The 226,219-nt window shown below is 58.6% G+C and carries 219 protein-coding genes, 4 tRNA genes, 1 other RNA gene, 3 pseudogenes and 1 riboswitch (1 of these 228 only partly in view); of the genes and pseudogenes, 115 read left to right on the forward strand and 112 right to left on the reverse strand.

The window, feature by feature from the left end; genetic code table 11:
- Both LZG00_00275 and LZG00_00280 read right to left on the reverse strand, forming a co-directional pair.
- On the reverse strand, positions 1 to 718 hold the 5' portion of the coding sequence (locus LZG00_00275) for a murein transglycosylase A (protein MCF3592434.1). It extends 320 nt beyond the left edge of the window; only the first 718 of its 1,038 coding nucleotides appear in the window; the start codon lies at positions 716 to 718; its stop codon lies beyond the left edge, outside the window.
- A complete protein-coding gene (locus LZG00_00280; GenBank protein ID MCF3592435.1) occupies positions 715 to 1,371 on the reverse strand; it encodes a Tim44/TimA family putative adaptor protein in 657 nt (218 codons plus the stop codon). The genes LZG00_00275 and LZG00_00280 overlap by 4 nt, the downstream gene beginning before the upstream one ends.
- A gap of 108 nt (positions 1,372 to 1,479) precedes the next feature.
- On the opposite strand from LZG00_00280, the gene LZG00_00285 reads away from it, so the two are divergent.
- Together LZG00_00285 and secB are read left to right on the forward strand one after the other, a co-directional pair.
- Complete coding sequence (locus LZG00_00285; GenBank protein MCF3592436.1) at positions 1,480 to 1,971, forward strand: FxsA family protein; 492 nt, start codon at positions 1,480 to 1,482, stop codon at positions 1,969 to 1,971.
- Positions 1,972 to 2,020: 49 nt separating this feature from the next.
- Entirely contained in the window at positions 2,021 to 2,524 is a 504-nt protein-coding gene (gene secB, locus LZG00_00290) for a protein-export chaperone SecB (GenBank protein ID MCF3592437.1), read from the forward strand.
- 47 nt (positions 2,525 to 2,571) lie between these two features.
- Here secB and dnaQ read toward each other — a convergent pair whose 3' ends face one another.
- Genes dnaQ through LZG00_00310 form a run of 4 tightly spaced genes read right to left on the reverse strand, consistent with a single transcriptional unit; the run spans position 2,572 to position 5,276 of the window.
- Positions 2,572 to 3,267 (reverse strand): DNA polymerase III subunit epsilon, encoded by a 696-nt coding sequence (dnaQ, locus tag LZG00_00295; GenBank protein MCF3592438.1) that lies wholly within the window; start codon positions 3,265 to 3,267, stop codon positions 2,572 to 2,574.
- The gene (gene coaE / locus LZG00_00300) at positions 3,260 to 3,850 is read right to left on the reverse strand and encodes a dephospho-CoA kinase (protein MCF3592439.1); all 591 of its coding nucleotides are present in this window, start codon (positions 3,848 to 3,850) and stop codon (positions 3,260 to 3,262) included. Before coaE ends, dnaQ begins: the two co-directional genes overlap by 8 nt.
- Positions 3,847 to 4,680, reverse strand: coding sequence for a shikimate dehydrogenase (locus LZG00_00305; protein ID MCF3592440.1), 834 nt, complete (start codon positions 4,678 to 4,680; stop codon positions 3,847 to 3,849). Before LZG00_00305 ends, coaE begins: the two co-directional genes overlap by 4 nt.
- Positions 4,677 to 5,276, reverse strand: a complete 600-nt coding sequence (locus LZG00_00310) for a Maf family nucleotide pyrophosphatase (GenBank protein MCF3592441.1) — start codon at positions 5,274 to 5,276, stop codon at positions 4,677 to 4,679. The genes LZG00_00305 and LZG00_00310 overlap by 4 nt, the downstream gene beginning before the upstream one ends.
- Before the next feature lie 535 nt (positions 5,277 to 5,811).
- On the opposite strand from LZG00_00310, the gene rho reads away from it, so the two are divergent.
- From rho to LZG00_00340, 6 genes are read left to right on the forward strand one after another with little or no spacing between them, the layout of a single operon-like run.
- Positions 5,812 to 7,083 (forward strand): transcription termination factor Rho, encoded by a 1,272-nt coding sequence (gene rho, locus LZG00_00315; protein MCF3592442.1) that lies wholly within the window; start codon positions 5,812 to 5,814, stop codon positions 7,081 to 7,083.
- 31 nt (positions 7,084 to 7,114) lie between these two features.
- Positions 7,115 to 8,401, forward strand: coding sequence for a tRNA uridine-5-carboxymethylaminomethyl(34) synthesis GTPase MnmE (gene mnmE, locus LZG00_00320; GenBank protein MCF3592443.1), 1,287 nt, complete (start codon positions 7,115 to 7,117; stop codon positions 8,399 to 8,401).
- An 18-nt stretch (positions 8,402 to 8,419) separates the two neighbouring features.
- Positions 8,420 to 10,297 (forward strand): tRNA uridine-5-carboxymethylaminomethyl(34) synthesis enzyme MnmG, encoded by a 1,878-nt coding sequence (mnmG, locus tag LZG00_00325; GenBank protein MCF3592444.1) that lies wholly within the window; start codon positions 8,420 to 8,422, stop codon positions 10,295 to 10,297.
- The gene (rsmG, locus tag LZG00_00330) at positions 10,294 to 10,908 is read left to right on the forward strand and encodes a 16S rRNA (guanine(527)-N(7))-methyltransferase RsmG (protein ID MCF3592445.1); all 615 of its coding nucleotides are present in this window, start codon (positions 10,294 to 10,296) and stop codon (positions 10,906 to 10,908) included. The genes mnmG and rsmG overlap by 4 nt, the downstream gene beginning before the upstream one ends.
- A complete protein-coding gene (locus LZG00_00335; GenBank protein ID MCF3592446.1) occupies positions 10,901 to 11,710 on the forward strand; it encodes an AAA family ATPase in 810 nt (269 codons plus the stop codon). Before rsmG ends, LZG00_00335 begins: the two co-directional genes overlap by 8 nt.
- An 18-nt stretch (positions 11,711 to 11,728) precedes the next feature.
- Entirely contained in the window at positions 11,729 to 12,619 is an 891-nt protein-coding gene (locus LZG00_00340) for a ParB/RepB/Spo0J family partition protein (GenBank protein MCF3592447.1), read from the forward strand.
- Here the strand turns inward: LZG00_00340 and LZG00_00345 are convergent.
- From LZG00_00345 to rph, 4 genes are read right to left on the reverse strand one after another with little or no spacing between them, the layout of a single operon-like run.
- On the reverse strand, positions 12,609 to 12,962 hold the full coding sequence (locus tag LZG00_00345) for a YbaN family protein (GenBank protein ID MCF3592448.1): 354 nt from the start codon (positions 12,960 to 12,962) through the stop codon (positions 12,609 to 12,611). The two genes, LZG00_00340 and LZG00_00345, sit on opposite strands and share 11 nt — an antisense overlap.
- Before the next feature lie 2 nt (positions 12,963 to 12,964).
- Entirely contained in the window at positions 12,965 to 14,122 is a 1,158-nt protein-coding gene (gene hemW / locus LZG00_00350) for a radical SAM family heme chaperone HemW (GenBank protein ID MCF3592449.1), read from the reverse strand.
- Positions 14,115 to 14,723: an RdgB/HAM1 family non-canonical purine NTP pyrophosphatase gene (gene rdgB, locus LZG00_00355; GenBank protein MCF3592450.1), complete on the reverse strand. Its 609-nt coding sequence runs from the start codon at positions 14,721 to 14,723 to the stop codon at positions 14,115 to 14,117. Before rdgB ends, hemW begins: the two co-directional genes overlap by 8 nt.
- Positions 14,716 to 15,432, reverse strand: coding sequence for a ribonuclease PH (gene rph, locus LZG00_00360; GenBank protein MCF3592451.1), 717 nt, complete (start codon positions 15,430 to 15,432; stop codon positions 14,716 to 14,718). Before rph ends, rdgB begins: the two co-directional genes overlap by 8 nt.
- 119 nt (positions 15,433 to 15,551) lie before the next feature.
- Here rph and hrcA point away from each other — a divergent pair, with 119 nt between their 5' ends.
- Positions 15,552 to 16,616 carry a heat-inducible transcriptional repressor HrcA gene (gene hrcA, locus LZG00_00365; GenBank protein ID MCF3592452.1) on the forward strand — a complete coding sequence of 355 codons (1,065 nt, stop codon included), beginning with the start codon at positions 15,552 to 15,554 and terminating at the stop codon, positions 16,614 to 16,616.
- Positions 16,617 to 16,626: 10 nt separating this feature from the next.
- On the forward strand, positions 16,627 to 17,190 hold the full coding sequence (locus tag LZG00_00370) for a nucleotide exchange factor GrpE (GenBank protein MCF3592453.1): 564 nt from the start codon (positions 16,627 to 16,629) through the stop codon (positions 17,188 to 17,190).
- A gap of 8 nt (positions 17,191 to 17,198) precedes the next feature.
- Here the strand turns inward: LZG00_00370 and LZG00_00375 are convergent, their stop codons facing one another.
- From LZG00_00375 to LZG00_00405, 7 genes are all read right to left on the reverse strand, one after another.
- Positions 17,199 to 19,202 carry a hydantoinase/oxoprolinase family protein gene (locus LZG00_00375; GenBank protein ID MCF3592454.1) on the reverse strand — a complete coding sequence of 668 codons (2,004 nt, stop codon included), beginning with the start codon at positions 19,200 to 19,202 and terminating at the stop codon, positions 17,199 to 17,201.
- Positions 19,199 to 20,239 carry a tRNA epoxyqueuosine(34) reductase QueG gene (gene queG, locus LZG00_00380; GenBank protein ID MCF3592455.1) on the reverse strand — a complete coding sequence of 347 codons (1,041 nt, stop codon included), beginning with the start codon at positions 20,237 to 20,239 and terminating at the stop codon, positions 19,199 to 19,201. Before queG ends, LZG00_00375 begins: the two co-directional genes overlap by 4 nt.
- A 98-nt stretch (positions 20,240 to 20,337) precedes the next feature.
- The gene (locus LZG00_00385; protein ID MCF3592456.1) at positions 20,338 to 21,003 is read right to left on the reverse strand and encodes a glutathione S-transferase family protein; all 666 of its coding nucleotides are present in this window, start codon (positions 21,001 to 21,003) and stop codon (positions 20,338 to 20,340) included.
- Positions 21,004 to 21,061: 58 nt separating this feature from the next.
- Complete coding sequence (gene mtgA, locus LZG00_00390) at positions 21,062 to 21,739, reverse strand: monofunctional biosynthetic peptidoglycan transglycosylase (protein ID MCF3592457.1); 678 nt, start codon at positions 21,737 to 21,739, stop codon at positions 21,062 to 21,064.
- Between the two features lie 439 nt (positions 21,740 to 22,178).
- Entirely contained in the window at positions 22,179 to 26,717 is a 4,539-nt protein-coding gene (gene gltB, locus LZG00_00395) for a glutamate synthase large subunit (GenBank protein ID MCF3592458.1), read from the reverse strand.
- A 3-nt stretch (positions 26,718 to 26,720) separates the two neighbouring features.
- On the reverse strand, positions 26,721 to 27,059 hold the full coding sequence (locus tag LZG00_00400; protein ID MCF3592459.1) for a GFA family protein: 339 nt from the start codon (positions 27,057 to 27,059) through the stop codon (positions 26,721 to 26,723).
- A gap of 217 nt (positions 27,060 to 27,276) precedes the next feature.
- The gene (locus LZG00_00405) at positions 27,277 to 28,710 is read right to left on the reverse strand and encodes an NAD(P)-dependent oxidoreductase (GenBank protein MCF3592460.1); all 1,434 of its coding nucleotides are present in this window, start codon (positions 28,708 to 28,710) and stop codon (positions 27,277 to 27,279) included.
- Positions 28,711 to 28,925: 215 nt separating this feature from the next.
- Here LZG00_00405 and LZG00_00410 point away from each other — a divergent pair, with 215 nt between their 5' ends.
- A complete protein-coding gene (locus LZG00_00410; GenBank protein MCF3592461.1) occupies positions 28,926 to 29,732 on the forward strand; it encodes an undecaprenyl-diphosphate phosphatase in 807 nt (268 codons plus the stop codon).
- A 97-nt stretch (positions 29,733 to 29,829) separates the two neighbouring features.
- Here LZG00_00410 and LZG00_00415 read toward each other — a convergent pair whose 3' ends face one another.
- Complete coding sequence (locus LZG00_00415; GenBank protein ID MCF3592462.1) at positions 29,830 to 30,813, reverse strand: complex I NDUFA9 subunit family protein; 984 nt, start codon at positions 30,811 to 30,813, stop codon at positions 29,830 to 29,832.
- Between the two features lie 147 nt (positions 30,814 to 30,960).
- Between LZG00_00415 and LZG00_00420 the strand changes: the two genes are divergently transcribed.
- The 5 genes and pseudogenes from LZG00_00420 (at position 30,961) to LZG00_00440 (ending at position 33,314) form a co-directional block, all read left to right on the forward strand.
- A tRNA-Leu gene (locus LZG00_00420) sits at positions 30,961 to 31,047 on the forward strand.
- A gap of 360 nt (positions 31,048 to 31,407) precedes the next feature.
- Positions 31,408 to 31,520 (forward strand): annotated as a pseudogene (locus LZG00_00425) (transposase).
- Between the two features lie 105 nt (positions 31,521 to 31,625).
- Positions 31,626 to 32,480: a hypothetical protein gene (locus LZG00_00430; GenBank protein ID MCF3592463.1), complete on the forward strand. Its 855-nt coding sequence runs from the start codon at positions 31,626 to 31,628 to the stop codon at positions 32,478 to 32,480.
- A complete protein-coding gene (locus LZG00_00435; GenBank protein ID MCF3592464.1) occupies positions 32,473 to 32,985 on the forward strand; it encodes a PIN domain-containing protein in 513 nt (170 codons plus the stop codon). Before LZG00_00430 ends, LZG00_00435 begins: the two co-directional genes overlap by 8 nt.
- A gap of 113 nt (positions 32,986 to 33,098) precedes the next feature.
- Positions 33,099 to 33,314 (forward strand): hypothetical protein, encoded by a 216-nt coding sequence (locus tag LZG00_00440; GenBank protein MCF3592465.1) that lies wholly within the window; start codon positions 33,099 to 33,101, stop codon positions 33,312 to 33,314.
- A 34-nt stretch (positions 33,315 to 33,348) separates the two neighbouring features.
- Here the strand turns inward: LZG00_00440 and LZG00_00445 are convergent, their stop codons facing one another.
- The 24 genes and pseudogenes from LZG00_00445 to LZG00_00560 all read right to left on the reverse strand — a co-directional run bounded on the left by LZG00_00445 (position 33,349) and on the right by LZG00_00560 (position 55,934).
- Positions 33,349 to 33,990: a hypothetical protein gene (locus LZG00_00445; protein ID MCF3592466.1), complete on the reverse strand. Its 642-nt coding sequence runs from the start codon at positions 33,988 to 33,990 to the stop codon at positions 33,349 to 33,351.
- 393 nt (positions 33,991 to 34,383) lie between these two features.
- On the reverse strand, positions 34,384 to 34,815 hold the full coding sequence (locus LZG00_00450) for a helix-turn-helix domain-containing protein (protein ID MCF3592467.1): 432 nt from the start codon (positions 34,813 to 34,815) through the stop codon (positions 34,384 to 34,386).
- A 260-nt stretch (positions 34,816 to 35,075) separates the two neighbouring features.
- Positions 35,076 to 35,363, reverse strand: coding sequence for a hypothetical protein (locus tag LZG00_00455; protein ID MCF3592468.1), 288 nt, complete (start codon positions 35,361 to 35,363; stop codon positions 35,076 to 35,078).
- Between the two features lie 110 nt (positions 35,364 to 35,473).
- Entirely contained in the window at positions 35,474 to 35,644 is a 171-nt protein-coding gene (locus LZG00_00460) for an AlpA family phage regulatory protein (GenBank protein ID MCF3592469.1), read from the reverse strand.
- Positions 35,645 to 35,687: 43 nt separating this feature from the next.
- Entirely contained in the window at positions 35,688 to 36,431 is a 744-nt protein-coding gene (locus LZG00_00465) for a hypothetical protein (protein MCF3592470.1), read from the reverse strand.
- 3 nt (positions 36,432 to 36,434) lie between these two features.
- Positions 36,435 to 37,634: an integrase arm-type DNA-binding domain-containing protein gene (locus tag LZG00_00470; protein ID MCF3592471.1), complete on the reverse strand. Its 1,200-nt coding sequence runs from the start codon at positions 37,632 to 37,634 to the stop codon at positions 36,435 to 36,437.
- A 313-nt stretch (positions 37,635 to 37,947) separates the two neighbouring features.
- A pseudogene (locus LZG00_00475) lies at positions 37,948 to 38,353 on the reverse strand (IS5/IS1182 family transposase).
- A gap of 1,081 nt (positions 38,354 to 39,434) precedes the next feature.
- The gene (locus LZG00_00480; protein MCF3592472.1) at positions 39,435 to 40,103 is read right to left on the reverse strand and encodes a fumarate hydratase C-terminal domain-containing protein; all 669 of its coding nucleotides are present in this window, start codon (positions 40,101 to 40,103) and stop codon (positions 39,435 to 39,437) included.
- Positions 40,090 to 41,055 carry a fumarate hydratase gene (locus LZG00_00485; GenBank protein MCF3592473.1) on the reverse strand — a complete coding sequence of 322 codons (966 nt, stop codon included), beginning with the start codon at positions 41,053 to 41,055 and terminating at the stop codon, positions 40,090 to 40,092. The genes LZG00_00480 and LZG00_00485 overlap by 14 nt, the downstream gene beginning before the upstream one ends.
- On the reverse strand, positions 41,052 to 42,803 hold the full coding sequence (locus tag LZG00_00490; GenBank protein ID MCF3592474.1) for an FAD-binding protein: 1,752 nt from the start codon (positions 42,801 to 42,803) through the stop codon (positions 41,052 to 41,054). The genes LZG00_00485 and LZG00_00490 overlap by 4 nt, the downstream gene beginning before the upstream one ends.
- Positions 42,804 to 42,806: 3 nt before the next feature.
- Complete coding sequence (gene sdhC, locus LZG00_00495; protein MCF3592475.1) at positions 42,807 to 43,145, reverse strand: succinate dehydrogenase, cytochrome b556 subunit; 339 nt, start codon at positions 43,143 to 43,145, stop codon at positions 42,807 to 42,809.
- A complete protein-coding gene (locus LZG00_00500; protein MCF3592476.1) occupies positions 43,145 to 43,477 on the reverse strand; it encodes a succinate dehydrogenase in 333 nt (110 codons plus the stop codon). The genes sdhC and LZG00_00500 overlap by 1 nt, the downstream gene beginning before the upstream one ends.
- Complete coding sequence (locus LZG00_00505) at positions 43,477 to 44,217, reverse strand: 2Fe-2S iron-sulfur cluster-binding protein (GenBank protein ID MCF3592477.1); 741 nt, start codon at positions 44,215 to 44,217, stop codon at positions 43,477 to 43,479. The genes LZG00_00500 and LZG00_00505 overlap by 1 nt, the downstream gene beginning before the upstream one ends.
- A 2-nt stretch (positions 44,218 to 44,219) precedes the next feature.
- On the reverse strand, positions 44,220 to 45,383 hold the full coding sequence (locus LZG00_00510) for a thiolase (GenBank protein MCF3592478.1): 1,164 nt from the start codon (positions 45,381 to 45,383) through the stop codon (positions 44,220 to 44,222).
- 4 nt (positions 45,384 to 45,387) lie between these two features.
- Positions 45,388 to 46,926, reverse strand: a complete 1,539-nt coding sequence (locus LZG00_00515) for an AMP-binding protein (protein ID MCF3592479.1) — start codon at positions 46,924 to 46,926, stop codon at positions 45,388 to 45,390.
- A complete protein-coding gene (locus LZG00_00520; protein MCF3592480.1) occupies positions 46,923 to 47,342 on the reverse strand; it encodes a Zn-ribbon domain-containing OB-fold protein in 420 nt (139 codons plus the stop codon). The genes LZG00_00515 and LZG00_00520 overlap by 4 nt, the downstream gene beginning before the upstream one ends.
- Complete coding sequence (locus LZG00_00525; protein MCF3592481.1) at positions 47,342 to 48,862, reverse strand: hypothetical protein; 1,521 nt, start codon at positions 48,860 to 48,862, stop codon at positions 47,342 to 47,344. Before LZG00_00525 ends, LZG00_00520 begins: the two co-directional genes overlap by 1 nt.
- Entirely contained in the window at positions 48,856 to 50,313 is a 1,458-nt protein-coding gene (locus LZG00_00530) for a hypothetical protein (protein ID MCF3592482.1), read from the reverse strand. The genes LZG00_00525 and LZG00_00530 overlap by 7 nt, the downstream gene beginning before the upstream one ends.
- Entirely contained in the window at positions 50,306 to 51,697 is a 1,392-nt protein-coding gene (gene accC / locus LZG00_00535; protein ID MCF3592483.1) for an acetyl-CoA carboxylase biotin carboxylase subunit, read from the reverse strand. Before accC ends, LZG00_00530 begins: the two co-directional genes overlap by 8 nt.
- Positions 51,698 to 51,717: 20 nt before the next feature.
- Positions 51,718 to 52,197: a biotin/lipoyl-binding protein gene (locus tag LZG00_00540; protein MCF3592484.1), complete on the reverse strand. Its 480-nt coding sequence runs from the start codon at positions 52,195 to 52,197 to the stop codon at positions 51,718 to 51,720.
- Positions 52,198 to 52,260: 63 nt separating this feature from the next.
- Positions 52,261 to 53,523, reverse strand: coding sequence for a TRAP transporter large permease (locus LZG00_00545; protein ID MCF3592485.1), 1,263 nt, complete (start codon positions 53,521 to 53,523; stop codon positions 52,261 to 52,263).
- On the reverse strand, positions 53,520 to 54,017 hold the full coding sequence (locus tag LZG00_00550) for a TRAP transporter small permease (protein MCF3592486.1): 498 nt from the start codon (positions 54,015 to 54,017) through the stop codon (positions 53,520 to 53,522). The genes LZG00_00545 and LZG00_00550 overlap by 4 nt, the downstream gene beginning before the upstream one ends.
- A gap of 1 nt (position 54,018) precedes the next feature.
- Positions 54,019 to 55,017: a TRAP transporter substrate-binding protein DctP gene (gene dctP / locus LZG00_00555; GenBank protein ID MCF3592487.1), complete on the reverse strand. Its 999-nt coding sequence runs from the start codon at positions 55,015 to 55,017 to the stop codon at positions 54,019 to 54,021.
- A 122-nt stretch (positions 55,018 to 55,139) separates the two neighbouring features.
- Entirely contained in the window at positions 55,140 to 55,934 is a 795-nt protein-coding gene (locus tag LZG00_00560; protein MCF3592488.1) for a glucose 1-dehydrogenase, read from the reverse strand.
- A 193-nt stretch (positions 55,935 to 56,127) separates the two neighbouring features.
- On the opposite strand from LZG00_00560, the gene LZG00_00565 reads away from it, so the two are divergent.
- From LZG00_00565 to LZG00_00575, 3 genes and pseudogenes are all read left to right on the forward strand, one after another.
- Complete coding sequence (locus LZG00_00565) at positions 56,128 to 56,805, forward strand: TetR/AcrR family transcriptional regulator (protein ID MCF3592489.1); 678 nt, start codon at positions 56,128 to 56,130, stop codon at positions 56,803 to 56,805.
- A 114-nt stretch (positions 56,806 to 56,919) separates the two neighbouring features.
- The gene (locus LZG00_00570; protein ID MCF3592490.1) at positions 56,920 to 57,861 is read left to right on the forward strand and encodes an NAD-dependent epimerase/dehydratase family protein; all 942 of its coding nucleotides are present in this window, start codon (positions 56,920 to 56,922) and stop codon (positions 57,859 to 57,861) included.
- An 808-nt stretch (positions 57,862 to 58,669) separates the two neighbouring features.
- A pseudogene (locus tag LZG00_00575) lies at positions 58,670 to 58,857 on the forward strand (transposase).
- A gap of 556 nt (positions 58,858 to 59,413) precedes the next feature.
- Here the strand turns inward: LZG00_00575 and LZG00_00580 are convergent.
- Together LZG00_00580 and LZG00_00585 are read right to left on the reverse strand one after the other, a co-directional pair.
- A tRNA-Ala gene (locus LZG00_00580) sits at positions 59,414 to 59,489 on the reverse strand.
- 90 nt (positions 59,490 to 59,579) lie between these two features.
- Positions 59,580 to 59,900: a TIGR02300 family protein gene (locus LZG00_00585; protein ID MCF3592491.1), complete on the reverse strand. Its 321-nt coding sequence runs from the start codon at positions 59,898 to 59,900 to the stop codon at positions 59,580 to 59,582.
- Positions 59,901 to 60,028: 128 nt separating this feature from the next.
- Here LZG00_00585 and LZG00_00590 point away from each other — a divergent pair, with 128 nt between their 5' ends.
- Complete coding sequence (locus LZG00_00590) at positions 60,029 to 60,715, forward strand: M48 family metallopeptidase (protein MCF3592492.1); 687 nt, start codon at positions 60,029 to 60,031, stop codon at positions 60,713 to 60,715.
- Positions 60,716 to 60,806: 91 nt separating this feature from the next.
- On the forward strand, positions 60,807 to 61,454 hold the full coding sequence (locus LZG00_00595; protein MCF3592493.1) for a GntR family transcriptional regulator: 648 nt from the start codon (positions 60,807 to 60,809) through the stop codon (positions 61,452 to 61,454).
- A 140-nt stretch (positions 61,455 to 61,594) separates the two neighbouring features.
- Here LZG00_00595 and LZG00_00600 read toward each other — a convergent pair whose 3' ends face one another.
- Entirely contained in the window at positions 61,595 to 62,557 is a 963-nt protein-coding gene (locus LZG00_00600) for an acetyl-CoA carboxylase carboxyltransferase subunit alpha (GenBank protein MCF3592494.1), read from the reverse strand.
- 124 nt (positions 62,558 to 62,681) lie between these two features.
- Here LZG00_00600 and LZG00_00605 point away from each other — a divergent pair, with 124 nt between their 5' ends.
- From LZG00_00605 to LZG00_00615, 3 genes are all read left to right on the forward strand, one after another.
- Positions 62,682 to 63,521 carry an AraC family transcriptional regulator gene (locus tag LZG00_00605; GenBank protein ID MCF3592495.1) on the forward strand — a complete coding sequence of 280 codons (840 nt, stop codon included), beginning with the start codon at positions 62,682 to 62,684 and terminating at the stop codon, positions 63,519 to 63,521.
- Complete coding sequence (locus tag LZG00_00610) at positions 63,518 to 64,156, forward strand: GyrI-like domain-containing protein (protein ID MCF3592496.1); 639 nt, start codon at positions 63,518 to 63,520, stop codon at positions 64,154 to 64,156. The genes LZG00_00605 and LZG00_00610 overlap by 4 nt, the downstream gene beginning before the upstream one ends.
- A 105-nt stretch (positions 64,157 to 64,261) precedes the next feature.
- The gene (locus tag LZG00_00615) at positions 64,262 to 64,645 is read left to right on the forward strand and encodes a DUF1801 domain-containing protein (GenBank protein MCF3592497.1); all 384 of its coding nucleotides are present in this window, start codon (positions 64,262 to 64,264) and stop codon (positions 64,643 to 64,645) included.
- A gap of 183 nt (positions 64,646 to 64,828) precedes the next feature.
- On the opposite strand, the gene ilvD is transcribed toward LZG00_00615, so the two are convergent.
- Positions 64,829 to 66,661 (reverse strand): dihydroxy-acid dehydratase, encoded by a 1,833-nt coding sequence (gene ilvD / locus LZG00_00620; protein ID MCF3592498.1) that lies wholly within the window; start codon positions 66,659 to 66,661, stop codon positions 64,829 to 64,831.
- 481 nt (positions 66,662 to 67,142) lie between these two features.
- On the opposite strand from ilvD, the gene LZG00_00625 reads away from it, so the two are divergent.
- Entirely contained in the window at positions 67,143 to 67,640 is a 498-nt protein-coding gene (locus tag LZG00_00625) for a DUF305 domain-containing protein (GenBank protein ID MCF3592499.1), read from the forward strand.
- 93 nt (positions 67,641 to 67,733) lie between these two features.
- Here LZG00_00625 and LZG00_00630 read toward each other — a convergent pair whose 3' ends face one another.
- A complete protein-coding gene (locus LZG00_00630) occupies positions 67,734 to 68,690 on the reverse strand; it encodes an L-malyl-CoA/beta-methylmalyl-CoA lyase (GenBank protein MCF3592500.1) in 957 nt (318 codons plus the stop codon).
- Positions 68,691 to 68,978: 288 nt separating this feature from the next.
- Here LZG00_00630 and LZG00_00635 point away from each other — a divergent pair, with 288 nt between their 5' ends.
- The 3 genes from LZG00_00635 (at position 68,979) to LZG00_00645 (ending at position 71,715) form a co-directional block, all read left to right on the forward strand.
- Positions 68,979 to 69,980, forward strand: coding sequence for a DUF1611 domain-containing protein (locus tag LZG00_00635; GenBank protein MCF3592501.1), 1,002 nt, complete (start codon positions 68,979 to 68,981; stop codon positions 69,978 to 69,980).
- Between the two features lie 129 nt (positions 69,981 to 70,109).
- Complete coding sequence (locus LZG00_00640; protein MCF3592502.1) at positions 70,110 to 71,075, forward strand: dipeptide epimerase; 966 nt, start codon at positions 70,110 to 70,112, stop codon at positions 71,073 to 71,075.
- Position 71,076: 1 nt separating this feature from the next.
- The gene (locus LZG00_00645) at positions 71,077 to 71,715 is read left to right on the forward strand and encodes an exonuclease (GenBank protein MCF3592503.1); all 639 of its coding nucleotides are present in this window, start codon (positions 71,077 to 71,079) and stop codon (positions 71,713 to 71,715) included.
- Positions 71,716 to 71,749: 34 nt separating this feature from the next.
- On the opposite strand, the gene LZG00_00650 is transcribed toward LZG00_00645, so the two are convergent.
- The gene (locus tag LZG00_00650; protein MCF3592504.1) at positions 71,750 to 72,199 is read right to left on the reverse strand and encodes a DMT family transporter; all 450 of its coding nucleotides are present in this window, start codon (positions 72,197 to 72,199) and stop codon (positions 71,750 to 71,752) included.
- Positions 72,200 to 72,317: 118 nt separating this feature from the next.
- Here LZG00_00650 and LZG00_00655 point away from each other — a divergent pair, with 118 nt between their 5' ends.
- A complete protein-coding gene (locus LZG00_00655; GenBank protein MCF3592505.1) occupies positions 72,318 to 73,181 on the forward strand; it encodes a D-amino-acid transaminase in 864 nt (287 codons plus the stop codon).
- Between the two features lie 35 nt (positions 73,182 to 73,216).
- Complete coding sequence (locus LZG00_00660) at positions 73,217 to 73,564, forward strand: VOC family protein (GenBank protein ID MCF3592506.1); 348 nt, start codon at positions 73,217 to 73,219, stop codon at positions 73,562 to 73,564.
- A gap of 70 nt (positions 73,565 to 73,634) precedes the next feature.
- On the opposite strand, the gene LZG00_00665 is transcribed toward LZG00_00660, so the two are convergent.
- From LZG00_00665 to LZG00_00675, 3 genes are all read right to left on the reverse strand, one after another.
- Positions 73,635 to 74,432, reverse strand: coding sequence for a dioxygenase (locus LZG00_00665; protein MCF3592507.1), 798 nt, complete (start codon positions 74,430 to 74,432; stop codon positions 73,635 to 73,637).
- Positions 74,433 to 74,611: 179 nt separating this feature from the next.
- Positions 74,612 to 74,929 carry a DUF1244 domain-containing protein gene (locus LZG00_00670; protein MCF3592508.1) on the reverse strand — a complete coding sequence of 106 codons (318 nt, stop codon included), beginning with the start codon at positions 74,927 to 74,929 and terminating at the stop codon, positions 74,612 to 74,614.
- 80 nt (positions 74,930 to 75,009) lie between these two features.
- The gene (locus tag LZG00_00675; protein MCF3592509.1) at positions 75,010 to 75,750 is read right to left on the reverse strand and encodes an N-formylglutamate amidohydrolase; all 741 of its coding nucleotides are present in this window, start codon (positions 75,748 to 75,750) and stop codon (positions 75,010 to 75,012) included.
- A 137-nt stretch (positions 75,751 to 75,887) separates the two neighbouring features.
- Between LZG00_00675 and pyk the strand changes: the two genes are divergently transcribed.
- From pyk to LZG00_00700, 5 genes are all read left to right on the forward strand, one after another.
- Positions 75,888 to 77,333, forward strand: coding sequence for a pyruvate kinase (gene pyk, locus LZG00_00680; GenBank protein ID MCF3592510.1), 1,446 nt, complete (start codon positions 75,888 to 75,890; stop codon positions 77,331 to 77,333).
- A gap of 63 nt (positions 77,334 to 77,396) precedes the next feature.
- On the forward strand, positions 77,397 to 77,621 hold the full coding sequence (locus LZG00_00685) for a hypothetical protein (GenBank protein MCF3592511.1): 225 nt from the start codon (positions 77,397 to 77,399) through the stop codon (positions 77,619 to 77,621).
- Between the two features lie 165 nt (positions 77,622 to 77,786).
- Entirely contained in the window at positions 77,787 to 77,987 is a 201-nt protein-coding gene (gene rpmI, locus LZG00_00690) for a 50S ribosomal protein L35 (GenBank protein ID MCF3592512.1), read from the forward strand.
- Between the two features lie 13 nt (positions 77,988 to 78,000).
- Positions 78,001 to 78,363 (forward strand): 50S ribosomal protein L20, encoded by a 363-nt coding sequence (gene rplT / locus LZG00_00695; GenBank protein ID MCF3592513.1) that lies wholly within the window; start codon positions 78,001 to 78,003, stop codon positions 78,361 to 78,363.
- 93 nt (positions 78,364 to 78,456) lie between these two features.
- Complete coding sequence (locus LZG00_00700) at positions 78,457 to 79,383, forward strand: 3-hydroxyacyl-CoA dehydrogenase NAD-binding domain-containing protein (protein MCF3592514.1); 927 nt, start codon at positions 78,457 to 78,459, stop codon at positions 79,381 to 79,383.
- A 255-nt stretch (positions 79,384 to 79,638) separates the two neighbouring features.
- Here LZG00_00700 and LZG00_00705 read toward each other — a convergent pair whose 3' ends face one another.
- On the reverse strand, positions 79,639 to 80,817 hold the full coding sequence (locus tag LZG00_00705) for a YbfB/YjiJ family MFS transporter (GenBank protein ID MCF3592515.1): 1,179 nt from the start codon (positions 80,815 to 80,817) through the stop codon (positions 79,639 to 79,641).
- A gap of 139 nt (positions 80,818 to 80,956) precedes the next feature.
- On the opposite strand from LZG00_00705, the gene pheS reads away from it, so the two are divergent.
- The 5 genes from pheS to LZG00_00730 all read left to right on the forward strand — a co-directional run bounded on the left by pheS (position 80,957) and on the right by LZG00_00730 (position 85,793).
- Positions 80,957 to 82,030, forward strand: coding sequence for a phenylalanine--tRNA ligase subunit alpha (gene pheS, locus LZG00_00710; protein ID MCF3592516.1), 1,074 nt, complete (start codon positions 80,957 to 80,959; stop codon positions 82,028 to 82,030).
- On the forward strand, positions 82,027 to 82,446 hold the full coding sequence (locus LZG00_00715; GenBank protein MCF3592517.1) for a hypothetical protein: 420 nt from the start codon (positions 82,027 to 82,029) through the stop codon (positions 82,444 to 82,446). Before pheS ends, LZG00_00715 begins: the two co-directional genes overlap by 4 nt.
- Entirely contained in the window at positions 82,443 to 84,839 is a 2,397-nt protein-coding gene (pheT, locus tag LZG00_00720) for a phenylalanine--tRNA ligase subunit beta (protein ID MCF3592518.1), read from the forward strand. Before LZG00_00715 ends, pheT begins: the two co-directional genes overlap by 4 nt.
- A 14-nt stretch (positions 84,840 to 84,853) precedes the next feature.
- On the forward strand, positions 84,854 to 85,282 hold the full coding sequence (locus LZG00_00725; protein MCF3592519.1) for a GNAT family N-acetyltransferase: 429 nt from the start codon (positions 84,854 to 84,856) through the stop codon (positions 85,280 to 85,282).
- Positions 85,283 to 85,343: 61 nt separating this feature from the next.
- A complete protein-coding gene (locus tag LZG00_00730) occupies positions 85,344 to 85,793 on the forward strand; it encodes a YtoQ family protein (GenBank protein MCF3592520.1) in 450 nt (149 codons plus the stop codon).
- 30 nt (positions 85,794 to 85,823) lie between these two features.
- Here LZG00_00730 and LZG00_00735 read toward each other — a convergent pair whose 3' ends face one another.
- On the reverse strand, positions 85,824 to 86,522 hold the full coding sequence (locus LZG00_00735; GenBank protein ID MCF3592521.1) for a glutathione S-transferase N-terminal domain-containing protein: 699 nt from the start codon (positions 86,520 to 86,522) through the stop codon (positions 85,824 to 85,826).
- Positions 86,523 to 86,666: 144 nt separating this feature from the next.
- Here LZG00_00735 and mscL point away from each other — a divergent pair, with 144 nt between their 5' ends.
- The 5 genes from mscL to LZG00_00760 all read left to right on the forward strand — a co-directional run bounded on the left by mscL (position 86,667) and on the right by LZG00_00760 (position 90,972).
- Positions 86,667 to 87,098 (forward strand): large conductance mechanosensitive channel protein MscL, encoded by a 432-nt coding sequence (gene mscL / locus LZG00_00740; protein MCF3592522.1) that lies wholly within the window; start codon positions 86,667 to 86,669, stop codon positions 87,096 to 87,098.
- 106 nt (positions 87,099 to 87,204) lie between these two features.
- Positions 87,205 to 88,011, forward strand: a complete 807-nt coding sequence (locus LZG00_00745; GenBank protein MCF3592523.1) for a mechanosensitive ion channel — start codon at positions 87,205 to 87,207, stop codon at positions 88,009 to 88,011.
- Positions 88,012 to 88,144: 133 nt separating this feature from the next.
- Complete coding sequence (locus LZG00_00750) at positions 88,145 to 88,612, forward strand: SH3 domain-containing protein (GenBank protein ID MCF3592524.1); 468 nt, start codon at positions 88,145 to 88,147, stop codon at positions 88,610 to 88,612.
- 114 nt (positions 88,613 to 88,726) lie between these two features.
- A tRNA-Met gene (locus LZG00_00755) sits at positions 88,727 to 88,803 on the forward strand.
- Positions 88,804 to 89,019: 216 nt separating this feature from the next.
- Positions 89,020 to 90,972 (forward strand): acetoacetate--CoA ligase, encoded by a 1,953-nt coding sequence (locus LZG00_00760; GenBank protein ID MCF3592525.1) that lies wholly within the window; start codon positions 89,020 to 89,022, stop codon positions 90,970 to 90,972.
- A gap of 11 nt (positions 90,973 to 90,983) precedes the next feature.
- Here the strand turns inward: LZG00_00760 and LZG00_00765 are convergent, their stop codons facing one another.
- Both LZG00_00765 and ald read right to left on the reverse strand, forming a co-directional pair.
- Entirely contained in the window at positions 90,984 to 91,643 is a 660-nt protein-coding gene (locus tag LZG00_00765) for a hemolysin III family protein (GenBank protein MCF3592526.1), read from the reverse strand.
- A 141-nt stretch (positions 91,644 to 91,784) separates the two neighbouring features.
- Positions 91,785 to 92,900, reverse strand: coding sequence for an alanine dehydrogenase (gene ald / locus LZG00_00770; GenBank protein MCF3592527.1), 1,116 nt, complete (start codon positions 92,898 to 92,900; stop codon positions 91,785 to 91,787).
- 145 nt (positions 92,901 to 93,045) lie between these two features.
- Here ald and LZG00_00775 point away from each other — a divergent pair, with 145 nt between their 5' ends.
- From LZG00_00775 to LZG00_00790, 4 genes are all read left to right on the forward strand, one after another.
- Positions 93,046 to 93,504 (forward strand): Lrp/AsnC family transcriptional regulator, encoded by a 459-nt coding sequence (locus LZG00_00775; protein MCF3592528.1) that lies wholly within the window; start codon positions 93,046 to 93,048, stop codon positions 93,502 to 93,504.
- Positions 93,505 to 93,612: 108 nt separating this feature from the next.
- Complete coding sequence (locus LZG00_00780; protein ID MCF3592529.1) at positions 93,613 to 94,197, forward strand: Hint domain-containing protein; 585 nt, start codon at positions 93,613 to 93,615, stop codon at positions 94,195 to 94,197.
- 90 nt (positions 94,198 to 94,287) lie between these two features.
- A complete protein-coding gene (locus LZG00_00785; protein MCF3592530.1) occupies positions 94,288 to 95,877 on the forward strand; it encodes a GMC family oxidoreductase N-terminal domain-containing protein in 1,590 nt (529 codons plus the stop codon).
- Positions 95,878 to 95,953: 76 nt separating this feature from the next.
- Positions 95,954 to 96,763: an alpha/beta hydrolase gene (locus tag LZG00_00790; protein ID MCF3592531.1), complete on the forward strand. Its 810-nt coding sequence runs from the start codon at positions 95,954 to 95,956 to the stop codon at positions 96,761 to 96,763.
- 10 nt (positions 96,764 to 96,773) lie between these two features.
- Here the strand turns inward: LZG00_00790 and yghU are convergent, their stop codons facing one another.
- A complete protein-coding gene (gene yghU / locus LZG00_00795) occupies positions 96,774 to 97,640 on the reverse strand; it encodes a glutathione-dependent disulfide-bond oxidoreductase (protein MCF3592532.1) in 867 nt (288 codons plus the stop codon).
- Between the two features lie 203 nt (positions 97,641 to 97,843).
- Positions 97,844 to 98,050 carry a 30S ribosomal protein S21 gene (rpsU, locus tag LZG00_00800; GenBank protein MCF3592533.1) on the reverse strand — a complete coding sequence of 69 codons (207 nt, stop codon included), beginning with the start codon at positions 98,048 to 98,050 and terminating at the stop codon, positions 97,844 to 97,846.
- 105 nt (positions 98,051 to 98,155) lie between these two features.
- On the opposite strand from rpsU, the gene LZG00_00805 reads away from it, so the two are divergent.
- The 4 genes from LZG00_00805 to LZG00_00820 all read left to right on the forward strand — a co-directional run bounded on the left by LZG00_00805 (position 98,156) and on the right by LZG00_00820 (position 101,379).
- Positions 98,156 to 98,827 carry a COQ9 family protein gene (locus LZG00_00805; GenBank protein MCF3592534.1) on the forward strand — a complete coding sequence of 224 codons (672 nt, stop codon included), beginning with the start codon at positions 98,156 to 98,158 and terminating at the stop codon, positions 98,825 to 98,827.
- Positions 98,828 to 98,836: 9 nt separating this feature from the next.
- A complete protein-coding gene (locus LZG00_00810) occupies positions 98,837 to 99,820 on the forward strand; it encodes an NAD(P)H-quinone oxidoreductase (GenBank protein ID MCF3592535.1) in 984 nt (327 codons plus the stop codon).
- Between the two features lie 43 nt (positions 99,821 to 99,863).
- Complete coding sequence (locus LZG00_00815) at positions 99,864 to 100,838, forward strand: quinone oxidoreductase (protein ID MCF3592536.1); 975 nt, start codon at positions 99,864 to 99,866, stop codon at positions 100,836 to 100,838.
- A gap of 214 nt (positions 100,839 to 101,052) precedes the next feature.
- Positions 101,053 to 101,379 carry an H-NS histone family protein gene (locus tag LZG00_00820; GenBank protein MCF3592537.1) on the forward strand — a complete coding sequence of 109 codons (327 nt, stop codon included), beginning with the start codon at positions 101,053 to 101,055 and terminating at the stop codon, positions 101,377 to 101,379.
- A 121-nt stretch (positions 101,380 to 101,500) separates the two neighbouring features.
- Here LZG00_00820 and LZG00_00825 read toward each other — a convergent pair whose 3' ends face one another.
- Positions 101,501 to 102,136 carry a ribonuclease T2 gene (locus LZG00_00825; protein ID MCF3592538.1) on the reverse strand — a complete coding sequence of 212 codons (636 nt, stop codon included), beginning with the start codon at positions 102,134 to 102,136 and terminating at the stop codon, positions 101,501 to 101,503.
- A 149-nt stretch (positions 102,137 to 102,285) separates the two neighbouring features.
- Between LZG00_00825 and LZG00_00830 the strand changes: the two genes are divergently transcribed.
- The gene (locus LZG00_00830) at positions 102,286 to 103,041 is read left to right on the forward strand and encodes a DUF1013 domain-containing protein (GenBank protein MCF3592539.1); all 756 of its coding nucleotides are present in this window, start codon (positions 102,286 to 102,288) and stop codon (positions 103,039 to 103,041) included.
- 48 nt (positions 103,042 to 103,089) lie between these two features.
- On the opposite strand, the gene LZG00_00835 is transcribed toward LZG00_00830, so the two are convergent.
- From LZG00_00835 to LZG00_00850, 4 genes are all read right to left on the reverse strand, one after another.
- Complete coding sequence (locus LZG00_00835) at positions 103,090 to 104,247, reverse strand: TIGR03862 family flavoprotein (protein ID MCF3592540.1); 1,158 nt, start codon at positions 104,245 to 104,247, stop codon at positions 103,090 to 103,092.
- On the reverse strand, positions 104,244 to 105,605 hold the full coding sequence (locus LZG00_00840) for a mechanosensitive ion channel (protein MCF3592541.1): 1,362 nt from the start codon (positions 105,603 to 105,605) through the stop codon (positions 104,244 to 104,246). Before LZG00_00840 ends, LZG00_00835 begins: the two co-directional genes overlap by 4 nt.
- A 206-nt stretch (positions 105,606 to 105,811) precedes the next feature.
- Complete coding sequence (locus LZG00_00845) at positions 105,812 to 106,420, reverse strand: enoyl-CoA hydratase/isomerase family protein (protein MCF3592542.1); 609 nt, start codon at positions 106,418 to 106,420, stop codon at positions 105,812 to 105,814.
- A complete protein-coding gene (locus LZG00_00850) occupies positions 106,417 to 107,172 on the reverse strand; it encodes an SDR family oxidoreductase (protein ID MCF3592543.1) in 756 nt (251 codons plus the stop codon). The genes LZG00_00845 and LZG00_00850 overlap by 4 nt, the downstream gene beginning before the upstream one ends.
- A gap of 131 nt (positions 107,173 to 107,303) precedes the next feature.
- On the opposite strand from LZG00_00850, the gene LZG00_00855 reads away from it, so the two are divergent.
- The 4 genes from LZG00_00855 to LZG00_00870 all read left to right on the forward strand — a co-directional run bounded on the left by LZG00_00855 (position 107,304) and on the right by LZG00_00870 (position 112,732).
- Positions 107,304 to 108,830, forward strand: a complete 1,527-nt coding sequence (locus LZG00_00855; protein MCF3592544.1) for a DUF2125 domain-containing protein — start codon at positions 107,304 to 107,306, stop codon at positions 108,828 to 108,830.
- A 132-nt stretch (positions 108,831 to 108,962) separates the two neighbouring features.
- Positions 108,963 to 110,489, forward strand: coding sequence for a hypothetical protein (locus LZG00_00860; GenBank protein MCF3592545.1), 1,527 nt, complete (start codon positions 108,963 to 108,965; stop codon positions 110,487 to 110,489).
- 133 nt (positions 110,490 to 110,622) lie between these two features.
- On the forward strand, positions 110,623 to 111,969 hold the full coding sequence (locus LZG00_00865; GenBank protein ID MCF3592546.1) for a TldD/PmbA family protein: 1,347 nt from the start codon (positions 110,623 to 110,625) through the stop codon (positions 111,967 to 111,969).
- Positions 111,956 to 112,732 carry a 3'(2'),5'-bisphosphate nucleotidase CysQ gene (locus tag LZG00_00870; protein MCF3592547.1) on the forward strand — a complete coding sequence of 259 codons (777 nt, stop codon included), beginning with the start codon at positions 111,956 to 111,958 and terminating at the stop codon, positions 112,730 to 112,732. Before LZG00_00865 ends, LZG00_00870 begins: the two co-directional genes overlap by 14 nt.
- Before the next feature lie 30 nt (positions 112,733 to 112,762).
- Here the strand turns inward: LZG00_00870 and LZG00_00875 are convergent, their stop codons facing one another.
- Positions 112,763 to 114,271, reverse strand: a complete 1,509-nt coding sequence (locus LZG00_00875) for a fumarate hydratase (GenBank protein MCF3592548.1) — start codon at positions 114,269 to 114,271, stop codon at positions 112,763 to 112,765.
- A 280-nt stretch (positions 114,272 to 114,551) separates the two neighbouring features.
- On the opposite strand from LZG00_00875, the gene smpB reads away from it, so the two are divergent.
- From smpB to LZG00_00895, 4 genes are all read left to right on the forward strand, one after another.
- Positions 114,552 to 115,028 (forward strand): SsrA-binding protein SmpB, encoded by a 477-nt coding sequence (gene smpB / locus LZG00_00880; GenBank protein MCF3592549.1) that lies wholly within the window; start codon positions 114,552 to 114,554, stop codon positions 115,026 to 115,028.
- A gap of 115 nt (positions 115,029 to 115,143) precedes the next feature.
- Complete coding sequence (locus LZG00_00885; protein MCF3592550.1) at positions 115,144 to 115,431, forward strand: hypothetical protein; 288 nt, start codon at positions 115,144 to 115,146, stop codon at positions 115,429 to 115,431.
- A 127-nt stretch (positions 115,432 to 115,558) separates the two neighbouring features.
- On the forward strand, positions 115,559 to 116,413 hold the full coding sequence (gene sseA, locus LZG00_00890) for a 3-mercaptopyruvate sulfurtransferase (GenBank protein ID MCF3592551.1): 855 nt from the start codon (positions 115,559 to 115,561) through the stop codon (positions 116,411 to 116,413).
- Between the two features lie 2 nt (positions 116,414 to 116,415).
- Positions 116,416 to 117,600, forward strand: coding sequence for an aspartate/tyrosine/aromatic aminotransferase (locus LZG00_00895; protein MCF3592552.1), 1,185 nt, complete (start codon positions 116,416 to 116,418; stop codon positions 117,598 to 117,600).
- 39 nt (positions 117,601 to 117,639) lie between these two features.
- On the opposite strand, the gene dapA is transcribed toward LZG00_00895, so the two are convergent.
- The gene (gene dapA / locus LZG00_00900) at positions 117,640 to 118,515 is read right to left on the reverse strand and encodes a 4-hydroxy-tetrahydrodipicolinate synthase (protein MCF3592553.1); all 876 of its coding nucleotides are present in this window, start codon (positions 118,513 to 118,515) and stop codon (positions 117,640 to 117,642) included.
- 177 nt (positions 118,516 to 118,692) lie between these two features.
- Between dapA and LZG00_00905 the strand changes: the two genes are divergently transcribed.
- Positions 118,693 to 120,645, forward strand: a complete 1,953-nt coding sequence (locus LZG00_00905) for a lytic transglycosylase domain-containing protein (protein MCF3592554.1) — start codon at positions 118,693 to 118,695, stop codon at positions 120,643 to 120,645.
- On the opposite strand, the gene LZG00_00910 is transcribed toward LZG00_00905, so the two are convergent.
- On the reverse strand, positions 120,610 to 121,476 hold the full coding sequence (locus LZG00_00910; protein ID MCF3592555.1) for a DMT family transporter: 867 nt from the start codon (positions 121,474 to 121,476) through the stop codon (positions 120,610 to 120,612). The genes LZG00_00905 and LZG00_00910 overlap by 36 nt on opposite strands.
- 3 nt (positions 121,477 to 121,479) lie before the next feature.
- On the reverse strand, positions 121,480 to 122,157 hold the full coding sequence (gene mnmD, locus LZG00_00915) for a tRNA (5-methylaminomethyl-2-thiouridine)(34)-methyltransferase MnmD (GenBank protein MCF3592556.1): 678 nt from the start codon (positions 122,155 to 122,157) through the stop codon (positions 121,480 to 121,482).
- Positions 122,158 to 122,249: 92 nt separating this feature from the next.
- Here mnmD and LZG00_00920 point away from each other — a divergent pair, with 92 nt between their 5' ends.
- A complete protein-coding gene (locus LZG00_00920) occupies positions 122,250 to 123,284 on the forward strand; it encodes an FAD-binding oxidoreductase (protein ID MCF3592557.1) in 1,035 nt (344 codons plus the stop codon).
- Positions 123,285 to 123,388: 104 nt separating this feature from the next.
- Here the strand turns inward: LZG00_00920 and LZG00_00925 are convergent, their stop codons facing one another.
- Positions 123,389 to 124,195 carry an acyl dehydratase gene (locus tag LZG00_00925; GenBank protein ID MCF3592558.1) on the reverse strand — a complete coding sequence of 269 codons (807 nt, stop codon included), beginning with the start codon at positions 124,193 to 124,195 and terminating at the stop codon, positions 123,389 to 123,391.
- Positions 124,196 to 124,230: 35 nt separating this feature from the next.
- Between LZG00_00925 and LZG00_00930 the strand changes: the two genes are divergently transcribed.
- Positions 124,231 to 124,638: a VOC family protein gene (locus LZG00_00930; protein ID MCF3592559.1), complete on the forward strand. Its 408-nt coding sequence runs from the start codon at positions 124,231 to 124,233 to the stop codon at positions 124,636 to 124,638.
- Here LZG00_00930 and LZG00_00935 read toward each other — a convergent pair.
- Positions 124,635 to 126,536 (reverse strand): polysaccharide biosynthesis protein, encoded by a 1,902-nt coding sequence (locus LZG00_00935; GenBank protein ID MCF3592560.1) that lies wholly within the window; start codon positions 126,534 to 126,536, stop codon positions 124,635 to 124,637. The two genes, LZG00_00930 and LZG00_00935, sit on opposite strands and share 4 nt — an antisense overlap.
- A 765-nt stretch (positions 126,537 to 127,301) precedes the next feature.
- Between LZG00_00935 and LZG00_00940 the strand changes: the two genes are divergently transcribed.
- From LZG00_00940 to LZG00_00950, 3 genes are all read left to right on the forward strand, one after another.
- Positions 127,302 to 128,780, forward strand: a complete 1,479-nt coding sequence (locus LZG00_00940; protein ID MCF3592561.1) for an AMP nucleosidase — start codon at positions 127,302 to 127,304, stop codon at positions 128,778 to 128,780.
- Between the two features lie 131 nt (positions 128,781 to 128,911).
- Positions 128,912 to 129,199, forward strand: a complete 288-nt coding sequence (locus LZG00_00945; protein MCF3592562.1) for an HU family DNA-binding protein — start codon at positions 128,912 to 128,914, stop codon at positions 129,197 to 129,199.
- 218 nt (positions 129,200 to 129,417) lie between these two features.
- Positions 129,418 to 130,293: a DMT family transporter gene (locus LZG00_00950; protein ID MCF3592563.1), complete on the forward strand. Its 876-nt coding sequence runs from the start codon at positions 129,418 to 129,420 to the stop codon at positions 130,291 to 130,293.
- Positions 130,294 to 130,341: 48 nt separating this feature from the next.
- Here the strand turns inward: LZG00_00950 and LZG00_00955 are convergent, their stop codons facing one another.
- Positions 130,342 to 131,286 (reverse strand): AEC family transporter, encoded by a 945-nt coding sequence (locus tag LZG00_00955; protein MCF3592564.1) that lies wholly within the window; start codon positions 131,284 to 131,286, stop codon positions 130,342 to 130,344.
- A gap of 5 nt (positions 131,287 to 131,291) precedes the next feature.
- Complete coding sequence (gene aroC, locus LZG00_00960) at positions 131,292 to 132,398, reverse strand: chorismate synthase (protein MCF3592565.1); 1,107 nt, start codon at positions 132,396 to 132,398, stop codon at positions 131,292 to 131,294.
- Between the two features lie 158 nt (positions 132,399 to 132,556).
- A riboswitch (TPP riboswitch) is annotated at positions 132,557 to 132,669 on the forward strand.
- Between the two features lie 33 nt (positions 132,670 to 132,702).
- Here aroC and thiB point away from each other — a divergent pair.
- From thiB to thiQ, 3 genes are read left to right on the forward strand one after another with little or no spacing between them, the layout of a single operon-like run.
- Positions 132,703 to 133,701, forward strand: coding sequence for a thiamine ABC transporter substrate binding subunit (thiB, locus tag LZG00_00965; GenBank protein ID MCF3592566.1), 999 nt, complete (start codon positions 132,703 to 132,705; stop codon positions 133,699 to 133,701).
- On the forward strand, positions 133,677 to 135,215 hold the full coding sequence (locus LZG00_00970; GenBank protein MCF3592567.1) for a thiamine/thiamine pyrophosphate ABC transporter permease ThiP: 1,539 nt from the start codon (positions 133,677 to 133,679) through the stop codon (positions 135,213 to 135,215). Before thiB ends, LZG00_00970 begins: the two co-directional genes overlap by 25 nt.
- Positions 135,202 to 135,897: a thiamine ABC transporter ATP-binding protein gene (gene thiQ, locus LZG00_00975; GenBank protein MCF3592568.1), complete on the forward strand. Its 696-nt coding sequence runs from the start codon at positions 135,202 to 135,204 to the stop codon at positions 135,895 to 135,897. The genes LZG00_00970 and thiQ overlap by 14 nt, the downstream gene beginning before the upstream one ends.
- A 249-nt stretch (positions 135,898 to 136,146) precedes the next feature.
- Here the strand turns inward: thiQ and LZG00_00980 are convergent, their stop codons facing one another.
- From LZG00_00980 to dapF, 7 genes are all read right to left on the reverse strand, one after another.
- The gene (locus LZG00_00980) at positions 136,147 to 136,941 is read right to left on the reverse strand and encodes a cytochrome c1 (protein MCF3592569.1); all 795 of its coding nucleotides are present in this window, start codon (positions 136,939 to 136,941) and stop codon (positions 136,147 to 136,149) included.
- A gap of 14 nt (positions 136,942 to 136,955) precedes the next feature.
- Positions 136,956 to 138,272: a cytochrome b gene (gene petB / locus LZG00_00985; GenBank protein MCF3592570.1), complete on the reverse strand. Its 1,317-nt coding sequence runs from the start codon at positions 138,270 to 138,272 to the stop codon at positions 136,956 to 136,958.
- Positions 138,273 to 138,283: 11 nt separating this feature from the next.
- Positions 138,284 to 138,862 carry a ubiquinol-cytochrome c reductase iron-sulfur subunit gene (petA, locus tag LZG00_00990; protein MCF3592571.1) on the reverse strand — a complete coding sequence of 193 codons (579 nt, stop codon included), beginning with the start codon at positions 138,860 to 138,862 and terminating at the stop codon, positions 138,284 to 138,286.
- A gap of 234 nt (positions 138,863 to 139,096) precedes the next feature.
- Positions 139,097 to 139,702: a glutathione S-transferase gene (locus LZG00_00995; protein MCF3592572.1), complete on the reverse strand. Its 606-nt coding sequence runs from the start codon at positions 139,700 to 139,702 to the stop codon at positions 139,097 to 139,099.
- A 174-nt stretch (positions 139,703 to 139,876) separates the two neighbouring features.
- The gene (locus LZG00_01000) at positions 139,877 to 140,500 is read right to left on the reverse strand and encodes an FMN-binding negative transcriptional regulator (GenBank protein ID MCF3592573.1); all 624 of its coding nucleotides are present in this window, start codon (positions 140,498 to 140,500) and stop codon (positions 139,877 to 139,879) included.
- Positions 140,501 to 140,707: 207 nt separating this feature from the next.
- Entirely contained in the window at positions 140,708 to 141,964 is a 1,257-nt protein-coding gene (mtaB, locus tag LZG00_01005; GenBank protein MCF3592574.1) for a tRNA (N(6)-L-threonylcarbamoyladenosine(37)-C(2))-methylthiotransferase MtaB, read from the reverse strand.
- Between the two features lies 1 nt (position 141,965).
- Positions 141,966 to 142,787, reverse strand: coding sequence for a diaminopimelate epimerase (gene dapF / locus LZG00_01010; GenBank protein ID MCF3592575.1), 822 nt, complete (start codon positions 142,785 to 142,787; stop codon positions 141,966 to 141,968).
- Between the two features lie 97 nt (positions 142,788 to 142,884).
- Here dapF and LZG00_01015 point away from each other — a divergent pair.
- The 5 genes from LZG00_01015 to LZG00_01035 all read left to right on the forward strand — a co-directional run bounded on the left by LZG00_01015 (position 142,885) and on the right by LZG00_01035 (position 149,169).
- Positions 142,885 to 142,960 (forward strand) — tRNA-Lys (locus tag LZG00_01015).
- A gap of 668 nt (positions 142,961 to 143,628) precedes the next feature.
- On the forward strand, positions 143,629 to 143,865 hold the full coding sequence (locus LZG00_01020) for a hypothetical protein (GenBank protein MCF3592576.1): 237 nt from the start codon (positions 143,629 to 143,631) through the stop codon (positions 143,863 to 143,865).
- A gap of 69 nt (positions 143,866 to 143,934) precedes the next feature.
- Entirely contained in the window at positions 143,935 to 147,135 is a 3,201-nt protein-coding gene (locus LZG00_01025) for a S8 family serine peptidase (protein MCF3592577.1), read from the forward strand.
- Positions 147,136 to 147,415: 280 nt separating this feature from the next.
- Positions 147,416 to 148,387 carry a KpsF/GutQ family sugar-phosphate isomerase gene (locus LZG00_01030; GenBank protein ID MCF3592578.1) on the forward strand — a complete coding sequence of 324 codons (972 nt, stop codon included), beginning with the start codon at positions 147,416 to 147,418 and terminating at the stop codon, positions 148,385 to 148,387.
- A complete protein-coding gene (locus LZG00_01035; protein ID MCF3592579.1) occupies positions 148,384 to 149,169 on the forward strand; it encodes a 3-deoxy-manno-octulosonate cytidylyltransferase in 786 nt (261 codons plus the stop codon). The genes LZG00_01030 and LZG00_01035 overlap by 4 nt, the downstream gene beginning before the upstream one ends.
- 5 nt (positions 149,170 to 149,174) lie before the next feature.
- On the opposite strand, the gene LZG00_01040 is transcribed toward LZG00_01035, so the two are convergent.
- From LZG00_01040 to LZG00_01050, 3 genes are read right to left on the reverse strand one after another with little or no spacing between them, the layout of a single operon-like run.
- Complete coding sequence (locus LZG00_01040; GenBank protein ID MCF3592580.1) at positions 149,175 to 149,384, reverse strand: hypothetical protein; 210 nt, start codon at positions 149,382 to 149,384, stop codon at positions 149,175 to 149,177.
- A 22-nt stretch (positions 149,385 to 149,406) separates the two neighbouring features.
- Positions 149,407 to 151,521 (reverse strand): caspase family protein, encoded by a 2,115-nt coding sequence (locus LZG00_01045; protein MCF3592581.1) that lies wholly within the window; start codon positions 151,519 to 151,521, stop codon positions 149,407 to 149,409.
- Positions 151,522 to 151,562: 41 nt separating this feature from the next.
- On the reverse strand, positions 151,563 to 152,198 hold the full coding sequence (locus LZG00_01050) for a hypothetical protein (GenBank protein MCF3592582.1): 636 nt from the start codon (positions 152,196 to 152,198) through the stop codon (positions 151,563 to 151,565).
- Positions 152,199 to 152,353: 155 nt separating this feature from the next.
- On the opposite strand from LZG00_01050, the gene LZG00_01055 reads away from it, so the two are divergent.
- The 7 genes from LZG00_01055 (at position 152,354) to LZG00_01085 (ending at position 161,182) form a co-directional block, all read left to right on the forward strand.
- The gene (locus LZG00_01055; protein ID MCF3592583.1) at positions 152,354 to 153,646 is read left to right on the forward strand and encodes a trypsin-like peptidase domain-containing protein; all 1,293 of its coding nucleotides are present in this window, start codon (positions 152,354 to 152,356) and stop codon (positions 153,644 to 153,646) included.
- Position 153,647: 1 nt separating this feature from the next.
- The gene (locus LZG00_01060) at positions 153,648 to 154,355 is read left to right on the forward strand and encodes a response regulator transcription factor (protein ID MCF3592584.1); all 708 of its coding nucleotides are present in this window, start codon (positions 153,648 to 153,650) and stop codon (positions 154,353 to 154,355) included.
- The gene (locus LZG00_01065; protein MCF3592585.1) at positions 154,352 to 155,722 is read left to right on the forward strand and encodes a HAMP domain-containing histidine kinase; all 1,371 of its coding nucleotides are present in this window, start codon (positions 154,352 to 154,354) and stop codon (positions 155,720 to 155,722) included. The genes LZG00_01060 and LZG00_01065 overlap by 4 nt, the downstream gene beginning before the upstream one ends.
- Positions 155,723 to 157,177: a patatin-like phospholipase family protein gene (locus tag LZG00_01070; protein ID MCF3592586.1), complete on the forward strand. Its 1,455-nt coding sequence runs from the start codon at positions 155,723 to 155,725 to the stop codon at positions 157,175 to 157,177.
- Between the two features lie 42 nt (positions 157,178 to 157,219).
- Entirely contained in the window at positions 157,220 to 159,244 is a 2,025-nt protein-coding gene (locus tag LZG00_01075; GenBank protein MCF3592587.1) for a caspase family protein, read from the forward strand.
- Between the two features lie 21 nt (positions 159,245 to 159,265).
- Positions 159,266 to 160,318, forward strand: a complete 1,053-nt coding sequence (locus LZG00_01080; protein MCF3592588.1) for a serine protease — start codon at positions 159,266 to 159,268, stop codon at positions 160,316 to 160,318.
- Between the two features lie 156 nt (positions 160,319 to 160,474).
- On the forward strand, positions 160,475 to 161,182 hold the full coding sequence (locus tag LZG00_01085; protein ID MCF3592589.1) for a hypothetical protein: 708 nt from the start codon (positions 160,475 to 160,477) through the stop codon (positions 161,180 to 161,182).
- A gap of 68 nt (positions 161,183 to 161,250) precedes the next feature.
- Here LZG00_01085 and LZG00_01090 read toward each other — a convergent pair whose 3' ends face one another.
- From LZG00_01090 to rbfA, 4 genes are all read right to left on the reverse strand, one after another.
- The gene (locus tag LZG00_01090; protein MCF3592590.1) at positions 161,251 to 162,009 is read right to left on the reverse strand and encodes a 5-oxoprolinase subunit PxpA; all 759 of its coding nucleotides are present in this window, start codon (positions 162,007 to 162,009) and stop codon (positions 161,251 to 161,253) included.
- A gap of 73 nt (positions 162,010 to 162,082) precedes the next feature.
- On the reverse strand, positions 162,083 to 162,994 hold the full coding sequence (truB, locus tag LZG00_01095; protein MCF3592591.1) for a tRNA pseudouridine(55) synthase TruB: 912 nt from the start codon (positions 162,992 to 162,994) through the stop codon (positions 162,083 to 162,085).
- Between the two features lie 75 nt (positions 162,995 to 163,069).
- On the reverse strand, positions 163,070 to 163,816 hold the full coding sequence (locus tag LZG00_01100; GenBank protein MCF3592592.1) for a phosphodiester glycosidase family protein: 747 nt from the start codon (positions 163,814 to 163,816) through the stop codon (positions 163,070 to 163,072).
- A 4-nt stretch (positions 163,817 to 163,820) separates the two neighbouring features.
- The gene (gene rbfA / locus LZG00_01105; GenBank protein ID MCF3592593.1) at positions 163,821 to 164,216 is read right to left on the reverse strand and encodes a 30S ribosome-binding factor RbfA; all 396 of its coding nucleotides are present in this window, start codon (positions 164,214 to 164,216) and stop codon (positions 163,821 to 163,823) included.
- Between the two features lie 88 nt (positions 164,217 to 164,304).
- On the opposite strand from rbfA, the gene dapB reads away from it, so the two are divergent.
- Positions 164,305 to 165,114, forward strand: a complete 810-nt coding sequence (gene dapB / locus LZG00_01110; protein MCF3592594.1) for a 4-hydroxy-tetrahydrodipicolinate reductase — start codon at positions 164,305 to 164,307, stop codon at positions 165,112 to 165,114.
- Positions 165,115 to 165,170: 56 nt separating this feature from the next.
- Here the strand turns inward: dapB and LZG00_01115 are convergent, their stop codons facing one another.
- Positions 165,171 to 165,350 (reverse strand): DUF1674 domain-containing protein, encoded by a 180-nt coding sequence (locus LZG00_01115; GenBank protein MCF3592595.1) that lies wholly within the window; start codon positions 165,348 to 165,350, stop codon positions 165,171 to 165,173.
- Positions 165,351 to 165,405: 55 nt separating this feature from the next.
- Between LZG00_01115 and LZG00_01120 the strand changes: the two genes are divergently transcribed.
- The 7 genes from LZG00_01120 to LZG00_01150 all read left to right on the forward strand — a co-directional run bounded on the left by LZG00_01120 (position 165,406) and on the right by LZG00_01150 (position 174,171).
- Complete coding sequence (locus LZG00_01120; protein ID MCF3592596.1) at positions 165,406 to 166,674, forward strand: methyltransferase domain-containing protein; 1,269 nt, start codon at positions 165,406 to 165,408, stop codon at positions 166,672 to 166,674.
- Positions 166,675 to 166,776: 102 nt separating this feature from the next.
- Complete coding sequence (locus tag LZG00_01125) at positions 166,777 to 168,510, forward strand: heparinase II/III family protein (GenBank protein MCF3592597.1); 1,734 nt, start codon at positions 166,777 to 166,779, stop codon at positions 168,508 to 168,510.
- A 124-nt stretch (positions 168,511 to 168,634) separates the two neighbouring features.
- Complete coding sequence (gene purH / locus LZG00_01130; GenBank protein ID MCF3592598.1) at positions 168,635 to 170,224, forward strand: bifunctional phosphoribosylaminoimidazolecarboxamide formyltransferase/IMP cyclohydrolase; 1,590 nt, start codon at positions 168,635 to 168,637, stop codon at positions 170,222 to 170,224.
- A 60-nt stretch (positions 170,225 to 170,284) separates the two neighbouring features.
- Positions 170,285 to 170,761 carry a signal peptidase II gene (gene lspA, locus LZG00_01135; GenBank protein MCF3592599.1) on the forward strand — a complete coding sequence of 159 codons (477 nt, stop codon included), beginning with the start codon at positions 170,285 to 170,287 and terminating at the stop codon, positions 170,759 to 170,761.
- A gap of 45 nt (positions 170,762 to 170,806) precedes the next feature.
- Positions 170,807 to 171,331 carry a DUF3035 domain-containing protein gene (locus tag LZG00_01140; GenBank protein MCF3592600.1) on the forward strand — a complete coding sequence of 175 codons (525 nt, stop codon included), beginning with the start codon at positions 170,807 to 170,809 and terminating at the stop codon, positions 171,329 to 171,331.
- Between the two features lie 204 nt (positions 171,332 to 171,535).
- Complete coding sequence (locus LZG00_01145; protein ID MCF3592601.1) at positions 171,536 to 172,864, forward strand: insulinase family protein; 1,329 nt, start codon at positions 171,536 to 171,538, stop codon at positions 172,862 to 172,864.
- A complete protein-coding gene (locus tag LZG00_01150; protein MCF3592602.1) occupies positions 172,864 to 174,171 on the forward strand; it encodes an insulinase family protein in 1,308 nt (435 codons plus the stop codon). The genes LZG00_01145 and LZG00_01150 overlap by 1 nt, the downstream gene beginning before the upstream one ends.
- A 38-nt stretch (positions 174,172 to 174,209) precedes the next feature.
- On the opposite strand, the gene LZG00_01155 is transcribed toward LZG00_01150, so the two are convergent.
- From LZG00_01155 to LZG00_01170, 4 genes are all read right to left on the reverse strand, one after another.
- Positions 174,210 to 176,555 (reverse strand): aldehyde dehydrogenase family protein, encoded by a 2,346-nt coding sequence (locus LZG00_01155; protein MCF3592603.1) that lies wholly within the window; start codon positions 176,553 to 176,555, stop codon positions 174,210 to 174,212.
- A gap of 5 nt (positions 176,556 to 176,560) precedes the next feature.
- Entirely contained in the window at positions 176,561 to 177,550 is a 990-nt protein-coding gene (gene deoC, locus LZG00_01160; GenBank protein MCF3592604.1) for a deoxyribose-phosphate aldolase, read from the reverse strand.
- Positions 177,551 to 177,611: 61 nt separating this feature from the next.
- Positions 177,612 to 178,169, reverse strand: coding sequence for a 2-dehydro-3-deoxygalactonokinase (locus tag LZG00_01165; GenBank protein MCF3592605.1), 558 nt, complete (start codon positions 178,167 to 178,169; stop codon positions 177,612 to 177,614).
- 14 nt (positions 178,170 to 178,183) lie between these two features.
- On the reverse strand, positions 178,184 to 179,107 hold the full coding sequence (locus LZG00_01170; GenBank protein ID MCF3592606.1) for a DMT family transporter: 924 nt from the start codon (positions 179,105 to 179,107) through the stop codon (positions 178,184 to 178,186).
- Between the two features lie 115 nt (positions 179,108 to 179,222).
- On the opposite strand from LZG00_01170, the gene LZG00_01175 reads away from it, so the two are divergent.
- The gene (locus tag LZG00_01175) at positions 179,223 to 180,725 is read left to right on the forward strand and encodes a malonyl-CoA synthase (protein MCF3592607.1); all 1,503 of its coding nucleotides are present in this window, start codon (positions 179,223 to 179,225) and stop codon (positions 180,723 to 180,725) included.
- Between the two features lie 147 nt (positions 180,726 to 180,872).
- Positions 180,873 to 181,388 (forward strand): porin family protein, encoded by a 516-nt coding sequence (locus LZG00_01180; GenBank protein ID MCF3592608.1) that lies wholly within the window; start codon positions 180,873 to 180,875, stop codon positions 181,386 to 181,388.
- Positions 181,389 to 181,449: 61 nt separating this feature from the next.
- Here the strand turns inward: LZG00_01180 and LZG00_01185 are convergent, their stop codons facing one another.
- On the reverse strand, positions 181,450 to 182,151 hold the full coding sequence (locus tag LZG00_01185) for a response regulator (GenBank protein MCF3592609.1): 702 nt from the start codon (positions 182,149 to 182,151) through the stop codon (positions 181,450 to 181,452).
- Positions 182,148 to 182,645, reverse strand: a complete 498-nt coding sequence (locus tag LZG00_01190) for a MarR family transcriptional regulator (GenBank protein MCF3592610.1) — start codon at positions 182,643 to 182,645, stop codon at positions 182,148 to 182,150. Before LZG00_01190 ends, LZG00_01185 begins: the two co-directional genes overlap by 4 nt.
- A 169-nt stretch (positions 182,646 to 182,814) precedes the next feature.
- Between LZG00_01190 and LZG00_01195 the strand changes: the two genes are divergently transcribed.
- Entirely contained in the window at positions 182,815 to 183,681 is an 867-nt protein-coding gene (locus LZG00_01195) for a branched-chain amino acid aminotransferase (GenBank protein ID MCF3592611.1), read from the forward strand.
- 72 nt (positions 183,682 to 183,753) lie between these two features.
- The gene (locus tag LZG00_01200) at positions 183,754 to 183,963 is read left to right on the forward strand and encodes a hypothetical protein (GenBank protein ID MCF3592612.1); all 210 of its coding nucleotides are present in this window, start codon (positions 183,754 to 183,756) and stop codon (positions 183,961 to 183,963) included.
- 165 nt (positions 183,964 to 184,128) lie between these two features.
- On the opposite strand, the gene LZG00_01205 is transcribed toward LZG00_01200, so the two are convergent.
- The 7 genes from LZG00_01205 to LZG00_01235 form a co-directional block, all read right to left on the reverse strand.
- Positions 184,129 to 184,920, reverse strand: a complete 792-nt coding sequence (locus LZG00_01205; GenBank protein MCF3592613.1) for an SDR family oxidoreductase — start codon at positions 184,918 to 184,920, stop codon at positions 184,129 to 184,131.
- An 89-nt stretch (positions 184,921 to 185,009) separates the two neighbouring features.
- The gene (locus LZG00_01210; protein ID MCF3592614.1) at positions 185,010 to 185,894 is read right to left on the reverse strand and encodes an ABC transporter permease; all 885 of its coding nucleotides are present in this window, start codon (positions 185,892 to 185,894) and stop codon (positions 185,010 to 185,012) included.
- Positions 185,895 to 185,900: 6 nt separating this feature from the next.
- Positions 185,901 to 187,184, reverse strand: coding sequence for an ABC transporter permease (locus LZG00_01215; GenBank protein ID MCF3592615.1), 1,284 nt, complete (start codon positions 187,182 to 187,184; stop codon positions 185,901 to 185,903).
- Positions 187,185 to 187,290: 106 nt separating this feature from the next.
- A complete protein-coding gene (locus LZG00_01220; protein MCF3592616.1) occupies positions 187,291 to 188,400 on the reverse strand; it encodes an extracellular solute-binding protein in 1,110 nt (369 codons plus the stop codon).
- 121 nt (positions 188,401 to 188,521) lie between these two features.
- Positions 188,522 to 189,622, reverse strand: coding sequence for an ABC transporter ATP-binding protein (locus LZG00_01225; GenBank protein MCF3592617.1), 1,101 nt, complete (start codon positions 189,620 to 189,622; stop codon positions 188,522 to 188,524).
- A 232-nt stretch (positions 189,623 to 189,854) separates the two neighbouring features.
- Positions 189,855 to 191,252, reverse strand: coding sequence for an aspartate aminotransferase family protein (locus LZG00_01230; GenBank protein MCF3592618.1), 1,398 nt, complete (start codon positions 191,250 to 191,252; stop codon positions 189,855 to 189,857).
- 96 nt (positions 191,253 to 191,348) lie between these two features.
- Positions 191,349 to 192,041: a GntR family transcriptional regulator gene (locus tag LZG00_01235; protein ID MCF3592619.1), complete on the reverse strand. Its 693-nt coding sequence runs from the start codon at positions 192,039 to 192,041 to the stop codon at positions 191,349 to 191,351.
- A 140-nt stretch (positions 192,042 to 192,181) separates the two neighbouring features.
- On the opposite strand from LZG00_01235, the gene LZG00_01240 reads away from it, so the two are divergent.
- The 5 genes from LZG00_01240 to LZG00_01260 all read left to right on the forward strand — a co-directional run bounded on the left by LZG00_01240 (position 192,182) and on the right by LZG00_01260 (position 197,495).
- Positions 192,182 to 193,267 carry a polyamine ABC transporter substrate-binding protein gene (locus LZG00_01240; protein ID MCF3592620.1) on the forward strand — a complete coding sequence of 362 codons (1,086 nt, stop codon included), beginning with the start codon at positions 192,182 to 192,184 and terminating at the stop codon, positions 193,265 to 193,267.
- A gap of 63 nt (positions 193,268 to 193,330) precedes the next feature.
- The gene (locus LZG00_01245) at positions 193,331 to 194,455 is read left to right on the forward strand and encodes an ABC transporter ATP-binding protein (GenBank protein ID MCF3592621.1); all 1,125 of its coding nucleotides are present in this window, start codon (positions 193,331 to 193,333) and stop codon (positions 194,453 to 194,455) included.
- A 3-nt stretch (positions 194,456 to 194,458) separates the two neighbouring features.
- Positions 194,459 to 195,349 carry an ABC transporter permease subunit gene (locus tag LZG00_01250; GenBank protein ID MCF3592622.1) on the forward strand — a complete coding sequence of 297 codons (891 nt, stop codon included), beginning with the start codon at positions 194,459 to 194,461 and terminating at the stop codon, positions 195,347 to 195,349.
- A complete protein-coding gene (locus tag LZG00_01255) occupies positions 195,346 to 196,167 on the forward strand; it encodes an ABC transporter permease subunit (protein ID MCF3592623.1) in 822 nt (273 codons plus the stop codon). Before LZG00_01250 ends, LZG00_01255 begins: the two co-directional genes overlap by 4 nt.
- An 80-nt stretch (positions 196,168 to 196,247) precedes the next feature.
- A complete protein-coding gene (locus tag LZG00_01260) occupies positions 196,248 to 197,495 on the forward strand; it encodes an FAD-binding oxidoreductase (GenBank protein ID MCF3592624.1) in 1,248 nt (415 codons plus the stop codon).
- Between the two features lie 4 nt (positions 197,496 to 197,499).
- On the opposite strand, the gene LZG00_01265 is transcribed toward LZG00_01260, so the two are convergent.
- Together LZG00_01265 and LZG00_01270 are read right to left on the reverse strand one after the other, a co-directional pair.
- Entirely contained in the window at positions 197,500 to 198,852 is a 1,353-nt protein-coding gene (locus LZG00_01265) for an aminotransferase class III-fold pyridoxal phosphate-dependent enzyme (protein ID MCF3592625.1), read from the reverse strand.
- 96 nt (positions 198,853 to 198,948) lie between these two features.
- The gene (locus tag LZG00_01270) at positions 198,949 to 199,689 is read right to left on the reverse strand and encodes a glutamine amidotransferase (GenBank protein ID MCF3592626.1); all 741 of its coding nucleotides are present in this window, start codon (positions 199,687 to 199,689) and stop codon (positions 198,949 to 198,951) included.
- A gap of 138 nt (positions 199,690 to 199,827) precedes the next feature.
- Between LZG00_01270 and LZG00_01275 the strand changes: the two genes are divergently transcribed.
- The 3 genes from LZG00_01275 (at position 199,828) to lpxK (ending at position 202,300) form a co-directional block, all read left to right on the forward strand.
- Positions 199,828 to 200,070 carry a DUF4170 domain-containing protein gene (locus tag LZG00_01275; GenBank protein ID MCF3592627.1) on the forward strand — a complete coding sequence of 81 codons (243 nt, stop codon included), beginning with the start codon at positions 199,828 to 199,830 and terminating at the stop codon, positions 200,068 to 200,070.
- A gap of 140 nt (positions 200,071 to 200,210) precedes the next feature.
- Positions 200,211 to 201,299, forward strand: coding sequence for a 3-deoxy-D-manno-octulosonic acid transferase (locus LZG00_01280; GenBank protein ID MCF3592628.1), 1,089 nt, complete (start codon positions 200,211 to 200,213; stop codon positions 201,297 to 201,299).
- Complete coding sequence (gene lpxK, locus LZG00_01285; GenBank protein MCF3592629.1) at positions 201,299 to 202,300, forward strand: tetraacyldisaccharide 4'-kinase; 1,002 nt, start codon at positions 201,299 to 201,301, stop codon at positions 202,298 to 202,300. The genes LZG00_01280 and lpxK overlap by 1 nt, the downstream gene beginning before the upstream one ends.
- Positions 202,301 to 202,415: 115 nt before the next feature.
- Here lpxK and LZG00_01290 read toward each other — a convergent pair whose 3' ends face one another.
- From LZG00_01290 to LZG00_01300, 3 genes are all read right to left on the reverse strand, one after another.
- Entirely contained in the window at positions 202,416 to 203,522 is a 1,107-nt protein-coding gene (locus tag LZG00_01290) for a site-specific DNA-methyltransferase (protein MCF3592630.1), read from the reverse strand.
- A 98-nt stretch (positions 203,523 to 203,620) separates the two neighbouring features.
- Positions 203,621 to 204,244 carry a ribonuclease HII gene (gene rnhB / locus LZG00_01295; GenBank protein MCF3592631.1) on the reverse strand — a complete coding sequence of 208 codons (624 nt, stop codon included), beginning with the start codon at positions 204,242 to 204,244 and terminating at the stop codon, positions 203,621 to 203,623.
- 149 nt (positions 204,245 to 204,393) lie between these two features.
- Positions 204,394 to 204,816, reverse strand: coding sequence for a hypothetical protein (locus LZG00_01300; protein MCF3592632.1), 423 nt, complete (start codon positions 204,814 to 204,816; stop codon positions 204,394 to 204,396).
- Between the two features lie 189 nt (positions 204,817 to 205,005).
- Here LZG00_01300 and LZG00_01305 point away from each other — a divergent pair, with 189 nt between their 5' ends.
- On the forward strand, positions 205,006 to 205,296 hold the full coding sequence (locus tag LZG00_01305) for a hypothetical protein (protein ID MCF3592633.1): 291 nt from the start codon (positions 205,006 to 205,008) through the stop codon (positions 205,294 to 205,296).
- Complete coding sequence (locus LZG00_01310; GenBank protein MCF3592634.1) at positions 205,268 to 205,966, forward strand: hypothetical protein; 699 nt, start codon at positions 205,268 to 205,270, stop codon at positions 205,964 to 205,966. Before LZG00_01305 ends, LZG00_01310 begins: the two co-directional genes overlap by 29 nt.
- Positions 205,967 to 206,125: 159 nt before the next feature.
- On the opposite strand, the gene LZG00_01315 is transcribed toward LZG00_01310, so the two are convergent.
- Together LZG00_01315 and LZG00_01320 are read right to left on the reverse strand one after the other, a co-directional pair.
- Positions 206,126 to 206,788 carry an OmpA family protein gene (locus tag LZG00_01315; GenBank protein ID MCF3592635.1) on the reverse strand — a complete coding sequence of 221 codons (663 nt, stop codon included), beginning with the start codon at positions 206,786 to 206,788 and terminating at the stop codon, positions 206,126 to 206,128.
- A gap of 130 nt (positions 206,789 to 206,918) precedes the next feature.
- Positions 206,919 to 207,755, reverse strand: coding sequence for a bifunctional helix-turn-helix domain-containing protein/methylated-DNA--[protein]-cysteine S-methyltransferase (locus LZG00_01320; GenBank protein MCF3592636.1), 837 nt, complete (start codon positions 207,753 to 207,755; stop codon positions 206,919 to 206,921).
- Between the two features lie 135 nt (positions 207,756 to 207,890).
- Here LZG00_01320 and nth point away from each other — a divergent pair, with 135 nt between their 5' ends.
- Both nth and LZG00_01330 read left to right on the forward strand, forming a co-directional pair.
- The gene (gene nth / locus LZG00_01325; protein ID MCF3592637.1) at positions 207,891 to 208,535 is read left to right on the forward strand and encodes an endonuclease III; all 645 of its coding nucleotides are present in this window, start codon (positions 207,891 to 207,893) and stop codon (positions 208,533 to 208,535) included.
- Entirely contained in the window at positions 208,532 to 209,515 is a 984-nt protein-coding gene (locus LZG00_01330) for an adenosine kinase (protein MCF3592638.1), read from the forward strand. The genes nth and LZG00_01330 overlap by 4 nt, the downstream gene beginning before the upstream one ends.
- Positions 209,516 to 209,761: 246 nt before the next feature.
- On the opposite strand, the gene LZG00_01335 is transcribed toward LZG00_01330, so the two are convergent.
- Positions 209,762 to 210,802, reverse strand: coding sequence for a histone deacetylase family protein (locus tag LZG00_01335; protein ID MCF3592639.1), 1,041 nt, complete (start codon positions 210,800 to 210,802; stop codon positions 209,762 to 209,764).
- Positions 210,803 to 210,829: 27 nt separating this feature from the next.
- Positions 210,830 to 211,498 (reverse strand): TetR/AcrR family transcriptional regulator, encoded by a 669-nt coding sequence (locus LZG00_01340; GenBank protein ID MCF3592640.1) that lies wholly within the window; start codon positions 211,496 to 211,498, stop codon positions 210,830 to 210,832.
- Between the two features lie 184 nt (positions 211,499 to 211,682).
- Between LZG00_01340 and LZG00_01345 the strand changes: the two genes are divergently transcribed.
- Genes LZG00_01345 through LZG00_01365 form a run of 5 tightly spaced genes read left to right on the forward strand, consistent with a single transcriptional unit; the run spans position 211,683 to position 216,678 of the window.
- Positions 211,683 to 212,708: a C4-dicarboxylate TRAP transporter substrate-binding protein gene (locus LZG00_01345; GenBank protein MCF3592641.1), complete on the forward strand. Its 1,026-nt coding sequence runs from the start codon at positions 211,683 to 211,685 to the stop codon at positions 212,706 to 212,708.
- Positions 212,709 to 212,738: 30 nt separating this feature from the next.
- Positions 212,739 to 213,257, forward strand: coding sequence for a TRAP transporter small permease (locus LZG00_01350; protein ID MCF3592642.1), 519 nt, complete (start codon positions 212,739 to 212,741; stop codon positions 213,255 to 213,257).
- The gene (locus tag LZG00_01355; protein MCF3592643.1) at positions 213,254 to 214,564 is read left to right on the forward strand and encodes a TRAP transporter large permease; all 1,311 of its coding nucleotides are present in this window, start codon (positions 213,254 to 213,256) and stop codon (positions 214,562 to 214,564) included. Before LZG00_01350 ends, LZG00_01355 begins: the two co-directional genes overlap by 4 nt.
- A 37-nt stretch (positions 214,565 to 214,601) precedes the next feature.
- Positions 214,602 to 215,078, forward strand: coding sequence for a hypothetical protein (locus tag LZG00_01360; protein MCF3592644.1), 477 nt, complete (start codon positions 214,602 to 214,604; stop codon positions 215,076 to 215,078).
- A complete protein-coding gene (locus LZG00_01365; protein MCF3592645.1) occupies positions 215,068 to 216,678 on the forward strand; it encodes an acyl--CoA ligase in 1,611 nt (536 codons plus the stop codon). Before LZG00_01360 ends, LZG00_01365 begins: the two co-directional genes overlap by 11 nt.
- A gap of 154 nt (positions 216,679 to 216,832) precedes the next feature.
- Here LZG00_01365 and ffs read toward each other — a convergent pair.
- Together ffs and LZG00_01375 are read right to left on the reverse strand one after the other, a co-directional pair.
- Positions 216,833 to 216,931: signal recognition particle sRNA small type (gene ffs / locus LZG00_01370), an RNA gene on the reverse strand.
- 47 nt (positions 216,932 to 216,978) lie between these two features.
- Positions 216,979 to 218,859 (reverse strand): bifunctional 2',3'-cyclic-nucleotide 2'-phosphodiesterase/3'-nucleotidase, encoded by a 1,881-nt coding sequence (locus LZG00_01375; protein MCF3592646.1) that lies wholly within the window; start codon positions 218,857 to 218,859, stop codon positions 216,979 to 216,981.
- 338 nt (positions 218,860 to 219,197) lie between these two features.
- Here LZG00_01375 and nudC point away from each other — a divergent pair, with 338 nt between their 5' ends.
- Positions 219,198 to 220,169 carry an NAD(+) diphosphatase gene (gene nudC, locus LZG00_01380; GenBank protein MCF3592647.1) on the forward strand — a complete coding sequence of 324 codons (972 nt, stop codon included), beginning with the start codon at positions 219,198 to 219,200 and terminating at the stop codon, positions 220,167 to 220,169.
- 55 nt (positions 220,170 to 220,224) lie between these two features.
- Complete coding sequence (locus LZG00_01385) at positions 220,225 to 220,692, forward strand: SRPBCC family protein (protein ID MCF3592648.1); 468 nt, start codon at positions 220,225 to 220,227, stop codon at positions 220,690 to 220,692.
- 161 nt (positions 220,693 to 220,853) lie between these two features.
- Here LZG00_01385 and gyrB read toward each other — a convergent pair whose 3' ends face one another.
- Entirely contained in the window at positions 220,854 to 223,271 is a 2,418-nt protein-coding gene (gyrB, locus tag LZG00_01390; GenBank protein MCF3592649.1) for a DNA topoisomerase (ATP-hydrolyzing) subunit B, read from the reverse strand.
- A 152-nt stretch (positions 223,272 to 223,423) separates the two neighbouring features.
- Here gyrB and LZG00_01395 point away from each other — a divergent pair, with 152 nt between their 5' ends.
- A complete protein-coding gene (locus LZG00_01395; GenBank protein ID MCF3592650.1) occupies positions 223,424 to 223,858 on the forward strand; it encodes a hypothetical protein in 435 nt (144 codons plus the stop codon).
- Here LZG00_01395 and recF read toward each other — a convergent pair.
- Both recF and dnaN read right to left on the reverse strand, forming a co-directional pair.
- The gene (recF, locus tag LZG00_01400; protein MCF3592651.1) at positions 223,838 to 224,938 is read right to left on the reverse strand and encodes a DNA replication/repair protein RecF; all 1,101 of its coding nucleotides are present in this window, start codon (positions 224,936 to 224,938) and stop codon (positions 223,838 to 223,840) included. The genes LZG00_01395 and recF overlap by 21 nt on opposite strands.
- A 109-nt stretch (positions 224,939 to 225,047) precedes the next feature.
- Positions 225,048 to 226,166 carry a DNA polymerase III subunit beta gene (gene dnaN / locus LZG00_01405; GenBank protein ID MCF3592652.1) on the reverse strand — a complete coding sequence of 373 codons (1,119 nt, stop codon included), beginning with the start codon at positions 226,164 to 226,166 and terminating at the stop codon, positions 225,048 to 225,050.
- Between the last annotated feature and the right edge of the window lie 53 nt (positions 226,167 to 226,219).

A 226,219-nucleotide genomic window follows, 5' to 3' on the forward strand; every position in this document is an offset into this window, starting at 1 on the left:
TGACGGTGCGAAAGAACACATAGGACGGGTTGTGATGCAGCAATTCTACGCCTTCAAGCGGATTGCGGCGCACCCAGTTCTTGATCACATCGGCACTGACCTGATGCGCGTCATAGATACCGCGCCGGATCATCTCGACCCCGATCGAGCGATAGTCATGCCCATTCGATCCACCATACCCAACCCGGATATGGCGACCATCGGGTAGCCGTATCCGCCCCGACCCCTGGATCTGCAAAAAGAACAGCTCGACCGGATCATCAACCCAGGCAATCTCAAGCCCCCGCCCCCGCATCTCCTCGCTGGTCTCGATCTCCTGCCGGGTCAGCCATTGCGAAGCGCCGCCTGCCTCGGGCGGCATCCGATACACCGGATAGCGATAGCGCGCAGAGGGATAGCGATCACCCTCCAGTTCCGGTTCGAAATAGCCGGTGAAAAGCGGCGCCTGCCCGTCCTCGATCAAAACCGGGCGGAAGAACAGCTCGAAGAAGGCACGGGCTTCGGTCTGATCCTTCGCAACAGCACAAAGCGAGCGCCAATCGGGATCTTTCATATCGCCGCAGGTATCCTGAAACACGGCAAGGGCGGCGTCGTGATCATCTTCGGCCCAGCCGTTCAGATCTTTGAAATCAAGGATACTATAGTCGATCTCGGACGCTGAAACACCGGAGGCCATGATCAGCCCCACCAGCGCAAGCGCCCGGACCACACCGGTCATTCGCCCGTGGCGACAAGCTGCCAGTTGGGATCATTCGAATTCATGATCCGCTCGAACGTCCAGATATCTTTCTGGCGTCTCACCTTGTCTTCTTCGCCCTCGATGATCTCACCGGCCTTGTTGCGCACAACACTGGTCAGCTCACCAATAAATTTGACAGTCACTTCACCAGCAGTGGTGTCTTCATCAAACTGCGCATCCACCAGAGACATTTCGCGCACGCCGGAGAACTCTGCCTCGACCTGAAGCCCTTCTCGTTCGCGGTTCTCGACCACCTCGGCAAAGGCGTCGTAAACATCCTCAGAGAGAAACCCCTTGATCGGTGCCAGATCGCCGCGCTCAAACCCCATCAGAATCATCTCATAGGCGCCGCGCGCACCTTGCAGAAATTCAGACACAGAAAAACTCGGGTCAGCACGTTTCATCTTCGCCAGATTCTGCGCCGCGCTACTGCCCTCTTCGACATGGTCGATGATGTCATGATCCGGGCCGCCTTCAATCACCTCAAACTCGGGGCGTTTGTCGTGCTCAACAGTACGTTGAACCGGCGGTGCTTCAAACCCATCACGGGTACCCAGTACGCTCTTGAGACGCAGGATCAGAAAGACGGCAATACCTGCCAGCACAAGAAGCGAGATGATAGGAGAGTTCATTTGAGTCCTCTTTGCCGACAGTAATTTGAAACACCTGTGATCTGCACTTATGTATATGCCGCGCGGGGTCAAGTCCATTGCGCCATTCAAACTGAGGAGTTCTTGAGCATGTGGCTATTTCTGGCGTTTATCGGCGTCCCCCTGATCGAAATCGCGCTTTTCATTCAGGTAGGCGGTGCCATCGGCCTTGGCTATACGCTTCTGATCGTCGTACTGACCGCGATCCTGGGTACATGGCTGGTGCGCTCTCAGGGGATTGCAGCCCTTTCCGATCTGCAACGCTCACTGGGCGATCTGCAAAACCCGGCCGAGCCACTGGCGCATGGGGCGATGATCCTGTTTTCCGGCGCGCTGCTGCTGACACCAGGGTTTTTTACCGATGCGGTCGGATTTGCCCTTCTGGTTCCGGGCGTGAGGCGCGTTGTTTTCAACTGGCTGAAGTCGAAAATCACGGTTGCGCATTTCACTGTCGGGTCCGGCCCTGATCCGCGGCGCCCACAGCCTCCAAATGACCAAGGCGATGTGATCGAGGGCGAATTTGCCGAAGTTGACCCCTCAAAACAGGCCACGCACCGGCCTTCGGGGTGGACAAAACACTGAGTTTCGATAAGTCAGGACCATCTAGTTTTAATTTTCCAGAGAGATACAAATGGCTGAAACCGAAAATGGCGCCGAGGCGCAGGCCCCGCAAATCCAGATGAACGTGATCAACCAATATATTCGTGATCTGTCATTTGAAAACATTATCGCCCAGAAAGGCGCCGCCGGCGAGGTGACGCCCGATGTGCAGATTCAGGTCAATTTGGATGCACGCAAGCGCGAAGGCGACAATCAATACGAAGTTGCCATCAAGCTCAAAACCGAAAACCGCGACAAGGCCAATCACGAGACCAAGATCTTTCTGCTTGAGATCGACTATGTCGGGCTGTTCAACATTGCGGGCGTGCCCGAAGATCAGCTACACCCCTTTTTGCTGATCGAGTGCCCGCGGCTTCTGTTCCCGTTCCTGCGTCGCATTGTTTCGGACGTAACGCGCGACGGCGGGTTTGCGCCGCTCAATCTCGACAACATCGACTTTCTCGCGCTCTATCGTCAGGAACTTGCCCGTCAGAAAGCCGCTCAGGCCGCCCAAGGCGAAAAACTCGACAGCTGATCAAGGTGTTTCGCCCATAACTCTCATTCAGGGTATGCTAAAACCCACTATCTGCTGAACTTGTTCCAGAACGCGCCGTCGCCCATTGCCTTGACAAAGGCCTCATGGGCGGCGGCTTCTTCTATTGTGATCCGGGGTTTCAAGCGTTCCGGGCGCGGCGCCGGGCGCCACCGCTCTGCATCACCCCGAGACGCAGCGTCGCTTGCGTCACTGTTCAACGCGAAATCGGGCTGTCGCCCGCCAATCAGCTCAAGATAAACCTCGGCCAGTATTTCACTATCAAGCAAGGCGCCGTGCAGCGTGCGTGACGAATTGTCGATGCCGAACCGGCGACAAAGCGCATCAAGCGAGGCTTGCGAACCCGGAAATTTGCGTCGCGCCATCACCAGGGTATCAAGCGCGCGCTCCATCGGAAGAACGGGTTTTCCTACCCACTTCAACTCGGCATTGAGAAACTTCATATCAAAGCTGGCATTGTGGATCACCAGTCTTGCATCGCCGATAAACTCCAGAAATGCATCGGCGATATCGGAGAAGATCGGCTTGTCGCGCAGGAACTCTTCGCTCAGCCCATGCACTTGAAAGGCGTCTTGCGGCATGTCGCGCTGGGGGTTGATATATTGGTGATAGGTGTTGCCGGTCGGCATATGCCCGATCAATTCAACCGCGCCGATCTCGACAATCCGGTCGCCGGATTCGGGGTCAAACCCGGTGGTTTCCGTATCGAGAACCAATTCACGCATTCATCTTCCTCCGAATGTCGGCAATCACGTCCTGCACCTGGGCGCGCGCATGCTCAACCGTATCGGTGACAATCACATAATCCGCCAGCGCGCGTTTTTCTTCGTCTGGCACCTGCTTGGCGCGGATCGCCTCAAACTGCGCTTGGGTCATCGTGCCACGGTCCAACACGCGCCGACGCTGTTCCTCGGCATCAATCGTCACCACAACCACTGCATCCATTGCCGTATTACCGCCCGTCTCGAAAAGCAGCGGGATATCTAATACCAGAATGTCAGAATGCGCGGTCTTGGCAAATTCGGCGCGGTCCTGCCCCACCAAAGGATGCACAATTGCTTCGATCTGTTTCAATGCGTCGGGCGTTTCCCCGATGATCCGCTTCAAAATGTCGCGCGAGACGGCACCATCGACAATCGCCTCGGGAAAGGCCGCCTGCATCGGCGCAACCGCCGCACCGCCCTTGGCGTAAAGCCGGTGAACGGCAGCGTCCGCATCCCACACATCACATCCCGCTTCGGCAAAAAGCTTTGCCGTGCTCGATTTTCCCATTCCGATCGAGCCGGTAAGACCAAGGCGAAATGTCATCTGAGCGCCGCCGCACGTGTTGCCGTGTCAACAACCGGGCGCTTCCCGAACCAGCGTTCAAAAGCCGGCACCGCCTGATGAAGCAGCATGCCCAACCCATCGACCGTCTGACAACCCATTTCTTGGGCCACCCGCAAAAGCCGGGTTTGCAGCGGATTATAAACCAGATCAGTCACCACAGCGTCGCGGCGCAACCCATCCAGCGGCACGCGCATCTCGGGTTTGCCCAACATGCCCAGCGATGTGGTGTTCACAACCAAAGACGCCTCTTCCAGTATATTCCCCGCTTTCACCCATTCCACAACGGTCAGCCGTTTGCCAAAATCCTCAGCCAGCTTTTCCGCCCGAATTCGTGTTCGGTTTGAGACGAGGATTTCCGGCACCCCACTATCCAGCAACGAGGCAACCACCGCCCGTGCCGCGCCGCCTGCACCCAGAACGGCGGCAGGTCCGGCCTTGGCATTCCACCCCGGAGCGCCCTGGCGCAGGTTTTCTATGAATCCGTAACCATCTGTATTATCAGCGTGAATCTTACCATCCTTGCGGAAGATCAACGTATTCGCCGCCCCGATAAGCGTCGCGCGATCGGTAATCAGATCCGCCATATCGAGCACCCGTTCCTTGTGTGGAACAGTAATATTGACCCCGACAAACCCCATCTTCGGCAACGTCTCAAGCACCAACTTCAGATTATCGGTACTCACATCCATCGGTATATAATGTCCACGAAGCCCATAAGTGCGCAGCCAGTGGTGATGCAGCTGAGGTGATTTCGAATGTGCAATCGGTGATCCGATAACACCAGCCAGTGGAATTCGTTCTGTCGTCATGTTTCCAAATCTCCGCTTGCCGACAAATATGACAGGAGTTCGACAAGGGGCAATCCAAGCACGTTGAAATAATCTCCATCAATGCGCGAAAACAAGCGCACCCCCTCCTCCTCAAGCTTATATCCGCCAACAGAATGGCGAATGCTCTGCCAGTTTCTTTGCAAATAGCCATCAAGATAGCCATCGGACACATCGCGCATGGTCAACCGCACCTGCCCGACATGACGCCAGATCGCCCTCCCCTGATGACAGATCACCGCAGCCGACAACAAAGCGTGCCGCTTGCCGCGCAGCTGGACAAGCTGTTCACGCGCTTCTTCTGGCGAGCCAGGTTTTGAAATCAACGTCCCCTCGAAATCCAGCACCTGGTCACAACCGATCACCACTGCCTCGGGCCGCTTGCCGCTAAGCTTTATCGCCTTCCCCTCGGCCAGCGCATCGGCGATATCGCGCGGGCTGGCGCCATCAGCCAACAGCGCCGCCTTGATCGCTGTTTCGTCCAACCTTGGCGAATCTGATTCGAAATTCACGCCCGCTTGTCGCAGCAATTGACGCCGTATCGAGGATGTAGAGGCAAGAATGATGGGACGCGCCATGTGGATAACCTGGTGGATTTGTTAAGGGGTTCTTAACGCACCTTATGGGATAATTCGGGCCTATTCGAAAGTGCCGTTGGATATCCCGTGGTGTCAGGAAAGTTCACCGCGTTTTGTCCCTTGTGGAGAGGGATAAGTCGCCCCTGTGAAGAACCCCGGATTCCGGCCGCATCCTCTTCGGTCATCCACAGGGTGATGCGACCCCGTCTTGCGGTGAATCTTGACGCTTTAACCAATTTGTCTGAGTTATCCACGAAACCTCGCACAGCGTAATGGTCTATGTGAACAACACCTGAACAACCCGATAATCCACAGAAAGCATCCTCTCTTACATCTTCATCATCCTTTTCTTTTCTTTTATATTTATTAGATAGCCTCGCCGTGCGGCGACCGGTTCATGCCAAGAACAGGAAGAGTTGACTCCTCGCTCTCATGTTCGTATCTAACATCACAACCAGCCCATCCGGGCAGACTGGTTTTCCATATCTCATACAAGATCGCACGCCGCTTCTGACGGCCGGTCCAGGACATTACCATGAAAAATGAACGCATTTCGCTTGCCGATCTGAAGGCGAACACGCCCAAACAGCTTGTCGATCTCGCCGAAGAGCTTGAGATTGAAAACGCTTCGACCATGCGCAAGGGCGAGATCATGTTCTCGATCCTCAAGGAACGCGCCGAAGAAGGTTGGGACATTTTCGGCGATGGTGTTCTGGAAGTGCTGCAAGACGGGTTTGGGTTTCTGCGCTCGCCCGAGGCCAACTACCTTTCCGGCCCCGATGATATCTATGTCTCGCCCGAGATGATCCGCAAATTTTCGTTGCGCACTGGCGATACCGTTGATGGAAAACTGGTGCAGCCGCTCGAAGCCGAGCGTTATTTTGCCCTGACAGACGTAACCCAGATCAATTTCGAAGACCCGGAAAAGGCTCGCCACAAGATCGCCTTTGATAACCTCACGCCGCTTTACCCTGACGAGCGGTTCAATCTGGAAATCGAAGATCCAACAATCAAGGACCGCTCGGCCCGCATCATCGATCTGGTTGCGCCCATCGGCAAAGGCCAGCGGTGTCTGATCGTCGCGCCGCCGCGCACCGGTAAAACCGTGTTGCTGCAAAACATCGCGCGCTCAATCGAGGTGAACCATCCTGAATGCTATCTGATCGTTCTGCTGATTGATGAACGCCCGGAAGAGGTGACGGATATGCAACGTTCGGTTAAGGGTGAGGTGATTTCTTCAACCTTTGATGAACCTTCGACGCGTCACGTTGCTGTTTCCGAAATGGTCATCGAAAAGGCCAAGCGTCTTGTTGAACACAAACGCGATGTGGTGATCCTGCTCGATTCCATCACGCGTCTGGGGCGCGCCTATAACACCGTGGTGCCGTCTTCAGGTAAAGTACTGACCGGTGGTGTCGACGCCAACGCTCTGCAACGCCCTAAACGCTTCTTTGGTGCCGCGCGTAACATCGAAGAAGGTGGTTCGCTTACCATCATCGCCACCGCCCTTATCGACACCGGAAGCCGCATGGATGAGGTGATCTTCGAAGAATTCAAAGGCACCGGTAACTCCGAGATCGTTCTGGATCGCAAGATGGCTGACAAGCGCGTCTTCCCGGCGATGGACATCCTCAAATCCGGGACTCGGAAAGAAGAGCTGTTGGTTGATCAGAAAAACCTGCAAAAGACCTTTGTTCTGCGCCGGATTCTCAATCCAATGGGCACCACTGACGCTATTGAGTTCCTCATTGGCAAACTCAAGCAAACCAAGACCAACGCCGAGTTCTTTGAATCGATGAACGGTTAGAAACTGTTGTAATTCAACAGGTTAATGAAAAATGGACACGATCTTTGCCCAAACCACGGCGCACGGAAAGGCGGGCGTGGCAGTGCTTCGCATTTCCGGCCCGCGGGCTTGGAACGCGGCATCTGCGCTCTGTGGTTCTCTTCCCCAACCGCGTCTTGCGGCACTGCGGATCCTAAAGGATCGTAATGGCGTTCGCCTCGACGAAGCGCTTGTTCTTGTCTTTGCAGAAAATGCCAGTTTCACAGGCGAACGCGTTGTCGAATTGCAACTGCATGGCTCTGTCGCGGTTGTGGCGGCCGTCCTGCGCGAGCTTGGCAATATGGATGACCTGCGCCCCGCCCAGGCCGGAGAGTTTACCCGCCGCGCGCTGGAAAACGGGCGGCTCGATCTGGCTCAGGTCGAAGGTCTGGCCGATCTGATTGATGCCGAGACAGAAGCACAGCGCCGCCAGGCTTTGCGCGTTCTGTCCGGGGATCTGGGAAACCGCGCGGAAAATTGGCGTGCCGCGCTTATCCGTGCAGCCGCGCTGTTGGAAGCCACGATTGATTTCGCCGACGAAGATGTGCCGGTTAATGTAACACCCGAAGTTCGCAGCCTGCTGGACACCACCCGCGATAGCCTTTCCAAGGAAATAGCCGGGGTTGCCACCGCTGAACGGGTTCGCAACGGGTTCGAAGTCGCCATCCTTGGTGCGCCCAACGTCGGAAAGTCCACACTTCTCAACGCTCTGGCCGGGCGCGATGCGGCGATTACATCGCAATACGCTGGCACCACCCGGGACGTGATCGAAGTGCGGATGGACCTTGGCGGCATCCCGGTAACACTGCTTGATACGGCTGGCCTGCGCGAAACCGAGGATCATGTCGAGAACATTGGCATCAATCGCGCACGCGAACGCGCCGAGTTGGCGGATCTCAGAGTGTTTTTGATAGAGGATGATACGCTGCCCGATATGGTCCCGCGCCCGAATGACATCCTGCTGCGCGCCAAGGCCGATCTTCTCGACAACAAAAGCGGTGCGGTTTCCGGGTCAACCGGAGAGGGCGTGGCCGAGCTTGTTGAAATGATCCGCTCGCGTCTCTCAGAACTCGTGGCCGATATTGGCGTAGCCACCCGTGAGCGCCACAAGATATCGATGGAGCGCGCTGTTTCTTCCCTCGCCCGCGCGGACCAAGCACTTGACCTTGGGCCAGAACACACCGATATCGCAGCAGAAGAACTGCGCAGCGCCGTACGCGCGCTTGACGCGCTGGTGGGCCGAGTGGATGTTGAGAATATCCTGGACGAGATTTTTGCCAGTTTCTGCATCGGGAAATGAACCCGACAATCGCGAGGAATGTTTCACGTGAAACATCTTGATTTTGATGTCATCGTCGTTGGCGGCGGCCACGCCGGAACCGAAGCTGCCCATGCTGCGGCCCGGATGGGTGTACGCACCGCGCTGGTTACGCTGCGCCGGGCCGATATCGGGGTCATGTCCTGCAATCCGGCCATCGGCGGCCTTGGGAAAGGTCACTTGGTGCGCGAGATTGACGCCATGGACGGTGTTATGGGTCGCGTCGCCGATCTTGCCGGAATTCAATTTCGCCTGCTGAATCGCCGAAAAGGCCCGGCTGTGCAAGGCCCACGTGCCCAGGCTGATCGTGCGATCTATCGACGGGAAATGCTTCGAGAGACCGAATCGCGCGAGAACCTGTCGATTATCGAGGGCGAAACCACAGACTTCCTGATGCAAGGTGATAGCGTTTGTGGTGTTACGCTTGCCGACGGCTCAGAGATTCGGGCAAAATCCGTGATCCTGACAACTGGCACTTTTCTACGGGGCGTTATTCATATTGGCGATGTCTCTCGTCCGGGTGGACGCATGGGTGACAAGCCTTCAGTACCCCTTGCTGAGCGCCTCGATAGCTTTTCCCTGCCCCTTGGGCGGTTGAAAACCGGCACGCCACCGCGTCTTGATGGCCGCACAATCAACTGGGAAATTCTCGAAGCGCAGCCCGGCGATGACGATCCGTCATTGTTTTCATTTCTGTCAAAGGGCAGTTCTGCCCCGCAAATCTCTTGCGGGATTACCCACACCAACCCCAAAACCCACGAAATTATCCAAGCGAACCTGTCACGCTCTGCCATGTATGGCGGTCATATTGACGGTATCGGTCCGCGCTACTGCCCGTCGATCGAAGATAAAGTGGTTCGCTTTGCCGATAAGGATTCGCATCAAATATTCCTTGAACCAGAGGGAGTTAACGACCACACGATCTACCCCAACGGGATTTCAACCTCCCTGCCCGAGGACGTTCAGGAAGCCTATGTGCATTCGATTGTTGGGCTTGAGCAAGCGCGTATTCTCCAACCGGGCTATGCCATCGAATATGACTATGTTGACCCACGCTCGCTTACCCCGACGCTTGAGTTGAAAGAGGTTCGAGGCCTCTATCTGGCTGGGCAAATCAACGGAACAACGGGATATGAAGAGGCTGCGGCCCAGGGGCTTGTTGCGGGTTTGAACGCGGCGCTGGCCTCACTTGGGCGCGATCCTGTCTATTTCAGCCGCGCCGAAAGCTACATTGGCGTGATGATTGATGATCTGGTGACGCGCGGCGTCTCGGAGCCATATCGTATGTTTACATCGCGCGCCGAGTTTCGCCTTGCCCTTCGCGCCGATAATGCGGATCAAAGGTTGACGCCGCTTGCCATGTCGCTTGGCTGTGTTGGCAAGCCGCGCCAAGTGGCCTTTAACGCCAAGATCGAAGCCCTTACCAAAGGTCGCGAGGCGCTTGAACGGCAAACATGGACCCCGACCAAGCTTGCTTCGCTGGGCTTTGCGATGAGCCAGGATGGCGCCCGACGCAACGGGATGCAGCTCTTGGCGTTCCCCGACATTGATTTTGACCGCTTGATCACGCTCGACCCCGCTTTGTCCGAGATTGACGCACAAACGCGCAGTCAGCTCGAGAAAGATGCGCTCTATGCAAATTATATCGAGCGTCAGAAGCGCGATGTAGAGGCACTTAAACGCGATGAGGGTCAAGTGATCCCGGTTGATTTCCGGTATGATGCAATCGAGGGGCTTTCCAATGAGCTTAAATCAAAGCTGTCGCAGGCCCGTCCCGGCAATCTGGCGCAGGCTGGACGGTTGGATGGAATGACACCGGCGGGGCTGGCGTTGTTGCTTGCCAAGCTGCGGCAGTCTGAAAGGGGCAAATCGGCATGAAGCCAGACGCCACCAGCTTGAATGTTTCACGTGAAACATACGAACGGCTGGAAATTTTTGCCGAATTGCTAATGAAATGGAACCCTCGCATCAATCTCGTTGCGAAATCCACTATCGGCTCGCTTTGGGAGCGGCACATCCGGGACTCCCTGCAGCTATTACAGCTTTTGGACGTCCCCGTGCCGATTTGGGCGGATCTGGGCAGCGGTGGCGGCTTTCCCGGGCTGGTTGTTGCCATCGTTGCCGCAGAAACGGGTAATCCTGCAACAACCACCTTGGTCGAGAGTGATCAGCGCAAGGCCACGTTCCTGCGCACGGTGCTGCGCGAAACCGGGGTGGGCGCCACAGTGATTGTTGAGCGAATCGAAGAGGTTAGCCCGTTGCAGGCCAACGTCTTGTCGGCCCGGGCGCTGGCTGATCTGGGCGCGCTCTTCGGCTTTGCCGAGCGCCACCTTGCGGCGGGCGGCACCTGTTTCTTTCAGAAAGGCAAAAACTGGAAGTCAGAGGTTCAATCCGCCCACAGCTTGTGGCAATTTTCGTATGACGCGATCCCAAGCGAAACCGAATCCGAGGCTGTTGTGCTGAAAATCAAAGGGCTTTCCCGTGTTTGATCCCACGCGCCCCCCTGGGCCGAAAATTATTGCCGTCGCCAACCAAAAAGGTGGCGTTGGCAAAACCACAACCACGATCAACTTGGGCGCCGCCCTGGCCGAGCAGGGCCAGCGTGTTCTCGTGGTTGATCTTGATCCTCAGGGTAACGCGTCAACCGGGCTTGGGATTGAGGCCGATAACCGCGAATTCACCACTTATGATCTGATCTTGGGTGATGCGGCGCTTTCGGATGTCATTCAGCAGTCAGATACGGATAACCTCCTGATCGTGCCGGCCAACGTAGATCTAAGCTCGGCAGATATGGAGTTGATCGCGAACGAGAAGCGCAGCTTTCTTTTGCACGACGCTCTGCGCCAACATGCGATTGACACCTACCGGCTTGATTACATTCTGATTGATTGCCCGCCATCGCTGAACCTTCTTACGATCAATGCGATGGTTGCGGCCAATTCGGTTCTGGTTCCGCTTCAAAGCGAGTTTTTCGCGCTTGAAGGGCTTTCTCAACTGATGCTGACCATTCGAGAGGTGCGACAAACCGCCAACCCGAACCTTCGGATCGAAGGTGTGGTGTTGACCATGTATGACGGACGCAACCGGCTTTCGCAGCAAGTCGAAATGGATGCGCGCGACAACCTGGGCGAGCTGGTATTCAAAACCATCATTCCCCGCAATGTGCGAGTAAGCGAAGCGCCTTCTTATGCGATGCCGGTTCTGAGCTATGATTCGGAGTCCAAGGGTGCCCAAGCGTATCGTGAGCTGGCGAACGAATTGATAAAAAAACATACGCGCGCAGCGGCGTAGCGTCGGAAGGGAAACGATATGGCTGAGAAAAAAAGGGGTCTGGGGCGCGGGCTGTCGGCTTTGATGGCCGATGTAAATCGCGATGAGCATACGAGACCTGAAAGCGCCGCGCCGCGTCGTGGCGAACAGATGATGCCGATCGAAAGAGTCGCGCCAAACCCGGATCAGCCCCGCCGACGGTTTGACCCGACCAAGCTGGAAGATCTGGCCAACTCGATCCGCGAAAAGGGTGTCATTCAGCCGCTAATCGTGCGTCCTGACCCTAAGAAAAGTGGTCAATATCAAATCGTTGCAGGCGAACGACGTTGGCGCGCCGCGCAGCAGGCGCAATTGCACGAAGTTCCCGTCCTGGTGCGTGATTTCGATGATACCGAGGTGCTTGAAGTCGCCATTATCGAGAACATTCAGCGCGCTGACCTCAACCCGGTGGAGGAGGCCGCAGGCTATCGCCAGCTGATCGACAAATTCGGCCATACGCAAGAGCAATTGGCCCGTGCCTTGGGTAAGAGCCGCTCGCATATTGCAAATCAGATGCGTCTTCTCGGCTTGCCACGCGAGGTCCTTGATCTCTTGGAGTCCGACACCCTTTCCGCCGGTCACGCCCGCGCGCTGATCACAGCGGAAGAGCCCGCGACCCTTGCCCGTATCGTTGTCAAAAAGGGCCTGTCGGTGCGCGAAACCGAAAGCCTCGCAAAGCGTGGAATCGCTACGAACCCGGCCAAACCCTTGCCCAAGGCGAAACCTGCCAAGGATGCCGATACGGTCGCGCTCGAAGGTGATCTGTCGGCCAATCTGGGGATGAAGGTCGAGGTAAGCCACGACGCAGGCAAAGAGTCCGGGCGCCTGGTGATCAGCTATAAGACGCTCGATGATTTGGATGAATTGTGCCGCGTGCTGACTAAAAGTTAGGACGTGACCAGATAAAGATCAGCACCAGCGTCAGAACTCCGGCCTGAATCCCCAAAATCAGAGGCCGCAGCTCAAGCACGACCGACAGCAGGAAAACCGCAGCAATAGAGATCGTTGCGATTTTTTTCACCCGAGGGTTAATCGCGCCGTTCGTTTGCCACTCAACAATCGGCGGACCAAGCTTTGGATGGCTGATCAGCCAATAGTGCAAACGCTCCGAGGATTTGCTGAAAAAGAAAGCCGCCAGAAGCATGAACGGCACAGTCGGCAGGATTGGTAAAACAACACCGATCAGGCCAAGGCCGACACAGATCAATCCCAATGTTGCCCAGATATACCGCATGCCTAGCCCGCAAAAAGCTCCTTGATCACGGCATTCAACACCATCCGCCCCTTGGGCGTAACCCTGAGATAGTCACCCGGCGGTTCGATCATGCCCAACTCCTGCAAATTCCTCAGCGCAGAGCTGTCGAGACGTTGACCAGAAAGCATTGAATACCTTTTAATATCAATACCTTGCGACATCCTTAAACCCATCATCAGGTATTCTTCGGCCTGTTCCTGCGACGCAAGCGCGCGGCGGTGGCTTTCGCCGTTTCCCTGCTCGGCAGCCTCTAGCCATGTATTGGGCAAAAGCGGCGTTTCAAGCGCGTATCGTTGCCCATTCACGGTCAGTCGCGAATGTGCGCCGGGGCCGATCCCGGCATAATCGCCATAACGCCAATAGATCTGATTGTGTCGCGACTCTGCGCCCGGTTTCGCATGATTGGAAACCTCATACGCGTGAAAACCCGCCGCCTCGCACAATTCCTGCGTCAGCAAATACATCTCTGCCGAAAGATCCTCGTCCGGCAATCCGCGCAGCTTACCGGCGTCATAGCGATCACCGAACGCCGTTCCCGGCTCGATTGACAGTTGATAGAGCGAAAGATGATCCGCCGCAAACTCCAGCGCCCCGCTCAATTCCGCCCGCCAATCCTTTAACGTCTGCTCTTGTCGGGCATAGATCAGATCAAAGCTGACTCGCTCAAACGTATTGCGGGCAATTTCCAGCGCCGCCAACGCCTCATCAACCGAGTGCAACCGCCCCAGCCGTTTGAGGTCGGCGTCATTCAGAGCCTGAACCCCGACGGAGACACGATTAACGCCTGCGTCGGCGTACCCGCGAAACCGCCCCGCCTCGACCGAGCCGGGATTGGCCTCAAGCGTGACTTCCAGATCATTCGCCACAGGCCAATGCGAGCGAACTCGTTCCAAAATAGCGTTAACGGTATCTGGCGCCATCAAACTGGGCGTTCCCCCGCCAAAGAATATCGAGGTTAAAACACGCTCAGGAACTTCCTCAGCATATCGATCAATCTCGCGCAAATAGGCTCTAACCCAGCGGGATTCGTCGATTTCTGCCGCAACATGGCTGTTAAAATCGCAATAGGGGCATTTCGAGGCACAGAACGGCCAATGCACATAGAATCCAAAGCCGCCCTGTTGCCAATCTTCAGCCAAAACAGCCCTGCACAAACTTGGCAAACGCATCGGCGCGGTGGCTCATCGCGTCTTTGCGCTCCGGGGCCATTTCACCGAATGTCTCACTTTCGCCATCCGGTAAGAAAACAGGGTCAAAGCCAAAACCGTTCTTGCCGCGCATTGGCCAAACGACTTGCCCTTCAACACGACCTACAAACACTTCGTCATGCCCATCGGGCCAGGCAAGACAGAGCGTGCAATTGAACGCAGCCTTGCGAGGGGCGGGTGCGCCCCTTTTTTCCAACAGCCGCCAGACCTTCTCCATCGCCATAGGAAAATCGCGCCCCTGCGGTGTTTCGGCCCAATCGGCGGTATAGACGCCGGGCGCCCCGTCCAAAGCTTCGACCGTGATCCCGCTATCGTCAGACAGCGACGGCAAACAGGTGGCCTGCGCCGCGAAATGCGCCTTGATCCGGGCGTTGCCCGCGAAGGTGTCTTCCGTTTCCTCCGGTTCTTCCAGCCCATGATCCGCGGCAGAACTCACGCTTACACCGAACGGCGCCAAGAGCGCTGCGATCTCACGCAGCTTGCCCTTGTTGTGCGTGGCAATCACCAGAGCATCGCCGTCAAACTTACGCACTGCACGCGGCCTTTTGCATCTCGGCCAACTCGCCAACACCCTTGGCGGCAAGCTCCATCAGGCTATCCATCTGCTCACGTGAAAAGGTCGAGCCCTCTGCGCTCATCTGCACCTCGATCAAACGACCATTGCCCAGCATGACAAAATTGCCATCAACTCCGGCTTCGCTATCTTCGGGATAGTCGAGATCAAGCACCGGCTGACCGGCGTAAATGCCACAGCTAACCGCCGAGACCGGATCAATCAGCGGATCAGAAACCACATCGCCAACCTTCATCAGCTTGTTGACTGCCAAACGAAGCGCAACCCAGCCGCCGGTGATCGACGCACAGCGTGTGCCGCCATCGGCCTGGATCACATCACAGTCGATGGTAATCTGACGCTCGCCCAGTGCCACCCGGTCAACACCCGCGCGCAGGCTACGCCCGATCAAGCGCTGAATTTCCACGGTGCGCCCGCCCTGTTTGCCCGCTGCAGCCTCGCGCCGCATCCGGCTTGTGGTTGAACGGGGCAACATACCGTATTCGGCGGTGACCCAACCAAGGCCCGAACCTTTGATAAACGGTGGAACCCGATCTTCCAGCGTCGCAGTGCACAGCACATGCGTATCACCCATTTTGATCATGCACGAGCCTTCGGCATGTTTTGTTACCCCTGTTTCAATTGAAACGGGCCGCATTTCGCCTAGATCTCTCCCAGAGGGTCGCATCTGATATCCTTTCATCGCTTTGAATCGGCAATACAGGTGCGTCAGTGAGATGCGCAACCCCGATTGACGTTTGATGCCCACGCATCTCTAATGCTTGCTGGCTCAAGAAGAAGAGATCAATGACCAATACAGGACAAATCCTGGCCGAAATGAACGACCGCTCTCGCGAAGTGTTTCGCCGCGTTGTCGAGTCGTATCTCGAAACTGGCGACCCTGTCGGTTCGCGTACGCTGACGCGGAGTTTGAACGAAAAGGTGTCCGCTGCAACAATCCGCAACGTAATGCAGGATCTTGAGTTTCTCGGTCTTCTCGACTCGCCACACGTCTCTGCGGGCCGTGTGCCGACTCAGACGGGATTGCGGATGTTTGTTGATGGTCTACTCGAAGTTGGCAACCTGACAAGCGACGATCGTCAAAAAATCGACGCCACAATGGGAAGCAACACCGGCGATGTGGGAACGATGCTTGATCGTATCGGTTCGGCCCTGTCTGGGGTGACTCACGGTGCATCGCTGGTCCTTGCGCCCAAACACGAAGCACCGATAAAACATATAGAATTCGTGCATCTGGCGCATGATCGCGCCCTTGTCGTTTTGGTGTTTGCCGATGGGCAGGTCGAAAACCGTATCTTCAACCCTCCGCCCGGCCAAACGCCCAGCTCGATGCGCGAAGCTGCCAATTTTCTCAATGCCCTGATCGAAGGTCGCACGCTTTCGGAATTTACCACCGTGATGCGCGACCAGATCAAGTCGCGGCGTCAGGAAATCGATTCGCTCGCCGCCGAACTGGTCGATAGTGGGCTCGCGGTTTGGGAAGGTCAGGGCGAAACCCACGAACGCCTGATCGTGCGCGGCAGATCCAATCTTCTGTCGGGCAGTGACGAAGCAGAGGGGCTGGACCGCATCAAAACCCTGTTTGACGACCTTGAACGCAAGCGCGACATCGCCGATTTCCTTGAGCTCGCAGATCAGGGCGAAGGCGTGCGCATTTTTATTGGCTCAGAGAACAAACTTTTCTCACTTTCGGGTAGCTCTTTGGTGGTCTCTCCCTATATGAACGCTGATCGTAAGATAGTCGGTGCGGTTGGCGTAATTGGCCCCACCAGACTGAACTATGGAAGGATTGTGCCGATTGTAGATTACACGGCACAGCTTGTCGGCCGGATGATCTCCGACCGAAGTTAGAGGTAAGAGAATGGCAGAGCGCAAAGAAGAAGACTTCCTGGACGATATCGACGCAGCAGAAGCAGAAGAGCTGGCCGCCGATTTCGCCGAGATTGACGATGCAGAGGCCGAAATTGATTCCCTGCGCGCCGAACGTGACGCGCTCAAGGAGAAATTCATGCGCGCCCTGGCCGACATGGAGAATACCCGCAAACGTGGCGAGAAAATGCGCCGCGAAGCCGAGCAATACGGCGGTTCTAAGCTCGCTCGTGACATGCTTCCGGTCTATGACAACATGAAACGTGCACTCGAAGCTGCCACCGAAGAACAGCGCTCGGTTTCCGCCGCCCTGATCGAAGGAATCGAACTGACCATGCGTGAACTGCTCAACGTGTTCGGTAAGCACGGGATCGAGCTCGTCTCGCCGCAGGTCGGCGACCGCTTTGATCCACAGATGCACGAGGCGATGTTCGAAGCCCCTCTGCCAGGCACCAATGCGGGTGACATCATTCAGGTTTCTGCCGAAGGCTTCATGCTTCATGACCGCCTGTTGCGCCCTGCGCAGGTCGGCGTGTCATCCACCCCCAAATCCTAACGGGTTTCTCAGGGGTCGACCGCAATTCGTGGTCGCCCTGATGCCTCTACAGTGAGCGTCGCCTCGATAAACACGTCGCGACCCTCCACAGGCGAATGCTTCAGATCCCGCAGCACGGTGATTTGAAGCTCACCCGCCCCCGATGCGCGCGCGTCGGCCTCGGCAAACGCGCGCAATTCGCACTCCAGACTATGCAGCGCCGCCTCCGGCTCGGTGAAATCCACCGGCTCTCCTGCGCCATGAACCCGGTATCGCCCCTCGGCAGGGCTGGTGACTGTTCCGGACTTCCGCATAGTGATCCGCCCCACAACCGCCCCCACGGCATTGGCCACCCCGGCATGTTCGGGCAGGATCATTTCACAACCAAGATGCGCGCCCACCGCTGGATAATAGGTACCCGCAGACGCGCCAAGCCCGACAACCGGGATGTTCAAACCCGCCTCGATACGCAACAGGCCCGATTGTTTCGATAGCCCGCGTTGCATCAATTCATGTCGCGCCAGAACCTCTGGCGCACCGAGAAACTGATCTTGTTCTTCGGCGAAAGCAGTCTCTAGCAAGGCCAAAGTTGTCTGGTAGGTCAGCTGTGCAATGATCATCCGGGCCAGCGTTGGCGCATCCGGCGCAAGCCTGGCGCCTGATCCGCCGCGCCGCCTTGCCACCAGGCGCAGCGCCAATTCCGCAGCATCTTCACTCCAGGCATCCAAGAGCTTCAGAACATGCGCCGCATCCGAAGGGGTCACGCCACCGATCTGCACAAACCCGCGTTCTTGCAACCGGCGCAGCGATTGGCTTTCCGCCCGCGTCCTTAAAACCTCGGACAGCGGATGCACCTCGGTGATCCGCTCGAACACGGCCAGATCACGGGGTGAAAGCCCCTCAGGCTCAAAACCCTGCACGCGCCGCACGAACCGCCCGTCAAATTCGCCGGGCGTGGTGCGACGCAATTGGCTTTCAAGCACGGGCAAGACCCGGTCAGGCGCTTCAGCCGCCAAAAGGCTGACCGGAATCAACCGCCGCGGCCCCAGGAAGAGACCCGCTTCCAGCCCCTCGGCCCGCACATGAACCTCACTGTCGCCGCCAAGCCCAGTGGTGCGCATCGCTACCGCCTCGACCATGGTGCGATAAGGCCCGACACGCGCACCATCCGGGTCAATCGCCGGGCGGCCGTCGCGCAGCATTGCAATATCGGTAGTGGTGCCGCCGATGTCCGAAACAAGCGCGCGTTTCGCCCCGGTCAGCCATCCCGCCCCGACAATCGACGCGGCGGGCCCGCTGAGTATGGTTTCAATCGGTCGCGCCCGCGCCATCGCCGCCCCAATCAATGCGCCATCGCCACGCACCACCATCATCGGCGCGGTGATCCCCAAATCGCGCAGCTTGTCCTCGGCCCGCCCGATCAGCCGGTCAATCATCCCGATAAGCCGCGCGTTGAGCAGAGCCGTCAGCGCCCGTTTCGGCCCGTTAAGCCGCGCCGACAGATGGTGCGAGCAAGAAACCGGCCGCCCGGTGGCCTCGCGCACGATCTCCGCCACGGCGGTTTCATGCGCGGGGTTGCGGGTGGCAAACTGCGCCGCCACGGCAAAGCCTGTAATGCCTTCAACAGTCTCTAACCATGCCGAAAGTGTCTCATGATCCAACGGCGCGCTCTCTTGCCCGGCATGGTCGTGCCCACCCTGCAAAAGCAGCACCGGATCGCCTTGCAAGGCGTCTTTCAGCCCGTGCCGCTCCATGTCCCGGCCATCAAACCCGACATAGATCATCGCAACGCGCCCGCCCTGCCCCTCGACCAGAGCATTGGTTGCCAAGGTGGTCGAAAGCGCCGCCAGCCCGATTTCCGATGCCTCCACGCCCGATTGCATCAGCACCGCCTCAACCGCTTTACCGATACCAATCGCCAGATCATGCCGGGTGGTAAGCGCCTTGGCGCTGGCGATCACATCGCGTTCGTCGCGGATCAACACCGCGTCGGTATATGTGCCTCCCGTGTCCACCCCAAGCGCAAGGCTCATTCCCGCAATCTCCCAACCGCCCAACGCGCGGCATCGGCCACGACTTCGTCTGGATCATCACAAAGGCGCTGCGCGACATCTAGCAAGGAAGCGTCACCTGAGTTGCCAATTGCGTAAAGCACGTTTCGCACGAAGCGGTTCCGCCCGATCCTTTTGATCGGCGATCCGCTGAATTTTGCCCGAAACGCCCCGTCGTCCAATTCCGCCAGTTCCGCCAAAGGCGGCGCAATCAAGTCGTTGCGCGCGTGATAACGCAACTCGCTTGCTTCCTTGGCAAACTTGTTCCACGGACAGGCAGCAAGGCAATCGTCGCAACCATAAATCCGGTTGCCCATCTTGGCGCGCAACTCGACGTCAATCGGCCCCTTATGCTCGATTGTCAGATAGGAAATACAGCGCCGCGCATCAATCTGATGCGGCGCTGGAAAAGCATCCGTCGGGCAGGCATCAAGACAAGCCCGGCACGACCCGCAGTGGTCGATCTCCGCCGCATCCGCCGGCAGATCCAGCGTGGTAAAGATCGATCCGATAAAAAACCAGCTGCCCATCTCGCGGCTCACCAGATTGGTATGCTTGCCCTGCCAGCCCAGCCCCGCTGCCTGCCCCAAAGGCTTCTCCGGAACGGGCGCCGTATCAACGAAAACCTTCACCGCCGTCTCGCTGCCCGCTTCGCCAATCAACCACCGCGCTACTCGCTTCAGCCGTTTCTTGACAAGGTCATGATAGTCTCGATTGCGCGCATAAACCGAGACTAATCCAGCAGAAGTCTTGTCGAAATCCTCCCTAGGGTCATAGTCCGGCCCATAGCTCTCCGCCAACATGATGACCGAACGCGCTTCTGGCCAAAGCACATCCGGCGCGCCGCGCCAATGCGCCCGCTCGGCCAGCCAGCCCATTGTTCCATGATGCCCCTGCTCCAGATACCCCGCCAGATCTTGCGCAACATGCCCCACATCCCAAGGGCGGCAAATCCGACAGGCCGAAAATCCTTCGGCCAAGGCCTGGGCAACCAGCCGCGATTTCAGAGCCTCATCCATGTTTCATCTTGCCCGAAATATCCCGGGGGGTGCGGGGGGCTGGCCCCCCGCTTGTTACTGTGGTGCGGGGGGCTGGCCCTCCGTCCTGACCTGAAGGTTCAAAAGTCCAGATCGGCATAATGCGGCGGCGGTAGAAAACCGGGCACCTGATCGGCCAGGATATTTCGGAAGGCCGGGCGCGATTTGATCTTGGCATACCAATCCTTGACGACCGCGCTGCGGTTCCAATCCACGTCAGAAATGTAATCCAGCGCGCTCAGATGGGCCGCGGCGGCAAAATCGGCCAAGGTCATCACATCCCCCGCAAGCCACCGCCTCTGGTCCAACAGCCAGGCCAGATAATCGAGGTGATACTTGATCATCTTCGCGCCGGCCTTCACATTCTTGCTGTCTGGATAGCCCTGCTTCATCACCTTCTTGTTGACCCGTTCGTAGACAAGTTTCGACGTCACCTCGTGATGGAACTTGTCGTCAAACCAACCGATCAGACGACGCACCTCATAGCGACCCACCGGGTCCTTCGGCATTAGCGGCATGTCGGGATAGGCTTCTTCGAGGTATTCACAAATCGCCGCGCTTTCCGACATGACCATGCCGTCAATCTTCAGAACGGGCACCTTGCCCGCCGGATTGCGCCGCATGAAATCGGGCCCTTGTTCCCAATAGCGCTCCTCGATCAGCTCGCACTCAATCTTCTTCTCGGCAAGGCTCAGACGAACCTTGCGGCAGAACGGGGAAAGCGGAACATGATAAAGCGTGGCCATGGTCATTTCGAACAGTAAGGACAATCGTCTTCTTCAATGCCGCTTTGCGCCGCTCTTTTCAATCCTCGAAACAAGCCGCCCGGCCATCCCGGCGGATTGTTTCCGCTCCATCCTGGATCGAACGCGCCCGCCGGATCAGCGTTCTTGATGGTTTTGAGGCCGAACGCGCCTTGGGGTTGGGCAAAACCGCTGCAAGCCGCGCCGCCTGCACCGGCGAAAGCTTGGCCGGCACGATACCGAAATAATGTTGCGAGGCGGCGTCGATCCCAAACACCCCCTCATCAAACTCGGCGATATTGAGATAAACCTCGATGATGCGCCGTTTGCTCCAGATCGCCTCGACCAGCGGCGTAAGCACGGCTTCCAGAGCCTTGCGCGCCCAATTGCGTCCCTGCCAGAGATAGACGTTTTTCACCACCTGCTGGCTGATTGTTGACGCCCCGCGCCCCGACCCTTCTTCAAGAGCGGTGCGAATCGCCTCGACATCAAAACCCCAGTGCAGGCAGAAATTGGCATCCTCGGCCGCCACCACCGACCGCGCCATCACTGGCGCCACCTCTTTGAGCGGCACCCAGATATGATCTATTCCGCCCAACCGCCGCGCTTCGGATTTCATGTAGAACGTGCGCGACGGGTTGAACGCCGCATGCATTGAAACCACGATCAGAACCGTCGCCAGAACCAACACGATCAGCCGCACAAACCAACGCCGCAACCACCGAAACGGGCTTAGCATCCGCTCGGTCAGCGTCGGGGGGCTTTTCGCCTTTCTGGGTTTTGTTTTTTTCGCCACAATCCTGCTATAGAGCGTTTCGCCGTGAACTTGAATCACGAGTTTGCCCCGAAACGCCCGCAACAATGATTTATGGCACGGCGCTTCCACATGCCCCGTAACGCAAGACTGAACAGAAGCAATTCGGGCGAGATCAACAGCCGGGAAAAGGCTCTGCCAACACGCATCATTCCCCCTGCAACCAGCAGTAAGGTCGGAAGGGTTTCAGAAAACACATCGTAAAAGGTCGTCGGCACGCGCGCGCCTGTTTATGGTGTTTCTTTGAACTACGTCCAAGCTTGCTGCATCAGCCGGGCGTAAATTGGGAACAATCTAGGTAAAATTATCCCGATATCATGCCGATCCGGCAACACGCTGTCGCCGGATCGCACTTGGCATCGTCCTATTCCGCCGGTATCGCAGCCTCTTCAAGGTTCAGCGGATGGGGCAGGTGGGCCAGCATCTCTTTCGGGCAGACCTGAAGGAAATTGACCTTTTCCAGATCCCAATGTTGCAGAATATCGGCGGCCTTCCGGCTTCCGGTTTCTGCCAAGTGCCGCTCGATCAGAGTTTTCAGCTGATTTTCCCAATGGCTGATGGTTACCGGGCACGTCACCAAGCTTTCCAAATTCATCAGGTTTTCCGCCGCACCATCAGGATCATAGAGATAGGCCATCCCGCCGGTCATCCCGGCGCCGAAATTCGCTCCGATCCCGCCAAGGATAACAGCAACCCCCCCGGTCATGTATTCACACCCGTTTGAGCCACAGCCCTCAACGACAACCTGCGCCCCTGAGTTTCGCACGGCAAAGCGCTCCCCGGCCCGCCCGGCAGCAAACAGATAGCCGTTGGTCGCGCCATAAAGCACGGTGTTGCCGATGATCGTATTTTCGCTCGCAATCAGCGGCGAATGCATCGGCGGGCGCACCACGATCGTGCCACCAGACAGCCCCTTGCCAACATAATCGTTGGCATCACCGCTCACCTCGATCTTCAGCCCCGGAGCGGCAAACGCGCCAAGGCTCTGTCCGGCGCTACCGGTCAGCTTGATCGTCAGATGATCGGGTTGAAGCTTGTTGCGCATCCCGAAATTGCGCACGATATGGCTGGAAATCCGCGTGCCGACGCTCCGGTGCGTGTTCTGCACCGCATAAGAAAGCTGCATCTTTTCGCCTTCCTCCAGAAAGCGGTCCGCATCCACCACGATTTCCGCATCAAGCGTCGGCGTAACCTCGTTGCGCGGCTTGTTGCGGTTATAGACGATGTCTTTCGCACCATCGACCGTGATCAAAAGCGGATTGAGATCGAGATCATCCAGATGTTCGGCTCCACGGCTCACCTGACTCAACAGATCGGCTCGTCCAATCACCTCATCAAGTGAACGCGCGCCGATCTCGGCCAGAATTTCGCGCACTTCGGTGGCATAAAAGGTGATCAGGTTCACCACCTTGTCGGCGCTGCCGGTGAACTTCTTGCGCAGGTCTTCATCCTGCGTGCAAACGCCCACGGGGCAGGTGTTGCTCTGACACTGACGCACCATGATACAGCCCATCGCGATCAGCGCGGCGGTGCCGATGCCGTATTCCTCGGCCCCCATCATCGCCGCCATCACGATATCGCGCCCAGTGCGCAAGCCGCCATCGGTTCTGAGGGTCACCCGGTCGCGCAGCTTGTTCATGCTGAGAACCTGATGCGCCTCGGTCAGCCCCATTTCCCAAGGCAGACCGGCATACTTGATCGAACTCGCCGGGCTGGCCCCGGTGCCGCCATTATGCCCGGAAATCAGGATGACATCCGCCTTGGCCTTGGCAACACCCGCAGCAATCGTGCCGACACCGGATGAGGCCACCAGTTTGACCGTAACTTTCGCGCGCGGGTTGATCTGTTTCAGGTCATAGATCAGCTGCGCAAGGTCTTCGATGCTGTAAATATCGTGATGCGGCGGCGGACTAATCAGGGTGACACCCTTGGTCGACAGCCGCAGGCGCGCAATAAGCTCGGTCACTTTCATACCGGGCAACTGACCACCCTCGCCGGGCTTGGCGCCTTGTGCTACCTTGATTTCCAGCTCTTCGCACTGGTTCAGGTATTCTGCCGTCACGCCAAAGCGCCCGCTCGCCACCTGTTTGATCTTGGCGCTGGGGTTGTCGCCATTCGGCTCCGGCACAAAATGCGCCGGATCCTCCCCGCCTTCGCCGCTATCGGATTTCGCGCCGATCCGGTTCATCGCCACATTCAGCGCCTTGTGCGCCTCGGGGCTGAGCGCCCCAAGCGACATGCCCGGTGTCACGAACCGTTTGCGAATGGCGGTGATGCTCTCCACCTCTTCAATCGGCACTGGTGCGCCCATCGGCTTGATCGCCAGCAAATCGCGCAGATGGATTGGCGGATTTTTCCGCATCGCTGCCGAATATTGCTTCCAGAGCGAATAGCTCGCCCGATCACAGGCGGTTTGCATCAAATGCATATTCGTCGCACCCCAAGCGTGGGTTTCGCCCGACTGGCGCGCCTTGTAGAACCCGCCCACCGGCAGAACACCCACGCCGCCGCGCCATCCGCGCGCATGGATTTCCTCGGCCTTGCGTTGGATGCCGCTCACCCCGATGCCCGAAATCCGGCTTAGCATCCCTGGGAAAAACTCCGCACACATCGCGCGGGAAAGCCCCACCGCCTCGAAATTCAGCCCACCGCGATAAGACGAGATCACCGAGATCCCCATCTTCGCCATGATCTTCAGCAGGCCCTGATCAATAGCCTCGCGATAGCGCGTCATCGTCTCGGCCAGCGTGCCATCAAGCAGCCCCCGCGACATCCGTTCAGCCAGAGAATCCTGCGCCAGATAGGGGTTCACCACCGTCGCACCACAGCCCACCAGAACGGCAAAATAATGCGGATCAATACATTCTGCCGCCCGCACATTGAGCGAACAGAACGTACGCAACCCTTTTTCGGTCAGCCACGAATGCACCGCCGATGTCGCAAGGATCATCGGCATCGCCACCTTGTCTTCGCTCTGATGATGATCGGTCAGCACAAGATGCCCCGCGCCCGACCGCACCGCATCTTCCGCCTCGGCCCTGACCCGGTCAAGAGCAGCGCGCAACGCGCCGGCCCCACCATCCACCGGAAAAGTGCAATCAATCTCGACCAGGTCAGCGTTGAAGATCTCGGTCAGCTCATCCCATTCCGCATTTGCGACAAACGGGCTCTCCAACACGATAATCTCGGTCTGCGCACTGCTTTCATCCAACACGTTCTTCAAATTCCCGAACCGCGTTTTCAGGCTCATCACCCGGTATTCGCGCAAACTGTCGATCGGCGGATTGGTCACCTGGCTGAAGTTCTGGCGGAAGAAATGGCTCAACGGGCGATACTTCATCGACAAAACCGCGCTGGGCGTGTCGTCCCCCATCGAGGCCAACGCCTCTTTGCCGTCCTCTGCCATCGGCGCCAGAATCTGTTCCAACTCTTCGAGGGTATAACCCGCCGCAATCTGGCGCTTGCGAAGCCCCTCACCGGTAAACATCGGCGCCTCATCGAGGCTTTGCAGCCGGTTATCCAGCTCGGCAATCTTGCCCACCCATTCACCAAACGGGCGCGACGCGGCCAGCTTGTCCTTGATCTCGGTATCGCGGAAAATTTTTCCCTCGGCCATATCCACAGCCAACAATTGCCCCGGTCCAAGCGCGCCTTTTTCCGTGACGGTCGCCTCGTCCACTGGCACCATACCGGCTTCCGAACCGGCGATCAGCATGCCGTCGCCCGTCACAACATAGCGCATGGGGCGCAGCCCGTTACGATCAAGACCCGCGCAGACCCAGCGCCCATCGGTCATCGCCAGCGCGGCGGGCCCATCCCAAGGTTCCATCACCGAGTTGCAGTAAGAATACATGTCCATCCAGGACTGCGGCAATTCCACCGCCTGCTTGCTCCAGCTTTCCGGCACCAGCATTGTCTTGGCCATCGGCGCATTGCGCCCGGCCCTGACCAGAACCTCAAACACGGAATCAAGCGCGGCACTATCGGATGATCCGGTCTGGATGATCGGTTTGATATCATCGGCCAGATCACCAAACGTCGCCGAAGCCATGCGGATTTCATGGCTCTTCATCCAGTTCACGTTGCCCTTCAGCGTGTTGATCTCGCCGTTATGCGCCAACATGCGGAACGGTTGGGCCAACCACCATTGCGGGAACGTATTGGTCGAATAACGCTGATGATAGATCGCATAGGCGCTCTCAAACCGTTCATCCAGAAGATCGGGATAGAACTCGGCCACCTGCTCGGCCAGCATCATGCCCTTGTAGATGATGCTGCGACAGCTCAGCGAACAGAGATAGAGCCCGGCCACCCCGGCTTTCGTCGCCGCTTTCTCGATCCGGCGGCGGATCACATAAAGCTCGCGCTCGAACGTCTCCTCATCCACGCCCTTGGCGTTGGAAATCAGAATCTGCTCGATCTCGGGGCGGGTCGCGTTGGCCTTTTCGCCCAAACATTCGATCTCGACGGGCACATGCCGCCAGCCATAAATGTAATAGCCCATGCGCAGAACTTCGGTTTCCACGATGGTCCGACAGGTTTCCTGCGCCTTGAAATCGGTGCGCGGCAGAAAGACCTGACCTACCGCAATCAACTCATCCAGCTTCGGCTCATGCCCGGTGCGGCGCACCTGATCGTAAAAGAACGACACCGGAATTTGCAGGTGGATACCCGCGCCATCACCGGTCTTGCCGTCCGCATCCACAGCCCCGCGATGCCAGATCGCCTTGAGCGCGGCAATCCCGGCTTCGACAACATCGCGGCTCGGTTTGCCGCTGATATTGACGGCAAGCCCCACGCCGCACGAGGAATGCTCGTGTTCGTCGCGAAACAGGCTGTTGTCAGCCATCCAGGCGCGCTTGGTCTCTTCGGCCCTGGCCCAGTCTGCGTCATATTTGGTCATGGCTCAGTCCCCTTTAATCACGTGCGAATTATTCGCTTCATATTCTGCTTCGGTCTTCCGGCTGTGATCGCCCGCAAGCGCAACACAGGCCATCGCCCGGTCGGTATAGATCTCGGATCGTAACGGCCAATTCGATGCATCATCGAAAAGGCCGGGCATCAAATCATAGGCCGCGTTTTCGGCGTCGGTGTCGCGCATCCACAAATGCGAACCACAACGCGCACAAAAGGCGCGCTCGGAAAATTCTGACGAGGCGTATCGCGTTACCTCTCCGGCAACGTTGACCGCTTCGGGCTGCGCTTCGAAACACAAAAACAAACCACCAGACCACCGTTGGCACATGCGGCAATGGCAAGCACCAACCTGCGGATCGTGCGCACCCGCCACGGTAATTGTCACCGCCCCGCACAAGCAATTTCCAACCAGGTTTTGCGTCACCGAAGTTTATACTTTCTTCATCACATAGGTCATAAGCCATGACCGATTAACTTTTCGAGGTTGAATCCCCCGGCAGCCGGGCGGCAGCCAGAGGGCAGCCGGGAGTCACCCCCCTTGAAATTCACTCAGCAGCAAGAGTCTTAACGTCATCAAGCCGCTTGAGGATTGCATCGGCACAATCGCACCCGTCCCTGATTGCCCAAACGACAAGCGAGGCGCCGCGCACGATATCACCCACCGCAAAGACGCCTTTCATCTCGGTTTCGCCCGAGCGGTATTGTGCCTTCACCGTGCCCCAACTGGTCACGGTAAGTTCGGGTTGACCCCACAGCGTCGGCAGGTCTTCCGGCTCAAATCCCAACGCCTTGATTACCAGATCGGCGTCTTCGGTATAGTCCGCACCCTCGATCGCTTCGACACTTTGGCGTCCGGTCACATCCGGCGGCCCAAGGCGCATTTTCTGCACCATCACGCCGCTGACGGGATCACCAACAAAGCCCTTGGGCGCGGCCAGCCATTCAAAGATCACGCCTTCTTCTTCGGCGTTTTGCACTTCCCGCTGGCTACCGGGCATATTGGCTCGGTCACGGCGATAGAGGCATTTAACGCTTGTTGCGCCCTGCCTGATCGCGGTGCGAACGCAATCCATCGCCGTGTCGCCGCCGCCGATCACAACCACCTTCTTGCCCTTGGCATCAAGCGTGCCGTTTTCGAACTCGGGTACAGAGTCACCAAAGCTCAATCTGTTGCTGGTGGTCAGATAATCAATCGCGTTGACGATCCCCTCGGCGCCTGAACCGGGTCCGCCCATATCCCTTGTTTTATAGACACCAGTGGCAATGATGACGGCATCATGCGCATTGCGGATCGTCTCAAACGGAAGATCGGTACCGATGTTGCAATTCAGCTCGAACTTGACGCCGCCCTGTGCGAGCTGATCGTTGCGGCGCATGACGATATCTTTCTCCAACTTGAAACCGGGAATGCCATAGGTCAGCAAGCCACCGGCGCGGTCATGGCGGTCATAGATCGTGACCTGCACGCCGGCGCGGCGCAATTTGTCAGCCGCCGCCAGCCCGCCTGGACCCGCGCCAATGATGCCGACGCTTTCGCGGCGTTCGGCGTTCGGCTTGATCGGTTTGACCCAGCCGCGCTCCCAGGCTGTATCGGTGATGTATTTTTCGACCGCGCCGATGGTCACGGTGCCATGGCCGCTCTGCTCGATAACGCAATTGCCTTCGCAAAGGCGGTCCTGCGGGCAAATCCGGCCACAGATCTCGGGGAAGGTATTGGTGCTTTGGCTCAACTCATAAGCCTCTTCCAGCCGCCCTTCCGCGGTCATCCTCAGCCAATCAGGGATATTATTGTGCAACGGGCAATGGGTCTGACAAAAGGGAACACCGCATTGGCTGCACCGGCTCGCCTGCTCGGCGGCCTTGGCTTCGGCGAACTCTGCATAAATTTCGTTGAAATCCGCATTGCGTACGGTGGCGCCGCGCTTCTCGGGCATATCCCGCCCCAAAGACACAAATTTCAGCATCGGTTGTTTCGCCACGTTCAACTTCTCCACTATCCTATTCCCCCACCCCATACTCCACCACGAAATCGGATAAAAGACAGTAAGGTTGACCTTTCTGTAGGTAGAGGAACAAATTACCCGCTGCAAACAAAAATTGTTCGGCTTTTTAGTCCCGAACCGGACCTAACTTGCAGCTTTTCCTTTATTTCGCGCCCGCCTATAGCTGTTCGAAACGATAACGAGGCCGAGCAATGCCGCTTTTTCATCTGATTCTCGTCGCACTCATTCAGGGAATCACCGAATTCCTACCGGTTTCTTCCTCCGGTCACTTGGTCCTGTTGCCGCGGTTAACGGGCTTGGCGGATCAGGGCCAGACGATTGATGTAGCGGTGCATGTCGGCACGCTTTTCGCTGTGGTGTTCTATTTCTGGACAGATGTGCGGCAGGGCCTTGCCGGAGTGCCGCGTATGTTGACGGGTCGCATCGATACGCCTGGCGCCCGACTTGCCTTCCTCCTGATGATCGCCACAATCCCTGCAATTCTTGCGGGGCTAGTGCTCAAGCTCACTGGTCTGAGCGATGAAATGCGCACGTTGAAAGTCATCGGCTGGACCATGCTGCTATTTGGGCTTCTGCTCTATTGGGCCGATCAAAAAGGCGAAACAAGTAAAGCCGCCAGCAACTGGTCGCTCAATGATGCCATTCAGTTTGGCCTCTGGCAGGCTATCGCGTTGATACCAGGCACCTCACGGTCGGGTATTTGCATTACCGCAGGTCGGATAATGGGCTATTCACGCCAAGATAGCGCAAAAATCGCGATGTTGATGTCGATACCCGTCATCTTTGCTTCGGGCGCCTTGCTATCGGTCGAGGTGATCGCGACGGCCGATGCACAGGCCGCGAAAGACGGCGCCCTCGCGGCAGGGCTATCTTTCCTGGCGGCGCTGGGCGCTCTGAGCCTGATGATGCGGCTTCTACGCTCGACGAGCTTCACGCCATATGTTGTTTACCGCGTTTTGCTGGGATTGTTCCTGCTGGCACTGGCTTATTCTCGGTAACCCCAGACTCTATAGTACAGGACACGGTTCTCAGCATTTGCCCGACGAATTATAGCCCCAGCAATGCGTCAGAAGCAGAGCGCGAAATGCAACCCGTTCAGTGCGCTCTGAGGTTCTTAGCCGAATCACGAATTGCGTCATACTGCCCGCTGGGCCGGAACCGCCAAAGATAGCTGTCGATAACCGCTTCTGGCGAAGTTGGTTCGATACCAAGATCGGCAAAGCCTTTTTCGCTTCCGCTTACAACGTTGTCGTGTCGCAATTGCTTGACTTGATCACGGGTCAGGATCCCGTTGCGGATCAGCCCGACGCTCATGATTTCGAGCATGTCGAAACCCCAAGCCATCAGCCGCCCGAACCACATCGGCAAGTTCGGCACCAGCCTTCTGCGTTTGACCGATTCCAAGATCACATCAACCCAACCGCGCAAGCTCTTCACATCCGGCCCGCCCAGTTCGTAAATCCCGTGGGCTTTGCCTTCCACTCCAAGAACCGCAGCACTGGCGACATCCTCGACATAGACCGGCTGAAACTTGGTATTGCCACCGAATAGCGGCATCACGGGACCAAACCGGCTCATCGCTGCGAAACGATTGAAGAAACCATCCTCATTGCCGAAAATCACACCTGGCCGCAGAATCATCGCATTCGAGAATTGCGCCAGAACGGCTTTCTCACCCAAACATTTGGTTTGAGCATAGGAGCTTTTGGCGTCCTGATCGCAGCCCAATGCAGAAATGTGGACGAGCGTTTCGGCCCCGGCACTGGCAGCGAGCCTGGCAACGCGTTCCGCGCCTTCGTGCTGCACAGCATCAAAATTGTTCTTTCCGCGCGCGTCGAAAGTTCCAACGCAATTGACCACCGCATCTGCCCCTTTCACCGCAGCCGCGACGCTGGCGTCGTCACGGATGTTGGCGAAGAAAGGTTCAACCTGCCCTGGAACACCATAGGGCTTGACGTGCATCGCCTCGTTTGGGCGGCGAACAGCTACGCGAACCCGCCAGCCTTTCGCGGCCAGCTGTTGTGCAATATAGCGTCCGGCGAATCCCGAACCGCCAAAAATGGTTACAAGCTTGCTCACGACCGACCTCCAGCTGATACTTAGCGTTGCCCTTTCCTAGTCCTCTGAGGCCAGTGGGACAAGGTGATATGTGACGCAGGTGAATTTGATTGAGTACCCCGTTGACACCCAGACTGTGTCGGCGTAAACGGCTGCCTCACGACACCTGCCCAGGTGGCGGAATTGGTAGACGCGCTAGCTTCAGGTGCTAGTATTGGCAACGATGTGGAGGTTCGAGTCCTCTCCTGGGCACCAGTTAAATAAAAATTTGCCCTATATTTCAATACGATACGCAATAACCATGCGTGTCGATCCCCCCTTGCATCCCCCTTGAGCGAGATGGTCATTTGCGATTTGCCGCCATCTGTTCCCCGAACCGCAGTACACGCAGTTCTAGCGGAGAAAACCACCGGCCCGCTTTATAGGTATTTGCCGATGCAGTGATCTGCGGCCCGCTGCAGGTCTCCTGCCATTACGGTAGTTGAATTGGCTTGTTGCTTGATGCTGAAGTCAGTTAGGAAACCGACAGCGAAGCTTACAACTTGGTCTTTTGTCCAAGGTTGGTGCGAGACTGGGTTTGCAATTCGCCCATTTACGATTTTGGCGATTGCCTCTTCCATATTCAATCGCGGCATGAAGGGGGATTATAGGTGCTGCAATCAACGCCATCTTCATCGTTTTACCGCAGAATTTGAATTTCGTTACAAAATCCAGTCGCAAATGGAGTAGCGAATTCACAACGGACTATTACCTTGCTACTGTCAACCAATGGCAAGTGGCTCACATACTTTGGCTCATCAGCGGTCGCATGAAGCTACCTAAAAGGGAATAGAATGGCGAAGACGTTTTCCGTCACTGTCTATCCAGACCCCTTAGCTGGGGAATTTCTCACTGTGTCCGATGCTCTGAATCAAGTGCTGGACATGATTGAAGCCTTGGAGCGGTCTGAAGCAACAAATCCAAGTGAGCGCAAGATCGTTTGGCGGCTGACCGAGGCTCACACAAATAGCCCGCCGTTTACGTTAATTGCAGAGCCGTTTCCAGTGAAGCCAGATTTGTCCATCGTGATGGAGGCCAATCGTGTATCTGGTTTGCTTTCTAGTGATGTAAGAGAGCTTCTAAATGGGCGCGTAAATGGGGTTGTCTTTGATACGCTTCCTGCGATCAAACGTGTAATTGAGAGAAACACTAGCACCATCACACGCACGGAAATTGCAATCTCTGGTGAAGAACCTTTCAGTATCCGCCCGCAAAATGCAAAGACTGCGCGAGCCGCAATTGAACGTGTCGAGATAGCGGAGCGAGAAAGTCTACCGGACTGGCAGCGCACGGAATACGGAACTGTAGAGGGCGAAATTGCAGGTCTGACCCGTTGGAATGGAAAGCCTGCGCTTGATGTGATCGAACGCCTTTCTGAAAAAAAGTTCACTTGTGTATTATCCGATGATCTGTCTGCACAAATTGGGCCAGCTCACAGGTGGAGCGAAGTTTGGGAGGGTCGCAGGGTAGAACTTACAGGAGCGCTTCACTACAACTCTGAGGGTGACTTGAAGCGAGCCGATATTGAAGCTTTTGACGAAGTTCCTTGGACGGATGTCACGATTCACGATCTTAAACCGCTTGACGTTTTAGGAGAGCGGACGATGCAAGAACATCTTGAGGAATTGAGGGGTAAAGCCAGTGGCTAAACCAAGGAAATTCTATTGGGACACCTGTGCATTTATTGGCCTATTAAATGGGGAGCCGGATAAAAAACGGGAATTGGAAATTGTCTATGGCTGGGCCAGAGACGGAAAGGCCGAAATCTGGACATCTACCCTTTCCATGATTGAGTGCCGAAAAATTGGTGCTGAATCGACAAGAGTGAAGCCGATGTCAGTTGAGAATGGAAAGAAGATTGCTGATATTTTTCGTCAGCAATTCATTAAGCCGATTCCCATGGCCGTCGATATTGCAGAAATGGGTCGTAATCTATGGCGGGACACGTCTGGGCTTGGGAAGTACCAAGATGCAGTCCACCTTGCGTCCGCTTTGCGATGGAGTATCGAAACAATGCATACCTATGACAGAGCTGACCTATTGCATCTGTCCGACAAATTCGCCTGTCAGAATGGAACTCTGCTGAATATTTGCTACCCTGACAGTTCAACCGATGGCGCCTTGTTTGAACACGCAAAACAAAACCCAGCGTGAATGCTTCGAAGAAACGGCCCGTCAGCTTGAGCACGACTAGGACGAGGCCAAGTTCAATGACGATCCAAAAAAGATAACCAAGGCGAAGCTATTGCAGCAAGGAGACGGGGACGATGATGAAAAGTAAGTTCAAGCGCCCACCCGGATTTTCTGGCCAGAGAGAAGACCCGGAAGAGCAATATCGTGCTGGCTACCAACACGGAGCCAAAGCGATTCTTGAAGCTATTAAAGATGGAAAATCTCCTTCGGACTTGAAGGTCTGGGTTGAAGTAGCTGTGCAGACGTGGCGACATGATGAACAAGCGGAGCCTAACCCGCCTAACATTTAGTGGGTTTGTCAAATACGCAATCGCCCTATTTTTGCTATGACCCTAAAAATATTTCGGGTTCTTCCTCGCTAAGAAGGTGGGAAAATCTGCTTAGAAATGCTTGGTCTGCTTGGCTTTCGTACCATTCAATCTCAAGCCTTTTGCGCTGGTAGGTCCGTTGCCACATGCCCTTGGGCTTGGGCACTATCCAGTAACCGGTTCCCGGTTCGCCGCCCAGCGCAGTCCGCAGCTTATTTGCCCGCCGCAACATACGGTCATAGTGGGCCTCTGATTGGCTGGAGTATCCGATATTATAGCAATGGCGGCAAAGGAAATACTGCCCGCCCAAGAATAGCTTGCCGACGCGCCGTCCACAATGACGGCCACTGACCACGCCGGGACAGGTGAAATAGGGGCGCTGGTTCCCATAGTGGCAGTTTGTGTGGGTAATGCGTATGGGCTGGAGTATCGGTTCCCAGTCGCCGCCAATTTGGCGTACCTTGTAATCCAACACGAAACGGCCTTGCTCTGCACGGCATCCAATCCGCGCCACCTCCTCTCCATCGCGTGACCATATCCAGTTACCGCGCCAACCGGGACGCAGACAGCCTTCGCGGTGAAGGCGGTTCACATCCAAAGAACGGCAATCCTCTGCCTTCTGTTTGTAGCCTGTTCGTCCTGAGCCATATCCGCCCATGTGGTGCCTCCTGATATTTTCCGAAATCAATAGGAAAGTTTCGTTATGAATTGGACGAGCAACAACGAAACCCGCTCAACTTTTTATCTCCAAACTGTCCGTGCATAAACTTGTCCCCCCTCTGCGGTCCTGAGTGCAGGCAGCCAGACTTTGCGACTCCCCCAGAGGGGGGGTGAAAATCTTGGGCAGCTTGCTATGAAGGACCGATGGGGAAAGCCAAACACTCACATCCACAAATCAGGGGTTTCGAGTTCGGGCCTTGGGTCTCTCCAGCAAACCGCCTGCCTATGGCTAGATGTATACATGTCCGGGTTTTTGTGACGCCGTTTCGCCCGATATCGCGTTTTGCGTCACAGAAAACAGGACGGTTTACGCTCTGAACCTCAATATTCCTCAACTGGCGTCCTCTTTTTTGTGACGGTCATGCACAATATTTGTGCGGGGGTTCTGGAATCGGATGAAGGTTTTCCGAGCGGGCCGACCGTCTGGCGTGGCTTCCTCAGCCAATCCCCAGACCGACGCGCGCCCGATGCCGGACGGTCCTAGGTGCGGGCCTTGGGTCATGAAAATAAACCCGCGTTGCTCAAGTTCCCTGAACCACGGGCCAACAGTGTTGCGATGCACATTTAGCGACGTAGCCGCGTCCCTATGGCTGAGGAAGATTGTGCCGTTGTTCGTGCCATTAAAGCGGCGTTTCAATTCGATGTAGAGCGCGCGGGGGCCAGGAGGCAGGGTCGCCCAAGCCTCGGACGCCTGCACCCATTCGGGAAGCTGGACGAACCGCCCAGCCCCCCTTTTTTGACGTTTGTAAATCTTGCCTGCCATTAATGTTTGTCCATTGTCAGACAGGCCAGCCAGACGCGCATTGCGGTCGCTTGGCAGGGACAACCGCCAAGAGATAACCAGACGGCCTCTGCGACTCCCTTAGCACCTTTGCGAACAACAATGTGCCACTTACCATCGAGACGGGTGAGGCGTGTGCAAGGCTCAGTCATTGCCCGCTCCATAGTGAAGCGCGGCGATAAGGCGGGCTTGGGTTTCAGTCAGGCCATAGAGGCGGCGAAGGCGGCGGACACGCGCGGCGGTCATTGTGACGCTCCGTCGTCGCCCAGCGCGCTTGCCGACTTAGGGAACCGCAGTGCGGCCCGGTCTATTCCTTCTTTCAAGGAATAGTGCGCGACGTTCTGTGGTCCGCGATATTCCGCATGAATAGGCCAGTTGTATTGGTGGCGCAGGCAATGGATGATTGCGCCCAATCGCCAGCCGCGCATTTCGCGGATTTCTGTTTGGTGGTTTATCGTGCGTCCGTCGATCAACGCCTTGCAGGTCCAGTAAACCTGCGACGCGCCAGAGTAAAAAATCTCATGGGTCATTGGGTGGTGCCTTTCTGTTGAAAAAGAAAGGCGCTGGGCGTATGTCTGAGTTGCTTAGACTAAAGACGGCACCCCCAGCGCCTGCGGTTTCCGCAAGTGCGGGGGTGTTTTTAGTTCCGGGCCTCAGCCAAGGCCGCGTCGATATCGGACTCGACCCAATAGAGGCGGGAACCGAGTTTCATCGGCTTGGGCAGGCGGCCCTGTTCGACATCGCGATAAATCGTGGTGCGGCCACGGCCACCGATCTTGTCTTGAAGTTCACGAAAAGTGATATAGCGCATGAATGGGTGCTCCTTTCTTCACTGGAACACCGTGGAGCACTAATCAGCTTGTGTCATTGGAAGGAATATAGCCCATTTTCTTTCCAATACCCTCAAGCACACGCCAAGCGTCCTCCTGTTTTTCTGCTAATTCAGGACTCACGCCTTGTCTAATTACATCCATAACCATTTCCACTTCCTCACGTTCGGAGACGTGTCCTTTGAGCGCGTCCACTATTTTACGGACCCCGTCTGCCGAAATTGGATACCCAATACGGCAAAGCTCATCAGCGACGATGTCGCACGCAGAGCCGTTAACTCCGGTCTTTGTTAGGCCACTCGACGTCAATCTTTGAACGGCAAAGTTGATAACAGAATTGCGATTTATGTTATACGTCGCACTCCTGCCTCTACTGCGGGGGTTTTCGATTGCGGTGAACAGCTTTTCTAAGAGAGGAAGCGCGCTTCTCGGAGGCGCGTTGCTTAATGAGAGATGATCTAACAACAAGGCCTTTGCAGTAGAGACCACTTTCCTATTTGGCCTCTCCAGAGCCTCGGCAATTGCTTCAATCTCTGAGACTGTGAGTGTGGATTTTCCATAGGTTTGCCGCTTCAAATAGACAAGTCTAATTCCATCAGGTAGAAGGTCCGGATTGGGATCTAATGAAGTTTTGTTATCAAACAGAAAGTCCCGTGTTGCGGTTACTGGGTCACGCTCAATCGACGCATTGAACTCAAGCATGAAAAATCTTAGGTATTCCTGCCGCTCGAGCAGTCCGTCTGCGAATTCGCTAATGGCTGGGCGCATCGGTCAACTCACATCTCGCGGAACAAACTCGATAGCTTTTCCATATTGTCCGGTTGCTAATCCTGACCACCGTTCCATCAACGCCCGCCGTTGCTCCAGAAAATCCGTCCGCTTGTAAGCTTGCACCGTCTTAGACCCAACCATGTGGCTAATGCACATTTCGGCCACGTCATGCGGCGCGTTCGTCGCCTCTGCCAACCAGACCCGCAGGGATGTGCGGAAACCGTGGGGGCGCTCTTTCATGCCCCGCCGATCCATCAGAGCGGTCATGGTCATGTCGGATATGACGCCTCGCTTGACGCCGGGAAACAGGAACCCGTCGCGGGCAAACTTGTGCGCCTCTGCAATCACGCGCTGGGCCTCGGTTGAAAGTGGGACGCGAAAATCGTTGGTAGCGCCCTTGCGGCCTTTCATATCCTCGGCGGGGATGGTCCAAACGTTTCCTTCGATCTGGTCCACATGGATATTGCGCAGCGGACTAGACCGCGCGCCCGTCAGGATAAGCAGTCGCAAAGCCAGTTCTGTAATACTACCCCCAAGGGACTGATAAAATTCAGGGACGTCCTGCCACGGGAGAGAAGGGATGTTTGTTACCGTATGCCGTTGTTTGCCCAAAAGTGCCTTGGCCTTTTCCGTCGCCTGTAAATCAACCTCCAGCCCCAGCGCCGACGCGTGACGCATGACGATGCTAAGACGGTTCATAGCCTTGCGCGCGGTGTCGGCTTTGGTGTGCCAGATAGGGGCCAGCGTGTCGCGAATATCCTTTTGGTCGATATCGGCCACCGGAACCTTGCCCAGCTTTGGCAGGACGTGCAGTTCAAGCGGCGAAAACCAGCGCCCCGCCTTTCCGTCGCCTTTCAGTTCGGCCTTGCGGCTTTCGAAGGCGTCCAGGGCGATATCGGCCAGCATGTGGATATTGCGCGCGGCCTCGCGCCGCTGCCGGTCGCGTTCTTTGATTGGGTCCAGACCTTGCCGCGCTACGGCCCGCCATTTTTCGGCTTCCTCGCGCGCCTCTTTCAATGAGCGGTCAGGATAAGCCCCAAGGCCCATTTCGCGTCGCCTGCCGTGTATGGTGACACGCAGCACCCATTGCGCGCCTCCGTCCACGCGCCTGACCAACCAAAGCCCCCCGCCGTCCGCATGTTTGCCGATGCTGGCGGCCTTCACCTCGGATGCACTCAGTCGATTTATGGCACGGCCCATTCTCAATCCACCTCTCTATCCCCCTCAACATATGGTATGCTATGGGGCGTTGTGAAGCGTTGTGGAGCAAACTAGATAGCAAATTCGCCTATTTTATTGGAGTTTAGGTGTTTCACGGTGCATCAAGATATAGGTCTTAGACGCCTCTCCTGGGCACCAACGTCAACCCCAAGAACGCAAATTTGCAGTATTTCTAAGGGTTTTTGGCCGTCGCTCCTCAAAACTGCGACACAACTGAGGTTTCCTGACATGGGAAATCATCCCCCTTTGCTTAGCGCTTTGTCGCACAAACTCACTTGAGGACGGCTTCCCCTTACCCCGGACGGATTAAACCCATGGCCTCGGTACGGGGTATGCCAAGAGCTGTGAAGCCGTTGAGGATCGCGGCGCGGATTTGGATCTCTGTAACCTGACGATCGAGGTCGCGCGCCGAGAGGCGCTGCCAAGTAGTTTTACACAATGCATCCATTGACCGACAGGGTTATGCGTAGCATGATCCCGAGAGGTTTCGTTTTGACGCGGCTCCGGCGGTGATACCCGGTCAGACTTCGCCACAGAGCGCGACCCAGGTACTTCGAGGAACGCACCGCTTAGTTGCGCGCTTTCGTTCCTGCGGTGTCAGGCTTCCACATCCTGGCGATCTTGCGGGGCGGGATAACAGCATGGACCTTGCGGGTTGCAATCGCATCATGGTATTTGCGTCTATCGTTTGCTCCGTCCAGTGCCCTGCGAAGCAACAAATGTCACCAACTCGCGTGTTATCCCCTGCCCCGCCAGATCGAGAGCGACGCCGCAGCGTTTGGGCTGGATCCAGATGGCGTGGACTGCTTTGAGATAATGGCGGGTCTGCACAGCCTCTTTCAAGCGGCCAGGAATGCCGGGGTTGTCCAATCTGACGAGGCTGTAACATGCGCAGATCTGCTGTGTTCGGCGACAATCGATGCCATCACCCGATCAGATGTTCTCAGCCCGGACGCGATACGCACTGCTCGAAACAGGACCAAGGCGCTGCAACCTGACGAACGTTACGCTACCCCCAAACATCGGTGGCGGACGCTGCCTACTCAGGTCAGGATGACAGCTGAGCACAAGCCACAACAGGATGGGTCAGGCGAACGAATTCCAGGCGTCTATGTTGTGAGCAATGAGGCTCGTGAAGACGATCTGGGACTGGAAGCACTGACCGCGCTCTGGGGCCGTAGCGCTCTTGCGCGCGTTAATGATGACAGAACCAGGTGGTCCAGCTTGCGGCAAGGTCTGCGCCTCTTGCAGGACTGCGAAAAGCATCGGGTATTGAGGCGCGGCTACTGTCTCCAAGCCTTATTGATAACGATCTGATCTCTGCTGGCAGACAGTGAGCCGTTTTGGAGCGAGGGGGCGCAGAAGTGCATGCCCGTGGCGCTCAGAAACAGCAAACCCGTTGCAGAATTCCGCTCGGCCTGCGGCCCTTCCGCAACTTGGATTCCGGGGCGGACCTCAACCCAGTCGACAATAAAACCAAACGGCGCATAGTCATCTTTGGTTTAGGCAGTAGCAAGAATGCCGAGTATCTTGGTCTTTGAATGGCTGCTTTCGACTTGCGGAGGTATGATCCAGGCACGTGCAGCGAATGCACACATTTCGCCCTCCCGCACCTAAAGAGTCAACGCTAAGCCTCGTTAGAACGCGGTGAGCGCTGGCGCTGAAAACCTTTCTCAGCAAAACCGGCAGAAAATGCTTCGCCTTCAAGACTTTCGGCCAATGACATTCGTGCATGGCGAAACAATGGAGATGGACAATGCACACAATGACGAATGCGGATCACCCGATTAATTCGTCGCTCCGGTCGTCGGTTTCGCCAAAGCGTTTGAGGGTGGCGGGTTTGGTGCCTTCGTAGATTCGGTCCAGGTTTTGGCTGATCTTCACGTTCTCACGCTCAAACAGGCAGTTGCCCTCGAGATCTGAGGCTACGATAAACGGGCCCATTTTGCGACAACGAATGACCCACATGGCCTGCGCCAGTCCAAGCTCTTCGTTCCAGTGCACGGCCTCGACGTTTTCAACCCCGCGCCCCAAGAGCGCGCCGGTGCCGTAGCCAACCGTCGACAGGTAGACTGTACCATTAGGAACGAAATAGTCCTTGTAGTCTTTTGAAGACATGCCGCCCTTGCCGATGATCAACTTGGCGCCGGTCTTGGCGATCCATTCTGGCAGCCATTTGGCAAAGCGAAAACTCGCCGTAGCGGTGACCGCCCCCATGTCAAACGAACCATCTGCATTGATCCGGGCGGCAGGCGAACAGTGGAAATTCGCCGCGCTTTCCGACGGTAGTTCCATCGGTATATTGGCCTTTTCCTCCAGCGCGCGCATATAGACGCCCTCTCGCGCCGTATACATCAGCCCGTCGAGATAGACGATATCGCCCAGACGCAGCGCCGCGATTTCTTTAGACGTTGGAGTGGTGCTCAGGGTAATCTCACGCGGTTTCATGGCTGGCCTCCTGAAGCGGTTCCCATTCAACGGATTCGCGGCGTTGATAATCAGTAAACCAATCGGGATCGGTGCGATATTCCACCCGCCCGTCGGGGAATAGCCGTGCCACTGCTCGGCGAGACGACAGGCAGAAGGCATGCACCGACATCTGCATACCGCCGGTGTGACAATAGCCCACCTCGATATTGGTATCGATCACCATGTTCTTGCCGACAAATCCCATCGCGCCCATGCCGATCGAATTGCCCAGCTCTTTCAGTTCGTCCTCAAGGGCTGCTATCCTGGGGTCCGAATTGCGACTGCCTACAATTCGTAAGGTCGAGGCGCGTTTGCCCAGAACCATGCAAGTATCTTTGGAGCCGCCCAGCCCGATGCCGATGATCGCGGGCTGACAGGCCAGCCCGCGTTTGCCAAAGGCAACAAGGCAATCAAGATAGAACCGCTTGATGCCTTCGATCCCGTCGGAGGGAAACAGCATTCGGTAGTCAGTGCCGAAGAGCCCGCCCTTGTGCACGGTGATCAGGTCAATCCAATCGCCGTCCGGTTCGAACCCATATTCGATCTCGGGCGCGCCGATGCCGACATTGTTGTTGTGATCGGTGCGCCACAGCGGATGCACCCGGTTGGGGCGCAGGGGTACACCGTTGGTCGCCTCAGCCGTGGCGCGGCGCAGCGCGGTTTCGAGCGCTACCGGTCCGCCTTCGATCTGTGCCTCGTTGCCCATCTTCACGAACCAGCGCGGCACACCGGTATCCCCACACATGGCGCGGCGATCCTCTTTGGCGGCCTCGTAGTTTTCCAGCATGGCCTTCAGAACAAAGGAGGACAGATCTCCATCTTCGGTCCTCGCCGCCGCCTGCAACCCTTCAAGGTAATCCTCGGGGATCTCGATGGCCGCCTTGTTCATCAGCGTTTCGGCGGTGGATTGAATAAGGTCGATAGGAATCATGGTTGCGCCACCAATGTTTCGGGTTCGCCTTCTGGCAGAACGGTTTCTCCGGGCTTGACGATGGAGAACTGCACGTTTTCGCGGCTCACCTCGACGCGGTCGCCGGACTTGCAGGCGACGGTGAAGTAGGAGCTTTCGAGATCGCCAGGGTCCGGGAAATCTTCACGAAAATGCGCACCACGCGAGTTCTCGCGCACGAGCCCCGCTTTGGCAATCACCTCAGACACCTCGACCAGCGAGGCCATGTTCAGCCAATCATGCCAAGTCAGGTTGAAGGCGAGGTTTGAGTCGTCGACACCGGTTTCCAGCAACGCGCCCCCGATCCCGGCAATGCGGTCAATTGCTCGGGTCATCCCGGTTTGCGTGCGCATAACGCCCACATCATCCCACATTGCGTTTTGCAGTTCCTGGCGTAAGCCCAGAACATGACCAGGCGTCTTGGACAAGGGCCGCAGGGCACGCTCAACTTCGGCTGCGAGCACTGCCTCATCCGGGTCGCGCAAAGCGCCCATCTTGCGGATATCTATCCCCATCGTGTCACCGGCCACACCGCCATAGACGGTAGAGTTGGCCACTCCGTTGCCGCCAAGACGGTTTGACCCATGCGCGCCGCCCGCGTCTTCTCCGGCTACATAGAGCCCCTCCATCGCAGTCCTGGTGTCCGCATCAACCACCACACCGCCCATGAAATAATGCGCGGTCGGCACCACCTCGACCGTGCCTGCGGCCAGATCGAAACCGCTGTCAGCACAGCGGTTAACCATGCCCTTGAACTTCTTACGCACATTATCTGGCCCCAGATGCGCCATCGAGATGAACACGCCCTCTTGCTCGGGATTGTTGTTCTTGCGCATCTCGGCATAGATGCCACGGCTAACCACGTCACGGGTGGCCCGCTCGCCCTTGGCGTCATAGTCAAACATGAAGCGCTGGCCGGAATGGCCGATCAACTGCCCGCCTGCGCCGCGCAGCCCTTCTTCCAGCACGGTGCCGGTCATCCGGGTGTGATCGCCCGCGAGCAAGCCGGTGGGGTGGAACTGCACCATTTCCATATCACGCAGGGTCAGACCTGCGCGCAGGGCCATGGCCAACCCGTCCATCGTTTTGTCACCCGAAGGTGTGTGATACTTGTACATCGTCGGGCCGCCTCCTGTGCCCATCATGACGGTTTTGGCCCGGACAAAACGAAATTTGCCCGTGCGCATGTCGATGAACAGAACCCCGGCGAGGGCAGAGCCATCATTGGTCGGAATCAACCCGATAGCCCGGTGCTCCGGTAGCTTTTCGATCGGGCGGCTTAGCACCTGCTCCATCAGCCGGTTGATGATCTCGATGCCTGTCAAGTCGCCCTTATGCACAGTGCGGTCGGCGGTTTGCCCAGCAAAAGCCTTGTGATGCAGACGGCCATCGGCCTCACGGTCAAAGAAACAGCCAATCTCGTTTTCCAGCTCTCGCACCCGCACAACGGCCTGTTCGCAGAGCTTCCACGCCATTTCCTGATTGGGCAGCCATTTGCCGCCGTTAATCGTGTCCATGAAATGCCGCTCCACGCTGTCGCCATGGCCAAGCGCGACGTTATAGCCGCCCTGCACCATGCGGGTGCAGCCGCATTTCCCGATCAGGCCTTTGACCGCAATCGTAATCTTTGTCCCCTCGGGCGCTGTCTGTTGGGCATGAAGCGCGGCAAACATCCCGGCGCCGCCGGTTCCGAGGATCAGGATATCGGTGTCGTGACGTTCGATATTCATAGATTACACCGCCTTCAAAAGGAAAAGCCCGGATACCAGAACTGCGCCGGACAGGGCGGCAGCAGCCAGGGTCTTGTGGCGGGGTGGCCAGGGCAAGAATTCCAACGCCAATAGCCGCAACCCGCCAAAGAAATGCACCGCCAGCAGGAAGACCAAGCCGCCTTCGGCCAGTTTGACGATGGGCTGCTCGGCCCAATGCAGGAACCCGTCAAGCCGGTCGGGCGAAGTCAGCGCCAGAGACAGCACATAGAAATGGGTCGGCAGGAACAGCGCCAGCGCCAACCCCGACAAACGATGCAGCAGAAAGGCGAACCACAAAGAATGATTGCGATAGCTTTGCATCAGAGTACCGTCACGGCCATCACGGCCCGTGCCCCCATCCCCGCAAACACTCCGAAACTACCCAGCGTCAGGAGCGACAGACCTAACCCGCGCAGCCCTGTTACCTCATGCATAATCACGCGCAGGCCGAGGGCCGCGTGCAACGACGCGGCAGCGACAAACAGGCCGTAGAACAGCATCCAGAACAACGAGCCTTGGGTGCGGTCAAGGATTTCAACCGCACTAAGCCCGCCCTGAATGGCGATGACCATCACCACGATATGGGTCAGCACCAAGGGTGCCATCACCATCGCACTCAGACGTTGCGCCATGTATAAGCGAATATCCAGCATCAGCGACCCCGTTTGAAGAAATTGCGTGCGGTTACCCGCTTGAGACCCGCGATGGCAGTCATCGGGTCAAGGTCATTGGGGCAATGCATGGTGCAATTGCCCATCGAATGGCAGTTGTGACAACCACCGCGTTTTGAGACCGCATCCAGTACAGTCAGACGGTCAGCGTGTTTTTCATCATTCACGATGGTCCAGGCGCGTTGCAACGCCGCCGGGCCAAAATAGTCCGGGTTGCCCGTGACCGTGTCGCAAGCGGCATAGCAAACCGAACAGTTGATACATTCTATCCCGGCATTGGCCACCACCCGTCCGGCGCTGTCAGGGCGGATCTCCTCGATTGGGTCATGACGGGTCTTGCTGGGGATATGCGCCCCGCCCACAGCGACCCATTTGTCAAAGAACGGATCCATGTCGGTCGCCAGATCCTTGATCACCGGTAGGTTGCGCAACGGTGCCACCCGCAGCTTGTTGCCATCCAGCACCTTGTTGACATGGGTCCGGCAAGTCCAGCGCGGGGTGCCGTTGACCATCATCGCACAGGATCCGCACATGCCCACCCGGCAGGCATAGCGATATGTCAAATCCGGCGCTGCATTCTGCTGAATCCAACTGACCACATCCAGAATGGTCTGGTTTTCCTGCACGGGCACGTCATGGGTCTCATAATTGCCGCTGTCAGCATCCCCGCGCCAGACCGAAACTTTCAGAACATCCATCTTTTTTTGGCTGTGTTTGCTCATTCTCATTCCGTCCCCAAGACAGTGACATTGTCGGCGGCAAAGACAAATCCCCCGGCCCGCAACAGACAGGTCCTCACGCCATCAACCTGTCGGTCTCCGCACTCGCCGCGCAATTGGCGGATTGCCTCCAGCGCCAGATGCACACCGAACATGCCCGGGTGGTTGAAGGACAACCCGCCGCCGGATGTATTCAATGGGAATGCGCCACCGGGAGCTATGCGCCCGTCCTTGATGAAGTCTCCCGCTTCGCCCGGTTTGCAAAAGCCCAGATCTTCCAGACCCGTCAAAACGTTGACGGTGCAGGCGTCATAAATCTGAACCAAATCAAGATCCCCACGCTCAAGCCGCGCCATACCAAGCGCCTGTGCGGTCAATTTTGGCACGATCCCGCTGTTCAGCCAGTCTTCGGTATCAAGCGGGGTCATGAACCGGGAATAGTGTTCACCGTACCCCATCAGAGTAACCGGCTGTCGCGCCAAGTCGCGGGCGCGTTCGGTGCTGGTGACGATGATCGCTCCTGCACCGTCGGTGATCTTGCAGATATCGAGCTTGCGCAGCGGATCGCAGATCAACGGTGAGGCCAGGTATTCCTCCATGCTCAAGGGTTCGCGGTCTACTGCATTGGGATTCAGCGCGGCCCATTTGCGAGCAGAAATCGCTATCTCGCCCAAATCCTCGGCGGTCGAGCCATAGAGGTGCTGATGCCGCATGGCCCACATCGCCATGAACCCAATCGGGCTGACCATGCCATAGGGGCGGATGAACTGGCTGTTGGGCGATCTTTCGTCCAGCTCCAACCCGCCGATGTTGCGGCTACGGTCAGATCTCTGTGTGCTGCCATAAGTGATCAGCACGGTGGTGCATAGACCGGCCTCAATCGCTGCCGCTGCGTGGATGATATGGGTCAGACTGGATTGGCCACCTACAAGGGTGGAATCTGTATAAGAGGGGGTCAGCCCAAGATATTCGATCACCGCCAGCGATGCGGCCTTGTCCCCCCAATGGGCGATCACCCCGTCGATATCGCCGGGTTTCAGCCCTGCATCCCGCATCGCCATCTGCGCCGCGCGCGCCTGTGTAGTCAGCGCGGTCTGCCCCGGCTCTGCTTTGCCCAGAGCAGTTTCGCCGATGCCAACGATACTGTATTTTCCCGAAACTGCGGTCATGTCCTCAACCAGCCTCGGCTACCATTGTGCGGATGTCCTTTTTCAGCACCTTGCCCACGGCACTGCGTGGCAGCACATCCCAGAATTGCACATCCTTGGGCGATTTAATGCTGCCGAGACGGTCCTTGCAGAGCGCGATGATCTCGTCCGTAGTGGCGGTCTGCCCCGGCTTCAACTCGACCACCGCTGTTACCTTCTCTCCCCAGTCCGGATCGGGGGCGCCAACCACGGCACAATCTTGCACCGCCGGATGACTCCAGATCACCTGTTCGATCTCCTTGGGATACACATTGAACCCGCCAGTGATGATCATGTCCTTCTTGCGGTCAACGACATGCAGGTATCCGTTGCGGTCAAAAATGCCGATATCACCGGTATGGTGCCAGCCAAAGGCATGGGCTTCTTCATTCGCTTTGGGGTTATTGTAGTAACCCGGAGTCACCAGTTCTCCGCGCGCAACAATCTCGCCCCGTTCGCCAGGGGCAACGATACCGCCGTCATCATCCATCAGCGCCACTTCGCAGGCGCCAGTGGGGCGACCAGCGGAATTCAGATGATTGAATTCACCCTCTTCGCCGAGATTCATATGATCGACCCGGCTGAGACAGGTTATCGCGCCCGGCGCCTCGGATTGGCCATACATCTGGATAAAGACCGGACCCCAAAGCCGCAAACCTTCCTGCAACTTATCGCGCGACATCGGCGCGGCACCATAGAGGACCGCCTCAAGGGCCGACAGATCGCATGCAGTGGCATTCTCGTGTGCCAGCAGGCGATAGATCACGGTCGGCGGCAGGAACACGTGGCTGATTTTTTCTGCCGCCATCTGTTCCAGCAGGGCGCCAGGCGCTTTGGCTTCGGCGATGACATTGGTCATCGAATAACGGGCAAAAGCAAATGAGGTCGCCGCCGCCGCATGGGTCAACGGCCCAACAATCAGATGAGCAGGGTTATCTGTTTCCGGCGGACAATACTGATTCAAAATTCGATAAAATACCTCAAGCGCCCTATGCGTTTGCAAAATCGCCTTGGGCTTGCCGGTGGTACCGCCCGACGCCTTGATGATAGCGATGTTATCGGGGTCGCTGATAATATTGACCCGTTGGCCTGCGTGGCTTTCAAGCCAGCCCAGAATGGTCGGCCCGCCATCTTCACCGGGCTCGCTCAGACCAATGACGTGGGCCAGTTTCGGCGCACGGGCTTTGATCTCGTCCAGCTTGTCCAGAAAGGTATGATGACAGACCAAGACCTCAACATCCGAGGTCACCATGAAATCGGCAATTCCTTCGACTGAATCCGTCGGCGCCAGCGGCACATATGGCGAACCAGAGCGCACGATACCAAGAATGGCGATCAGCGTGTGACATTCATTGGGCGACAGGATGCCGATATGCTTTCCACCATGCCCAGCCTCAATTAGCGCGCTGGCAATGGCGTGCGAGCCGACCTCAGCTTGACTATAGGAATAGCTGGACGTGGAGGACTTGATGAAACAGCGGTCTGGTGTGGCTGCGGCTCCGATATCGAAAAGATCAATGATCATGCGTTTACCTCTGAACTGATCTTGAATTGCGGTAGCTGGATGTCGTCGGACAGGCGTTGGAACACCACCTGAACCGGCGCACCGATAGTGACCTGATCAAAATCGGTCTCAACGATCTGCGCCAACATGCGAATCCCATCATCCAGATCGACCAGCGCCATCGCATAAGGCACCTGATCGGCCATCGACGGATGTCCCGGCACACGACAGACGGTAAACGAATAGATCGCGCCCCGGCCCGCAGATTGCACCCAGTCGAGATCATCACTCAGGCACGATACACAGAACCCGCGCGGGTAAAATTGCGTGTTGCCACAGTTCCGACAGGTCTGAACGACAAGCCGGTCCTCATTCGCGGCCTGCCAGAACGGCAGTGTATCGGCGGTGGGTTTGGGCTGGGGACGCGGCGGAGTCATCAACCTTGCCCCTGCGGACCGACGGAAACCGCGAAATTCACGCCCGAAACGTGAATCCAAGACTTGTTCGCGCGCTTGCTAAGGCGCTCCACCAGCTTGACAAGCGGGGTGTCGGCGCTGAATTCATCCGGCACTAGCGTGGGGTTCAACCCTTCGTACCGTTCATCGCCCGCCATATAGCGCATCAGCAATTCGTCATCATCCGCCTGCGGATAGCGTGCCCGCAGCGCCGGAACGATCGGATCCAGCGGTTGCGGCGTCTCCGCGACTGAACGCGGCCCGTTTTCCATCACCCGGTCCACCACCTCCGGGTCCACCGGGATGCGCAGAGCGCCATAATAGCCGCAGACATATTTCTTCACTTCCGCCGGAACCACCTTGTAGCGCTCCCCCTGCACCACGTTCATCACCGCCTGCGCAGCGATGATGGCCGGGTAAGGCGTGCCCATAACTGGCGAGCCAAGCTCCAATCTTACGCGACCAATCTCTTCAATCACTTCCGGCAAGCGGTGGTGAATACCGGCCTCTTTCATCTGGTTTTCAACGTTAGACAGCGCCCCTCCGGCCATCTGGGTGACGTATAGTGTTTCGTTGAACTCACCGGGGAGGCCCACCGGCTGGCCTTCGCGGTTTGCCAGATCCCAGAGGTAATCATCGACCTTTTCCAGCTTCTGCAGATCTATATCGACCTCAAAGCCCAGCTCGCGCAGATTGCGCACCATGTTCTGACTGCCGGGCGCGGCATTGCCCTGTGCCAACGGTTCGGGCGCGGTATAGATTGTTTCGACCCCAAGTACCGCGGCCTCAATCGCGACCAACGGCCCGAGGCCGGACAGGCAGTGAGTATTCAGTTCGAGAACAACATTGTCGGTTATGGCCGCCTTGATCGCCGGAACGAGCGTCCGGACCCGCTCCAGCGTCAATGTCCCCCCGGGATCGACGATCTGAAGCTTGTCGACGTTGAGATCATCGCAAGCCTGCCGCGAGATGGTGGCATAGTAGTCGTCCGTATAGCCCGGTGCCTGATTATAGATCACAGCACCGACCACCGTAGCCCCAAGACTGCGGGCTTTTTTCATGCCCGGCCGCACCACGTTCCAGTCATGCAGACAGTCAAAAAGGATAAGTTCGGACGCCCCATTAGCGACCTGACGTTCTATAAACAGCTCAGTAATGTCATCATGTACCGGGGCAAAACCACCCAGCAGGTTGCCCCGCACGACCGAGCGCATCGGCGTCTTTGTGATCCTTTCACCCAACAGCTTTAGCCGCGTCAGCGGGTTCTGGTTCAAAAACCGCACGGCGGCATCATATTGCACCAGCCCCATGACTTCGAGAACCTGAAACCCTGCCTCGTCCATCAATCCGGCAATGGGCAACATGTCCTCGGTCTTCATCCGCGTCGCCCAAAGACATTGGTGTGCATCGCGAAACAGCGTGTCCATCAGCTCGATCTTGCGAGGCTTGCCGCCGTTCTGGGCGGTTTGATCGGCGACCTGTTGTTTGAGTTTGCTCAGCATCTCGCAGCCCCCACATGCGTTTCGCGGATATCAATTCCGGGTCCGGTAATATGAATGGTCCCGTATCTGGCCGCGCGCACTACTGCGGCGGCGTTCAAGTGCTCAAGCGGGGATTTCATTTCATAGATCAGCGCCGAAAGTTTTTGCGGCTGCGGTTGATCGGCAATGGGGCAACCGCTGATCGCCCGGAGCAGATGTTGGGTGTCATTGGCGCTCGGTTCGGCCTTGCGCATCTCGGCCAAAGTCACCGGTTGTTGCGGCGCCACCGCCCCCAGCCAGCCCAGAAGATCGTCCTGAACCGGACCGTATTTGCCATAGACCCCTTGCAGAGTGCGGCGAATGATCGGGCGAAGTTCTGCGTAGCGTTGCCCGGCCAACAGGTTCGACAGCGCCTGTTCGGCCACGCCACGGGCGAAGGGAGAAACCATTGGCACCCCACCGATATCGGCGCAAACCTGTTCGCATTCGTGGGCAAATGCATGGAGTGCATCGCCACGCAGGCCTTCTGTTGTCATCCGGGTCATCGCCCAAGCGGCAACCGTGCCCGGCAATTTGTGAATGTAGGGCGCAAAGTCAAAGCCCCACGGCGTCGCCGCATCAAAACCTTCGCAATCGCCAGTATCTCTTGCGACGTCATTGGCCGCCGTCAGTGCCGCCATGTTCACCCCACCCAGAGCAACGCCAACTGCCGCCATTGATGAGATCAGATTCACGCTTGAGGGGGTCGAACCACCATTCGCCAATGCCGACAACGCAGTATCAACCGCATCGACACCCAGTTTAACGGCATCGCCCGCAACCTTGGGCCCAAGCCCGGTGGTGCAACGTGTGTGGAGGGTTAGTGGCACGTCCTTCAGCGCCTCTTTCAGCGCAGGGATCAGCGTTGCGACGGCGTCCGGGGTCAGAAGTCCGCTTTCATCACGCAACATGATCCGCTTGGCCCCGGCCTTCACCAGCGCAGCGACCTGCCCAACAAAAACGGCATCCTCCGTGACGTCTCCACCGTATACCAGAGTGCCGATTGGAACCACACCGTGAGTAGTGGCAAAGCCAAATGCAGGTTCCAATCGGCACAGGTCGGTCAGAGGATCAATGAACACGATCTCGGCAATTCCACGCCGAGCCAGTTCGCCAATCCACCCCGCGACAACATCGTCGGCCAGAATATCGCGACCCTTGCGGCCATGTTCAGTCATCAGGTTCAGGCAAGCACGCAGCGTCAAGCCGGGCGCTTGGTGACGCAGCAGGTCGACAAACTGCCAAGGGTCTTCACCTTGGCGCACGCTTTGCACGATGGTTTCGGAACTCACAGCTTCGACCGCCGCCAGCCCACTGCCTTCCAGCGCTCCGAGAACATGCAGTTTCATTGCCGCTGTCATCGCCCCGCCCCAGACGGCGGATTGCCCGTCAGTCAGGCTTACATCCACAAATTGGGTCGGTGTATCAGACATTCGCCCGCTCCTTTTGATCCACTGTTCCATCCGCAAGGAACACGTCCTCAACCCATTTCGTTGTCACTTCACCCCGCGCGAAATCGTCATGCGCAAGAACCCGCGCGTGAAAGGGAATGGTGGTGTGAACGCCGCCAACCTCGAACGCCGCCAATGCTTTGCGCATCAGCGTGATAGCCTGATCACGGGTGTCGGCGTGAACGATCAGCTTGCCGATTAGTGAGTCGTAATAGGGCGGTATCGTGTAGCCGTCGTAACAATGGCTATCGACGCGAATGCCATCGCCCTTTGGGGCACTCCAGCTCTGCAAGGTGCCCGGGCTTGGGGCAAAGTCGCGATCGGCATCCTCGGCGTTGATCCGGCATTCGATGGCATGACCTTTCAGCGCAACATCGGCCTGGGAAAACGACAGCGGCAAGCCACCCGCCACCCGAATCTGTTCTGCGACAAGGTCATAGCCGCAAATCATCTCGGTCACCGGATGTTCGACCTGAATGCGGGTGTTCATCTCAAGAAAGAAATACTCACCGGTGTCATTATCGACGACAAACTCGACGGTTCCCATGCCGACATAATTCGCATTCAGCGACATTTTGACCGCGCAGGCACCCATTTCGGCGCGAATGATTTCGGTTAGCTTGGGCGAAGGCGCTTCCTCGATCAGCTTCTGATGACGACGCTGAGTAGAACAGTCACGTTCACCCAGATGCACTGCGTTGCCATGCTCATCACAGGCCACCTGGATTTCCACGTGGCGGGCGTGTTGGATGTATTTCTCGACAAACAATGTGCCGTTGCCAAAGGCGGTTTGCGCCTCGTTCGCGGCCTCTTTGAAGGCGGTTTCCATCTCGGCATCCGATTTCACCACACGCATACCGCGCCCGCCGCCGCCTGCAGTGGCCTTGACCAGAACGGGGTATCCGATGTCACCGGCAAAGGCGCGCGCCTCAGCCGCGTCTGACAAGGCGCCCGATCCTGGCACGCGTGGAACCCCGGCCTTGCCGGCAATGTTGCTGGCAGTGATCTTGTCACCCATATCGTCGATCGCTTGCGGTGACGGGCCGATGAACTTGATGCCCGCGTCCTCACAGGCGCTGGCGAATTCCGAGCGTTCTGACAGGAAACCGTATCCCGGATGAACCGCGTCGCACTGTGTTCTGAGCGCTGCATCAACCAGCTTCTCGATTACCAGATAGCTTTGCGTTGCAGCAGGCGGGCCCAGCACGACAACTTCGTCCGCCATCTGCGCCGCCATTGAAGCCTGATCCGCCTCGGATACGCCCAGCACCGTTTCAATCCCCAACCGTTTGCAGGCCCGGATGATGCGCACCGCGATCTCGCCTCGGTTGGCGATGAACACGCGGCGGATATCGCGTTTTGCCATTGTCGCCTCTGCCGCCATGATCAGGCCCCCGCCGGATCGATAATGATCAACACCTGATCCAGTTTCACTGGTTTGCCGTTTTCGACACAGATCTGATGTACCTTGCCGGCGGCTGGCGATTTGAGGGTATTGAACAGTTTCATCACCTCGACCAGACACAGGGTATCGCCTTCAGCAACCTCATCGCCTTCGCTGACGAAGGGCGGCTCGTCCGGGCTGGGTGTGGCATAGAACGCGCCCCCCATGGGGGACCGGATAGCGATCATGTTTTCCGGCACGACAACGTCGCCCGAAGGTGTTTGGGCCGACGCTGGTTCTGTCTTGGCCGAAGCGGCCACAGATGCAGTTGCGAGGGCCACGGGTTGTGCCTGCGCGGTCACAGCCGCCTCACTCCCGGCGCGAACCGTCACATCGCCCACGGTAAACTCGACATAATCGCAATGCTCAGAGCGATCCAAAAGGTCGAGAATTTCACGGACATCCTTGTGCGTCAGAGACATGGTATTCCCTCTTGTTGTGGTTTTCCGGATCGCTCCGGAAGCGGTGAATGTTCGGCCCTGCGGTCAGCGCACCAGCGCCAACGACAGTTGCGGCACGAAAGATATGATCAAGAGTCCGACCAGCATGACGCCGATGAACGGCAACACCCCCTTTACGATCAGAACAAAATTCTCGCGGAAGGCGGACATGGCAACGATCAGGTTGATGCCAACCGGAGGTGTCAGCAGGCCAATTTCCAGATTGACCGTAATCATGATGCCCAGGTGCACCGGATCAATGCCATAGACCCGCCCCAGCGCCAGCAGGATCGGCGACAGCACCAATATGGCTGAGGCCATATCCATCACCATCCCAACAAGCAGCAGAACCGCATTCATGGCCAGTATGAAGGCCACTTTGCTGGTGGCCACGCCAGTCACCCATTCGGCCAACGCAAGCGGAACCTGCTCAGTGGTCAGCACCAGGTTAATCGATAGCGCAATCGCCAGAAGCGGAAACAACGATCCCATCAGGATGGTGGTTTCAACCGCTGTTTCGCGAAGGTCCCTGAGCGTCAGTTCACGATGAACAAACGCTTCGATGATGACGGCATAGCCGAGCGCAATGGCAGCGCTTTCGGTGGGCGAGAAATAGCCGGAATAGATTCCACCCAAGAGGATGATCGGCATCAGGAGCGACCACCACCCCCTGCGCAGCGCTTGCCAAACCGCTACACCGTCGAACGGTGCGCGTTCAATATTGCGATTAACGACCAAAGAATAGCCGGTGATCAGTAAGACCATCAACAACCCCGGCAGGATGCCGGCGGTGAACAGATCAATAATCGAGGTCTCGGTGACGATGCCGTAAAGGATCATTGGAATAGACGGCGGAATGATCACGCCCAGCGTCCCGCCCGCCGAAAGTGCACCCAGCGAAAACTGCTTTGAGTAACCGCTTTGCAGCAGCGCCGGATAAGCGATCGAGCCGACCGCAATAAGCGTGACCGCAGAAGAGCCGGACATCGCCGCAAACACGCCGCAGGTCAGGATTGAAGCAATCGCCAGACCGCCCGGCAGGGGCGAGGTCAGCGCCCTCATGATCTCGATCAGCCGCTTGGCAATCTCGCCCCGGCCCATGATCGCACCGCACAGCAGGAACATCGGGATCGCCAGCAAGATTTCCTTGTCAATGGCGACCCACATATCCTCGATGATGTAACCAAGGACGCCATCGCCCCAAACAAGATGGATATAACCACCCAGCACCAGCAATACGGCTACCAGATTGACCCGCAATGCCAGCAGAGCAACCATCAGCACGAGGAGGAGAATGGCATAGGTCATTCGGACAATTCCTCAGATGGGCTAAGCGCGGGATAAACAAAGAAAATCAGATAGCGCAGGCTAATCGAGGCGAATGCATAGGGAATGATCAGCTGGATAACCCAGAGCGGAAACTTGGTGCTGCGAGCGAGATCACCATAGGAATAGGTCTCGTGGACATATTGGACGGCAATCACGAAAAACCCTATGAAAATGATACACATGAGCCCTGAACCGATCCTGCTGGCCACAGTCGTAAACGTCTCGGGTATCAAGCCGTCAGCAAAGCGGGGCCGCAGGTGACGCCCCTTGGCCGAGGCCAGACCAAGACCGAGAAACCCGGTAATGATCATTAAATAGACCGAGATACGCTGAACGCCCCCAAGCGAAGTGCCCAGCACCTCGCGAGCGATGACATCTCCCAAAAGCATGGATGCAATCAGCACATAGGCAAGAATTGCACCTGCTGCTTCCAGAGCAAACAAAGCCCTCAAAAAGCGTTCAGCGTTTTTCAATTTACTTCTCGCAAGCCGCTTTGACGGTCATCAGATGATCCCACGCAACAGCAGAGTCTCCGCCGAGATCGGCCACGAACTGCGGATAGTTCGGCGCGACCTTGGCGACCCACGCGGCGAGCTGTTCTTTGGTCGGAACATGCACATGACCGCCGGCTTCCTTGTATTGGTTGACAAGGAAAGCCTCAGCTCCGCGCACACCGATCCGGAGCTCGTCAACCGGCGGAAGATTGTCCCGCAAGATGGCGCGCTGCTCGTCCGTCATACGATCCCAGACTTTGGACGAAATGGCGAGAGCACCGGCTTGGTGGGAATGGTTGGCCTGGGTCAAATGCGGCCCGATCTTGTTGAGCCCCATGGCAACATAGATGATCGTGGCGGATTCACCGGCACGGACCAGCCCAGTTTGCATCGCGGCGGGAATATCCGAGAACGGCATTTCGGTTCCCAACGCCCCGGCAGAACTCCACAACAGGCGCGACATGCCATGTGGTGCAATACGCACCTTATAGCCTTCGGCCTTGGCCACATCGCTCAGATCGTCCTGACCAAACATGTTGACCCAGCCAGCGTCATTCCAGCTCAGGACTTCGATACCCTGCGCTTCGATCTTGCCTCTTAGCATATCACCGAATTCGCCATCATAGACACAGTCGATGGTCTGAACATCGTCAAACAGAAACGGCGTCGACATCAATGCCACTTCGGGCACATTGCCTGCAAGTGTCTGGCTCGAGAACTGTGCGGCTTCGATCCGGCCGCGCTTCATCTGGTTGTAGACATCAAATTCGTTGCCAAGCTGCCCACTACCGAAAATCTGGATGTCGATACTGCCGCCCGAGGCTTCCTCGACTGCGGCTTCCCATTTGGCCAAGTGGTCATACCAAGGCGTCTTCTCGGGCGCCAGCGTAGCGACCTTGATTTCCAAGTCCGCGGCGGTAGCCGGCGCGGCAAAAGCGAGTGCGGAGCCACAGGCCGCAGTAAGCAGTAGGTGTTTCATGGTTCCTCCCAAAGAATCCGTAGAACATGCCAACAAAAGTGCGCATTTTCTAGAAATGTAATTCTAGTTTTAGAAATATAATCGTGTCAATAGTTTTAGACCCCACGGAAAAATTCGCAATTTCAGGGCGTTACTGGAACAGTGACATTCAGTGCCATTCGTCCACCATCGGCATAGATCGTCTGACCAATGATGTAGCTGGACAGGTCAGAGGCCAAAAACAGAGCGATTTTGCCAATCTCATCCGGTGTGCCGGGGCGGCCGATTGGCGTCCGTGACATCAATGCTCGGAACCGATCGGGATCTTGTGTCTGTACACTGTTCATCTCGGTTGCAAAGGTCCCAGGGCCAATGGCGTTGACCCGGATTCCATCGGGCGCAACCTTGATCGCCAGCGCCTTGGTCCACTGGTTCACCCCGCCCTTGGACATAACGTAGGAGGCGGCTTCGGGCAGAACCGAAGTGGCATTAACCGACGACATATTGATAATCACACCTCGATTACCATTCTCGTCTGGGTCCTGCTCCAGCATGATCCGCGCAGCCACTTGCCCAGTCAGATACACCCCCTTGAGATTTACCCCGATCACCCGTTCGAATTCATCCTCTTCCAAGTCTAACGCGTGGCTTGGCACCGCCAAACCTGCATTTGCGACAACGATATCGAGCCGACCAAACCGGGACACCGCCGCGTTCATTAACGTCTCGAGGTTGGCCCGTTTCGTTACATCACAGTGATGATACATGCAGGCACCCCCAACCGCTTCGATCTCCCGCACGGCGGCCTGCCCGATGTCGGTCAGAATATCTGCGATCACCACGTTTGCGCCATATCGAACAAACTCAATGGCAATCGCTTTGCCCAGCCCTTGCGAGCCACCTGTAATGACAGCGGTTTTTCCTTTTAGATCCAACATCCCAGTCCTCCCCTTGATTATGTCGGACTTGCGGTTCACGCTGACTCAGCGTCCCGCCATCGGCTTAGCACCGCCGCAAGCACATTGACTCTAATTTTTAGAACATCTATTCTAATTATAGTCAAGAACGTCACTGATCCTTGGCGAAAACATCACGCCTGAACATGGACTTACCCGACAGGAGACTGAATTCTTGAAGCTAAAATCAATACCTGAAAGAGCTTCCAACTCCGACGAAGGTTATCGCCCAGCACGGCAGAAACGCAGCATTGAAACCGAACGAAGGGTGCTTGAGGCTGCCCAAATCCTATTTGCAAAGCACGGGTATTCAGGCGCCAAAGTCACGGACATTCTGGAAATGTCTGACTGTTCAATCGGATCGTTTTACCATCGCTTTCGGGACAAGGACGGTCTGTTCCGCAAGGTCATGGAGAACTACTTTGATTACGTGCATAGGACCATCGATACCATTCAGCTTGACCGCGAAACCTGCGAAAATCTACCCGGACTGTTCCGAGTCCTTATTGCCTCCGCCTTCGAGAACATCCGCAAGAACAGGGGTTTCTATCGGGCTGCACGGGAATTGATGCATACCGACCCCGAAATCTGGGAATCGGTGAACGAATTGAACTTTCGGCTCGCGGCACGGCTGGATGTGGTCTTGTCGCAATATGAGAACGAGATAACCGCTCCCGATCCCCGCGTTGCGCTCCGGGGAGCGAGCCAGCTTATTCTGACCACGGTTCTCTACTCGGAATCGGGCCGCGCCCCGCTCTTTCCTAAGGACGAAAAAGTTTTCACTCAGATGCTGGTCAACGCTGCCATGGGAATCGTCTGCCCACCGGACCCCAGGACAGACGGACACGGATAAAGGCAAACCCCTTTCAGTCTCACGCAAAAGGAAAGCAAAGGTGAAAATGACTAAGCTCGACCGAGAGTCGCCCTCGATGTTCAGGATCTGGACGCTGCATAAAGGCACGAAACAATGACCACTCTCATCACTGGTGGTGCCGGAATGCTGGGCTCGGAACTTGTCAGGCAATTGCTTGCGACAGGGGTCAAGCATCCGGTGGTGATGGATATCGCCGCAACGCCCGAACGGCTGGAGGATGTTTCAGATCGCGTCCGATATGTACAAGGCAATGTCGGAGACGCCGAAGTGCTCAACGACGTAATCGGAACACACAAACCGACCCGCATTTACCATCTAGGCGCCATGCTCGGGATCACTTGCGAAGAAAACCCGATACCGGCGACTGAAGTCAATGCGCTCGGCTTTGTCCACCTTCTGGAAGCAGCCAAAGCCCATAACGTGTCACAAGTCATATTCGCCAGCTCGGTCACCACCTTCGGCGACGATATGGTGGGGCCATCGGTCACCGACATCACACTTCAGCGCCCGACCACAGTCTATGGCATCACCAAGCTTTTTGCCGAACATATGGGCCGGCTGTATCGCGCCCGGTTCGGGCTTGATTTCCGCGCAATCCGCTTCCCGTCGATCACCGGCGTCGGCCTGCGTCCGGGGGGGATCGTGAACTATACCTCGGCGATGATCGAGGACAGCATCAAAGGTCGCCCATCGACTGTTATGGTCACGCCCGAGACGTGTGTTTCGCTGGTTTATGTCAAAGATGCCGCGCGGGCACTTCTGGAGCTGGCAAACGCTCCGGCCGAAAATATCCAGACAATCTGCTATCTGCTGGATGGCCCCCGCCCCACACCGACAACCGCACAAATGGCGGACCTGGTGCGCGAACATCTGCCCGGCGCTCGTATTGATTTTGAGCCCAATGAAACCTGGAAACCATTGTTCGACAAGTTTTCGCTTCCGCTCGATGATGCTCCTGCACGCAACGAATGGGGCTGGAAACCCGTCTATGATTACGAGGCGACCATTCAGGATTTCATCCGCATCCTGCGATAAAGCGACCACAGACCTCTATCCGTATGGATGCAGACGGAACGGCACGATCAGAACAGCTGGCGCCCAAGGCGTTGATGATGTAGCCGCCCTCCGACGGCATCGCTGTGCCAAGGTGGGTCTGCAATGATCCACAAAATGGAGAGCGGTCATCACGTTCGGCTGACCCCGCCAGCCTACGTCAAGCCTACCCCCAAACACCGGTGGCGAACGCTGCATACTCAAGTCAGGAAGGTGGGTGAGAACAAGCCGCGACAGGATGGGTTAGGCGAACGAATCCCATGCTTTTATGTCGTGCGCAATCAGGCCCTTGAAGACGATCTCGGACCGGAAGCGCTGACATCGCTCTGGGCACGTGGTGCTTTTGCGTGCGTCAGTGATGACAGAACCAGATGGACCAGTTTGCGAAAAGCTCTGCTCCTCGTGGAGGACCGCCGAGAGACTTTGGGCATCGAGGCGCGGCTGTTGTTTCGAGCCCCTTCTGATGACGATTTGATCTCTTCAGGCTAGCCAAAAGCCACTTGAAAATCAGGAGACGCAACAGTGTCAATTCCATGTCGATGTCACCACACACCATTTATGAATGCCGGTACTTTCTGCCGGGCCACCAGCAGATGTGAGTGGTGCTAACGAGTGGTTCACCCCTGTCCAGAGTTCCGCTCGGCTCACGTCCCTGCCGTTAACTTTCCACCTAACGGAGACAAGCAACTGGCTTCTAGCCGGTTCGCTTCAGCGTGAACCCTGATGAAGAACCCTCCCGTATCTTGACGCCCCTGAAGGGAGAAAGCTTCAGAATACGGGAGGGTTATGCATGGCTTATTCTACTGGATCACATACCAGCTTCTATCACCGATATCATGTCGTTTGGTCGACAAAATACCGCTACAAGGCTCTGCACGGCGCCATACGAGAGCGCATCCGGGAGATCATCGCCAGGCTTGCGCCGAAATAGGCGTGCATATCGTGAAAGGCGTGCTCGCGCAGCCGCATTTGAGGCTCTGCCACTTCAAATACGCTCGGGCACGAGCTTCCGAAAGATCTCTTGTCCTGAGGGAAATTTCCACAATTTGGCGTGGATCTACCGCCATGAATTCCGCCGGCACACGCCGACGAAGCCAGTATACAGCGCACCTGGTTTAATCCCGTCGACGCAGGAGCTCTTTGAATGGTCACTACTGCCTCACAAACTGCCACACAACTCCCTCGTCTCAACCCGATGCCAAGTGCGGCCGGACCAGCGAATTTTGTAGGGAATATGGGTAGATACGTCGGAAGCCGGAAATGAGGACATGAGAGCAATATGATCTCTTCTGGGCACCATACTAAATCCCCAACAATACAGACCATCCGCTTTTGGGGATTTAGGCCGGCGTTCAGCAAGTTTTCCAGAAGAAATTCCCCACAAACAGATTCTTACGCGCGCTGCACTCTCTTAGGCACGCCAACGCTCGGGTACGATCAGGTTTTAATCCGGTACCTTAGGTCCAGGTGAGGGCTGCGAGATGGGCGGATCTGTCCGCCGTACGAGCAACATGCCATCATATTAAAGAGAATTTGGTGGAGCCTAGGGGGGTCGAACCCCTGACCTCTTGCATGCCATGCAAGCGCTCTCCCAACTGAGCTAAGGCCCCTTGCCGTGCGGGCTTATTCCGCCCGCGGGTATTAGGCAAAGGCGACGACGGGATCAAGAAGAAAATCCCCGTCAACGCCTGAATTCATCATCAATCGTCGTCGTCAGATGCTACGTCGGCGATCTCGTCAAGCGAGACGCTATCGTCGTCGTCGTCATCGAGAACATCATCATCGTCATCGAGATCGACTTCTGCGTCATCCAGTGTGTCGAGCTCAACACCTTCTTCCGCATCTTTGGCCTTCTTCGTGACCGCATCCTCGGCGTCTGCCGCAATGAGACTGCGCTTGCCGGTGTCGAATTCACAGACTTCCCCCGTGTAGGGGCTGATGATCGGACTATTGTTCAGGTCGTAAAAGCGCTTGCCGGTGGTTGGGCAGACACGCTTGACGCCCCATTCTTCCTTGGGCATGGGCTTCCCTTTCGAAATTCTATTTGCTTGTCGACGATCCGCGCCAACTGCCATAACGGGACGCAGGTGTCAAAGGCTTTCCTGAGGGGCGCGATGAACAGGCTAAATAAAGCTAAAGAGCGGTCGGTTTGAGTCGGCACATCCTGAAGGGCGATCCGCCTGTTGAAGTGATTCTGAAGCGGTCATCCCGTGCCCGGCGAATATCACTAAGGGTGTCGTCGATTGATGGGCGGGTGACACTCACCTTCCCACCCGGGGTGCGCGAGGCCGAGGCGTTGAGTTTTGCCGAGGAAAAGGCAAATTGGTTGCGCGTGCATCTCGACCGACGGCAGCCTGATGTATTGGTCGAACCTGGCGTTGCAATTCCCTTTCGCGGCGAAATGCTGCGCGTCGTTTCCGGGGCCGGTCGAGGGGTTCGGGTGCACAATAGCGAGATCGTCGCGTCGGGCGATGCGGCGTGTGTTGCGCCGCGTATACAGGGGTTTCTCAAAGAAACGGCACGAGCGCGGCTGGTTGAAGCATCAGATCGATACGCTGACGCGCTAGGGCTGCGCTATTCACGACTGAGCCTGCGCGATACCCGTTCACGCTGGGGATCTTGTTCGTCAAATGGCGGCTTGATGTATTCATGGAGGCTTATTCTCGCACCGGACGAAGTGCTCAACTATGTCGCTGCCCATGAGGTCGCGCACCTGGCGGAAATGAATCATTCCACGCAATTTTGGGCGCACGTCAAAGCGCTTTATGGCAATTACGAACCGTCCCGGCGTTGGTTGCGAGAGCATGGCGCCGGGTTGCATCGGTATCGATTCTGAGCGGCCTGCAGACGGGCGAAACACCGCCTCGCAGCACGAACTCCCAAGGATTTCGATTGACCTGCGTTGGGTTTGTGATCACAAGCAACTCATGCTTATCTCACAACGCCCTGATCCGAAGCCTTCGACCCATGATATGGTTTATCGGCGTTTGCGTACCCGAATCATGCATGGCGACATCCTTCCGGGACAGGCGATCACGTTGCGCGGTATCGGTAAAGAATTTGGTGTGTCGATGACGCCCGCACGTGAATCGGTGCGGCGATTGGTGGCCGAGGGGGCGTTGTCGATGTCTTCTTCCGGGCGGGTGGCGACGCCTGAACTCAGCTCGGACCGGATTGAAGAATTGTCAGCGTTACGCACGCTGATCGAGGTTGAGCTTGCCAGCCGTGCGTTACCGCGCGCTCACCTAGCACTTATTGATCGGTTGCAAATCATCAATTCTGGTTTGACCGACATGATCAATCGCCAGGATCCGGTCGGCTATATCCGAACGAATCTGGAGTTTCACCGCACCCTCTATCTGCGTGCTCAGGCGCCAGCGATGCTGGCCATGGCAGAAACAGTCTGGCTTCAACTCGGACCGACCATGCGGCGCCTTTATGGGCGGCTAAAGCGCAAGTCGTTGCCACCGTATCATCGTATGATTATCGCCGCCCTCAAGGCAGGCGATGAACCTGGGTTGCGGCTGGCGGTGCGCTCGGATGTGACCCAAGGTCTCAAGATGCTGCTGGCCTAATTGATGGGTGATACGAACGGCCCGGCCGGGATTGGTTTGGCCCTTCATCTGGGCGACATAGCCATAGCGTCCAATCCCACTGCGACGCGCAATGCATTTCGGCGAAGAACTGAAGTAGAGCGTCGTTCTGATCTCACAAATTAGGCGGCCAGCCCCTTTGCCCCGATATCGAGGAATTTCTTGCGCCGATCTCGGATTAGCTTCTTGGGTGACTTGTTGCCCATCTCGGCCAACATGCTTGCAATTGCCTCGCCGACTGCATCAATCGCAGCCGTTGGATCGCGATGTGCGCCTCCCAGGGGTTCACGAATGATCCGGTCCGCCACACCCAGCTTTTCCAGATCCTGAGCGGTCAGGCGCATTGCTTCGGCGGCCTCGCGCATCTTCTCGGAATCCTTCCAAAGAATGGAGGCGCAACCCTCAGGCGTGATGACCGAATAGATTGAGTGTTCCAGCATCGCCACACGATCGGCCGAAGCAAAGGCGACAGCTCCGCCAGAGCCACCCTCACCAATGATGACAGACACCAGCGGAACCCCGATCTGAAGGCAGGCTTCGGTTGAGCGGGCAATCGCTTCGGACTGACCGCGCTCTTCGGCGCCCTTGCCCGGATAGGCTCCGGCGGTATCAACCAGTGTGACCACTGGCAGGCCAAACTTGTCTGCGAGCTGCATCAGGCGCACAGCTTTACGATAGCCCTCGGGCCGCGCCATGCCGAAATTGTGCAGAATGCGAGACTTGGTGTCAGAGCCCTTCTCATGTCCGATCACCACGACAGGCCGATCATTAAAGCGGGCCAGCCCCCCCATCACCGCCTGATCATCAGCAAAGTTCCGGTCGCCCGCCAGCGGCGTATATTCCGTGAAGAGTGCCTTGATATAATCGCGACAATGCGGTCGCTCGGGATGCCGGGCAACCTGGCATTTGCGCCAGGGCGTGAGCGATTTGTAAAGGTCACGCAAAAGCTCGGCAGCTTTTTTGTCTAGCGCGGCGGCCTCGGATTCGACATCCATGTCTTCATTGGCCCGCGCCATAGCGCGCAGCTCTTCCGCCTTGCCTTCGATCTCGGCCAACGGTTTTTCGAAATCAAGATAGTTGGTCATAACTAGAACTCCTGTGCCGAACTTGCCGATATATGGCCGCACTGAACCTGTGATGCAACTCCGCAAGATTTGAACAGGCGGGTCATGGCAAGTAGGTTGGGTGTAATGGCAAAGGAACACTTCATTGCGGTCTGACTATGAAAAACGCATGTTGCGGGTGCTCGAATACATCCACAAGCACCCCGCCGACGATCTTTCGCTGGATGCGCTGGCCGATGTTGCTGCGATGAGCCGGTTTCACTGGCATCGTGTTTTTCACGCCATGACCGGAGAAACCTGCGCCGTCGCTGTGCGCCGTATCCGGCTGAACCGGGCGGCATGTTGGCTATTGCGCACCGAATGGCCCGTGGCCGAGGTTGCAAAGAAGGTGGGTTATCCATCGGCGCAAAGTTTCAGTCGCGCCTTTCGTGCTACTTATGGCATGACGCCGGTTCAGTTTCGCAAATCGGGTAAGGACGACACCCCACGATTGCTCAGACGAAAGGGAGAGTCTGAAATGTTCGAAGTCAAGATCGAAGCCGCGCCCGCGCGTCGCCTCGCTTCTATCCGACATCGCGGGCCCTATGTCGAAATTGGCAACGCTTTCGAACAGGCCGGCACCATCATCGGAGCGCGCAATCTCTGGCCGCAAGTTCGATGTATGATTGGGGTCTATTACGATGATCCTTCTGTCGTTCCGGCCCCTGAGCTGCGATCCAACGCCGGTTTCGAACTGGCACACGGAGCCGATATTCCTGACGGGTTCGAAACGGTAGAAATTCTTGGCGGCCCGATTGCGCGGCTGCGCTTTCGCGGTCCTTATGCCGGTCTACAGCGCGGTTATGATTACCTTTTTGGAGAGTGGCTCCCAGCGTCCACACGCGATCCCGCGGATGAACCGGTTTATGAGGTCTATCTAAATACGCCAGTCGAGGTGGCGCCCGCAGACTTGCTGACCGACATCTGTCTGCCGCTTGCGCCATGACCAAGCTTGATTTCAAAAAGGCCGAAAAGGCGCTGTACTCGGCTGATCGCAAGGGTTGGCAGCGCATCACTGTGCCCAAACGCGCTTTCCTGATGATAGAAGGGCAGGGCGATCCGAACGGGTCGGCCTATGCGGCGGCAATTCAAGCGCTCTATACCTTGGCGTATGGCGTGAAATTCGCCTTCAAGAGTGAAGGTCAGGATTTTGTTGTGCCACCGCTCGAAGCGCTGTGGTGGGCCGAGGATATGACGGCCTTCACATCCGATGAGCGGCTCGATTGGCAATGGTTAGCGATGCTGCGAATACCGGATAACCTAAACCACGCGGCGTTTGACGTCGCGCGTGAAACGGTTCTGAGCAAGCAGGCGAAAAAGGTTGATGGTGCCGCGCCGGATTTGCTGAACGCTGTACGACTCGACTGTTTGACCGAAGGAGAATGCCTGCAATATCTGCATCTGGGATCCTATGCAGAGGAAAAACCTGTAATCGCGGATCTGCATGACAACGTAATGTCGGCGCTGGGGCTGACATTCGCCGGTCTGCATCACGAAATCTACCTCTCGGACCCGCGCCGGGTGGCTTCGGAAAAGTTAAAGACCATCCTGCGACAACCGGTCAAACCTGTTGGAACCTAAGTTACGAGCGACACAATCTTGACTCCCAGCAACCTGCTGTTGGGTTTTGTCAGTCGGGCTAACCATTTTGGTTATCGCTATGGAGAGAATGGGAGAAGGTGCCTGATGATACCTGAAGTAAAAGCTGCCTTTGAGGCTATGCCGATGCCCGCGCGGCAAGGCTGTATGACGCTGCGAGAATTGATTTTTGAGGTAGCAGCACAGACACCTGAGGCGGGGCAGATTTCGGAGGAATTGCGCTGGGGTCAACCCGCCTACCTCACCCAAGAGACCAAATCCGGCACCACCATCAGGCTTGGAAGAGGCAAGCCCAACGGATTCGCCCTTCTTGTGCATTGTCAAACCTCGTTGATCGAAGACTTCCGCCCCTTGGCACCGGAGGGCACCCGTTTTGATGGAAGTCGCGCCGTGCTATTTGCTGATGTCTCTGACGTGGATAAAAGTGCGATGCGTTTGCTGATCCACTCTGCGCTGACCTATCATCTCTGAAGCGCAAGCGCGGTTCAGGAAATCTTTGCGCACCAGATGGATCAGCGCAACACAGGGCGCAATCCGGTCGCGCAGGGCGTCGAATGTGGGCCGGTGCGCAGCTGAGATGTGCAGTAAGGTCAGCGTCTTGCCGCAAATGGAATTAGCCATAGGGCGCGCAGTCTGCGCTCCTTATGGTCGGGTTCAGACCTGTCTTACAGCCCCTTTTGCGGCGGAGGTGGTCAGCAAAGCATAGGCTTTGAGCGCACCTGAAACCTTGCGGGTACGCTTCTCATCAGGCTGCCAACCCTTGGCTTCGCGCGCCGTGCGGCGGGCAGCGAGTGTAGCTTCAGCAACTGCGAGGTTGATCTTGCGATTAGGAATGTCGATCTCGATCAGATCACCCTCCTCGACCAACCCGATTGTGCCGCCTTCTGCCGCTTCGGGCGAGACGTGACCGATGGACAGGCCAGAGGTGCCGCCGGAGAAGCGGCCGTCTGTTATCAGGGCGCAATCTTTGCCTAGTCCTTTGGATTTCAGATAGCTCGTCGGATAGAGCATTTCCTGCATTCCTGGACCACCGCGCGGTCCTTCGTAGCGAATCAGCACGATGTCACCGGCCACGATCTTGCCCGTCAAAATCGCGCTCACGGCGCTGTCCTGGCTTTCGAAGATTCTGGCGGGGCCGGAGAAAACCAGGATTGAATCGTCGACACCGGCTGTTTTTACCACGCAGCCATCTTCGGCGAGGTTGCCAAACAAAACGGCCAAACCGCCGTCCTGCGAAAACGCGTTTTCTCGGTTGCGGATCACACCTGATTCGCGGTCGAGGTCGAGCTCGTTATAGCGGCTGGATTGCGAAAATGCGGTTTGGGTCGGCACGCCACCGGGCGCGGCGCGGTAGAACTCGTGAACGGCCGGATCGTTGCTGCGTGCCACGTCCCATTTGTTCAGGGCATCGGCCAAAGTGGCGGAATGCACCGTGGGCAGCGACGTGTTGATCAGCCCGGCACGGTCCATTTCGCCCAAGATTGCCATGATGCCACCGGCGCGGTGAACGTCTTGCATGTGCACATTCTCGATCGCAGGCGCGACCTTGCACAGGCACGGCACATTGCGCGACAGACGGTCGATGTCTGACTGATCGAAATCGACCTCGCCCTCATTGGCGGCGGCGAGAAGGTGCAGGATCGTGTTGGTCGAACCGCCCATGGCGATATCGAGCGACATGGCGTTCTCAAACGCGCTTTTGGAGGCGATGGAGCGCGGCAGAACCGACGCATCGTTGCCCTCGTAATAGCGTTTGCAAAGATCAACCACTGTGCGCCCGGCCTGCAAGAAAAGCTCCTTGCGATCAGAGTGCGTGGCCAGCATCGAGCCGTTACCGGGAAGGGCAAGACCAAGGGCTTCTGCCAAGCAATTCATGGAGTTGGCGGTGAACATGCCCGAGCAGGAACCACAGGTCGGGCAGGCCGAGCGTTCGTAGGCGCTGACATCGGCCTCGGACATTTCATCGTCGACGGCGGCGACCATGGCATCGACCAGATCGACGGATTTCTCGATACCGCTTTCCAGAACAACTTTGCCTGCTTCCATTGGCCCACCAGAGACGAAAACCACCGGGATGTTGAGCCGCATGGAAGCCATCAGCATGCCGGGGGTGATCTTGTCACAGTTTGAAATGCACACCATCGCATCGGCGCAATGGGCGTTGACCATGTATTCCACAGAGTCAGCAATGATCTCGCGGCTGGGCAGGGAATAGAGCATACCGTCATGGCCCATGGCGATACCATCATCAACAGCGATGGTGTTGAATTCCTTGGCCACGCCGCCGGATTTTTCAACTTCGCGCGCAACCATCTGGCCCAAGTCCTTGAGGTGGACGTGGCCGGGGACGAATTGGGTAAAGCTGTTGACGATGGCGATGATCGGCTTGCCGAAATCGCCGTCTTTCATACCAGTGGCGCGCCACAGGCCGCGTGCGCCGGCCATGTTGCGGCCATGGGTGGAGGTGCGGGAACGATAGACTGGCATGATGTGGCTCCGATGGGTGAGTGTCTGACCAATTCCCTTTAGCGGGAAGGCGGCGCAGGCTCAAGCGGTGGTGGGTTTTGGTCTGGTGCGGAGGCGGGCAGAGGTGGACAGATTGCCCGCCGTACAGGGCAGGTGAGGCCGACTGAGGTTAAGAAGAGCTATCACGCACGTTCTGCATGGTTAACGGCGGATTTGCAGGCCGAATCGGGGGGGTGACTCCCGGCTGTCGAGTGTATGTTTTCCGGCTGTCGGGTGAAATGTGGTTTGGGAAGGCGAAAATGGGTTAACCTGTCGCGCGCTTCTTCTCTCGAAAGCGCAACGGAGTCGGGCGGAGTTTGTAGCGATCTGGAACCATTTGCATTGCGACGTGTTGATTCTCTGATCCGCGAGTTTGCAAACGAAAGAATGAGCAATGACACGATCCGCACCAACGCCGTATTCAGACCGATCCGGACATGAGACACATTCGGCAAGGGGGAAAATGGGCTATGGTCGTTTCTTTGCCATGATAGCGACGTCGACTGTCGTTATGTATGGGCTGATGTATCTCAATACCTATGCGCTTGATCATATCTTCTATTCGCAGACGCGGATGTGGATGGCGCTCTATATGGGGGGGGCGATGGCGATCATCATGCTGGCGTTCATGCTGGGAATGTATACCAACGGAACCATTAACAGCGCCATTTTTATCGGCGCGGCGTTGGCATTTGCGCTGGGTGTTTGGCTGGTGCGATCACAGGAAACGGTGGGCGATGTGGCCTGGATGAAAGCGATGATCCCGCACCACTCGATTGCCGTTCTGACCAGTGAGCGTGCCGAGATATCGGACCCGAGGGTGCGTGAGCTGGCCAATGCGATCATCGAGGCCCAGCGCAGCGAGATCGACGAGATGAAACGCTATATCATGGACATCGAGGCAAATGGCGATGCCCCTGCCGGAACGCCGCGAGAGATCGGCATAGACCAGGCGCAATGAATAGCGTTTTAATCGTTTAAGGCAGGATTTTCATTTCACGCAAAAAGCCCCGGCGCTTGGACCGGGGCTTTTCCAATTCAATTGAAGGCGTGATCAGCCGCCGACCAATTCCGACATGCGCACGATCACTTCGGCTTGCTTCATCGACGCGATGTCGATCAGTTTGCCTTTGTAGGTGGTGGCACCAAGCCCTTGTTTCTGGGCCTCTTCCATGGCGGCGAGGATTTCACGGGCCTCGGCTACAGCCTCAGCCGAGGGGGTGAAGACCTCGTTGGAGAGCTTGACCTGTTTGGGGTGGATCGCCCATTTGCCGACCATGCCCAGCGTTGCGGCGCGCAGCGCGTGGGCGGTGAAGCCTTCGTCATCCGAGAAATCGCCATAGGGGCCATCAACCGGCAGAACGCCATGGGTGCGGCATGCGGCGACGATGGCCGAGATCGCCCAGTGCCACGGGTCGGACCAGTTCTTTTGGCCGTCGCGCAGCATGTAGTAGTTTTCCTGTGTGCCACCGATGCCTGTGGTCGCCATGCCCATCGAGGCGGCAAAATCGGCATATCCGAGGCTGATCGCCTGCATACGGGGGGAGGCGGCGGCGATCTCTTCGACATGGGCGATGCCAGCGGCGGTTTCGATGATCACCTCAAAGGTGATCGGCTTCTTGCGGCCCTTGGCGGCCTCGATCGAGGCGACGAGCGCTTCGACGGCATAAATGTCTTCGGCACAACCGACCATCGGGATCATGATCTGATCAAGGCGCTCGGAGGCGTTTTCCAGCAGGTCGACGACATCGCGATACCAATAGGGCGTGTCGAGGCCGTTGATGCGCACGGAAAGGTATTTGTTGCCCCAGTCGATGTCATGGGTCGCCGCGATGATGTTCTTGCGCGCGGTTTCCTTGTCGGCGGGTGCGACGCTGTCTTCGAGATCAAGGTTGATCACGTCGGCGGCAGAGGCAGCCATCTTCTCGAAAATTGCCGGACGCGAGCCGGGGCCGAAGAGTTGGCAGCGGTTTGGACGGGCAGGAGCGGGGGGTTGTTTGCGGAAGGACATGGGCGGGCCTCTCGGGGGTTTCTGAAATTGCGTGGGTTCAGCTCTGAGCGATATTAAATTGCGCGGGGTGCTGCAAGGCGGATTATGCAGATGCAGAATGGCGCTGCGGCGCGGAAAATTTGTGCCAAGCGAGGGAGGGAATAGAATTTTCTGCGAAAATTCTGGGCTTTTGCCGGTGATCCTGCGAAAAAACCTGTGCAATGGCGGATGTTTGCAATCGCATTCCATCGGTTATGGCAAATCATGCGTGTTGGGGAATTTCCACGACGCGCGAAAGGGCCGAAAGCCATGATCAAGACACCCTACCTTCTGTTTCTGGGCGACGCGCCTGACCAACTTGCCGCGAAAGTGGCGCAGGGGATCAAGGATTGGCGGCCCGGCAACGCCGTGGGCCAGTTTAGGATGGAAGGGTGCAAGGCAGATGTCGGGCTACCCGATATGGACCTGACCGAAGCGCGCGAGGCAGGCGCCGAGACGCTGGTGATCGGGGTGGCCAACCGGGGCGGGCTGATCAGTCAGGAATGGAAGAAGGTTCTTGTGATGGCGCTGGAAGAGGGGTTCGATCTGGCCAGCGGTTTGCACAACCTGCTGCGCGATGAGCCCGATCTTGTGGCGGTGGCCGAAGCCTGCGGGCGCAAGTTGCATGATGTGCGGGTGCCGGATGTGAAATATCCGATTGCCAACGGTGTGAAGCGGCGCGGCAAGCGGTGTCTGGCGGTGGGTACTGATTGTTCGGTGGGCAAGATGTATACCTCGCTGGCGATGGACGCCGAGATGAAGAAACGCGGGTTGAAATCGAGTTTCCGCGCGACCGGGCAGACCGGGATCCTGATTACCGGCAACGGCGTGCCGTTGGATGCGGTTGTGGCTGATTTCATGGCTGGGTCGGTGGAGTGGCTGACGCCGGACAATGATGATGATCACTGGGATCATATCGAAGGACAAGGATCGCTGTTTCACGTGTCCTATTCCGGGGTGACGATGGCGTTGATCCATGGGGGACAGCCGGATGCGCTGATCCTGAGTCACGAGCCGACGCGTTCGCACATGCGGGGTTTGCCGGAATATCAACAACCGAGCCTTCAGCAGTTGCGCGATACTGCGCTGACGCTGGCACGGGTGGCGAATCCGGCGTGTCAGGTGGTGGGGATCTCGGTGAACACCCAGCATATGAGCGAGGATGAGGCCAACGCCTATCTTGCCAAGGTGGAAGCCGAGATGGGGCTGCCGACGGTTGATCCGTTCCGCCATGGGGCGTCGCGCCTGGTGGACGCGTTGGAAGCGATCTGAGAAGATTGCGCCTTGCGACGGCTGGGGGAGCCTCCGGCGGGGATATTTAGAGCAAGATGAAACGTGCCGGCGGTGCGTTTCAATTCCGAGCGGGCCCGGCCCGACAGGATACGAAGAAGAGGCGACGTTTTGCAGATCACAGTCACACCGGACACGTTCAAGCTGGCTCAGGTATTTACCATTTCACGTGGATCGCGCAGCGAGGCCAAGGTTTTGACGGTGCGGATATCGGACGGGTTCATCTCGGGTTGGGGTGAATGTGTGCCTTATGCGCGTTATGATGAAACGCTGGAAAGTGTCACCGCCGAGATCGAGGGGTTAAGCGGGCCGGTCACGCGCAAGACGCTTCAGGGCATGCTTGCGGCGGGGGCGGCGCGCAATGCGGTGGATTGCGCGCTGTGGGATCTTGAGGCCAAGAAAGCCGGGGTCAGGGTTTGGGAATTGGCCGGGCTGCCCGCGCCGAAGCCGGAAATTACCGCCTATACACTGTCGCTCGATACGCCGGAAAAGATGCGCGCGCAGGCGGCGGAACATGCCTTTCGCCCGTTGTTGAAGATCAAGCTGGGCACGCCGGATGATATGGCGCGGCTGGAAGCGGTGCGCGCGGGCGCGCCGAAATCGACCATCATCGTGGATGCCAATGAGGGCTGGAGCGCGGATGTCTACGCCGATCTGGCGCCTCATCTGGTCCGGCTGGGGGTGGCGTTGGTCGAGCAGCCTTTGCCAGCGGGGGAAGATGACGCGCTTTTGGGGATGGAGCGGCCCGTGCCGGTTTGTGCCGATGAAAGCGCGCATGATCGCGCATCGTTGTCCAAGCTTAAAGGCAAATACGATGTGGTGAACATCAAGCTCGACAAGACGGGTGGGTTGAGTGAGGCCTTGGCGTTGAAGGCGGCGGCATTGACTGAGGGTTACAAGGTGATGGTGGGTTGCATGGTCGGCTCATCGCTTGCCATGGCGCCGGCCACATTGGTGGCACAGGGCGCGATGGTGACGGACCTTGATGGGCCGCTTTTGTTGGCCGAAGACCGCGAGCATCCGTTGCAGTTTGACGAGAAGGGCGTGCATCCACCGACGCCAGATCTGTGGGGATGAGATGAAAACCGCGATTGTCTGGGATGTTGAATTTCTGACGGACGCGGGTGCGCCGCAGCGGTTCTGGTGCGGCCCGAATGATCCCGACCCTGTGTTGGTACAGATCGGTGCGGTGCGGTTGGGGCTGGAAGGCAATTTTCCGATTCTTGACCGGTTTGAGCAGGTGGTAATCCCGCGTGATCGCGCGGGGGACGTTTGGGATTTGTCGGAGCTTTTTGTGCGTCTGACCGGGCTGAGCCAGGACCGGGTGGCGCGCGAGGGGGTTGAGCTTGGCACGGCGCTGGGCGCGCTGGCCGAGTTCGCGGCGGGTGATACGATCTGGGCCTGGGGCAATGACGAGATTTTTGGCGTCGGCATCTCTTGCTATCTCGCCGGGATTCCCGCGCCGATCCCGGCCACGCAGTTTGGCAATGCGGTGCGATTGCTTGTCAGGGCCGGGGTGCCGGTGGACGAGGTGCAAACGCTGCGCTCAAACACACTTTGTGCGCATTTTGGCATTTCTGACGAGGGGGCACAGGCGCATGACGCCTTGGGTGATGCGCTTTCAGTGGCCCTGACCTTGCAGCATTTCTTGCGCCAGGGGCGTTTGCGGGCAGAGGATTTCGCGTCTGACCGGGGTGTACGTGGCGATGTTGGCTGAGGTCGGCACCCGTTTTGTGCCGGAGACGTGCGCGCTAGCTGCGCCCGGCAATCTGGGTCAGGAATACGCCCGCGCCCATCAAAACGATACCCAGCATGCGCAACAGTGTCAGCGGGGTTTGTTGCGCGCCAAACAGGCCGAATTGGTCAATCATTCCCGCCGATATGATCTGTCCGAGCAGCACGAAGAACACCGCGTTGCCGATGCCGAAGGTCGGCGCGATCCAGGTGATCGAGAGCACATAGAAGGCGACCAGAGTACCGCCGAGAAAGAGATGCGGCGGCGCGCCCGGTGCGGCGCGCAGCGAGCCGCCGGTGATCAGCATCACGATGCAGGTGCTGGCCAATGCGACGACAAACAGGATTACACCGGCAGCCGCAGGCGAGCCGAGTTTTTGGCCCAGGGCGGCGTTGAGCCCGGCCAGAATCGGGATGCCGATCCCGGCGGCGAGCATGATGAGGGCCGAATACGGGGCAGTTGTCATCGCTTTCCCTTTTCAAGAATTCGCGCTAGGCGAATAGCGCACAATTGATCAAGAACAAGCGGGATGGTCAATCGGTGTAAACCGACAAACCGACCGCACACCGCCAAGGAGAACCAGAATGAGCCGCACAGTTTACGTCAACGGACAGTATCTGCCCGAGGAAGAGGCCACGGTCTCGATTTTTGACCGCTCGTTTTTGATGGCGGATGGGGTTTATGAGGTGACAAGCGTGCTGGGAGGCAAGCTGATCGACTTTGACGGGCATCTGGTGCGGCTGGAGCGGTCGCTGAGCGAGTTGGACATGCAAAAACCCGAGGCGTTTGACGATTTGCTGGAGATTCACCGCGAATTGGTGCGGGTGAACGGGATCGAGGATGGTCTGGTCTATCTTCAGGTTAGCCGGGGGTCGGCGGGCGACCGGGATTTCGCGTTTCCTGATCCCGAGGAGGTCAAGCCGACGCTTGTGTTGTTTACCCAGAACAAGCCGGGATTGGCGGACAGCCCTGCAGCAAAGACGGGTATCAAGGTGATTTCGATCGAGGATATTCGTTGGGGGCGGCGCGATATCAAGACGGTGCAACTGCTATATCCGTCAATGGGCAAGATGATGGCGAAGAAGGCGGGGTGCGATGATGCATGGCTGGTCGCGGATGGGCATGTGACCGAGGGCACCAGCAACAACGCCTATATCGTCAAGGGCGGCAAGATCATCACGCGCCAGCTTTCGAGTGATATCCTGCACGGGATTACGCGCGCGGCGGTATTGCGGATGGCGCGGGAGGCGCAGATGGTGGTGGAAGAACGCCCCTTTACCATCGACGAAGCCAAGGATGCGGATGAGGCGTTTGTCACCTCGGCCAGCGCGTTTGTATTTCCGGTGGTCGAGATTGATGGTGCACGTCTGGGTAATGGCACGCCGGGGCCGGTGGCCGGACGGTTGCGCGAAATCTACCTTGAAGAAAGCCTGAAATCCGCGATTTGAGCGTTGGCAGGGATATGCCGGGCGCGCTTCAAAGAGTGATACTTTATACCAAGAAGATCGATGAGATGGCGGCATTCTATGGTCGCCATTTCGGTTACAGCGCGCATCGCACAGATGGGGACAGGATTGTTGAGCTGCGCCCGCCGGGGGCGGGCCTGACCCTGTTGCTACACCCGGCGTCCAAGGGCCAGAAAGAGGGGCAATCCCTTGTGAAGCTGGTGTTTGATGTTAGGGACGTAGCGGCATTCTGCAAAGCAGCGGCTGTGCGGGGATTGGAGTTTGGCCCGATTCATCGCGCCGACGGTTATTGTTTTGCCAATGCGAAAGATTCGTCGAAAAATCCGATTTCCGTATCGAGCCGGGCGTTTTCCGAGACCGAATAGCGCGTGGTGTTGGACGCGCATTTGCAACGCACCCCCCGCCCCGTGCCCGAAAAGGTGCGGCGCGAGAATGTCAGCCAAATCGCCAGCTTGAGGCGGTGACGCCGCCGAAGACCATGTCTTCGGTATAGATGCGCGTGGCGGGGTCGGTCTCTGCCGCACCGAGGGCGGCGAAGATCGGGACCAGGTGGTCCTCTTCCTTGTGACAAAAGCGCGAATAGGGTGCAGCCTCCCAGTCAATCATCTGTGCGCTACGCGCCTCGGGGGCGAGGGAGAGCGTTTCGTTGAGCCAGGTGTCGAAGGCCTTGCTTGGGGTTTGGGCGTCGGGGCCGAAAGCGGCAAGGTTGTGAAAGCTGTAGCCGGAACCGATGATCAGAACGCCTTCGTCGCGCAGAGGCGCGAGGGCGCGGCCAAGGGCGATGTGTTCGGCGGGGCTGTAGTTGGAGCGCATCGAGAGCTGGATCAGCGGCATGTCGGCGTTGGGCCAGAGGATAGACATGGGAACGAAGGCGCCGTGGTCATAGCCGCGCGTATCATCGAGCCGGGCGGGCAGGCCCGCCGTCTCGATCAGATCCGCCACACGTTCGGCCAGCGCGGGGGCGCCGGGGGCAGGGTATTTGACTTGGTAGGTGTTAGGCGGAAAGTTGTAATAGTCGTAAAGCATTGGCGGGTTGGGAGAGTGCATGACGGTGAAGGCGTCTTGTTCTTCCCAGTGGCCCGAGATCATCAGAACCGCTTTGGGCTGTTCGGGCAGATCGTCGGGCAGGCTTTTGAGAGATGCTTCCAGCTTGGCAAAAGCACGGCGCATGTCGGGAACCCAGGGCCACGGGCCGCCACCGTGGGCGATGAAATAGGTGGGCAGAGTGGTCATGGTGATCTCCTTGGCTGTGTTCAGGAGAGATAGGATGAGGCGGGCGTGATGGGTATGGCGCTGGGCACACAATCTCTGTGCGCGAATGCGAAGAGATCAGGAGTGGGTGGAGAGAGCAGCGGCGGGGGCCAGCCCCCGCACCCCCGGGATATTTTTGGCAAGATGAAGAATGGCACGCGTCAGGATTGGTCTTTCAGGACGTTTTCCTTGAGAGCGGTTTCGAAGGCGGCCTGTTTTTCGGGGCTGGCTTTGGTTTGTTGCTGTGACTTCCAATCGTCGTAGGGCATGCCGTAGTATATTTCGCGCGCGTCGTCCTTGGTGAGTTCGATGCCGTGTTCGGTGGCGGCTTCCTGATACCAGCGGCTGAGGCAGTTGCGGCAGAACCCGGCGAGGTTCATCAGGTCGATATTTTGCACGTCCTTGCGGTCTTTCAACAGGTGTTGGCGCAGGCGGCGGAAGGCGGCGGCTTCGATTTCAGTGCGGGTGGTATCGTCCATGGGGCGTTCCTTCGTCAGTTTGCCTGAAGGATGCTCGTCGATATACGCTCAGGTCAACCGAAACGACGCATGGGCAGCGGTCAGAGACCGGTTTGCGTAAGGACTTCGACCAGAATTGGCGCGAGGCGGCGGGCCCAGGCGTGTTGTTGTTCGGCGGTTTCGATGACGTCGTGGCGCAATTCGATCAGCACGTTGGGGCGGGGAATTTGCAGCGCGTGCTGATCAATGGCATCGCCGGGCAGGTGGCCGGCATAGGGTTCATTGTCACCGACGCAGAGGTCAGGCTCAGCGCGCAGCCGCTCGATCAGGGCGGGGCCGAAGCTGGTATCACCGGCATGAAGGATGCCGATCTGCCAGGGGCGGGGGGCGCGGCCGCTCAGTTTGGGTGAGAAGCTGTGAATTGCGACGATTGCGGTGTCGTCGCGCCGGGAGGCGAGCGCCTCGTAAGCATCGTGATAGGGGCGCCAGTAGGTTTCAAGGCGGCGCTGGGCCTCTTGCGCGGTGATGTGGCGGTTGGCGGGGATCAGCGTGCCATCATAAAGCTTCATGATCAGCGTCGGGTCGTCGGCGCCACGGTTGGGATCAATCACCAGCCGGGAAAAGCGTGACAGGATGGCGGGCGCATCGAGCAGGTCGGCCAGCGCGCGCGTCACCTCGGCGGCACCGAGATCAAAGGCGATGTGGCGGTTCATTTCGCTGGCGGGCAGACCGAGATCGCCGCTATTGACCGCCTCGGGGACGATGTTGGTGGCGTGATCGCATGTGACAAGCCAGCGCGCTGGCCGATCCGCTCCGTGGATGTCATATGGTTGTTTTATCATGGTGATAGCGTTTCTCCTGCGCCAAGGAATTAGGCGAGATTGGTGCGGAAGTGAATTGCACAATTTCGACGATTGGCATTTGTTGGGGGCGATCCGCGCAAAAACCGGGCAACGAAACAGGCAAAGGCAGGCAGAAAATGAGACGCAACAGGAACATCAAGATCGTGGCCACTCTGGGACCGGCCTCGAACGATTATGCCACCATCAAGGCGTTGCATGTGGCGGGGGCGGATGTGTTTCGGTTGAACATGAGCCACGGAACACATGACGAGATGCGTGCGCGCCATCGAATCATCCGTGACATCGAGCGCGAGCTGGACAGCCCGATTGCGATTCTTGCCGATTTGCAGGGACCAAAGCTGCGCGTTGGGGCGTTTGCGAAGGGTGAAGAGGAGTTGGAGCAGGGCGCAGAGTTCCGGCTTGATCTGGACGAGGCCGAGGGCGACGCAAGCCGGGTGTGTCTGCCGCATCCCGAGATCTTTCAGGTGTTGGAGCCGGGGGCGAACCTGTTGGTCAACGACGGCAAGATCCGCCTTGAAGTGGTGCGGTGTGGCAAGGATTTTGCCGAGTGCCGCGTGATCATTGGCGGGGTGATTTCGGACCGCAAGGGGGTGAATGTGCCCGATGTGGTGTTGCCGGTGGCGGCGCTCTCGGACAAGGACCGCAAGGATCTGGAGTTCGCCTGTGATCTGGGGGTTGATTGGCTGGCGCTCTCGTTTGTGCAGCGGCCCGAGGATGTGCTGGAGGCGCGCAGGTTGGCAGATGGACGTGCCGCCGTGTTGTCGAAGATCGAAAAGCCATCGGCGGTGAAGTGTTTCGAGGAAATTCTGGCGGTATCAGACGGGATCATGGTGGCGCGCGGTGATCTTGGGGTTGAGTTGCCGGTGCAGAATGTGCCGCCAATCCAGAAGCGGTTGGTGCGGCTGTGCCGGTCGGCGGCCAAGCCTGTGATCGTGGCGACGCAGATGCTTGAGTCGATGATTGAAAGCCCGATGCCGACGCGCGCCGAGGTCTCGGACGTGGCCAATGCGATCTATGAAGGGGCGGATGCCGTGATGCTGTCGGCGGAATCGGCGGCGGGGGCGTATCCGGTCGAAGCCGTGACGACGATGAGCAATGTTGCCGTCGAGGTCGAGAACGACCCCAATTATCGCGTTATTATTGAATCGTCGCGCCGGGTCGAGCGGGCCACGGTTGCCGATGCCATGGTGGCCGCCGCGCGCGAGATTGCCGAAACGACGGATATCAAGGTGATCTGCTGTTTCACCCAGAGCGGGACCACTGCGCTTTTGACGGCGCGCGAGCGTCCAAGGGTGCCGATCATCGCGATGACCAGTTTGCGCGGAACGGCGCGGCGGTTGGCGCTCAGTTGGGGGACGAATTGTATCATGACGGGCGAGTTGCAGCGCTTTAAGCAAGCGGTTGTGAATTCGGCGCGCGCCGCAAGGGTGCAGGGGTTTGCCACGACCGAGGATCATATCGTGGTGATCGCCGGGGTGCCGTTCAACCAGCCCGGAACCACCAATATTCTAAGGGTTGCGCCCTGTGATGAGAGTTTGATTTTTGCATCTGATCCGGAGTAATCTTGAGAACAATTTGTTAGAAATATCGTGGTAGTGTATTTAGTGAGTTAAGAGGCGGTAAGTATGGATCATGATCTGGCATTGGTGATCGGGCTTGTGGTGGCGGTGTTTTCCATCCCCGCGCTGGTGTCTGCGTACTCCGAGCGGCGCGCGCCGCGGGTGGCGGCGATTGCCATAATTATCGGGGGTGGGCTTGTAGCGTGGGCGGTGACGCAGAAGCCCGGAGGCTATCAGATTGATCAGATTCCCAATGTCATGGTCAAGGTCGTGGCGCGGTATGTCAATTAGGGCGGCTGCGACCATTCCAGCGATATGATGCAAACACCAAACCGGCGTTGAAACCTCTTGCAACCGGAGGGGCTGCCCGATATAGCACGCCCCTGTCAGCGCGGCCGGCCAAAAGTGGCATGCCGAGTCGCGCGTATGACCGAACTCGAACTTAAGGAGACGGAAATGCCTAAGATGAAGACGAAATCGAGCTGCAAGAAGCGGTTCAAGGTGACGGCGAGCGGCCGCATCAAAGGTGGTCAGGCCGGCAAACGCCACGGCATGATCAAACGCACCAAGAAATTCATTCGTGACGCCCGCGGCACGACAGTTCTGGCAAAGGCTGATGAGAAGATCATCAAGCCGATGATGCCTTACGCGCGCTGAGGAGGGCTGAGATATGTCGAGAGTTAAGAGCGGAACCGTCACACACGCCCGTCATAAGAAGGTCATCAAGGCTGCCAAGGGTTACTATGGTCGTCGCAAGAACACCTTCCGCGTCGCCACGCAGGCCGTGGACAAGGCCAACCAATACGCAACCCGTGACCGCAAGAACCGCAAGCGCAACTTCCGCGCGCTGTGGATTCAGCGGATCAACGCGGCTGTGCGTTCGGTTGATGAGTCGCTGACATATTCGCGTTTCATCAATGGTCTGGGCCTTGCCGGGATCGAAGTTGACCGCAAGGTTTTGGCCGATCTGGCCGTGCATGAGCCCGAAGCGTTCGGCGCAATCGTGGCACAAGCGAAAGCCGCGCTGGCGTAAGCTGCTGGCAGTTGAAGAATTTGGGAAGCCCCGTGCTCAGCGATGAGCGCGGGGTTTTTCTTTGTGTGAAAGGGCCGGGTTTGGGAGGGCGAAATGCAGATTGAAAAGGTGGCCGTGATCGGTGGCGGGCTTATCGGGCAGAGCTGGGCGGCTTTGTTTCTGGCGCATGGGTTGCATGTCTGTGTGCAGGATGTGGTTGACGGATTTGAAGACCCAGTGCGCGCGGCCATCGCGGCGGCGTGGCCCGATCTTGTGCAGCTGGGGATGGCAAGCGGGCCGATCCCGTTTGAGCGGCTGAGCTTTGCCAGCGATATTGCCGATGCGTGCAGGGGAGTCGGGCTGGTGCAGGAGTGCGGCCCGGACCGGATCGAGGCGAAACGCGAAATTCTGACCGCGATCGAGGCAGGTGCGCCCGAGGCGGCGCTGATTGCGTCGAGCACCTCGTCGCTGTTGGCGAGCGATGTTCAGCGGGGTGCGCGCCATCCGGGGCGCGTTCTGGTGGCGCATCCGTTCAATCCGCCGCATCTTGTTCCGCTGGTTGAGATTGTGCCGGGTGCGCAGACTTCACAGGCGTCGATTGCCGCCGCGCGGGCGTTTTATGGCGCACTACACCGAGAGGTGATCGTCGTGCAAAAGGAAGTGGTCGGCCATGTTGCCAATCGGCTAAGCGCGGCCCTGTTTCGCGAGGCGGTGCATATCGTGGCTGAGGGGATTGCCAGCGTCGAGGATGTCGACCGCGCCGTTGCGCACGGGCCGGGGTTGCGCTGGGCGTTGATGGGGCCGTTTGCCACCTATCATCTGGGCGGAGGGGCCGGGGGGTTTCGTCATTACCTCGAACATCTTGGCCCGACGCAGGAGGCCCGCTGGGCCGAACTTGGCGAGCCGGTGTTGGATGAAGCGACCCGTGCCAGCCTGATTGTGGGGGTCGATGAGGCGTTGGCAGGCGTGGATGTGGCCAGGCTGGCGGAAACGCGTGACGCCGGGTTGGTGGGGATCCTCAAGCTCAAGACCGGGGGCTGAGGACTGAGCGGGGGCCAACGTATCCCCAGAAAAGAAAAATTTCGGAATTTCCCCCTGTTTGTAGCCTGGGTTTGGTTGGCAAGCCGACACGGAATCGAGGCCGCAGGCCGCCGTGCAGCGCCTGCCCGTCCCGGCGGGCTGGCGCTTTGGCGAGGTCACCTCTCCGATTTGACCTTGAAGGAGCTTGGCTGGAATAAAGTGCGATCCACCAGCGTTGCAGCGCCATCCCACGGGCAGACGCCGCACCGCTTGCGTTCAGGCTTCGAGAGGCCGCTGCATCAGCGCCGCCGCCGCGCCGAGCAACAGGATGCCCGCCGCCGCCAGAAGGCTGACCCCGATATCGCCAAAATAATCCCCAGCGAGGCCAGCACCATAGGGGCCGACGGTTTGGGCGACGGCGAAGACCACTGTGAAGAAGCTGATCGAGGCGCCCCAGTTTTCCGGTGGCAGGTTCTGGCGCGAAAAGCTGGTGACTGCGCCGGGGGGCATGAAAACGCAAAGTCCGAAGATCGTGGCCGAAAGAATAAGCGCGGGTGCGCCCGGGATGAGTACCGGCAGGGCCGAGCCGCTGGCGATGCCGGTGAGCACCAGCGCCAGCGGCACGCCCGACGAGAACCGCGCCAGCACCCGACGCCACACGAACGGCGAGACGAAGATGCAGCTTCCCAGGATCGTCCAGAACAGGGCGATGAAATAGGGGCCGAGCGCCTGTTCCGTCATCCAAGCCGACAGGAACGTGAGATAGACGATATAGCCAAGGCCGAACCCGGCATATCCCGCAAGCTCGCCCAGCATCCGCCCAAGGGGCAGGCGTTGGGCCGGGGCGGTGGTGGCAAGCCTGGGTGGCTGGAGCACACGCGCCGACCAGAGGCCAAGCGGCAGGGCAAGGAGGCTGGCACCGCCGATCAGCAGCCAGCCATAAGGCCAGGCGGCATCGCCATGCACGCCCAGCATGATCGGCAGCGCGGCACCGGCCAGAACGATGCCAAGCCCGCCCCCCGAACCAAAGAGAATCGCAATCGCCAGAGCATTGCGGCGTGGATCGTCGCGAAAAAGCTGCGCGGCCAGCGCGCCGGCGGTGGAAAATGACATGGCGCCGAAAATGCCCGCCAAGATGCGCCAGAGGGTTTGCCACCAGAGCGCGGTGTTCAGCCCGGTAACCAGCAGCGCCAATGTGGTGGTGATCAGCCCGAAAGCAAAGAGCCGCGAGGGGCGCGCGCTTCGGATCAGAACCATGGTCAGCACCGCACCCGCGATATAGCCCAAGGCATTGGCGGTGTTGAGCCACCCGGCCTGGGCATAGTTCCAGTCAAGCTCGGCCTTCATCGCGGGCAAAAGGAAGCCATAGGCGAAACGCGCAAAGCTGTTGGTCACGGTCACGCCCAGCGCAAGGCCCGCAAGCACCAGCCAGGGGCGGGCAGGTCCGGTTGTCATTGGTGTGGCCTTTGAATGCGCATGGCGGTTTGTCTCACGGCGCTTTGGGCGCATCAATCGCTTTGTTCACACGCCCCGCCCGCTTGCATTCGCGGCCCTCTGTCGCTAGCACGAACGCAACCATTATCCGGAGGGTCCGATGGACGATCTGAGACAGAAATACATTGCCAAGATTGCCGAAGCCGGAGACGAGGCCGCGCTGGAAGACCTGCGCGTGCAGGCCGTGGGCAAGAAGGGCGAGATTTCCCTGAAAATGCGCGAATTGGGCAAGATGACGCCCGAGGAACGCCAGGTGATGGGGCCAAAGCTCAATCACTTGAAGGACGAGATCAACTCGGCGCTTGCGGCCAAGAAAGAGGCGCTGGGCGATGTGCTTCTGGATGAGCGGCTACGCAGCGAATGGCTGGACGTGACCCTGCCTGCGCGGGATCGTCGCATGGGCACCATTCACCCGGTCAGCCAGGTGACCGAGGAAGTGACCGCGATTTTTGCCGATATGGGGTTTTCGGTGGCCGAAGGGCCGCGGATTGATACCGATTGGTATAATTTCGATGCGTTGAACATTCCGGGCCACCACCCGGCGCGGGCCGAGATGGACACGTTCTATATGCACCGTGATGAGGGCGACAATCGCCCGCCGCACGTGTTGCGCACCCACACCAGCCCGGTGCAGATCCGCACGATGGAGAAGATCGGCGCGCCGTTGCGCATCATCTGTCCCGGTGGAGTTTATCGCGCCGATTATGACCAGACGCACACGCCGATGTTCCATCAGGTCGAGGGGCTTGCGCTGGACAAGGATATCTCGATGGCCAACCTGAAATGGGTGCTGGAGGAGTTCTTTGCCGCGTTTTTTGAGGTCGATGGCATCAAGACCCGCTTCCGCGCCTCGCATTTCCCGTTTACCGAGCCGTCGGCCGAGGTGGATATTCAATGTTCGTGGGTCGATGGGCAATTGCGCATCGGCGAGGGCGACGATTGGATGGAAGTTCTCGGTTCCGGCATGGTGCATCCCAATGTGTTGAAGGCGGGCGGGATTGACCCCTACGAATATCAGGGCTTTGCCTTTGGCATGGGGATCGACCGGATTGCGATGCTGAAATACGGCATCCCCGATCTGCGCGCGTTCTTTGATTCAGACCTGCGGTGGCTGCGCAACTATGGCTTTGCCAGTTTGGATCAGCCGACGCTGCATGGGGGTTTGAGTCGGTGACGACTGAACGTTCAATTGATGATCTTTTGCGAAAGGTTCAGGCGGCACCGAATGAGTCTCTCGTTGCCTATTCTTATTGCTGGGAAGGGGTATTCCCTAGCGAAGGTCCTGACGAGAAGTGGCTGGGATTACAAGAGAGCGAAGCGTCAACCATGCGAGCTGCGATACGAATGGGGTTACTTACTGCTAGCTCACAGAGTTGGGTCGCCGAATTTCCAGAAGAGCATGTCCCAGACGGTGGTGACTATGTTCTAACTTTGTCTGGGCTAGGCACCGAAAGACTAATCAAATTGAATGAGTCAGTTTTGTTCAAAGCTAAACGGCAAATCGTCGAGAACGTGCCGACAATAATTGTCGCTGTGTTAATTGCTGTAGCTTCATCGTGGTTGCTCAAAATAACGGGTTTAGAAAAATGAAATTCACCCTCTCCTGGCTGAAAGATCACCTCGATACCACCGCGTCGGTGGATGAGATTGCCGAAGCGTTGACCGACCTTGGGCTTGAGGTCGAAGAGATCAGCAATCCGCTGGATAAACTCAGCAGCTTTACCCTCGCCAAAGTCATCAAGGCCGAACAGCACCCGGATGCTGACCGCTTGCGCGTTTGCACCGTGGCGACCGACGAGGGCGAGAAGCAGATCGTTTGCGGTGCGCCCAATGCGCGCGAGGGCATCACGGTCGTTCTGGCCAAGCCGGGCGATTATGTGCCGGGGATTGATACCACGCTGAAGGTCGGCAAAATTCGCGGCGTTGAAAGCCACGGGATGATGGCGTCCGAGCGCGAATTGGAGCTTTCCGACGAGCATGACGGGATTATCGAGCTGCCCGATGGTGAGGTAGGTGAGCGGTTTATTGATTGGCTGGCCACCAATGAGCCCGCGAAAGTTGACCCGGTGATCGACATCGCGATCACGCCGAACCGACAGGATGCCTTGGGCGTGCGCGGCATTGCGCGTGATCTGGCGGCGCGGGGGCTGGGCACGCTCAAACCCGCGAAAGAAGCGCAGGTTGATGGTGAGTATCCCAGTCCGATCAAGGTTAGCATTGACGAAGATGCGCGCGATGGCTGTCTGATCTTTGCCGGGCGGTTGATCCGCAATGTGACCAACGGGCCGAGTCCGCAATGGTTGCAGGATCGGCTGCGCGCGATCGGGTTGCGCCCGATTTCGGCGCTGGTGGATATTACGAACTTCTTCACCTTTGACCAAAACCGCCCGCTGCATGTGTTTGATGCTGACAAGGTGCAGGGGGATCTCAGGATTCATCGTGCCAAGGGGGGCGAAACCCTCGTTGGGCTGGATGAGAAGGAATATACGTTCAGCGACGGGCAGATCGTGATTTCCGATGATGCAGGGATCGAAAGTATCGCCGGGATCATGGGCGGGCTGGCCACGGGTTGCACCGGTGAGACCACCAATGTGTTTCTGGAAGCCGCCGTTTGGGACCATATTCAGATCGCTTACACGGGTCGTGCGCTCAAGATCAATTCGGATGCGCGCTATCGCAATGAGCGCGGGATTGACCCCGAGTTCAACATGCCTGCCGTCGATCTGGCGACGCAGATGATCCTTGATCTCTGCGGTGGTGAGCCGTCGAGCGTTGTGACCGCAGGCGCGGTGCCCGATACGACACGGTCTTACAAGCTTGACCCGGCGCGGGTGATTTCGCTGGTGGGTATGGAAATTCCCGAGAGCGAACAGCGCCAGACGCTGACCAAGCTGGGTTTCAAGCTGGAAGGCAACATGGCGCAGGTGCCAAGCTGGCGCATGGATGTGCAGGGCGAGGCCGATCTGGTGGAAGAGGTGGCGCGGATTGCGTCGCTGACCAAGCTGCAAGGCAAGCCGATGCGGCGCGTTCAAGATGGCGTGCCGCGCCCTGTTCTGACACCGGCGCAGCAACGCCAACAGGCGGCACGGCGGACCTGTGCGGGTCTTGGGTATAATGAGTGTGTTACCTATTCGTTCATTGATCAGGCCAGTGCCGCGCTGTTCGCTGGTGGCAGTGATGCGACGATGCTGGAAAACCCGATCTCATCCGAGATGAGCCATATGCGGCCCGATCTTCTGCCGGGCCTGTTGCAGGCGGCGGCGCGCAATCAGTCGCGCGGGTTCAGCGATTTCGGCTTGTTCGAGGTTGGCCCGGCCTTTCACGGTGGTGAGCCGATGGAAGAGCATATGCAGATTGCCGGCATTCTGGTTGGCCGGACCGGGCCCAAGGACGTGCATGGCGCGTCACGCGCGGTTGATTTGTTTGATGTGAAGGCTGATGCCGAGGCGGTGTTGGCGGCGATCGGCGCGCCCGCCAAGGTGCAGATTTTGCGCGATGGCGCGGCGTGGTGGCATCCGGGGCGTCACGGGCGGATTTGCCTTGGACCCAAGAAGATGCTGGGCGTCTTTGGCGAGTTGCACCCCAAGGTTTTGGCCGCGATGGACGTGAAGGGGCCGGTGATGGCATTTACGATCTGGCCCGAAGAAGTGCCCGCCGCACGCCGCAAAGCCACGGCGCGCCCGGCGTTGCAAGCCAGCGATTTGCAAGCGGTCGAGCGTGATTTCGCCTTTGTCGTGGATAGCGAGGTTGAAGCTCTGACGCTGGTGAATGCCGCAGCGGGCGCCGACAAGGGGTTGATCGAAAACGTGCGCGTGTTTGACGAATTTATCGGCGGATCGCTTGGTGAAGGCAAGAAATCGCTGGCCATTACGGTGCGGTTGCAACCAAGCGACAAGACGCTGAAGGATGCCGATATCGAGGCGGTTTCAGCCAAGATTGTCGAGAAGGTTGGCAAGGCAACGGGCGGCACATTGCGCGGGTGATCGGAGGTAACGCATTGATCATCAGGCGGGCAAAGGTCAGTGATTCAGATGCGCTTGCCGCTTGTATTTCCGCGGCTTATGCCGATGCGCTGGCGCGTGGCGTATCCCTTCCCCCGGTGGCGGAAGGGATCGACGCGGACATACGCGATCAGCTTGTCTGGGTCGCTGAAGATGGTGGAGTTCGCGGCGGTGTTGTCCTTGGGTTGCGCGATGATGTGGCCCATTTGATCAATATTGCCGTTGATCCGTCCTGTGGCGGGCGCGGTATCGGCAGGCGGCTGATCGAAACGGTGCTTGCCGCGGCGCGGGCAGCAGGCGCGAAACGGATGGATCTGGCTACGCATGTGGACATGCCCGAGAATGTCGCGCTCTATACACATCTGGGCTGGCGTGTAACCAGGCGTCACGAAAACAAGGTTTTGATGTCGCGGGATCTCGTTTGACAGCGACGGACAGGACGCTGGGGCGAGCCCTCACAGCAGGTTTGAAAATGGGAGCGTTTCTATGACACTCAAAGTATATCTGAGCGGTGAAATCCACACCGATTGGCGTGAGCAGATTGTTGCGGGGGCCGAAGGGTTGGACGTGGAATTTAGCGCGCCGGTGACAGACCACGCGGCCAGCGACGATTGCGGCGTGGCCATTTTGGGCGCGGAAGAGAACAAGTTCTGGCATGACCACAAGGGCGCACAGATGAACGCCATTCGCACCCGCAAGGGGATTGCGGACGCAGACGTGGTCGTGGTGCGTTTTGGCGAAAAATACCGCCAATGGAACGCGGCGTTTGATGCAGGCTATGCAGCGGCGCTGGGCAAATCACTGATCGTGTTGCAGATGGCTGAGCATGATCATGCGCTGAAGGAAGTCGATGCAGCCGCGCTGGCCGTGGCGCGCGAACCTGCGCAGGTGGTTGAAATCCTGCGCTATGTCTTGACCGGGTCTTTGCCGGGGTAGAGGGCGCGCAAGCGCGCACCCTGCAATTGATCAGTCGCGCGGCGGGATGTTGAGCCCGCGTTTGACCGCCGGGCGCGCGACGAAACGGTCGAGATAGGCATCGACGTTTTTGAAGCTGTCGAAATCAACCGCATCGGTTGCTTCATAGAAATCGAGCGCGCGCAGCCAGGGCGCGATGGCGATATCGGCGATGGAGTATTCGCCCATGATCCATTCCTTGCCTGCCAGAGCGCCATCGAGCACGCCGAGTAGGCGTTTGGTCTCGCCCAAGTAACGCTCAACCGGGCGTTTGTCTTCGATGGCGGACCCGGCGAATTTATAGAAAAACCCGAGCTGGCCGAACATCGGGCCGACGCCGCCCATCTGAAACATCAGCCATTGAATTGTTTGATAGCGTTTGGCGGGGTCGTCGGACAGGAATTGGCCGGTTTTCTCGGCGAGGTAAATCAGGATCGCACCGGATTCAAACAGCGCCAAAGGCTTGCCGCCGGGGCCATTGGGGTCGATGATCGCGGGGATCTTGTTATTCGGGTTGAGCGCGAGAAATTCCGGGCTTTTCACATCGGCATCCGAAAGCGTGACCTTGTGTGCTTCATAAGGCAGGCCGGTCTCTTCCAGCATGATGGCGGCTTTTACGCCATTGGGCGTGGGAAACGAATAGAGCTGAAGCACCGAAGGGTCGGCGGCAGGCCAGCGGGAATTGATCGGATGATCGGTGAGTTTGGTCATGAGAACCTCCTGGGTCTTGTGAGCGAAAATACCCAATTTTCCCCTTAAGAACAGGCCCATATCGCCGGATTTATGATATGTTAACGGCAGGACCGGACAGCGCGAACGGCTGATAACCGGCTGGTTTCAAGAGTGAGGGGCACAATGCTTAAGGAATTCAAAGACTTCATCGCCAAGGGCAATGTCATGGACATGGCCGTTGGTATCATCATCGGGGCGGCGTTTACGGCGATTGTCGCCTCGCTGGTTGCTGATCTGATCAACCCGTTTATTGGTTTGTTCCTTGGCGGGATCGACTTTACCAACATGTATGTCGTTTTGAGCGGCGAAGTACCCGAAGGCGCCAGCCTTGAAGCGGCGCGTGAAAGCGGTGCGGCGGTGTTCGCCTATGGCTCGTTCATCATGGCAATCATCAACTTCCTGATCATTGCCTTCGTGGTGTTCATGCTGGTGCGCTATGTCAACAAGGTCAAAGACGCGGCGTCCAAGCCGGAAGCGCCCGTAGAGGAAGCGCCCGCAGGGCCGACCGAGATTGAGCTGTTGGCCGAGATCCGTGACGCTCTGGCCAAGAAGTAAGTTCTAAACTAGACAATGGAATGCTCCGCCGGGTGATTGGCGGGGCATTTTTCTTTTGAAAGGCCGGGCAACGCATCGGCAGCGGGCAGTGTAAGGAAGCATTCTGATGCAGGATATATTCGATATGGCGGCGGGCTATGCGCCCTTGGTGATCAGCGCCGTGAAGGCGTTGGTTGTTCTCATTCTTGGGTGGATGATTGCGGGGTTTGTGGGCCGCATGGTGCGCAACCGCGTGAATGCCAATCCGAGGATCGATCAGACGATTGGCAATTTCGCAGCCAGCATGGTGCGCTGGGTTATCCTTTTGATGGTGCTGGTTGCGGTGCTGGGGCTTTTCGGCATTCAGGCAACAAGCCTTGTGGCGGTTCTGGGTGCCGCGACGCTGGCCATCGGGATGGCGTTGCAAGGCACGCTGAGCGATCTGGCGGCGGGGTTCATGCTGATCCTGTTTCGGCCCTATAAGCTGGGCGATTATGTCGATATCGCGGGCACGTCAGGGACGGTGAAAGACATCAACCTGTTTTTCACCGAATTGGCGACGCCCGATAATATCCAGATCATCGTGCCGAACGGGCAATCCTGGGGCGCGATCATCCGTAACTTCTCGCATCATGACACGCGGCGTGTGGATGTGACCTATGGCATTGATTATGGCGATGATATCGAGGCGGCCAAGGCTGTGATCCTGAGCCAGGTGGCGGCGGACAGCCGGGTTCTGGGTGATCCCGAGCCATGGGTCAGGGTGACCAACCTGGGCGACAGTTCGGTTGATCTGACGCTGCGCGTGTGGTGTGTGGCCGCAGATTTCTGGGATGTGAAATTTCACCTGACGCAGGCGGTGAAAGAGGCGTTTGACGCCAACGGCATTTCGATTCCCTATCCGCATAGCGTGGAAATTCATAAAGAAGGTTGAAGCCACCTGCGCAAGGCCGATTGAGGCGATTTGCGCGGCTGTTTTTGACGAGGCGGTGTGCTAAACTCGGGCGTGATTGTCGCGCCCGGCGTTTTGTCGTGAAGCGCGACGCAGGACCGAGAAGGGACGCCCAATGTTGCGCCAGCTAATTGCCACTGTTTTGATGATCTGTTTCGCCATTGCGGCGGGGGCAGAGACGCGGATGGTGAACAGCCCTGGGGATGGGTATCTCAACCTGCGCACGGGGCCAGGCAGCGAGTATCAGATTGTCCAACGCATGGGGCATGGCAGCCGGGTTGATGTGCTGGAAACCAAGGGCAGTTGGAGCCGGGTGCGCCAACAGGCAAACGGCGCAGAAGGCTGGGCTTTTCGCAAATATCTGGTGCCGGAAAAAGCCCGCAGCGTAAAGCGGACCGTTTACTCGCCAGGCGATGGATTTCTCAACATGCGGACCGGACCTGGCAGTGAGTTTAAGATCATGCGGCGGATGTATCATGGTGATCAGGTCGATATTCTTGAGCGCAAGGGCAGTTGGGTGCGGGTGTACCATCCCCGGACTGGCGCCAAGGGTTGGGCCTTTGAGAAATATTTGCGTAAATGAGATTGGCAACACCGCCCCAATACACCCGGTATGTTTCTGGCGAAATGAAGCGATGCGGTGGATTTTGGGTTTGACAGGAGCGGCGCACCCGGATAATCGGGCCTGCGTGTGAATGGCGTGGTAGCTCAGCTGGTTAGAGCACAGCACTCATAATGCTGGGGTCGGCGGTTCAAGTCCGCCCCACGCTACCATTCACCTCCTGCCAGAAATGAGCGTAACGTCATTGGGGCCGCAGGCTTGCCTTTTTGCGGCGTGGCGCGGAAAACTGCATTTCGGGTCAAGAAGCGTTTCGATCTGTTGCCGCTGAATGGCGAAATATCGAACCGCCCGACACGATTGAAAGTTGCACACCATTTGAGTTCAAGTTGAAGTTCAACTCAAAACCGAAACGCTTTGGGGAGGCGAGCATGGCTGAGGCACGTGAGATTCTGTGGCAACCGAGCAAGGAGCGGGCCGAGGCGACCTGGCTTGCGAAGTTCATGCGTTGGCTTGAGGCCGAGCGCGGATTGCACTTTGAGGATTATCACGCACTTTGGCAGTGGTCGGTAAGCGATCTTGAGGGTTTCTGGACCGCGATAATCGGGTTTTTCGACCTTCCTGTGAGCGGCTGGAGCGAGGTTTTGCCCGAGCGCAAGATGCCGGGCGCGGATTGGTTTCCCGGTGCCACGACCAATTTTGCACATCAGGTGCTACGCCACGCTGACGAGCGGCCTGATGACATCGCGCTGGTGCTGCAATCGGAGACCTTTGGCCGGGTCGAGATGAGCTGGAGCGAGCTTGCGGCGAAGGTCGGGGCGGCGCAGGCGGGCTTGCGCGCGATGGGGGTGGAGAAGGGCGACCGCGTGGTTGCCATTCTGCCGAACTCGCCGGAGGCGTTGATCGCGTTTCTGGCCACGGTGGGCATGGGGGCCGTCTGGTCGCTTTGTGCGCCGGATATGGGGCATGTGGCGATCTCCGACCGGTTTCGGCAGATCGAACCAAAGGTTCTGATTGCGCAGGATGGATATGTGCATGCCGGCAAGGTGATCGACCGGCGCGGGCTGCTTGAGGAAATCACGGCGGATTTGCCGAGTGTTAAGCATAAGGTGATGGTGACGACGCAGGGCGAGGCCGCCGAGGGTTGGCTTGGCTGGGAGGCGTTTGTGGCGAACAAGGCAGCGCCCGAGGTGCTCGACGTCGAATTTTCGCATCCGATCTGGATTGTCTATTCCTCGGGAACCACGGGAAATCCGAAGCCGATCGTGCATGGTCATGGCGGCGTTCTTTTGGAAGGGGCGAAGCAAACGCTGCATCAGGATCTGGGGCCTGAAAGCCGGTATTGCTGGATGACTTCGTCAGGCTGGATCATGTGGAATTCGCAATGGAGCGCGTTGTCGCGCGGTGCGATGGTGGCGCTGTTTGACGGCGCGCCGAATTATCCCGACATGCTGGAAGTCTGGCGTTTCGTGGCGCGCGAAAAGCTGACGTATTTCGGTGCGGGGGCGGCGTTTTACATGGGCTGCGAAAAGGCCGGTATTCGCCCTGGTGCTGAGTTGGACCTGTCCAACCTTACCGGGTTGGGCTCGACCGGGTCGCCGCTTTCTCAGGAGGGTTATGACTGGATTTACCGCGAGGTGAAGCGCGATCTGTGGCTCGCACCGATTTCGGGCGGCACCGATCTGGCCGGGGCGTTTGTGGTCGGCAATCCGATGATGCCGGTGCGCGCGGGCGAGATGCAGTGCCGCGCGCTGGGCAATGCGGTGCGCGCGTTTGACGAGGCGGGCAACGAGCTGATCGGAGCGGTGGGCGAATTGGTCTGCACCGAGCCGCTGCCGTCGATGCCGCTCAAATTCTGGGGCGATGATGACGGGTCGCGGTTGTTCGAGAGCTATTTTGATACCTATCCGGGTGTCTGGCGGCACGGCGACTGGATCGAGTTCACGCCCGAGGGCGGTTCAATCATCTATGGACGCTCGGACGCGACGATAAACCGGCGCGGTTTGCGGCTGGGATCAAGCGAGATTTACCGCGCGGTCGAGGCGTTGGACGAGGTGCTGGATTCGCTGGTCATCGATCTGGAGTTTCTGGGGCGCGAAAGCTTCATGCCGTTGTTTGTGGTGATGCGCGAAGGGATCGCGCTTGATGATGCGATGAAGGCCAAGATCAACGGCGCGATCCGGGCGTCGGTGTCGGCGCGGTTCTTGCCTGATGAGATTGTGCAGGTCGCCGAGGTGCCACGCACGCTGTCGGGCAAGAAGCTGGAAGTGCCGGTGAAAAAGTTGCTGCTTGGCGGCGATCCCGACACGGTGGTCAACCGCGATTCGATGGCCAATCCGGCAAGCTTTGACGTGTTCGTGGAGTATGCCAAGGCGCGGGGCTGAGCCTGCCGCGCTCAGATTGCGTTGGCGCTGACCCCGAGCGCTATGGCGACGAAGAAACAGACCGACGCGGTCAGCACAAAGCCGTGCCAGATCGCGTTGGCGAACTTCAGGTTTTCCCAGATGTGGAAGACGACGCCGATCGTGTAGAGCAAGCCGCCCGCCGCAATCAGGATCAGGGCGCTGACGGGCAGAACCGAAAACAGCGACCCGGCCAGCAACACCGAAAGCCAGCCCATGATCAGGTAGAGCGCGACGCCGTTGCGGCCCGGTTTCTTCCAGAACCAGAACTTGCGGATCATCCCGAAGGCCGCCAGTGCCCAGACTACGGCGAGCACCAGATAGGATGACAGCGAGCCGATCATGAAGACCAGCGGTGTATAGGTGCCCGCGATTTTCAGGTAAATCGCCGCGTGGTCGATGCGCCGGAAGGTCGGGCGCAGGTTTTCCCAAGGGGTGAAGTGGTAGATTGCCGAGGCGATGAATGTCGCGATCAGGGTCAGGCCATAGATTGATAGCGCGACGGTCTGCCCGCCGCTGACATTACCAAAGGCCCAGATAATCAACCACACCGCCCCGGTAAGTGCGCCGGTAACGCCCAACACATGCATGGCAGCATCTGCGATCCGTTCGGATCGGGCATAGGCGGGATAGTCAGACTCAATATGTGTCATGGGCAGAGACTAACGCGTCATCGCATATTCGCACAGCCCCCTTGCAGGCAGGGCGCGGAGAAATGCCCACTGACCTAGCGTAAACCGACAGAAGGCCGCGGCACCCGCGAGAATGGGCACCGCGGGTCGATTGCAGATCGGCTATTTAATCATCAGTTGGGGCGAAACAACATCAATTCCCAGAGCCTTGCCGACCGCGTAATAGGTCAGCTTGCCAGCATGGACGTTAAGACCGTTGAGCAGATTCGGATCATCAGCGCAGGCCTGTTTCCAACCCTTGTCAGCCAGCGCCAGCATGAAGGGCATGGTGGCATTGCCAAGCGCGATGGTCGAGGTGCGCGCCACCGCGCCGGGCATGTTGGCGACACAGTAGTGCACGACGCCATCAACCTCATAGATCGGTTCGGCGTGGGTGGTGGCGCGGGAGGTTTCAAAGCAACCGCCCTGATCAATTGCGACATCGACAAGCACGGAGCCGGGTTTCATCTCGGAAAGTTGGGCGCGGCTGATCAATGTGGGCGCGGCGGCGCCGGGGATCAAAACAGCGCCGATGATCATGTCCATGCGCGGCAAGAGTTCGGCCAGCGCACCCTGATCGGAATATTGCGTGGTCAGGCGGCCCATGAACACGTCATCAAGATAGGAGAGGCGTGGCACCGAACGATCAAGCACCGTGACATTGGCCCCCATGCCCACGGCCACCCGCGCCGCAGCCGTGCCGACAACGCCGCCGCCGATGATGGCCACATTGCCGGGGCGCACGCCGGGCACGCCGCCCAACAGAACGCCGCTGCCGCCATTGGCCTTTTGCAACGCCCATGCGCCGCTCTGGGGGGCAAGCCGCCCGGCGACTTCCGACATCGGCGCCAGAAGCGGCAAGCCGCCGCGCGCATCCGTTACGGTCTCATAGGCAATCGCGGTGCAGCCGCTGTTCAGCAGGTCGCGGGTCTGATCGGGATCGGGGGCGAGATGAAGGTAGGTAAACAACACCTGGCCCTCGCGCAGCATCTTGCGCTCGATGGCTTGGGGTTCTTTCACCTTTACGATCATGTCGGCGATGGCAAAGATTTCCTCGGCGGTGGCGAGGATATGCGCCCCGGCCTCGATATAAGCGGTATCGTCGAATCCGGCACCCAACCCGGCGCCGCTCTCGACGATGACCTCATGGCCGTGGGCCACGGCTTCGCGGGCAGCGTTGGGGGTTATCCCGACGCGGAATTCCTGGGGTTTGATTTCCTTGGGGCAGCCGATCTTCATTGTCGCGTCCTCCTCGATCGCGGTAAGAATGCCTGACAGGATGTCGCATCTGGCGTGCAAACGAAACTGGTTCTTTGGCGTGTGGGGTGGACATTTTAGAAGAATCTTCGATATTCAGGCCGAAACATCGAAGAGGTTTGCGTAAATGCAGCTCGACACTATAGATCGCCGTATTCTGAATGTGCTTCAGCGCAAGGGGCGGATTTCGAATTCCGACCTGAGCGAGGCGATCAATCTGAGCCCAAGTGCGTGCCATCGCCGGGTGCAGCGGTTGGAAAAGGACGGGTTCATCCGCGATTACGTAGCGCTTCTGGATGCGCGCCGACTTGGCATGCCGACCACCGTGTTTGTCGAGATCACCTTGCAGGCTCAGGCCGATGAGGTGCTTGACGCCTTCGAGAAAGCGGTGGCGCGAATACCCGATGTTCTGGAATGCCATCTGATGGCGGGCACGGCGGACTACCTTCTAAAGGTGGTGGCCGAAAACACCGAGGATTTCGCGCGCATTCACCGTCAACATCTGGCGCGCCTGCCCGGTGTGGCGCAGATGCAATCAAGCTTTGCCCTGCGCACCGTGTTCAAGACGACGGCGCTGCCGGTGTGACCCGAAGTTCTGAAAAAGTTGAGGAAAATGCACCAAGGTACGATGGGTCTGGATTAACCGCTGCTTAGAAGTCCGCTGTCTAGGCTGGCCCGGTTTCCGGGGGCCATCATGTTTCATGAATTCGATTGTTTTTCCGAGGATGTACGGATTGCCACGGCAATGGGCGGCGTACGCGCGGGCGATATCTGGGAAGGCGATCTTGTGCAGACGCTGGACGCTGGGCCGCAGCCGGTGATGCGGGTCGCGCGGCGTATCATGTCGGGGCATGGTGAAAATGCGCCGGTTCTGTTTGCGCCGGGAGCGATTGGTAATCATTCGCCGTTGAAATTGTCGCGGCAGCATCGGGTGCTGATCCGCTCGGCTCTGGCTGAATTGATGTTCGACGCGGCCGAGGTTTTGGTGTCGGCCGAAGCGTTGATCAATGGCGAAGATATTTGCCTGATGCCCTGTGCACAGATTGCTTATGTGCATCTGGAGCTGCAACAGCATCAGGTGTTGATCGCCGAAGGGGCGCATTGCGAAAGTCACTTGCCGGGCAGCATGACAGAGGGTCGGGTCGGCCTTGCGCGGGGGCCAGTGAGACGGACCTGCCGCGCCGTGCGCCCGATACTCAGCTATTGTGAGGCGGTGGCGCTTGTGGGTGCCCGCCCGCCGCATGCCTCCGATCTGTCGGCGCTTATGATGCCAGGCTGATCCCTTGTCATTCCAGACGTGGGTCGATGAGGCATTTACCACCGCGCTGTGGCCGTTAGACTTGCGGTCAAAGGCAAGCGGGAGCCATGCATGGAATGGGATCACATTATCGTTGGAGCAGGCAGTGCGGGCTGTGTGATGGCCAAGCGGCTGTCTGAGGCGGGGCGCAAGGTTCTGCTGCTCGAAGCCGGCGGGCGCGACAGTTATCATTGGGTGCATATCCCGGTGGGCTATCTCTATTGCATCGGCAATCCGCGCACCGACTGGATGTTTCGCACCGCAGAAGAATCGGGCTTGAACGGCCGTTCGCTGATCTATCCGCGTGGCAAGGTTTTGGGCGGGTGTTCGTCGATCAACGGTATGCTCTATCTGCGGGGCCAAGCGGCGGACTATGATGGCTGGCGGCAAATGGGGCTGACCGGCTGGGGCTGGGACGATGTGCTGGAGATGTTCAAGAAGTCCGAGGATTATGTCGAAGGCGCCAGCGACATGCACGGCGCGGGCGGCGAATGGCGGGTGGAAAACCAACGCCTGCATTGGAAGGTTCTGGACGATTGGCAGGAGGCCGCCAAGCAATGGGGCTTGAAAGAGACGCGCGATTTCAACACCGGCGATAATGAGGGCGTCGGCTATTTCCGGGTAAATCAGAGAAATGGCTGGCGGATGAACACGGCCAAGGCATTTCTGCGCACGGCAACGGGCGCGCATCTCAAGGTCGAAACCAAGGCCCATACCCGCCGGATTCTGATCGAAGGGGGGCGGGCCGTTGGTGTTGAATATGAGCAGAATGGCAAAGTGAAAACCGCGCGCTGTGGCGGCGACGTGGTGCTGAGCGCCGGGGCAATCGGGTCGCCCCAGATCTTGCAGCTTTCGGGCATCGGGCCGGGGGCGTTGTTACAGCGTCACGGTATTGATGTCGTGCACGAGCAAGATCAGGTGGGTGCGAACCTGCAAGATCATTTGCAGCTCAGATGCGCGTGGCGGCTGCGTGATGCGGTGACGCTCAACACGCTGTCGGCGACGCTTTGGGGCAAGGCGAAGATCGGGATGGAATATGCCGCACGCCGCACCGGGCCGATGTCGATGGCACCAAGCCAGCTGGGCGCGTTTTCACGCAGTTCCGAACGGGTGGAAACCGCTGATCTGGAGTATCATGTGCAACCCTTGTCTCTGGAGGCGTTTGGGCAGCCATTACATGATTTCCCGGCGATCACCGCCAGCGTTTGCAACCTGCGCCCCGAAAGCCGTGGCGTGGTGGAAATCACCTCCTCCGATCCAAAGGCGCCGCCGCGCATCGCGCCGAATTATCTGAGCACCGAGGGCGACCGCGCCGTGGCTATTGCCGCCATCCGTCAAAGCCGCGCAATCATGGCGCAGAGCGCGATGGCGAAATATGCGCCCGAAGAGATCAAGCCCGGCCCGGAATTTCAAACCGATGCCGAGGTGGCACAAGCTGCTGGTGATGTCGGCACCACCATCTTTCACCCCACATGCACCGTGCGCATGGGCGCGGATGACGCCGCTCCGCTTGATGCGCAACTGCGCTTTCGTGGGGTGGCGGGCCTGCGCGTGGTCGATGCCAGCGTGATGCCCAAGATCACCAGCGGCAACACCAACGCGCCGACCATCATGATCGCGGAAAAGGCAGCCGTGATGATGTTGGAGGAAACGCGCGGCTGATTTAGGGTTGGGTGGATTGCGTTCGAGCATGTAGCCTTTGGCCAAGAGGCCACGACCTGACAAGAAGGAAATTCCCATGCCTTTCCTCGAAATCCGCGGTGCCAAGCTGCACTATACCGACACTGGAAGCGGCGATGAGACAATCGTGTTTTCTCATGGTCTGTTGATGAGCGGCAAGATGTTCGCGGACCAGATTGAAGCGCTCAAAAGCCGCTATCGCTGTATTGCGTTCGATCATCGCGGACAGGGGCAAAGCTCGGTCAGCGAGTCGGGATATGACATGGATGATCTGGCTGACGACGCCCGCGCGTTGATCGAGGAATTGGGCGTTGGGCCGTGCCATTTTGCCGGGCTTTCGATGGGCGGTTTCGTTGGAATGCGGCTGGCCGCGCGCCACCCTGAAATCATCAAATCCCTCACCATCATTGACAGCTCGGCCGAACCCGAACCCGAGGAAAACCATGGCCGTTATGGTAAGTTGAATTTCGTTGCCCGTTGGTTTGGCTTGGGGCTGGTGGCCGGAAAGGTCATGCCGATCATGTTTGGCAAAAGCTTCCTGAGCGATCCGACCAAGGCGGAAGCGCGTAAATATTGGAAAGCCCAGATTGCCAGCGGCGATCGTTTGGGGATCACGCGGGCGGTCAAGGGTGTGATTGTGCGCAAGGGTATTTTGGACGAGATTGGCGCGATCAAATGCCCGACGCTTGTTCTGGTCGGGGATGAGGATGTGGCGACCGTGCCGGATAAATCACGGCGCATTCAAGGCGCTGTGCCCGGCGCGGAACTTGTGATCATTCCGGACGCCGGGCATTCCTCGACCATTGAACAGCCCGAGCGCGTTACCGCTGCGCTCGGTGCATTTCTGGATCGTGTGAACGGGGCCTAAACCTCCGTTCTCAGCTTTCTTCGTCGGTGCCGATCTTGTCCCATGTCTGGGTGTCGAAATCACCGGCATCGTGACGCTCGCGCAGCTGGGTTTTTGGCTCACCAAAGGCGCGATTGACCATGCGGCCCCGGCTGACCGGGGTGCGCGCGTCAAGCTCCTGTGCCCAGCGCTGGACGTTCTTGTAGCTTGCAACGTCAAGGAATTCACCAGCCTCATAGAGCCGCCCAAGGGCGAGTTGCCCATACCAGGACCAGTTGGCCATATCGGCGATGGTGTAATCCTTGCCCGCAAGGAACTGATTGCCAGCGAGGCGTTGATCCAGCACGTCGAGTTGGCGTTTTACCTCCATGGTGAAGCGATCAATCGGGTATTGCCACTTTTCCGGCGCATAGGCGTAGAAATGGCCGAAACCGCCGCCAAGATAAGGCGCGCTGCCGATCTGCCAGAACAGCCAGCTGAGCATTTCCGGGCGATCCTCGCCAAGGAACTGGCCGAATTTTTCGGCCAGATAAAGCATGATCGCGCCAGATTCAAAAACCCGCGTCGGGCTTTTGGTGGAATGATCCATCAATGCAGGGATTTTGGAGTTCGGGTTTACCGCGACGAACCCGGACGAGAATTGATCGCCGTCCATGATGTTGATGATCCAGGCGTCGTATTCTGCCTCTTCGATCCCGAGCGCGAGAAGCTCCTCGAACAGAACGGTCACCTTCACGCCGTTGGGCGTGGCCAGCGAATAGAGCTGGTGGGGATGTTTGCCGACGGGCAGTTCCTTGTCATGGGTCGCGCCCGAAACCGGGCGGTTGATGCTGGCAAAGCGTCCGCCGGATTCGGCCTCGTGTTTCCAGACTTTGGGCGGTGTATAGGTATCAGACATTGCGCGTCTCCTGAATTGCGTGGTTGGGCGAATAAAGACATGAGTGCGCAGGAGAAGAAAGGGGGCGCGCGAAACCGTGATCGCGCCGTCGGGTTGCACGGGGGGTAAAGGCGGCGCACATCTTTGCCCCAAGACAAAAACAAACCCCCGGGGCAGGGCCGCGGGGGTCGTCATTGCTTCGTCTCTGAAGAGAAAAGGGCTGCTTAGAGCATTCCTTCGCGTTGCAATTTTTTACGAGCCAGCTTGCGGGCCCGGCGAATCGCTTCGGCTTTCTCGCGCGCTTTCTTCTCAGACGGCTTCTCGAAATGCTGCTTGAGCTTCATTTCACGGAATACGCCTTCGCGCTGGAGTTTTTTCTTCAGGGCACGGAGCGCCTGATCAACGTTATTATCGCGAACAGATACCTGCATGTGGTTGTCACCACCTTTCTAGGTTGAAGTTGCAAGATTGCAGGAAGCCGCCATATAGCAACCCGGCCCCAGTTTGTCTAGTGTATGGGCAAAGGAGTCGCCCTTATGACCGATACCAAAGAAAAGCTGCTTGATGCTGCGTTGGCTCACGTGCCCTTTGATGGCTGGAGTGATGCCGCGTTTCAGGCGGCGATTGATGAAACCGGGGTCGCGCCGGGCCTGGCGCGGGGGCTTTTCCCGCGCGGTGCGGTCGATATGGCTGTGGCCTATCACAGGCGCGGCGATGCACGGATGGTCGAGCGGTTGAAGCAGGCCGACCTCGGTTCCATGCGGTTTCGCGACCGCATCGCGGCGGCGGTGCGTTATCGGCTTGAGGCGGTGGAGGATGCAGAGCTGGTGCGCCGGGGCATGACACTTTTTGCATTGCCGCAATATGCGCCTGACGGTGCGCGTCTGATCTGGGAAACCTGTGATCAGATATGGAGCACACTGGGCGACGAGAGTGATGATATCAACTGGTACACCAAGCGCGCCACGCTGAGCGGGGTCTATTCCTCGACGGTGCTATATTGGCTGGGTGATCAGAGCGAAGGCCACGAGGCGACATGGGCATTTCTTGATCGGCGGATCGAGGATGTGATGCGGTTCGAGACCTTCAAAGCCAATGTTCGTAAGAATGAGGCGCTTTCAAAGGTGCTGAAAGGGCCGCTTGATTTGCTGGGCCGGATTCGTGCGCCGAAATCAAGAGATGATATGCCAGGTCGCTGGCGAGGTTAGGAGACAGAAATGAGCGAAATGATGCGGGCGGTGGAAATCACCGCGCCGGGCGGGCCGGAGGTGTTGAAACTTTGCGAGCGGCCGCGGCCCAAGGCAGGACATGGCGATGTTGTCATCAAGGTGGCCTATGCCGGGGTGAACCGCCCCGATGCGCTGCAACGCGCCGGGGCCTATGCGCCGCCGCCCACAGCCAGCGATCTGCCGGGGCTTGAGGCGTCGGGCGAGATTGTCGAGATCGGTGCAGGCGTTACCGATTGGGCGGTGGGTGACAAGGTTTGCGCGTTGCTGCCCGGTGGCGGGTATGCCGAATATGTCGCCACTCCGGCGGCGCATTGCCTGCCGATTCCTAAGGATATGGGGATGCGCGAGGCGGCTTGTTTGCCCGAGAATTATTTCACCGTCTGGACCAATGTGTTCATGCGCGGTGGCCTGAAAGCGGGCGAGCGGTTTTTGGTGCATGGCGGCAGTTCGGGAATTGGCACGACGGCTATTCAGCTTGCCCGGCATTTCGGCGCACGGGTATTTGCCACCGCCGGATCGGACGAAAAATGCAAGGTTTGCTCCGATCTGGGGGCAGAGCGGGCTATTAATTATAAGACCGAGGATTTTGTTGAAATCCTGCAAGCGGAAGGTGGGGCCAATCTTATCCTTGATATGGTGGGCGGCGATTACATTCCGCGCAACGTCAAGACGTTGGCCAATGATGGGCGGTTGGTGCAGATTGCTTTCCTGTCCGGGCCCAAAGTCGAATTGAACTTTGCGCAAGTAATGGCGCGACGTTTAACGATTACCGGCAGCACGCTGCGTCCACAAAGCGATTTGGCCAAGGCGCGGATTGCCGAGGCATTGCGCGCCAAGGTCTGGCCGCTTCTTGATAATGGAACCATCGCTCCCGTGATGGATAGCGAGTTCCCTCTGGAAGAGGCCGCCGCATCCCATGCGCGGATTGAAAGCTCCGGGCATGTGGGTAAGATTGTTCTGAAGGTAAACTGATAAAAGGCGCGTGAGAAAACGTGCATGGCTGAGGTAAGTGAAAATGGCAAAGACGGTAATTATCGAAGAATTCGGCGGACCCGAAGTTCTGAAGCTGGTTGATCGCGACGTGGGCGATCCGGGTGCGGGGGAAGTGCGCATTCGGCACGAAGCCGTTGGGCTGAACTTTATAGACATCTATCAGCGCACCGGACTTTACCCCAATGATCTGCCGCTTGCGCTGGGCATGGAAGGCGCGGGCGTGATCGAGGCGGTGGGTGAGGGCGTCAGCCATCTCAAAGCCGGGGACCGCGCCGCCTATGCTTCGGTTCCGCCGGGGGCGTATTGCGAAGAACGGGTGATGCCTGCTGGCGCGGTGATGAAGCTTCCAGACGCGATTGATTTCGATACCGCCGCCGCGATGATGCTTCAGGGGCTGACCGTGGATTACCTGTTTCACCGCACCACGCCGATCGCGCGGGGCGATACCGTGTTGTTGCATGCTGCCGCCGGAGGCGTCGGGCTGATTGCTTGCCAATGGGCGCGCGCGATGGGTGTGAATTTGATCGGCACGGCCGGAACGGATGAAAAATGCGCGCTGGCGCTGGAACATGGTGCGCAACATTGCATCAATTACCGGACCGAAGATTTTGCCGCGAAAGTTCGCGAACTGACCGACGGAAAAGGCGTCGATGTGGTGATGGATTCAGTGGGCGCAGATACGTTTGAAGGCTCGCTTGATTGCCTCAAACCGCTCGGCATGATGATCTCTTTTGGTAATGCCTCGGGTCCGGTTCCGCCATTCAATCTGGGCGTTCTTGCGCAGAAGGGATCGCTCAAGATTACGCGGCCAACTTTGTTCGCCCATATTGCCGATCATGACGTCTGTTTGGAAATGGCCGGGCGGTTGTTCGATCATGTTCAAAGCGGCGCTGTGAAAATCCAAATTGGCCAGCGATTTGCACTGAGTGATGTGCGTGCGGCGCATGAAGCGCTGGAATCTCGCGTTACAACGGGCTCGACAATCTTGGAAATCTGACACCTATCTGACGCTTAATAGCGCCGTTTTACGCCCAATACTGCTATGAAACTCGGCAATATTCTGCCGTGAGCGTATTTTGCGTGAATTTTCTTGCATTGTACTCCCCGCAATAAGAAAAATAGGAGTGCAAAGTCATTAAACATCACATAGTCGGTTCACTTTATTGACTCAGACTGGAGAGCAACACGTGCCCAAACAGGCAAAAATTTCCATGGCAACACTCAATGCCATGTCATTGAACGAACTTACGTCACTCGAAAAAAAGGTGGCGAAAGCCATCGCGAAATTCGAAGATCGAGAGAAAAAGAAGGCTCTGTCTGCCTTGAAGGCCGAAGCGCGAAAAATGGGGTTTTCGCTCTCTGAATTGACTGGGGCCGAGATAGACGAAGGCACGCTGGGAAAGCCCCGCAGCACGGTGCCTCCGAAATATGCAAACCCCGCGGATAAGACGCAAACCTGGACAGGCCGAGGCCGCCGCCCGGCGTGGGTTCGCGAAGCGTTGGAAGCGGGCAAGTCGCTCGACGATCTGGCGATCTGAATTAGGGCGTTTCCACTTAAACCTGGGACAGGGTTAAGCGCAAACGCAGCGCAACATATCCATCTTGAGGGCGTTTCGAGATAAACTCGTGATTCAAGTTTATCTCGAAACGCTTTAGATTTCAGCGGATCGGATCGAAAAACGCGTCCTCCATTGAGCAATCCTGCGCCGTGTCGCGCCCGCAAGGTACTGGCACCAGGCTCTTGGACAGGCAAATCCGCACCTCTTGAATGCGCCCGGCCTTGCAGGTGATGGTGATCATCTCCGGCTTGAGCCGGGCGTTTTCTTTCAGGAAGGCTTGTTCAACGATTTTCGCAGGCAGTTTTACCGGCCTTTGCAGTTTGCGAAAAACGGCTGGGCGCTGAATGCTCTTATAGGCTTTGCGTGACAAGTCAAAGTAGTCTTGCGCCGATAGCCCGCTGCAAACCCCGTGCTTTTTCCATTGATACCACGCCAGACCCGGTGTTCCCATGATATCAGCCATTTCGCGGGTCATGGTGCGGTTGGGTTGGCGTGCGGTGGTCGCGCAGAATGACGGCCAGCCGCGGTGATATTGCGGCCAGAGCCCATGCAGCGTCCAGCCGAAATCATGGCGCGGATCGCATTGCGGCGAACGCCTTGCGTCGCCCTCGATCGCACACCAGTTTGGCGACCAGGAAAGCGCCATGACGTAATAGTCAAATTTCCCGGATGGCTCTGCGTCGGCGCGGGCAAAACTGGCCAAGGCAATAAGACCTGCTGTGATCAGGTGCCGCATTCACTCTTTCCTTCTTTATCTTGTCGCACTATATAGCGCGCAAGTTCCCCGACAATGGTAACCCGCCCCGGACGCTCCGAGGCCGCCCCAGCCAGGGCACGGGAAAGCTGTATCCGGGTATTATGCGAACCGATAGGAGTGACAAGAAGATGTCCGACAAACCGCTCATGTCCAAGGCCACCGCTGTCTGGCTGGTCGACAACACCACGATCAGCTTCAAGCAGATTGCCGATTTTTGCGGACTGCACGAGCTGGAAGTGCAGGGCATCGCCGATGGTGATGTTGCCGCTGGCGTGAAAGGGTTCGACCCGATCGCAAACAACCAGCTGACGCAGGAAGATATCGACAAGGCCGAGGCAGATCCCTTGGTCCGGCTCAAGCTCAAGTTCAACCCGGCGTCCGTGGGTGAAGAAAAGCGCCGTGGGCCGCGTTACACGCCTCTGTCCAAGCGTCAGGACCGTCCGGCGTCAATTTTGTGGCTGGTCAAGTTTCACCCTGAATTGGCCGATGCGCAGATTTCCAAGCTGGTCGGGACGACCAAGCCGACGATTCAGGCTATTCGCGAGCGCACCCACTGGAATATTTCCAACATTCAGCCGATCGACCCGGTCGCGCTGGGTCTGTGCAAACAGTCCGAGCTTGACGCCGCCGTGCAAAAAGCAGCCGCCAAGAAGGCGCGCGATGGCGTGGTGATGAGCGATGATGAGCGTCGCAAACTTGTCAGCACCGAAACGTCGCTGGGCATGGACGCCGAGCCGAAGATTCCGACGGCAATCGAAGGATTGGAAACGTTCTCGCTGGGCGGTTCTGAAGATAGCGACGACGACGACGAGAAAAAAGACGACGAGTATGATGCAGAAACGCTCTTCAATTTGCCTTCGGGTGACGAAGACGAACAGCCCTGAGCAAGGGTTTCGCACTGTCCCGGTATCGTTCCGGGGCAGGCGCGCCGATCAGGGCTGAGCCGCTGCAAATCTGGCAGCGTGCCGCCCGGCCCAGGCGCCGGTCGACAGGCAGGCGGTCAGCAGATAACCGCCCGTCGGGGCCTCCCAATCCAGCATTTCACCAGCGGCGAAGAGCCCTGGCCGATCGCGCAGCATCAGCGTCTCGTCGAGCGCTTCAAAGCGCAGGCCCCCGGCGGTTGAAATCGCCTCATCCATCGGGCGCGGGCCAAGATGGGGCACCGGCAACGATTTGATCAGCGCCGCCGGATCGGCGGGCAGTGGGCGGGCAAACTCCATCAGCAACGCTTGTTTTGCCGGCGAAAGCCGGAGGGTTTTACGCAGGGCATTGCCGAGGCTTTCCTTGCGGCGACGACGCGACAGGCGAGAGCGGATTTCGTCCTCGCTCAGATCAGGCAGCAGATCGAGCTTCAGTGCGGCACCGTCGCGCACCGCCTTGGAAACAGCATAGATACCGCTCCCTTCCAGACCGCGCGCCGAGATTACGAATTCACCCTTGATCCTTATGTCGCCCGCGAGCAGCCCGACGTTCTTTACCGGGGCGCCGAAATGGCGCGCCATATGCGCCGACCAATCCATGCGAAACCCGATATTGGCGGGCTGGAAGGGCGTTAGCTCTGTCGCGGCGAACTGATCGGCCCAGACCCCATCGGAACCAAGACGCGCCCAACTGGCACCACCACAGGCCAGAACGGTCACACGCGGCGCAAGGCTTTGTGGCCCTCGCGGGGTGTCGAACGTCGCGCCGCCGCTCCAGCGCCAGCGCGTGTTGAGCGTAACCCCAAGCCCATCGAGCCGCCGCAGCCAGGCGCGCAGCAGGGGGGACGCCTTCATCGCCTGCGGGAACACGCGACCCGACGAGCCGGTAAAGACGCTCTGCTCCAACCCCTCGGCCCATTCCTTCACCTCAATCGGCCCGAAGGCTTCAAGCATCGGGCGCAGACTTCCCGTCGCCTCGCCATAGGCATTGAGGAAGACCTCAAACGGTTCATCCTTGGTCAGGTTCAGGCCTGATTTCCCGGCCATCAAGAGCTTGCGTGCGGGTGAGGGTTTGGCTTCGGCAACGGTGACCTTGCGCCCGGCGCGCGCCAGCACTTCTGCTGCCATCAATCCGGCGGGGCCAGCGCCGATGACCAGCGCATCGCTCATGTCTTGGTTCTGGGTTTGGCAGGCTTCTTTGGTGCGCCAGCGAGCTGCGGAAACCCGCCACCCTTCAGCTCGATCACGCGATGCGGATAGGGAATTTCGATATCGTGCTCCTTGAGCGCGTTCCAGATCGCAAACAGCACTTCTGGCGTGAACTTGTTGCGCCCGTCATCGATGCCGTTGACCCAGAATTCGACGCAGAAATCGACGCCGCTGTCGCCGAAGCCACGCAATTCGCAATCCGGGCCGTCGGGATCTTGCAATACGAAATCGAGTTTGGCGACCGCCGTCTCGATAATCTCGGGCACGCGGTTGATGTCGGTGTCATAGCTGACCGAGAAGGGCGCCTCGTAGCGATTGGCCGAGCCGCTATCGGAATAATTAACCACCCGTGTGGTGATGAAATGTTCGTTGGGCACGACGATCCAACGGCCATCAAAGCTTTCAAGAATGGTGGCGCGGGCGGTCATCTTGACGATGGTGCCGGCCTCGCCGCCGTCAAGCTCGACATAATCGCCCACGGTGGCCTGCCCTTCCAGCAGCAGGATCACGCCCGAGATGAAGTTCGACGCAATCTGTTGCAGGCCAAAACCGATGCCGACACCGATTGCACCACCGAGCACCGCCAGCGAAGTGAGCGAGATGCCCATGATGTTCATCAAGAGCAGGAAGGCGACACCGAAAATCACCACCTCGGCGGCCTTTTGCGCCAATGTGCGTGTGGCCGGGCGCATCTCGGCCTGAGCGCTGATATAGGCGGCGGATTGATCGTTCGACCAGCGCCCGAACCAGAACAGGATCGAGCCGGCAATCAGACCGCGCACCAGCGCCATGACCGAAAACGAGATGTTGCCAAGCTCGATGATTGTCTCGGAGAGTTTGGTGTTGACGAATTCGAGGATGCCGACCGCATAGAGCGCCATGATCGGGATCAGCACATAGCGGCCCAGCAGTTTGAGAAAGCCGTCGGAAATGATTTCGTTGACGAGGATGCGCGCGGCAAGAAGCAGGAAAACCCGCTTGCCAAAGGCGATCACCGCGCCGGAGCCGAACAGCGAACGGGTGACACTTTCGCCGATGCCGGTGAGGACATAGGCCAGGAGCGGCAGCAGCAACGGCAGGAAGAGCATCACGAACTGGCGGGAAGTGACGATGATGTTGCTCTGGCCCACGGGTGGCGTGAGCAGTTTGGTCAAGGACGGTTTCAGGCGTTTGGTGATCAGGAGCGCGGCAATATAGGCGACAATCAGCAGAGCGAGTTGCGACCAGGCGGCGGGTGAGAGCAGCCAGCCCTTGGCGAATTCCCAACCTTGTTCAGCGTAGGCCAATGCCTGTTGGACGATTTCTGACTGGCCTTCCATGGCGTGCGTCTCTCCTTAAAATACGGGCCTCATGCATTGCCGATTGAGGTCGCCAAGACAAGGGTCTCGATTGACGGTTGGGGGATGTCAGAGCTCCAATTGCTTGCGCAATCCGAGCGGGCGGGGGGCCAGCCCCCCGCACCACAGTAACAAGCGGGGGGCCAGCCCCCCGCACCCCCCGGGATATTTTGGGCAAGATGAAAGGGTCAGGAGCAGAGAGATTTGATTTGAGCGGCGATTTCCGGTTTCGCGGCCAGCGTATCGGCGGCGATTTCGCGGGCGGTGGCGAGAAGTGAATCAGCATCGACGATACGATCTATCAGGCCGAATTGCAGCGCTTCTGGTGCTTCGATCTTTTGGCCGCCCATCAGGATCAGTTTGGTGCGGGAGGGGCCGATCAGGGCAGACATGCGCGCAGGATCAGAAGGCTGGGGCAAGAAACCGAGTTTCATCACCGGGTAGAAGAATTTTGCGCTCGGCACCGCAAGGCGCAGGTCGCAAGCCAGCGCCATGCCCATCGCGCCGCCCGCCAACGTGCCATTGAGCGCGGCGATGGAGAGGCCCGGGAGGGCGGCGATGGCGCCCGAGAGCCGTTCCCACAGGGGCGAAAGGGCCAGACCGGCGCGCGCCTCGTCAAGATCGGCCCCGGCGGAGAAGACGCGGCCTGTGCCGGTAAGGATCAGAATGCGGGAATCTTGCGCGGCCTCGGCGATTTCGCAGAGTTCTTCCAGCATCGCTCCGGTTAGTGAATTGGCCTTGTCGGGGCGGTTGATCGTGACAGTCCAGGTGCCGCCGTCTTTTTCGAGACCGATCATGAAATAACTCCGATCCGCTTGCGAATGGAGTCGTCGCGCAGCGAGATTTCCTGACCGAGATATTCGTCGGCATCGCTGCTGCACATCCAGGCGAGGCATTTGGCGGGCCATTCCGGGGGAATGTGATCTTCCCACGACATTTGTGCCACTGGGTTCACGCCGCTGGCCTTGATTTCGCGCTGCATTTTGGTGGCCACAGTGCCGGGCGAGAGGCCGATGGCGCGGATGCCGCTGAGCGCGCCTTCCTTGTGGGCGCACATGGTCAGCATCGCAGCACCCGCCTTGGAGCTGCAATAATGGCTCCAGCCTTCCAGCGCGTTATGTGCCGCCCCGGAGGAGATGGTGAGGATGGTGCCGCCGCCAGCCTCTTGCATCAGGGGCATCGCGGCGCGCATACCGTGATAGACTCCCTTGAGATTGATGTCGATCGCAGCGCCCCAGCCATCGGGATCAGAGGTGGCAAGCAAGGAAATCGGCTCGACCACCCCGGCGTTGCCGATCAGGAGATCGAGCCCGCCGAAATCGGCCACCGCCAGATCGACCGCAGCCTGCACATCGCCGTAGACGCTCACGTCACAGGCAATCGCGCGGGCCTGCGCACCGATGTCGCCAGCGATGCGCGTTATTTCGCCGGTGCTGCGCGCCGCAAGCACCACATTTGCGCCAGACGCGGCGAATTCCCGCGCGGCCGCTTCGCCGATACCGCGACTCGCCCCCGTGATAAGCACTGTTTTTCCTGTCAGACCCGTCATTTGTCTCTCCAATCCTGCTATTGCCATGTGGTAAACCGGGGCAAAGCGGCGGTCCAGAGGGATGCGCACTTGATTCTCAGACCGCGAGCGCCGAGATTGATTCCGTGTATTAGGCTGGAAGGATAACCAAAATGACGAATTTGACGAAAATCTGCGGCGCTACTGCGTTTGCAACTTTGATGACGAGCACGGCCGCATTTGCCGACGTCAACGCACAAGAGGTCTGGGGCGATTGGAAAGCCTATATGGGCGGCTTTGGCTATGAAGTCGTCGGCTCGGAAAGCACCTCGGGTGACACGCTGAGCGTCAAGGACCTGAAGATGAGCTTTGCGCTTCCCGAAGACGAAGGCATGATTTCCGTCACCTTTGGTGAGCTGAGCTTTACCAACCGTGGCGATGGCACCGTATCGGTGGGGCTTCCCGCGTCTATGCCCATGATGGTTGAGGTTATGCCCAAGGGCGATGACCCGGTCACGATGAACATGGACTACAACAATACCGATTTCGAGATGGTCGTTTCGGGTGATCCGACTGACATGACCTATACTTATTCGGCAGCCGAGATTGCAATGAAGCTGGCCAAGCTGGTGGTTGAAGGTAATGAAATCCCGGTGGGTGCCGCGGAAATTGCCATCAAGGATGTCAGCGGCAATTCGAACATGAAGATCGGCAATCTGCGCGAGGTGACGCAGGTTATGAATACCGGTGCCGTGACCTACAACATTGATTTTGCCAACCCCGAAAATGCCCAGGAATTTTTCAAATTCAACGGCATGCTGAACAAGCTGATGTTCAATGGCGGCGGCACCTATCCGACCGGCGGATTTGACGTTCAGAACATGGACGCGATGATGAAGGCCGGTTTCGCGGCGGACGGCAAGTTTTCCTATGAAGGCGGCAATGCCAGCTTCCAGTTCGTCGGCGACGGCGAAAACATTCAGGGCAGCTCGCAAACCACCGCCGGTGCGGCGGAAGTTTCGATGTCGTCGGATGGCATCAAGTATGACGTCAGCTCTCAGGGGGTGAAGGTCAACTTCGCGGGTGGTGACATTCCGTTCCCGATCGATATGCAGATGGCAAATGGCGGGTTCAAGCTGGTCATGCCGGTGTCGAAATCGGATCAATCGCAGGACTTTGCGCTGGGCGTGACGTTGGGCGGTTTCGCGGTGTCCGAGCAGATCTGGAGCATGGTCGATCCAAGCGGTCAACTGCCGCATGACCCCGCCACGGTTTCGTTTGATGTGTCGGGCAAGGGCAAGCTGGGCTTTGATCTGATGGACCCGGCGCAGATGGAAGCGGTAGAGCGCGGCGAAATGGGCATGCCAGGTGAGGTTGAAGCCGTCGACATCAACAATCTGGAAGTCACGGTCGCGGGTGCCTCGCTTACCGGTAACGGTAATTTCGTGATCGAATTTGCCACGGCCATGATGTCGCAGGGTATGCAGGGCGTTGATGGCGTGCTGAACCTCAGGCTGGCGGGTGCCAATGTGCTGATGGACAAGTTGGTGGCGATGGGTCTTGTGCCGCAAGATCAGGTCATGGGCGCGCGGATGATGATGAGCATGTTTGCCGTTCCTGAAAGCGAAGATGTTCTGGTCTCGAAAATCGAGGTCAAGAAGGACGGTCAGGTTATGGCCAATGGTCAGCGCCTGAAATAAGAGCCGATCAGCCGAAAATTTCGCAGGGGCCGCTGCAATGCACGCGGCCCCTTTTGCTTGTTTCACATCACCGATAGGGTTGGGCGCGTCAGGGCAAAACGCTTTGGCGATTTTGTGTAACAAGGACACCTGATGCCCCGTCTTTTCTCCGCCACAGCACTCTGCACGATTTTCATGGTCACTCCGGCGCTGGCCGACATAACGGTTGATGACGCATGGGCCGTTTGGAAGGCCCAGTTTCAGGCTTTCGGCCTCACGCTTGATGCAAGCGAGAGCCGCGATGGCGATACGCTCAAGATTGGCGAGATAAAGCTTTCGGTGAATTTGCCGAATGATACCGGTTCGGCTTATCTCAGCTTTGCAGGGCCGCGGTTTGAGCCTGTGAGCGATGGCACGGTAGAGGTGCATTTCCCCAAAACCAGCCGCGTTTCGTTGGGGGCCGAAGTCATTGACGAGGGAAGTTTTGCCGCCGTGGGCGAACTAACAGGCGATGATGCCCCCGGTATCATGTCGGGTGACGCGATGAACGTGACCAGCACATGGAACAGCGATGGGTTCACGCTCACGCTGCTGGATGTGGTGGTCGATGGCAGTGAGGCGTTCGAGGTGTCCGGAGAGATGCGCCTTGGCCCGATCACGCTCTCCAACGTGACGGTGATTGACGACGCGCATGTCACAATCACGGGGGACTCGGCGTTGGAAAGCTATGACCTGACCTATAGCGCCGCCTTCAAGGAAGGCGAAGAGACCGCCCGCATCGAAGGAGGCGGGGCGGGAAAAGCGGCAGCCAACAAATCAACACTTGTGCTGCCACGTGCCGGGCTCGATCTTCTGGCGCTGCACGGGCAACTGCGTGACGGGTTGCGCCTGCATGGTGATAGCACCGTGGGCGAATCTACGTCGTTTCAGCGCGTCTTCATGGGCGAAAGCACGCTCAGCGATCAGGTGACAAAGGCAGAGGATTATGTAATCGATGCCACGTTTGATGCGCAGGGGTTAAACTATGGGGGCACTACAGGCGCGTTTTCGATGGACATGAAAACGCCTGAACTGCCGTTTCCGATTTCCATCGCGGGCGAGGGTGTCGAGGGGCGGCTGGTGTTGCCGTTGCTGAAATCCGATGCGGTGCAGAAGGCGGGCGCGAAGATTGCGTTGAACGGCGTGACCATCGACGAAGGGCTGTGGAGCCTGTTTGACCCAAACGCGCAGCTGCCGCGCGACCCGATGAAGATTGCGTTTGATCTCGGCGCAGAGGCAAAAGTGCTGTTCGAGCTTCTCGATATCCGCGCGATGATGGACGGTGCTGAGCCGGAAGAAATGCCCGTTACAATGGAACGTGTGACGCTCAACAGCATGACCGTTTCCGCCGTGGGTGTAGAACTGACCGGGACGGGCGATTTCATGCTCGATTTCGACGACATGGTCACGTTTGACGGCTTCCCCGCTCCCGAGGGAGAGGCCGCCTTCATGCTCAAGGGGGCAGACGCGCTGATCGACAGGCTGATCGCGATGGGGCTGATGAGCAACGACGACGCCATGGGCGCACGGATGATGATGGCTATGTTTGCCAAGCCGGGCGATGGGGCCGACGTTGTGACATCGCAGATCGAGGTGAGAAAGACCGGAGAGGTTTTGGCCAACGGGCAACGCCTTCGCTGAGCATTTGCGCCTGGGCGGCTCGTGGTTTGGGGTTGTCCCGGGCGGGGACCGTCATGGCGTTGCATGGCCTTGCCCTTGAACCTGCTCGTCTTGCGGTCTACCTCAGAGCGGCAAAGCGAAGGACATTCCCAAGATGACACAAACGCCTGAAACTCTTTCACAGGCTCTGATTGATGCCGCCAGAAAGGCCGGGGCCGATGGCGCCGATGCGATGGTGGTGGATGGGCGTTCGATCTCGATCGACGTGCGCGAGGGGCGGCTGGAACATGCCGAACGCGCCGAGGGGATTGATCTTGGCCTGCGGGTTTTCGTTGGGCAGAGGCAGGCGATGGTGTCGTCATCGGATGCGCGCCCCGAGACATTGGCGACCATGGCCGAGCGTGCCATCGCCATGGCCCGGGAAGCACCAGAAGACCCCTATATCGGTCTGGCCGATCCTGCGCAGTTGGCACAGGGCTGGGACATTTCCGCGCTGGAACTTTCGGAAAATGGTGAGGAGCCGGACCCGGCGCAATTGCAAGACAGCGCATTGGCCGCCGAGGCGGCAGGGCTTGCCGTGGAGGGCGTGACGCAGATTCAATCGGCCAGTGCCGGGTATTCTTCGCAGCGCGTGCATCTTGCCGCGTCGAACGGGTTTTCCGGCGGGTACGGGCGCACCTCGCATTCGCTATATGCGGTCGCCATTGCGGGGTCGGGCAGCGGTATGGAGCGCGACCATGATGGCGACAGCCGCATCTTTGCCCAAGACATGCGCAGCGCCGATGAGATCGGGCGCACTGCTGGCGAACGCGCAGTGGCCGCGCTGGGCGCGCGCAAGCCACCGACAGGCGCTTATCCGGTGCTGTTTGACGAAAAAATTTCCAGCTCGCTGATCGGGCATCTTCTGGGGGCGGTCAATGGTGCCTCGGTGGCACGCGGCCAAAGCTTCCTGCGCGACAAGCTGGGCGAACAAGTGATGCCCATGGGACTGTCGCTGATCGAAGACCCGCTGCGCCCGCGCGTCGGAACTTCGCGCCCGTTCGATGCCGAAGGGCTGCCCACTTCGCGGCGTGCCATTGTCGAAGACGGGATGCTGATGGGCTGGACGCTTGATCTGGCCAATGCGCGCAAACTCGGAATGCAGAGCACCGCCAGCGCCAGCCGCTCGCCCGGTGGCGCGCCCTCGCCCAGCGCGTCGAGTGTTGAAATGACTGCGGGCAAGCAAAGTCGCGATGATTTGTTGGCGCAGATGGGCACGGGCCTGTTGGTGACGTCATTGATCGGCTCGACCATCAACCCCAATACCGGGGACTATTCACGCGGGGCTTCTGGCTTTTGGGTGGAAAACGGCGAGATCACCTGGCCGGTGAATGAATGCACCATCGCCGGAAACCTGCACGACATGCTGCGCGGGCTGATCCCTGCCAATGACGCGCGGCCTTGGCTGTCGCGCGTGGTGCCATCGCTTCTCGTCGAAGGGCTGACCCTTGCCGGCGCGTGATCTTGCGCTGCTCTGCGCAGTTGCACAGGAAGCAGGCCGGATCGCCAGCGGCTTTTTCGGCGGCAAGTTCACGTCAGAGGACAAGCCCGACAATGCCGGTCCGGTGACCGAGGCCGATCTCGCCGTCAACCGCATGTTGGAGGATCGCCTGCGCGCCGCAAGGCCCGATTATGGCTGGCTTTCCGAAGAATCCGTGGATGACGGGTCTCGGCTTAACCATCGCCGCGTCTTCATTGTCGACCCGATTGATGGCACCCGCAATTTCATCGAGGGCGGGAAAAGCTGGTCGCATTCTCTGGCTGTGGCAGAAGAAGGCCGGGTGATTGCCGCTGTGGTGTTCCTGCCGATGCGTGACCGGCTTTTTGCCGCGTCGCGCGGCGCGGGGGCCACGCTCAACGATGTCGCAATCCACGGCTCGGCGCGCGGCGATCTGTCGGGCGCGACATTGCTTTCTGCGCGACCCGCAATGGAGGCCAAATATTGGAAACCAGGCCAGGTGCCAAATATTGAGCGGGTGTATCGCCCGTCACTGGCCTATCGCCTCGCGTTGGTGGCGCAGGGGCGGTTTGACGCGATGATTACCCTGCGTGATAGCTGGGAATGGGACATCGCCGCCGGGGCGCTTTTGCTGGAAGAGGCGGGCGCGATGGTATCAGACCGTCACGGCCAAGGGCTGATCTTCAACAATCCACGCCCGATGTTGCCCGGCGTTGTCGCCGCCGCAACAGGTGTGCATGGCGCGTTGCAGGGGGCATTGGCGTAGGGCGCGTGCAAGCACGCACCCCGCCAATTTTTACACCGCTTCGGCGATCTTCTTTTTCCATTCTGCCGGGCCACTCTTGTGGATCGAATTGCCTTGGGTATCCACCGCCACAGTCACCGGCATGTCCTGGACCTTCAGCTCATAAATCGCTTCCATGCCCAACTCTTCAAAGGCCACCGGCTTGGCCGCCTTGATGGCTTTCGACACCAGATAGGCCGCACCGCCCACGGCAATCAGATAGGCCGCTTTGTGCTTGGCAATCGCTTCGAGTGCCACCGGCCCGCGCTCGGCCTTGCCGACCATCACCTTGAGGCCGGTATCGGCCAGAATCCGGTCGGTAAACTTGTCCATGCGTGTCGAGGTGGTCGGGCCTGCCGGTCCAATCGCCTCATCGCCAACGGCATCAACCGGACCAACGTAATAGATCGCCTTGCCACGCAGATCGACGGGCAGAGTTTCGCCCCGATCCAACATGTCGATCATCCGCTTATGCGCCGCATCGCGCCCGGTATAGAGCGTGCCGCTCAGCAGCAAGGTTTCGCCGGGTGTCAGCGTGGCCACAACCTCGTCCGTCAGGTTGTCGAGGTCGAGTTTGCGCGACTGTGCGCCGGCCGCATCAAGAAGGATCTCGGGATAATCCTCGATGCTCGGCGGCGTGAACGTGGCCGGGCCAGAGCCATCGAGCGTGAAATGCACATGCCGCGTTGCCGCGCAATTGGGGATCAAAGCGACGGGCAGCGAAGCGGCGTGCGTTGGGAAGCTTTTGACCTTCACATCAAGCACGGTTGTCACCCCGCCAAGCCCCTGCGCGCCGATGCCAAGCGCGTTGACGCGCTCGTAAATCTCGATGCGCAATTCTTCGGCCTTGTTTGACGGCCCGCGGCGCAGCAATTCCTGCATGTCCAGCGGTTCGCTCAGCGCTTGCTTGGCCAACGCCATCACCTTGTCGGCATTGCCCCCAACACCGATGCCCAAAATACCCGGCGGACACCAGCCAGCGCCAAGTGTCTCAACGGTCTCAACCACCCAGTCAGCGACATTGCCCGAGGGGTTCAGCGTGGTGAATTTCGATTTGTTCTCCGAGCCGCCCCCTTTGGCCGCAACCTCAACCTCAACCGTATCACCCGCGACCATTTCAACGGTTAGCATGCAAGGCGTGTTGTCGCCCGAATTCTTACGCTCGCCAAACGGGTCGATCACCACGCTGGCGCGCAGCGGGTTGGTATCACGAAGGTACCCCTGCCGCGTGCCTTCATCGGCGATGTCCTGAAGCGAGCGCTTGATTTTGAGCGGTGCTTCGACGCCCACCTTGATGTGAATATTTGCCGCGCCCGTATCCTGACAAATCGGGCGGCGCCCCATGGCGCACATGCGCGAGTTCACCAGAATCTGCGCCATCGCATCCTTGGCACCCTTGTTCTCTTCACGTTCCCAAGCGGCGGTCATTGCCTGCACAAAATCGGGCGGATGATAGTACGAGATGTATTGCAGCCCTTCGGCAATGCTTTCGATCAGATGCTCTTCGGTGATGGCTGCCATGTGGTGGCTCCTTTTGCGGACGTCTGAGAGTCGGGACAGCTTTTATCAGCGTTTGGCGACGGGGTAAGCCCGAAAATTGTGTGCAATGGTATGCCGGGCGCTACATCCGCGCCAGACACCGCGCGCTGCATTAGGTTAATGCGCTGTTCATCTATACGATGTCGCATGTCATACGCCTAGCAGCCGGACAGCAGCCGCAAGTCACCCTTGGAATTTGGTGCGTGCGGTGCCATTTACAAAGCTTGCTGAATTTCTACCGGGACGGTAATCAGGCGCGATCATGGCAAAGAAACCCGAGAATCCAAACTATAAGGTCGTGGCCGAAAATCGCCGCGCGCGGTTTGATTATGCCATCGAGGAAGATCTGGAATGCGGCATCATCCTGTTGGGGTCCGAGGTCAAATCATTGCGGCTTGGCAATGCCAATATCGCCGAAAGCTATGCCCATGTGGACGAAGGCGAACTATGGCTGGTCAACAGCTATATTGCGCCCTACGAGCAGGCCAAGACCTTTGGGCATGAGGAACGACGCAAGCGCAAGCTATTGGTTTCGCGTAAAGAATTGAGCCGTTTGTGGCAGGCGACCGGGCGCAAGGGCATGACGTTGGTTCCGCTGGTTCTTTATTTCAACCATCGTGGCAAGGCCAAGCTGAAGATCGGAATCGCCAAGGGCAAGAAGCTGCACGACAAGCGCGCCACCGAGGCCAAACGCGATTGGGGCCGTCAGAAACAGCGGCTTTTGCGCCACGGGGAATAGCCCCACAAAACTCCCATTTGGGAGGTCTAGGCAAAATCGTAAAACCTGACGAGAAACCGGGGCGCGCAGGTCAGCCTCGGTTAAGGTATTTGGTTTAGACCGTGGGAGAAACGTAATGGAACTATTGATTAGTCTTATTTCAGGTGCAATCGGCGGTAACGTCGCCGGTGGCCTTCTTAAAAATATCAATCAGGGCGCGATCATCAATTCAATCGCCGGGATTGTTGGCGGCGGCCTTGGCGGACAGATTTTGTCAATGCTGGGCACAGGTGCCGATATGGGTGCCGCGGCGGGCGGCGGAATGGATATCGCGGCAATAGTCGGTCAAGTCGCATCGGGTGGTGTCGGTGGCGGCGTGGTATTGGCCATTGTCGGCGCAGTCCGCAACATGATGGCCAAGTAGGGCCTTCCAAGACGCCCCGAAAACTGCGCCGAAATTCATCAGTCCGGGCGGCGCGAAAGCGGCGTCCGGCCTTGCGAATTCTGCGACCCCGCGCTAGGGAGACATGGCATCATACACGGGGGCGCACATGGCTTCAGACGATCCGAAAACCCTTGTTTCCACAGAATGGCTGGCGGCGCATCTGAAAGATCCCGACCTGCGCATTCTTGACGCCACCTATTTTCTGCCCGGCACCGATCGCGACGCACGGGCCGAGTATGACGCAGCCCATATTCCCGGTGCGCGATTCTTCGATATCGACGACGTGGCTGATGCGCGTTCCGACTTGCCGCATATGGCCCCTCCGACCGAAAAGTTCATGTCACGCCTAAGGGCGATGGGCGTGGGCGATGGGCACCAGGTGGTTGTTTATGACTCCTTTGGCCTGATGAGCGCGGCCCGCGTCTGGTGGCTGTTCCGCCTTATGGGTCAAGACAACATTGCCGTGCTTGATGGCGGCTTTCCGAAATGGCAAGCCGAGGGCCGCGAGATCGAAGATTTGCCACCCATGGTGCGCGACCGTCACATGACCGTGCGGTTTCAGAATCATTTGGTTCGCGATGTCACGCAGGTTTCCGCAGCATCCAAACTGGGTGATTTCGAGATTGTCGATGCGCGCTCTGCCGGACGGTTTGCGGGGACCGAGGGTGAGCCTTGGCCCGGTTTGCGCGCGGGGCATATTCCGGGCTCAAAAAACCTGCCCTTTGGCGATTTGCTCAACAGCGATAGCACGATGAAAGACCCGGCTGCGTTGCGTGAGATATTTGAGAGTGCCGGGATCAACCTTGCCAAACCGGCAATTGCCTCGTGTGGATCAGGTGTGACCGCCTGTATTCTGGCGCTGGCGATGGAGCGGATCGGCAAGACTGATTGGGCCATCTATGATGGATCATGGACGGAATGGGGCGCCTTTCCCACCTTGGCCGTTGAAACCGGAGAATGACGATGTTTGACAAGCTGACCAGCCAACCCGCCGACAAAATCATCCAGCTGATGCATATGTTCAAGGCGGATGAGCGCGCCAATAAGGTCGACCTTGGTGTCGGTGTCTATAAGAATGCCGAAGGCCTGACCCCGGTTATGCGCGCCGTGAAGGCAGGCGAAAAGCAGCTTTGGGAAACGCAGGATACCAAGAGCTATGTCAGCCTCGTGGGTGACGCAGCCTATCATGATGCGATGATTGATCTGGTCCTCGATGGCGCCGTTGCGCGCGATCATGTGGCGGCGGCGGCGACGCCCGGCGGTACCGGCGCGTGTCGGCAGGCGTTTGAGTTGATCAAGATGGCCAATCCGGCGGCGCGCGTATTTGTAAGCGACCCGACCTGGCCTAACCATCTGAGCATCCTGAAATATCTCGGAATTGAAACCGTGCCCTATCGCTATTTCGATAGCGAAACACGCGCGGTGAATTACGCCGGTATGATGGAAGACCTGCAAGGGTTGCGGGCCGGTGATGTGGTGCTTCTGCATGGCTGTTGCCACAATCCTACGGGTGCCAATCTGAACCTGACCGAATGGCAGCAGGTTGCCGATCTGCTCAATGAAAAGGGCGCATTGCCCATGGTCGACTTGGCTTATCAGGGCTTTGGCGACGGGCTTAACGAAGACGCGGCTGCCACGCGGCTCGTTGCGGCGGCCTGTCCCGAGGTGTTGATTGCGGCAAGCTGTTCCAAGAATTTCGGCGTTTACCGTGAGCGCACAGGAATTTTGTTGGCGGTGAGTGCGGACAAATCCAAGGTTGGGTTGGCACAGGACAATCTCAGCTTTCTAAACCGGCAGAACTTCTCATTTCCCCCCGATCACGGCGCGCGCGTGGTGACGATGATTCTGACTGACCCCGCCCTGCGCAAGATGTGGGAAGATGAGTTGGAAGAAACGCGCCTCGGCATGTTGCGCCTGCGCGAAAAACTGGCGGAAGAATTGCAGCGTCTTTCAGGCTCAAACCGGTTCGGCTTTCTGGCACAGCATCGCGGCATGTTTTCGCGGCTCGGCACGACGCCGGAGCTGGTGCAGAAACTGCGGGACGAACACGCGATTTACATGGTCGGTGACAGCCGGATGAACATCGCCGGTTTAAACGATGCAACGATCCCGGTTCTGGCCAAGGCGATTATTGAGGTTGGTGTTTAACTACGAAAGGTGGGTGCAAGCACCCACCTGTCTATTTGTTTAGTTCAACAGGCCCGCGTGGCGCATGGCGTCGTCGATCTTGCTACGCGTTTCGTCGGATACGCAGGTGATCGGCAGGCGCACCTCTTCCGAGCAAAGACCAAGCTTTGACATCGCGTATTTGACCCCGGCAAGGCCAGGCTCAAGGAATATCGCGATGTGTAGTGGCATAAGCCGATCCTGATATTCGAGCGCCTTGGCATAGTCGCCCGCGAGCATGGCTTCCTGAAATTCTGCGCAGAGCCGAGGCGCGACATTGGCGGTAACCGAGATGCAGCCGCGCCCGCCATGCGCGTTGTAACCCAGCGCGGTGGCGTCTTCCCCAGACAGCTGGATGAAATCGGTGCCGCAGGTGATACGCTGTTGCGGGACGCGCGCGAGATCGCCGGTGGCATCCTTTACCCCCACGATGCGCGGCAGTTTGGCCAATTCACCCATCGTTGCCGGACTCATGTCGACGACCGAGCGGCCGGGGATATTGTAGATGATGATCGGCAGGTTGCAGCAATCATGCACGGCGGTGAAATGCGCGATCAGCCCGCGCTGGGTCGGCTTGTTGTAATAGGGCGTGACCACGAGGATACCGTTGGCCCCTGCCTTTTCCGCAGCTTGGGCCAGCCGAATCGATTCGAGCGTGTTGTTGCTGCCTGCGCCGGCGATTACCGGAACGCGACCGGCAACAGCGCGCACGACCGTATCCACCACAGCGTCATGTTCGGCGTGGGTCAACGTGGGGCTTTCGCCGGTGGTGCCGACGGGGACAAATCCGTTGCTGCCTTCGCCGATATGCCATTCGACCAGCTTCTTGAGCGTCTCCAGATCCAGTTCGCCGTTCTTGAACGGCGTGACCAGGGCAGGAATGGACCCTTTGAACATGGCGACGCTCCTTCTCTTCATGCGCGGGCGAATGACCCGGGTTCTGGTTTAGCGCCGGACCCTAGAGGGAGAATACCCCGCTGCCAAGTTATTGTGAATTGAAGGCAGGGGGGCGGGCGCTATGCTGGGGCTGTCTATCCGGCGTTGCTAGGGGAAATGCAAGAGATGTTGCGAATCATGGCCTTGATTTTATGTGTGCTGAGTGGCCCTCTGGCTGCGCAAGCGCTGCGCGAGCAGGCGCCGAGGCCGCTGGCCAGCGCTATTCACGCGATGAATCGCGGCGATTGGGAGCGTGCGGCGGCGCTGGCGGTGCGCGATGGACCTGCGGCGGCGACGTTGATCGAATGGAATCGGCTGCGCGCCGGGCGGGGCAGTGGGCGCGAGGTTGTGGATTTCCTCAAGACCTATTCGCATTGGCCGGGATTATCGCTTTTGCGCAAGCGCAGCGAAGCGTCACTTGATGGGTTGTCGCACGATGAGATAATTACCTTTTTCCGCGAGGAATCCCCCCAGACAGGACGCGGCGTGCTGCGGTTCGCTGATGCATTGATGCAGGCCGGGGAGTTGGGAGAGGCGCAGGCCGAAATTGTTCTGGCATGGCGCAGTTTTGATCTGAGTGAGCGCGATCATGAATTCTTTGTCGAGCGCTATGGCGATCTATTGAAGCCGCATCACGAGGCGCGGCTCGATATGGCACTTTGGCGCGGCTTGTCGAGCGACGTAAATCTGATGCTACCGCTTGTGAGCGAAGGTCAGCGCGCCCTTGCGGATGCCCGCATTGGGCTGCGGAACGGCTCAAAGGATGCCGACGCGTTGATCAACAGTGTGCCGGAGGCTCTGCAAGGTGACGCCGGGCTGGCCTATGAGCGATTCCTCTGGCTTCTGGGAAAGGGGCGATTGGGCGAGGCGATCAAGCTGTTGAACGAACGCTCTGAGGCGCAAACGCTGGGCGAGCCTGATCGCTGGGCTGGGTGGCGGCGCAACCTTGCCCGCCGCATGATGCGCGAGGGCGAGGCTGCGCTGGCCTATCGGATTGCAACGAATCATGGGTTGGTCGAAGGATCGTCATACGCGGACTTGGAATGGCTGGCGGGCTATCTTGCTTTGCGAAAACTGGATGCACCGGCGCTTGCACTGGCGCATTTCGAGTTGTTTAGCGATACGGTCTGGACGCCGATCTCTCTCGGGCGCGCGGGATATTGGCTTGGCGAGGCGCATGCTGCTCTGGGCCAGATGGATGAGGCAAAAGCAGCCTGGTCGAAGGGTGCGGAGCATCAGACCAGCTTCTACGGCCTTCTGGCGGCGGAAAAGGCCGGGATCGCGCCGGATGTGGCGCTGAAAGGGCTGGAGTATTTTCCGGCCTGGCAACAGGCCGAATGGGCCGATAGCGATCTTGTTCAGGTCGTGATGCTGGCCGTTGCGATGCGAGATCTGACACTGGCTGAGCAGTTTCTTCTGCAAATCGCCGAAGGCAAGGATCGCAAGGGTATTGGTCAGTTGGGCAATATGATTGAGGACATGGGCGCGCCACATCTGGGCGTGATGCTGGGTAAATTCGCGGCGCGTGAGGGCGTGGTGGTTCCTGGGGCGTATTATCCGCTGCATCCAATGCAGGAGATGAAGCTGCCTGTGGCTATGGAAATGGCGCTGTCCATTGCACGCAGGGAGAGTGAGTTTGACCCTAGGGTGGTATCAGGTGCCGGAGCGCGGGGCTTGATGCAATTGATGCCTGCGACTGCCAAGCTGGTGGCGCGCAAACTTGGGATAGACCATGATCCTGGTTCTGTACTGCGCGATTGGGAATATAATGCAACGTTGGGCAGCGCTTATCTTGCCGATCTGGCGGGGCAGTTCGATGGCAATGTAATCATGGTGTCGGCAGGCTATAACGCTGGGCCGGGGCGGCCTGTGCGCTGGATGAAGGAATACGGCAATCCGTTGAAAGGCGAGGTGGATATGATCGACTGGATCGAGCATATCCCCTTTAACGAGACCCGCAACTATGTGATGCGCGTCGCGGAATCTCTGCCGGTTTATCGGGCGCGGCTGGGCAAACCGTCTTTGCCGCAACCGTTCAGCGCCGAGCTTTTGGGCTCAAGTGTTCTGCCGTTCGCGCCAGAGGGTGAATAGACCGGCGGCAACGATTATTCCGGCCCCCAGCACCACGTTGAGGCGGATGTCTTCGGAAAAGACGCTGACCCCGAGGCCGGCCGCAAAGACCAATTGAAGATAGGCGAACGGTTGAACCGCACTGGCCTCGGCGACCTCGTAGGCGCGGATCAACAGCCAGTGACCCATCGCGCCGGTGATGCAGAGCACGCCCATCCAGCCCCAATCAGGGCCTGTCATCGGCTCCCAGAACCACAGGCCCAGCGGAGTGAGCAGTGTCGCGCCGACAACGCCCGTCCAGAAAAATGATGTGGCGGCGGAGTCGCGCCGGGCGACATAGCGGGTAAGCAGGCCGTAAAGTGCAAACATCAGGGCGGCGGCGAGCGGGACCAGTGCATAGGGTGAAAATACGCCAAACCCCGGTTGCAAAATGATCAGAACACCGATGAACCCGATGCCGATCGCCACCCAACGGCGCCAGCCGACATGTTCGCCCAGCACCGGCCCCGAAAGCGCTGCCACGAGCAGCGGATAACAGGTAAAGACCGCATGGCTTTCGATCAGCCCGAGCAGAGTGAAGGCCAGAACCATAACGCAGATTTCAAGTGCGAGAAGTGCGCCGCGCAGGATCTGAACAATCGGTTGGGAGGTGGCGGCCGCGGCGCCGACCCCACCGGCTTTGCGGCTGGCGATGGCGACGACGAAGGCGGCGAAGAACCAATAGCGGATCGTTACGACCATCAGCACGTTGTATTCACCCGCGAGATGGCGCGAAATGCCATCCTGCATCGAGAAAACAAAGGTGGTCGCAACCATCAATAGAATGCCGAGACGCGTGTTCTGCTGCCCCATTTGTCAGTGTGTTTCTGGCATGGTGGCGACTGTCATATGGCGCTTGCGGCCAAATCCGGCGTGACGCCTGACATCGAACCCCGCCTCGCTTAGCCCGCGCCGCACGAATCCGGCGGCGGTATAGCTGGCAGCGGTTCCGCCGGGGGTGGTGTGTGCGCCGACTTGCGTCATCAATCCGGGTTCCCACATCTCGGGGTTCTTGGCAGGGGAAAAACCGTCAAGAAACCATGCATCGGCAGTACCTGTCCAGCGCGGCAGGGTTTCGCGGGCATCGCCGACTATCATCTTGAAATGCAGGTCAGGCAGGATGATCTCGGTCTGACCAGCGCGCCAGAATGGGGCGAGTTCGGCGCTGATTGCGGCAAGCGACGGGAAGGCTGCCTGAGCCTCAATCATATCGGCGGCGGCCATCGGGAAAGCCTCGAAACTGGTAAAGCGCAATTGTCCCGGTTGTCCGGTTCTGCGCCACAGGTCAAACGCAGCCAGCAGGTTGAGGCCGGTGCCAAAACCCAGTTCGGCAATCTGGAAGCCATCGTGAAACCGCTCGGGCAGGCCATTGCCTTTGAGAAAGACATGCGCGGTTTCGGCCAGCCCGTTTTCGAGGCTGAAGTAGGGGTCGTCAAAGCGTGTGGACACCGGGACTGCGCCATCGCGCCATTCGATCTCTGCCTGCTGGCTCATTGCTGTGTGATCCCGTAAGAGCAAAAAGAAGCGGCCGATGAATTTGCCGCATGCAACAGGTGCGAGAATGCAGAGGGGGGAAAGCTTTGGCAATGGTCGATGTGACAATCCGGGGGGCGGGGATTTTCGGGCTGTCGATTGCGTGGGAATGTCTGCAGCGGGGCGCGCGCGTTCGGGTGGTTGATCCACACGGCGTGGGCGCGGGGGCGTCGGGTGGCGTCGTGGGGGCCTTGGCGCCGCATGTGCCAGAAAACTGGAACGACAAGAAGGAGTTTCAACTGCGCAGCCTGCTGTTGGCAGAGGGCTTCTGGGCCGATGTCGAAGCGATAGGCGGACTTTCGGCGGGCTATGCCAGAACGGGGCGGTTACAACCGCTGGCGGATGAGCGCGCGCTGGACCTGGCGAGAGCGCGGGAGGTGACGGCCGCAGAACTGTGGCAGGATGCAGCAAATTGGCAGGTGTTGCGCGCGGTGGATGTCGGAGGGTGGGCGCCTCTCAGCCCAACCGGCTGGCTGGTTCATGACACTCTGACTGCGCGGATGCACCCGCGGGCGGCGGGCAAGGCTTTAGCTGCGGCGATCACCATGCGGGACGGTGAGATCGTGCAGGAGGCGAGCGACGAAGGCGCAGTGATTTGGGCAGCAGGCCTCTGGGATCTGGAACGGATCAGCGCGAATCTTGGCCGGGATGTGGGCAATGGGGTGAAGGGGCAGGGTGCTGTCCTGAGGTTTGATGCAGCGGAGCGACCGCAGATCTTTGCCGATGGCGTGCATATCGTGCCGCATGCCGATGGCACCGTGGCCGTGGGCTCGACCTCGGAACGAGAGTATTGTGATCCGAACGCCACTGATGCACAGCTTGACAGCGTGTTGGAAAAGGCGCGGGCGGTGGTACCAGACTTGCGCAATGCGCCGGTTGTTGAGCGCTGGGCCGGAGTGCGCCCGCGCGCCAGAAGCCGCGCGCCGATGCTGGGGGCGCATCCGATTTGCGAGGGGCAGTTCATTGCGAATGGTGGGTTCAAGATCGGGTTTGGTATGGCGCCCGGCGTCGCGAGGCTGATGGCAAATCTGGTGCTGGACGAACGTGATGAGATCCCGGACGCGTTTCGACCAGAGGCGTCGCTTTGAGTCGAAAAAGATGCGAACGGCGTGGCGACGAACCGGCATGAATTGAGGGGCCAGCTCTTCAAACTCCTCGGGATATTGCCGATCAGCGTAAGACAGGTATGGCGTCAGATACCTGCTTCGGCCTGCATGCACTGACGACCCTCCGGGCCCCGAACCCAGAGCGAGGTGCCGTTGCGACACAGGGTGGCCGACTCGAAATGCATCAGGGGCGAGGTGGCGCGGAAGCGAAAGGATTTGAGAGGGCCAAGTTCTGTCTCGGCCATCAGCATCAGGTGTTGTGCCAGTAAGGGGCCGTGGACAACCAGCCCGGCATAGCCTTCGACATTACTTGCGTAGTCGAGGTCGTAGTGGATGCGGTGGCCGTTGAAGGTGAGCGCCGAGTAGCGAAACAACATTGTGGTGTCAAAGCGGGTCTGGATGGCACTTTCTTCGTCGGCTCGCGCCATCGGTGGCTTCGGTATGGCTTGATTGGGGGCCGGATCTTCGCGGTAGACCAGATCGCGCCATTCGGTGCGGCAAAGTCGATTGTCTTGGTAGAATTCATAGCGCAGAACCACGAAGGCCAAAGGGCCGGAACGGCCCGTCTTGCGTGTGGTGGATTCGACATAGCCCAGTTTTTCTGTCTCATGACCAGCGAGAAGCGGGGCATGAAAGGCCAGCCGCCCGCCGGCCCACATGCGGCGGGGAAGGCCCATATCAGGGATGAAGCCCTGGCCGGTGCGGGCATGGCCGTCGCGACCGAGTTGCGCCGACGGATAGGGTTCCCAAAAGTAGAGTTGCTCGAAGAATACCGGCAGAGGGCTGCCGACCTGGATGTCGGGGGCGTTGCCGAGTGTGGCCTGCATGGCGCGGGCGCGTGCAGGATCGATGAGATCGCTTTGACGAAAGTTGGGGGCGCTGGCATCTTGCATGGCGAAAGTCATAGGTAGACGAGGGTGTGAGTGCAATGCAGAGCGCAAAATTTCAAGTCGTAAGCCTGGATCACCTTGTGCTTACGGTGGCAGATATTGGTATAACTGTGGCATTCTATGAGAGCGTTCTGGGCATGAAGGTGGAAGAATTTCTTTCAGCGGACGGAAGTTTGCGTGTGGCGCTGACCTTTGGGGCGCAGAAGATCAATCTGCACCGCGTCGGCGGCGAGTTTGAACCCAAGGCTGCGACGCCGCGCGCTGGGTCAGCCGACCTGTGTTTTCTCAGCGAGCGAACTGTGGCGGATTGGACCCGCCATCTTGAGAGCATGGGAGTAGAAATCGAGATGGGCCCGGTGAGAAGAACCGGGGCGCAGGGGCCGATACTTTCGATCTATCTACGTGATCCCGATCAAAACCTGATCGAGATTGCCAACAGGGTCTAGCTGATCTGGGCTTCTTCGGAACGCGCGTCTTCGAAGCGCTCCACCCACCGCGCAATAACGGCGCGGGCGGCCAACGGATCACGTGTGTTGATGGCTTGCCGCAGATCTCGGATTGCATTGGCCATTTCGAGTTCCGAAAGGAAGTTTTCCTGAGCCCGCATGATCTTTTGATGTGGGGTGGTGAGCATATCAGGAGAAATCAGCAGTTCCTCGTGCAGCTTTTCGCCCGGCCGCAGACCGATTTCGACAATCTCGACATCGCCTTCGGGATTTTCATCGTCCATCACGCTTAGCCCGGCACCTTCGATCATTTGACGTGCCAGTTTGCGGATTGGCACCGGGTCGCCCATGTCGAGCACGAAAACATCGCCGCCACGCGCGAAAGACCCGGCAAGCAATACCAGCCGGGCAGCTTCGGAAATGGTCATGAAATAACGCGTCACTTCGCCATGGGTGAGCGTAACGGGGCCACCACGGGCAATCTGTTCTTCAAACAGTGGAATGACCGATCCGGATGAGCCAAGCACATTGCCGAAGCGCACCATTGCGAGGCGGGTTTTCTCGGAACGTGTGGACAGATCCTGAACCACCATTTCCGCCAGGCGTTTTGAGGCACCCATGACATTCGTCGGGCGCACGGCCTTGTCCGACGACACCAAGATGAAGCGGTCGACTTCGGCTTCACGTGCGGCATCGGCCATTGTCTTGGTGCCAAAGACGTTATTGTGGATGCCTGCGATTTCATTTGTTTCGACAAGCGACAGGTGCTTGTAGGCTGCGGCATGCAGAACGACATCAATCTTGTTGGCGCTGAGCGCCTGATCGACAAGATTGCGGTCACAAACCGAGCCGAGCACAGGTTCGATCAGAATATCGCTGGTCAGGTCGTTCATTTCTTTAGTGATTGTGTAAAGCGCCAATTCGGAGTGATCGAGCAGCACAATGCGTTCGGGCTTGCAGGAGATCAGCTGACGGCAAAGCTCGGAGCCGATCGAGCCTCCCGCTCCGGTGATCAAAACACGGCGCCCGGAGTATGTGTCGGACACTGACGGCAGTTCATGTTCCAGCCTTGAACGACCCAAGAGATCGCTGAGCGAAACAGGCGACAGGCGGGTGTTCAGCTCACCTTCGCCGACCAAGGTGGCAAATGAGGGCAGCGAATGCACTTCGCACCCCAATTGGCGTAATTTGTGCGCGATGCGGGCCTGAACGGTTTGCGAGGATGACGGCATCGCCAGAACGACACGGTCGATGGATTCGCTGTCGATCAGTTCCTGAATTTTTGACGGCGCGTAGACCGGAAGCCCGGAGACCACAAGCGATTGCAGGGTCGGGTTGTCGTCGACAAAAGCCACGAGTTGGACGGCATCGTCAGTGCGCAGGGCGGCAGCCAATTGCTGACCGGTCTGGCCAGCCCCATAGACCAGCACGCGCATCCGGTCGGAACCCTTACGATAAATATGCAGCAGGAATTGACGCAGGGCCATGCGCCCCGAAACGCTCATGATCATAAGCGCCATGGTGAAGATGAAGAATGTTTCAGCGTTTACCGGCTGGCCGAATGCAAAATTCAAACACAGGCCCGAAATGCCGAGAATACCGGCAAAAAAGCTGGTGCGAACAATCCCCTGGTATTCATAGGCATTCAGCTTGATCCGGGTCAGACCAAGCAGGTGGGAAGACAAGATGGCGATGCCTGTCATAATAATGGTGATTGGTGCGATAGAAACGACCGTTTGCCAATCGAGCGCGACCGAAGCATTAAGCAGCAGCGAAAGAACCAGAGCGACAGGCACCAGCAGGCCATCGATTACGAGAAAGATAAAACGCTTTTGACTGCGCGTGAGCGAGGTAACCATCTCGTAAAAATTCATCTGCCCCCCAGAGGACTTGATCATCTTAGTTGCATATCTCGATCAGCTCCGCATCAATTTAGTGCGCGCCGGTAATTGTAAGAACGCAAAGTATCTATTTCGTTCAAATACACACGGAGTCTACTTGGCTGACGCTGCAATAAGCAAGTAGTAGAATGCTGCAAGTGCAAAAACACGATTTTGGCCCAGATATTGTTGTGCGCTAACGCAGAAAACACAATTTTATTATCATCTTTTGAGCGGTTTCTCGCGCACCTCTCTTGAGGGAGTATGATTCGCGATGAGAAAAGAGATTCTCTCAAAGAGAATCGGTCAAATTTGCAGGGGGATTGATGGAGTCTTTATTGGCGTCTACGTGACCGGTTGTTTCGTTTTCCAGATGGTCATGTTTCCGGGAAGTTCGACCGACGTTGCACTTGGTAGGGAACGATTAGTCTATTGGTGTGATCGCGTACGGTCTCAACCAGCGTCGGTCAGAGAGGTCAGCCGGGCCGAAAGGCGGATATCACAGTTTGCAAACCGTCGAGCGTCGGATCTCGGCTGAAGGCGGCGAAAACATCAACCGCCGCGCTGATTTTGTTGACGTCGACCGGGCTTCTGGCGAAGGCGGGTTAAACGAGCTTAAGGGGGCGGAACAGAGACCGGACAGGTCGAGTGCGGCTAAATGGGCTTGGCTCAAACACATCGAAATCCAATGAGCGATGGTCCCTTCGAGACTGTAGCGGTCTGCTTGAAAGCTGGGGAATGTCATGCCAACGTGGCTGGATTGATTTGTGAATGGGGTGCGAGATGGTAGTTGAGAACGGTGAGGTCGTTGGGCCGGACGTGCCCGCAGCACAGATGTTTGATAACCCGGAGGCAGCGGTAGAACAGATCTGTGCCATTTATGATCAAGCCGTCGTCTTTTTGAGTGACTGGTTCGTGCGCGCGATGGCGGGGGATGTGCCCAAGGTTCGGGTGCGTGCCTGCTATCCGCAGATCCGGTTGCAAACCACGAGCTTTGCCAAGATCGACAGCCGTCTGAGCTTTGGCCATGTTTCGGACCCGGGAATTCATGTGGCCACGATCACAAGGCCCCGGTTGTTTGCCAATTACCTACGCCAGCAAATTGGTTTGTTGATGGCGAACCATGGTGTTCAGGTTGAGATTGGCGTTTCGAACACGCCGATGCCGGTGCATTTTGCGGTCGCCAACGATCCGGCCATCGCAGTGCCGCAACAGGGGGCAGCCGATTTCACGCTGCGCGATCTGTTTGATGTTCCGGATCTGAGCACAACTAATGACAACATCGTCAATGGCACCTTTCAGCCCGGCGCGGACGGTGAGATGCCGCTTGCACCGTTTACCGCGCAGCGGGTGGATTATTCTCTGGCACGGCTGTCCCACTATACGGCGACCAAACCAGAGCATTTCCAGAACCACGTGCTGTTTACCAACTATCAGTTCTATGTGAACGAATTTGAGGCCTATGCACGCAAGGCGCTGGCTGATCCGGCAAGCGGCTATACCGGGTTTGTTGGCACCGGGAACGTCGAGATTACCGAGCCGGATGAGCCAATGACGATCCCGCTGAGCTTGCCGCAAATGCCGACGTATCACTTGAAACGCGCCGACGGCTCGGGGATTACGCTTGTCAATATCGGGGTCGGACCACCGAATGCGAAAACCGCAACCGACCACATTGCGGTGTTGCGCCCACATGCCTGGATCATGGTGGGTCATTGCGCCGGGCTTAGGCATTCACAGTCGCTGGGTGATTTCGTTCTGGCGCACGCCTATCTGCGTGAAGACAAGGTTCTGGACGACGATTTGCCGCTGTGGGTGCCTATCCCTGCGTTGGCCGAGATTCAGATTGCGCTTGAAAAGGCAGTTGCGATCGAGACGCGGCTAGAGGGCTATGATCTGAAGCGGGTGATGCGCACCGGCACTGTCGCCAGTCTGGACAATCGCAACTGGGAATTGCGCGACATCAAAGGCCCGGTGCAGCGGCTCAGCCAGAGCAGGGCGATTGCGCTCGACATGGAAAGCGCGACGATCGCAGCCAATGGTTTTCGGTTTCGTGTGCCTTATGGCACGCTTTTGTGCGTCTCTGACAAGCCATTGCATGGCGAGTTGAAGCTGCCGGGCATGGCATCGGATTTCTACAAGACCCAAGTCGAACGGCATTTGATGATAGGGATTCGCGCCATGGAGTCGCTTCGGGATATGCCATTGGAACGGCTTCATTCGAGGAAGTTACGTAGTTTTAGTGAAACTGCGTTCCTCTGATGGTGCAAAAAGCACCACTAAATACCTGTTTTTCGCTTGCAAGCAGCCACTATTCGTTGTGTTCATCAGCTATATCCCGTTATATGGCGGCGATGAGGCCCAAGTATTCGGGCAAGTAAGGAGACCAAGAAATGGCAAAACCGATGACCAAGACCCAGCTTGTCGCCGCGCTGGCAGATGAAATGGGAAGTGACAAGAAAACAGCTGCAGGCGCGCTTGACGCCGTTGTAGCAATCATCACCCGTGAAGTTTCGGGCGGTGGGGCCGTAACTTTGCCCGGCGTTGGCAAGATTTACTGCCGCGAACGCCCCGAGCGCATGGTGCGCAACCCTGCCACGGGTGAGCAGATCAAGAAAGAGGCCGACAAGGTGGTGAAAATGACCATCGCGAAGGCTCTGAAAGATAGCGTGAATAGCTAATTTTTCAAACGTGAAGAGTTTCTGGGGTCGTCCGACTGGGCGACCCCTTTCATTTGTGCAGTCGAGAGACAGATTAGAGTAGCTCGTGAAATGCCAATAATGCAGCTATTGGGATATTCGCCCCGGACACTCTCGATACCGCCAGCCCTTGTTGTTCCGCGTTACTCATTGTTAACTGCGCCCGCATTGGACCCCGCAAAACAGCACGAGGCAAGTCGATGAACGCGCGCGCAATTTTCATGGGGCTGGCCTTTGCCTTTATGTGGTCGTCGGCATTTACGTCGGCACGGGTGATTGTGGAATATGCACCACCAATTGCCTCGCTCTCACTCAGATTTCTTCTTTCTGGTTTGATTGGGGTTGGCATTGCGCTTGCCCTTGGTCAGCGGTTTCGGCTGACGCGGGCGCAATGGCGGGCAACGATCATTTTTGGCATTTGCCAGAACGCGCTCTATCTGGGCCTCAACTTTGTGGCGATGCAATGGATCGAGGCAGGCTTGGCTTCGATTATCGCCTCTACCATGCCCTTGATGGTGGCGTTGGCTGGGTGGATGGTGTTTGGCGACAAGCTTCGCCCGATGGCGGTTATCGGGCTGATCATGGGGTTTGTCGGGGTTGCCTTGATCATGGGCGGGCGGTTGGATGGCGGGCTTGATTGGACAGGTGTGGCGCTCTGCATTATCGGGGCTATGGCGCTGACGATTGCCACGCTTTCGGTGCGTGGTGCCTCGTCCGGTGGCAATGTTATGATGATCGTCGGGTTGCAGATGTTTGTGGGCTCGGCCTGTTTGGCGGTTGTCTCAGGCTTTACCGAAACGCTCACGGTCATATGGTCGTGGCAATTGATCGTGGCCTTTATCTACACCACGCTGGTGCCGGGTCTTATGGCAACGTGGGTGTGGTTTACTCTCGTTAATTCCATCGGCGCAGTGAAAGCGGCGACCTTCCATTTCCTCAACCCGTTTTTTGGCGTGGCCGTCGCGGCAGTGTTGCTGGGCGAAAAGATTGGTGGATTGGATGTGTTGGGTGTTGCAATCGTGACGGTAGGAATTTTGGCTGTTCAGTTGTCCAAACAGAAACCTGTGGCTGTGTGAGCCCGATCCTCCCCGACGTTTGGCAAATTTCGAGACGATCGAGATTGGCTAATGCAGTATGAGAAGCAGTGCGTTCAGAGTGAAGAATCCGCCCGCCGTTGCAAGTATCTGGGCGATGGAAGCCATACCCTCATATCCTGATTCATGAGCGAAAAGCGCATAGATCGAAAACATGGGCATTGCAGCAGAGATCACAACTGCAAGCCGCATTTCGTTGCTCAGTGGTGCAAACCCGACAATCGGAACGACGATCACAGCCAGCGCAACCATCGCGGGGTGAAGAATAAGTTTGCCCAGCACGATCTGCACCGCAATGGCGCGAATGCCGCGAAAGGCAACACCCACAAGCGAGCCGCCAATGACAAAGAGCGCCAACGCCGAAGCAGAGGCGGCCAGCATGGAGAAAAGCCGGGTCGCCGGTTCGGGCATGGCGATACCCGAGAGAGAAACAAGAAGACCGGCCAGCAATCCAATCACCATTGGCCGCCGTAGCACGCTCAGCAAGATGCGCCCGATCTTGCGCAACACACGCGCTTCGTCGCTGCCGTTTGCCGCCTCCATCAGCGCCAGACAAAGCGGGATGATCACAAAGTTTTCGACCAACATGTTAAGCGCAAGGATTTGTCCCGCAAATGCAGGAAAGATGAGAAGCATCACAGGATAGCCGACATAGCCGGAGTTCGGGCAGGTGGTACCCATGATCGCAACCGCGCGGCGTGAAGGCGATACGCCCATCGCCGAGAACCAAACCCATGCAACCACGATGGTACCAAGCGCTCCGGCAAGGAAGACAGCCATATAGGCGAGATTGAAAACCTCGCCGACATCGCGACTGGCAACGGCATTGAACAACAATGCGGGTAAGGCGACGTTCATCACATAGCCGCCAAAGACGGGCATTTGTTCAGGGCGAAAGACGCCCTTGCGCACCATAAAATAACCCAAAGCCACGGCGGCGTAGATTGGAAAGGTGATCGACAGAATCGCAAGCATGCAGCTTAGCCGATCCGGCCTTGGTTCTCACCCACTTGACCGCGATGTAGCAACAGATGGTCAAGGATGACACAGGCCATCATTGCCTCTCCCACCGGCACGGCGCGGATACCGACACAGGGATCGTGTCGTCCCTTTGTGATCACTTCGGTCGCCGAGCCGTCCATGCGGATCGATTGGCGCGGTGTGAGGATAGATGACGTGGGTTTGACGGCAAAGCGCACCGTAATGTCCTGGCCGGTAGAGATCCCACCGAGAATGCCGCCTGAATGGTTGGATGAAAAAACCGGCTGGCCGTCATTGCCCATGAAAATCTCGTCGGCGTTCTGGGTGCCTTTGAGGCGGGCTGCTGCCATGCCTTCACCAATCTCAACGCCCTTAACTGCATTGATCGACATCATCGCGGCGGCCAGATCTGTATCGAGTTTACCATAGACCGGCGCGCCAAGTCCGGGCGGGGCGCCGCGTGCCACGATTTCGACCTCGCCACCAACCGAGTCTTTGGCTTTGCGGATGGTGGTCAGGTAATCTTCCCATTCCTGTGCGATTTCAGCATTTTGCGGAATCCAGAATGGATTGTGATCAATCGCGTCCCAATCAAACGCAGCGCGATTGATTGCCATGTCGCCCATGCGGGTCATGTAGCCTTTGATTTCAAGGCCCGGCACAAGCGTGTTGATCGCTGCGCGCGCAACGCCGCCCGCGGCGACCCGAGCAGCGGTTTCACGCGCCGAACTGCGCCCGCCGCCGCGATAGTCGCGCACGCCATACTTGAGATGATAGGTGATGTCGGCGTGGCCCGGGCGGAAGGTCTGGGCGATGTCGCCGTAATCCTTGCTGCGCTGATCGGTGTTTTCGATCAACAACTGTATCGGCGTGCCGGTGGTAACACCTTCAAAAACACCCGATAGAATCTTGACCGCGTCGGCTTCCTGCCTCTGGGTGGTGTTCTTGTTTTGGCCGGGGCGGCGCTTGTCGAGCCAGTGTTGCAGCATTGGCTCATCAATTGGCACACCCGGAGGGCAGCCATCAATCGTGGCGCCCAGGGCGGGCCCGTGGCTTTCGCCCCAGGTGGTGACGCGGAAGAGATGTCCGAATGTGTTCAGGCTCATGGGGCGGCTCCTTTGGACGGAGGCATAGCGGCAAGGGCCAGCCGTGCCAAGAGTGCAGAGGGCAGGAACGGGGGCCCGCCCCCGCACCCCTGGGATACTTCTGGTCAGAGGAGGGAGCGGTGAGCGGCTTGCCAAGGGGATAGGTGAAGGATAGGTGTGAGCTTACCTCGGGGTGCCTGAACGGCGGTTCAGGCTGAGATGCAGTGCGATGTGCAGACCCGTTGAACCTGAACCGGTTAAGACCGGCGGAGGGAAGGTATCGGTCTCCCGATCTTGCTCCGCCCGTCGCAGATAAGGAGATGAGATGAGACATCTTGCATTTGCCGCGGGAGTTCTGGCCGCCACATCCGCTGTGGCCGAAACCCCAAAACTTACCGTCTACACCTATGATAGCTTTGTTTCGGAATGGGGGCCGGGGCCCGCAGTTGAGAAAGCCTTTGAGGGAATATGTGGCTGTGATCTTCAATTCGTCGGCGCAGGCGACGGCGCGGCGCTTCTGGCGCGGCTGAAGCTGGAGGGAAAGCGAACAAGAGCTGATGTGGTCTTGGGGCTGGATACCAACCTTTCCGCCGCCGCCGCCGAGACGGGGCTGTTTGGCAAACACGGACGTGCGCCGCAGGTGGATGTGCCCAACCCGGAAGATGCGGCAGGCGTTTGGAAAGACCCTTATTTCCTGCCCTATGACTGGGGCTATTTCGCCTTTGTGCATGACAAGGAAAAACTGCCCAACCCTCCGAAATCATTTGAAGAACTGGCCGCGTCGGATGTCAGTATCGTTATACAGGATCCGCGAGCGTCGACGCCGGGGCTGGGGCTGTTGCTTTGGGTAAAGACGGTACACGGCGACAAGGCAGGTGAGGTCTGGGCCCGGTTGGCCGACAACATCGTGACCGTCACGCCAGGTTGGTCGGAAGCCTATGGATTGTTCCTTGATGGCGAGGCCGACATGGTCCTGAGTTATACCACTTCGCCCGCGTATCACCGCATCGCGGAAAGCGATGACAGCAAGGGGTTTGCTCCGTTTTCCCAGCACTACTTGCAGATCGAGCTGGCCGGAAAGATCGCCGCGACGGATCAGCCGGAACTGGCCGACATGTTTCTTGAATTCATGCTTTCGGAGGCTTTCCAGAGCATCATTCCGACGACCAACTGGATGTATCCAGCGATTATTCCCGAGGCGGGGCTTCCGGAGGGGTTCAATCCGCCGCTGGAGGCGGGGCGCGCGCTTTTGGCGCCGGCCAATACGGTATCGGCCCTGCGCGACGAGGCGCTGGTGGAATGGCTGAACGCGCTGTCGCAGTAAACCTGCGCGGTGCCTCGGCATGGGGTGCAGCAGCGTTTGTCGCTCTTTTTCTGCTTGCGCCGCTGGGTGCGGTGCTTTGGAGCGCTGACACTATCGCAGGTGTATTAACGCGGGACTGGACCACCGTGCGGTTCACGTTACTGCAGGCGATTTTATCGGCGGGGTTGAGTGTTGCGTTGGCTGTGCCGGTGGCCAAAGCCTTGGCACGGCGGCGTTTCTTGGGGCGCAAGTTGTTGATTACCTTGTTGGGGGCGCCGTTTATCCTACCGGTGATCGTGGCCGTGCTAGGATTGCTGGCGGTATTCGGCAAAAGCGGCGTTGTTAACCAATTGCTCGAAGCGTTCGGTGCCCCGCCGATCACGATCTACGGGCTGCAAGGCGTGGTGCTGGCGCATGTGTTTTTCAACCTGCCGCTGGCCACGAGAATGATCCTGCAAGGCTGGCAAGGGATTCCCGGCGAACGATTCCGCCTTGCTGCAAGTCTCGGGATGAGGCCATGGCAGGTCTCGAGAACTCTGGAATGGCCGATGCTCAGAGCGGTGCTACCCGGTGCAGTGATGGTAATTTTTGCCTTGTGTCTGAGTAGCTTCGCGGTGGCGATTACGCTTGGGGGTGGGCCGAAGGCCACTACCATCGAACTGGCGATCTATCAATCTTTCCGGTTTGATTTCGATCTCGGGCGCGCGGCGATGCTGGCGATGGTGCAACTGGGGCTGGCGGTGGGTGCAACGGCGCTTGCGCTGTGGCTTGCGGCGCCGCCGGGATTTGGCGCAGGGCTTGACCGGGTCGTGCGGCGTTGGGACGCTGACTCTCCTTGGTTGCGGCTGGTTGATGGTGGCGTTCTGGTGCTTGCTGCGGTGTTCCTCCTGGTGCCGCTCAGTCTTGTTATTCTCAACGGGATCAGCGGATTGGGGCAGGTGCCGGGGGTTGTCTACAAGGCGGCGGGTATTTCTGTGGTGATCGCTCTGATCTCGACCGGGCTGACGATCATTCTTGCGCTGGCCTTGGCGCGGACCGGCGAAATCTGGGGCTATCTCGGGTTGGCGATATCGCCGATGGTGATCGGCACGGGCCTGTTCTTGCTGATCAATCCGGTGATGAACCCGAATGCTTTGGCGCTGCCCACAACGGCGCTGGTCAACGCACTGATGGCGTTGCCTTTTGCGGTGCGGGTGCTGGCGCCGCAGATGCGTGCGGTCGAAGCGGATTATGGGCGGCTTGCAGACGCATTGGGGTTGCGTGGATGGGCGCGGCTGCGGTGGATTATCCTTCCCAGGCTACGGAAACCATTAGGTTTTTCTGCCGGATTGGCGGCGGCGCTTTCGATGGGGGATTTGGGAGTTGTGGCGTTGTTTGCCTCGCCGGATTGGGCCACGTTGCCGCTTCAGATGTATCGTTTGATGGGGGCTTATCGGATGGAGGCGGCGGCGGGGGCGGGGCTTATTTTGTTGGTGTTGAGCCTTGTTCTGTTCTGGATTTTCGACCGGGGAGGGCGGGTGGATGTTGACGCTTGAGGGGCTGGTAATCCGGCAGGACGAATTTGAATTGAGGGCAGATTTCACCGTCGAACGTGGCGCGCGGGTTGCGGTGATCGGGCCTTCGGGTGCAGGAAAGTCCACTCTTCTCAATACGATAGCAGGGTTTTTTGCGCCCGATCTGGGCGCGGTGATGTGGGATGGGCGCGATATTACCGGTCTCAATCCGGGTGAGCGGCCTATCGCCATGTTGTTTCAGGATAATAACCTTTTCCCACACCTCACAGTGGCGCAGAATGTCGGGCTTGGGATTGATCCGTCGCTGCGCTTGAGTGCGGCGCAGAAGGCGGATGTGCAGGCCGCGCTGGCCCGTGTCGGGCTGGACGAATTTGGCCAGAGAAAGCCCGGCAATCTATCGGGTGGTCAGCAGAGCCGGGCGGCGCTGGCGCGCGTTATGGTGCAGCGCAAGCCATTGATGTTATTGGATGAACCGTTCTCGGCATTGGGACCGGCGTTGAAGAATGAAATGCTCGATCTGGTGGCAGAACTGGCGCGGGAAATTGGTGCGACGGTGTTGATGGTGAGCCATGATCCGGGCGATGCAGTGCGGTTTGCACAAGCGGCCATACTGGTCGCGCAAGGGCGCGCGGAGGCGCCCGTGCCGGTGGCGGAGCTGATGGCAGACCCGCCCGAGGCGTTAAGGAAATACCTAGGCGATTAACCGGATATCAAGCGAGGTGAATCCGGCCGCACGGTGTTATTTTGGGGGGTGACTCGGGTATGACTTGCGGCTGTTGTCCGGCTGCCGTCGAAACCGCAATTGGTTAACGCGGGATTTAGTTAATGCGGCGGCCGCTTTCATAACGATGTGAAGTTGCGACACAGGTGTTGCGCGCCCGAGTCGGCGGCAAAGGAAAAGCCCCGCCGGGTTGGGCGGGGCTTTGTTGATGTCACGGCAAAGGCAAGAGCGTCAGCTTTCGCCCTTGTGTTTTATCGGACGCCAGATGCGCTTGTTGGTGAGGTAGAGCAGCACGCTGAGGATGGTGAGCATCAGCACGCCGACAAATCCGGCCTGTTTGCGCGCCATCATCTTGGGCTCGGCGGTCCACATCAGGAAGGCCGCGATATCTTCGGCTTCGTGATGCAGCTCATTGCTGTGACCATCGGCAAATTCGACGTCTTCACCATAGAGCGGCGGTGCCATTGCGATCCAACCACCAGGGAAAGCGGTGTTTTCATAGAAGGTCGAACCGGCCTCTTCCTTGGTCTCGCCGGTATATCCGGTGAGAATAGAGACGATGTATTCCGGGCCGCCCATTCCTTTGATCAGCTGGTTGATACCAGTGCCTTCGGGGCCGTGGAAACCTGCGCGGGCCTTGGCCATCAGGCTGAGATCCGGGCCCATGCCATCACCCGAGCGGGACGGGAAGTGATCGACGGGTGTCCGCGGACGGTCTTCGTCTTTTTCCACATCGAAGATGTCGAAGTTCTTCGAATAGGCGATGACTTCCTCTTCGGAGTAGTGCGGTCCACCTTCGTCTGCCAGCGAGCGCAGCGGCACGTAGGTCAGCCCGTGGCAGCCCGAGCAGACATCGGTATAGATCTGCAACCCGCGTTGCAGCTGATGCTGATCGAAGGTGCCGAAGGGGCCTTCAAAGGAGAAGTCCACATCATGCACATGGCCTTCGCCACCAGCGGCGAGGGCGCCACCGGCCGAAAGGGCGAGGGCGGTAACTGCGGAGATCGCAAGTTTTTTCATAGTCATTCCCTTGTCCTTTCTCATTCTGCCGGCTTCGCGCCGTAGTGGGCTTCGAAGTCTTCTTCGATTGTGGCCGGGGCCGCATTCGGTTTTTCGATTACACCCAAGATCGGAAGGATCACCAGGAAGTAGGCGAACCAATAGGCCGAACCGATCAGCGAATAGGTGGCGTAAGGCTCTTCTGCCGGACGGGCGCCAAGCCACATCAGGAAGATGAAGTCGAGCACCAAGAGGTAGAACCACCACTTGAACATCGGGCGGAAACGGCCCGAACGCACGCGGCTTGTATCAAGCCAAGGCACCAGAGCCATCACGAGGATCGCGCCGAACATCGCCAACACACCGAAGAACTTGGCATCAATGATACCGCCGGTGAGCGCGGAGGCCCATTGCACAACCCAGACCTCGGAGGTGAAGGCACGCAGGATCGCATAGAACGGAAGGAAGAACCATTCGGGCACGATATGCGCAGGGGTCACGAGAGCGTTGGCTTCGATGTAGTTGTCGGGGTGGCCCAGATAGTTGGGCATAAAGCCGACCACAGCAAAGAAGATCGCCAGAATGACCGCCAGCGCGAACAAGTCCTTGATCACGAAATAGGGCCAGAAGGGCAGTGTGTCTTTCTTGACGTTTTCCTTGCTGTCGGTGCGCACGTCGACGCCTGTCGGGTTGTTGTTGCCGGTGGTGTGGAAGGCCCAGATATGGACGATCACAAGCGCGGCAATCACGAACGGCAACAAGTAGTGCAGCGAGAAGAAGCGGTTGAGCGTGGCGTTATCAACTGCCGGTCCGCCCAAAAGCCAGGTCTGGATCGGTTCGCCAATGAACGGGATGGCACCAAAGAGGCCAGTGATCACGGTCGCGCCCCAGAACGACATCTGACCCCAAGGCAGAACGTAGCCCATGAAGCCTGCGCCCATCATCATCAGGAAGATCAGCATGCCGACGATCCATGTCACTTCGCGCGGGGCTTTGTAGGAGCCGTAGTAGAGGCCGCGGAAGATGTGGATATAGACGGCGAAGAAGAACAGCGAACCGCCATTCATGTGCATATAGCGGATCATATGACCGCCGCGCACGTCGCGCATGATGTGTTCGATCGAGGCAAACGCCATATCGACATGCGGGGTGTAATGCATCGCAAGGATGATGCCAGTGACAATCATGTGCACCAGGCAATAGGCCAGCACGATGCCCCAGATCCACCACCAGTTGAGGTTTTTCGGGGTGGGGATCATGATGGTGTCATGGATCAGGCCGACAACGTTGAGACGCTTGTGCAGCCATTTTTCGATACCCGTTTTGGGTTCGTAATGATCGTGGGGAATTCCGGACATATGCGTGCTCCTTAACCCAGCTTGATCGTCGTGTCGTCGACGAATTCGGCCACCGGCACCCAGAGGTTCTCGGGGGCGGGACCTTTGCGGATGCGGCCCGACGTATCGTAGTGCGAACCGTGGCAGGGGCAGAACCAGCCGCCAAAATCACCAGCGCCATCACCGATCGGAACACAGCCCAAGTGGGTGCAGACGCCGATCATCACCAGCCATTCGCCAGTGTCCTCGTCACTTTCAAATGGCTTGAGCGTTCTGTTCTGATCGTGCGCATCCAGTGCCATGTCGCTACGGTTCTGGGCGTTGGTGTCGATCAGCGTGGTGATATCGACTTCGCGGGCGGCCTCGATTTCCTCGGGGGTGCGGCGGCGGATGAAGACCGGCTTGCCCAGCCATTTCACCGTGAGCTGCGTGCCCTCTTCGACATCGGCAATATCGACACGGATTGAGGAAAGCGCCGAAACATCGGCGGAGGGGTTCATTTGATCGACCAGCGGCCAGACTGCGGCTCCTGCTGTCACGGCGCCCGCTCCTGCGGTGGCGTAATAGAGGAAGTCCCGGCGGGTGCCTTCGTGATCTTCTGCGTTCGACACGAGGTTTTCTCCGTTTTTTCAGGCCGAGGGTCGGCCAATCTCAAGCGGGCCGCAGAATCCAGCAGCCCTTCCCGCGCGTTCTTTATCGCCGGATTGCCCTTGCGTCCAGACGCGATTGGAAAATGCGCCTATTGAGCGCAGGCTTGGGGGTCACAGTGCAACAGATTCAAGGTGACAATCGCAACACGCCGGCGCCCCGGAAAGGGGCGCTGAAAGCGCGCCCCTCGGGCCGGATCAATCGTTTGGCGCGGTGGATTTCATGCTGTCGCGTTCGCAAAAGACCGCGAACCAATCGTCGAGCGCGTCCCTGCCTTTGCGCCAGGCGCGGTTGTCATGGCGAAAATCAAGATAGCCGAGCGCGCAGCCGATGGCGATATGGGAGGCATCGAGTGGGCCAGCCAGGTGGCTCATCCAGCGCTCATTGACAGCATTGAGCGCGCTTTCGACCTTGCTCCACTGGGCTTCGATCCAATCCTGCGAGCGGTGTTCGGGCGGGCGCAGACGCGATTCATAAATGCAGAGCACGGCGGCATCCATGATCGCATCCGCCGTCGCCTCAAGCGTCAGCGTCTCCCAGATGCGTGCCTCGGGGTAGAGGTCGCCATTGGCGCGCGCATCGAGAAACCGGGTGATGACGCGGCTGTCATAGATCGCCGGGCCGTCGGGGCGGATCAGCACCGGGATCTTGCCTGACGGGTTGGCGGCACGGGCCTCGTCGGCCACTGCGGTGGGCGCGGTTTTTACCGGCACAAGCGTGACGTCATCTTGCTGGCCGGTCTCATGGAGGACGACGCGCACCTTGCGCACGAAGGGGGATGCGGGAGCGTGGATGAGTTGCATGGGAAGGTTCCTTTTGAGGCTGAAATGGCGGAATGGTCAGGGCGGGGTCAAGCAGGGTCTGGGCGCGGTCCGAAGCGTTGCGAGTTTAAGTCGAGACGCCCGTGGAATACAACGCCCGCGCTACGTCTGTTCGGCCCCAGTCCGGGTCTTGCGCAGGGCCGCTGGCCCCTTTTGCTATTGCGGCGGGCGCCGCATCAGGGCGGCGAGAAGCTCGCGCTCGCTGCCGAGACCCTGGGCGGCGAGATGATCGGCCGCCGCAAGGCGCACGGTGTCGGGTTTGTTCTGGCTGAGCTTCCAAGTGCTGTCGATTTCGCGGATGGTCAGCCGGTAGGGGCGGATCTGACGCATCATCCTGGTAGCGATTTCGGGGGAGAGCTTGTCCATCCGCCATTCCGGTTTGGGCGCGAGCGCGGCCTCGAAAAAGGCAGACTGCCGGGCCAGCAGGTCGGGCAAGGCATCATCCGGCATTGGTGCGAGCGTGCCGGTCAGGTGAATTGCGATATAATTCCAGGTCGGCACCTGATCGTCGATTTCATACCAATCGGGCGAGACATAGCCATGCGGGCCCTGCACGGCAATGCGCGCAGGTGTCGGGCCATCGACGGCCCGCGCAATCGGATTTGAACGCACCAAATGCAATAGGGCTTCGCTGCCATCTTCATCGAGCAGAAAAGGAATGTGCGACAGCATCGGAGCCGCGCCGGGTGCGGCAACAGCCAGCATGCCGAACCCGGTCTCGCGGGCAAGGGCGACGGATTCGGCACGGTTATCGGGGCGGTAGGATTTATTGGGATGCATGGCGCTCTCATCTCGGGGATGTGCGCATTGCGTGTAGCGGGGCGCAGATTGTCAAGCGGTGGAACGGCGCGTGTAGGCGGTTTCGCAGGATCAATCGCTGCGTCTGGGGTGGGGTTGGGATTTGAGTATTTGCGGAAAGCTGAAGCGCAAACGGTTCCGGCCGGTTTTCTGGTTCAGATACTCATTTACGCAACAGAGCCTTTTGGGTCAGGCCGTCAGGCGGTTCGCCGATTGCCCGGTGATCGTGGCCGAGACGATGGTGCCTTCGGGTTGCGGCGCGCTGAAGTCCACCTCGGCGAATTGTTCGGTGCGCCCCATCTGCGGGCTTTCCATCAGGATGCGGTGCAGCTTGCCTTGTTGGGCCGCAAGATGGCGCGCAACGGCGGCGTCACCGGCGGCGCGCAGGCGGGCGGCGCGGGCTTTGATCGCGTTGCCGTTGACCTGCGGCATGCGCGCGGCGGGCGTATCGGGGCGCGGCGAATAGGGGAAAACGTGCAGCCAGGTCAGTTGGCATTCTTCCACCAGTCGCAGCGAGTTTTCGAAGTGTTGCTCAGATTCGGTCGGAAATCCGGCGATGATATCGGCGCCGAACGTCATGTCGGGGCGCAGGCGGAGCGCCTCTTGGGCAAAGCGGATGGCATCGTCGCGCAGGTGGCGGCGTTTCATTCGTTTGAGGATCAGATCATCGCCATGTTGCAGCGAGAGGTGCAGGTGGGGCATCAGGCGAGGTTCGGTTGCGATGGCTTGCATGAGTGCGTCGTCCACTTCAATCGAATCGATCGAACTGATTCTGAGGCGAGACAGATCGGGCACCAGTTTGAGAATCCGCATGACCAGATCGCCCAGCCGCGGCGCGGCGGGCAGATCGGCGCCCCATGAAGTAAGATCAACGCCCGTCAGCACCACTTCGTTATAGCCGCGATCCACAAGTCGTTTGATTTGATCGACCACCACACCAGCGGGGACCGAGCGGGAATTGCCACGACCGTAAGGGATGATGCAGAAGGTACAGCGATGATCGCAGCCGTTTTGCACCTGCACATAGGCACGCGAGCGGCTGCCGAAACCGTCGATCAGATGGCCGGCGGTTTCTGTCACCGACATGATGTCATTGACCGCGATGCGTTCGGTCTGACCGGTGAAATCGGGGGTGAGGCGTGCCCATGTGTCGGGCTGCATCTTTTCGGAATTGCCGATCACGGCGTCGACTTCGCTCATGGCAGCAAAACTGTCAGGGTCGATCTGGGCGGCGCAGCCGGTGACGATCAGCTTGGCGTTTGGGTTCTCGCGCCGCAGGCGACGGATTTCCTGGCGTGCTTTGCGCACAGCCTCATTGGTGACTGCGCAGGTATTGAGAATCACCGCGCCGTCGAGCCCGGCCTGGGCTGCCAGCTCTTTCATGGCTTCGGTTTCATAGGCGTTGAGCCGACAGCCTTGGGTGGAGAATTTTGGTGGTGCCGACATTTCAGCCTCTCCAGATCCCGTCAAAGACATGCGCGGTGGGGCCTGTCATCCAGACGCCATCATCGCGCCAATCAATCTCTATCGTGCCGCCGTCAAGCTCGATTGTCACCGCGCGCCCGGTTAGGCCGCGACGACAGGCGGCAACAGCCGTGGCGCAGGAGGAGGAGCCGGAGGCCAGCGTAATTCCCGTGCCACGCTCCCAAACACGCATACGAAGGTGATCGGTGCCGATCACCTGTGCGAACTGCACGTTTGTGCGTTCCGGGAAGAGCGGGTGGTGTTCGATTTGCGGGCCGAGCGCGGCGAGATCGACCGCCTCGACATCATCAACAAAGAAGGTGCAGTGCGGGTTTCCCATGCCTGTTGCCGTGGGCGCCCCGCCGATCGGCAGCGCAAGCGTCTCGGTTTCATGCGCCAGCGGTATCTCGTGCCACAAGAGTTGCGGCGCGCCCATGTTGACCGAGGTGAGGCCATTGCCCGCATCACGCGCCGACAATGTGCCGCGCTCGGTGACGAGGCTGAGCGTGGTCTGGCCGGTTTCATCGAGAAGGTGGCGGGCGATGCAGCGTGTGGCATTGCCACAGGCCGCCGAGAGCGAGCCATCGGCGTTGTAGAAGGTGAGCCGCGCATCGGCGTCTGTGGCGGGTGCGATCACTGCCAGTTGATCGAAGCCGACACCGCGATGCCGGTCGGCCATGGCGCAGGCAAGTTCGGGCGTTATTTTGACGCTGCGCGTACGGGCATCAACGACAACGAAATCGTTGCCCAGCCCGTGCATTTTCATGAAAGCGATAGATGCGTCCTGCGTGTTCATGCGCGGCATATACGCCTGCGTGTGCGATGAATCCAGCATCCTACCGAAATTCGGAGATTTTCGGGGTTGACCGCTTGGGCACAGCTTTCTAGATAGGCCGCCTAGTGGGCCGTTAGCTCAGTTGGTAGAGCAACTGACTTTTAATCAGTGGGTCGCAGGTTCGAATCCTGCACGGCTCACCACTTTCACTGATTTATCAATGCGTTACGCGGTAGCCGCTTTGCGGTTGGCGTGGCGTGATTGCTGTTGGGCGCGTCGGCGGGTTTGGCGGGGGCGTTGAAAGAATGCGCCGATACCGTCCGCATTGGGTGCGTGCAATGGGTCGGTCCGGCGGGATGGATGGGCGAATCAGGGTGGCACCGCGACCTGCCAGATCTGGAAGAGCGCATGCTTTCCCGGCACGAGGTGGTCGCTGGCCCGGCCAACGTGCGGTTGTGGGCAGTGGCGAGTCCTTGATCTTGTTTCTGGGCTTTAACTGTTTGAAATCACGCTTTAAAGCTCCATGTCGTTAGAATTTTCAACGGCGTGACATGCTGTCTGGAACGCAGAGGCGTGTTCGGGGATTTGCGGGTTTTCACATCAGCGCCAGACAGCGGACTTTGAAAAAGTAAATCTGTCGTTGACTCAAATCATGTCTGAGAAGATGATCACAGGTGAAAGCAATTTTTGTTGTTTAGGTGGCTCCGTGTTGTTCTGGAGCATAGTTGCCTGAGGTCTGAACTAATTGGGTATTTTTGAGTGAAGACCTTGTTCGAGGAGAAGAGGTGTTTCCATTTCAAGTCGCAATATTTCGGCTGTTTGCATCGGCGTTTTCGCCGCTTTCATGCTTTTAGTGCTGCCGACTTCGAGCATGAGTAAGACGACTGAACCTCTTGAACAGATCACAGGCCAATATGCCGGGCGCGGCGTCACCTGTCCGCAGTTTAAAATGGACACAGGTGAAACCGTTAGCCTGTCTGGCGTGACCGAACGCGACCTGGCTGATTATACCGATGTTAAACTGACGCTCACTGGTGCCTGGTGGCGAATGTCCACCTGTATGCAAGGAAGGGATTTTCACGTCGAAACCATATCCGTGACAGATTAAGGCGCCCAATTTTAACAGTTTTCTTAATCCCGATTTCGGGAAAATCTACATATTCTAGGGGATTTCACCATGATACCGACAGATCCGCTTTATGCGAGCCAATGGCACTTTGGGCTGATTGGCGACATTGAAACCATCTGGGACGAATACACCGGTTCGGGTGTCAACGTTGGCGTTTACGATTCGGGAATTGATTACAACCATCCGGATTTGATTGGCAACTATGACAGCAGCCTGCATGTTCTCGACGCTCTCGGCAACCCGGTTGATCCGTTTCCAAATGCGGGCGGGGCCCATGGCACGGCTTGTGCCGGTCTGATCGGGGCCTCGGCGAACAATGGCGAAGGCGGTGTGGGCGTGGCCCACGGCGTGACGCTGACCGGGGTAAACATCTTTGAATCCGGGGTTTACGGTTATGTCAACGGCGGCACCCCTCTCGAACTGGCCGCGTTCATCGACGTGATCGAACAGGCCCAGCAGTTCGATGTAATGTCAAACAGTTGGGGCATCACGCCCGGCTATGGCGCGTATCAAAGCGTCTTGGTTCCTGGGCAGACCGCCGACCTGGTCGCCGCCTACGAGCTGATTGCAGAAGTCGGACGCGGCGGATTGGGCACGGTAAACGTCCAGGCTGCGGGCAACGACAACATGAATGCCAATGGCGACGGGGCCAACGCTTCGCGGTTCACGATCACCATTGCCGCCACCGAGTTCGACGGTACCGCCTCGGACTATTCCAATTTTGGCTCTGGCATTCTGGTGGCGGCGCCTGCCGCTGCGGTGACAACAGACATCAGCGGTGGGGCGGGCTATGATGCGGGCGATTATACCACCTCCTTCAACGGCACGTCGGCGGCAACGCCGGTTACTGCCGGTGTGATATCGCTGATGCTAGAGGCGAACGCTGATCTGGGTTGGCGTGACGTTCAGAACATCCTTGCCAATTCAGCCAGCCAGACGGGATCGGCCTTTGGCGGGCCCGCTGCGGGATTTGAAGACGGGGCATGGTTTTCGACAGGTGCCGGGAATTTCAACGGGGGTGGTCACACTTTCAACGTCAGCTATGGCTATGGGATGGTGAATGCATTTGCCGCCGTGCGCATGGCCGAGGTCTGGACCATGATGAACGGCGGATCAGCCGTTTCGGCCGGGTCTGTTGCGGCAAACGCGCTTGAAGAACAGACGGTCGCGGCAGATTCCGGCACGATTGATCTTGCTATTACCGATGCCTCGACGGTGACAAGCGATCTTGTTGTTGCCGGTGGAGTCGAAGTCGAAACAATTATAGTCACGTTCAGTGTGACCCATACTTGGGCCTCAGATCTGGACATATACCTTGTTGCGCCCGATGGCACCCGGTTCATGCTGATGCAGGACGAAGGTAGTTCAACGTTAACCGACAACGGCTTTCAATGGAAATTCGAGATTGCCGCCGCGCGCGGATATTCCTCGGCGGGAACCTGGACGCTTGAAGTCACTGACGATGCGGGCGGAGACGTCGGAACGCTGCATGACTGGCAGCTTGATTTTTACGGATCTGCCGAGTCAAACGATGACATCCATACCGTCACCGAGGATTACGCAGCCCTTGCAGTGGCCGAACCCGGGCGCGTTATCGAGGACACCAACGGCGGCACAGATTGGCTGAATACCGTGGCGCTTCAAGGTCATGTTTTTATTGATCTTACAAGCGACATTTTCTCTGTTAACGGCAGTTCCTTTGCAACCATCGTGGGCGCGGGCTTTGAAAACATCGTTTCCGGCGACGGGGACGATGTCCTCGCCGGCAACGCACTCGACAATGTGCTCATGGGGATGCGCGGCGCGGATCAGTTGTTTGGTCTAGCCGGCGATGATGTGCTGAATGGCGGTGTGGGCGTGGACTACTTGTATGGCGGTGCCGATAACGACACCCTGAACGGTGGTACGGGCGACGACTTAATGTTTGGCGGAACCGGCAATGACCGGTATTATGTCAGCTCTGCCGGGGATCAAGTGACGGAACTCTCTGGTGACGGGACCGATACGGTTATCTCCTATCTCTACAGCTACACTCTGACCGACAATGTTGAACGGCTGGAGTTGCAGGGCAGCGCGGCGAACGGGTTTGGCAACAGCCTGAACAACACCCTCGTCGGCAACGCGCTCAACAATGTTCTGAACGGCGGAGCAGGCAACGACTATATGGTCGGCGGCCGTGGCGACGACCACTATACCGTCGGTGCAGCGGGTGACGTTGTCATTGAATACAACGGCCAGGGAACGGATACGGTCTTTTCCTACGCGGCGTCCTACACTCTGGGCAACCACGTCGAACGGCTGGAGTTGCAAGGCGCAGCGCTGAACGGGACCGGTAACAGTCTGAACAATACCCTCGTCGGGAATACGCACAACAATGTTCTGAATGGCGGAGCCGGCAACGACTACATGGTCGGCGGGCTTGGCAACGATAACTACTTTGTCGGTGCGGCGGGTGACGTTGTCATAGAGTACAACGGCCAGGGAACGGATACGGTGTATTCCTACCTTCACTCCTACACTCTGGGCAACCACGTCGAACGGTTGGAGTTGAAGGGTGCGGCGCTGAACGGGACCGGTAACAGTCTGAACAATACCCTCGTCGGGAATACGCACGACAATGTTCTGAATGGCGGAGCCGGCAACGATTACATGGTCGGCGGGCTTGGCAACGATAACTACTATGTCGGTGCGGCGGGTGACGTTGTCATAGAGTACAACGGCCAGGGAACGGATACGGTGTATTCCTACCTGACGTCCTACACTCTGGGCAATCACGTCGAACGGTTGGAGTTGCAAGGCGCAGCACTGAACGGGACCGGTAACAGTCTGAACAATACTTTGATCGGGTCGAGCGGTGCGAACACACTGCGCGGTGAAGCCGGGGTAGACTATATCGAGGGCAAAGCCGGGGCCGATATACTCTATGGTGGTGCGGGTGCGGACGTGTTCGTTTTCAATAACATGGCGCATAGCCAAGTAGGCCCAGGCAATCGCGACACGCTTGGGGATTTTGCAAGCGGCGATACGATCCGGCTGTCCAACATTGATGCCAATACCGGCACGGGTGCCGACGATGCGTTCAATTGGATCGGAACGTCAGCCTTCTCGGGCAGTGCGGGCGAATTGCGCTATTCTGCCTATGGGCCGAACGCGATCATTCAGGGTGATGTCAACGGTGACGGTATTGCAGATTTCGAAATTGGCTCACTTGGATATACTGCCTTCGACGCGTCCGACTTTGTGTTGTAAGGCGGCCTGAGCCATATTTGAGCGTTAAGGCGGAATGCGGGTGCCTTTGGTTGTGAAGTATCAACCGGCACCCGCATTCTGTTTTTCGCCCACCCCCCTCGCAAGCGTGACGGATTGTTTCGTCACGAAAGCCTCCCGCCTTAACCTCAAGGCAGGGATATGGTGAGATGTCGCGCAACAGATCAATGTCGTGGGCGTTTTGGGGCAAACTCGTGATTCAAGTTTATTTCGAGACGCTTTAGGGTATATCGAAATCACAACGGATTGAGGATCGGGATGCATGGACAAACAAACCCCTGACCCCGGCGGGATCATTCGCGCCGGTCGTCGCGTCTTGCAGATCGAAGCCGATGCGCTGGCGCAAATGGCGGCCTCGCTGCCGAAGGGATTTGAAGCGGCGGTGCAGATGATCTTTGCCTGCACCGGGCGCACCATCGTTTCGGGCATCGGCAAATCGGGCCATATCGCGCGCAAGATATCATCGACGCTGGCCTCGACCGGCACGCCGTCGGATTTTCTGCACGCCGCCGAAGCAAGCCATGGCGACATGGGGATGCTGACGCGCAATGACGTGTGCATTCTTTTGTCGAACTCGGGCGAAACCCAGGAAATGGGCGATCTGATCCGCTATACGCGGCGGTTTTCGATCCCGCTGATCGGGGTGTCTTCGCGTCCCGACAGCACCCTGATGCAGGCTGCCGATATCCCGCTCGCGCTGCCCGATCTGGCCGAAGCCTGCGCCATTGGCCGCGCGCCGACGACATCGACCACGCTGACGCTTGCGTTGGGTGATGCGCTGGCGGTGGCGGTGATGGAACAGCGTGGCTTTGGCGAGGATGATTTTCAGACGTTCCACCCCGGCGGCAAGCTGGGCGCGCAGTTGATGCGGGTGTCAGAGTTGATGCACGGGCCGGAAGCGTTGCCGCTTGTTGAGCCCGACACGCCGATGAGCGATGTGTTGTTGACCATGACATCAAAGAGTTTCGGCATCGCGGCCGTGGTTAAGGATGGCCGTCTTGTCGGGGTGATCTCGGACGGTGATTTGCGCCGCAACATGGGCAACCTGATGCAGATGACAGCCGGAGAAATTGCCAGCAAAGACCCGGTGACAGTGACCCCGGATTTGTTGGCGGCCAAGGCGCTGGCGATTTTGAATGCGCGCAAGATTGGCGTGTTGATGGTTGTTGACGCAGACAACCGCCCCGTTGGCATATTGCATATCCATGATGTCTTGCGCGCAGGTGTGGCATGAAAACAGTGATCCTGATCCCGGCGCGTTTCGCCTCGACACGCTATCCCGGCAAGCCTCTGGCCGAGCTGCGCCAGAAGGACGGATCGACAAAGACGCTTATCCAGATGAGTTGGGAAGCGGCCCGCGCCATTTCCGGCGTGGCCGAGGTGCATGTCGTCACCGATGACGCGCGGATTCGCGCCCATGCTGAAGGGTTCGGTGCCAGTGTCATCATGACCGCGCCCGAGCGTGAAAACGGCACCGCGCGCTGTGCCGAGGCGGCGGTGGGGTTGGACGCTGATCTGATCGTGAATTTTCAGGGCGATGCGCCGCTGACGCCACCTTGGTTCGTCGAAGACCTGATTGCTGCGATGCAGGCCGACCCGGAGGCGCAGGTCGCCACCCCGGTGCTGCAATGCGACGCCCAGACCTATGCGATGTTTGCCGAGGATCGCCGCAATGATCGTGTTGGCGGCACCACGGCGGTGTTTGGGGCCGACAATCGCGCGCTCTATTTCTCCAAGGAAATCGTGCCCTATATCGCGCCCGGCAAGCTGCCTGAAACGGATATTCCGGTCTATCATCATGTGGGCGTCTATGCCTATCGCCCCGCCGCTTTACGCGCCTATATCGGCTGGCCCGAAAGCCGTCTGGAGCAGCTTGAAGGGCTGGAACAGTTGCGGTTTCTGGTCAACGGCACACCGCTGCGCTGTGTCGTGGTCGAGGCGCGCGGGCGGGTGTTTTGGGAGCTGAACAACCCCGAAGACGTGGCCCGCATCGAAAAGGTGTTGGCCGAGCAATAGGGCGGCTAGGGCGTGGTGCGTTCGCGCAAGCGATGCCGGAGATTTCGCCAGCCCCGACATGCTGCGACCCCAAAGACGCGCGCTGCCGGGTATCGGCCGCCGCCGATAACACAGACATCCGCCTCGGCCTCACCAGCGAGTTGCGGGGCGGGCATATGAGACGCACGGGTTCTGGTATAGAGCGTGTCGATGTAGCCCTTGCCGCTTTCACTCAAAATCTGGTCCTCTTTGCGCGCTCTATTGCGTAGGGGCGGTATCAATGTCGAACTGCAAGATCACCGGGGCCGGCCCGTTGTCGTCCTCAAGCGCCACCGCGCCGCGGGTGACCGTGCCAAACCCCGCCATGCGCAGAGAGGCGGCAAAGCCGCTGCCGCCGGGGGCATTGCCGCGTGTTACTTCAATGGCGTCCTGCGCCAGAAACCGAAGATCCTCAACAGGCGATTGCGGTGTTGCCGGGGTCAGGATCACCACGACACGATCCCGGCCAAACGCCTTGTCCGTGATGCGGAACAGCCCTTTTCTCAGGGTGTCACCGGGTTGCAACCGGCCCTGATAGAAATGTGTGATCGAATAGTCCGACCCGATATGCAGCACATTGGCATCAATCGGAAAATCCTCGTTGTTGCGGGCCAGAACATGCATTTGGTCATCAGGCAGCATGACCGGCACCGCGCTAAGATCAAGCGCGCGCAACTCGCGTTGTTTGCTGGTCTTGGTCAAAAGCTGCAATTCGACGCCGAGGGCGACATTGTCGTATTGCCCTCCCATGCGCAGCAGGTTGATGGCGCGCCCCATACGCTCAAGATTGTCCTGCATAAGCGCGGCAATTTCCGCCGCATTGCGCCCCTGGGTGCCAATCGAGGGGGTCTGCCCGGCCTTGGACGGTTCGAAATAGCCGGTGCCGGGCAGCATCCAGATGGCATCAGGGCGCGGGCTGTCCGGGATCATGGCAAGGCGGATGTCGGCTTCATCTGCGGGCGCGACGAATTGCACCCGATTTCCAATATCTTGGGTCAACAGATCAAGCGCTGCATTCAGCGCGCCGGGAAGTGGCACCTCATCTTGCGGCAGGGCGACGCGCAGGGTGAAATCCATCTCGTTCGTCAGCTGTCTGGCAAAGGCACCATTGGGGATATCGGAGGGATCAGGCGCGCTTAGCCCGGCGTGCTCAACAGGCTCTAACTCGGCGCTAAACGTGTCGGCATAGGTGACGCGAACATAGCCAAGCGCGCCCTCAAGACTGGTTGCGGCGGTGGGCAGCAGGGCGAGCACATCGCCTTCGCCAAGGTTTTGCAATTGCCCCGCGCGCAGGGTCAGGCCGAATTCGCCGGTCTCGACAGGCCATTGCACGATCCGCTCTGTGGCCTCGCCGGAAAACACATAGCCATCCAGATCGCCCTCAAACATCGGGGTGGACAGGGCGAGGTTCTGAACCGCGTATTTGCGCAGCACTTCCTGCCCCAACTGGCGATAGGTCAGGCCGGGGTTCTGCGCCAGCGTCTCGAAGATCGTATAGGTGAACACCCCCAGCGATTTGCGATCAGGCGCGCCGCGTGGCAGGCGTTTTTCCGGCGTCGTCTCGGTGGTTTGCGCGGCGTAAAAGGCGATGAAGGCGCCGCGGCCGGGTTTGGTTTCGGATTTTGGCGCGCGCTCCATCGGGCTTGGCGGGCGGGCGCGCGCATCGGGCAGCGCGCGGCTTTGCGATTTGGCATCTTCCATCGCGGCATCAGGCACGCCAAGCGCGTCAGGCGCGAGCTTGCGCAAGCGCACCTCTTCCGCGCCACTAGGCGCGGCGCGAGTTACGGTGCCGGAATGGCAGGCATCAAACACCGCCCAGACGGTCGCCCCGTTGGCACGCAGGCTGTCGATCAGGGTGCCAATCTCGTCATCAACCAAAGCGTTTTCTACTGACCCGATGCTGTCATTCCACGGCCCGATATCGACCGGCAAGAACAGCTCGTCCAAGCCGTCAATCTCGCTCTCGGGGTCAAGCGCGGGCGCCTGCGTGCCATGGCCGGAGAAATGCAGATAGATGAAATCATCCGGCCCCACCTTGGTGGCCAGCGCGGCAAACCCGGCGCGGATACCCGCCAGCGTCGGCGCGCCATCGGCCCCTTCGACACCATCTGCCAGAACCGTGATATTGTCGGCCTGAAACGGCTCTGGCGCCGTCTCGATCAGATAGTCACGCACCAGCACGACGTCATTGGCGGGGCCGCGCAGCCAGTAACGTTCATCAAGGTTTTGATAGGTTGAGGCACCGACCAGAAGTGCGAAATTCTCGGCCAGCGCGGGCGCGGCCAAGAGGGCGGAAAAAGCAGTGGCAAGCAGGGGCAAATGGCGGCGCTTCATGGCAAAATTCTCTCTTCAAATGATGGCAGGCGTCGGTCGCGTCAGTTGGTGATCAGCGAATATTGCACGTTGTTTGCGGTCATGTTTTCGATGGTTATGGTATAGCTGCCCGCCTGCCGCGGCTTCCATCCACAATAGGCAATCGCGCTGATATCGGTATCGGAACAGACCAGCCGGTTTTGATCGTCGTGCACCTTGAGGTTCAGATCGCTGCTGTCCTTTGCCTCGACATAGATCTCGGCATATTCGCCCGACTTGAATGGCACAGAGCGATAGGTGTCGGACTTTTTCGGGCCGATTCTGGCAATGTTATAGACCGGCCCGCTGACCACGCCCTTGGAAGATTCCGCCGCCACATCCTCGATCAGAGCCAGCATCGCAGGATCGCCCACCGCCAGCGCGCGCGCCTCGTTCAGCATGGTGTCGCCATCAAGCGGTGCTCCGGTGGCCGCTTCGCCTTCATCCGCCGTCCGCTTGACAGGTTGCAGCGCAAGGTTGCGTCGCAACTTGGCCGCCGCCAGCACCAAGAGCGCGTCGCGCCGCGCGATTCCGGCGTCATAGATCACGCGGCTGGCCTCGGCCTGACGAAGGGGCGGGGCGATTTCGGCGGCGGCGGGCAGGGTGACTGCCGCGAGCAACGGCAAGGCGAGGAGAGGGGGCAAAAACGAATGCGTCATCGGAGGAAAAACCTTCTGAAATACGGCAGTTGAGAAAAATAGTAGCCCTGCAATCGGAACCTGCCAACACTTGCCTGAAACATGACAGGATTTTTCACATGAACGTTTGAAGGATGCGTCCTAAGCTTGATCGAAAGATTATCGAAAGTCATTCCATGCGTATTATTCTGTTTGTCTTATGTCTGCTCTGTCCGCCGGTCGGCACAGCCCTTGCACTGCCCGCACAAATCAGCGAACGCACCGCCGCGCGGGTGCTTGGGGCCACATTGATGCTGCGCAGCGCCGATCAGCGCGACCGCTTTCTCGGCTCGGCCTTTGTATTTGGTAGCGATGAGCGCGCGCTGACCAATGCCCATGTTGTCGGCACCGCCAAGAAGGTGATTGCATTAACCCAGAGCGGCGCGCGCATCACTGCGCGGGTGGTTGCGATAGATCCGGCACGTGATCTTGCACTATTGGAGTTGGAAACACCGCATGGCCCACCGCTGGAGCCAAGCGAGGTTCAGCCCGCCCCCGGTCAGCCGGTCTATGCCGCTGGTGCGCCACTGGAGGCGGGGTTTTCGCTGACCGTCGGCATCATCTCGGCGCTGGCGCGTCAGATCGAGCCGACCCAGCCGGTGCGCTATCTGCAGCATTCCGCGGCCGTCAATCCGGGATCAAGCGGCGGGCCGCTGGTTGATGCGACGGGCCGTGTTCTGGGGCTCAACAGCCGGATCAGCGATGGCTCGCGGTTTTTTGTCGGTATTGCCTATGCGGTGCCGGTGGCTGATCTGGGTGCGTTCCTTGCCGCCGGTTCGCCGCCTCGGCGCGCCGCGCCGGGGGTGCAGCTTCGCCCGATTGACCCAAGGATGCGGGCCGCGCTCGGCTTTGATGGTTCCGGCGTATTGGTTGAGGAAGTGCGCCGCGACAGCCCGGCAGAGCGTGCCGGGCTGCGCGCGGGCGATATCCTTGTCGCGATGGATGGGGCCAGCATTGCCGCGCCCGGCGATATGGCGTTTGCGCTGGCCACGCTGAACGATGAGATCAGCATGACGGTGCTGCGCGGCGATCAACACCTGCGCCTGACGCTTTCGCGCCGCCCGCAGGGGTCGGCGATGGACAAGATGCCGCCGCGCGATATGGCGCAACTGAAAGCCTATGGGTTGGCTGATCTGGGCATGGATGTTGCCCCTGATGGCACGATTATCGCAGTGACAGCGCAGGGGCCCGGGTTTTTCGCCGGTTTGTCGCCGGGCGACAGGATTGCCGCCATCAATGGCGCTGATGTCTCGGCCATGCCTGCGGGTTGGTTGGCCCGGTTTCGCCTTGATGCCCCCGTCCTTGTGCGTATCACCTTGCCCGATGGGGCCTCGCGCCACTACGTTCTCGACCCATGGGACGACAGCGCCACGTTACGCCGGGCCAGTGCGGCAAACGTTTTGGACAGTGAGGTTGTGAGCTTTGAATGAGATGAGTGACAAGCCCGAGCCGGTTTTGATTGTCGAAGATGACGGCGACATGGCGCGCGTTCTTTCCGAGGCTTGCGAGGAACTGGGGTATACGCCTGTTCTGGTGGGAAGCTCTGCCGAGGCGCTGGAAGCCGCCGCAACGCGCCGCTTCCCGTTGGCGATCCTTGATCGACTCCTACCAGATGGCGATTCGATAGATGCCATTGCTGAGCTGCGCCGTCTCGGCAACGTGCAGGCGATCCTGATGGTCAGCGCGCTGGCACATGCCGGGCATCGCTCGCACGGGCTTGATCGCGGGGCGGATGATTACCTCGCCAAGCCCTTTGCGCCCGAAGAGTTGCGCGCGCGCATTCGCGCATTGATCCGGCGCAGCAAGTCGCAGGTGACGGACAATGATTTTCTGGTGTTCGGGGATCTGGAAATCAGGGTGCGCGCCCGCACGTTGCACTTTGGCCAGACCCATATTGCGCTTTCGCCCAAGGAGTTTGAACTGTTACTGTATTTCGCCACACATGCAGGCGCGCCGCTTAGCCGGATGCAGCTTCTCGAACATGTCTGGAACCTGCATTTCGATCCGCAAACCAATGTTGTCGATGTGCATGTCGGCCGTTTGCGCCGCAAGCTGGAAAGCCAGACGGGGCAGGCATGGATTCACACCGCGCGCGGTGCGGGATATTGGTTTGGCCCCGATGCGGGCGGGGCCGAATGACCCTTGCACGTCTTGCCTTTCTGCGCCGCGCGCTGGTGATCGCGGCCTTGCCGACGCTCCTGGCGGTGCTGGGTGTCTGGGTGGTGCAGGCGCAGTTGAAAACGCGCCTGATGGCGGCGGCGGAAACCCGGCTTCTGGCGGAAATGCAGGGTTTTGGCGCGCTCTATGATCAACGCCGCATCGTGGCGTTGCGCGAAGCTATCGACTTTCGCAGCCAACGCGGTGATCCGGCGGGCAGCGTCTATCTTCTGATGGATCGCGACGGCGCGGTTTTGGCCGGAAATCTGGCGCAATGGCCTGCCAAAATCACGCCCGAGAGTGGCGCGCCACAGCGGGTCACGCTTGGCGGTTTGTCCTATCTTGCCACAGCACAGGCATTGCGCGGCGGTTTTCCCCTTCTGGTCGGGGTCAGCCTGCTTCCGATGCAGGACATGCTGGCCCAGATGTTGCGCATTTTTGCGCTGTTTGGCGCGGTGATCCTGTTTGCCGGGCTGACCACGGCAGCACTTGTGGCACGCCGCGCGCGCGCCCGACTGACCCGGATCAACGCGTCTCTGTCGCGGATCGGCGGGGCCGGGGGCATGGCCGCGCGGCTTGATCCTGAGCCGGAAAACGGCGCCGAATACGCCGAACTGGCGCGCCATATCAACGCCATGCTTGAGCGGATTGCGCATCTCTTTGACGCGCATCAACGCCTTGGAAATGCCGTCGCGCACGAGATGCGCACGCCGCTTGCCCGTATCAGTGCGCGGCTTGATACGCTCGATCTCGACACGGTTGCGCGCGCCGGGCTGGAGGAGGAAATTCGCGCCACCATCCGGCTGTTTGACAGCTTGCTCAGCATCGCCCAGATGGACGCCGAAGCGGGCAACACCAAAGGTCTTGCGCCGGTTGATCTGTCAACAATCGCCGCAGGGATCGCCGAGCTTTATACGCCCGTGGCCGAGGAGCAGCAGCGCACGCTTCTGAGCGATCTGGAACCCGGTGCGGTCATTCTTGGCGACACTGATCTGTTGGCGCAACTGATGTCGAACTTGATCGAAAACGGGCTGAAATATACCCGCCCCGGCGATACGATCCGTCTTTCGATCTTTCGTGAAAACACGCGGGTGAAGCTGAGAATCGAAGATGATGGGCCGGGCGTTGACGAGGCGTTGCAAGCGCGCCTTTTTATGCCGTTCGCGCGCGGTCACGATTGCCAAACCAAACCGGGACATGGATTGGGCCTGTCGCTGGTGCGCGCGATTGCCCTGCGCCATGGCGCGATCCCGCGGATTTTGGCGGTGGAAAAAGGGTTTGCAATCGAAATTGACTGCCTGCACTTTTCGCCTGACGATGTGTCGCAACACACCATTGGGGACAGTTGAATGAAATTGATCCGGCAGGGCGCTGCGGCGTTTCTGACAGGTTTGCTGGCGGCTTGCGGCATGTGGAATGCGCCGATCAATCCGGCGCTCAACGGGGCTGCGTCACCTGTCGAGCCCGCCTTTGGCGGCACCCTTGCGACGCGCGACGAGCTTTTCATCGGGCTGGCCTTTTCCGGCGGCGGCACGCGCGCATCGGCGTTTTCGCATGGTATGCTCAAGGCGCTGCGTGACGCCACCGCCAGCCCGAAAAACCCCGATGGCTTGTTGCAACATGTGCGGCTGGTGACTGGCGTTTCGGGCGGATCAGTCACGGCGGCGCATTATGGGCTGCATGGTCCCAAAGGCGTGCGCAGCTATCGCGAGCGTTACCTCATTCAGAACGCCGAAAAATACATGGCAACGGCGGCGTGGAACCCGGTCACGCTGGTGCGTGGCCTCGCGGGTGGCGCCAATGGCCGCACCACATTCGCCCGCTTCCTCGATGAAAGCATACTCAACAAGGCCACCTTCCGGGATCTGTGGAAGCGCGGCCATGCAACCACCTGGATCAACGCCTCGGACGTTGCCAATGGCACGCCCTTCCTGTTCAGTCAGGAGACGTTTGATGCGCTCTGCTCCAACCTTGCCGATTTCCCGGTCAGCGAGGCGGTCGCGGCCTCGGCCGCCTTCCCGCTGGTCTTCGCGCCGATCACTCTGAAGGCGCACCGCGAGAATTGTGACTATTCCGAGCCTGATTGGTTGACCACCGCGCGCTATAATCCGGAATCCACCTCGGCTTTGCGTGCCTATGGTCAGATGCTTGAAACATACCGCGACCCGGACAAGATCAAGCTGGTCAAACTGCTCGACGGGGCGATCACCGACAATTTCGGCACCACCGGTCTTTCGGTCGCCCGCGCCAAGAGCCAGACCCCTTTCGGCCCGATGAGTGAGAAACAGGCCGTGCGGGTCAACCGCATGCTGTTTCTCGTGGCCAATGCCGGCACCCAGCAGGATTTCAAATGGAATCAGCGGCTGCGCGGCCCGGGCGGTTTGCAACTTGGCATGGCGATTGCCAATTCCTCGATGGGGGCGGCGACGCGGGTGGGCTATGACGTGCTGCGCCTGACGCTTGATCAATATTCCAAGGATCTGATCGCTTGGCGCTGCGACTTGCCGCTCTCCAAGGTACGCGCGCTTAGAGGAAGCACCAGGGGTTGGGATTGCAAGGATGTGAAGCTATTCGTTGGCGAGGTATCGTTTGCCGCGCTTGATGCGGATCAGCGCGATGCATTGAACGAGGTTCCAACGCGGTTGCGCCTGCCCACAAACGAGGTCGATCTGGTAATTTCAGCGGGGGAAGAGGCAACCCGCCTCAACCCCGATTTCAACGGCTTTCTGCGTGCAATTGATGCGGTGAAGACGCCAACGATCGGGGGCGGTGTAACCCCGCGTAGAATCACGCCAAGCAATTGATGAAAAACGCTGTTAGGTTTCAAGACGCTGTTGCCGGAACGCATGACGCGGCGTAATCTCGCGCCCATGATACGCGCCCTGTTCACATTTCTGATTGCCTTGCTCTGCGTGCCGCAAATGGCGCGCACCGAGACCCGTTCGGTGCTCGTCGGGGTTGGGGAATATCTCTATCTCGATGCCGACCTGAAGGGGCCGGTCAACGATGTCGGTCTGATGGCCGAAACGCTGATGCTGCGCGGGGTTGCGGCAGGTAGCATCACCGTTCTGGCAGATGAGGCGGCTGAACTGCCCCAAGGTGTCGCACGCGGCTTGCCCGATCGCGCTGCGATCCTTGATGCGCTGGGGGATGCGCTCGCGGCTTCTGCGCCCGGCGATACGCTGGTGTTTTATTTCTCGGGCCATGGCGCGCAGGCACCGGATGATGACGGTGACGAAGGCGGCGGCATGGACGAGATTTTCCTGCCCCGCGATACGCGCGGTTGGAACGGTGGCATCGGCGAAGTTGAAAACGCCATCCGCGACGATGAATTCGCCGTCTTTGCCGCGCGTGTGGCAGAGCGAGAGGTCAAGCTGGTGGCGATCCTTGATGCGTGTCATTCCGGCACTGGGTTTCGCGCGCTTGAGACGGGCGAGGCGCGCGCCCGCTATGTCAGCCCGGCGGCTCTGGGTCTGCCGGACAGCGATGCGCCGGATGCGCTGGCCGAGGCTGCCCCGCCCGAGGGCGAGTATGTTTTTCTCTACGCCGCGCAATCGGACCAGCGGGCGTTTGAATATCCGGTCGGCGAGGAGCGCCGCTGGCATGGTGATTTCACCCGTGCGATCACGGCGGTGATGCGCGAAGCGCCGAACCTCAGCTATAGCGCGCTGGTTCAGGCCGCCGCGTTGCGGATCGAAACCCGCGCCGGGCAGGCGGCGCAAACGCCGGATGTGGAGGGGCCAATGGCCGATGCGGCGGTGTTGGGCGGTGATGCACCCGGACTGGCGCGGATCGCGGTGGATGGTCAGGTGCTCAAGGCTGGGCTGCTGAGCGATGTGACAGAAGGCAGCGAAGTTGCGCTTTATTCTGGTCTGCTCGAAAAGAGCCCGGCGGGCCGTGCGGTTGTCACCGCCGTGCGCGCCAATTCTGCCGATTTGCGCTATTTAGAGCCTTATCCAACCACTCGTGTCAGCCATGGTGAGATCAGCCGCCGCGCTGTGGATGTATCGTTTTCCGTCGCCTTCACACCCGACGCGCTGGCACAGCTTGAACGCGGCGACACTGGCGGAGTTGCCGCATTGCAAGCGATGCTTGACCTCGATGTAACAGCGCCCAACCCTAGCCATAGGGTGATCTGGACCGGCGAGGAATTTGCGCTGATCGGCCCCGATGGTGTGCTTGATGCAAAGGGCGTCGGAACAAGCCCGCGTCTCGGCGTTGGGCCAACCACCGAATTGGCGATGCGCTTGCAGGCGGTCGCGGGTCGCGTGCGCTTGGAGCGCGCTTTGGCGCAGTTGGGGCAGGGCGGCGCAGTCAGCGGCTTTTCTCTCGGCACGACCGGTCCGAAAGTCGGCTTTGGGGTCACACCCGGCGCGCTGAGGGCGGGGAAATGCCGCGCGGGCGGGGGGGCTGTGCAAGAGGCCAGCGGTTCGGCCAAGGCGCGGCATTGCGATATCTTGAAACTGCGCGTTGAGAACCCAACGGCAAGCATGCAGGACATCACCGTGCTCTACATCGACGCCGCCTCGCAGATCTCGACGCTCTGGCCGACACAAAACGTCTCTAACCGGCTGGAAAGCGGCGGGTCCAAGGCGATGCGGTTTGGTTTGCGCAACGATGGCACGCGCGACCTGCATGAAACTGTGATTGTCCTTTCGGTTCCCGCTGAGCCGGGATCGCCGCGCACGCGGTTTACCGGCCTTGGCAGCGGCGACAAGAGCCGCGGGCGCAACGGCGCGATGGCCGATTACCTCGCCGATCTGACAGAACCCGGCACCAGCCGGAATTTTTCCCTAACCCCCAACGCGCCTGCCCTTTCGGTGGCACGGCTCGATCTCAACGTGCAGCCATTTGCTGCCAGCAACAATTAGCCCTAACTTGGAGATATTATGATGAATTTCAGACCCCTGATGACCCTTGCATTTACGCTGGCGGCGTTGCCTCTGGCGGCGCAGGAGCTGACCTTGCCCGCGCAGCCGCCCGAAGCCGCTTCGCCCTTTGCCTTCGCGCAGAGTGGCAAGAAGGCCGAACGCGCGATGGAGGCACAAGAGGCAGATAGTGCAGGCCGTGTGATCGGTGGCGAAGTGGCCGAAGATGGTGCCTGGCCGTGGCAGGTCGCTCTGCTGATCTCGGGGCAGCCGGTGACGGCGGATGCGCAGTTCTGCGGCGGTTCGATGGTGCTGGATCGTTGGGTTCTGACGGCGGCGCATTGCATTCACATGCAGGATGCCAACGGCATCTACCGCGACCTCGCGCCGGGTGTGATTTCGGTGCTGGTCGGAACCAATCGCATCGCCGAGGGCGAAGGTGATCTTGTGCCGGTGGAACAGATCTTTCGCCACCCGGCCTATATTGGCGAAGAGTTCGACAATGACATCGCGCTGATCAAGCTGGCCCGCGCGCCATCGGTTGATTATGCCACGATCAAGGTGCCCGACAGCGAGTTCGGCGATCAGCTTGATCAGCCCGGCGTGCGCACCGTCGTCACCGGCTGGGGCCTGATCGAGGGCGCCAAGCGCACCGAGATGATGCGTCAGGCCGAAATCCAGATGTTGAGCCGCGCCAATTGCAATCAGGTGATGCTTGAATCGCGCGCCAAGTCGGCGGCCGAGGGCATCGCCTTTGCCGCCCAGGCGTTTGGTCTGAAACAGCCCGAAGCCCAAGAGGTCTGGCAGGAGTTGCTCACCCATGTGCGTGAACCGATGACCGCCAACATGCTGTGTTCAGGCACGTTTGAAGGCGGCAAGGGAAGTTGCAGCGGTGACAGCGGTGGCCCACTTGTGGTGCCGGTAGGTGATGGTGCTTATGTGCAGGCCGGAATCGTCAGCTGGGGTCTGTCAAATACGACCACCAAATCCTGCCTGGAGACGGCGCAATTCTCGGCCTATACCCGCGTGTCGAATTATCTTGATTGGCTGGATCAGACGATCAACGCGAACAATTAAGCCAAAGACGCTCGCCGCGCCCCGAATGGTGCGGCGGGCTGCGACTTTCTGACGGCATTTGTCATAAACAAACGCTGGAAAACGGCAGGTTGTGCTGACATCATCTTTTCAGAGCTTGAAAGACTACCCATAAAAACCAACCGAAGGACCATTTTAATGACCCGTAGTTTTCTGTTTTCCCTGCTAAGCGCCACTGCGCTTGCTACAATGCCGATGGCCGCCATGGCCGAGGACAAGACCGGCGAAAATGTGCAGCAGATGGCCCAAGATGCCGCCCCCGGTGTGGTCTCCAAAGCCGCGCTGGCACAGGATCTCTTTAGCCACGCGCAAGAGACCAAGAACGCAGTTGCAGCCCTTGCGGCAGCGCAGATCATGATGTCGCTCGATGTTGCGGATGTAGAGCGTGAAAAGGAAACCAAGGACAACCCGGATGCGGGCGAGGTTTCTGATGCCGATGGCAACGCCGATGCCCCGGCGGATGGAATGGCCATGCTGGCCGCAGCCAAGGAATATGCCGGTGGTGATGCGGCCTTGATGGGTCTGATTGAGGACGCAGAGGCCGAGGGCGCACGCGGCCGGATCGGTGGCGCGTCACGCACCCTGTCGCGTCTGCGCGCGGGCAAGATCGACATCTTCAAGGTGCCCTTTTATGGCGGGCGGCTGGCCGAGATTGCAATCCTGGGCGATGGTGACGCCGATCTTGATCTGCTTGTTACGGACGAGAACGGCAACACGATCTGCCTTGATCGTAGTTATTCTGACAAGCTCTACTGCTCGTTCACGCCGCGCTGGGATGGCTACTTCGTTGTGGCCGTGGCCAACCAGGGTCGCGTACGTAACAGCTATTACATCCTGACCAACTAAGGCGGACTGACGGCTGACATTTAAAAAACGCGCGCGGGTCCAACCTGCGCGCGTTTCCTGTTTCAGCGTCAGAACTTTTGCAGGGTCACCCCGGCGCTGCTGAGCAAGCGGTGCAATTCGCGCGCCATCTCGACCGCTTCGGGGGTGTCGGAATGCAGACAGATCGTGTTGATCCTTGCCGCAATACGCTTGCCCGACTCTGCGATAATCGCATCCTCGCCCAGCATGTTCAGTATCCGTTTCGCCGCCACATCGGCGTCGTGCAGCACCGCGCCGGGCAGCGAACGATCCACCAACGTGGCATCGTCGTTATAGGCGCGATCGGCGAAAATCTCTCCAGCCCAGTTGCCGCCCAGCTCCTCGATTGCCTGCTGTTGCGCCGTCGCGGCCAGTACCATCACGATGATATCCGGATCCACCGCCAGAGCGGCGCGATAACAGGTGCGCGCCAGTTCGATGTCTTCGCTGCACATATTGGACAGCGCGCCATGCAGCTTGAAGTGGCGTACGTGCCCGCCCGCCGCTTTCGCCATGCCCTGCGCTGCGCCCAGTTGATAGGTAACAAGATTGGTCAGTTCCGCATGGCTCATCGGCAGACGACGACGCCCAAAACCGCGCAGATCGTCAAATCCAGGATGCGCGCCGATGCCCACACCCTTGTCCATGGCCATGCGCATCGTGCGGGCCATCACATCGGGGTCGCCCGCATGCATCCCGCAGGCGATATTGGCCGATGTAATCACATCAAGAAGTGCCGCATCATCGCCCATCTTCCAAGGGCCAAAGCCCTCGCCCATATCCGAATTGAGATCGACGGTTTGCACCATAGCCCTGCGCCTTTCCTTGCCAAAATGGGTGTCCACACCACCGCTCAGATAATAGCGCGGTGCGGTGTGATTGTCATGCTGACTGGTTGAAAACCCGGCTCGGGTGCAGCTCTCCAGCCTTGTAAATGCCCACGGCTACTGCTTGCCCCTGATACGAGGCCCAGCATTCATCGCCGTATTCAATGTCATGCGCGATCACCATGCCGGGATTGCCATTGCGCAGCCGCGCGGCCCCCGCCTCGGTCGCCTTGACCTCGGGCAACTCGCCCAACCCTTCTTCCAGCGGGCGCAGCCATTCGTCCAGCTCGGGGCTTTTCGCCTTGGCCTCAACTTCGTCCAGCCTGAGACCGTCTTCGGCATCAAACGGCCCCGACCATACGCGCCGCAGCCAGGTCACATGCCCATAACAGCCCAGAGCCTCGCCCAGATCGCGGGCAATCGAGCGCACATAGCCGCCCTTGCCACAGGTCATCTCAAGCACGGCCGTATCGGCATCGGGCCGGTCGTTCAGCAATATTTCTTCCACCCAGAGCGGACGCGCGGCAAGCTCAACATCCTCACCCGCTCGCGCAAGAGCATAGGCGCGCTGCCCGTCGATCTTCACGGCGGAAAACTTGGGCGGCACCTGCATGATATCGCCAAGGAACGCCCCCAGCGCCGCCTTGATTTCTTCGTCACTCGGCCGCTTATCGCTCGTGGCGATCACTTCGCCCTCGGCGTCGTCGGTGTTTGTCGCTGCCCCAAAACGCACGGCGAACTTATAGGCCTTTAAGGCGTCGGTAATATAAGGCACCGTCTTGGTTGCCTCGCCCAGAGCCACGGCCAGAACCCCGGTCGCCTCGGGGTCGAGCGTGCCGGCATGGCCCGCCTTTTTCGCATCAAACGCCCAGCGCACCTTGTTGACCACCGCGGTCGAGGTCATGCCAGCGGGCTTGTCGATCACCAGCCAGCCGGAAATATCGCGGCCTTTGCGTTTGCGTGCCATGGGGTGCCTTCCTGTTGCCAAGATACGCGGGGTAACGCCGCGCGAAGTCTGCGTCAATCCTGCAAGAAACAGTCTCTATTCGGGCGCAACCACGCCTATGATCGGCCCAAGCTGAAACCCGGCGTCGGACCGGTTCAACGATGGCGCATAAAGCCGCGAAACATTGCCATCAAAATAGAGAGCCTGTGGCAACTTCAATTCATCGCGAAACAGCCGCCCGAATTCATGAAAGGTTACCGTGTTGTTGGATATCGCAAACACCACACGCCGCCCGTCGGCGGATGTACCCACGCCGTTGCGCACATAGCGGCTTGTGCTGTCGGGCAAAAACCGTGGGTGCAGCGCGCCATCAATCACCAGCATTGGCCCCGATTGCGTGGCATCACGACAGTTGGGAGTTTCGCGTTCAAACCGCTTGGTCTCAAACACATCGGCGCGGCCTTGGCGGATACAGAACACCCCGTTTGGCAACAGCCCGAAATTCCCCGGTCCGGCGGATGTAATCAGGCGCTGCGCCTCTACCCCGTTTTCAAGGTAATGCCCCACCGGCCGGCGATCATCGTGATACATTCCCGCGTTCATCGCAAATCTGAGCCGCTTGCCCTGGCCCTTCATCGCTGCATCAATATTGCCGAAATGCCCGTAAATAGAGCCTGTTTTGTCCTTGAGAAACAGCCGTAGCTCTTCGCTGGCGGCATCAACTTCGCAGATCGAATAGCGGTTGCCGTCATGGGTGATATCGCGGCACTCGACCGCGCTCGCGGCCCCGGCCCAAGCCAGTACCCAAACCGCTGTAATTATCGTCAGCCCTGCGCGCCCCATCGCCCTACTCCTCGATATCGCGGCGAACACTCTCCTGATCAAACAAGCGCCGGGTCGCATCCATCTGGTCAAAGGTCTCATCAAGACGAAACCGCAGATCGGGCGTGTATTTCAGCCCCAGCGCCTTGCCAATCGCGCGCCGCAGTTCTCCGCGATTGCGCGCCAGAAGCTTCAGCGTGTCGTCACGCCCTTCCCCTCCCAGCGGCATCACATAAGCAGTGGCGATCTTGAGATCGGGCGACGTGCGCACCTCTCCCACGGTGATCGAGAGCCGGTTGAGCTCGGGATCGTGTATATCGCCGCGCGCCAACACCTCGGCCAGCCTGCGCCGGATCAATTCGCCGACCTTCAGTTGCCGTTGTGACGGACCGGGCCCATCGTGAAATTTGTTCTTTGCCATGCTGCGCATGTAGTCTTTTGAGCGGGCTTTGCCAAGCCGGGGATGCTGGGATATGCAAGGCGTGAACAGACAGACGCGAGGGATCGAAATGTCAGACCTGCCCGGAATCGTGATTACAGGCGTCTCGGGGCGCATGGGCCAGATGCTTGTGCGCACCGTTCTTGATTCGGACAAGGTGCGGCTTGTGGGCGCGATCGAGCGGGCGGGCCATGATTGGCTGGGTCACGATCTGGGCGAAGCGATGGGAATGGGCGCGCTGGGCGTGACGGTCGATTCCGATCCGCTGGAAAGTTTTGCACGCGCCCATGCCGTGATCGATTTCACCGCCCCGCAAGCGACCTTGCAGTTTGCCGCGCTGGCCGCACAGGCGCGCATCGTGCATGTCATCGGCACCACCGGGATGAGCGATGCCGAGATCGCCGCGCTTGAACCCGCCGCGCGCCATGCGGTCATCGTGCGCGCTGGCAACATGAGCCTTGGGGTGAACCTTTTGACCCAACTCACCCGCAAAGTGGCCGAAGCGCTGGATGAAGATTACGATATCGAAGTGATCGAGGCGCATCACAACCAGAAGGTTGATGCCCCCTCGGGCACGGCCTTGATGCTGGGCGAAGCGGCGGCAGAGGGGCGCGGTGTGGCGCTGGATGACGTGGCCGATCGGGGCCGCGACGGCATCACGGGCGCGCGCACCCGTGGCCATATCGGTTTTAGCGCCATTCGCGGCGGTGATATCGTGGGCGAGCATGACGTGATGTTTGCCGCCGCTGGCGAGCGCATCATCCTGCGTCATATCGCAACCGATCGCTCGGTCTTTGCGCGTGGCGCGCTAAAGGCCGCGCTCTGGGGTCAGGATAAAGCGCCGGGTCAGTATGATATGGTCGACGTTCTGGGTCTTTGACGCCACAGGGTGGACGAGTTGCCCGCGTTGGCAGCCAAACCACTCAACAAACGCGATCAGAAATCTATCGCGATGCCCTTTTTCTCCCAATCGCCATAGCGCGCGGGGTCAAGCCCGTCGCGCCCGCCCAACTCCTTGGGGCGTGCCTTGGCTTCTTCGTCGGCGATCTTGCGCCGTTCTTCGGCTTCCGCAAGGGCGCGGATCGCGGCGGGGGGGAGGTCTTTCTTTACGCTCATGTGCTTGATATATGCCGCGCCTAGGCCTTTGCCAAGGACGACCTAAGGAATCCCGATGTCGCACCCTCCCATGACTGCGCGCCGTGCTGCGGTGCACCTGCTCGACCAAGTGCTTGAAGAACAGCTTTTGCTTAGCGAAGCTTTGGCCAGTGGCGTTCTCACCCGGCTTGACCCGGCCGAGCGCGCCCGCGCCCAGAGGCTTGCCACCGACACATTGCGCGGGCTGGAACGCGCTGATCGGCTGTTGCAAAAACACCTGCGCAAATACCCGCCGGTGCACGTACGCAACGTTCTGCGCATGGCCACGGTTGAGCTGGCTCATGGTGGCGATGCGCATGGCGTGGTGAACGAGGCGGTCAATATCGTCGCCTCGCACAAGCGCCACAACCGCATCAAGGGGCTGGTCAACGCCGTGCTGCGCAAGATGGCCGATGAAGCGCCCGCAAAATGGGATACTCTGCGCATTCCGCGTCTGCCAAAATGGCTGCGCGGCCCGCTGGTTCAGGCCTATGGCCCTGAAGTGATGATCGCCATCGAAGCGGCGCATTTCGCTGGCGCGCCGCTTGATCTGACGGCCAAGACCGACCCCGCCGCCGTGGCCGAAGCGACCGGCGGCACGCTTCTACCCACCGGGTCTGTCCGCCTTAGCGGTACGCCGCAGGTCTCGAACCTTCCCGGCTATGACACGGGTGAATGGTGGGTCCAGGACACGGCCGCCGCTCTGCCCGCCCGTATCCTTGCCGTGCAACCCGGCGAAAAGGTGCTTGATATGTGCGCCGCCCCCGGCGGCAAGACGCTACAACTCAGTGCTGTTGGTGGCGAAGTCACAGCACTTGATATCTCGGCCAACCGGTTGACTCGCGTGGCCGAAAACCTCGGCCGCACCGGGCTGACCGCCGAGATCGTCGAAGGTGATGCGCTCACTCATGAAGGGCAATATGACGCGATTCTGCTTGATGCGCCCTGTTCGGCCACCGGCACGATCCGCCGTCATCCCGATCTGCCACATGCCAAGGACGGTGCAGAGTTCGGCGCGCTGATCGATTTGCAGGCCGCGATGCTTGACCACGCGATTAGCCTTCTCAAACCCGGCGGCAGGCTGCTCTATTGCACCTGTAGCCTTCTGCCAGACGAGGGCGAAGTACAGGTAGAAGAGGCTCTAACCCGCCACGAAATGCTTGAAATCGACACTGCTGCGCTGGCGCTCCCCGGTATTGAGCCGGACTGGATCACCGAAGAAGGCGGGCTGCGTCTGCGCCCTGATTTCTGGTCCGATGTGGGCGGGATGGATGGGTTTTACATCGCGATGCTTCGACGCAAGTAGGCAAAAATCCCCAACCCCAGGTTTTGGTGGATGACCTGCCCTCAAAGCCGGGCTAGTATGGCACGCAACGACGCTCTTTGATGGGCGCATGAGGCCGAGTTGATGTCCGAAGGCGAAACGATCCGCGTGTGGTTCACGCGCCTGCTCAACCGTGTGCAAGCGCGCATCAGCGCCGTGGGCAAACCGGCCACGGCCTTCGTGTCTCAGCCAGAACCCCGCAGCATCGGCATCTTTGCCCGCGGACGACAGCTTATAGCGGGCAATTTTCTCTTTGCGGGCAAGCTGATCGAGAATGACAGCGCCAGCATCTGGTCGCTTGGTGCCAAATCGCCCGCTTTCCTGCAAGAAATCCACGGTTTTGCCTGGCTTGATGATCTGGCGGCGGTGGGCGACGCCCCGGCCCGTGTCCGCGCTCAGGAATGGACCTGGGAATGGGTGGCACAATTTGGCGGCGGCGCTGGCCCCGGCTGGACGCCCGAACTCACCGGTCGCCGCCTGATCCGCTGGATCAATCACGCGATTTTTCTGCTGCATGGCAGTGACAAGGAACAATCTGACGCTTTCTATCGCTCGCTCGCGCATCAGACGATCTTTCTTGGTCGCCGCTGGCAGGCCACAACGCCGGGCCTGCCCCGGTTTGAGGCTCTAACTGGGCTGATCTATGCCGGGCTGTCGCTTGAGGGGATGGAAAAGCATGTCGCCCCGGCGGTTCAGGCGCTGGCGCGCGAATGCCGCGCGCAGGTCGATGCCGAAGGCGGCATTCCCACCCGCAACCCCGAAGAGTTGCTTGAGGTTTTTACCCTCTTGTGTTGGGCCGCCGCAGCGCTTTCGGAAGCGGGCAAGCCGGTGCCCAATACGCATTTCGAAGCGATTGAACGGATCGCGCCCACGCTGCGCACCCTGCGCCATGCTGATGGTTCGCTGGCGCGGTATCATGGTGGCGGCAAGGGGCTGGAAGGGCGGCTCGACAACGCGCTGGCGCAATCGGGCGTCAAGGGCCGCGCACCCGACGGGCTGTCGATGGGTTATGCGCGGTTATCGGCGGGGCGCACCTCGGTGATCGTCGACGCGTCGCCCCCGCCCAAAGGCCGGGCCAGCCATGACGGCCATGCCAGCACACTTGCGTTCGAACTTACGTCGGGGCGCCGCCCGCTGGTCGTGAACTGCGGTTCGGGTGCCAGCTTTGGCGAAGAGTGGCGCCGCGCCGGGCGCGCCACCCCGTCGCATTCCACGCTTTGTATTGAGGGATATTCCAGCGCCCGCCTTGCCGGAGGAACCGGGCGCAATGCCGAATATCTCACCGAGGCCCCCAGCCATGTGCCGATCGAGATGAGCCAGGCGCCCGATGGCATCCGTTTTCAGGGTGGTCATGATGGCTGGGTCAAATCCCACGGGCTGACCCATGCGCGCACACTCGAACTTACCTTCGATGGGCGGGGCATGGTCGGCGAAGACCTTCTGATCTGTCTCAACGAGGCCGATGAGGCGCGATTCAACAAACTGCTCGAAGACGGGCTTGGCGTCGGTGTGCAATTTCGCATCCGGTTTCATTTGCATCCCGATGTCGATGCCGAACTTGATATGGGCGGTGCCGCTGTCTCGCTTGGCCTCAAAAGTGGCGAGCTTTGGGTGCTGCGCAGCGAGGGCGGGATCGAGATGACCGTTGAACCTTCGGTCTATCTCGAAAAAGGCAGGCTCAAACCCCGCCATGCCCGTCAGATCGTGCTTTCGGGCCATGCCACCGAGACGGCGACGCGGGTGCGCTGGTCGCTCTCCAAGGCGCAAGACACCCCGGTCAGCATCCGCGACGTGAAAATGGACGATTTGCCGGTCTGAATGGTCGCCGTACGTTCGGCGGCCACTTTTTTCTGCATGCGCGACATAACTGCGGTTCAATCTCTCGTCTGATTGGCGTATGCGACGCTCGAAAGCTGCCAAATCGTCTTATCGGAGACCCGCAATGACCGATCACCCCACCATTCGCCGCGCCCTTCTGTCCGTGTCCGACAAGACCGGCCTTGTCGATCTGGGCCGCGCCCTCTCGGAACGCGGCGTCGAGTTGCTCTCGACCGGCGGCACCGCATCGGCGCTGCGCGACGCAGGTCTCACCGTAATCGACGTGGCCGAGATCACAGGCTTTCCCGAGATGATGGATGGCCGGGTCAAAACCCTGCATCCGATGGTGCATGGCGGTCTGCTGGCGCTGCGCGACAATGCCGATCACACCGGCGCGATGGACACACACGGGATCAAACCCATCGACCTGCTGGTGGTCAATCTCTACCCGTTTGAAGAAACCGTCGCCAAGGGCGCCGAGTGGGACGACTGCATCGAGAATATCGACATCGGCGGCCCGGCCATGATCCGCGCCGCCGCCAAGAACCACGCTTTTGTCAGCGTCGTTGTGGATGTCGAGGACTATGAGACGCTCATTTCCGATATGGATCAACACAACGGGGCCACCTGCCCGAAATTCCGCCGCAAGCTGGCCCAACGCGCCTATGCCCGCACTGCCGCATATGACGCTGCCGTTTCCACATGGATGGCCGATGCCATTGGCGACCCCACTCCGCGCCGCCGCGCCTTTGCCGGCACATTGGCCCAGACCCTGCGCTATGGTGAAAATCCGCACCAATCGGCCAGCTTCTATACCGATGGCTCCGCCCGCCCCGGTGTCGCTTCGGCGGTTCAGCATCAGGGCAAGGAACTCAGCTATAACAACATCAACGACACCGACGCCGCGTTCGAGTTGGTCAGCGAATTTGACGCCGCAAACGGCCCGGCCTGCGCCATCATCAAACACGCCAACCCCAGCGGCGTGGCGCGTGGCGCGACTCTGAAAGACGCCTATGTCAAGGCGTTCGACTGTGACCGAACCAGCGCATTTGGCGGCATTGTCGCCCTCAATCAGCCGCTTGATGGCGCAACGGCCGAAGAAATTGCACAAATTTTTACAGAAGTTGTGATCGCCCCCGAGGCCAGCGCCGAGGCCCGCGAAGTGTTCGCCGCCAAGAAGAACCTGCGCCTTCTGACCACCGGCGGCATGGCCGATCCAATGGCGGCGGGTCTCACCTATCGGCAGGTCTCGGGTGGGTTGCTGGTGCAGGACAAAGACAACGGCCACATCACCCTTGATGACCTCAAGGTGGTGACCAAACGCGCCCCGAGCGAGCGTGAACTCGCTGACCTTCTGTTCGCCTGGACGGTCGCCAAGCATGTGAAATCAAACGCGATTGTATACGTCAAGGACGGCGCAACCGTAGGTGTAGGGGCGGGCCAGATGAGCCGCCTCGACAGCGCCAATATCGCCGCGATCAAGGCCGCCCGCATGGGCGAGGCGCTGGGTCTGCCCGACAGCCCGGCCAAGGGGTCTGTCGTTGCATCGGATGCGTTTTTCCCCTTCGCCGATGGTCTGATGGAAGCCGCCGCCGCAGGCGCCACGGCGGTGATTCAGCCGGGCGGCAGCATGCGCGACGACGAAGTTATCGCAGCGGCAGACGCAGCAGGGCTGGCTATGGTCTTGACCGGGATGCGTCATTTCCGGCACTAAGGGTTGAGCAAAAAGTGTCGAGGCCGGACGAACCGGCCCGAACGAGGCAGGAGAGCAGAGATGCGCACCGTTTTCTGGGTCGGTTTCTGGACCTTTCTGGCCGATCAGGCCAGCAAATACCTGATCGTGCATTGGATGAACCTGCGCGAGCTGGGTGAGATTCTTGTGATTCCCGGATTTTTCAATCTGCGGATGGCGTGGAACTATGGCGTCAACTTCGGCCTCTTTGCAGAAGACAATGAACTCACGCGGTGGGTGCTTATCATTGTCGCGCTGGTGATTTCAGGCGCCGTTTTGTGGTGGACCCATCATGAGGCTGGCGGCGCAATGACCCGCATCGCGGCGGGGCTTTTGGTTGGCGGGGCGCTGGGCAATGTGGTCGATCGTTTGCTTTATGGTGCGGTGGCCGATTTCCTGAATGTCACCTGCTGTAGTTTCAATAACCCATATGCCTTTAATGTCGCCGATGTAGCGGTGTTTGCCGGGGCCGTGGGAATGGTAATTTTCACCGGGGCGAAAACCCCGCGTGACGTTTGACGGGCAATGCGTTAGAAACCTGCCCAAATGGTGTTGGAGTGTTCCATGCGCAAGCGCATCTTGATCCTGATCCTGGCGGCAACCGGTTTGGCCGGATGTGCCGGCTATGAGCGTGACATCACGCTGCGCAACCTTCAGGCACCGGGCAACGGCCCGGATGAGTTTTCGATCCTGCCCGGCAAGCCGCTTGAGCAACCCAAGAGCTTTACCGAGCTTCCTGCGCCGACACCGGGCGCCACCAACCTGACCGACCGCAACCCGAAGGCCGATGGCATTGCCGCGCTGGGCGGGCGACCTGAACGGCTCACGCCCCAAGGCGTGCCGGGCAGCGATGGCGCACTGGTGCGCCATGCGTCGCGCAATGGGGTCGACCCAACCGTGCGTGAAACTCTTGCCGCGCAGGATGAAGATTTCCGCCGTCGTCAATCGCGCTTTACCAAGCTGCGCATCGCGCGTCAGGATCTCTATAACAAGGTCTATAAGCGCGAAACGCTCAATGCCCGTCGCGAGATGAATCGCTATCGTCGCAGTACCGGCGTGCGCACACCCTCGGCGCCCCCGCCGAACTGAGGGTCTGCCAGCACCCGCAACTGAACAGGGCGCGCTATTTCGTGACTCCGCACCCAAGCTCTGTCTGATAACTCACATCTGCGTCACCTGCCGTCGCCATGCCTTGCAGCGGCTGCGCGGGTGCCTATTGTCTGCCTCAACCGCCATGTCGAGAGGAAAACCCCTATGACGAAGCCCCTGACCCGATGGCTCACCGTGTTCGCAATGTTCGCTATTTTCCTGAGCCTGCCCGCGCTATCCGGGGCTCGGGCTGATGATCAGGTGACAAGCTTCACGCTCGATAATGGCATGGAGGTGGTTGTGATCGAGGATCACCGCGCGCCGGTGGTGGTGCATATGGTCTGGTATCGCGCCGGATCAGCCGATGAAACGCCGGGCGTCTCGGGTGTGGCGCATTTTCTTGAGCATCTGCTGTTCAAGGCCACCGACACCCTTGAATCCGGCGAATTTTCGTCGACCGTCGCGCGCAATGGGGGGCGCGACAACGCCTTTACCAGCTTTGACTACACCGCCTATTTCCAACGCGTCGCGGCTGATCGGCTCGAACTGATGATGCGCATGGAGAGCGACAGGATGATCAACATCCGCCTCTCCGAGGATGACATCGCCACCGAACGTGATGTGATCATAGAAGAGCGTAACATGCGCGTCGAAAACAACCCGGACGCGCTGTTTCGTGAACAGAAACGCGCGGCGCAATATCTCAATCACCGCTATGGTGTGCCGGTGATCGGCTGGCGCCACGAGATGGAGAAACTCGATCTCAACGCGGCCATGACCTACTACAAGCGCTTTTACGCGCCCAATAACGCCGTGCTGGTGGTGGCCGGTGATGTGTTGCCAGACGAGGTGCGCGGGCTGGCCGAGAAATATTACGGCGTCCTGCCCGCCAACCCCGATCTTGCACCCCGCGCCCGCCCGTCCGAGCCACCACAAATGGCCGAACGTCGGCTGACCTTTCACGACCCGCGCGTCGCCCAACCCTATGTCAGCCGCTCCTACCTCGCGCCCGAACGCAACAGCGGAGATCAGGAACAAGCCGCGGCCCTCACTTTGCTGTCCGAGCTTCTGGGCGGAGGCAATACCTCTTGGTTTTCTGAGAAATTACAATTCGAAACCCAGAAGGCGGTCTATACCGGCGCTTTCTATGATGGCAGTTCGCTTGATGAAAGCACCTTCAATCTGGTCGTCGTGCCCTCCGAAGGTGTCACCCTGCAAGAGGCCGAAGACGCGATGGATGACGCTCTGGCGCAATTCCTGCAAGCCGGTGTTGATCGCGAACAGTTGGAACGCATCAAGATGCAACTGCGCGCCTCCCAGATCTATGCCCGCGACTCTGTTGAAAGCCTGGCCAACCGCTATGGCGGGGCGCTGACCACCGGGCTGACAATCGCGGATGTGCAGGCCTGGCCCGACGTGTTGCAAGCGGTAGGCGAAGAAGACATCCTCGCCGCCGCGCGCGAAGTGTTAGTGCGCCGCAATGCAGTTACCGGGTGGCTGATGAGCGCCGAGACCAAGGAGATTACCCAATGATGATGCGTCTGGCTCTTACCCTCGTTGCCGCCCTGACATTCGCCCTTCCGGCCCGCGCGGGTGTGGATATCAAGGAGATTACCTCGCCCGGCGGGATTGAGGCCTGGTTGGTCGAGGAGCATCAAATCCCCTTCATCGCGCTTGAGCTGCGCTTCAAGGGCGGTGCCTCGCTCGATGCGCCCGGCAAACGCGGCGCGATCAACCTGATGACCGCCCTGCTCGAAGAGGGCGCGGGCGACATGGACGCGCGCGAATTCGCCCGCGCGGCGGAAAGCCTCGCCGCCTCGTTCCGCTACCGCGCCAGCGACGATACAGTCTCTATCTCGGCCAAATTCCTCACCGAGAACCGCGATCAGGCTATCACCCTTCTGCGCGAAACGCTGATCAATCCGCGCTTTGACGAGGATGCGATCGAGCGGGTACGCGCCCAGATACTCTCGGGTTTGCGCTCGGACCTGAAAGACCCCAACGCCATCGCCGGACGCGCCTTTGACGCGGCGGTGTTCGGTGATCACCCCTATGCCAGCTCGAAAGACGGCACCATCGAGAGCGTCACCGCGCTCGGCCGTGCCGATATCCTTGCCGCCCACGCAGCCACCATGGCGCGCGATCGTCTCTATGTCAGCGCTGTCGGCGACATCACCGCCGAAGAACTCGGCGCGCTGCTTGACAGCTTGCTTGCCGATCTGCCTGCCAGCGGTCCAGCCATGCCCGGCAGGGCCAATCCGCAATTCACCGGCGATCTCACCGTGATTGATTTTGACACGCCGCAATCCGTCGCAATCTTCGGCCAGCGCGGCTTGCCGCTCGACCATCCCGATTTCTTCGCCGCCTATCTTATCGATGTTATCCTTGGCGGCGGCGGTTTCGAATCCCGCCTGATGACCGAAGTGCGTGAGAAACGCGGCCTGACCTATGGCGTCTATTCCTATCTCGTAGACAAGGAATTCACCGATATCTGGATGGGCTCGGTCGCCTCGGCGAATGATCGCGTTGCCGAAACCATCGAGGTGATCAAGGCTGAATGGCAGCGTATGCACGACACCGGCGTGACCGCAGAAGAATTGCAAGACGCCAAGACCTATCTCACCGGCTCTTACCCCCTGCGGTTTGATGGCAACGGCCCGATTGCCAACATCATGGCCAACATGCAGGTCGCGCATATGCCGCTTGATTACATCGCCACGCGCAACGACAAGGTCGAGGCGGTGACGCTGGAACAGGTCAACCGCGTCGCGCGCGAATTGCTCGATCCCGAGCATCTCAGCTTCGTGGTGGTCGGTCGCCCGGAAGGTCTGTCAAACTAAGCCATCAGAAGGCCGCCTGTCAGAGCAGGCACGCGGCCTTACTCGCCATACGGCACCCAGATATTCTTGACCTCGGTCGCCGCGTTGAGAAACGCGCGCCCCTCGCCGTCGTCCCCGGACCAGTCGCGCGCCCGGCCATTGTTCACCCATGTGCGCTTCAGGTTCCCCGCGCTTTCGCGTTCGATCACGCCGGAGAGATCGCTCGACGAAAACGACCAGACCGCATCAACATCCATATGCCCCGCCAATGTCGGCGCAAGATCCTCGTGGCTCCCGGTCAGGATATTGACCACTCCACCCGGCACATCCGACGTGTCGAGCACCTGGTAAAGATCTGTTGCTGCCAGAGGATAAGGCGCCGATGCCACCAAAACCGCGCGGTTGCCCATCGCCATCGCAGGCCCCATGACCGAGATCAGCCCGAGCAGCGGTGCCTCATCGGCGCAAAACGCCCCGATCACCCCCACGGGTTCGCGCATTGCCAAGGCCACTCCGCGGATCGGCACACCATGCACCTGACCGTCAAACTTGTCGGCCCAGGCGGCATAGGTAAACAGCCGCCGCACGCTTGCCTCGACCTCTTTTGCACCCTGCCGCCCGCCGCGCATCGCATCAATCCGCGCCGCAAATTCCTTGGCCCGTGCATCAAGGTTTTCGGCGATGTAATAGAGAATTTGCGCCCGCAAATGTCCCGTGGTCTTACCCCAGGCACCGGCCCCTCGCGCGGCTTCAACCGCATTGCGAATATCCTTGCGGTTGGCAATCGGCACTTGGCCTAACAGCTTGCCATTCTTGCCCCAGACATTGCTGGAATATCCCCCATCGGGGCGCGCCTGCTTGCCGCCGATATAGAGTTTCGCGGTCCGGTCAATCCCCTCAAAATCACCGTTTTTGGCTGGATTAGGCTCGATTTTGGCCAGAACCTTGCTGCGCCCCTTGGGTCGTGTATAGGCGCCAAGGCCTTCCCAACCGCCTTCGCGCCCGAACCCGCTCTCTCTTACCCCGCCAAAGCCTGCGGCTGCATCAAACAGGTTGGTTGAATTGACCCAAACCACCCCGGCGGCCAGCTTTGGCGCGACATCGAGCGCAAGGTTCAAGTTTTCGCTCCAAAGGCTCGCCGCCAAGCCATAGCGGGTGTTATTCGCCATCGCCACGGCCTCGTCCGGCGTGCGGAACGTTGCGGCCACCAACACGGGCCCGAAGATCTCCTCCTGCATCAGCCGGTGCGCAGGTGACAGCCCGGTGATCAGCGTCGGAGGATAAAAGCAGCCCTCTACCGGCGGGTCCATAGGGGTGGCATAGCGCTCACCATCGTCACAGCTCTCGACCATTTCGGTGATCGCCTGCAACTGAACCGGATCAACAATCGCCCCCACATCAATCGACTTGTCCAGCGGGCTGCCAATGCGCAAGCCAGCCATCCGCTTACGCAGCTTGTCGTAAAACCCTTCGGCAATGCCCTCCTGCACCAGCAATCGTGACCCGGCACAGCAAACTTGCCCCTGATTGAACCAGATCGCATCGACCAGCCCCTCGATCGCGCTGTCGATATCGGCATCGTCAAACACGATATACGGGCTCTTCCCGCCCAACTCCAAGGTCAGCGCCTTACCGCTACCCGCTGTGGCCTCTCGTATGCGCCGCCCGACATCGGTGCTTCCGGTAAAGGCGATCTTGTCGATACCTTCGTGGTTCACGATCATCTCGCCCACCGCGCCATCGCCGGTCACGATATTGACCACCCCTTTGGGTAGACCCACCTGACGGCAGATATCGGCAAACAACAGCGCGGTGAGCGAGGTATATTCCGCAGGCTTCAACACCACGGAATTGCCCATCGCCAGCGCCGGTGCGACCTTCCAGGCCAGCATCAAGAGCGGGAAGTTCCACGGGATGATCTGCCCGCACACGCCCAGCGGCTCGGCGTCGGGCAGTTCGCTTTCCATCAGCTGCGCCATCCCGGCATGATAATAGAAATGCCGATGCACCAATGGCACATCGATATCGCGGCTTTCGCGGATCGGTTTGCCGTTATCAAGCGTCTCTAACACGGCGAAAAGCCGCGAATGTTTCTGCAAAGCACGCGCCAGCGCATAGAGATGTTTGGCCCGACCATGCCCACCCAGACGCGCCCATTTCCCCTGCGCCTTGCGCGCTGCGGCAACGGCGGCATCCACATCGGCTTGGGTGGCTTGGGTGAGGGTCGCTAGGGTCTCGCCGTTGGCCGGGTTCTTCGAGAGAAACCCTTCGTCCGGTTCGCTAAACCCACCGTCGATGAAATGACCAAACCGGCTCCCCTGATCAACCAGCCAGGCAAACGCCTCTGCCGCGCCTTCCGGGGCCGGGCCATACTCCATGCTCTCGAAAATCTCTTTCACGCTCATGCGCCTCACCCCATCCCATGCCTGTACGAGGCCGAATACCGGCCCGTCACATGATGCTCCAATTGCCGCTCGATATCACCCAAGAGGCTCGATGCGCCAAAACGGAACAGATCGGGCGAAAGCCACTCATCACCCAACTCTTCCTTGATCAGCGCCAGGTAGACCAAAGCATCCTTGGCCTTGGAGATTCCACCCGCCGGTTTATACCCCACTCGCACGCCAGTTCGGCTGTAATAGTCTCTAATCGCGCGGATCATGACCAATGAGACGGGCAGCGTTGCATTGACAGGTTCCTTGCCGGTCGAGGTCTTGATGAAATCCGCCCCCGCCATCATGCAAACCACACTGGCACGCGCCACATTGCGCAGCGTGCCCAACTCTCCGGTCGCCAAAATCGCCTTCACATGCGCCTCACCACAGGCGGCGCGAAAGGCACGCATCTCGTCGTAAAGGGCCTGCCAATCCCCGGTCAGAACGTGCCGACGCGAAATCACGATATCTATCTCGCGCGCCCCGGCCTTTACGCTTTCTTCAATCTCCGCCACGCGCAAATGAAACGGTGACAACCCCGCAGGAAACCCGGTCGAAACCGCCGCCACGGGAATGCCCGACCCCGTTAGAGCCTCAACCGCAGGCGCGATCATGTCGTGATAGACGCAGACGGCCCCAACGGTCAGCCCCTCCATCCCCAACGCTTCCAACAGATCGGCGCGCACCGGCTGGCGTGCCTTGGCACAGAGCCGCATTACCCGCCCCACGGTGTCATCCCCGGCCAGTGTGGTAAGGTCGATGCAGTTTACCGCCTTGCACAGCCACGCCGCCTGATAATCCTTCTTCACACTGCGCCGCCCCGGCAATGTCGCAGCGCGGCGCTCGATGGCGGAGGTGTTGGCCTGCACCCGCTGCACCCAATCGAGATCGAGCGCCATCCCCTCGTTGCGCAGTTGCACAGTCTGCGGCAACAACACCTCGCGGTCTTTAACCTCGCTTGTCATCTTTTTCCTCCCGATCTCTGTCAGAAGCGTGTCACGCACCACGCCCTGACGCAAGCGGCGCCTAACGCCTCTTGGAGCCCAGCGCCGAGCGCGCTGCATCCTCACAAACCGCGCGCGTGCCACGTGTCACCGGGACGCCCTGCGCTTCCAACACAGTCGCATATGCCAGGGCGGTGTCGTCTTCGCCCAGAACAATCACTTGCTGACCCAGCCAATAAGCCCGCGCCGCGGCCAGCTCGGCACCCATCAAATGCCCCAGAATAGCGTCTCTATTCCGGCCCAACTCGGCGCTTCTGAGTTGTGACGCGATGCGCTCGGGGCGCGCCATGCTGTCTTGCACGGCGCTCATGTCGGGGGTCGCGGCCGGTGTCTGGCGATCGGTGACAAGAGCCGCCGCCAAGCGCAGCGTCAGGAACGATTGAAAGCTTACCACCTCGCCCGCGCTCAGATGCACCCAATGGCTCGGATCGCCGGGCAGACAGATCACCCCGTCCCAGTTGGGCTGTGCCACGGCAACCCCCGCAACAGCCAGCCGCGCCTTTATGCCCAGCTGATCGCGTGGGCTGTCTTGTTCAAGCGGCCCTTCACCCAGCGCTTTTGCAGGTACAGTCTCTGTCATGGTGATTTCTCCGGCTAGCCTTGCGGTGTGATGTTCTTGCGTGCGCGACCCCGTTCCAGCCCAAGCCAGCTTTCGCGCAGGATGATGATGACCCCTGCCAGAATAACCAATCCGGCACCACTCAACATGATCATGGTCGGTACCTCTGCAAACACGAAATACCCGATCAACAGCGCGAGAAGCATTGAGGCATAATCAAACGGCGCCACCACGCTGGCATCGGCGTTGCGATAGGCCGACGTGAGGAAAATCTGTCCAAACCCCCCGATAATCCCGCTCAACACCAAAAGAGCCGCTTCCCAGAGGGTTGGCACAACCCAACCAAACGGCAGCGTAGCCAGCGCCAGAATGCTGGACGTAATTGAAAAATAGAACACGATGGCCGAAGTCTGCTCGGTCGCCACCAGTTTGCGGATGTAGATCTGCGCCAGCGCCGCACAGACCGCCCCCATCAGAACGATCACCGCCCCCATCGCCTGTGCCGTCTGCACCGTTTCGCCCGAAAACGCGCTCAACCGTGGCGACAAGACGATCAGAACCCCACAAAGCCCCAGCGCAACCGCGCTCAACCGCACCACTCCGACGCTCTCATTGAGAAACATCGCGGCAAAGATCACCGTAAGGATCGGCGCGGCAAATCCGATTGCCGTTACCTCGGGCAGAGGCAACAACCCGAGACCGGTAAACATCATGCCCATTGCCGCCGTGCCGACAAATCCTCGCCAGAAATGCCCCATCTTTGATGCCACCTTGAGACCCGTGCGCATATCGCCCCGCATCCAGAGCCACCCCAAAATCACCGGCAGCGCAAAGAACGAGCGAAAGAAAACCGCCTCACCCGGCGGAATATGATCGGCCGTCGCCTTGATCAGCGACGCCATGACGACAAACATCGTCACCGACCCCAATTTGAGAGCAATACCTCTAAGCGGGTTCATGTCGCACCTCTCCTTACCTCCCTTCGGACTAGGGCGGCTTCCTTCAGGGGTCAATCTTTGCTTGAAAATAGCTGTCATGCGTTTGATGAAAGGCGGGAATTCGAAAGGAAGACCAATGTATCGTGACAACCATCTCGCCCACCGCCTTGCCCAGCATCTCCCCGTCCTGCGTGCAAAACCCTTCGCGACGCGCCCGGGGTTGCCCGATGTCGGATATGGCGCACTTTTTGAAGGGGCTGAACGGTTCGCGGCGCGGCTTCTCGACGCCGGGCTCAGGCCGGGTGATCGCGTCGCGGTTCAGGTGGAAAAGTCGATCGAAGCGGTGCAACTCTATATTGGCACGGTGCTGGCGGGCGGAATATTTCTGCCGCTCAATACCGCCTATACCGGCGCCGAGGTGTCTTATTTCCTCACCGATGCCACGCCCGCCGTGGTGGTCTGCGATCCCTCTCGCGAGGCGGAAATCGCGCCACTGATCGGCACCGCCACACTGTTCACGCTAGATGCCGACGGGCAGGGCTGCCTTACCGCCGGTCTGACAGATGCCTCCGGCTTTGTTGCCGTCGCGCGCGGCCCCGATGATCTGGCCGCGATCCTTTATACTTCGGGCACCACGGGCCGCTCCAAGGGTGCGATGCTCAGCCATGCCAATCTTGCCTCCAACTCTGAAACCCTGCGGGACTACTGGCGTTTTACTTCTGACGATGTGCTGATCCACGCGCTGCCGATCTTTCATACGCATGGGCTTTTCGTTGCCACCAATGTTGCGCTTCTGGCGGGTGCGTCTACGGTCTTCCTGCCCGGCTTTAATGCCCCTGCCATTCTTGATGCGATGCCCAAATCAACCGCATTGATGGGCGTGCCCACCTTCTATACCCGCCTGCTGGATGACCCGCGCCTTAATCGCGAAACAGTCTCTAACATGCGGCTTTTCGTGTCTGGCTCTGCCCCATTACTGGTCGACACCCATGAGAAGTGGGAGGCGCGCACCGGTCACCGCATCCTTGAGCGTTACGGCATGACCGAAACCAACATGAGCACTTCCAACCCCTACGATGGCGAACGCCGCGCCGGAACTGTGGGGTTCCCTCTGCCTGGTGTCGAGCTGCGGATCATGGACAACGGCAAAGAGGTTGCGCAGGGCGAAATCGGCACACTCGAAGTGCGCGGTTCAAATGTGTTCAAAGGCTATTGGCAGATGCCCGAAAAGACCGCCGAAGAACTGCGCCCCGATGGCTGGTTCATCACCGGCGATCTGGGCCAGAAAGACGCCGATGGCTATGTTACCATTGTCGGGCGCGATAAGGATCTGATCATCACCGGCGGTTTCAATGTCTACCCGAAAGAGATCGAAAGCCTGATCGACGATATTCCCGGCGTGCTGGAATCCGCCGTGATCGGCGTGCCGCATCCCGACTTCGGCGAGGCTGTTGTCGCCGTGGTGGTCAAAGAGAATGGGGCGCTGACGGAAAACGACATCACCGCCGTCACAGGCAGCAATCTGGCCAAATTCAAACGACCTAAACAGCTGTTCTTCGTGTCCGAACTGCCGCGTAACACCATGGGCAAGGTGCAAAAAAAGGCCCTGCGCGAGGAATATTCGGCGCTTTTCGGCTAATCCTTGCCGTTGCAACCCCCGGTTTGGGCCATTTCATGCCGGCTTTGGCCGAGAATTCGCTTTTTGGTGTCCACACCAGTTGAACAAATCCTGGGCTCACTACGTTTGTAAAGGAGACAGCAAAAAACTCGAACGAAAGGACTTGCCATGAACATTCTGAAAATCAGCGCGTTGGCCCTCGCAACAACCGCCGCCGCAGGCGCGGCCTCGGCCGGAGACTGGACCGGCGGCTATGGCGGTATCGAGCTTGGCTATGGTGATGTAACGGCTAACCCCGGTGCCAGCGGAGACGGCGAACTTTATGGTCTCACTGCCGGTTACGACTATGATTTCGGCAGCTGGGTCGTCGGCGCCGGGATCGACTATGATTGGGCAGACATCACCGTTGGCGGCACCGATATCGATAACATTGCGCGGCTCAAGCTGCGCGCCGGTTATGATACTGGTCCGGGCCTCGTCTATGGCCTCGTTGGTGGCGCGCGTGCCTATACCGCCGCAGGCGATGACAGCGGTTGGCTGGTCGGTGTTGGTTATGAGCACATGATCACCAACAACGTGTCACTGGGTGGTGAACTCAACTATCACCAGTTTGACAACTTCGCAGGAACCGGCAGCGACATCGAAGCGACAACGCTTCAACTGCGCACGACTTTCCGGTTCTGATCGACTGTCGCATCAATTGCGGTGGGTGGGCTTGCCCCGCCCGCCGTCAGCGGCACCGCGCTCAATCCGGCGCCAGCATATAGCCCGCACCGCGCACCGTTTGCAGATAACGCGGCTGTTTCGGGTCGTCCTCGATCTTGCGTCTGAGACGGGTGATCTGAACATCGACGGCGCGTTCCTGCGCCTGCTCGGCATCGCGGCCCAACTCTTCGACCAAGGTGGCGCGGCTTACCGGCTCTCCCGGCATGGCTGCAAAAATCCGCATCAGATCATTTTCCGTCGCAGTCAGCCGCACCAACTCGTCGCCGCGCCAAAGTTCGCCGCGCTCGATATCATAGCGGTGCGGGCCAAGCCGAAGCGATTTGGGGCGAACGTCTGCGGCCTGCACCTCGGGCATCCGGCGCAAGATGGCGTTGATCCTGAGCAATAATTCTTTTGGCTCAAACGGTTTGGCCAGATAGTCATCGGCCCCGGCTTCAAGCCCGGAAATTCTGTCGTTGGTCTCGCTCCGTGCCGTCAGTAGCAGGATCGGCGTTGTCATGGTCTCGCGCAAACTCCGTGTCAGGCTGATCCCGTCCTCGCCTGGCATCATCACGTCGAGCACGATCAGATCAAAATCCAGCCCTTCGAGAAGCCGCCGTGCATGCGCCGCGTCGCGCCCCCCGGTGACAAGAAATCCGTTGCGCTTCAAATATGTCTGAAGCAGCAGGCGGATCCGCTCATCATCGTCGACGATCAACAGGTGTGGTTCAAAATCGTTCATGTTCCACCATCCTTCAGCCCGATGTATTTCCTGCGCATCTCCGGGTCCATCATCGACTCGAGAACCGTGCGAAACCCGGCCACGGCCTCGGGGCCGGCATTGCGATAGGCGGTGCGCATGCGTGCGCGTTGAACCTCTGCAATGCGCCGCTCCAGAGCAACGCCATCCTCGGTCAGATAGAGATTGCGCTCGCGTCGGTCAATCTTGCCCACCTCGCTCTCCACAAGGCCATCTTCCACCAAGGTGCGCAATACACGGTTCAGCGATTGCTTGGTGACCCCGAGGATTTCCAGAAGGTTGTTCACAGTCGTCCCCGGCGCGCGGGCAATAAAGTGAAGCGCCCGGTGATGCGCGCGCCCATAGGCCAGCCCCGAAAGAATACGATCGGGGTCGGCAGTGAATCCGCGATAGGCAAAGAACATCGCCTCAATGCCCTGCCTAAGCTGCTCATCGGTCAGAAAGAGCAGGCTTTCGCTGCTGGTGCTATCGGTCATGCCGCCCTCCGGTTCACATTTCGCCATCTGCTGTTGTTACAATAAGTCAGCTTTGTTGACATTCCAAGACGCAACTGGTAGCGAATCGCAGCTTTTGCGTAACTTTATGTCCGAAGCGGTCGTAACCTGCGCAATAAATGCAAATAGGCAGCCTTGAAGGAGAAAGACAATGGCAGGCTATGATGATCGTGATGGCAAGATCTGGATGGATGGTAAGCTGGTCGACTGGCGTTCCGCCAATGTGCATGTTCTGACACATGCCCTGCATTATGCCTCATCGGTTTTTGAGGGCGAGCGCTGCTACGATGGCAAGATTTTCCTGGGCCGCCAGCACTCTGAACGACTGCACAAGTCGGCTGAATATATGGAAATGGAAATCCCTTATTCGGTTGATGAGATCGAAACCGCCAAGCGCGCTGTGCTTGATGCCAACGGTCTCGACAATGCCTATGTTCGCGCGGTCGCGTGGCGCGGTGCGGGTGAAGACATGGGCGTCAGCTCGTCGCGCAACCCGGTGCGCATGGCCGTCGCCGCCTGGGAATGGGGCAGTTATTATGGTGATGCGAAATTCAAGGGTGCCAAGCTTGACGTGGCCAAGTGGAAACGCCCGTCGCCCGAAACGATCCCGGTTCACGCCAAGGCCGCGGGCCTCTACATGATCTGCACCATGTCGAAACATGCCGCCGAAGCCAAAGGGTGCTCGGATGCGATGTTCCTCGACTATCGCGGTTACGTGGCCGAGGCGACGGGGGCCAACATCTTCTTTGTGAAAGACGGTGAGGTTCACACGCCGCTGCCCGACGCCATCCTCAACGGGCTTACCCGCCAGACGGTGATCGGCATGCTCAAGGAGCGCGACATCAAGGTGCATGAACGCCACATCGAACCGGGAGAACTCGAAGGCATGGAGCAATGCTGGCTCACCGGTTCGGCCGCCGAGGTTACACCGGTCGGGCAGATTGGCGATTGGACTTTTGAAGTCGGTGCGCTGACCCGCGAAATCGCCGAAAGTTACGATAAACTTGTCCGCGAATAATTCTGCCACGATACGGTTGGTTCAGGATTTGGCGCTACCCTCCCAGGCTCGGATGAGTTTTGGAGGGTGGCGATGCAATGTATCGGCGATGAATGCGCAACGCCGAATGATGCTGCGGTCATGCCGCAGGCGCGCGCGCCGCTGATGCGCTCCGTCGCGCTTGGGGCAATCTGTGCCGGGCTTGGCTATTTCGCGGCGCAATCGCGCGCCCCGTCGGCCAGCGGCACGCATCCGGCGGTCATTGCGCCGCCCGCCGTTCTGGTGTCGGACATCGCCGACTGATGCGGCACTTCTGCGGCAAAGTTCCTTTCAACCCGTGACCATCCCGCGCGGTGGATTAACCTAACAAAGGGTTAATCCGCATCCGCGCGCACGGCAGCCGGGAGTCAGCCAGCGGGCAGCCGGGAGTCACCCCCCGGATTTCGTGCTTTTCGCCCCGTTGACCTTTCAAGAGTTTGCGCCTTTATACATCGCCTGAAGCTTCGCCATGCCGCTGATCCAGCGGTCATAGTCGCTGACCTTGTTGTGCATGTATTTCGCGACCAGTTTGTGGGGCAGGACAAGGAACGTCTCATCGCGGATCGCTTGCAGAGTTTCCTCTGCAACCTCTTGAGTCGAAAGGATTCCATCCGCCGTGGCCGGGTTCTCGCCGGTGCCGCGCACCATCTCGGTATCCACCCCCTGCGGGCAGAGCACAGTCACGCGGATGTTGTCATCCTTATGGCCGAATGCCAACGCCTCGGCAAAGCCCACGGCGGCATGTTTGGTCACGCCGTAAGTCGCTGATCCTACTTGATTTAATAGCCCTGCGGCACTGGCGGTATGCATGAAATACCCGCCCCCCCGCGCCTTCATTTTCGGCACCAGATGCCGCGCGGCATGGACATGCGCCATCACGTTTACCGTCCAGGCCCTGTTCCATTCATCAGTGCTGGCGAAGGCTATGTTTTCAAACGACAAATCCTGCCCGTTCAGAATTCCGGCATTGGAGCAGAACAGGTCGATTGGCCCGATTTCGGTTTCGATCTTGTCAATCATCGCCTCGATCTGTGCCTGGTCCGACACATCGCATTGCATTGCCGTGCCGTTAGTAATTTTCGCTGTCTCTTCAATACCTTCGCGCTTGAGATCCACGGCAACGACATGCTTCGCTCCGGCCTTGTGCAGCGCCTCGCAGAGGGCGCGCCCGATGCCCTGCGCAGCGCCTGTCACCACTGCAATTTTACCTTCAATTTCCATGTCTTACCTCCCTCGTGCCCAAACAAAAAAACGCTCCGCCTCTGAATAAAAGGCGAAGCGTCTGAAACGATCAAGCGTTCCGCTGCGTCCTAGGTCGGTCTGATGCCGCGTAACCGTTCCGAGCGACGGCGCAACAACTCCACCGTGGTCAACAGGCAGATCGAAATCACCACAAGGAGCGTCGCCACGGCAAGAATGGTCGGCGAGATTTGCTCGCGAAGGCCGATAAACATCTGCCACGGAAGGGTTTTTTGGCTGGCCGAGCCCACAAAGAGCACCACAACCACCTCGTCGAAAGATGTGATGAATGCGAACAAACCGCCCGAAATTACGCCGGGCAGGATGAGCGGCAGTTGAATCTTGAAGAAGATCGTTACCGGGTTCGCCCCCATATTCGCGCCCGCCCGCGTCAGCGATTGATCGAACCCTACAAGCGTCGCCGTAACTGTGATGATCACAAACGGAATTCCCAACACGGCATGCGCCAGTATCACCTTGAAATAACCGACAAAATTCTTGTCCAGACCCAAGGTGCTCTCCATCCAGTTGCCGATGGAGGAGTAGAAAAAGAACATACCCGTTGCCGAAATAATCAGCGGAACGATCATCGGCGAAATAAGAATTGCCATGATCGTGCGCCGAAACGGCACGTGGCTCTGGCTCAGCCCAATCGCCGCCAGCGTACCCAGCGAAACCGAAATGATGGTCGCGAACGGCGCGATGATCAGCGAGTTCTTGAAGCTACGTTGCCACTCGTTGTTGGTAAAGAAGTCCTGGTAGTGTTTCAGTGAGTAGCCATCAGGATCGAGCCGAAGCATTTCAGGCGTGAAGGTGAAGAAGTTCTCGGCGTTGAAGCTAAGCGGGATCACCACCAGAATCGGCGTGATCAAGAAGATGAAGATCAGCGCACAGATGACCCGGAAACTGTAGTACCAGACCCGCTGGCCCAAGGTGGCGTAGATTGGCAAGCTCATGTCTCGTTACCCCAGTTTCACGTTATCAATGCCGACGATCCGGTCATAACACCAGTAAAGGCCAAGAACGACGATAAGAAGAATAGTGCCCAATGCCGCCGCCAGACCCCAGTTAAGCGAGCTGGAGATGTGATAGGCGATCCGGTTTGAGATGAAGACACCCTTGGTGCCGCCGACGATCTCGGGCGTGATGTAATAGCCGATTGAGAGAATAAAGACGAGAATGCTTCCCGCGCCGATCCCCGGAACGGTTTGGGGGAAATAGACCCGCCAGAACGCGGTCCAATCCGTCGCTCCAAGCGATTTTGCCGCCCGAAGATATGTCGGTGGAATGGTCTGCATGACCGAATACATCGGCAGGATCATGAACGGCAAAAGAATGTGGGTCATCGCGACAATCGTGCCGAACTGGTTGTTGATCATCACCAGCCTGTTTTCATCGGCCACAAGGCCAATCCAGACCAGCACATCGTTGATCACGCCCTGTTGCTGCAACATGACCTTCCAGGCCGAGGTTCTGACCAGCAGGGACGTCCAGAAGGGCAATAGCACAAGGATCAGCAGGAGGTTCGAAGTTCGCGTTGGCAAGTTTGCAAGCAGCCATGCCACGGGATAGGCGAGGAGGATACAAGAAAAGGTAATCAGCAGAGACATCCAGAGCGTTCGTCCGAACAGCGTCAGCAAAATCTGTTTGCTTTCTGGTTGCCATGCCGCCCCTTCAGGCGTTTTCTGCATATCAACGGCATTGAGGAAATAGCCGCTTGTGGTGCGCCCTGAATGCGTTTTGATCGTGGCCCAGGTTTCGACCTCACCCCAGTTCTTGTCGATGTCTATCAGCGCTTCCTTGAACGGGCCGTCTGTCTCAATGTTCAGCTTTTCGATCTGTCGCCCCGACCTGCGAAACAGGGAGGACATGCCGGTTTTTTCATAGTTTAGCCGCGAGCCAAGCCGGGTGTGGTTCTTGGCTTCGACAGCAATCAACATGTCGCGTATAAAGGCTTCATAAACAGTTTCTGATGGCAATTCGTCACTCGTAGCGTCCCAGCTCTTTAATTCTGCTACGGTCAGAGGAAGCGTGTCAGCGACAATATCATTTTCTACCGAGCGATAGAGCATCTGCCCGATTGGTGTGACAAAGCTGATGAGCACAAAGGCCAACAACGGCGCGATCAGCAAAAGCGCCCGCGTCTTTTGCATCCTTAGCGAACGGGCAAGGCTGCGTTTGAGAGGCGTGCCGTCGGCTGCAAGCACCGGACCGCTGGCTGTGGTTGGATCAGTCGTGTCGCTCATGTCAATCCTGTCGGTCTTGTTTGGGAGCCACTCTGGCCGTGCTGGCCCGGGTTCCTCAGAAACGGCAGGGGCAACCGTGTCGCCCCTGCCAATGGTCTAGCCGTGATTATTTGGCCAACCAGGCTTGGAACTTGGCGTCGATATCATCACGATAGTCAGCCCAGAACTCGTAGTTATAGAGGAACGTGTTCTTGGCATTGTTCGGATCTGTCGGCATGTGTGGCGCCATTTCGATACCGAGATCAATGTGCTTGCCAACAAGCGGTGCCGAAGACTTGCGTGCCGGACCATACGAGATGTATTTCGCTTGATCTGCCAGACGCTGCGTATCGGTCGAGATGCGGACAAAATCCTTCACCCGCGCCAGACGCTCGTCGCTGAGGCCGGCCGGGATAATCCAGCCATCCAGATCAAAGACCTGCGCATCCCAGAGCATTGCAACCGGTTGCTTTTGCTCTTCAATCACGCTGAACAAACGACCGTTATAGGTCGAACCCATGACAATCTCGCCATCGGCGAGAAGTTGCGGAGTGTCGGCGCCGGCCGACCACCAGACAACGCTGTCCTTGATGGTGTCGAGCTTGGCCAGTGCCTTGTCCTGACCTTCTGGGGTGCTCAGAACATCATAGACTTCGTCTTTCGACACGCCGTCACACAGAAGCGCCCATTCCATGTTGTTGATCGGGCGTTTCTCCAGGCTGCGTTTGCCGGGATAGGCCTCGAGGTCGAACACATCGCAGATATCATCGGGAGGTGTGTCGCCGACGAGGTCAGTGCGGTAGCCGAAAGTTGTCGAATACACGATCTGAGGGATGAAGCAATCGGACACAAGCAGATCGCCGAAATCCTCGGATGCGGGCGTTCCGTCATCACCGGGTGCGAGAAGCTCGTCCGCCTCAAATTCCATCGCGAGGCCTTCGTCGCACAGACGAATGGCGTCAGCAGCCACAACATCCACCAGATCCCAAGTGATGTTGCCAGCTTCGTTTTGAGCGCGCAGCTTGGCAACGGCCTCGTTGCTGCTCTCATCCCAATTGATCGTCACGCCTGCGTTGTTTTCCATATAAGGAACGGCATAGGCGTTGACTTGGGATTTTTGGTAAGCGCCGCCCCAAGAAACGATCGTCATGTCGCTGGCCATTTCGCCGTCTGCTTGGGCCATGCCAGCCGCAACCAGGATAGCCATGGTTGACGCTAGTGTTCTCTTCAGTGTCATTTAGTAAACTCCCTAGGTGTGCCCGAGTTTGGTCACGAGACCCCTGCCACGGGCAGAGCGTCAGGGTCTCTTTTGGCATCGCTCCCATCGGGGATGCGAAGTTCAAGGCTCCTCAAATTGTCTATGCGTCGAGCGCTCGACAATCCTGAGGCAGCCAGCCAATTTCGATTTGTTGGCCCGGCTTCAGTCGGACCTGATCGGGTGCATTTCGCGTTTTGACAACGAATTCATCATTGCCTGCGACCCGAAGGCGGGTACGGAAGATGTCACCCATATAGATAAATTCCAGAACTTCAGCCTTCAGCGTATGAACACCTTCCTGCAAGCGTTCCTTGTTATATTCAACGCGCTCGGGGCGGATGGAAACGCGGGTGCGCTCGCCTGGTTTGCTCACGTTTATCGGTTTGCAATCAATCAATTCACCATCGTCGAGTTGAACAACGGCGTGATCGCCCTTGATTTCCTTAACGGTGCCTTCAAGCGTGTTGTTTTCGCCGATGAACTGGGCCACGAAGCTGTTTTTCGGTTCTTCATACAGGGTATCGGGCGGGTCAAGTTGTTGGATACGACCATCATCAAACACGGCAACGCGGTCCGACATGGTCAGCGCTTCGGTCTGGTCATGGGTCACATAGACCGTGGTGATGCCCAGATTGTGCGCAAGGTGTGTAATCTCAAACTGCATTTTCTCGCGCAATTGCTTGTCGAGCGCGCCGAGCGGTTCGTCCATCAATACAAGCTCGGGCTCAAACACCAAGGCGCGGGCCAGCGCAACGCGTTGTTGTTGCCCGCCAGATAGCTGAGCAGGGCGGCGCGCTCCGAAATCGCCCATCTCGACCATATCCAGAGCGCGGCGGATCTTGGCCTCGCGATCGGATTTGCCGATCTTGCGGACTTCCAATGGGAACGAGAGGTTTTCCTCGATCGTCATATGCGGGAATAGCGCGTAATTCTGAAACACCATGCCGATGCCACGTTTGTGCGGCGGGATGTTGTTGATCGGTTGCCCGTCCAGCTTGATCTCGCCGTGTGTGGCGGTTTCAAATCCTGCCAGCATCATCAGGCAGGTCGTCTTGCCCGACCCTGATGGCCCCAACATGGTTAGAAATTCACCTTTCGGCATGGTCAGATTAAGGTCTTTGACGACAAGCGTTTCACCGTCATAGCTTTTTTGCACGCGTTCGAACTCTACGAACACGTTCGTATTCTGCGAAGTGGCCAAGTTTGGCTCCCTGTCAGTTTCTTGTACGGGCTCATGCCCTTTTTCTTAGCTCCCAACTAAAACCGCTGTGAGCTTGGGTTGCAACCAGTTTGCGACACTGAAGGGCTAAAACCGACAAAAGAAATGGAATTGAGCGTTGCAAAGCTATCTTATCAAGCAAATGCAACACCCCGCGAGCGCCGAAATCCTCTGCGAGTTGGAAGGCCCGTCGTGGAATCACCTCTGCAGCGCGTCAGTTGGCAGCCTGCATCATTCCGTCCTTCTTCAGCGATGCGTGACATTCATCCAGCGATTTCAAAGCCCGTTCGATCAACGTGTCGATTTCTGGCTTTGAGATAACCAGCGGTGGAGAAATTACCATTCTGTCGCCGACGTGGCGCATTACCAGGTTGTTGGCAAAGCATCTTTCCCGACAGACCAACCCGACTGTTCCGGTCTCCGAGGCAAAAGCAGCCCGGCTTTTCTTGTGCGGTGTCAACGCGATAGAACCCATCATGCCGATGATTCTCGCCTCACCCACCAATGGATGATCCACGAGGCTTTCCCATTTTTCCTTCAGATATGGCGCCGTGTCTGAGGCAACCTTTTCAATGATGCGTTCTTCTTCAAGAATTCGCAGATTTTCGAGCGCAACCGCAGCGGCAACGGGGTGACCGGAATAGGTATAGCCGTGGTTGAATTCACAGGCGTTGATAACCTCTGCTACGCTGTCTGACACGATTGAAGCGGCAATTGGCGCATAGCCCGAGCTCAATCCCTTGGCGACGGTCATGATGTCGGGGCGGATGCCAAGTGTCTGGCTGCCGAACCAACTACCGGTGCGTCCAAACCCACAGATGACTTCATCGGCAATGAGCAGGATTTCATACTTATCGCAGATACGCTGGATTTCCGGCCAATAGGTTTCGGGCGGGATAATTACTCCGCCAGCCCCTTGAACCGGCTCCGCAATAAACGCCGCGACCTTGTCTTCGCCCAGATCAAGGATCGCCTCTTCTAGCGCTTGTGCGCGGGCCAGGCCGAACGCATCGGGGGTCATGTCACCGCCTTCCGCCCACCAATGCGGTTGGTCGATGTGATGGATGTTGGGTATTGGCAATCCGCCTTGCGCCAACATTGCCGACATCCCGCCGAGTGAAGCGCCGCCAACAGTTGACCCGTGATAAGCGTTTTTGCGGGAGATAACGATCTGTTTTTCTGGTTTACCCAATTCGGCCCAGTAAGTACGCACCAGTCGAATATTGGTATCATTCGCCTCGGACCCGGACCCGCCAAAGAAAACATGGTTCAGATTGCCAGGCGCAAGCTCGGCCAGTTTTTGCGAAAGTGCGATGACCGGCACATGGGTCGTTTGGAAAAACGTGTTGTAATAGGGCAGTTCGCGCATCTGCCGCGCGGCGGCCTCGGCCAGTTCATCCCGGCCATAGCCAATGTTGACGCACCAAAGTCCGGCCATGGCATCGAGCATCTCATTGCCGTCGCTATCGGTCAGCATCACACCATTGGCGCGGGTGATGACGCGCACGCCCTTCTTCGTCAGATCATTTCCGGTGGTGAACGGGTGCATGTGATGTGCGGCGTCGAGCGCCTGAAGCTCTGCGGTGGGCATGTGATTGGTGATGGTTGCCATTTTGGGCCTCGCAACTTGGAATGCATTTCTAAACGGAAGTTACCGCCAGAATATGATCAAATTTTGGAGTGTCAATCGAATCAGGTAAGCCCGGGGTCAAGCGATCAGCGCGCTGCGCACCTGTTCGATACCCTGGATAACGTCTTTGCGCATCGCCTCGGCGGCGGCTTCGGCATTGCCTGATTGCATCGCCCTCAGAGCTTCTTTGTGTTGGTCGGGGAGGTTCTGGGTTCCTAACCTGCCGCACACCACCCGCAGGGAGGGGCCAAACCGAAGCCAGAGACCATCAGCCATAGCCCGAAGAATAGGGGCGTCTGCCATGTCATAGATTTCGGAATGAAAACGATAGTTCAGCTCAAGATATGCACGCACGTCACCTTGCAAGATAGCGATATCGAGTTGGGTATCAATTTCGACAAGGCGTTTGCGGTCTCGGGCATTGGCGCGTTCGGCCGCGCGCAAGGATAATTGGGGTTCAATTGCCTGACGTGCATAAACTAATTCATCAATATTTCCCGCCGACAGTTGCGGAACGCTTACCCGTCTATTGCCCTGAAATTCGAGCGCACCTTCAGCTGTCAGGCGCCGGATTGCTTCGCGTACGGGGGTCATCCCAGCGTCCAGCATTTCGACCAGCCCCTGTATGGTTACAGCCTGGCCCGGAGCAAGTTCGCCAAACAGGATTGCCTCACGCAACTTCCGATAAACAGTCTCATGTGCCGGAGGAGGAGCCGTGGCGCGTTTGTCCGAAACAAGAGACTGATCAGCCGATGCCTGAAATTTGGTCATATGCATAGTTCCGACTGCACGGTTTTTCACTTTGTGGCAAGCTTACAGCCGGGTGATTTAAAATGCCATGTTGCATTCGCTGAAAAAATTGATCAAATTTCTACGTAAGAGGCAATCGACCTCATGATAGGGAGACTACTATGACCACAAAACTGCTCGCAGCTGCGACAGCTTTCGCGTTCGTCGCCGGAATGGCGGGGGCCGAAGAGGTGCGCGTCTACAATTGGTCGGACTATATCGACGAAGATCTCTTGGCGAAGTTCGAAGAAGAAACAGGCATCGACCTGATTTACGATGTGTTTGACAGCAACGAAGTGCTGGAAACGAAAATGCTGGCCGGCGGGTCGGGGTATGACGTGGTTGTGCCGTCCGGCACGTTCCTGCAAAGGCAAATCTCGGCCGGCGCGTTCCAGAAGCTCGACCGCTCGAAGCTTACCAACACCGACAACCTGTGGGACGTGATTGAGCAGCGCACGGCGCAATACGATCCGGACAACGCATATTCGATCAACTATATGTGGGGTACAACCGGGCTTGGCGTGAATGTCGGCAAGGTTGCCGAAGTGCTGGGTGAAGACGCCCCGATTGACAGCCTCGCCCTGATTTTTGATCCTGCCAACATGGAAAAACTGGCCAGCTGTGGCGTGCATTTTCTTGACGCGCCGGTCGAGATGATCCCGGCGGCTCTGTCTTATATCGGCGAAAACCCCGACAGCCATGACCCGGATGTGATCGCCAAGGCCGAACCGGTCCTGTCGGCAGTGGCACCCCATGTTCAGAAATTCCACAGCTCGGAATACATCAATGCGCTGGCTAACGGCGACATCTGTGTCGCATTCGGCTGGTCGGGTGATATCCTTCAGGCACGTGACCGCGCAGACGAAGCCGATAATGGTGTCGAAATCGCCTATAACGCGGTCAAGGAAGGGTCGCTGATGTGGTTCGATCAGATGGCGATTCCGATTGACGCGCCCAACCCGGATGGCGCGCACAAGTTCCTCAACTTCATCATGGACGCGCAGAACATGGCGGCGGCCTCGAACTATGTCTATTACGCCAACGGTAACAAGGCGAGCCAGGAGTTCCTGGAGGAGGACGTAATCGGCGATCCGGCGATCTATCCGAGCGATGAAGCGATGCAAAAGCTCTATACGACGACGCCCTATCCGGCCAAGGTCCAGCGGGTTGTCACCCGGATGTGGACCAAGATCAAATCGGGCACCTGAACCCGCAACCCAAGGCCCGACCTGATACGTCAGGATCGGGCCTTATCCTTCGGAGAGTGCTTGATGACGCAAACGGTGTTTGCACCGTGGAATGATCCGAACGAAAAGCCGCTGATCCAGTTCAAGGGCGTGACCAAACGCTTTGGCGATTTTACGGCAATCGACGATCTGACCATTGATATTTTCGCACAGGAGTTCTTTGCGCTGTTGGGCCCCTCCGGCTGTGGCAAGACGACGTTGATGCGAATGCTGGCCGGGTTCGAGGCGCCGAGCGAGGGCACGATCCTTCTGTCGGGTCAGGATATTGCGCCCATCCCCCCCAACAAGCGTGCGGTGAACATGATGTTTCAGTCCTATGCGCTGTTTCCGCATCTGAACGTCTGGGAGAACATCGCCTTTGGTCTGAAGCGGGCGAAGATGCCCAAGCCCGAGCTTGAAGTGCGAGTGAAGGAAATGCTCAAGCTTACCCGGCTGGAAAAATTTGCCAAACGCAAACCACACCAGATTTCCGGTGGACAGCGGCAGCGTGTGGCCTTGGCGCGTAGTTTGGCCAAGGCGCCCAAGCTTTTGCTGCTTGATGAGCCTCTGGGCGCGCTCGACAAGAAGTTGAGGCAAGAGACCCAGTTTGAACTGATGGACATTCAGGAGAAGACGGGCACTACTTTTGTAATCGTGACCCATGACCAAGAGGAAGCGATGACCGTGGCCAGCCGCGTGGCGGTGATGGAAGAAGGGCGCATCGTTCAGGCGGCAACTCCTGCGGAGATTTACGAAGCGCCAAATTCTGTCTACGTGGCGGATTTCATCGGAGATGTGAATATCATCGAGGGAAATGCGCGCAGGTCTGGCGATGGGTATGACATCGACTTTGCCGAGGGGCAGCCAACGCTTCATGCCAAGACTTCAAATGATCTCGGGGCAGAGGCGCGATGCAATCTGGCGATCCGGCCTGAAAAAGTCTCGATCTCGGGGGAGCATCCACAGGGCGAGCCTAATGTCGTGGCCGGTGTGATTCACGACATTGCTTATCTAGGCAACCTGTCGACATATCACGTGCGTCTGGCCAACGGGCAGATCATTAAGGCGCAAGAGGCCAATACGCGGCGGTTGTCGCGGCGGCAATTCACCTGGGAAGACAAAGTCTGGCTGAGCTGGACCGATACCGCAGCCGTTGTGCTGGGGGGCTGAGAAATGCGCCGTGCCTTTCTCATCTTGGTGCCGTATCTCTGGCTTCTGGCGCTGTTTCTTATCCCTTTTCTGATCGTTCTGAAGATTTCGCTCTCGGACACCGCGCTGGCTATTCCACCTTACACACCGACGCTGGATTTCTCCGAAGGCTGGGCTGGGATCAAATCATTCTTTGCCGATTTGGACCTTGAGAACTTCTGGTTCCTGAGCAGCGATGATCTCTATTGGAAAGCGTATCTTTCCAGTCTTTCGATTGCTTTCTACTCAACGATCCTGGCGCTGATTGTGGGCTATCCGATTGCATATGCAATGGCGCAGGCCCCCAATGAATGGCGTCCGACATTGATGATGTTGGTAATCTTGCCATTCTGGACCAGCTTTCTGATCCGGGTCTATTCCTGGATGGGAATCCTGAGCCAGGATGGCTTCCTCAATCAATTTCTGTTGTGGACCGGATTGATCTCGGAGCCACTGACGATTCTCAACACCAACACTGCGGTCTATATCGGGATCGTCTACACCTACCTGCCGTTCATGATATTGCCGATTTACGCGGCACTCGAAAAGCTTGATGAATCGCTTCTTGAAGCGGCGGAAGATCTGGGCTGCTCGCGCATTCAGGCATTCTGGATCATCACAGTGCCGCTTTCCAAGAGCGGCATCATCGCCGGGTGTTTCCTCGTCTTTATCCCCGCGCTGGGCGAGTTTGTGATCCCGTCGCTTCTTGGCGGATCGAAAACCCTGATGATCGGCAAAGTGCTTTGGGAAGAATTTTTTAACAACCGTGATTGGCCGGTGGCCAGCGCCGTGGCTGTGATACTGCTCTTGATACTGATCATCCCGATTATCCTGTTTCAGCGTAACGAGCAGAAAAGCAGGGAGGCGGAGGGATGAGACGGTTCAGTTGGTTCAACGCCACCTCCCTGACAGTGGGCTTTGCGTTTCTCTACTTGCCGATGATCATTTTGGTGATCTACAGCTTCAATTCGTCAAAGTTGGTAACGGTCTGGGCAGGGTTCAGCACCAAATGGTATGGCGAGCTTTTCCAGAACGAGGCGTTTCTGAATGCCGCATGGGTAACCCTCAAGGTGGCGGTGGTGTCATCGACATTTGCCACTGTTCTGGGCACGATGGCGGCCTATGTCATGGTGCGTTCGGGCCGGTTTCTGGGACGAACCCTGTTTTCCGGGATGATCTATGCGCCGCTGGTGATGCCCGAAGTGATCACCGGCCTATCACTTTTGCTGCTCTTTATCGGCATTGGGTTGGACCGAGGCATCGTTACCATCATCCTGGCCCATACGACATTTTCGATGTGCTACGTTTCGGTTGTGGTGTCGTCCCGGCTGGTCAGCTTTGACCGATCTCTGGAAGAAGCGGCGCTTGACCTTGGCTGCTCTGCGTTTGAGGCGTTTCGCTTAGTAACACTGCCAATCATCGCCCCTGCGGTGATCTCGGGTTGGTTGTTGGCATTCACCTTGTCGCTGGATGATCTGGTGATTGCGTCCTTCACCTCGGGGCCATCGGCCACGACGTTGCCGATCAAGATATTTTCGGCTGTGCGTCTAGGCGTGAGTCCGGAAATCAACGCGTTGTCGACCATCATGATCTCAATTGTGACCGTAGGCGTGATTACCGCATCGCTGGTGTCGAAGCGGGCTTCGGTTCGCCAGCAAGCCGATGAGCAGGCAGCCGTGCGCGCAGACGGATGAGGCGCATACATTCTCAACATGCCTATTCGGATGCTCGGATTGAGCGATGTTTTTGGGCTGAGGCCGTCCCTGACAACAAGTTGTTCCGCCCGGTGCTGAGTGGAACGCGTAAAGCGGATGTTGTGATCATCGGGGGCGGGTATACAGGCCTTTCTGCTGCACTACATCTGGCGCGGGATGGCGTGAACGTGGTTCTGTTGGAAGCGCGTTTTCCAGGTTGGGGCGCTTCGGGGCGCAATGGCGGATTTTGTTGTCTCGGCGGTGCCAAGCTGGAAGACAAACAGATTGATCGCGCCCATGGAAAACCTGCACGGCTGGCTTGGCGGATGGCCGAGAAACGCGCGATTTCCTTTGTTCGTGCGCTGATCGAGCGAAATGGGATCGACGCAGATACGCATTCGGTGGGGGAAACCATCCTGGCACATAAACCGCGCCGCAAGTGGCTTGACGATGAAGCCGCAGCTTGCGACGAGAATTACGGTGCAGCCGCAGAGTTGTATTCTGCCGACGATCTCAAGGCTCATGGGCTAGGTGGTCCGTTTCATGGCGGGATGACGATTCCCAATGGGTTTGCCCTGCACCCGCGCAAGTACCTCTTGGGCTTGCTAACAGCGGCAGAGCAGGCAGGCGCTCAAGTTTTTGGCAATACGCCGGTTTCGCAGATCACGAAAAGCCAAAGCGGATACCGGTTGATGGCTGGGCAGGCCACGCTGGACTGCAAACAGGTTCTAATCGCTACCAATGGCTATTCCAGCGAGGACGTTCCGCCTTGGATGGCGGCGCGTTATCTGCCGGTACAATCATCCGTTCTGGTGACCCGCCCGCTTGAGCAGGCCGAATTGGACGCCGCGGGTTGGACAAGTCGGCAGATGGCATATGATACACGCACCTTGTTGCACTATTTTCGATTGCTGCCAGACAATCGGTTCCTGTTCGGGATGCGTGGTGGCTTGCGATCAACCGACAGGTCGGAAGCGCGCAACAAGAAAGACATTCGGCGTGATTTCGAGGCGACGTTTCCGGCATGGCGCGAAGTCGAAGCGCCATTTTACTGGTCCGGGATGGTTTGTCTGTCTCCCCGGCTCAGGCCACTTTGCGGACCCGTCCCCGATATGCCGGGGGTTTTTGCAGGGTTCGCCTTTCACGGGAATGGTGTGGCGATGGGAAGCTACGCAGGTGCGCAACTTGCCCAGATGATGCAGGGCAAGACCCCGGAGCATCCGTTGCCCGAATTCACCAGACAACCGCCGGGACGTTTTCCGCTGGGGCGTTTTCGCAGCGCCTTGATGTGGCCAGCCTATGCCGTTGCCAGGCTGGCCGATCTTTAAACCTCTAGACGGCAGAGAACGCGGCATCCAGCGCATCCAGAACGGTTTGCACTTCTGTATCAGTGATGGTGAGTGGCGGCGACATCAGGATGTTGTGCGCACCGAGACGAACCATTGCACCTGCCTCGTAGGCGGTTTTGTGAATACGTTTCATCGTGACCATGTCCATCGGTGTCTTGGCGGCTTTGTCCGTGACAATCTCGATTCCTGTCATCAGCCCGTGCCCGCCACGAATGTCACCTATGATGTCGTGTTTCTGCGCCAACTTTTGAACGCCTTCGAAAAGTTGCGTGCCGCGTGCCTTGGCATTGGTCTTGGTGTCGAGCCGCAGGGTTTCTGACAGGCATGCCGTTACCGCCGCCGCGCCCACGGGATGGGCGGAATAGGTATAGCCATGGAAAATCGCGGCTTCGCCGGTGGTGTCCTTTTCGAACACCTCGGCCACCTTGTCATTGAGCAATGCGGCGCCAACGGGGAAATAGCCCGAGGTAATACCCTTGGCGGTGCTCATCATGTCGGGCTTCACGCCCCAATGGCGCGCACCGGTCCAGTCTCCGAGACGGCCGAACCCGGTGATAACTTCGTCGGAGATCATCAGGATACCGTGCCGGTCGCAGATCTCGCGCATCAAGGTCATGAAGCTGGCATCGGGCACGATGACTCCACCAGCGCCCTGGACCGGCTCCATTATGAAGGCGGCGATGGTATTGGCCCCCTGGAAGTTAATTTCGTCCTCCATCGTCTGTGCAATGAGTTGCGCCAGTTTGGCCGGGTCGGCTTCGTTGAACGGATTGCGGTAGGAATAAGGGCTGGGCAGGTGATAGCAGCCGGGCAGGAGTGGCTCGTAATTGATGCGGAACCGGTTGTTGCCATTGACCGAGGCGCCGCCGAAATGGGTGCCGTGATAACCCTTCTTCAGAGACAGGAACTTGGTGCGGGTCGGCTCTCCGCGCAGGCGGTGATATTGCCGCGCGAGGCGCAGCGTGGTTTCCACGGAATCGGATCCGCCCGAGGTAAAGAACACCCGGCTCATGCCGTCGGGTTCAAAAAACTCGCGCACGACATATGATGCTTCAATCGCGGTGGGATTGGTCGATCCGGCAAAAGCGGAATAGTAGGGCAAGTCATAGAGTTGCTTGGCAATCGCTTCTTTCACCACATCGTTGGAATAGCCCAAGTTCACACACCAGAGACCGCCAACAGCATCGACCACACGATTCCCGTCGATATCGGTGATATGCACGCCTTCGGCGCCCTTGATGATGGTGGGCGGGTTTTCAAGGCTGTCGGCGGGATGGGCCATCGGGTGCCAGAGGTGCCTCGCATTGTTCTCTTTCAGAAAATTTTCGTCTTTCATCCTGCCCTGCCTTCTGAGCTGTTTGGGGTAATTTGATCAAATTTCAGAATGCCGTCAAAAAGTGTAAAAGCCAAGGGTGCTGTTGGTTGGCCGGTCTTAGTCTCGGGCGTAGGTCTTTACGAAATTCTTCAAAACAAGCTCGGGTGCATGCACGTCTGCCGCGCGGCACATATCAATCAGGCGCTCGGCATCTTCGGGCGGGAAGTAACCGCGGTGCTTGTAGATGTGGATTCGGGTTTCGAAACCCAAATCGTCAGCCTCGGGATGAAACTGGGTGGCATAGACGTTGTTGGCAAAGCGGATCATCTGAAACGGGCAGGTGGGTGAACTGATCAAGTGCACGCAGCCCTGGGGCAAAGATTGTATCGCCTCCTTGTGGCCTACAAATGCGTGAAACGTATCGGGCATTCCTTCACAGATCGGGTCGGTCTTGCCCTCGGGGGTCAGGGTGCAATCGGTGGTGCCGACTGGTTCGCCATAGCGCGCTTTGCTGACGTCGCCGCCCAGATGATGACCCAAAATGCCAATTCCATAACAACAGCCAAGATAGGGGAAATCGCGCGCCGTGATCTCGGGCATCAAAGACAGCACGGCCTCTTCAATGCGCGCTTCGAGTGGCGATTTGCAATCGGGCGCGTCGCTGACACATCCTGGCCCACCGCCCACGATCACCCCCGAGAAATCGTCAAGATCAAGATCGCTAGGCAGATCATTCTGATCAAGACGGATGCGCATGACGTCCTTCCCGCTCAGCTCGCCCTTGCGCAAGATCGCGGCAAACTCATCGTCCGAGGCTTCGGTTTCCGGGCGCAATTGTAAAACGAGAAAGGGTTTCATGCACTTTCCTCCACTCTACCCCCTTTTTAGTGTCGTTGCGTGAAGGTCAAGATGCCAAACACTCCGTAGGCCGCCTTGACCCTTCTCTTGATATGCTTAGGTTGGGCCGCGCAACGCACCCTTGGGGAGAACCAGACGATGGTACAACGGCTTCATCTTGTCTTCGGGGGCGAATTGGTCGACCCGAGCAAGAATGTATTTGCGAATGTAGATGACATCCACGTTGTCGGAATTTTCCCCAACTATGCCAAAGCGTATGATGCATGGAAATCCGAAGCGCAACGCACCGTCGACAACGCCCACATGCGCTACTACATCGCGCATCTTCACAAGTTGCGTGATGAAGAGACAGAAGTGTCGCCGACCGAAGAACTCGGCTGATGTAAATGGCAATACGGCGGTCGGCTTCGCTTGCGGCATATCTGGCGTTGGCGCGCCGCGGGGGGAATGCGCCGACGCAATTTCGCACGCTTCGCCCTGAGGGACCGCTTGTATGGGGACACGCCACTTCAGTTGGAAGGGTGGCGGCGTTGCTGCAAATTGCGACCCGATTGAAAATGCAATTGCCGACGTTGAACCTTGTTCTGACGACAACGCCGGACATTCCCAAGCCGTTCCATCTTGAAGATTGGTGTGTCTGGCAGGAGATTCCTGAAGACACGCTTCAGAATGGTGAAGCATTTCTGACGCATTGGAAGCCGGACATTTGTCTTTGGACCGGCGGACATTTCAGACCCGCACTTTTGCATCAGGCAGAGAAGCTGAACATGAAGATGTTCCTGATAGACGTGGACTCTGACGGATTGAGTGCCACGCATAACCGCTGGCTTCCAGAGTTGACGCGCGCCAATCTGCGCGCCTTTCAAGCTGTTTTTGCCCGAACCGGGACAGCTGCACAAACTTTACGGCGGTTCGGGGGTGCAAATGAGATTGTCGAAGTGACTGGCCCGCTTCAAGAGGGCGGCGTGCCGCTTGAATGCAACGAGAGAGAACGAGAAGAGATGAGCCAGATTCTCGCCGGGCGCCCGATCTGGCTTGCGGCGATGGTGCAGGGTGACGAGTTGAAAACCGTTTTGGATGCGCACCGGAAGGTAAGCCGCATGGCGCTGCGCCTGTTGCTGATCCTTGTTCCCGATGACGAAACCGACGGGCCCGAATTTCTTGAAGTGCTCAAAAGGGAGGGGTTTAACACTGCTGTTTGGTCGCATGACGAGGTGCCGGACGAGACCTGCCAAGTGTTGCTGGCGGATACTTGGGGCGACCTGGGACTTTGGTACAGGCTTTCTCCGGTTACATTGATGGCAAGCTCATTGACTCAAGGTCAGAGCGGGGGCGACCCATACGAGCCTGCAGCGTTGGGTTCGGCAGTGCTCTATGGCCCACATGTCGGACGGCATCTGGCAACCTATTCGCGGTTTGCGGCGGCGGGGGCTGCGCGAATCGTGAAGGACGCGGAAAGCCTCGCTGGGGCCTTGCAACAGTTGTTGGCGCCGGATCAGGCGGCCCTAATGGCGGCTGCAGGCTGGGAGGTGGCCTCGGAGGGGGCCGAGGTGACCGACCGGGTGATAAACATGGTGCTGGAAACGCTTGATGAACTGGAAGTGAGCTGATGCGCGCACCTGGGTTTTGGTTTACTCCGCCAGACAAGCCGACGCTTTCCGCTCGGCTTCTTGGGCCGATGGGCCGGGTTTATGCCGCAGCAACCGCCCGGCGTGTGGCACAAGAGGGTCAAGACTCAGGCTGCCCGGTGATCTGCATTGGCAATTTGAACGCGGGCGGTACAGGCAAGACGCCGACGGTTATTGCGTTGGCGCAGCACCTTCAGGCCAATGGGTTGCGTCCTCACGCGGTATCGCGCGGATATGGTGGCACGTTGGAAGGCCCGGAGGAGGTGCATGAACGCAACCATCGTGCCGAACAGACAGGTGATGAACCGCTGCTTCTGGCGGCCTTCTTGCCAACATGGGTGTCCAAGGACAGGTTGGCGGGGTGCCGTGCGGCGGCGAGTGCCGGGGCCGAAGTGATCCTGCTTGATGACGGATTTCAAAACCCCTCGGTTAACAAAGACGTCTCGATCATCGTGGTCGACGCGGCGAAGGGCTTTGGCAACGGGCGCTGCCTCCCTGCGGGGCCGCTGCGCGAGCCGGTAGAGGCGGGAATGAAGCGGGCTGATTTACTGCTTTCGATCGGGTCCGGGCCGGCACAGGCAGAGTTTTTCCGGCAGTGGGGCAAGGCAATTTCCGTTCCACATGCGCGCGGGCATCTTGCCCCGCTGCACACTGGAATGGACTGGTCTGGGCAGTCATTTCTTGCCTTCGCGGGAATTGCCCACCCCGAAAAATTCTTTGAAACGCTCAGGAGTGTTGGGGCGCAATTGGCCGAAACGCGCGCTCTTGATGACCATCAAGAGTTGACGCCTGCACTTTTTAGTCGACTTGACGCGCGAGCAAAGGCGCTTGGTGCGCAACTGGTAACAACCGAAAAGGATGCGGTGCGATTGCCGCCGCAGCATCGCCATCAGGTTTTGACATTGCCGGTGCGTTTGGAGGTCGAAGACTGGGCGCCGCTGGATCATGTGCTTCAACCGATAATGGAAAGCGTCCGATCTTAGTGCGCGCTTGATTGAAGCCAAGCAGGCGAAATAAAAAATGCCCTGCATCCGAATGGATGCAGGGCAGTTGAAGTGCCTAGGGTCAGGCCACAGGCACCGGCGGTGTTCTTGGGATTCAGTTTCGCATTTCAGAGCGAATTTGTTGCCGAAACAGGTCAATCGGAACAGTCTTGCCGTCGCGTTTGATGCACCAATAAGTCCAGCCATTGCACGAGGGCGCACCTTCGAGATGGGCACCAACCTGATGAATCGAACCCTTGATATCATCCCCGATCAGAGTTCCATCGGCGCGCACCTTGGCCTTGTGGCGGCCGTTCAGAGAATACAGATCTTCGCCGGGGCGCAGCATGCCGCGTTCGACCAGCTGCCCGAAAGGCACGCGCGGCTCCGATCGCTTGGACGTCGTGACTTCAAGCGCCGCCTTGTCGAACTTGCGGATCTTGGATAGCCGTTTCAAGGCGACCTTGCGATAGGCTTCTTCCCGTTCGATCCCGATGAAATCGCGGCCCAACATCTTGGCCACTGCACCGGTAGTACCTGTGCCAAAGAATGGATCGAGGACCACATCACCGGGGTTTGTGGTACCCACCAGAAGGCGGTGCAGCAACGCTTCGGGTTTTTGCGTCGGATGTGCCTTGTCGCCGTTTTCATCCTTGAGACGTTCACCACCATTGCAGATCGGGATCACCCAATCCGAACGCATCTGAATACCTTCGTTGAGCTCCTTGAGAGCCTCATAGTTGAAAGTATATTTTGCACCTTCGGATTTTGATGCCCAGATCAGGGTCTCGTGGGCATTTGTAAAACGCTTGCCACGGAAATTCGGCATCGGGTTCGATTTGCGCCAGATCACGTCATTGAGGATCCAATAGCCCTGGTTCTGCAATTCGGCGCCCATGCGAAACACATTGTGATAGGATCCGATAACCCAGAGTGCGCCGTTGGGCTTCAACACACGTTTGGCGGCCTTGAGCCAGGCACGGGTGAATTTGTCATAGATCTTGAAGCTGTCGAACTGATCCCAGTGATCGTCGACCGCATCGACCTTGGAGTTGTCGGGGCGATGCAGGTCGCCCTTGAGCTGAAGATTATAGGGGGGATCGGCAAAAATCAGATCGATGGAATCTGCTGGCAATGCATTCATCGCCTCAATGCAATCGCCTTCGAGAATCGTATTGAGAGGGAGCGCCGCAGCGCCCGTTTTTGTCTTTATCGTTGTCATTTTCTGCCTCTGTCCAGGCGCGGTTATTTGCGCTCATTGGTTGAAGCTAGGATGAGACATTGACGATTCGCGGTCAAATTCTTTTTCGAATCAGTGGGTTAGTTTTTTTGTTGATACAAGATATTGTGGACCGGTTTGAAGGATCGTCTATGATGTGGGGTGACCCCAAGACTTTGAAGCGCCAGTTTGTGGCTTTTGGACGGGTATCCGGCATTCGTCTCCCAGCCATAGCCGGGAAACTGTTGCGCTAAATCCCACATCCCGCGATCCCGCCATATTTTCGCCATGATTGAGGCCGCCGATATCGACAGAGAGCGGGCATCGCCCTTTACAATTGCTTCGCACGAAAGCGTAAGCCCGGCGGGGATCATGTTGCCGTCGATCAAAACGTGGTCAGGGGAAACAGATAATCCTGCCACGGCCCGTTCCATCGCGAGATGCGAAGCGCGCAGGATATTGAGGCGGTCAATCTCTTCGACGCTCGCCTCGGCGATAGAAACCCGTGCGACCTCCATGATCTGATCATAGAGTGCCTCGCGGCGTTTGGCGGTCAGTTTCTTGGAATCATTCAGGCCGTCTGGAATGCGTGTCGGATCGAGGATCACGGCTGCTGCGGTGACGGGACCGGCGAGGGGGCCGCGCCCGACTTCATCGACCCCTGCGATCCGCGCCAACCCCCGGTTGATAGCGGCCTGTTCGAAGGAAAAATCTGGTGTGCTCATACGCGTTATTGCCCCCATACTCCAATGGGAGACAAGACGAAAAAGAGAGCGCCCCCGCCGGGGCTGGCGGGGGCGCTCCTGCTCGTCGCGGTCTGGGACGCCGGATTGGACGACTGGGTCCGACGATGACCGCTTCTCACCTCAACACTTTAGCGCCGGTTGTAGTGGCGGTTGTTGGCGCTATTGCGATGGTTCTGGACGCAGCGAGCATCATATTTTTGGACGTATCCACCGCCCCTTGTGGGATAGGAGCGCAGGCAGCGGTTGGGCAGATGGTTGGCCTGTGCGCGCCGTGGCAAGGGGCGTGGTTGGACGCGCTGATGTGAGTGCCTTTGAGCGCGTGGTTTAACGCCGTGGTGTTTGTGGTATTGGTAACGTGTGTCCGCCCGTCCCACATGTGAGTTGCGCTCATCACGGTTCTGATTGGAAATGGCAGCGCCGATGATGGCGAGGGTTGCGGCCCCCACGATGAGGTTGCGAGTGCGCTTGTCACTGGCCTCAGCCTGTGATGCGGTAACGCCTGCGACGGTGACTGACAGGGCGACGATGGCGGCAATGAATTTGCGTGACATGGGGTGGGCCTTTCCTGTGGGGTCGTTCGATCTGTTGTGGCAGCAGCGGGAATACCGCGCTGTGGTGTGCCATCAACATGGGTCCACTGGCCAAAGTCGCGCAATAACACGCCCCGGTTATCGGATATCATGAGGTCTAAGGCCCGATGGATATTGAATATCTGTGAAATGTTGCCCATCGTGCATGCTATGAAACAGATAGTTCTCTCACTTGTCGCAGCCCTCGTTCTTGGGATTGCCAGCACCGCCGCTGAGGCGGCCTGCTATGCCGATTACAAGGCCAAGCGCGACAACCCGCTCAAGCTGCATTACGGAGTGATGCAACTGCGTGGTGAATGTTCGAAGCAAGCCGCGCGTGCCGAAGTGAGCCAGCGGCTGAATTCGAATGGTTGGATATTGCTCAACGTGCTGTCGGTGTTTGATGATGGTGGGCTGGGCCAAAGGAAAGATAGTGCAGGACAGTTCTTCCTCCGTTTCTGAGCGTCGTCCGGGACGCATCGTTGTCATCGGCATCGGCGCCATTTTGGCGCTGCTTCTTGTTGCGGCGGTGGTGTTGTTTTTCACCTTGCCGGACGCGAATGCGTTCAACGCCCGGGTTGAGCAGCTTTTTATCGAAAATGATGATCTGACCAGTGGTGCGGAAATCAAGCTGTTGGAGATCCTCGCGCAATCGGGCACCGCCTTTGGCGATACTCTTGCCAGCTATCGCGTGGTGATTTTCGTGCTGCTGATTTTCGCGACCGCGATGTTGATCGCTGCGCTAGTGTTTCTGGTAATGCTGGCCGTGATGAATCGACGGATGGCCCAGATTGAGCGAGCTGGTATTCAGGTGAATTCGCTGTTGATCAGCCGAGAGGAAAACACAGTTTATCTCAATAATCTCGGGTTCAAGCTGACCGGGGCCGCGATGGAAACGCTCAGTGTTCTGGCAGAGGCGCGGATGGATGACGATGTGCTGTCGGGTGCCGAGATCGAAGCAGTAATCTCTGGCCGCTCCGCCGCTGATTGTGAGGAAGCGGCGGGGGCGACGCGGGTGAAACGCTTGCGCGATACGCTGGGCAATCAATTGGTTAGCGAGCTTCTGGTCAAGAATATTGCGCGACGTGGATATATCCTGTCGATCGACAAGGACGTGATTCAGGTTCTTTGAGCCAGTGCATCAAGAGTTCTGGTAGTTTCTGATATGCAGGCGAGACGGTTGTCCATGACAAGACAAGCCTAAGTGCCGCTTGATTTTGTGCGGATGTACGAACGCCCCGGCACATCGTCCGGGGCATTCATGTCAATTGGAGCCAGAAGACTTTGAAAATCAGGCGTTTGGCAGGATAACGATCTCGACCCTGCGGTTTTGCTGGCGGCCTTCCGGTGTGAGGTTTGAGGCTATCGGCTGGCTTTCGCCACGACCCACAGACAGAACCCGCCCGGCAGAAACACCCTGATTGACGAGCACCAGTGCCACGGACTCGGCCCGGCGGTTCGACAGGTTCTGGTTGTAAGTTGCATCACCGGTACTGTCGGTATGGCCCAACACCTGCACCGTGCTGTTGGGATAGCTGTTGAGGTTGCCCGCAACGGCGCGAATGTCGCTTACCAGATCGGGACGTAACGTGTCGCTGTCGGTGGCGAAAAGGATGTCCTGTGGCAAGGTCACGATCAGGCGGTCACCGGTGTTGTTGATCTGCACGTCGTTGCCGACTGTTTGGCGCAGGTCACGCTCTTGCCGATCAAGGATCGAACCCGCGACGACGCCGCCCGCCGCACCGACGACTGCGCCGATGGCAGCGCCTTTGCCGCGGTTGCCGCTTCCGGCGGTGATTGCGCCAAGGGCGGCACCAAGACCTGCACCCAGCAGCGCGCCGTCTCGGGTTTTATTGCTTTCGCCGTTGCCGATCATACCTGGGTCGGTGCAGGCAGTGGTCAGAGCCAGAGACCCTGCAGCCAGTGCCAAGGTGAATTTCGTGGTCATCGTCATTGTATTACTCGCTCTGCCTTTGGGTGGTACCGCTTTGCGCGGCTATGGCCGCAATATAGGCCAGTCATAGGGATGCCCCAAGTAAAGAAATGGGGGAAACCGGCGGCAAATCGCGCATATTCAATGAAAATTATGCCTCGGCGCGCGCGCTTTCCCATGCCAGAAGTGCGCGTTTTACCGGTAAGCCCCAGTGATATCCGCCGAGTGCGCCGGATTTTCGAAGTGCGCGATGGCAGGGGATCAGCCAGCTGACCGGGTTGCGCCCCACCGCAGTTCCTACGGCGCGCACGGCTTTGGGGCGGCCGATGGCCGCTGCGATTTCAGAGTAGGTGGTGACGTGGCCAGAGGGGATTTGCAGCAATGCTTCCCATACTTTGATCTGAAACGGCGCGCCGATCATATGCAGCGCGGTTTCACCTTTTTGCGAAAACGCGGCATCGACCAACGGTTTGAGCGTGGAAGAATCCTCGATGAATGCCGCCATGGGCCAGCGTGATACCATGTCGTCCATTGCGGCCTCTTTTCCGGTTTCCGAGGCGAAGGCCAGACCGCAGATACCTTTGGCCGTACCCATCACCAAGGCCTCGCCGAACGGACTGTCAAACCAGCCCCAGGAGATCGTTTGCCCTGCGCCTTTGCGGGCAAATTCGCCGGGACTCATCGCCTCCCAACGCACGAACAGATCGTGCAGGCGGCCCGACCCGGAAAGGCCTAGGGAATGCGAGACCTGAAGCGTTGTCATGTTCTCGGCCAGCATTTTCTTGGCCTGGCCCAGTTGCAGATATTGTTGATAGCGTTTGGGGCTAACACCCACCCACTGCGAAAAACTGCGCTGAAAATGCGCAGGGCTCATATCCATCGCGGAGGCGAGCGCTTCCAGAGATAGCGGCGCCTCGGAGGCGTCGATTAGGTCAAGCGCGCGGCGCATGACTTGGAAATGATAACTTTGTTGCGGCTCGGCGTTCATTTCGCGTGTCCTTTGTGAAGTTATATCCAGAATATGAAGGACGCCTTAACAGCGCGACCCGGTTATTGCGCAAAGTGCGAAATAGGCGATTAGCGGGCAGTTGCCAGCGCGGAAGCGGTGCGGCATAGGAGGGGTATGGCCAAACAGCTTGATTATCACACGATCCGCGAGATCTTTACCCGGTTTCAAACTGCCGAACCCGAGCCCAAGGGTGAGCTTGAGCATGTCAACGCCTACACGCTTGTCGTGGCTGTTGCGCTGAGTGCGCAGGCGACGGATGTGGGCGTGAACAGGGCGACGCGAGAACTCTTCAAGATAGCGGATACGCCGCAGAAGATGCTCGACTTGGGTGAGGACGGTGTCATCGCGCATATCAAGACCATCGGGCTTTTCCGCAACAAGGCCAAGAACGTGATCAAGATGGCGCGGATTCTGGTCGATGAATATGGTGGCGAGGTGCCCAATTCGCGCGCAGCCTTACAGGGGCTTCCCGGCGTTGGGCGCAAGACGGCGAATGTGGTTTTGAACATGTGGTGGGGCTATCCGGCGCAGGCGGTGGATACGCATATTTTCCGTGTCGGCAACCGTTCGGGCATTTGTCCGGGCAAGGATGTGGTGGCCGTGGAGCGGGCGATCGAGGATAATATTCCGGTTGATTTTCAACGCCATGCGCATCACTGGCTGATCCTGCATGGGCGCTATACCTGCGTGGCGCGAAAACCCAAATGCGCGGCCTGCCTGATCCGCGATCTCTGTGAATTTGAGGACAAGAACCTATGAGCAAGTACCAAGTGGTTGGTATTGGCAACGCCGTTGTCGATGTGATTTCAACCTGTGACGAGGCCTTTCTGACCCGCATGGGAATCGACAAGGGCGTGATGCAACTGATCGAGCGCGAGCGCGGTGAATTCCTCTATGACAACATGGTGAATCGCACCCAAGCGCCGGGTGGCTCGGTGGCGAATTCGATTGCTGGCGTTGGCTCTCTCGGGTTGTCCACAGCCTTTATCGGGCGGGTGCAGGATGATGAGTTGGGTCGGTTTTACGCGGATGGAATGGCCGAGGACGGGACGGCTTTTGTCAATGATCCGGTGGCGGGGGGCGAGCTGCCGACGTCGCGCTCGATGATCTTTGTCAGCCCGGATGGTGAGCGCTCGATGAATACCTATCTGGGCATCTCGGCCGAGTTGGGGCCAGAAGATGTGGATGACGTGGTGGCGGGGCAGGCGGATATCCTGTTTCTGGAAGGATATCTGTTCGACAAGGACAAGGGAAAAGAGGCGTTTGCGGCTGCGGCGCGGGCCTGTCGGGCGGGCGGTGGACGGGCCGGAATCGCCCTGTCTGATCCGTTTTGCGTGGACCGGCATCGCGATGATTTCCGCAGGCTTGTCAAGGAGTTGGACTATGTCATTGGCAATAGCCACGAGTGGGAATCGCTCTATCAGACGGACCTGAGTTCGGCGCTGGAAATGGCGGCGAATGATGCGGGGATGGTGGTGTGTACGCGCTCGGGGCATGACGTGGTTCTGGTGCGCGGAGACGAACAAGTTGTGGTGCCGGTGACCGAAATCGTGCCGGTGGATGCCACAGGGGCCGGAGACCAGTTTGCCGCAGGGTTCCTCTATGGCTATGCGACGGGCCAACCCCTTGAAGTTTCGGGGAAAATGGGGTGTGTCGCGGCAGCGGAAGTGATCGGCCACTATGGCGCGCGACCCGAGCAAGACGTGATGACATTGTTTCGGGATGCGGGACTGCTCTGAGGCAGCGTCCGGGCAGGTTAACGGCGGGAATTCACCCAAAAAGAGGGGGGTGACTCCCGGCTGCCATATGGCTGCTGCTCGGCTGCCGTCCGACCGCGCGCGGATTAACCGTTTGTTAAGTTAATGCGCCGCGCGGCGGGTGATTTTTCTGCAAAGAACCCGGTGTCATGTGTCACGGTAAGGTGGCGGCATTCTGGCTGGTGTTTTTAACCGACCGGCCCGAGCCGCCGCCCCCGAAGTGCGCGATCAGAGCGGGCGCCCGCGACCCTGGCTGAAACCTCTCAGAAACGCAGCGAGTGTTTTGCCGAGGTCATCAATTGCATATCCGCCCTCCTGCACCAGAACGGTTGGCAGGCCCAGTTCGGCAATGCGTCGGCCAGCTTCGGTAAATCCTCTGAGAGTGATTGCGCCTTCTTGTTGGGGGTCGCCCTCGTAGGCGTCAAAACCGAGCGACACCAGGAGCAGCGGGGGCGCGAAGCCCTCGATGGCGGCCAGCCCTCGATCGAGTGCTTCCAGGAAGAGTTCGTCTCCGGCCAGTTTGGGCAGCGGCAGGTTCAGGTTGGCGCCTTCTCCAGCGCCGCGACCGGTCTCGTCAGCGTAGCCTACAAAGAAGGGGTAGGTTTCGTTGGGATCGGCATGTAGCGAGACGAATTGAACGTCGCCACGCTCGTAAAATATCTCCTGGGTGCCGTTGCCATGGTGGACATCGATATCCAGGATCGCGGTGCGGCCTTGCGCTTGGACCACATGCTCGGCGGCGATGGCCACATTGTTGAGATAGCAAAACCCGCCGGCAAGATCGGTGTCGGCATGATGGCCGGGGGGGCGGCAAATTGCATAGGCTTCCGGTGCGCCGTCGAGAACCTGTTGGGTGGCCTCAAGCGCGCATTGTGCGGCATCATATGCGGCGTCCCATGTGCCGGCATCCATTGGAACCGAGCCGCCCGAAAGATAATAGCCCACCTGACCCTGAATGGAGGCTGGCGCGCGACCGGTGGCGCGAATGCCGGTGCCGTGTGACGCGACATAGGGGCCGCGCAGGGCGAGCTCGTCAGTCCATCTTTGATAGGCTGTTTTCAGGAATTCGACATAACCGTCGTCATGGACCGCGAGGATCGGGGCGCTGCCAAAATCGCGCGGTGTGATAATCTCGTGACCGGCCTCTTGCGCCGCGGCGCGTAGATTTTCGGCTCGCGCGGGCAATTCAAGATTACCAATCAGTAACCCGCGGATGGCGATTTCCTGGGGGCTATGAGTGCTTTGTTTATCTGAATAGACAACGCGCATTAGGGTCGTTTCCTTGTCTTGTGGGTGTCATGGCATCAACAGATGCATCCGTAGCAGGGCGATCATTTCTTGATCGACTTCTGGATGGGTCTCGGTCGGGTATTGCGCCTTCATGTCGAGTATGGCGGTGATGTATTCGGCAATGATGCGACCGCGTAATTCGGGATTGGCCGGGCAAGGATCAGCACGCGCTTCCAGTAAGTCGGCGACCATACGTGCGGCGGTGCGGTTGCCTTCCTGGTCAAGCTCCCAAAGCTGGGGCGAAGCGTGCAGGGCCTGGCGTAGTGCGATTGAGCCGGATTGATCTGCGCGCAGCTTGGCCAAATGGATGATCGCGTCGCAAACTGTCGTGATCCAATCGGGTGCTTGTGCTGCCTTGGAAAACGCAATTTGCAGCATGGCTATGCGTTCGTTCATCTGGTTCTGGGTCAGCGTTTCGAGCAACTTGTGCTTGTTGGCAAAGTAGCTGTAGAGCGTGGCGACATTGACGTCGGCCTCTTCGGCGATGGCGCGCACGTTGAACGCTTCAAAGCCACCGCGCTCCATCACACGAATTGCGGCCTGTAGTATCGTATCGACCGTTTCGCGAGAGCGTTTCTGCTTTGGCAGGCGCCGTTTAGGCGCATCCAAAGGGTTGGCCCGCTTGTTTGGTTTCGCAGGAGGTGCGGTATCTGGATTTTCCGGGCGTTGGGTCAAATCGTCATCCTTTTTTGTCACCACGCCTGAATGCTTACCAGAGGTTGCGGGTATGTGCCCTCGATTTTCAGTGAGTTTAGGTAGGGCGATTCAAAATGTAAACAATTGCTTACATTTTGAAGAAAGATATATTACGGTTTGAGAGGCGGGGAAGGGGTTCCCGCGTTCAGGGAGAACACACAAGATGAAGAAAATTGCTTTTGCATCAAGCCTTTGGCTTATGGCCGCAGGCGCTGCCGCGGCGCAGGATTTGCCGACTGAAACGATTCGCTATGCCAATTTCATGCCTGCGGGATTCACGACATCGGTGATTGACCAGTTCGTCGTGGACGAGATCGCAAAGCGTACAGATGGCGCCGTCAAGATCGAGATTTTCCATGGTGGCGCTCTGGGTGGTCCCGGCGAAATGATCGAGCTGGTGGGCTCTGGCGCGGTTGATATCGGCAATTTCCCGGTCAGCTATTTCTTTAGCCAGTTTCCGGTGAGCAGCCTGAATGGTTCGATGCCAATGCTGTTCGAGACTGCGGCCGACACCGCCCAGTTGACGCGGGAGAGCTATGAGCAAATCGGAGAAATCAAAGCCGAGATGGATGCGGCCAACCTGCGTCCGTTCTTGTATCGCGGATTGCCGCAGTATCGCCTGGTCTGCACCAAACCTGTCGAGACGCTGGCGGATTTCGAAGGACTCAAAGTGCGCACCTATGGCACGTTCCACCCGATGTTGTTTCAGGCGTTCGGGGCCGTTCCTGTCAACATGGAGTTGGGTGAAACCTATGATGGCCTGCAACGCGGGACAGTCGATTGTGTTTACCTGAACTATCAGACAGCGTCGTTGTTCAAGCTCTTTGAGGTGGCAAAATACACTTCGGATGCGGAATTTGGCGCAACGCCGCTTTTTCTGACCTACCTGAACAAGGACACCTGGGAGAGCTGGTCGGAAGAGTTCCAGACGTTGTTCAACGAGGTCGTTGCCGAAGCTGAAACAAAGGCGAATGCAGAGATCGAGGCAGAAGAGGCCTCTGGTTTGCAGGTGCTTCTTGATAACGGTGTTCAGATGATCGCCTTCAAGGATCAGGCAAAGATGGAAGCAGAAGCGCCGGACTTTCTGGAGCTTTGGGTCGAGCGTGTGGCTGAGGCGGGCAAGCCTGAGGCCGGGCGTGAGCATGCTGATTTCATCAAGCGGCGCGTCAAAGAATTGGCGGGTGAGTAAGATGAGCGCGCCCAGTCGGGATGTGATCTGATGAGCGCGGCGCTTGCGCGGCTGGGTACCGGTCTGTGGTGGCTTAGTGCCGCTACAGGCTGGGTGGCATTGGCCTTTATGGCTGCTGCCGGGGCTGTTGATGTTGTGGGTACGGCGATGTTTGACAAGCCGTTGCAAGGCACCTTCGAGATGTCTGAACAGGCGCTTGCGGCGGTGATCTTTCTGGGCTTGTTACATACGCAGATCAACCAGACGCATATCGTTGTCGATCTCTTTACCGAGCGGTTGAGGGGACGCGCAGCACAGCTTTCAAAGGCTTTTGCGCTTAGCGCTACGGCGCTGGCGCTTGGGCTGATCGCGGTTCAGACGTGGCCGCAATTCACGGCGAGCTTTGCAATCAACGAGCAAGCGCCGGGCGCGCTCAGCTTCCCGATCTGGCCGGTCAAGGGGTTGGTCAGTATCGGTGCGTTGGCGGCAATGGCGGTGGCGGTTGTGCAGGCGGTGATTGCCTGGATCCGGCTGTTTGCGCCTTCTATTGAGAATGGAACACAATCATGAGCCCGGTTGAGCTTGGCATGATGGCGATTGCCGCCACATTGGTGTTATCGCTGGTGGGTGTTCCGATTGGCATTTCGATGATCCTGACCGCTTGCGGTGGCATGTTGGCCACCATCGGCGAGCGGTTCATGTGGTCGACGCTGAAATCGCTGCCCTATGATTTCGCCTCGCAATACACGTTTGTCGTGGTGCCGATGTTCGTTCTGATGGGCGTGGTGTCGGCCAAGGCCAACATTATTCAGGAACTTTATACCTCTGCCGCCAAATGGATGGGCGGGATGCGCGGCGGGCTTTATGGGGCGACGGTGTTCGCTTCGGCAGGCTTCTCGGCGATTTCCGGCTCGACGGTTGTGAACTCGTCGGTGTTCGGCAAGGTCGCGTTGCCCGAGATGCTGCGCCACGGCTGTCACAAGGGGTTCAGTGCGGCCTCAATCGCAGCCGCAGGAACGCTGGCGGGGCTGATCCCGCCGTCGCTGAGTTTTGTGGTCTATGGCATCCTGACCGGCGAATCCATTGGCCGGTTGCTGATGGCGGGGATCGTGCCGGGGATCATCACTGCGGTTGTCTATATCATCGTGATCATGATCATGATGCGGGTGAGGCCCGATTATGCCCCGAAAACGTTGCGGGATTATTCACTGGGTGAAAAGCTGCGCTCTCTTACCTCGGTCTGGCCCATTCTGATTTTGGCGACCCTGGTGATTGGCGGCATCTATCTGGGCTTCATGCCGCCGTCGGCTGCGGGGGCCGTTGGGGCTGCGGGAGCGATCATTCTGGCGCTGGCGCGCCGCTCGATCAGTGCGCGTGATCTCTCGCAATCGTTCCATGAAACCATGATGATCACCGGGACATTGTTTCTGGTGGTGATGGGGGGGCTTCTGCTCAGCCGCTTTTTCGTGATCAGCGGGTTCATTCGCGAGTTGACCGATTTGATTGCGGCGATGGACCTGAGCGTGCTGGAATTCGTGGCGATTGTTGTCTGCCTCTATCTGGTTTTGGGCATGTTCATCGACCCGCTGTCGATGGTCGTTGTGACATTGCCGATCCTCTATCCACTGTCCAAGGAGTTGGGCATGGACGGGATCTGGTTTGCGGTGATCATCGTCAAACTGGTCGAGATTTCCGTTATCACGCCGCCTGTCGGGTTAAACCTGTTTGCGGTGATGGCCGCCTCGGAAACCAAGATATCGGCACGTGAAATCTATGTCGGCATTCTGCCTTTCGTTCTGGCCGAGGCGGTGATCCTGATCATCCTCGTGGCCTTTCCGATCCTTTCCACATGGTTGCCGACGCAGATGATCGGCTGACCAATCCTCCACTTCAATTCTTTGCTAGGAATATCTCATGACCTTCCAAACTACTCAGATCAGCTTTGCTGAGCTTCCCACGCTTGTCGGCAAGACCGCCTATGTCTCTGACTGGATGGCGGTAGATCGTGAGCATCTGCAGATGTTTGCCAAGAGCTGTTATCTGGAGCCCGAAAACGTCGATATGAGTTTCAGCAAGAACAACGCCTTTGGCTCAGATCTCGTTGATGGGTTCCTTCTGTTGTCGATGCTGGTTTTCTGGAACTTCAAGGACTTCCCGATGAAGAGCGACCGGGCCTGGGGTCTGAATTATGGGCTGAACCGCGTGCGTTGGATCACGCCCGTCATGGTGGGCGACAAGGTTCAGGCGGAATGCAAGGTGGTGACGATGGAGCCGCGCGGCGATGGCTGGCTTGGTGTGCTTGATGTGACCGTGACCAAAGAAGGTGCCGAGCGCCCGGCGATGACCGCGGAATGGCTCTGCCTGTTCAAGGAGGGTGATCTTGACCAGTAACGCCCCCAGCCCCGCAACCGGCACAATCCCCCGGCTGGACCGGATTACCGATTATGTCACCTATTGGGCAAGCGAGACGCCCGACGCTCCGGCCTATCGCTTTGACGGCGAGACGCAGAGCTATGTCGAATTGTCCGCCTCGGTGGATCGTTGGGCGCGCGCGATGCTGGCCTGTGGTATCGGCCCCGGTGATCGTGTGGCGATGCTGTCGACCCCGCGACCGGAATTTTTCATCTCGTTCCTTGCCGCCACGTCGATCGGGGCGGTCTGGGTCGGGCTGAACCCGAAATATACCGAGGCAGAAATCGCCCGCCCGCTGGCCGATGCCACGCCATCTCTGGTGATTTCATTGCACAGCTTTGAGGGGGTGAATCTGACCGAGACGCTGTCGGATGCGGTGCGCGTGGCCAAGGTTTCGCCATCGCTCGTGGTGTTCGGTGGGCAAGCGTCGGGTTTCGAAGACGTTGAGGCTTTCCTGAGTAAGGGCGATGGCGTTTCGACCGTGACGTTGCAGGCCGCACGCGATGCGGTTGGGCGCGACGATGCGGCGCTGATTGTCTATACTTCGGGCTCTACGGGTGTGCCCAAGGGCGCGATGCTGGCCCATCGTGGGTTGTGTCATGGCTATCCGGTGCAAAGTGCGCATTTCGGGCTGATAGGGGCTTCGATCCTGTGCAACCTGCCGATCAACCATATCGGCTGTGTCGGTGATCTGAGCTGTGGTCCTTTGGTGGCGGGCGGCACATTGGTGTTTATGGAGCGGTTTGATCCGCAGGCCATTCTTGATGCGGTTGTCGCGGGCGAAATTGATTGTCTTTTGGGCGTGCCGACAATCTTGCAAATCATCTCGGAACTGCCCGGTTTCGAGGAGGCGGATTTCAGCCAAATGCGGTTGGTGTGCTGGGGTGGCGCGGCGCTGGCGACCAATGTTCTGGCGCGGTACCGAGCCAAGGGATGTCCGTTGGGATTGACCTATGGCATGTCTGAATTGCCCGGTTCGATCACCATGTCGGCTCTGAACGCAGATGACCGCGAGCTTACGCAGACCGTCGGCCGCCCGGTGGAGCCATTGGATATCCGGCTGATCAAGGATGACGGAAGCATCTGTGCCATCGACGAGGAAGGCGAGGTTTGTCTTCGTCATGAGAGCTTGTTGTTGGGGTATTACAACCGCGAAGATGCCACGCGCGAAGCCTATGATGACGAGGGATACTTTCGCACCGGTGATGTGGGTGTGATGGAGCCGCAGGGCACCATCCGTCTGGTTGGGCGAAAGAAAGAGATGTTCAAGTCGGGCGGATACAATGTCTATCCGCGCGAAATCGAAATGGTTCTGGAATCCCATCCGTCGATTGCCACCGCCGCCGTGGTGGCCGTGTCTGATGCCAAATGGCAAGAAGTTGGTTGGGCGTTTGTCCTTGCGCCCGGATGTAGCGATCCTGATGTGTTGCAGGCCGAGTTGAACCAGTTGTGCCAGGCGCAATTGGCCAACTATAAACGGCCCAAGCGCATCGTTGTGCGGGCTGAATTACCGATGCTGCCAATCGGCAAGGTCGACAAGGTTCGCTTGAAGCAAGAGGCGGGGGCTGCGGCGTTCTGACCCGAGGCATTCATGCGCAGGCCTCCGGTTTTGACGCTGGCGGTGGTCTATCAGGCGCAACGATTGGTTTGAATCCGAGCGTGCAACCGCGAAAACGAACAAAGCCCCTGCAATGCAGGGGCCAGTTACGAGTTCAACTGGTATTCCGGGGATTGGGTGAGAGGCTGGACAACGACCCAAGCGGGGCTCGTTACGGTTGCTTCCTTCCGGACCTGGCCGGGTTGGCGAGGCGCCTGCCCGCGCCAACCTCTCAGGGGGTGATATAAGCCGGGCGAATTGGATTCGCAAGGTGAGGCTTGCTCAGAGCGTGATTTCGAACCGGGCAAAGCCTTTGGGGGTATCGCCGAGGTCTTGGAGAGGGGGCAGCACCGGGTCATCGAGATAGGCGCGGGCCTGGGGTGCGGTATCGAACCAGGCGGTCGCGCCTTGCATTGGCGCGAATGACCAGACCCGTTGTACAGTCCGCCTGAGAGGGCTGGAACGGCGGATGAAATCGAGCAGGATGCTGCGGCTCGACAAAGGGGCCTCGTAAACGATTTCCGGTGATGGGCTGTTGTCGGGTGCGAACAGATCAAGACCGATGCCGTAGGCGCGAAAGCTGTTGGTGGCGAGCAGGAATTCATCGTTGTCGTGAACCGGACGCCCCTGCCAGCGGAGGTTGCGGATACGGCGGGCCTGTGGGTTGGCGAGGGTGAACTTGGCGTTGAAGCGAGGCGGTTTTGAAAGGTCGATCTCGTAGGTCAGGCCGCAGATCACTTCAAACTGATACCCCGGAAAATGTTCGTTGAGCAGAGGGGTGTTGGCGGTCTGACCCGGCGTGATCTGGTTGAACAGGCTGGCGCTGTGTTCGAGCCAATCGCACAGGCGGGCACCCGAGAGATGCAGGGCGCAGAGCGTGTTGGGGTAGTAATAGAGATCGGCCAGACTTCGGCGGGTCAATGGGCCGACGGGGATGTGGGTATAATGCTGCGGGCCTGATCGGCGTCCGGTCTTGAGCGGTGCGGCGGAGGAGAGGATCGGCAGGCCGTCGAGCGCAGTATTCTTGATTGCGTAGGCGAGGTAATCACTCTGAGCTTCGGCCACCAGTTGCACCGCCGCGTCATTGGCAACCAGCGAGAAGAAACTGTGCAGCGACGTCGCGGTTTCACCGGCGGGTTGCCGGATATGGCGCAGTGTGGCGCGGTGGTCTTCTTCGGTTGTGGTGAGCAGGTTTGGATCTTCGGAAGTGGTGTGGATCATCTGCCCGTTGGCGTCGCGGCGCGAGAGCGGCAACGCCTTGGCGCGCGAACCGGTCAGTCGCCACGCGCCGGTGCCATCGCGGGCAAGATCGAGATCGAGTTGACCCAGATGATTGCCCCAGAAGCCCGGCATCAATACCGGCTTGCCATGGATCAACCCGCGTACAGCGTCGATGGCGGGGTGTGTTGGCGCGGCGCAGGAGGGAAAAACCATGTGGGTGTGGCCGCCCAGCACGACATCGACATCATCGAGCGCGGCCAAGGCGATCAGAGCGTTTTCCGCATTTTGGGCCGGGGCCTTGGGGTCGATCCCGCTGTGGGCCAGAACGATCACCAAATCGGCGCCCGACGCACGGGCAAGAGCGGCCTGTTCGCGAACGGATTGCACCATGTCAGTGACGGTGAAACGCCCCGAAAGGCTATGATCCCAAGCTAGGGATTGTGGCGGCAGACAGCCGATAACAGCAATGGTGATGTCACAAGGCTTGCCGTTCTTGTCGGTCAATTCGCGATTGAGGCGGATGAAGGGATTGAAAATCGGGCCGCCCGTATCATCCGTGTTGACCGCGTCAAGAAAATTGGCCGAAACGATTGGGAAGCTGGCCTTTTCCAGCGTATCAAACAGGAAATCCGCGCCGTGATTGAAATCATGGTTGCCGATGGTCGCGGCGTCATAGTCGAGCGTATTCATCGCGGCGATCATTGGGTGCGTTGCGTCGCAGCGATCATGCGCGCGCTCGGCGGCGAAATCGCAGACCGGCGAGCCTTGGAGGAAATCACCACAGTCAAACAGCAGGCTATTGGCAGCTTGGGCACGGGCGGTGCGGATCAGCGTTGCCGTGCGCGACAAGCCCATCACGTGGCTCGGCTCGTCCGCGAGGTAATCAAAGCCACGCAGGGCGCCGTGCAGGTTGCTGGTTTGCAGTATCCGCAAACGAAGCATGTTGAGCGTTCTCGGGCTGGGCGCCTGGCCGGGGACAAAACTGAGGTCGTTCAAAACTCTGCAAACCCCCTGAAACCGTGAGATTGATGGCCGCTGATGAACTGGGCAGCCCGCAAATGGCTATTCGAGGTTAAAAGGAGGATAAAGAAATCACAAGAATTGAGGGAGTTACGAAAACTATGATCAATTTTAAGTAGATTTACGGTCACAGTCGGCGGTGGCGGTTTTGCTGCGCGGGGCGGGCGTGGGGAGCGAGAGGGCGAAGCGCGGATTGTTCCTTGCGAAGAAAAATGCGACAGGAAAAGATGCAGGGTCGGTGAAATGGGCGAGAGGCAACAATGAAGATTGCAGAGACGGTAACCTTCGGAGGGTCCGGGCTGGACCGTGCAGCGCATATTCGTGGTGATGCGGCGGCTTTAGAGGCGGCAAAGCGTGACGCGGGGGCGCAGAGCCTTGTGCTTTGGCGCGGCAAGCCGCTTTTGCGCGGGGACGGCAGGACGCAGCTTGTGAAGCTGAAAATGGGTCACGCGTTGTTTGGTGAAACCAAGGTGCCGCCGATTTTCCTGGGACTTGAGGAGGAGAACACGCCGATCTTTGCCCATGATGTTTCGGGTTGGGAGCCAGAGGCGCTGAACCGCGAAGAGATGGGCGTCTTTGTTGATCAGACGGAACAGCAGCACCCGTTGGGCCCCGAGGACGCTGCATTTTGTGAGTTGCGTGGCGTGATGGCGCGGCTGGGTGCGCGCGATGCCGAGCTGATTGTGACGGCAAAGGCGATGTTCAGCTGGCATCGCTCGCACCGATTCTGTGCCAAATGCGGCACCCGCAGCGAGATGATTCTGGCCGGGTGGCAACGCCAGTGTCCGAAATGCAACGCGCAGCATTTTCCGCGCACCGACCCGGTGGTGATCATGCTGATCACGCGGGGGAACCGGGTGTTGATGGGGCGCAGCCCAGGTTGGCCCGAGGGGATGTTTTCGCTCTTGGCGGGGTTTGTAGAGCCGGGCGAGACCATCGAGGGGGCGGTACGGCGCGAGGTGATGGAAGAGTCGGGAATCCGGGTCGGGCCGGTCAGCTTTCTGTCGGATCAGCCCTGGCCCTATCCCAGTTCGCTGATGATCGGCTGCCGGGGCGAGGCATTGAACGAAGATATCGTGATCGACCCCACTGAGATTGAAGACGCAGCGTGGTTCACGCGCGAGGAAATCACCGATGCATTTGCCGGAAATAACCCCAGGCTGAAGCCTGCGAGAAAGGGAGCAATTGCGCATTTTCTCTTGTGGAACTGGCTTGCAGATCGTCTAGACTAGGGCGAGGCCCGAAGTGGCAGTGTGAAACCAAAGAAAACTGACGAGCAGGAAGCGCATGCAATTCACGACACGCGAAGATATCGAGGCGCCGATCGAGTATGTTTTCGGCGTTGTTTCGGATTTTGAAGGCTTTCAACGCCAGGCGATGCGGCGCGGCGCCGAAGTGGCACGCTGTGACGATCTGAGCGCGCCCGGTGCGGGCATGCGTTGGGACGCGGCGTTTCCGTTTCGCGGCAAGCGTCGGGAAATCAAGATCGAAATGGTGGACTATATCCCGCCCAATCAGATGGTGTTTGCGAGCCAGATGACGGGGATGTCGGGGGTATTGTCGATGGACCTTCTGGCGCTGTCGCGGGGGCGCACGCGGTTGGACATGACGATCGAGATGAAGCCGCAAAGCCTGTCGGCGAAGCTTTTGGTCCAGTCAATGAAGCTTGCGCGGAGCAGTCTGAACAAGCGTTTCAAGGTGCGGGTGGCGGAATTTGCCAAGACCACCGAGGACCGGTTTCAGCGAACAGTTTGAACATGGCGGATGACATTCGGCTTGCCGACTAAAGCTGTCGCTTTGGCGCGCTGAGTTCTGTGTGAACACCCTGTGGAGGCGACAAGCGATTGCAACACATCGCTTTCGCGGCGCGAAGATATATGCGCGCCGCGAAAGCGTATTTTCCACGATACAGCGCGCTAGAAATCGAGGTTCTCGACGCTGAGCGCGTTTTGTTGGATGAATTCGCGGCGTGGTTCGACCACATCGCCCATCAGCTTGGTGAAGAGATCGTCGGCTTCTGCGGTGTCGTCGATCTTGACCTGCAGGAAGGTGCGCGCATCGGGGTCGAGCGTGGTTTCCCAGAGCTGATCCGGGTTCATTTCGCCCAAGCCCTTGTAGCGTTGCAGGGTCAGGCCCTTTTCGCCCTCTTGCAGGATTGCGTTGAGAAGATCGAGGGGACCCTGAATCAGCTGTTCACGCTCCTTGCGCGTGAGGCGGGCGGTGGTGGTGTAGACCTCTTGCAGCGACTTGGTAAAGCTGCCAGTCTTGCGGGCTTCGCCAGAGCGTAGCATCGGGCCGTCGAGCGTGCGCACCTCTTCGACGCCGCGCAGGATGCGGGCGAGGCGGATGCCGTGATCCTGGGTGATGCGACCCTGCCAACCCTTTTCATACTCCAGCGCAATGAGGTTGAGACGTTCCGCAACCTTGTCGGCCACGCCTTGCAGGTCGGTGTCAATTGCGCCGGGCACGAAGGCACCGGCAATCGCTGCCTGTTCGAGAATATGGTGCGGATAGTGGGTGGGAAAGGCTTCGAGGACGCGGCGGAGTTGGCGGGCTTCGTCAACCACGCGGGCGAGATCCTGCCCGGCCATTTCGGAGCCGTTGCCGAGCTTGAGAACGGCGCCGTCGATGCCTTGCTGAATGAGGTAATTGTCCATCTCGGCTTGGTCTTTGAGGTAAACCTCGGACTTGCCGCGCGACACTTTGTAGAGCGGCGGTTGAGCGATGTAGAGATAGCCGCCTTCGATCAGTTCGGGCATCTGGCGATAGAAGAATGTGAGCAGAAGGGTGCGGATATGGGCGCCGTCGACGTCGGCGTCGGTCATGATGACGATCTTGTGGTAGCGCAGCTTGGAGATGTCGAATTCATCGCGCCCGATGCCTGTGCCAAGCGCCATGACCATGTTGCCGATTTCCTGGCTGCCCAGCATCCGGTCAAAACGCGCGCGCTCGACGTTGAGGATCTTACCCTTGAGCGGCAGAATCGCTTGGGTCTTGCGGTCACGTCCTGTTTGGGCCGAGCCTCCGGCGCTATCACCCTCGACGAGGTAGAGTTCGGTATTGGCGGGATCCTTGTCGGAACAATCCTTGAGCTTGGAGCTGAGGAAGTTCATGTCCATCGGGTTTTTGCGACGGGTGAGGTCGCGGGCCTTGCGGGCCGCTTCGCGCGCGAGGGCCGCTTCGACGATCTTGCCGACGATGATCTTGGCTTCGTTGGGGTTTTCTTCGAACCACTCGGAAAGCTTTTCGTTTACCAGACCTTCTACCGCTGGGCGGACTTCGGAGCTGACCAGTTTGTCTTTGGTTTGTGAGGAGAACTTCGGGTCGGGCACCTTGACCGAGAGCACACAAGAGAGGCCTTCGCGCGCGTCATCGCCGGTGAAGGTGACCTTCTCCTTCTTGGCGATACCGCTTTCCTGAGCGTATTTGCCGATGGTGCGGGTGAGGGCGCCACGGAAACCGGCCATATGGGTCCCGCCGTCACGCTGGGGAATGTTGTTGGTAAAGGGCAGAACGGTTTCGTGATAGCTGTCGTTCCACCACATAGCGACTTCGACGACGATATCGTCACGCTCGCCGGTGATATAGATCGGCTCGGGCATCATCGGGGTTTTGTGACGGTCGACGTATTTGACGAATTCCTTGACGCCGCCCTCGTAAAAAAGTTCGGATTTCAGCGGCTCGGCCGGGCGCTCATCAGTGAGGATGATACGGACGCCGGAATTGAGGAAGGCCAGCTCGCGCAGGCGCTTTTCAAGCGTTTCGAATTGGTAGTCGAGGTTCGAGAAGGTATCGAGCGACGCGAGGAAGCGCACCTCGGTGCCTTTGCGGCCGTTGGCATCGCCGACGACGCGCAGGTGTTCGGACGTTTCGCCATGTTCGAATTTGGCGTAGTGCTCTTTGCCATCGCGCCAGATGCGCAGCTCAAGCCAGACGGAGAGCGCGTTGACCACCGAAACACCAACGCCGTGCAGGCCGCCGGAGACCTTGTAGGAGTTGGAGTCGAATTTGCCGCCAGCGTGCAGCTGGGTCATGATGACCTCGGCGGCGGAAACGCCTTCTTCGTCGTGGATTCCGACCGGAATCCCGCGGCCATTGTCAGAGACGGAAACGCTTGAATCCGCATGGATTGTGACGCTGACATGATCGGCGTGACCGGCCAATGCCTCGTCAATGCCGTTGTCGACGACTTCATAGACCATATGGTGCAGGCCCGAGCCGTCATCGGTGTCACCGATATACATGCCGGGACGCTTGCGAACGGCCTCTAACCCTCTGAGAACCTTGATAGAATCGGCACCGTATTCGGGGGATGTTAATTCGTTATCTGACATGCTCGCGGCTTTGCTGTTTTTGTTGGCATTTTATACGATTTTCAGGCGGGAATGTCACGCGCGCACGCCACAATTTCTGGGGTTGGCGCAGAAATCAAATGCAACGGAAAATCCTTTGATCTGCCACAGTTTTTCCCCGCTTGGAGTGCAGAATGAAGGCCACCATGGGAGTGCGCCAAATGATGGCGCGACAGAGCGATAAGGGGCATGTCATGTTGACAAAAATTCTGGCACGGCGCGCGGCCTCGCGGGCGATGCGGATCAAGACGAATGCGCAGAACGAAGAGTTGACGAGCCGAATGGAGCAGATGGGGCAGGCGTTGCGGGTGCGTGACGATACGCTGTGGAATCCGTTTGAAGTGATTGCGACCATTTTCCTGATCATCTTTGCGTTCGGGTTTCTGTTGGGACGGAGCCATTACCTTTTCGTGGTTGAATTGTTTTCCCCAGTCATTGTGATCGGTGCTCTGATCTTGGTCTTTCAGACCGTCAAACGCTGGCGCGGTGGGAGTTTCGGGCTTTTGGTGTGGTCTCTGTTTCGCGGGCGTAGACGGAGCCGTCGCAGATCAGAGCGGGCGCAGCACTGAGGTGCCATCGGTTTCGGTGACTTCCAGATGCTGGGCGCGTTCGCCCAGTTCATCAAACAGTTCAGGGCCGGTGCCTGTCATCCACGCCTGAGCGCCGAGCGCGCAGATTTCGTTATAGAGGGCGGCGCGGCGGGACGCGTCGAGATGGGCGGCGACCTCGTCAAGTAGCAGGATCGGTGATGCGCCGAATTCGCGCGCCAGAGCGCGGGCATTGGCAAGGATGAGCGAGACCAACAGCGCCTTTTGCTCGCCGGTGGAACAATCGCGGGCAGGCACGCCCTTGGCGGCGTAGACGCCATAAAGGTCAGTGCGATGCGGCCCGACAAGGGCGCGCCCGGCGGCGAGGTCGCGAAACCGGGATTCAGCCAGGGCCTCGATCAGGTCGGTCTTGGTTTCAGGCATGGTGCCTTCGCTCTGCATGAGGTCGAGATCGGCGGTGGGAAAGGCAGTTTCGGCTTCCTTCTGGGCTTGTTGAAGTTGCGCCAGGGCGGCGACACGATTGTCGTGGATGGCGGCGCCAGAGGCTGCCATCTGGGCTTCGAGCGCGCCATACCAGTGCGGATCGCGCACCTGATCCTTCAAGAGGCGGTTACGTTCGCGCATGGCCTTTTCATAGGTCAGGGAAAGTTCGGCGTGATCGGGAAAGAAACTGAGCGTCATGCGATCGAGAAAACGGCGGCGGCCTTCTGCGCCTTCGATCCAGAGCCGATCCATCGCCGGAACCAGCCAGAGGATGCGGGCGACGCGGCCAAGCGCGGTTTGCGGTGTGGGTTTGCTGTCGATCCTGACCTGACGCGCGGTGCCGGATTCGGACCAGATTTCGATCTCGTGAGCCTGGTGCAGGCTTTGCAAGATGCCGGTCAGCTTCCAACCCAGCGCTTCGGGGCGGCGCGACATATCGAGCGCAGCGGCGCGGCGCAGGCCGCGTCCGGGGGAGAACAGCGAGACCGCTTCGAGAATGTTGGTTTTGCCCGCGCCATTGGGGCCATAAATCGCCACGGGCCGCGCATCGCATTCGATCAGCGCGTGTTTGTGCGAGCGAAAATGCGACAGGGAAAGGTGTGTGAGCGCGAGAGTCATGTCGCCAGTGCCGGAGTGGGGGCCAGCCCCCACACGTAGGTTTGAGTGGGGGCCAGCCCCCACACCCCCGGGATATTTCGGGCAAGATGAAGCGGCGGGTTTATCTGGATCAGACACGCATCGGCATGACGACATAAATGGCGGAGGTGTCGTTACCTTCGCGCATCAGCGTCGGATCGCCGGCGGAGTTGAACATGAAGACGGCGTTCTCGCGATCAACCTGGCTGGCAATTTCCAGAAGGTATTTGGCGTTGAAGCCGATTTCGAGCCGCTCATCGCCGTAAGCCACGGCAAGTTCTTCTTCGGCCGCGCCACTGTCAGGGGCATTGACCGAGAGCGTGAGCTTGTCTTCTTCGAGTGACAGTTTGACCGCGCGCGAACGTTCTGATGACACTGTGGCGACCCTGTCGACGGCTTTGGCAAACTCGGCAGCGTCAACTTCGAGGCGGCGAGTGTTGCCCGAGGGAATGACGCGCGTGTAGTCGGGAAAGGTGCCGTCAATCACCTTGGACGTCAGGGTGATCTCGGGGGTGGCGAAGCGCACCTTGGTTTCTGAAACCGAGACGGCGATCTTCGTGTCGTCATTGTCGAGAAGCTTGCGCAATTCGCCCACGGTCTTGCGCGGAACGATTACGCCGGGCATGTCGGCGGCACCTTCGGGCAGATCGGCATCAATCCGGGCCAGACGGTGGCCATCGGTGGCCACGCAGCGCAGCACGCGGCCGCCGTCGGATTCGGACACATGCATGTAGACGCCATTGAGGTAATAGCGTGTTTCCTCGGTGGAAATAGCGAATTTCGACTTGTCAAAAAGCCGCCGGAGCATGGGGGCGGGTGCGGTAAAATTCGAGCTGTATTCCGAGCTTGCCATTACCGGGAAATCTTCCTTGGGCAGGGTGGCAAGGTTGAAGTGGGACCGACCGGCTTCGACAGTGAGGCGCCCCGAGGTGCCATCATCGGCCAGTGTGACAAGCGCGCCGTCGGGCAGTTTGCGCACGATCTCGTGCAGCATCACGGCGGACACCGTGGTGGCACCGGCGCGTTCGACCTGGGCGGGAGCCTTGTCGACCACTTCGATATCAAGGTCGGTGGCGCGAAAATGCACATCTGAGCCTTCGGCTTCGATCAGGACGTTGGCGAGGATCGGGATTGTGTTGCGCCGCTCAACGACCGATTGCGCCTGGGCGATGGCCTTCAGCAACACGCTGCGTTCAATGCTGAGTTTCATGCCTCTCACTCCTGATCGTCTGGCCTGATCGTCTGGTCTGGACCACTGGGCCG

It is taken from the genome of Rhodobacteraceae bacterium LMO-JJ12, assembly GCA_021555075.1.
Lineage (GTDB): Bacteria > Pseudomonadota > Alphaproteobacteria > Rhodobacterales > Rhodobacteraceae > JAKGBX01.

Bases quoted from the DNA above. Each gene is read 5' to 3' on its own strand.
- rsmG (MCF3592445.1), top strand. From the start codon at position 10,294: ATGAAGCCAGACGCCACCAGCTTGAATGTTTCACGTGAAACATACGAA.
- LZG00_01290 (MCF3592630.1), bottom strand. From the start codon at position 203,522: ATGACAACGATAAAGACAAAAACGGGCGCTGCGGCGCTCCCTCTCAAT.
- LZG00_00305 (MCF3592440.1), bottom strand. From the start codon at position 4,680: ATGACGACAGAACGAATTCCACTGGCTGGTGTTATCGGATCACCGATT.
- smpB (MCF3592549.1), top strand. From the start codon at position 114,552: ATGGCAAAGAAACCCGAGAATCCAAACTATAAGGTCGTGGCCGAAAAT.
- coaE (MCF3592439.1), bottom strand. From the start codon at position 3,850: ATGACATTTCGCCTTGGTCTTACCGGCTCGATCGGAATGGGAAAATCG.
- LZG00_00615 (MCF3592497.1), top strand. From the start codon at position 64,262: ATGATACCTGAAGTAAAAGCTGCCTTTGAGGCTATGCCGATGCCCGCG.
- LZG00_01385 (MCF3592648.1), top strand. From the start codon at position 220,225: ATGCAATTCACGACACGCGAAGATATCGAGGCGCCGATCGAGTATGTT.
- LZG00_00510 (MCF3592478.1), bottom strand. From the start codon at position 45,383: ATGACCGCAGTTTCGGGAAAATACAGTATCGTTGGCATCGGCGAAACT.
- LZG00_01065 (MCF3592585.1), top strand. From the start codon at position 154,352: ATGACCCTTGCACGTCTTGCCTTTCTGCGCCGCGCGCTGGTGATCGCG.
- LZG00_00830 (MCF3592539.1), top strand. From the start codon at position 102,286: ATGTCCGACAAACCGCTCATGTCCAAGGCCACCGCTGTCTGGCTGGTC.
- LZG00_01025 (MCF3592577.1), top strand. From the start codon at position 143,935: ATGATACCGACAGATCCGCTTTATGCGAGCCAATGGCACTTTGGGCTG.
- LZG00_01190 (MCF3592610.1), bottom strand. From the start codon at position 182,645: ATGACCGATAGCACCAGCAGCGAAAGCCTGCTCTTTCTGACCGATGAG.
- LZG00_00630 (MCF3592500.1), bottom strand. From the start codon at position 68,690: ATGTCCTTCCGCAAACAACCCCCCGCTCCTGCCCGTCCAAACCGCTGC.
- LZG00_00410 (MCF3592461.1), top strand. From the start codon at position 28,926: ATGCCGCTTTTTCATCTGATTCTCGTCGCACTCATTCAGGGAATCACC.
- LZG00_01255 (MCF3592623.1), top strand. From the start codon at position 195,346: ATGAGACGGTTCAGTTGGTTCAACGCCACCTCCCTGACAGTGGGCTTT.
- LZG00_00750 (MCF3592524.1), top strand. From the start codon at position 88,145: ATGTTGCGCCAGCTAATTGCCACTGTTTTGATGATCTGTTTCGCCATT.
- pheS (MCF3592516.1), top strand. From the start codon at position 80,957: ATGGACGATCTGAGACAGAAATACATTGCCAAGATTGCCGAAGCCGGA.
- LZG00_01180 (MCF3592608.1), top strand. From the start codon at position 180,873: ATGAACATTCTGAAAATCAGCGCGTTGGCCCTCGCAACAACCGCCGCC.
- LZG00_00585 (MCF3592491.1), bottom strand. From the start codon at position 59,900: ATGCCCAAGGAAGAATGGGGCGTCAAGCGTGTCTGCCCAACCACCGGC.
- LZG00_00995 (MCF3592572.1), bottom strand. From the start codon at position 139,702: ATGCAACTCATCCACGCTCCCGCATCCCCCTTCGTGCGCAAGGTGCGC.
- dapF (MCF3592575.1), bottom strand. From the start codon at position 142,787: ATGCCGCGCATGAACACGCAGGACGCATCTATCGCTTTCATGAAAATG.
- LZG00_00490 (MCF3592474.1), bottom strand. From the start codon at position 42,803: ATGAATATCGAACGTCACGACACCGATATCCTGATCCTCGGAACCGGC.
- LZG00_00545 (MCF3592485.1), bottom strand. From the start codon at position 53,523: ATGACCTATGCCATTCTCCTCCTCGTGCTGATGGTTGCTCTGCTGGCA.
- LZG00_01175 (MCF3592607.1), top strand. From the start codon at position 179,223: ATGTATCGTGACAACCATCTCGCCCACCGCCTTGCCCAGCATCTCCCC.
- LZG00_01215 (MCF3592615.1), bottom strand. From the start codon at position 187,184: ATGAGCGACACGACTGATCCAACCACAGCCAGCGGTCCGGTGCTTGCA.
- yghU (MCF3592532.1), bottom strand. From the start codon at position 97,640: ATGTCTGATACCTATACACCGCCCAAAGTCTGGAAACACGAGGCCGAA.
- LZG00_00645 (MCF3592503.1), top strand. From the start codon at position 71,077: ATGAAAACCGCGATTGTCTGGGATGTTGAATTTCTGACGGACGCGGGT.
- LZG00_01045 (MCF3592581.1), bottom strand. From the start codon at position 151,521: ATGAAGCGCCGCCATTTGCCCCTGCTTGCCACTGCTTTTTCCGCCCTC.
- LZG00_01315 (MCF3592635.1), bottom strand. From the start codon at position 206,788: ATGACGATGACCACGAAATTCACCTTGGCACTGGCTGCAGGGTCTCTG.
- LZG00_00440 (MCF3592465.1), top strand. From the start codon at position 33,099: ATGATGAAAAGTAAGTTCAAGCGCCCACCCGGATTTTCTGGCCAGAGA.
- LZG00_01120 (MCF3592596.1), top strand. From the start codon at position 165,406: ATGTCGCACCCTCCCATGACTGCGCGCCGTGCTGCGGTGCACCTGCTC.
- LZG00_01140 (MCF3592600.1), top strand. From the start codon at position 170,807: ATGCGCAAGCGCATCTTGATCCTGATCCTGGCGGCAACCGGTTTGGCC.
- LZG00_00465 (MCF3592470.1), bottom strand. From the start codon at position 36,431: ATGCGCCCAGCCATTAGCGAATTCGCAGACGGACTGCTCGAGCGGCAG.
- LZG00_00635 (MCF3592501.1), top strand. From the start codon at position 68,979: ATGATCAAGACACCCTACCTTCTGTTTCTGGGCGACGCGCCTGACCAA.
- LZG00_01220 (MCF3592616.1), bottom strand. From the start codon at position 188,400: ATGACACTGAAGAGAACACTAGCGTCAACCATGGCTATCCTGGTTGCG.
- LZG00_01345 (MCF3592641.1), top strand. From the start codon at position 211,683: ATGAAGAAAATTGCTTTTGCATCAAGCCTTTGGCTTATGGCCGCAGGC.
- LZG00_00610 (MCF3592496.1), top strand. From the start codon at position 63,518: ATGACCAAGCTTGATTTCAAAAAGGCCGAAAAGGCGCTGTACTCGGCT.
- LZG00_00835 (MCF3592540.1), bottom strand. From the start codon at position 104,247: ATGAGCGATGCGCTGGTCATCGGCGCTGGCCCCGCCGGATTGATGGCA.
- LZG00_01250 (MCF3592622.1), top strand. From the start codon at position 194,459: ATGCGCCGTGCCTTTCTCATCTTGGTGCCGTATCTCTGGCTTCTGGCG.
- aroC (MCF3592565.1), bottom strand. From the start codon at position 132,398: ATGAGCCTGAACACATTCGGACATCTCTTCCGCGTCACCACCTGGGGC.
- LZG00_00970 (MCF3592567.1), top strand. From the start codon at position 133,677: ATGGCTGAACGCGCTGTCGCAGTAAACCTGCGCGGTGCCTCGGCATGG.
- LZG00_01300 (MCF3592632.1), bottom strand. From the start codon at position 204,816: ATGTCACGCAAATTCATTGCCGCCATCGTCGCCCTGTCAGTCACCGTC.
- LZG00_01235 (MCF3592619.1), bottom strand. From the start codon at position 192,041: ATGACCAAATTTCAGGCATCGGCTGATCAGTCTCTTGTTTCGGACAAA.
- LZG00_00765 (MCF3592526.1), bottom strand. From the start codon at position 91,643: ATGACACATATTGAGTCTGACTATCCCGCCTATGCCCGATCCGAACGG.
- LZG00_00895 (MCF3592552.1), top strand. From the start codon at position 116,416: ATGTTTGACAAGCTGACCAGCCAACCCGCCGACAAAATCATCCAGCTG.
- LZG00_01055 (MCF3592583.1), top strand. From the start codon at position 152,354: ATGCGTATTATTCTGTTTGTCTTATGTCTGCTCTGTCCGCCGGTCGGC.
- LZG00_01165 (MCF3592605.1), bottom strand. From the start codon at position 178,169: ATGACAGAGACTGTACCTGCAAAAGCGCTGGGTGAAGGGCCGCTTGAA.
- LZG00_01200 (MCF3592612.1), top strand. From the start codon at position 183,754: ATGCAATGTATCGGCGATGAATGCGCAACGCCGAATGATGCTGCGGTC.
- LZG00_01150 (MCF3592602.1), top strand. From the start codon at position 172,864: ATGATGCGTCTGGCTCTTACCCTCGTTGCCGCCCTGACATTCGCCCTT.
- LZG00_01070 (MCF3592586.1), top strand. From the start codon at position 155,723: ATGAAATTGATCCGGCAGGGCGCTGCGGCGTTTCTGACAGGTTTGCTG.
- LZG00_01100 (MCF3592592.1), bottom strand. From the start codon at position 163,816: ATGGGGCGCGCAGGGCTGACGATAATTACAGCGGTTTGGGTACTGGCT.
- LZG00_00700 (MCF3592514.1), top strand. From the start codon at position 78,457: ATGCAGATTGAAAAGGTGGCCGTGATCGGTGGCGGGCTTATCGGGCAG.
- LZG00_00760 (MCF3592525.1), top strand. From the start codon at position 89,020: ATGGCTGAGGCACGTGAGATTCTGTGGCAACCGAGCAAGGAGCGGGCC.
- LZG00_00840 (MCF3592541.1), bottom strand. From the start codon at position 105,605: ATGGAAGGCCAGTCAGAAATCGTCCAACAGGCATTGGCCTACGCTGAA.
- rplT (MCF3592513.1), top strand. From the start codon at position 78,001: ATGTCGAGAGTTAAGAGCGGAACCGTCACACACGCCCGTCATAAGAAG.
- LZG00_00735 (MCF3592521.1), bottom strand. From the start codon at position 86,522: ATGACCAAACTCACCGATCATCCGATCAATTCCCGCTGGCCTGCCGCC.
- LZG00_00470 (MCF3592471.1), bottom strand. From the start codon at position 37,634: ATGGGCCGTGCCATAAATCGACTGAGTGCATCCGAGGTGAAGGCCGCC.
- gltB (MCF3592458.1), bottom strand. From the start codon at position 26,717: ATGACCAAATATGACGCAGACTGGGCCAGGGCCGAAGAGACCAAGCGC.
- LZG00_00455 (MCF3592468.1), bottom strand. From the start codon at position 35,363: ATGACCCATGAGATTTTTTACTCTGGCGCGTCGCAGGTTTACTGGACC.
- rpsU (MCF3592533.1), bottom strand. From the start codon at position 98,050: ATGCAGGTATCTGTTCGCGATAATAACGTTGATCAGGCGCTCCGTGCC.
- LZG00_00560 (MCF3592488.1), bottom strand. From the start codon at position 55,934: ATGTTGGATCTAAAAGGAAAAACCGCTGTCATTACAGGTGGCTCGCAA.
- LZG00_00570 (MCF3592490.1), top strand. From the start codon at position 56,920: ATGACCACTCTCATCACTGGTGGTGCCGGAATGCTGGGCTCGGAACTT.
- LZG00_00930 (MCF3592559.1), top strand. From the start codon at position 124,231: ATGCAGAGCGCAAAATTTCAAGTCGTAAGCCTGGATCACCTTGTGCTT.
- LZG00_00515 (MCF3592479.1), bottom strand. From the start codon at position 46,926: ATGATCATTGATCTTTTCGATATCGGAGCCGCAGCCACACCAGACCGC.
- LZG00_00745 (MCF3592523.1), top strand. From the start codon at position 87,205: ATGCAGGATATATTCGATATGGCGGCGGGCTATGCGCCCTTGGTGATC.
- LZG00_00940 (MCF3592561.1), top strand. From the start codon at position 127,302: ATGGTAGTTGAGAACGGTGAGGTCGTTGGGCCGGACGTGCCCGCAGCA.
- LZG00_00285 (MCF3592436.1), top strand. From the start codon at position 1,480: ATGTGGCTATTTCTGGCGTTTATCGGCGTCCCCCTGATCGAAATCGCG.
- LZG00_01085 (MCF3592589.1), top strand. From the start codon at position 160,475: ATGACCCGTAGTTTTCTGTTTTCCCTGCTAAGCGCCACTGCGCTTGCT.
- LZG00_00375 (MCF3592454.1), bottom strand. From the start codon at position 19,202: ATGAGCCTTGCGCTTGGGGTGGACACGGGAGGCACATATACCGACGCG.
- mscL (MCF3592522.1), top strand. From the start codon at position 86,667: ATGCTTAAGGAATTCAAAGACTTCATCGCCAAGGGCAATGTCATGGAC.
- LZG00_01330 (MCF3592638.1), top strand. From the start codon at position 208,532: ATGAGCAAGTACCAAGTGGTTGGTATTGGCAACGCCGTTGTCGATGTG.
- LZG00_01335 (MCF3592639.1), bottom strand. From the start codon at position 210,802: ATGCGCGTTGTCTATTCAGATAAACAAAGCACTCATAGCCCCCAGGAA.
- thiQ (MCF3592568.1), top strand. From the start codon at position 135,202: ATGTTGACGCTTGAGGGGCTGGTAATCCGGCAGGACGAATTTGAATTG.
- mnmE (MCF3592443.1), top strand. From the start codon at position 7,115: ATGGACACGATCTTTGCCCAAACCACGGCGCACGGAAAGGCGGGCGTG.
- LZG00_01275 (MCF3592627.1), top strand. From the start codon at position 199,828: ATGGTACAACGGCTTCATCTTGTCTTCGGGGGCGAATTGGTCGACCCG.
- LZG00_00865 (MCF3592546.1), top strand. From the start codon at position 110,623: ATGACACAAACGCCTGAAACTCTTTCACAGGCTCTGATTGATGCCGCC.
- LZG00_00950 (MCF3592563.1), top strand. From the start codon at position 129,418: ATGAACGCGCGCGCAATTTTCATGGGGCTGGCCTTTGCCTTTATGTGG.
- LZG00_00785 (MCF3592530.1), top strand. From the start codon at position 94,288: ATGGAATGGGATCACATTATCGTTGGAGCAGGCAGTGCGGGCTGTGTG.
- LZG00_00430 (MCF3592463.1), top strand. From the start codon at position 31,626: ATGGCGAAGACGTTTTCCGTCACTGTCTATCCAGACCCCTTAGCTGGG.
- LZG00_01375 (MCF3592646.1), bottom strand. From the start codon at position 218,859: ATGCTTCGTTTGCGGATACTGCAAACCAGCAACCTGCACGGCGCCCTG.
- LZG00_00920 (MCF3592557.1), top strand. From the start codon at position 122,250: ATGGTCGATGTGACAATCCGGGGGGCGGGGATTTTCGGGCTGTCGATT.
- LZG00_01230 (MCF3592618.1), bottom strand. From the start codon at position 191,252: ATGGCAACCATCACCAATCACATGCCCACCGCAGAGCTTCAGGCGCTC.
- LZG00_01395 (MCF3592650.1), top strand. From the start codon at position 223,424: ATGAAGGCCACCATGGGAGTGCGCCAAATGATGGCGCGACAGAGCGAT.
- LZG00_00525 (MCF3592481.1), bottom strand. From the start codon at position 48,862: ATGCTGAGCAAACTCAAACAACAGGTCGCCGATCAAACCGCCCAGAAC.
- mnmG (MCF3592444.1), top strand. From the start codon at position 8,420: ATGTTTCACGTGAAACATCTTGATTTTGATGTCATCGTCGTTGGCGGC.
- LZG00_01170 (MCF3592606.1), bottom strand. From the start codon at position 179,107: ATGAACCCGCTTAGAGGTATTGCTCTCAAATTGGGGTCGGTGACGATG.
- LZG00_00310 (MCF3592441.1), bottom strand. From the start codon at position 5,276: ATGGCGCGTCCCATCATTCTTGCCTCTACATCCTCGATACGGCGTCAA.
- mtaB (MCF3592574.1), bottom strand. From the start codon at position 141,964: ATGTCGGCACCACCAAAATTCTCCACCCAAGGCTGTCGGCTCAACGCC.
- LZG00_00505 (MCF3592477.1), bottom strand. From the start codon at position 44,217: ATGAGCAAACACAGCCAAAAAAAGATGGATGTTCTGAAAGTTTCGGTC.
- recF (MCF3592651.1), bottom strand. From the start codon at position 224,938: ATGACTCTCGCGCTCACACACCTTTCCCTGTCGCATTTTCGCTCGCAC.
- LZG00_00670 (MCF3592508.1), bottom strand. From the start codon at position 74,929: ATGGACGATACCACCCGCACTGAAATCGAAGCCGCCGCCTTCCGCCGC.
- mnmD (MCF3592556.1), bottom strand. From the start codon at position 122,157: ATGAGCCAGCAGGCAGAGATCGAATGGCGCGATGGCGCAGTCCCGGTG.
- LZG00_00460 (MCF3592469.1), bottom strand. From the start codon at position 35,644: ATGCGCTATATCACTTTTCGTGAACTTCAAGACAAGATCGGTGGCCGT.
- LZG00_01205 (MCF3592613.1), bottom strand. From the start codon at position 184,920: ATGGAAATTGAAGGTAAAATTGCAGTGGTGACAGGCGCTGCGCAGGGC.
- LZG00_01080 (MCF3592588.1), top strand. From the start codon at position 159,266: ATGAATTTCAGACCCCTGATGACCCTTGCATTTACGCTGGCGGCGTTG.
- LZG00_00520 (MCF3592480.1), bottom strand. From the start codon at position 47,342: ATGACTCCGCCGCGTCCCCAGCCCAAACCCACCGCCGATACACTGCCG.
- LZG00_01350 (MCF3592642.1), top strand. From the start codon at position 212,739: ATGAGCGCGGCGCTTGCGCGGCTGGGTACCGGTCTGTGGTGGCTTAGT.
- dapA (MCF3592553.1), bottom strand. From the start codon at position 118,515: ATGTTCAAAGGGTCCATTCCTGCCCTGGTCACGCCGTTCAAGAACGGC.
- LZG00_00730 (MCF3592520.1), top strand. From the start codon at position 85,344: ATGACACTCAAAGTATATCTGAGCGGTGAAATCCACACCGATTGGCGT.
- LZG00_00910 (MCF3592555.1), bottom strand. From the start codon at position 121,476: ATGGGGCAGCAGAACACGCGTCTCGGCATTCTATTGATGGTTGCGACC.
- petB (MCF3592570.1), bottom strand. From the start codon at position 138,272: ATGTCCGGAATTCCCCACGATCATTACGAACCCAAAACGGGTATCGAA.
- LZG00_00485 (MCF3592473.1), bottom strand. From the start codon at position 41,055: ATGATTCCTATCGACCTTATTCAATCCACCGCCGAAACGCTGATGAAC.
- LZG00_00855 (MCF3592544.1), top strand. From the start codon at position 107,304: ATGACGAATTTGACGAAAATCTGCGGCGCTACTGCGTTTGCAACTTTG.
- LZG00_00450 (MCF3592467.1), bottom strand. From the start codon at position 34,815: ATGGCAGGCAAGATTTACAAACGTCAAAAAAGGGGGGCTGGGCGGTTC.
- dctP (MCF3592487.1), bottom strand. From the start codon at position 55,017: ATGAAACACCTACTGCTTACTGCGGCCTGTGGCTCCGCACTCGCTTTT.
- LZG00_00705 (MCF3592515.1), bottom strand. From the start codon at position 80,817: ATGACAACCGGACCTGCCCGCCCCTGGCTGGTGCTTGCGGGCCTTGCG.
- LZG00_00385 (MCF3592456.1), bottom strand. From the start codon at position 21,003: ATGGCCACGCTTTATCATGTTCCGCTTTCCCCGTTCTGCCGCAAGGTT.
- LZG00_00340 (MCF3592447.1), top strand. From the start codon at position 11,729: ATGGCTGAGAAAAAAAGGGGTCTGGGGCGCGGGCTGTCGGCTTTGATG.
- LZG00_01195 (MCF3592611.1), top strand. From the start codon at position 182,815: ATGGCAGGCTATGATGATCGTGATGGCAAGATCTGGATGGATGGTAAG.
- LZG00_01320 (MCF3592636.1), bottom strand. From the start codon at position 207,755: ATGAACGCCGAGCCGCAACAAAGTTATCATTTCCAAGTCATGCGCCGC.
- hrcA (MCF3592452.1), top strand. From the start codon at position 15,552: ATGACCAATACAGGACAAATCCTGGCCGAAATGAACGACCGCTCTCGC.
- LZG00_00530 (MCF3592482.1), bottom strand. From the start codon at position 50,313: ATGTCTGATACACCGACCCAATTTGTGGATGTAAGCCTGACTGACGGG.
- nudC (MCF3592647.1), top strand. From the start codon at position 219,198: ATGAAGATTGCAGAGACGGTAACCTTCGGAGGGTCCGGGCTGGACCGT.
- LZG00_01050 (MCF3592582.1), bottom strand. From the start codon at position 152,198: ATGACGCATTCGTTTTTGCCCCCTCTCCTCGCCTTGCCGTTGCTCGCG.
- rho (MCF3592442.1), top strand. From the start codon at position 5,812: ATGAAAAATGAACGCATTTCGCTTGCCGATCTGAAGGCGAACACGCCC.
- lspA (MCF3592599.1), top strand. From the start codon at position 170,285: ATGCGCACCGTTTTCTGGGTCGGTTTCTGGACCTTTCTGGCCGATCAG.
- LZG00_01020 (MCF3592576.1), top strand. From the start codon at position 143,629: ATGAGTAAGACGACTGAACCTCTTGAACAGATCACAGGCCAATATGCC.
- LZG00_00945 (MCF3592562.1), top strand. From the start codon at position 128,912: ATGGCAAAACCGATGACCAAGACCCAGCTTGTCGCCGCGCTGGCAGAT.
- LZG00_00445 (MCF3592466.1), bottom strand. From the start codon at position 33,990: ATGGGCGGATATGGCTCAGGACGAACAGGCTACAAACAGAAGGCAGAG.
- LZG00_01210 (MCF3592614.1), bottom strand. From the start codon at position 185,894: ATGAGCTTGCCAATCTACGCCACCTTGGGCCAGCGGGTCTGGTACTAC.
- LZG00_00810 (MCF3592535.1), top strand. From the start codon at position 98,837: ATGAGCGAAATGATGCGGGCGGTGGAAATCACCGCGCCGGGCGGGCCG.
- rpmI (MCF3592512.1), top strand. From the start codon at position 77,787: ATGCCTAAGATGAAGACGAAATCGAGCTGCAAGAAGCGGTTCAAGGTG.
- pheT (MCF3592518.1), top strand. From the start codon at position 82,443: ATGAAATTCACCCTCTCCTGGCTGAAAGATCACCTCGATACCACCGCG.
- LZG00_01145 (MCF3592601.1), top strand. From the start codon at position 171,536: ATGTTCGCTATTTTCCTGAGCCTGCCCGCGCTATCCGGGGCTCGGGCT.
- LZG00_01185 (MCF3592609.1), bottom strand. From the start codon at position 182,151: ATGAACGATTTTGAACCACACCTGTTGATCGTCGACGATGATGAGCGG.
- LZG00_01245 (MCF3592621.1), top strand. From the start codon at position 193,331: ATGACGCAAACGGTGTTTGCACCGTGGAATGATCCGAACGAAAAGCCG.
- LZG00_00955 (MCF3592564.1), bottom strand. From the start codon at position 131,286: ATGCTTGCGATTCTGTCGATCACCTTTCCAATCTACGCCGCCGTGGCT.
- LZG00_00595 (MCF3592493.1), top strand. From the start codon at position 60,807: ATGCTTATCTCACAACGCCCTGATCCGAAGCCTTCGACCCATGATATG.
- LZG00_00400 (MCF3592459.1), bottom strand. From the start codon at position 27,059: ATGTGCCAACGGTGGTCTGGTGGTTTGTTTTTGTGTTTCGAAGCGCAG.
- LZG00_00875 (MCF3592548.1), bottom strand. From the start codon at position 114,271: ATGGCAGCCATCACCGAAGAGCATCTGATCGAAAGCATTGCCGAAGGG.
- LZG00_00480 (MCF3592472.1), bottom strand. From the start codon at position 40,103: ATGAAACCGCGTGAGATTACCCTGAGCACCACTCCAACGTCTAAAGAA.
- LZG00_01125 (MCF3592597.1), top strand. From the start codon at position 166,777: ATGTCCGAAGGCGAAACGATCCGCGTGTGGTTCACGCGCCTGCTCAAC.
- deoC (MCF3592604.1), bottom strand. From the start codon at position 177,550: ATGACAAGCGAGGTTAAAGACCGCGAGGTGTTGTTGCCGCAGACTGTG.
- LZG00_00850 (MCF3592543.1), bottom strand. From the start codon at position 107,172: ATGACGGGTCTGACAGGAAAAACAGTGCTTATCACGGGGGCGAGTCGC.
- LZG00_01305 (MCF3592633.1), top strand. From the start codon at position 205,006: ATGAAACAGATAGTTCTCTCACTTGTCGCAGCCCTCGTTCTTGGGATT.
- LZG00_00345 (MCF3592448.1), bottom strand. From the start codon at position 12,962: ATGCGGTATATCTGGGCAACATTGGGATTGATCTGTGTCGGCCTTGGC.
- LZG00_00650 (MCF3592504.1), bottom strand. From the start codon at position 72,199: ATGACAACTGCCCCGTATTCGGCCCTCATCATGCTCGCCGCCGGGATC.
- LZG00_01115 (MCF3592595.1), bottom strand. From the start codon at position 165,350: ATGAGCGTAAAGAAAGACCTCCCCCCCGCCGCGATCCGCGCCCTTGCG.
- LZG00_01270 (MCF3592626.1), bottom strand. From the start codon at position 199,689: ATGAAACCCTTTCTCGTTTTACAATTGCGCCCGGAAACCGAAGCCTCG.
- LZG00_00775 (MCF3592528.1), top strand. From the start codon at position 93,046: ATGCAGCTCGACACTATAGATCGCCGTATTCTGAATGTGCTTCAGCGC.
- LZG00_01060 (MCF3592584.1), top strand. From the start codon at position 153,648: ATGAGTGACAAGCCCGAGCCGGTTTTGATTGTCGAAGATGACGGCGAC.
- LZG00_00500 (MCF3592476.1), bottom strand. From the start codon at position 43,477: ATGCTGGATATTCGCTTATACATGGCGCAACGTCTGAGTGCGATGGTG.
- ilvD (MCF3592498.1), bottom strand. From the start codon at position 66,661: ATGCCAGTCTATCGTTCCCGCACCTCCACCCATGGCCGCAACATGGCC.
- sseA (MCF3592551.1), top strand. From the start codon at position 115,559: ATGGCTTCAGACGATCCGAAAACCCTTGTTTCCACAGAATGGCTGGCG.
- LZG00_00780 (MCF3592529.1), top strand. From the start codon at position 93,613: ATGTTTCATGAATTCGATTGTTTTTCCGAGGATGTACGGATTGCCACG.
- rnhB (MCF3592631.1), bottom strand. From the start codon at position 204,244: ATGAGCACACCAGATTTTTCCTTCGAACAGGCCGCTATCAACCGGGGG.
- LZG00_01155 (MCF3592603.1), bottom strand. From the start codon at position 176,555: ATGAGCGTGAAAGAGATTTTCGAGAGCATGGAGTATGGCCCGGCCCCG.
- LZG00_00675 (MCF3592509.1), bottom strand. From the start codon at position 75,750: ATGATAAAACAACCATATGACATCCACGGAGCGGATCGGCCAGCGCGC.
- LZG00_00805 (MCF3592534.1), top strand. From the start codon at position 98,156: ATGACCGATACCAAAGAAAAGCTGCTTGATGCTGCGTTGGCTCACGTG.
- LZG00_01035 (MCF3592579.1), top strand. From the start codon at position 148,384: ATGAAAACAGTGATCCTGATCCCGGCGCGTTTCGCCTCGACACGCTAT.
- dnaN (MCF3592652.1), bottom strand. From the start codon at position 226,166: ATGAAACTCAGCATTGAACGCAGCGTGTTGCTGAAGGCCATCGCCCAG.
- LZG00_01075 (MCF3592587.1), top strand. From the start codon at position 157,220: ATGACGCGGCGTAATCTCGCGCCCATGATACGCGCCCTGTTCACATTT.
- LZG00_01030 (MCF3592578.1), top strand. From the start codon at position 147,416: ATGGACAAACAAACCCCTGACCCCGGCGGGATCATTCGCGCCGGTCGT.
- LZG00_00845 (MCF3592542.1), bottom strand. From the start codon at position 106,420: ATGATCGGTCTCGAAAAAGACGGCGGCACCTGGACTGTCACGATCAAC.
- LZG00_01265 (MCF3592625.1), bottom strand. From the start codon at position 198,852: ATGAAAGACGAAAATTTTCTGAAAGAGAACAATGCGAGGCACCTCTGG.
- LZG00_00280 (MCF3592435.1), bottom strand. From the start codon at position 1,371: ATGAACTCTCCTATCATCTCGCTTCTTGTGCTGGCAGGTATTGCCGTC.
- LZG00_00980 (MCF3592569.1), bottom strand. From the start codon at position 136,941: ATGACTATGAAAAAACTTGCGATCTCCGCAGTTACCGCCCTCGCCCTT.
- LZG00_00655 (MCF3592505.1), top strand. From the start codon at position 72,318: ATGAGCCGCACAGTTTACGTCAACGGACAGTATCTGCCCGAGGAAGAG.
- LZG00_01355 (MCF3592643.1), top strand. From the start codon at position 213,254: ATGAGCCCGGTTGAGCTTGGCATGATGGCGATTGCCGCCACATTGGTG.
- LZG00_00815 (MCF3592536.1), top strand. From the start codon at position 99,864: ATGGCAAAGACGGTAATTATCGAAGAATTCGGCGGACCCGAAGTTCTG.
- LZG00_00925 (MCF3592558.1), bottom strand. From the start codon at position 124,195: ATGCAAGATGCCAGCGCCCCCAACTTTCGTCAAAGCGATCTCATCGAT.
- queG (MCF3592455.1), bottom strand. From the start codon at position 20,239: ATGGATGAGGCTCTGAAATCGCGGCTGGTTGCCCAGGCCTTGGCCGAA.
- LZG00_01360 (MCF3592644.1), top strand. From the start codon at position 214,602: ATGACCTTCCAAACTACTCAGATCAGCTTTGCTGAGCTTCCCACGCTT.
- rph (MCF3592451.1), bottom strand. From the start codon at position 15,432: ATGCGACCCTCTGGGAGAGATCTAGGCGAAATGCGGCCCGTTTCAATT.
- LZG00_00860 (MCF3592545.1), top strand. From the start codon at position 108,963: ATGCCCCGTCTTTTCTCCGCCACAGCACTCTGCACGATTTTCATGGTC.
- LZG00_00625 (MCF3592499.1), top strand. From the start codon at position 67,143: ATGGGCTATGGTCGTTTCTTTGCCATGATAGCGACGTCGACTGTCGTT.
- LZG00_00790 (MCF3592531.1), top strand. From the start codon at position 95,954: ATGCCTTTCCTCGAAATCCGCGGTGCCAAGCTGCACTATACCGACACT.
- LZG00_01000 (MCF3592573.1), bottom strand. From the start codon at position 140,500: ATGCATCCCAATAAATCCTACCGCCCCGATAACCGTGCCGAATCCGTC.
- LZG00_00370 (MCF3592453.1), top strand. From the start codon at position 16,627: ATGGCAGAGCGCAAAGAAGAAGACTTCCTGGACGATATCGACGCAGCA.
- LZG00_00885 (MCF3592550.1), top strand. From the start codon at position 115,144: ATGGAACTATTGATTAGTCTTATTTCAGGTGCAATCGGCGGTAACGTC.
- mtgA (MCF3592457.1), bottom strand. From the start codon at position 21,739: ATGCTAAGCCCGTTTCGGTGGTTGCGGCGTTGGTTTGTGCGGCTGATC.
- LZG00_01090 (MCF3592590.1), bottom strand. From the start codon at position 162,009: ATGGTGCAAACCGTCGATCTCAATTCGGATATGGGCGAGGGCTTTGGC.
- LZG00_00820 (MCF3592537.1), top strand. From the start codon at position 101,053: ATGGCAACACTCAATGCCATGTCATTGAACGAACTTACGTCACTCGAA.
- LZG00_00905 (MCF3592554.1), top strand. From the start codon at position 118,693: ATGGCCTTGATTTTATGTGTGCTGAGTGGCCCTCTGGCTGCGCAAGCG.
- pyk (MCF3592510.1), top strand. From the start codon at position 75,888: ATGAGACGCAACAGGAACATCAAGATCGTGGCCACTCTGGGACCGGCC.
- LZG00_00935 (MCF3592560.1), bottom strand. From the start codon at position 126,536: ATGATCAAGTCCTCTGGGGGGCAGATGAATTTTTACGAGATGGTTACC.
- LZG00_00685 (MCF3592511.1), top strand. From the start codon at position 77,397: ATGGATCATGATCTGGCATTGGTGATCGGGCTTGTGGTGGCGGTGTTT.
- secB (MCF3592437.1), top strand. From the start codon at position 2,021: ATGGCTGAAACCGAAAATGGCGCCGAGGCGCAGGCCCCGCAAATCCAG.
- rbfA (MCF3592593.1), bottom strand. From the start codon at position 164,216: ATGGCAAAGAACAAATTTCACGATGGGCCCGGTCCGTCACAACGGCAA.
- sdhC (MCF3592475.1), bottom strand. From the start codon at position 43,145: ATGCAAAGCTATCGCAATCATTCTTTGTGGTTCGCCTTTCTGCTGCAT.
- ald (MCF3592527.1), bottom strand. From the start codon at position 92,900: ATGAAGATCGGCTGCCCCAAGGAAATCAAACCCCAGGAATTCCGCGTC.
- LZG00_00665 (MCF3592507.1), bottom strand. From the start codon at position 74,432: ATGACCACTCTGCCCACCTATTTCATCGCCCACGGTGGCGGCCCGTGG.
- LZG00_00600 (MCF3592494.1), bottom strand. From the start codon at position 62,557: ATGACCAACTATCTTGATTTCGAAAAACCGTTGGCCGAGATCGAAGGC.
- lpxK (MCF3592629.1), top strand. From the start codon at position 201,299: ATGCGCGCACCTGGGTTTTGGTTTACTCCGCCAGACAAGCCGACGCTT.
- LZG00_00825 (MCF3592538.1), bottom strand. From the start codon at position 102,136: ATGCGGCACCTGATCACAGCAGGTCTTATTGCCTTGGCCAGTTTTGCC.
- gyrB (MCF3592649.1), bottom strand. From the start codon at position 223,271: ATGTCAGATAACGAATTAACATCCCCCGAATACGGTGCCGATTCTATC.
- purH (MCF3592598.1), top strand. From the start codon at position 168,635: ATGACCGATCACCCCACCATTCGCCGCGCCCTTCTGTCCGTGTCCGAC.
- truB (MCF3592591.1), bottom strand. From the start codon at position 162,994: ATGGCACGCAAACGCAAAGGCCGCGATATTTCCGGCTGGCTGGTGATC.
- LZG00_01240 (MCF3592620.1), top strand. From the start codon at position 192,182: ATGACCACAAAACTGCTCGCAGCTGCGACAGCTTTCGCGTTCGTCGCC.
- thiB (MCF3592566.1), top strand. From the start codon at position 132,703: ATGAGACATCTTGCATTTGCCGCGGGAGTTCTGGCCGCCACATCCGCT.
- dapB (MCF3592594.1), top strand. From the start codon at position 164,305: ATGTCAGACCTGCCCGGAATCGTGATTACAGGCGTCTCGGGGCGCATG.
- LZG00_00540 (MCF3592484.1), bottom strand. From the start codon at position 52,197: ATGTCTCTGACGCACAAGGATGTCCGTGAAATTCTCGACCTTTTGGAT.
- dnaQ (MCF3592438.1), bottom strand. From the start codon at position 3,267: ATGCGTGAATTGGTTCTCGATACGGAAACCACCGGGTTTGACCCCGAA.
- accC (MCF3592483.1), bottom strand. From the start codon at position 51,697: ATGGCAAAACGCGATATCCGCCGCGTGTTCATCGCCAACCGAGGCGAG.
- nth (MCF3592637.1), top strand. From the start codon at position 207,891: ATGGCCAAACAGCTTGATTATCACACGATCCGCGAGATCTTTACCCGG.